The organism is Pseudomonas sp. C 49-2, assembly GCF_003970195.1.
In the GTDB taxonomy this organism is placed as follows: Bacteria; Pseudomonadota; Gammaproteobacteria; order Pseudomonadales; family Pseudomonadaceae; genus Aquipseudomonas; species Aquipseudomonas canadensis.
Genome location: NZ_RXYG01000005.1, coordinates 1 through 228,048 on the forward strand (window position 1 = coordinate 1; position 228,048 = coordinate 228,048).

Below are 228,048 nucleotides of genomic sequence, written 5' to 3' on the forward strand. Positions count from 1 at the left end.
CCGGCATCCCTGCCGGTTTACCCCCCAAATCCCTGCCGAATTCCGGCCAGCGTGTTTGACGGGGCGCCTAAGATCAAAATCAAAAACAAAGCCAGAGCCAGAGCCAGAGCAGATTGGTATCTACCTGATTTAGGAGATCAAAACTGTGGGAGCGGGCTTGCTCGCGAAAGCGGTGGGTCAATTAGAGATGTAATCGCTGATACGCCGCCTTCGCAGGCAAGCCAGCTCCCACATTTGAACTGAGACCGGCTTCCAGAAACCGGTCGGCTACCAGGCCGCCGCGCTTCTGCTTTTGATCTTAGGCGCCCCGTCAAACACGCTGGCCGAACGCAGGCTTGAATCCGTGGGTAACCCGGCAGGACGCCGGGTTAGCCGCGCTGGGCCAAGGATGGCCCATCGCGGCGGCCCACGGATTCAAGCAGGAGTGAGGGCACACCGAGCCTAGGCGAGGTGCCGAGTGTTGGGGCGAAGGCCTTTTGCTTACTTTTGGCTGGGCCGGCTTCCGGCCTTTCCAAAAGTGAGCCGCCGTAAGGGCGGAACCCTAAGCAGCCGTTACCGCAGCAACGGATATGTACTCAATCAATCAAACACACCGAGCCCGCATAAAATCCCCCCACCTGCGCACCAAATAATTATGCTCATCCATCACCGAATTCCACACCGCAATATGCCCCATGCGCACCTCATAAGCCCCCCCATCCCGCACCTCACCCACATCAATCAAAGGCAACCCATCACTCCCCAGCAACTCCTCCCGAGCAGGCTTGCCGGCATACCAGTAATCCCACTCCGCACTGCTCAAGTGATCCCGACTACGCGCCGGATTGCCAATGTAATACCCCTGGCGCGCCATCACCGCCCCAGGCCACCCCGACAACCACCAATTCAAATACGCATAAGCCGCATCCAGCACCGGCCCCTTGGCATGCCGCGATAACGACAATCCACCAAACCACGCGCGATACCCTTCACGCGGCACCGCCAGGCGGTATTTCACCCCGGCGCGATGCAGGCGCATCAAGGTCGGCGACCACAGGCTCTGGATATCGATGCTAGGGCTGAGCATCAATTGCGCCGCTTCTTCATCATCAGACCAGAACGCCGCAAAGTGCCCCTCCTTCTGCTTGCGCACCAGAATGTCAGCCAGCACGTCGATCTCTTCGATGCTCATATTGCCGATGTCCCTGAAACTGGCCAGCCCAGCGCCCTGCACCGCCAATGCAGCATCCAACGCACCAATCGCTGCGTCACTCTGCAAAGCCGTGCGCGCACGCCAGGCGGGGTCCAATAGCCAGCCCCAGCTTTCGTTACCGTGGCAAAAACCTTCGGGCAACCGTTCGGGCCGGTAGGCGAAACTGTCGGCGTTGTGGGTCAGGGGCAACATGCTGATGCGATCGGTGACCGTGCTGCCAAGGCTCCCATCGTGCTGCACGAACAACCGTTCGCTGGGCACACTGCCGCTGCCCAGGCGGTCATCGGGCGACAGGCGCCCACGCTTGGGCAGGTCATTGATCTCGTGCCACAGCGCAATGCGCCGGGTGTCGATGGGCTGGATCGCCCGGGCCGGCCACACGAAGTCGACGTTGTGGAACCATTGGTCGTACAGGTCGTAGCTGTCGGGTTGCATCACCGCAATGCGCTGGGCCTGCTCGACATCGTGCACCTGGTAGACCAGGCGAATACCCAGTTCCTGCTCGGCGCGTACGCGCAGGCATTCAAGCAAGGTGACGGAGGTGCCGAGGACGCGCAGAGTAATCATGCCGCGAACCGCCGCGAGAACACTTCAAACGAGCGCCTTAACAACGCAGGGTCAAGCCCGCGCAGGATAAACACCAGGCGCGATTGCCGGTCGCTGCCCGGCCACGCAGGCAGGTGCACCGGCGCATGCAGGCAATGCTGCACACCATGAATGACGATGGGAGCGTTACTGGCGTTCACGTTGAGCAGCCCTTTGACACGGAGGATTCGTTCGCCGTGGCATCTTAACAGCATCGACAACCACACCCCGAAACCCACCCAGTCCAGGGGCTGGTCGAAAGTCAGGCTGCACACTTGGGCCGCGCCGTGGGTAGCGGTAGTAGTGCGATGCAGTTGCCAGCGACTGACTTCCACGGCGGGTTCGGCGCTGCGCAGACCTTCGCCGAGCAGCAGTTGATCGCCGCTGTGGATGTCGTGGGTATCGAGGATCGGCGTACCGGCATTCAGCGCCTGCAAGTGAGCGCGTAACGCCGTGCAATCGCCAGCCAAGTCGGTCTTGCTCAGCAGCAGGCGATCCGCTGCGGCCACCTGGGCCAGCCATTCCGGGTGCAGGCGTTCTTGCAGAGTGGCGTGGCTGGCGTCGACCAGGGTGATCACCAGGCCGATATGGAAGCGCCCGCGCAATTGCACGTCGTTGTTCAGGGTGGCAAGGATAGGCGCCGGGTCGGCCAGGCCGGTGGTCTCCAGGATCACCCGTTTGAAGGCCGGGATTTCACCGCGCTCGCGGCGTTGCAACAGGCCGAGCAGCGCGTCTTTCAACTCGCCGCGGATCGAACAGCACACGCATCCGCTGGGCAGCAGCACGGTGTCCGGTGCTACCTCTTCCACCAGCAGATGGTCGATGCCGACATCACCGAATTCGTTGATCAGCAGCGCGGTGTCGCCCAGGCTTTCACCCTGCAGCAGGCGCTTGAGCAAGGAGGTCTTGCCGCTGCCAAGGAAGCCGGTGATCACATTCAGAGCCATGCTCATTGTTTACTACCTCAATGATGCCCCTACAAGTCCAAGTGATCCAGCAAGAGGGGGTCGAGGGGGTCCAGCGGACGGCCGAGCATGGTCTCGGCCGCCTGCCAGAGTTGATCCAGGCCGCTGGCCAGTGCCTGCTTACCGGTGGCGCCCAACAGCAGATAAGACGCACCCTGGAAGTCTTCGACCTTGAGCCGGAACACCGCCAGCACCTGATTGATAGCGGCGATTCGGCGCAGGCGTTCGCGGCGTCGGGGCAGTTCGTCGCCCAAAGGGTCGCTCCAGTGCAGGTCTTCGCCGAGCAATCCGCAGAGTCCGCACATGGCTATACCTCACTCATGGCATGACGTCGCCAGAGTTCGGGCCCAGGGTCTGGCCGACGAACAGGTTGCCACCGGGCTCGCTGGCCAGCAGCACCGCCGTTGGTGCAACTTCATCCGCCAGACCGAAGCGCCCCAGAGGCAATTCCTTGGCCTTGGCGCGTTTCCAGTCGTCGCTGATACCGCCCACCAACGGCGTCTCGATCGGGCCTGGCGCGATGGCGTTGACCAGCACATTGTCCTTGGCCACTTCGAGGGCCAGGGACTTGGTGAAACCGATCACCCCGGCCTTGGCGGCGGCGTAATGGGTCAGCTCGGCGCCGCCCTTGATGCCCAGTTGCGAGGCGACGTTGATGATCCGCCCCCAACGCTGCGCGAGCATGTGCGGCAAGGCGCGCTGGCTGGCGACGAATACACTGGTGAGGTCGACACGCAGCATGTCGTTCCACATCTCGATGGACAGGTCGACGCAGCGCGCCTGGGTGAGCATGCCGGCGTTGTTGACCAGGATATCGATGCCGCCGAAGTGTTCGACGCAACGGTCGACACTGGCCTGCGCACCTTCGACGGTGCCGACGTCCGCCAAGCATTCGAACACCTCGGCACCGAGGTTGCGGCAGGTGATCGCTGTTTCCGCGAGGCTGGCGGCGTTACGGTCGGCCAGCACCAGGCGGGCGCCTTCAGCGGCGTAGGCGCGGGCGATGGCGGCACCGATGCCGCTGCCGGCGCCGGTGATCACGGCGCGGCGGCTAAGAAGTTGAGGCATACACACATCTCCTACAGAAAACACAGTTCCAATGTGGGAGGGGGCTTGCCCCCGATTGCAGAGTGTCAGCTACAGATAAGCTGGCTGACACACTGTCATCGGGGGCAAGCCCCCTCCCACATTTGGATCGAGTACATCAGTCCGGCCAGCGTACGGTCAGGCCACCGTCGATGACGATGCTTTGCCCGGTCAGGTAGCTCGACGCGTCACTGGTCAAAAACTGCACCAGCGACGCCACCTCATCCGCCCGCCCTACCCGGCCCAATGGAATCGCGCGCGCCGCTTTGGCCAGGCCTTCCGGCCCCAACGAGTTCTTCGCATCCAGCGACTGCGGCGTCTCGATCAACCCCGGGATCACCGCATTGCAACGAATGCCCTTGGCCGCCAACTCCACCGCCAGCGAACGGCACAACCCCGGCACGCCGGCCTTGGCCGCCGCGTAATGGCTGTGCTCCTGCCAGCCATACACGCCGCCGGCAATCGATGAAATCGCCACTAGCGCACCGCCTTCGCTCATGTGTCGGGTCGCCGCGCGGAACGTGCGCATCACCCCCGTGAGGTCGACATTAAGCATCTCGTCCCACAGCGCGTCGGTCATCTCCAGCAACGGTGCGCGGCGCAGCAGGCCGGCGTTGGCCACGGCGTAATCGAGTCGACCGAAATGCTGAATGGCTTGCGCCGCCAGCGCGTCCACCGAAGCCGTGTCACCCACGTCCAATGGCAACATCCGGCACTCGCCACCCGCCTCTTCCACCCGGCTGACGGTGGTCTGCGGGTCATGGGGATCGGCCGGGTAATACCCGCCCACCACCGCCACGCCATTACGGGCATAGGCCACGGCGAGGGCTTGGCCGATGCCGCTGGCAGCACCGGTAATCAAGGCAACTTTACGGCTCATCAAACACTCCTTACTGAACGGTTTCCGGACGCACATGGCGTGCGGCAAACATCAAGGCGCCGGACAGGAAGCACGGCAGCGCGCCGAACCACAGCGCGGCGGTCTGCCAGTCGCTGCCGGCGGACAACACCTGGGTCGCGCCAAAACCTGCGACCACCGCGCCGATCGGGCCCATGGCGTGGATGATTGCGCCACCGGTGGCGCGGATGCTGGTGGGGAAACTCTCACTGATAAAGAACAACGCCGCCGAGTAAGGCCCGATCAGGAAGAACAAGCCCAGGCTGTATAGCCCGACCACCATCGGCATATTGCTCGGGCCAAACAGCATCCCGGCGAACGACAGGCCGCCAAGCATCCAGCCCAGGCCGATCACGTTGCGACGGCCGATCTTGTCGCCCATCCAGCCGTGGCTGAGGTAACCGCAATAGCCCACCAGGTTCGACAGCACGAGGATGATCAGCGAGTTCTCGAACGAGATGTGGTGCACGCTGATGATCACCGAGGTACCGAGCACGCTGAACACCTGGATCGCCGCCCAGTTGAGCAACAGTGCCGCGCCGATCACCAGGGTGGCGCGACGCGCCGGGCCACGGAACGCAGCTTTAAGGCCGGCCTTGCTGTGCTCGTCGTAGTCCACGCCGTAGGTCATGGCGACGTTTTGCGCTTCTGTCACTGCACCGCTTTTACGCAATTGGCTGATGCGCTGGTGGATCTGGAACTGCGGGCTCTCCTTGAGCTTGCGCGCCATGATCGCGATGACGATGGCCGGGATCGCGGCGAAGATGAAGCAGCCCTGCCAGCCAATGATCGGCAGCAACAGCGCGGTCAAACCGGCGGCAATCAAAGCACCTACCGGCCAGCCGCCTTGCACCAGGCTGTAGATAAAACCACGGCGTTTGGTAAGACGCGGATCTTGCGAAGCGCCATACAACTCACTCAAGTAAGTGGCGTTGACGGTTTCTTCGGCATAACCCAAACCACCCAACGAACGGATCAGGATCAGCGGCGACTTGCCCCATGCGCCGCCAATCGCAGTCAGCGCCGAGCACAGCGCGGAACCTGCCACCGTGAAGATGATGCCGGTGCGGCGCCCCAATTTGTCCACCACCGGGCCAATGGCAAACGCCACCACTGCCGTGCCCACCGCCACCCACGTCGCGATTTCAGCTTGCTCCACTTCACCCCAGCCAAAATGCCGGCCGATCTCCGGCAGCAACGTGCCAAACAGAATGAAGTCATACACCGCAAACACCCAGGCGAAAAACGCGATCCAGGTGGCGAAACGCACCTCCTTGGAGCTCAGTTGCCGGGGTTTCCAGCCAGTCAGGTCAAGCTTGTTGTAGATGGACATGGGTCGCGCCTCGGGGATTAAGGAGTCAGGTACGGGGTTGGCGGCGGATGAAGTCGTCGGCGATTTCGTCGAAGGTGACGAAGCGCACGCCGGCATGGCTCTGGATGTGTTCGATCAGGCGCTCAAGCATCAGCAGCACTTGCGGGCGGCCGGAGACGTCGGGGTGGATGGTCATGGTGAACACCGCGTGTTCGTGTTCGCGGTAGACCCAGTCAAACTGGTCGCGCCACATTTCTTCGAGGTGACGCGGGTTGACGAAGCCGTGGCTGTTGGGGGCTTTCTTGATGAACATCATCGGCGGCAGGTCGTCCAGGTACCAGTTGGCCGGGATCTCCACCAGATCGGTTTCTTCGCCGCGCACCAGCGGTTTCATCCAGGTGTCGGGGTGCTGGCTGTAGTCGATCTTGGTCCAGCTGTCGCCCTTGCGCACGTAGTAGGGGTGGAAGTCGTTGTGCATCAGGCTGTGGTCGTACTTGATGCCTTTTTTCAGCAGCAGTTCGTTGGTGACCTTGCTGAATTCCCACCACGGCGCCACGTAACCCGTCGGGCGTTTGCCGGTGACCTGGGTGATCAGCTCGATGGATTTATCCAGGACGATTTCTTCCTGCTCGGCGGTCATGGCGATGGGGTTTTCGTGGCTGTAGCCGTGCACACCAATTTCGTGACCGGCGTCGGCCACGGCCTTCATCTGCTCGGGGAAGGTTTCCATCGAGTGGCCGGGGATAAACCAGGTGGTACGCAGGCCGTAGCGTTCAAACAACTTGAGCAGGCGCGGCGCGCCGACTTCACCGGCGAACAGGCCACGGGAGATATCGTCCGGCGAATCTTCGCCGCCATAGGAACCGAGCCAGCCGGCGACGGCGTCAACGTCGACGCCGAATGCACAGAGGATGTCTTTAGCCATGATGTGTCTCCTTAAATAGTGAGTACGGATTCGACGGACAACGCTGCGCGCAGCAGGCGAGCGTCTTCCCCCGTCGGGCCGCTGAGCAGCAGCCCGGTGGGCAGGCCCTGGGCATCGCGGCCGCTGGGCAGGGTCACGCCGGGCATGTCGAGCAAACTGCCGGGCATGGTCAGGCGCAGGGTGGCGAGGTTGGTTTTCACAAACAGGTCGTCGTCGGCTTCCAGCGGCGCCGACGCCGGGGCGACGTGGGCAACGGTCGGGGTGATCAGGAGGGCGCCGTCGAGGTCGTCGACCAGTTGCTGTTGCAGGCGGCGGCGGGCGTCGACCAGGTGCAGAAGCTGGCTGGCCGGCAGCGTGCGCGCAGCTTCGAGGCGGCGGCGTACACGCGGGTCGAGTTGTTCCGCGTCGGGGCTGTCGAGCAAGGCTTCGTGCAGGGCAAAGGCTTCGAAGGAACCGAGCCAGCCGTGGTGTTTGATCAGGTCCAGGGTGGCCTGGAAGGTCGAGCATTCACGCACCTCGATCAGCGCGCCGTGGGCCTTGAGTTGCTCTGCGGCGCGCAGCAGGTTGTTGCGCACGGCGGGTTCGACGTCTTGTTGCGACAGCACAAAACGCTGGCCCTTGAGGCTGCGAGCGGTGTGGGTTTGAATGCGGCCATGCAGCAGATCGTCGATGGCCAGGGCATCACGCACGCTGCGAGTCAGCGGGCCGAGGCTGTCGAGGGTGTGCGCCAGGGGGAACACGCCGTCGCGGCTGTAGCGTCGGCTGCTGCTGCGGTAACCCACCAGGCCGTTGAACGCCGATGGGATGCGGATCGAACCGGCGGTGTCGGTGCCCATGGCGATGGGCACGATTCCGGCGGCAACGGCCACGGCTGAACCGGACGACGAACCACCAGGAATGCGTGGTTGGTCAGTGCCAAGGGGATTGTGCGGCGTGCCGAAATGCGGGTTCAGGCCCAGGCCGGAATAGGCCAGCTCGCTGAGGTTGGTCTTGCCCACGCTGACCATCCCGGCGCGGCACAGCAGACCCACGGTCGGTGCGTCGAGCAACGCAGCGGGCGCGTTACGGCGGTAAGCGGCGCCCGCAGTGGTGATGCTGCCGGCCACATCGAACAGATCCTTCCAGGCCAATGGCACGCCATCGAATCCGCTCAACGGCTGCCCGGCGCGCCAACGGGCGGCAGAGGCTTCGGCTTCGCGGCGCGCACGCTCGGCGGTCAGGTTGATAAAGACTGCCGGGGCCCGGCTCGCCTTTTCGAGTGCCTGCTCAAGGGCTTGCACAGGGTCGCTGCGACCGCTGGCGAAATCCTCGGCCATTGAAGTGGCGTCTGACATCAAGGTGCCCCTCACAAAATGTACTTATTAATAAAATATACATTTTTAAGAGGCAGATTTCGTGCCAGTTTTTCTCAGGCAGCTTTTACGCAGTCGGAGGATTTTGCCCAGAGCTACGGGATAGATGGTGTTAACCAGTCGGAAAAAATCTTGCAAGGCCGCAGGAAAGCGCCTTCAATGAAATAATGTATCTTTTATTAATAAATACATTTTGGTGCATAAAAGTAACATTCCCTCATTCCGAGCCCCACAAAGGTGCCGCCGCTGTGGCGCAGGGTGACAGGCGCAACTTATGAGAGAATCCCCGGCCACCGTCCCACAAGCCCCAGAGAAAGCGATGAAAGCAGCGTCCGCCCCGGCCTCCCGTTACGCGATGATTCACCAGGTATTGCGTGATGCGATCGTCAACGGCACCGCGCGCCACGGCCTGGTCTTGTTGGAAGCGCCGTTGGCCGAATTGTTCGGCACCAGCCGTGTGCCGGTGCGCCGAGCACTGGACCTGTTGCATGAGGAAGGGCTGATTTGCCGCTTCAACGGCCGGGGCTACCTGATCAACCCCGACGGCCTGGCGATGGAGCCGCTGCGCCTGCCCTTGAGCCATGCGCACTTGGGCCTCAACGGCGAAGATGAGTTGGTGGACACGCGGCCGCTGGGCGAGCGCATCGTCGAAGAGATCGGCGCGGCGCTGTCCACCTGCATCGCTTTCGGCCATTACCGCCTGGACGAACAGGCCGCCGCCGACCACTACGGCGTCAGCCGCGCGGTGGTGCGTGAAGCGCTGATGCGCCTGCGTGACCGAGGCCTAGTGGAAAAAGAGCCCTACTCCCAATGGCTGGCCGGCCCCTTGACCGCCCGTGAAGTCACCGAAGACTACGAGCTGCGCGCCTGCCTGGAGCCCGAAGCCTTGCGCCAAAGCGCCCCAAACCTCGACCGCCAATTGCTGGAAGCCATGTTGCAACGCGTGCTGGACGCTCAGGACAGCCCCCACTGCAGCCTGGAGGCCATCGAACAGATCGAGGAGGACTTGCACCAGCGCTGTCTCGCCGGCCTGCAGAACCGCAAGATCGCGGCGCTGATCCGCCAAGGACAAAGCCCTATGATCATCAGCCGGATTTTTTACCGTTTGCTGGGGATCGGCGCCGATCCGGCCATGCTGGCCGAACATCGCCTGATTCTGGAATTGCTGCTGCACGGCGCATTTGATGCGGCGGCGTTGAACCTGCGTGAGCATCTGCAACGCGCACGGCAGCGCATGCTGCAACGATTGAAAGTGTTGTCAGTGCTGCCAGAACAGCCATTGCCGAGCTACCTGCACAAGATCAGCTGAATTCATGCAATTTGTTGCTAACTTCACGCGACCATTGAAACCACCGCTACCCCGCCCCATCTAACCTGCATACTTCCTTATGCAGGTGCCCCATGAGCGACCAGCAAGAATTCCCTGATTACGACCTCAACGACTACGCCGACCCCGAAAACGCCGAACACGAAGCGTCATCCAATACCGGCCTGGCGCTGCCCGGGCAAAACCTGCCGGACAAGGTCTATATCATCCCGATCCACAACCGGCCCTTTTTCCCGGCGCAAGTGCTGCCGGTGATCGTCAATGAAGAGCCGTGGGCCGAGACCCTGGAGCTGGTGAGCAAATCCGACCACCACTCCCTGGCCCTGTTCTTCATGGAAACCCCGCCGGAAGACCCACGCCACTTCGATACCTCCGCCCTGCCGCTGTACGGCACCCTGGTGAAGGTGCACCACGCCAGCCGCGAAAACGGCAAGCTGCAATTCGTCGCCCAGGGCCTGACCCGCGTGCGCATCAAGACCTGGCTCAAGCACCACCGCCCACCGTACCTGGTGGAAGTCGAATACCCGCACCAGCCGAGCGAGCCGACCGACGAGGTCAAGGCCTACGGCATGGCGCTGATCAATGCGATCAAGGAACTGCTGCCACTCAACCCGCTGTACAGCGAAGAGTTGAAGAATTACCTCAACCGCTTCAGCCCCAACGACCCGTCGCCACTCACCGACTTCGCTGCCGCACTGACGTCGGCCACCGGTAACGAGTTGCAGGAAGTGCTGGACTGCGTGCCCATGCTCAAGCGCATGGAAAAAGTGCTGCCGATGCTGCGCAAAGAGGTCGAAGTCGCGCGCCTGCAAAAAGAACTGTCCGCCGAGGTGAACCGCAAGATCGGTGAGCACCAGCGCGAGTTCTTCCTCAAGGAACAGCTCAAGGTCATCCAACAGGAACTGGGCCTGACCAAGGACGATCGCAGCGCGGACGTCGAACAGTTCGAGCAACGCCTGGAAGGCAAAGTGCTGCCGCCCCAGGCGAAAAAACGCATCGATGAAGAATTGAACAAACTCTCGATCCTCGAAACCGGTTCGCCGGAATACGCGGTGACCCGCAATTACCTGGACTGGGCCACCTCGGTGCCGTGGGGCGTGTATGGCGAGGACAAACTCGACCTGAAACATGCGCGAAAAGTGCTGGATAAACACCACGCGGGCCTGGATGACATCAAGAGCCGCATCCTCGAATTCCTTGCGGTGGGCGCCTACAAAGGCGAAGTCGCCGGCTCCATCGTGCTGCTGGTCGGCCCGCCGGGCGTGGGCAAGACCAGCGTGGGTAAATCCATCGCCGAGTCCCTGGGCCGGCCGTTCTATCGCTTCAGTGTCGGCGGCATGCGCGACGAGGCCGAGATCAAAGGCCATCGCCGCACCTACATCGGCGCCCTGCCGGGCAAGCTGGTGCAGGCGCTCAAGGATGTGGAAGTGATGAACCCGGTGATCATGCTCGATGAGATCGACAAGATGGGCCAAAGCTTCCAGGGCGACCCGGCGTCGGCCTTGCTGGAAACCCTCGATCCGGAGCAGAACGTCGAATTCCTCGACCACTACCTGGACCTGCGCCTGGACCTGTCCAAAGTGCTGTTCGTGTGCACCGCCAACACCCTGGACTCCATCCCAGGTCCATTGTTGGACCGTATGGAAGTGATTCGCCTGTCGGGCTATATCACCGAAGAAAAGATCGCCATCGCCAAGCGCCACCTATGGCCGAAACAGCTGGAAAAAGCCGGCGTGTCGAAAAACAGCCTGACCATCAGCGACGGCGCGCTGCGTGCATTGATCGATGGCTATGCGCGGGAAGCCGGCGTGCGTCAGTTGGAAAAACAACTGGGCAAACTGGTGCGCAAAGCCGTGGTCAAGTTGTTGGACGAGCCGGACTCGGTGATCAAGATCGGCAACAAGGATCTGGAGAGTTCCCTGGGCATCCCAGTGTTTCGCAATGAGCAAGTATTGTCCGGCACCGGTGTCATCACGGGGCTGGCCTGGACCAGCATGGGCGGCGCGACCTTGCCGATCGAGGCGACGCGTATCCACACGCTCAATCGCGGTTTCAAACTCACCGGGCAGTTGGGTGAAGTGATGAAGGAGTCCGCGGAAATCGCCTACAGCTACATCAGCTCGAACCTGAAGTCGTTTGGCGGTGATGCGAAGTTCTTCGATGAGGCCTTCGTGCACTTGCATGTGCCGGAAGGTGCAACACCGAAAGACGGCCCGAGCGCCGGTGTGACCATGGCCAGTGCGTTGTTGTCCCTGGCGCGCAACCAACCGCCGAAGAAAGGCGTGGCAATGACCGGCGAGCTGACGTTGACCGGCCATGTGCTGCCGATTGGCGGCGTGCGCGAGAAGGTGATTGCGGCGCGGCGCCAGAAGATCCATGAGCTGATCCTGCCGGAGCCGAACCGTGGCAGCTACGAAGAGTTGCCGGAATACCTGAAGGAAGGCATGACGGTGCACTTTGCCAAGCGCTTTGCGGATGTGGCGAAAGTGCTCTTCTGAGAGTTATGTAGTGCCTGGTCTGGCCTCATCGCGGGCAAGCCCGGCTCCCACAGGGATCGGTGTTGTTGATGACAAATCGGTCAAATGTGGGAGCGGGCTTGCCCGCGATGGCGTCTGTCGCAACAACACAAATCCCTCTTGTCACACCTTGTCTCATCTTCGGTTATGCTCGCCCTTCGTCGTGAATCAACGGAGCCCCCATGACCGCTGCCCGCCTGCTTCTCCCCTTGAGCCTTGCCCTGCTGGCCGCGTGCGCCAGTGCACCGAAGCAAAATATCACCGTGGACAATCAGAGCGCCTGCCCGCTCCAGCTCAAAAGCGGACAAAACCTGATCCTCACCCTGCCAAGCAACCCCACCACCGGCTACCGTTGGGCCATCCAGGATTCCGCTGGCGGCGTGCTGCGCGCGTTGAGCCCCGAGGTCTACAGCAGCACGGAATCCGGCGTGATCGGTGGCGGCGGCCAGTCGACCTGGCGCTTCCAGGCTTTCGCCACCGGCCAGGGTCGTTTGCGCCTGACCTCCCAGCAACCCTGGGAACCGGAAGCCGAACCCGTCGAAACCTTTGACTGCGCCATCACGGTGAACTGATATGCCATGGCTGATTCTTGCGTTGATGGGCGCCGGCACCTTTATCTACGGCCTTGCCACCCATGCCACCTTGTTGTGCCTGCTGGTCAAACCGTTGCCGGTACTGGCACTGCTGGGCTGGCTGCATGACGCGCCGCCCACCGACTATCGACGCTGGATCAGCCTGGGGCTGATCTTTTCCCTGGTGGGCGATGTACTGCTCGCCTGGCCGGGCGACCTGTTCATCTTCGGCTTGGGTGCCTTCCTGTTTGCGCATTTGGCGTACCTCAAAGCCTATTTCAGTGACTGTCGCCGCTTGGCGCTGCTGCCGCTGGTATTGGCGCTGGGCGTGGGCGCGATCCTGCTGAGCATCCTGATCTCCCATGGCCTGGGCGACCTGCTGATTCCAGTGGTGGTTTATGCAACCGTGATCAGTGCCATGCTCTGGCGTGCGTTGGCGCGACTGGGCAGCGACGTGCCGAAACGCTCGGCATGGCTGGCGGCGGCAGGTGCGGTGTCGTTTGTGTTTTCTGACACGCTGATTGGTATCAATCGGTTTGTGGTGGCGTTCGATGCAGCGCCTTATTTGCTGATCACCACGTATTGGCTGGGCCAGTGGGGCATCACTGCCTCGGCTTTCCATCAGACAACCCGCGCACATGAGGGCCAACTTGGCTAAAATGCCGGCCTTTCCCCAATCGTCGCCGGAACAACCGTGAGCAAAGAACCCGATCGCCTATTCGCCCAGCCCCTGCCCCAGGTGCCGGACTTCGCCTTTAACGAGGACGTGGTGCGGGTGTTCCCGGACATGATCAAGCGCTCGGTGCCCGGCTACCCGACCATCGTCGAGAACCTCGGCGTACTCGCCGCGCAGTTCGCCCAACCCAACAGCGTGCTGTATGACCTGGGATCCTCGCTTGGCGCGGTGACCCAGGCCCTGCGCCGCCATGTGCGCACCGACGGTTGCCGGGTGATCGCGGTGGATAACTCGGCTGCGATGGTCGAGCGTTGCCGTGAATACCTCAATGGCCAGGACTCGATGTTCCAGGAGCTGCTGCCGGTCGAGGTCATCGAGGGCGATATCCTCGCGCTGCAGTTCCAGCCGGCCTCGGTGGTGGCGTTGAACTTCACCCTGCAATTCATCGCACCCGATGAGCGCCTGGCGCTGCTCTCGCGCATCCGCCAATCATTGTTGCCGGGCGGTGCATTGACCCTTTCGGAAAAGCTGCGCTTCAATGATCCCGAAGAACACGCGCTGCTCACCGATCTGCACATCGCGTTCAAACGCGCCAACGGCTACAGCGAACTGGAAATCGCCCAGAAGCGCAGCGCCATCGAAAACGTCATGAAGCCCGACAGCCTCGAAGAACACCGCGAACGCCTGTTGGCGGCGGGGTTCTCGACAGTCGTGCCGTGGTTCCAGTGTCTTAACTTTGCCTCGTTGATTGCCTTGCCATGATTGATTTGTCCCCCCTCGCCCGCCATCTGGTCGGCACTCCTTTGGCCGTGTGGGCCCAGGGCCTGCAAGCGCAACTCGATAGCAAGATGGAAAAGGGTCATGGCGACCTGGAGCGCTGGCAAAGTGCGCTGGATGCACTGCCAAAAATCCAGCCCAGCGAAGTGGATTTGCTCAATGGCCTGACACTCAATACCGACTGCGACGAAGACACCCGCGTGCAGATGCATGCCGCGCTGATGGGCCTGAGCCCTTGGCGCAAAGGACCGTTTCACCTGTTCGGCGTGCATGTGGACACCGAATGGCGCTCGGACTGGAAGTGGTCCCGCGTGGCACCGCACCTGAACCTGAAGGGCAAGCGTATCCTCGACGTGGGCTGCGGCAACGGTTACTACATGTGGCGCATGCTCGGCGCCGGGGCCGACAGCGTGATTGGCGTTGATCCGAACTGGTTGTTCTTCTGTCAGTTCCAGGCGGTTCAGCGTTATCTGTCAGAACCCAAGGCTTGGCACCTGCCGTTCCCGTTCGAAGACCTGCCGTCGAATCTGGAAGGCTTCGACACAGTGTTTTCCATGGGAGTGTTTTATCACCGCCGTTCGCCTATCGAGCATTTGCTCGCGCTGAAAGACACCCTGGTCAAGGGCGGCGAACTGGTCTTGGAAACCCTGGTGGTCGAAGGCGATCAGCAACAAGTGCTGGTGCCGGAAGATCGCTACGCGCAGATGCGCAACGTGTGGTTCCTGCCGTCGGTGCCAGCGTTGATGCTGTGGCTGCGGCGTGCCGGGTTCAGTGATGTGCGCTGTGTGGATGTGAGCGTCACCACCGTCGAGGAACAGCGTGGGACAGAGTGGATGAAGTACCAGTCGCTGAGTGATTTCCTTGATCCGGAAGATCACAGCAAAACCATCGAAGGGCTGCCGGCGCCGATGCGGGCCGTGATCATCGCCCGCAAATAAACCTCAAAGGGACGGCTTGGCTCTTCGCGCCTTGAAGAACTCGCTCAAGACCGTCCCGCATTCCTCGGCCAACACCCCTCCTTCAAACAGCACCTTATGATTGAGAAAGCCCTGGGTAAAAAACTGCCCCTGGCTTTGCACGATCCCCGCCTTGGGTTCCAGCGCGCCATACACCACCCGTGCAATCCGCGAATGCACGATCAGCCCCGCACACATGCTGCACGGCTCCAAAGTCACATACAGGGTGCTGCCCACCAGGCGGTAATTGCTGATAGCTTGCGCGGCGGCGCGGATGGCGACCATTTCGGCATGGGCGCTTGGGTCGTTGCCGCTGATGGGGCAGTTGAAGCCACGGCCGATGATTTCACCGCCCTGCACCAACACAGCGCCTACGGGGACTTCACCCAATGCAGCGCCTTGGGCGGCAAGGGCCAGGGCTGCGCGCATGAAGTCCTGGTCGCGGCTGCGGTCGATGATCGCGGTGGGGCGAAACTGACGCATCACGCCACCTCGATAGCGGCCATCAGGCCGGTTTCCATATGGTCGATCACATGGCAGTGGAACATCCACACCCCAGGGTTATCTGCCACCAGCGCCACGCGGGCGCGCTCGTTTTTACCCAGCAGATAGGTGTCGGTGAAATACGGGATCACCTTGTGGCGGTTCGAGGCGATCACCTTGAAGCTCATGCCGTGCAGGTGGATCGGGTGCTGATACTGGGTCATGTTCTTCAATTCAAAAATGTAACTCTTGCCCTTTTCCAGCTTGGCAATCGGGCGATCGGCGCAGGTCTTGTCGGTGATGTCCCAGGCCTTGCCGTTGATCTGCCACAGGCTGGGTGGCTTGCCGTTGTCGGTATTGACCGAGACCGAACCCACCCACTCGAAATTGAAGTTGAGTTTCTCGGCATTGGCCAGGTCCGGCTCGGCAATCGGGTTGGCCGGCAGCGCTGGCGGCCATTCGGTCGGCGCGTCGGTGTTGGTCACCGAACGGAAGGTGCCCAGGCGCACCGGACCATTGCGGATCGACAGTTCTTCGCCGGCCGGCGGTGCCTTGATCGCCAGGCAGATGCGCATGCCCGGGCCCAGCCAGTATTCCTTGCCAAGCGGTCGCGGCTCAATGGGGTTACCGTCCAGCGCGTAGATCTGCGCTTCAACGTCGGGAATATTGATGCGATAGGTCAAGGTGTTGTCGAGGTTGAGCAGCCGCACGCGCGTAATCTGCCCGGCCGGCAGATCGATCACTGCCTGGGACACGCCGTTGATCGTCGACAGCCGCCCCGCCGTGCCGCCACGCGCCGCTTCACGGGGAATGCTGAAGGCCACGAAAGCGCCCTCTTCGTCCACGTGCCAGCTTTTCAGGCTTAGCGTGCGTTCATGTTTGAAACCGGTGGGTTCGCGTTCCTCGATGATCAGCGGGCCGACCAGGCCACGGCCCAGTTCTTCGCTGCTGTTCACGTGGGGGTGATACCAGTAGCTGCCGGCGTCGGGCACGCGGAATTTGTAATCGAAATATTCACCGGGCAGCACCGGCAATTGCGAGACATAGGGTACGCCGTCCATTTCCAGTGGCAGGCGGATGCCATGCCAGTGAATGGTCGTGGCGACCGGCAGGTGGTTGATAAAACGCACCCGCAGCCAGTCGCCCTGGCGCACGCGCAACTCGGTGCCCGGCGCGGATGGGCCGAATGCCCAGGCTTCGGTCTTGTGCCCCGGTACCAGTTCCACGTCCAGCGGTGCGGCAATCAGTTCGTAATCGTGCCCGGCCTCGGCCTCGGCGACTTTCCCCAGCCAGTAGCGGTAGGCGCCACCGGCACCGACGCCCACTACGGCCAGGCCTGCAAGGCCACCCAGGATTTGTCGACGGGAAAAGGATCGGGACACAACAACCTCACGTATCTGCCGCAGGCCCAGGGCCTGCAAAGGGAAGATACGATACACCTGCCCCGGCTAAACAGTAAGGCTTCGCATGTGGGAGGGGGCTTGCCCCCGATGGCAGTGTGTCAGCCATAGATGAGGCGGCTGACACTCTGCCATCGGGGGCAAGCCCCCTCCCACATTGGGTCTTCATGCTTTTTTAGTGCTTGGCGGCGGCCAGGATCAGGGCTTTCATCTCGGCGACGGCGCCCTTGAAGCCGACGAACAGCGCATGAGCCACCAGCGCATGCCCGATGTTCAGCTCGTTGATGCCCTTGATCGCGGCCACGGCTTCGACGTTGTGATAGTGCAGGCCGTGGCCGGCGTTGACGATCAGGCCTTCCTTGAGGCCGCAGCTCACGCCGTCGATGATGCGCTGCAGTTCGTCGGCCACTTCGGTGGGTGTGATGGCATCGGCGTAACGGCCGGTGTGCAACTCGATGGCCGGTGCACCGACACGGCGTGAAGCTTCAATCTGGCGCTCGTCGGCGTCGATGAACAGTGAGACTTCACTGCCGATTTTCGACAGGCGCTCCACGGCAGCCTTGATCCGTGCTTCCTGGCCGGCCACGTCGAGGCCGCCTTCGGTGGTCAGTTCCTGGCGGGTTTCCGGCACCAGGCAGATGTGCGCCGGGCGGATGCGCTCGGCGAACTGCATCATTTCTTCGGTGACGCCCATTTCGAAGTTCATGCGGGTTTGCAGCACCTCCTTGAGCATCAGCACGTCACGCTCCTGAATGTGGCGGCGGTCTTCGCGCAGGTGCACGGTGATACCGTCGGCACCCGCTTCTTCGGCGTCCAGCGCAGCCTTGACCGGGTCAGGGTAACGGGTGCCCCGGGCCTGGCGCAGGGTAGCGACGTGGTCGATGTTGACGCCAAGAAGAATGCGATTGCTGGTGGTCACGGAAGCGCTCCTGAAAAGGGAAAGAAACGCTGCACAGCATACACGGGGTTGTCAGGGCTTTCGAAACAACTCGCGACTGACCAACGGCCGTCCGCCCAAGTGCACGGCCAGGGCCTGGCGCATCAGGCGCTTGGCGGCGGACAAGGCGCCGGGGGCGCTCCAGTCGGCTTCGCTCATGGCCAGCAATTCCGTGCCTTGAAACAGGCCGGGTTGCAGCAGGTAGACGCGTTCGAGACCGGCATCGACTTGCAGGCGGTACATGCCATCAGCGGCGATGGGGTCGCCGTGCAGGTCGTTGGCCAGTTCAAAGCCGTAACCCAGGTCATCGAGCAGGCGCCATTCGAAGGCGCGCAGCAGCGGCTCCAAGGGACGACCTTCGGCCAGGGCCAACAGTGTGGCGGCATAGTGATCGAAGACTGCCGGATGGGGGTCTTCGGCAGGGAGCAAGCGGATCAACAGTTCATTGAGGTAGAGACCGCTGAACAGCGCCTCGCCATTGAGCCAGGCAGAAGTGCCGACGCTTTCCATGCGACCGACATTTTTCAGCTCGCCCTTGCCGCGAAACTCCACATCCAGGGCCACGAAGGGCCGCGCCAACGTGCCCGCCTTGCCCCGCGCACTGCGCAAGACAGCGCGCAAGCGACCTTGGGGCGTGAGGAAGTCCACCAGAGCGCTGGTCTCGCGGTAGGCGCGGCTGTGCAGGACGTAAGCGAGTTGGCTGGGGGGTGGGGATTGGGACATGGCTGCTCACTGCTGGAATGCACTGTTGAAAACTACACAAACCTAATGTGGGAGGGGGCTTGCCCCCGATGGCGGTGTGTCAGTCACTTGTTTTTCAACTGACCCACCGCTATCGGGGGCAAGCCCCCTCCCACATTTCAGCCCTGCGGTGTATTCAGGACCTTACAGGTCGCCGTAGCCCAGGGAGCGCAGTGCACGCTCATCATCGGACCAGCCGCCTTTAACCTTCACCCACAGGTTGAGCATGATCTTGGAGTCGAACAGCAATTCCATGTCCTTGCGCGCTTCGGTGCCGATGCGCTTGATGCGCTCGCCCTTGTCGCCAATGATGATTTTCTTCTGGCCGTCACGTTCAACGAGGATCAGCGCATGGATGTGCAAGGTCTTGCCCTGCTGCTTGAACTCTTCGATCTCAACGGTGATCTGGTACGGCAGCTCGGCGCCCATCTGGCGCATGATTTTCTCACGCACCAGTTCGGCGGCGAGGAAGCGGCTGCTGCGGTCGGTGATCTGGTCTTCCGGGAAGAAATGCTCGTTCTCCGGCAGGTGCTCGGCGATCACACGCTCCAGCGCCTCCAGGTTGTGACCATGCTGGGCCGAGATCGGGATGATCTGCGCGTTCGGCAGTTGTTCCTGCAGCCAGCTCAGGTGCGGCATCAATTCGGCTTTGTCTTCGATACGGTCGGTCTTGTTCAGCGCGACGATCAGCGGGCCGGTGACGTACTGCACACGCTCCAGGACCATCTGGTCTTCGTCGGTCCACTTGGTGCGGTCGACCACGAAGATCACCACGTCGACGTCTTTCAACGCCGCCGAAGCGGTCTTGTTCATGTAGCGGTTCAGGGCTTTCTCGCCACCTTTGTGCATGCCTGGGGTGTCGACGTAGACCGCTTGCACGTTACCTTCGGTCTTGATGCCCAGCATGTTGTGGCGGGTGGTCTGCGGCTTGCGCGAGGTGATCGCGAGCTTCTGGCCGAGGATGTGGTTGAGCAGCGTGGACTTGCCCACGTTCGGGCGGCCGACGATGGCAACATAGCCACAGCGTGTTGCGGTTGAATCAGTCATGGCCATTCTCCACGCCCAGGGCAATCAGTGCTGCAGCGGCCGCTACCTGTTCGGCAATACGACGGCTCACACCCTGACCTCGGCTTTTTTCGTTCAGTAAGGTGATTTCACATTCCACGAAGAACACGCGGCAATGCGGCTCACCCTGGATATCCACCACTTCGTAGCGTGGCAGTTCGCAACCGCGGGACTGCAGGAATTCCTGCAGGCGGGTCTTGGGGTCTTTGTTGGTGTCGACCAGCGTGAGGCTTTCGATCTCGGAGGTCAGCCACGCGGTGACGCGCTCCTTGGCCGCTTCCATGCCTGCATCGAGGTAGATGGCACCGATCAGCGCTTCGAGGGCGTCAGCCAGGATCGATTCACGGCGGAAACCACCACTCTTCAGTTCACCGGAGCCCAGGCGCAGGTACTCACCCAAGCCGAAACCACGGGCCAGCACGGCCAGGGTCTCGCCTTTCACCAGGCGGGCGCGCAAGCGCGACAACTGGCCTTCACGGGCTTGGGGGAAGCGCTCGAACAGAGCTTCACCGGCGACGAAATTGAGGATGGCATCACCGAGGAATTCCAGGCGCTCGTTATTGCGCCCTGCAAAGCTGCGGTGTGTGAGGGCAAGGACCATCAGTTCCTGGTCCTTGAAGGTGTAGCCGAGCTGGCGCTCGAGACGACTTAGAGAAACGCTCACGGTTTACCCATATCTGTTTGGTGGCACCGGCGGCCATCGACGATTGACGCAGTGTTCAAATTCAAATCCTGGTTGGTGCAGCATGAGGCAGGACAGATTTGTCCCCACCCCAGAAAAGCATTCGGCGCTGTGTTCACAGCGCCGCCTGTATTACTTGATCAGCCCGACCCGCGAGAAGTTCGGCAAGTGGCTGAGTTTGGGTTCCGGCCAGCTCATCCAGACCGCGAAGGCCTTGCCGACGATATTCTGGTCGGGAACCATGCCCAGCAGGTCCTTGGGAATGTTGGGGTCATCCCAGTACCGGCTGTCATTGGAGTTGTCGCGGTTGTCGCCCATCATGAAGTAGTGCCCGGCCGGCACTGTCCACTGGCCGTCAGGCTGGGCACGGTAGCGGCTCATTTCCTTGCGGATTTCGTGCTCTACCGTACCGAGTTTTTCCTGGTACAGCTCGGCGCTGCCCAGGCTGTTCGGTTCGGAGCCGATCAGTTTCTCGGCCACCGACTCACCGTTGATAAGCAGGCGCTTGTCGCTGGTGTAGCGGATCACGTCGCCCGGCAGGCCGACCACGCGCTTGATGTAGTTGACGTTCGGGTCGCTCGGGTAGCGAAACACCATCACGTCGCCGCGCTGCGGATCACCGACTTCGATGACCTTCTTGTCGATCACCGGCAGGCGGATCCCGTAGGAAAACTTGTTCACCAGGATGAAGTCGCCCACGTCCAGGGTAGGTTTCATCGACCCCGAGGGGATCTGAAACGGCTCCACCAGGAACGAACGCAGCACCAGCACGATGAACAACACCGGGAAGAACGACTTGCCGTATTCAACCAGCAAAGGCTCTTTGTTCAGCTTCTCGATCACCACGCCATCGGGCTGGCTGACGCTGCCCTGATAGGACGCGATAGCCGCCCGCCGACGCGGGGCGAAGAACACCAGATCGAGCAACGCCAAGAGACCGCAAACGGCAACGGCGATGACCAGCAACAGCGGGAAATTTAGCGACATAGGACCTAACTATCCAACCTGAGCACCGCAAGGAAGGCTTCTTGTGGAACTTCCACGTTACCTACTTGCTTCATGCGTTTTTTACCGGCCTTTTGCTTCTCAAGCAGCTTGCGCTTACGGCTTACGTCACCGCCGTAGCATTTGGCCAGTACGTTCTTTCTGAGTGCCTTGACGGAGGTCCGCGCAATGATCTGCCCGCCAATGGCGGCCTGGATCGCGACGTCGAACATCTGGCGCGGAATCAGTTCTTTCATCTTCTCGGTCAACTGGCGACCTTTGTAGTGCGCGTTGTCCTTGTGCACGATCAGTGCCAGGGCATCGACCTTGTCGCCGTTGATCAGCACATCCAGTTTCACCAGATTAGCCGATTGGTAACGATCGAAATGGTAATCCAGCGAAGCATAGCCGCGGCTGGTGGATTTGAGGCGGTCGAAGAAGTCCAATACCACTTCGTTCATCGGCATGTCGTAGGTCACTTGGACCTGGGTGCCGAGGAACAGCATGTCGCGCTGCACGCCACGCTTTTCAATACACAGGGTAATAACGTTGCCCAAGTGCTCCTGCGGAACCAGGATATTGGCCCGCACGATAGGCTCGCGCATGTCTTCGATCGCCGAGAGATCCGGGAGCTTGGACGGGTTGTCGACGTAAATCGTTTCACCGGTTTTCAGCAACAACTCAAAAATAACCGTTGGCGCGGTGGTGATCAGGTCCAGGTCGTACTCGCGTTCGAGGCGCTCCTGGATGATTTCCATGTGCAGCATGCCCAGGAAGCCACAGCGGAAGCCGAAGCCTAGGGCGTCGGAGCTTTCCGGGGTGTACTGCAACGACGAGTCGTTGAGGGTTAGCTTTTGCAGGGCCTCGCGGAAGTCTTCGAAGTCATCGGAGCTGACCGGGAACAGACCCGCATAGACCTGCGGCTGGATGCGCTTGAAGCCTGGCAGCACGTCGACATCCGGCGTGGAGCTCAGGGTCAGGGTGTCACCCACCGGCGCGCCGTGGATGTCCTTGATACCGGCGATGATGAAACCTACTTCACCGGCTTTCAGATCAACGGTCGCGGTGTGCTTGGGGTTGAAGACACCGACGCTGTCCACCAGGTGGATCTTGCCGGTGGATTTGACCAGGATCTTGTCGCCCTTCTTCACACGGCCGTGGCGCACGCGTACCAGGGAGACAACGCCCAGGTAGTTGTCGAACCAGGAGTCGATGATCAACGCTTGCAGCGGATCTTCGTAGTTGCCGGTCGGGGCTGGAATGGTCTGCACCAGACGTTCGAGCACTTCGTCGACACCCAGGCCGGTCTTGGCGCTGCAGGTGACGGCGTCGGTGGCGTCGATGCCGATGATCTTCTCGATCTCTTCCTTGACGCGCTCAGGCTCGGCCTGAGGCAGGTCGATCTTGTTCAGCACGGGCATGACTTCCAGGCCCTGCTCGATCGCGGTGTAGCAGTTGGCAACCGACTGCGCTTCCACACCCTGCCCTGCGTCAACCACCAGCAAGGCACCTTCACAGGCCGCCAGGGACCGGCTGACTTCGTAGGTGAAGTCGACGTGGCCTGGGGTGTCAATGAAGTTCAGCTGGTAGGTGATGCCGTCTTTGGCTTTGTAATACAGCGTAACGCTGTGGGCCTTGATGGTGATCCCGCGCTCGCGTTCGAGGTCCATGGAGTCCAGTACCTGGGCTTCCATTTCACGCTCGGCAAGGCCGCCGCACATCTGGATGAATCGATCGGCCAGCGTCGACTTACCATGGTCAATGTGGGCGATGATGGAGAAATTGCGGATATGACTCAAATCACTCACGGATCAACACTCAAAAAGGCTGCAGGCAGATTGCCCGCTGAAAAATAGCCGGGAATTGTACCTGATGCTCAGGCCAGACGTCATCTTTGCTGACCAGAACAAAAATGCCCCGATCTCTCGACCGGGGCATTTTTTGTTCATAAGCGCGGAATCAACCGGCCCGGCGCAACAGCCAGAAACCGGCCAAGGCGCAGATGGCCGTGGGCACCAGCACCGCAAACAGCGGCGAGAAGCCAAACACCAGGCTCGACGGGCCGAGCAGGTCCTGGGCAATGCGGAAGGTGAAGCCCACCAGCACGCCCGTGAATACGCGCTGCCCCAAGGTCACGGAACGCAACGGGCCAAAGATGAAGGAAATTGCCATCAGCACCAACGCGGCAGTCACCACCGGTTGCAACACCTTGACCCAAAATGCCAGCCAGTAGCGGCCATTGTTCAGGCCCTGGTCCTTCAGGTAGTGGATGTAACCCCACAACCCGGAGATCGGCAGGCTTTCCGGGATCATCACCACGGTATTCAACAGTTCCGGCTTGAGGGCAATATCCCACTCCTGGCTCGGCACGTTGATCACTTCGGTGCTGGCCTTGGTACCCTGGCCGATGTTACGGAAGTAAGTCGTGGTAACGTCGCTGAGTTGCCACTTTTCGCTACCGTATTGCGCACGTTTGGCGAAGCTTGACTCCAAAAGGTGACGCTCTTTGTCGAACGTATAGCGCGTGACACCAATCAACAGGCCACCCGGCTGCACGGCGTTGATATGAATGAATTCTTCGCCCTGGCGGTGCCACAGGCCGTGCTTGGAGCTTTGTGCATCGCCTGAACCCTGGGCCAGGGCGCGATTGGCCTGGGCCGTGGTTTCGGCCGGCGGCGCGACGTATTCGCCGATCAGCACGCTGCACGCCATCAGCAGCAGCATGGGTTTCATGACCGCCCAGACGATTCGACCAATGGACACGCCAGCAGCGCGCATGATGGTCAGTTCGCTGTTGCTGGCCAGGCTGCCCAGGCCGATCAGGCAGCCGATCAGCGCGGCCATCGGCATCATGTCGTAGAGGCGACGCGGCGCGGTAAGGGCCACGTAGCTCAGCACGTCCCACACGGTGTAGGTATCGCTGACGTTGCCGACTTCATCGATGAAGGCAAACAACGAGGCCAGACCGAGGATGATGCCCAATACCGCCAGGATGGCGATCAGTACGCTGCTACCAATGTAGCGATCGAGCTTAGCCACGAGCCAACTCCTTCTGGCCACGACGGCTCATCATTTTCAAACGGATCGGTTCCCAATAGAGCAGGCCCAGGCCAATCACCAGGAAGATCCCGTGCACCCACCACAGGCCGAGAGTCGGCGACAGCTTGCCTTTCTCCAGGGAGCCACGGGCGGAAATCAGGATGGTGAGGTAAGCCATGTACAGCAGAATCGCCGGCAACAGTTTGAGGAAGCGGCCCTGACGCGGGTTGACGCGCGACAGCGGCACCGCCATCAAGGTCACGATGAACACCAGCAACGGCAGGGAAATCCGCCACTGCAGCTCGGCAATCGAGCGCAGTTCCTTGCTGCCGAACAGCTCGGTGGTCGGGATGGCGTCGCGGTCGGTGACTTCGTCGCTGATATCCGGACGGGCCAGCATCACGCCGTAGGTGTCGTACTTGATCGCACGGTAATCGGCCATGCCCGGGCTGCCATCGTAGCGATAGCCATTTTCCAGGATCAGGTAGCGGCTGCCGTCAGGACGCACTTCCTGGCGACCGGAATCGGCCACCAGCACGGAAATGCCACGGTCCTTCTTGTCCTGGCCCAGACGCTTCTCGGAGATGAACACGCCGCCCAGGTTGGCACGGTCATCGGTCAGGGTTTCGGTGTAGGTCACCCGCGAACCGTCATTGAGCGCCTGGAAGCGGCCGGGTTCGAGGGTGTCGAACTCGGTCATCGCGTCCTGTTTATTCAGTACCAGTTGGAACTGCATGGCGCCCTGGGGGGCCAGGCTCAGGCTCAGCCAGGCCACGATCAGCGCAACGCCGGCGGCCGGGATCATGGTCATGCCCAGCAGGCGCTGTTGGCTCATGCCGGTGGCCGAGAGCACGGTCATTTCGCTTTCGAGATAAAGGCGGCCGTAGGCCAGCAGGATCCCGAGGAACAGGCCGAGCGGCAGGATCAGCTGCAGGAAGCCCGGCAGACGAAAGCCCATGATCAGGAACAGCGAGCCCGGATCCAGGGCGCCTGAGGCAGCCTGGGCCAGGTATTTGACGAAACGACCACTCATGATGATGACCAGCAATACCGCACTCACGGCACTCAGGGTCAACAGGACTTCGCGGGACAGATAACGGAAGACGATCAAACCAGACACTCCAGGGTTGTCAGGCTAAGGCGGCCAAACAAGCAAGCATACCGAGTCAGCCCGTTTGCACGGGCCGGCTAAAAAGATGGCGCATTATCCTGTGATTGACCGCGCCTGTCACTGCGCAACCTCATGCGCATGCACAAAGCGGGTGACAAGGGTTGTCAGCCTCCGCCGGCGAGGTTCAAACTGCGGCCTTTGTCGCCGGCGGTTTACACAGCTGCCTGGTATTAAAGCCGGAGTACAGACTCCTGGCTAACCGACCTTTATAAGGGACCCGAAAATGGAACTGGTTGTAAAAAGCGTTAGCCCCGAAACGTTGAAAACCGCCACCCTCGTGGTCGCCATCGGCGAAGGCCGCAAGCTCGGCGTTGCCGCCAAGCAACTCGACGAACTCAGCGGCGGCGCCATCAGCGCAGTGCTCAAGCGCGGCGACCTGGCCGGCAAAGTCGGCCAGAGCCTGCTGCTGCAGAGCCTGCCCAACCTGAAAGCCGACCGCGTATTGCTGGTGGGCGTGGGCAAGGACGTTGAACTGGGCGACCGTCCGTTCCGCAAAATCATCAGCGGCATCCTCACCATCCTCAAGGGCCTGGGCGGCACTGACGCCACGCTGGCACTCGATGAAGTCGTGGTCAAAGGCCGTGACAGCTACGGCAAGACCCGCCTGCTGGCCGAGAGCCTGGTGGACGGCGGCTACATTTTCGACCAGTTCAAGAGCACCAAGGCCGAACCCCGCGCCCTGAAGAAAATCACCCTGCTGACCATCAAGGCCGCCCAGGCTGAAGTTGAGCGCGCCGTAACCCACGCGACCGCCATCGCCAACGGCATGTCGTTTACCCGCGATCTGGGCAACCTGCCGCCGAACATCTGCCACCCGACTTTCCTGGGCGAACAAGCCAAAGCGCTGGGCAAAGAGTTCAAGGGCCTGAAAGTCGAAGTGCTGGACGAGAAGAAGATCAAGGAACTGGGCATGGGCTCGTTCTATGCCGTGGGCCAGGGCAGCGACCAGCCGCCACGCCTGATCGTGATGCAATACAACGGCGGCAAGAAGTCCGAGAAGCCTTACGCCCTGGTTGGCAAAGGCATCACCTTTGACACCGGCGGCATCAGCCTCAAGCCGGGCCTGGGCATGGACGAGATGAAGTACGACATGGGCGGCGCCGCCAGCGTGTTCGGCACCCTGCGTGCCGTGCTGGAACTCAAGCTGCCGATCAACCTGGTGTGCATCCTGGCCTGCGCCGAGAACATGCCGAGCGGCGGCGCGACCCGTCCGGGCGACATCGTCACCACCCTGAGTGGCCAGACCGTCGAAATCCTCAACACCGACGCCGAAGGCCGCCTGGTGCTGTGCGATGCCCTGACCTACGCCGAACGCTTCAAGCCACAGGCCGTGATCGATATCGCCACCCTGACCGGTGCCTGCATCGTCGCTCTGGGTTCGCACACCTCGGGCCTGCTGGGCAACAGCGATGAGTTGATCGAGCAACTGCTCAGCGCCGGCAAAGCCGCCGACGACCGCGCCTGGCAACTGCCGCTGTTCGATGAGTATCAGGAACAGCTGGACAGCCCATTCGCCGACATCGCCAACATCGGCGGTCCGAAAGCCGGCACCATCACCGCGGCTTGCTTCCTGTCGCGCTTTGCCAAGAACTTCAACTGGGCGCACCTGGACATCGCCGGCACGGCCTGGACCAGCGGCGGCAAGGACAAGGGCGCAACCGGCCGTCCGGTTCCCCTGCTGACCCAGTACCTGCTGGATCGCGCCAAGGCCTGAAACTGAAGACGCCGGGGTGGTGATTGTCTCCCCCCCGGCCTCAGGAACCGCAATGACCCAAGTCGACTTCTATATATTGCCCAGCGCCGACCCGCTCGCGCGCCTGGACTTTGCCTGCAAACTCACCGAAAAAGCCTGGCGCATGGGCCACCGCATCTACCTGCATTGCAGCGATGCCGCCCAACGCGATGAGCTGGATGCTCGCCTGTGGCGCTTCAAGGGCGAAAGCTTTGTGCCTCACGGCCCTGCCGAGTCCGAACCCGAAGGCCTGGTTGTCCTGGGTTTAGGGGACAGTTGCGGCGATCACCAAGACCTGCTGGTCAACCTGGACCTGAAAGTGCCGCCTTTCGCCAAGGCATTCGCCCGTGTGGCGGAAGTGGTGGTGGAGGATCCAGCTATTCGTCAGGCCGCGCGTGAGAGTTTCCGTTTCTACCGCGAACAGGGCTATCCTCTGCAAGATCACCGGCTACAACGACTTTGAGCACATGATGGACGATCCCAACCCTATAAAAAAAGACGACCACCTGCTGGACGACCTGGAGTCGATCCGTCAGTTGCTCGGTGATGATGACTTGCAACCACCGCTGTTGACCGAGACGGTCGAGGGCGAGGTACAGATTCCGCTGTTGTTCGACATGGTCGGCGGCAAGCCCGTCGCGCCGGCACCGGTGGTCGAGGCCGCCGCGCCTGCCGCTGTCGAAAAAAGTCCCGACGCCCTGTTGCTGCACCTGGACAACGAACTGCGTGCCGCTGCGCAGTTGATCATGCAGGACGTGATCGACGATTTTGCCCCGCATATCGAGACCGAGATCAAGCGTCGGCTGGATGCACGGATGGAGCGGTTGCTCAGCCAGTATCAGTCCTGAGACGGACAGTGATCTCCTGTGGGAGCTGGCTTGCCTGCGATAGCGGTTTCTCAGTCAACATCTTCAGTGGCTGGGACATCGCCATCGCAGGCAAGCCAGCTCCCACATTATTAGTCCTGCATCAGCCTTAAGCCCGTCTTCACCTCGCCCTCTCCCCTATCCCCCGTTATACTTGCCGGCTTTCCTGAATAAATGCCAACTAGGGTCCCGCCGCGCATGGATAAGACCTACCAGCCGCACGCCATCGAAACTTCCTGGTACAACACCTGGGAATCCGAGAATTATTTCGCCCCGCAAGGCGCGGGCGATTCCTACACCATCATGATTCCGCCACCGAACGTCACTGGCAGCCTGCACATGGGCCATGGCTTCAACAATGCGATCATGGATGCGTTGATCCGTTTCCGCCGCATGCAGGGCCGCAACACCCTGTGGCAACCGGGCACCGACCACGCCGGTATCGCCACGCAAATGCTGGTGGAACGCCAACTCGAAGCCACCGGCCAGAACCGTCACGACCTGGGTCGCGAGAAATTCCTGGAAAAGATCTGGGAATGGAAAGACCAGTCCGGCGGCAATATCAGCCGTCAGATCCGTCGCCTCGGTTCGTCCGTCGACTGGAGCCGCGAGCGCTTCACCATGGACGACGGCCTGTCGGAAGCCGTGAAAGAAGCCTTCGTGCGCCTGCATGAAGACGGCCTGATCTACCGCGGCAAGCGCCTGGTCAACTGGGACACCAAGTTGCACACGGCGATTTCCGACCTCGAAGTGGAAAACCACGACGAGAAAGGCTTCCTGTGGAACCTCAAGTACCCGCTGGCCGACGGCGCCAAGACTGCTGAAGGCAACGACTACCTGATCGTCGCCACCACTCGTCCGGAAACCATGCTCGGCGACGCCGCCGTCGCGGTTAACCCGAACGACGAACGCTACCAGGCGCTGATCGGCAAGTTCGTTGAACTTCCATTGGTCGGCCGTCGCATCCCGATCATCGCGGACGACTACTGCGACCCTGAATTCGGCACCGGCTGCGTGAAGATCACCCCGGCCCACGATTTCAACGACTACGAAGTCGGCAAGCGCCACAACCTGCCGCTGCTGAACATCTTCGACAAAAACGCCGCCGTACTGCCGGCCTGCCAGGTGTTCAACCTGGACGGCACGCTGAACGAGAGCATCGACGGCAAGATCCCGGCTGAATACGCCGGTCTCGACCGCTTCGAAGCGCGCAAGCAGATCGTCGCCGCCTTCGATGCTGCCGGTTTACTAGTGAGCGTTGACGACCACGGCCTGAAAGTGCCGAAGGGCGACCGTTCCGGCACCGTGATCGAGCCGTGGCTGACCGACCAGTGGTACGTGTCCACCAAGCCTTTGGCAGAACCTGCCATCGCCGCCGTGGAAGATGGCCGCATCCAGTTCGTGCCGAAACAGTACGAAAACATGTACTTCTCGTGGATGCGCGACATCCAGGATTGGTGCATCAGCCGTCAGCTATGGTGGGGTCACCGCATTCCGGCCTGGTACGACGAGTCGGGCAAGGTCTATGTAGGCCGCGACGAAGCCGAAGTGCGTGCCAAGCACAACCTCGGTGCCGACATCGCGCTGCAACAGGACAACGACGTACTGGACACCTGGTTCAGCTCGGGCCTGTGGACCTTCTCCACCCTGGGCTGGCCGCAGCAGACCGAATTCCTCAAGAAATTCCACTCCACCGACGTGCTGGTCACTGGTTTCGACATCATTTTCTTCTGGGTTGCCCGGATGATCATGCTGACCATGCACCTGGTGAAGAACGAGGACGGCACGCCGCAGGTACCGTTCAAGACCGTGTACGTGCACGGCCTGGTGCGTGATGGCCAGGGCCAGAAGATGTCCAAGTCCAAGGGCAACGTCCTGGACCCGCTGGACATCATCGACGGCATCGACCTGGAAACCCTGGTGCAGAAACGCACCTCGGGCCTGATGCAGCCGAAACTGGCGAAGAAGATCGAGAAGCAGACCCGCGACGAGTTCGCCGATGGTATTGCCAGCTATGGCACCGACGCCCTGCGCTTCACCTTCTGCTCGCTGGCCTCCACCGGTCGCGACATCAAGTTCGACATGGGCCGCGTCGAAGGCTATCGCAACTTCTGCAACAAGATCTGGAACGCCGCGCGCTACGTGCTGGATAAAGGCGAAGACTGCGGCCAGAACGGTGAAGCCTATGAGCTGAGCCTGGCCGACCGCTGGATCATTTCGCAGCTTCAGCGCACCGAAGCCGAAGTGACCCGCCAGCTCGACCAGTTCCGTTTCGACCTGGCCGCACAGGCCTTGTACGAGTTCATCTGGAACCAGTATTGCGACTGGTACCTGGAACTGTCCAAGCCGGTGCTGTGGGACGAAAACGCGCCGGTCGAACGCCAGCGCGGCACCCGTCGCACCCTGGTTCGCGTGCTGGAAGTGGCGTTGCGTCTGGCGCACCCGTTCATGCCGTTCATCACCGAAGAAATCTGGCAGCGCCTGGCGCCGCTGGCCGGTATCGAAGGCAAGACCATCATGCTGCAACCTTGGCCGGTGGCCAACGAAGCGCGCATCGATGAGGCAGCCGAAAGCGATATCGAATGGCTCAAGACCCTGATGATGGGCACGCGTAACATCCGTGCCGAGATGAACATCGGGCCGGGCAAGCCATTGGCGGTGTTTGTGAAGAATGCCAGTGCCGAAGACCTGCGTCGTCTCACCGAAAACGATGCGCTGCTCAAGAAGCTGGCGAAGCTGGAGTCGATCACCGTATTGGCGGCCGGCGAAGAAGCACCACTGTCCGCGACCGCACTGGTCGGCGAGATGGAAGTGCTGGTGCCAATGGCAGGCCTGATCGACAAGGCTGCCGAACTGGCTCGTCTCGACAAGGAAATCGGCCGCCTGCAAGGCGAAGTGCAACGCGTGGGCGGCAAGCTGTCCAACGCGGCCTTCGTCGACAAGGCACCGGCTGAAGTGATCGAGAAAGAACGCGCCAAGCTGGCCGAGGCTGAACAGGCCCTGGGCAAGCTGGCGGAGCAACATGCGCGGATCTCCAGCCTGTAAGGTGTGAACCGTGTGAAAAAAGAGACCTTCGGGTCTCTTTTTTTGTTTGAAACGCCTGCACACGCGGCCAATGTGGGAGGGGGCTTGCCCCCGATGGCGGAGGGTCAGTTACCAGATAAGTGACTGACACCCTGCCATCGGGGGCAAGCCCCCTCCCACATTTGACCGAGTTGTCCTCGGGAATGTGTGACAATGCCCATCACTTTGAGCCAACACCAGAATCATCATGACCGCCCCCAGCACGCCAAAACCTCCGCGCAAGAAGCCTAAAACCGCAGCCACGGCCAAGCCCGTTGTGCCGCGCAAAGAGGCCACCCTGCATCCGCGCAACCGCCACACAGGCCGCTACGACTTCCCGGCGCTGATCAAGACCACGCCGGAACTGGCGAAATTCGTGATCATCAACCCGTACGGCAAGGAAAGTATCGACTTTGCCAGCCCGGATGCGGTGCGGGTGTTCAACCGAGCGCTGCTGAAAGCCTTCTATGGCATCCAGCACTGGGACATTCCGGCCGACTACCTGTGCCCACCGGTGCCGGGGCGTGCGGACTACGTGCACTTCCTGGCCGACCTGCTGGCCAGCACCAACGACGGCAAGATCCCGCGCGGCTCTATCGTCAAGGTGCTGGACATCGGCATGGGCGCCAACTGCGTCTACCCGCTGATTGGCTACATGGAATACCGCTGGAACTTCCTGGGCTCGGAAGTCGACCCTATCGCCGTGGCCGCAGCCAAGGCCATCGTGCAGTCCAATGACCTGAGCAAGGTCATCCAGCTGCGCCAGCAGAGCAATCCCAAGCAGATCCTGCTGGGCCTGCTGGAGCCGGGCGAGCGTTTTGACCTGACCATGTGCAACCCGCCGTTCCATGCGTCCATGGATGAAGCCACCAAGGGCAGCGAACGCAAGTGGCGCGCCCTCGGCAAGGCGGACCCAAAGCGCAAGTTGCCGGTGCTGAACTTCGGCGGCCAATCGGCCGAGTTGTGGTGTGAAGGTGGTGAAGCGCGTTTTGTGACGCAACTGATTGCCGAAAGTGCGCACTTTGCCCATAAGGTGCTGTGGTTCAGCACCCTGGTGTCGAAAGCGTCGAACTTGCCCGCGATCGAGACGGCCCTGAAAAAGGCCGGCGTGCTGGAGAGCCAAGTCGTGGAAATGTCCCAGGGCCAGAAGCAGAGCCGGTTTGTGGCGTGGACTTTCCAGACCAAGAACGAGCAACAGATCTGGCGCCAGCGCTGGGTTCGCGACTGATAAATCGCAGGCAACAAAAAACCGTGCCCGGATCGCTCCGGAGCACGGTTTTTTTTGCTGCGTCTTACTTGTTAACAGCGTCGGTCAGGCCTTTGGCCACAACCAGCTTGATAACTTTCTTGGCAGCGATTTCGATGGCGGCGCCAGTCGAAGGGTTACGGCCAGTACGGGCAGGACGCTCGGTCACTTTCAGTTTGCCAACGCCTGGCAGAGTGATTTCGCCGCCGTTTTCCAGCTGGTCAGCAACAACTTGGCTCAGTTGGTCCAGCAGAGCGCGCACGGTGGTTTTAGGTGCGTCTACTGCTTCAGCCAGGTCAGCGATCAGTTGGTCTTTAGTAATAGCCATTGTGGTGTTCCTTCCCTATCAAATTCATATGGATTGCAGAGTGCAGTGTCAGCCGTCGAGCCCGACCGTCAAGGCCTGGCACCCCCGGCTATAACCACGGAGATCGGGGTTATAGATGCTTGAAACGGGGATTGGTTCGACCTGACAGATGCTGAATGCACGCTTATCGCCGAGACTTGGCGTAAGACGGGGCAAAACTAGCACAGAGACGGGGAAATATCCGCTTCTACCTACCCATTTGGTCAGCTTTATCGCTCTAAACCGTGAAAAAAAGGCATATAGCCCGTCGGAGGGTGCCCAAAACACCCTTCGAAGCCCGTCTCGGCCAATGGTGCGGTACACTTGGCGACTTTTCGGGGAGGCCCACCGCTCCCCGCTCAACCAGCCGAGAAGCCTATGCCGATCCGTCATTGCATCGTCCACTTGATCGACAAAAAACCCGACGGCACACCTGCAGTTCTTCACGCCCGCGATTCCGAGCTTGCCGAATCGGCCGCCATCGAGAACATGCTTGCCGACCTCAACGAGAGCTATAACGCCAAGCAAGGCAAGGCCTGGGGCTTCTTCCATGCCGAGTCCGGCGCGCACCCGTTCAGCGGCTGGTTGAAGGAATACTTTGACGGTGGACAGGACTTCACCACCTTCAGCCGCACGGCGGTCGAGCATCTGCAGAAGCTGATGGAGGAATCCAACCTCTCCACTGGCGGCCATGTGCTGTTTGCCCACTATCAACAGGGCATGACCGACTACCTGGCCATAGCCCTGCTGCACCACAGCGAAGGCGTGGCGGTGACCGACGAGCTGGACGTGACCCCCTCGCGCCACCTCGACCTCGGCCAATTGCACCTGGCGGCACGTATAAACGTGTCCGAGTGGCAGAACAACAAGCAGTCCAAGCAGTACATTTCCTTTATCAAGGGCAAGAACGGCAAGAAGGTCTCAGAGTATTTCCGCGACTTCATCGGCTGCCAGGAAGGCGTCGACGGCCCGGGCGAGACCCGCACCCTGCTCAAGGCGTTCAGTGACTTCGTCGAAAGCGAAGACCTGCCGGACGAGTCCGCCCGCGAGAAAACCAAGACGCTGGTGGACTACGCCAGCAGCCAGGCCAAGCTCGGTGAACCGATGGGGCTGGAAGAATTGTCAGGGTTGATCGATGAAGATCGGCCTAAGGCGTTCTATGACCATATCCGCAACAAGGACTATGGCCTGTCGCCGGAGATCCCGGCGGATAAACGCACGCTCAACCAGTTCCGCCGTTTTACCGGCCGCGCCGAGGGTTTGTCCATCAGCTTTGAAGCGCACCTGCTGGGCGACAAGATCGAATACGACGAAGCCGCCGGCACCTTGATCATCAAGGGCCTGCCGACCCAACTGACTGACCAGCTCAAGCGCCGCAACTGATGCTCGGCGGGGTCTTTAAAAAAGTCCTGCTGGTGTTGCTGGTCGTGGTGGTGATCCAGAACTGGGGCAAGATCGAACGGGTGTTCAACCCTTCACAAGTGGCGCCGGAGCACGTACGTGCTTCAGCGCGTGTGGTGCTCTACTCGACCGAGTGGTGTGGTTACTGCAAGCAGATCCGCCGGTTCCTGGACCAGAAAGGCATACCCTACCAGGCGTTCGACATCGAGAAAGACGCCCAGGCGCGCAAGGCGTATGAGGCGCTGGGGGGCGGAGGGATTCCGTTTGTGGATGTGAACGGCACGCTGATTCGCGATTACAACCCAGAAAAAATCATGGCGGCGCTGAAGTAAATCAGCGCACCACGATCATCCGCCCCAATAATGTGTGCTGCTCAAAGCCGAGCACGGCCTGCAACGCATTCAACACGGCTTGCGGGTCCTTGCTCGGGAAGCTCCCGCTGACGCGCTTGGCGCCCATCTCTTCGTTGAGCAACAGGATGCGGCCGGGGTAGTAGCGACCCAGGTCCTTGACCACGTCCGCCAACGGCGCCTTGTAGTAGTTGAGCCAACCGTCGCGCCAGGCCAGGCGCGATTCACTGTCTACCGCGTGCAGAGGGTCCGCAACCCCCTCGGCGTAGGCCACTTGCTGACCAGCTGTAAGAATTTGCTGCTGGCCCTGTTTGGACGGCGTCACGCCCACCCGCCCGGACAACACCGTCACCTGAGCGCCTGCCGGTTGCAGGCGCACTTCGAATTGCGTGCCCAGCACCCGCGCCTCACCGCTGCCCGCCTCCACCACAAAGGATTGCCCGGTGTGGGTCACGCTAAAAAAACCGGCACCTCGACGCAACTGGATGTGCCGCTCGCCATGGCTGAAGTCCACGGCAATGGCGCTGTCGGCATCGAGGGTCACCTGGGATTGATCGGCCAGCGTGACGGTTTTGACTTCACCCGGCGCCGTCACGTAGTCGGCACCGAGATCATCGATCCAGCGTGACGGCTGCCAGCCGGCTCCCATGGATACCATTAGCAATAGGCACGCAGCCATCGCCAAGGCGCCGGACCAACGCACCACCCGTGAACGCTTCGAGGTGGTCATCGCATTGAGGTAGCCCTGCAACGCCAACGCCTCTTCATCCGCGAGCTGGCGTGCCGGCACTTCGCTCAATTCCCAGAGCACCTGGGCCTGGGAATAGGCCTCAACGTGCGCCGGATCAGCCCGCAACCACTGACTGAAAGTGGCCTGGTCGCCACTGCTGGGCTGATCATGCAATAGGCTCAGCCAGGCCAGTGCGGCTTGTTCCTGGGCGGGCGTGGGGGTGGCGTTCACGGTGCTTTCCCTGGCGTGCGTGGGGGCGATGGTTCGCGAAGGCTGGCTTTGCAGGCTTCAAGGGCACGCATCATATGTTTTTCCACGGCACTTTGGGACAGGCCCATGACCTTGGCGATTTCCGCGTACTTGCGACCGTGAATGCGGTTGAGCAGGAAAATCTGGCGCGTGCGCTCGGGCAGGCTGCGCAAGGCGGCTTCGACGTGGCGCAGGTCATTGCCGGCTTCCAATGCTGCCTGGGGTTCGGAACCTTGGTTGTCTTGCTGTTCGGGCAGCCAGCCTTCATTGCTGCGTACCCGTGCACCTTCACTGCGCAGGTGGTCGATGGCGATATTGCCGGCGCAGCGCAGCAGGTAGGTGCTGAGCTCCTCGACCTGCACCAACGGCCGGCGCCAGAAACGCAGGAATAGGTCCTGCACCAGGTCGGCCGCCGTGGCGCGACACCCCACGCGGCGACTCACCAAGGCTTCCATCTGTGAACGCTGGGACAAAAACACCTGCAGGAAATGCGCACGCCCACCTGCCGCGTCAGCGTGCTGGCTGTCCTGGGATTCGGGTGGCGTGCTGATCATCATGGGCGGGCTCAGAGGGTGGCGAAGGCTGCGACAGGACTGGCGAGCAGACCAATGCCCGCCAGGATCAAGGCCAGCCTTGGCCGGTACGGCAACAACAGCACCAGCAGCAATGCGCTGAGCATCAACACGGCGCACCACTCCACCAGGCCCTGGCCCCAACCAGCGACATCCACCGCCGGCCAGATCGACACCACCAGCAGCAACCAACCGATCACCCGCAAACCCAGGCGCCGACGAGGCGAGGGTTTGCTGTGCAGCAACTCGCCGTGGTGACGGTCAGTGGACAGGCAGAGTGCGGTGAACCCGGCGTAGCACATCAGCAGTGCGAGCAGCATTCAGTTCGCCTCCCGCTTCAGCGCCAGCGGGCGTGCGCGCTGGGCTTTAGGCGCCGGCGCGGTGCGACGCTGCATCTTCCAGGCGGCCCAGCCAAGGAATACGCCGCTGGCCAGACAGGTGAGATCAAAGCCAGCCATGGCCCAATCGCCGGTTGCCAACGAAACACCGAGGTGGTGCGATGTGGTCAACGCGTTGAGCAGTGGGATGGCAATAAACAGCAGCGCGCCGAAGCTCAGTTGCTCGACCCAACCCTGGCGGCCACGACGCAGGATCGCGTGCAACAGACTCAGGCCCCAGGCAATAAAGAAGGTTTGCACTTCCCAATCGGAACGGTCGGCAAAGCTCACCGGCAATAAACGGTTGGCCCAGAAAAATGCGGCGATGGAGATCATCAACCCGGACATGCTGGCGATGTTCAGCACTTCCACCAAGCGCAACTCAAACGGCATTACCGCAGCCTTGGCATGTTTGAGCTGACGCTTGCCGAGCCAGATCACCAGCCCGGTGCCGATCATCGCCGTGCCCGCCAGACCACAGATGAAGTACAACCAGCGCAACACCGGGCCGGCGAAATGCCCCATGTGCAACCCATAGAAACTGCCGCTGATGGCTGCCGGCAGCGACTGCCCGCCATTCACCCGCACCAGCTCGCCGGTGGTGCCATTGAAGGAAACGGTGCTGCCGAAATCATGCACCACGCTGTCGGAACCCGCGCGGAACACATTGACCGAGGCGTTCATATCGGCGGGATTGTTGACCGCCACGCGCCCCACATGGCCACCTTCCCACTGCGCCCGCGCTTGCTCGTACATCGGCACCAACGGCAGCAATTTTCCAGGCTGGCCCAGCGCCGGCGCGTTGTTGGTGTTCGGGAATACCTCGCTGAAAAAGGCGCGGGTGTCGCCGCCATAGGAAGCAAGAATCGGCGCCGGCATCACCATGCTCATGAAGATCACCAGGCTGCTGTAGGTGATCATCAAATGGAACGGCAGCACCAGAACGCCCACCGCGTTATGCCCGTCGAGCCAGGAACGCTGGCCTTTGCGGGGCCTAAAGGTGAAGAAGTCCTTGAAGATTTTCTTGTGAGTGATGATGCCGGTGATCAAGGCGACGAACATCACCATCGCGGCAATCGTCGACAGCCAGCGGCCCCACGGGTGAGGCATTTGCAGCTGGAAGTGAAAACGGTAGAAGAAATCGCCGCCCATGCTTTCACGGGCTTCCACAGCCTGGCCGGTAACAGGGTCGAGGGTTTTCTGGATGAAATTACCGCGTCGGCCGGGGTCGACTTTGTCTTGCCACATCACCGACAAACCAGGATCGCGGCTGTCTGGCAGAGTGATAAACCAACGCGCAGCAGTCGGCGCAACTTGCTGCAGATAGGTCTGGGCGACCGTCAGGCTGCGCGCATCGTCCAGCGAATGGGCCTGCACTTCAGGTTGCATCCAGTGGCTGATCTCATCCTTGAAATACGCCAAGGTGCCCGTCAGGAAAATCGCAAACAGCAGCCAGCCAAAGATCAGCCCTGCCCAGGTGTGCAACCAGGCCATGGCCTGGCGGAAACCCTCTTTCATGCGCGTGCCATCCAGAAGCCCACACCCGCCAGGGTGGCAAATACCGCGCTTGGCAACATCACGCCAAACCAGGCGCGCGCTGCGCTGCGGCAGGCGAAACACCAGAGCACGGCCAGCAGATAGAACACGAATGAACTCATCATCCCGGTGATCACCGCGTCGGCGCGCGACGTGGGCATCCATAGCGCCAGGCAGATACTGGCCAGGGAAGCCATCAGATAACCACCCACCACGGCAGCCAGCACGCGCGAGGTGACGGAGAGGCGATAGGAGACAGGCAGCGAGGTTTTGCTTTTCATGCGGGAGGCGCCAGGTTCATCAGGCCGCAATGTTAATGATAAATATTCTTATAAGCAAAACAGAACGGATGAAACACCTGCGCTGACGGATTGCCGAAGACCGTCGCGAGCCCTACAATGCGAACAATTCTTGTTCTCTAAAGCATGCCGATGCTTGTGGAGTGTTCGCGTTGAGCCCGTCCAATACCGTCGAAGTGTTGTACAACGACCATCACCACTGGCTCACCGGCTGGTTGCGACGCAAGCTCGGCTGCCCGGAAAGCGCCGCCGACCTGGCCCAGGACACCTTCATCCGCGTGCTCACCGCGCGAGAAACACCCACGCTGATCGAGCCCCGCGCGTTCCTCACCACGGTCGCCAAGCGCGTGCTGTTCAACTTCTATCGCCGCCAGGACCTGGAGCGCGCCTACCTCGACGCCTTGGCGCAGATGCCCGAGCACGTGGCACCGTCGGAAGAAGAACGCGCAATCATCCTGCAAACCCTGGTGGAGTTGGATCAACTGCTCGACGGCCTGCCCGTCCAGGTGAAGCGGGCCTTTCTGCTGGCCCAACTCGATGGCCTGACCTACGCACAAATCGGCGTTGAACTGGGCATTTCCATCGCCACCGTCAAACGCCACCTGAGCAAAGCGGCCATGCGCTGCTATTTCGCCCTATGAACTTCTCCACCCAAGTCGCTGAACAAGCCGTGCACTGGCTGATGGAAATGCAGCAAGGCGCACTCAACCCACGCCAGCAAGCCGCCTGGCAGCAGTGGTTGAACGCCCACAGCGAACACCAGCGCGCCTGGGACCACATGCAGCGCGTCAATCAGCGCCTGCGCGGCATGCCCTCGCCCCTGGCCCATGCGGCGTTGAATGCGCCAACTTCCACCAGCCGTCGCCAGGCGTTGAAGTTGCTGTTGATCCTCGGCGCAGGTTCCGCTGCTGCCTGGAGCTTGCGCCAGCAACATATCCTGCCACCGCTGACCGCCGACTACCGCAGCCCCGTTGGCCAGCGACGCAAGGTGCAATTGGCCGACGGCAGCCAGTTGCAGCTCAACACCGGCAGCGCGGTGGATGTGCATTTTGATGGCCAGCAGCGGCTGATCCGCCTGCTTGAAGGTGAGATCCTGTTGACCGGTATTGCGGGCAGCACACCGCTGCAAGTGCTGACCGGCCAAGGCCTGCTCACTAGCCAGGCGGCGCGTTTTAATGTGCGGCAGTTCAACGATCACACCCAACTGGCGGTACTCGACGGTCACGTCGCGGTCATGCCCAACACCTACACCGGCCTGCCGCTGAACGTCCAGGCCGCGCACCAGGTCAACTTCACACGAAAAGGTTGGGACACCCCGCGTGCCACCGACGCCAACAGCGGCGCCTGGGCCGACGGCATGCTGGTCGCTGCCCACATGCGCCTGGAAGATTTCCTCGGCGAACTCGGGCGTTATCGCCGTGGCCAAGTCAATTGCGACCCACAGGTGGCCAACCTGCTGATCTCCGGCAGCTACCCGCTGGACGACAGCGAACGCATTCTCGACCTGCTGGAAGTGAGCCTGCCGGTGAAGGTGCGGCGCTTTACCCGCTACTGGGTGACCGTGCAGGCACGCGCCTGAAATTAATTCAAAAAACGGTGAGCCGTTTTCCACCCCTCGCGTGACAGAGAAGGAAAGCCACCTTGATCCTTTCTTCTCAGGACCGCTCTTCATGCCCCAGCAACCGACGCTTCTTGCCCGCACCTTGCGCCAACTCCTACTCGGCGCCAGCCTCAGTCTGACCGTGCTGCCCCCGGTGATGGCGGCCGACGCCAAGCCCTATCACATCGCCCCGACGTCGCTGGAAGCTGCACTGAACCAGTTTGGCCGCGAAGCCGGCGTGTTGATCTCTTTCGGTTCAGAAGTGACGGCGGGTATGCAGAGCCGTGGTTTGTCCGGCAACTACGGCGCCGCGGATGGCCTGCAGAAACTGCTGGAGGGCACCGGCCTGCAAGCCCGTGCCGAAGGCGACAATGCCTACAGCCTGCAACCGGCCACTGCACCGGCCAGCATTGAGTTGGGCACCTCCAGCGTGGTCGGCGACTGGCTGGGCGACGCGGCGCAAACCAATGTGTTCGAACACCCCGGCGCCCGCGATGTGATCCGCCGTGAAGAGTTCGAACGCCAGGGCGCCACCCAGGCCAAGGACGTGCTCAACCGCATTCCCGGCGTCAACGCCCCGGACAACAACGGCACCGGCAGCCACGACATGGCACTGAACTTCGGCATTCGTGGCCTCAACCCACGCCTGGCGTCGCGCTCCACGGTGCTGATGGACGGCATTCCGGTGCCGTTCGCGCCCTACGGCCAGCCGCAGCTTTCCTTTGCGCCGATCAGCATGGGCAATATGGACGCGGTCGACGTGGTGCGCGGCGGCGGTGCGGTGCGCTACGGCCCGCAGAACGTTGGCGGCGTGGTTAACTTCGTGACCCGTGCGATCCCGGATACACCCACGGTCAAAGGCGGCTTGCAGACCGAAACCAGCCCGTCCTCCAGCCACGATGGCTTCAAGACCACCGGCAACCTGCTGGCCGGCGGCACCGCCGACAACGGCCTGGGCGGCGCGATTCTGTACTCCGGCACCCGTGGCGGCGACTGGCGCGAGAACAGCAACACGCGCATCGACGACCTGATCCTCAAGGGCAAATACCAACTGGATGACGCCAACAGCTTCAACGCCATGGCGCAGTACTACGAAGGCCAAGCCGATATGCCGGGTGGCTTGAATGTCGCGGACTACAAGGCGGATCCCTACCAGTCCACCCGCCCCTACGACAAATTCTGGGGCCGCCGTACGATGTTCAACGTCGGCTATCGTTATGAGCAGGACCGCCGCGAATTCACTGTGAACAGTTTCTTCACCAAGACCTTGCGCAGCGGTTACCTGGACCAGGGCACATTCCTCTCGTTGTCCCCGCGTGAATACTGGGTGCGTGGCATCGAGACCCGCTTCGCCCAAGGCTTTGACTTGGGCCCGACCAGCCACGAAGTGGGCGTCGGTTACCGCTACATCAACGAGGCCGGCCACGAGCTGCGTTACCGCACGCCGATTGCCGCCAACCAGCAGATTCCCACTACCAACAGCCGCAACGACCGCGACACCCGTGGCGGCACCGAAGCCAATGCGTTCTTCATCGATGACCGGATCGATATCGGCAATTGGACCATCACCCCGGGCATTCGCTACGAGATTATCGAGTCGCAGCAGACGAACAACCTGACCAACGTCAAATACAAGGGCGACTACAACACCGCGCTGCCGGCGCTAAATGTGCTCTACCATCTCACCGACAACTGGAACCTCTACGCCAACACCGAAGGTTCGTTCGGCAGCGTGCAGTACAGCCAGATGCCGAACCGCGTGACCAGCGGCGAAGTGAAACCGGAAAAAGCCCGTACCTGGGAATTGGGTACCCGCTACGACGACGGCACCTTGCGTGCGGAAATCGGCGCGTTCCTGATCAACTTCGACAACCAATACGAAAGCAACCAGACCAATGACTCGGTAATTGCCCGTGGCGAAACCCGTCACCAGGGTATCGAGACCAGCATCAATTACGCGCTCGATGGTTTGAGCCCGGCGCTGGCAGGGTTCGATGTGTATGCCACCTACGCCTACGTCGACGCCACTATCCGCGAAGACGGCCCGAACAAAGGCAACCGCGTGCCCTTCTCCTCCAAGCACAAAGGCACCCTCGGCGTGGGCTACACCGAAGGCCGCTGGAAGCTCAACCTGGACAGCAGCTACCAGAGCAGCCAGTTCGCCGACAACGCCAACACCGAGAAGGAAACCGCCAACGGCGCCAACGGACGCATCCCTGGCTACATGCTGTTCAGCAGCCGTGCGGCCTATGACTTCGGCCCGCAGCTGTCGGACTTGAATGTAGCAGTGGGTGTGAAAAACATCTTCAACACCCAATACTTCACGCGCTCGTTCGACGATAACAACAAGGGCAAATACGTGGGCGAGCCGCGCACGGTGTATGTGCAGACGTCCATCGCGTTCTGATCAACTGCCCGCCAGGCACGACGGGGTGCCGGCCACCAACGCGTCGATTGCACAGCGCGTCTTGGCCGGCATGTGCGTGGCCGTCGGCCAGATGACATGGATCGGGGCGGGTTGCTCACGATAGCCAGGCAGCACCGCCTGCAATTGCCCACGCAGCACGTAGTGGGCAATCAACCAACTCGGCAGCCAGGCCAGGCCCACGCCCGCGATGGCGGCATCGGCCACGGCCTGCAGGTCATCCATCATCAGCGGTGAAGCCACTCGATTGCGGTGCGGGGTGTTGCTGCGGTAGGCGATGCCGCGATGGCCGGCAAGGTCTTCGATGCATGCAATCGGCCCGACGCGCTGCAAGTACGCCGGTGAAGCCGCCAGCCCCACCGACTGCTCGCCCAGGCGCCGTGCGCTGAGGCGGTCAGTATCGGGTAACGGACCGATACGCACGGCGATATCGAAGCCCTCCTGGGCCAGGTCCACCAACCGGTCGGCGAAGCTGATCTCGATCTCCAACTCCGGATAACGCGCCATCAAGCCCCACAGCGCGGGCGCCGCGTAGTGGTGCCCGAAAGCCAGCGGCAGGCTTGCCCGCAAACGCCCGCGCGGCAGTTGTCGGCCGCTTTCCAGTACCGACTCGGCGGCCTCCAGCTCAGCCAGCGCGCGCAAACAATGTTCGTAGTAAGCCTGGCCGTCCTCGGTCAACCGCTGGCGCCGGGTAGAACGTTGCAACAGGCAAGTGCCCAAGCGCGCCTCGAGTCGCGCAAGGCCCTTGCCCACGGCGGAGCGCGTCAGGTTCAGCCGTTCGGCGGCCTCGGTCAGGTTGCCGCTCTCGACGATCTGCAGAAAGAGTTCGACACCGTCAAAACGTGGCGTGGTCATTGTGCGGTTTGTCGCCCTTGATTCCCTTATGAGTGGAAAACTTATCACGAATAAGGAACTCGATTCCCCTGAAAATAACCCGATACCCTATCGACAGGAGAGTCCCATGCCACCCGCCGTCACGTTATCGGTCGCCAATACCCGGCGCACGGCCAGAAACGGTCTTGCGCTGACCGCCGTGTGCCTTGTCGCCCTGATGTTCGGCCTGGAAATTTCCAGCGTGCCGGTCATCCTGCCGACCCTGGAAAACCAATTGGGCACTGGATTCCAGGACGCCCAATGGATCATGAACGCCTACACCCTGGCTTGCACCAGCGTACTGATGGCTGCCGGCACACTGGCCGACCGCTTTGGCCGCCGAAGCATGCTGGTGCTGTGCCTGTGGGTGTTCGGGTTGGCCTCCCTGGCCTGTGGGCTGGCGAACAATGCCACCACACTGATCGCGGCGCGTTTCGTCCAAGGCATCGGCGCCGGGGCGATGATGATCTGCCAGTTCGCGATCCTGTCGCACCTGTTCCGCGAACCGGCGGCACGGGCGCGGGCGTTCGCGATATGGGGCGTGATTGCTGGAGTGGGCCTGGGCTTTGGGCCCATCGTGGGGGCGTTGATCCTGGCGGTCGCAGACTGGCGCTGGGTGTTCCTCGTACATGTACCGCTGACCCTGTTCACACTGGTGCTGCTGCGGATCAGTGTGCAGGAATCGCGGGATCCCGCTGCACATCGCCTCGATATCGCTGGCATGTTAACCCTGACGCTGTCGGTGTTTGCGCTGGTCTATTTCATCACCCAGGGTACTGAAAACGGCTTTGGCACACCGGCCATGCTCGGCTGGGCGGGCTTGGCGGTAGCCGGGCTGCTGCTGTTCATTGTTGTCGAGCGGCGTAGCCCTCACCCAATGTTCGATTTCTCGGTGTTCCGCATCCAGCGCTTCAACGGCGCACTGATGGGTTCGATCGGCATGAACTTCAGCTTTTGGCCGTTCATGATCTACTTGCCCTTGTACTTCCAGGCTGGGCTTGGTTACGACACCGTGACCACGGGCGGCGCCTTGCTCGCCTACACCTTGCCCACTTTGCTGGTTCCTCCCTTGGCCGAGCGCCTGGCCCTGCGTTACGGAGCCGAGCGCGTCATCCCGTGTGGACTGGGCTTGATGGGCGCAGGCTTCCTGAGCATGGCCGCCGCCAATGCGGTGGCGCAACCGAGCATCGTGCTGGTGCTGATCAGTTGCATCATTGCAGGGGTGGGATTGGCGCTGACCAACTCCCCCACCACCAATACCACCACCGGTGCAGTCTCGGCCGACCGTGCGGGCATGGCGTCAGGCATCGACCTCAGCGCACGATTGATTACCCTCGCACTCAACATCGCGTTGATGGGGTTGGTGCTGCTGTTGGGGATCAGCCACCAGTTGGCAGTTTTACTGCCCGACAGCTCAGTGCTGGAGTGGCCGGCCATCAGCCAGAACATCGCGGCGGGCAAGCTGGGGTCATCAGTGGGTCTGGCATTCACCGATGCCCAGGCAGCCCTGCGACATGGCATCGGTTGGGCCATGCTTTACGCGGGCCTGGGTGCAGGTGGGTTGGCGTGGTTGAGCAGGTATTTCTTCCGACGCAGCCAATAAGCGAAAACGGGCCTGCAAATGCAGGCCCGTTTTTAGTGGAGCGTGAGAAAACTATCAGCCGTTGAACACGGCGCGTTCTTTTTCCAGAAACTCCTGCTCAAGCTCATCTTCGTTGACTTTGGTGGTCGGCTGGCTCTTCCCGGCAGCGCGTGGCTTGCCTTGCAGTTTGCCGAACAGATGCTCTAGCGCATGGTCCAGCTTGGTCGCCGCACCGTCGATCGCCTGTTCCAGGGTATCGGCTTTGTGCAGCACGGACAGCGGTTGATGGCCTTTTGGCCGCGCTTCCAGGCGGCAACTTAAATCGTGGGGACCGGGCTTGTCGCCGTTCTCATCCCGCAGGTAGACCTCCACTCGGGTCAGGTCTTCCTCGTAACGTTCGAGCGTGCTCTCAACGGTAGTACGTACCCACTCCTCCAGTCGGATGCTGCTTTCAATATGGTTATCGCTATTGACTTGGATTTGCATAGTTCTTCCCTTATTTCAGCTAGCTCGCGAGAGGTCACAACTGCAACACCGGGTCGGTGAAACCATGACCTCTTGACTACACAATTGAGCAGTCAGCAGAACAATTCAACCCCTTTGCAAAGATAAATCCCACATTACAAATTAAGTCTGACTACGAGCAAAAACGCTGTTAGGGTGGGGAGTTAGTTACATCTTCTTACGCCAAGCCGAACTCACAATTGCCCCTCTCCCAACGGGTGCAATCCGCGGAAAATCCCCGCTTCTTCAACCAGCCAATCATGGACCGCGCGTACGCCCGGATGGCTCAGTGCGCCTGGCGCATACAGCAACACGTAACGTTTGTGGTTAGGCACGGCCAGGCCGAAGGGCACGATCAAGGTGCCACGCTCCAGCTCATCGTTGAGCAACGTGCGCCGCGCAATGGCCACGCCCATGCCGGCGATCGCGGCTTCGATAGTCAGGTGGTTGCGGTTAAAGGTATGGCCACGGCGCACGTCGGCATGGTGATAGCCGATAGCATTCAGGTAAAACTCCCACTCGGCGTACTCATAACTCCCCCGCCAGGCAGTGATGTCATGCAGCAGTGGGAAATGCACCAGGTCGGCGGGGCCATGCAGCGGTGGCCGGCCGCGCAGCAGGCTCGGAGCGCAGACCGGAAAGATTTGTTCATCCAACAGGGCTGTGGATAACAAGCCAGGGTAGCTGCCGTCGTTCAAGTCGATGGCCAGGTCAAAGTCGCCCTCATGCAAGGCGATGCTGCTGTCCTCGGCGACCATACGCAATTGGATATCCGGAAAGCGCTGCTGCAAACGCGGTAACCGAGGGGTCAGCCACTTGCCGAGAAACGACGGGATCGAGCGCAGGCGCAGGGTGCCGCTGATCATTCCCGCGTCCAGGCGCTGCAACTCCGCGTCGATGCTGCCATAGGCCTCGCCCACCGTTGTCGCCAATCGCTGTCCCTCTGCACTCAGCTCCACCCCCCGCGCGCGCCGATGAAACAAGCGGAATCCCAAGCGCTCCTCCAACTGGCGGATCTGCTGGCTCACCGCGCCCGGCGTAATGTGCAGTTCCTCGGCGCAGCGGGTGAACGACAAATGCCGCGCAGCACAGGAAAAAACGTGCAGCCAGACATACGTCTGGCCATGAAGGGGCCGGGTCATAGCGTTTAGTCCTGCTAAAGAGTGTCTTAGGATAATTCGTTGGTCAGTGCCGATCCAGAGGCTCAGTATCGCGCCAATTCCGCTCGCTCTACAAAACATGGCAGCGATTTCTACTCCATTGCTTGTAAGGCTTTAGCATGGCTATCAGTGTTTTCGATCTATTCAAAGTGGGCATCGGCCCTTCCAGCTCCCACACCGTCGGTCCGATGCGGGCGGCGGCGACCTTTGCCCAGGCCCTGATCGACCAACACCTGCTGAGCGACACTCGCCGTGTGGAAGTGCGCCTGTACGGTTCGCTGTCCGCCACCGGCGTCGGCCATGCCACCGACCGCGCCTGCGTGATGGGCCTGATGGGCGAATGGCCGGACCGGGTCGACCCCACCTCGATCAACGCACGCATCCAGCAACTGCGCGAATCCGGCCGACTGTTGCTCGCAGGCCAGCAGGACATTGCCTTCAACTGGAAGCACGATCTCCTACTGCTGGACGAAAGCCTGCCCTACCACCCGAACGCCATGTCCCTGCACGCCTACGGCGAAAACGGCCTGCTGAGCGAGCAAACCTATTACTCCGTAGGCGGCGGTTTCATCATCGAAGCGGCGGAAGCGGCCTCGGGCATTGCGCCGACCAGCGATGTGGAATTGCCCTACGACTTTTCCAGCGCCGTAGAACTGCTGGCCTTGTGCAACAAGCATGGCCTGCGGGTTTCCGAGCTGATGATGGCCAACGAACGCGCGTGGCGCACCGACGCCGACATTCGCAGTGGGCTGCTGCATATCTGGTCGGTGATGCGCGAATGCGTGGAGCAAGGCCTGCGCGATGAAGGCATCCTGCCGGGCGGTCTGGACGTGCCCCGTCGCGCGGCGAAATTGCACCGCAGCCTGCTGGAAATCGGCAAGCCGAATGTCATCACGTCGACCCTGTCGGCCATGGAGTGGGTCAACCTGTTCGCCCTCGCCGTCAACGAAGAAAACGCAGCCGGTGGGCGCATGGTCACCGCACCGACCAACGGCGCGGCAGGAATCATCCCGGCGGTGCTGCATTACTACATGAAGTTCAACGCCGACGCGTCTGACGACGATGTGGTCAATTTCTTCCTGGCCGCCGCCGCCGTCGGCATCCTCTGCAAGAAAAACGCCTCGATCTCCGGCGCCGAAGTCGGCTGCCAGGGCGAGGTCGGTTCGGCGTGCGCCATGGCCGCTGCGGGCTTGGCCGACATCCTTGGCGCCACCCCCGAGCAACTGGAAAACGCCGCCGAAATCGGCCTGGAACACAACCTCGGCCTCACCTGCGACCCGGTCGGCGGCCTGGTGCAAGTGCCGTGCATCGAGCGCAATGCCATCGCAGCGGTCAAGGCGATCAACGCGACGCAAATGGCCCTGCGCGGTGACGGCAAACACTTCATTTCTCTCGACCGGGTGATCCGCACCATGCGTGATACCGGCGCCGATATGCATGACAAATACAAAGAAACTTCACGGGGCGGCCTGGCGGTCAGCTGGGTGGAGTGCTGATCGGAGCACTTCTACCCGCCCCCTACGTGAGCCCGCGCAAAAATAATAACGAGGCAATACCGATGACCGATGTACGTACACCTGCTGCTGAAAATCCTGCTGCTACAGCAACAACCGTGACCACCGGCTGGACCAAACACGACACCACCTGGATGCTGGGCCTCTACGGCACCGCCATCGGCGCCGGCACTTTGTTCCTGCCGATCAATGCCGGCGTCGGCGGCTTCTGGCCGTTGATCGTACTGGCCCTGCTGGCCTTCCCGATGACCTTCTTCGCCCACCGTGGGCTGACGCGCTTTGTGCTGTCGGGCAGATCCGGCGACATCACCGAAGTGGTCGAAGAGCACTTTGGCGTCGGCGCGGGCAAGCTGATCACCCTGCTGTATTTCTTCGCCATCTTCCCGATCCTGCTGGTGTACAGCGTGGCGCTGACCAACACCCTGGGCAGTTTCATGGAACACCAACTGCACATGACCCCACCGCCTCGGGCGATCCTGTCGCTGGTGCTGATCCTTGGCCTGATGGCCATCGTGCGCTGCGGCCAGGGCGTGATCGTCAAGGCCATGAGCGTGCTGGTGTATCCCTTCGTCGCGGCCCTGCTGTTGCTGGCCGTCAGCCTGGTCCCCAACTGGAACGGCGCGTTCTTCGCCTCCGCCAGTGATGGCATGCCCATGCCGCTGTTCTTCAAAACCCTATGGCTGGCGATTCCGGTGATGGTGTTTTCCTTCAACCACTCGCCGATCATCTCCGCCTTCGCCGTCGACCAGAAACGCGTGTACGGCGCGCAGGCCGAGCGCAAAAGCAGCGGCATCCTGGCCACCGCCCACGGCATGATGGTGCTGACCGTGATGTTCTTCTGCTTCAGCTGCGTACTGGCACTGTCGCCAGCCGACCTGGCAGCGGCCAAGGCGCAGAACATCTCGATCCTGTCCTACCTGGCCAACCACTTCCAGACCCCAGTGATCGCCTACGCCGCGCCGTTGATTGCGCTGGTGGCCATCACCAAATCCTTCCTCGGCCACTACATCGGTGCCAGCGAAGGCTTCCAGGGCCTGATCGTCAAATCACTGCGCGGGCGCAACCGTTCGATGTCAGCCAAATGGCTGGAACGCTGCACGGCGCTGTTCATGGTGCTGACCTGCTGGGCCGTGGCCACCTTTAATCCAAGCATCTTGGGCATGATTGAAACCATGGGCGGGCCGATCATCGCGTGCCTGCTGTTCCTGATGCCGATGTATGCCATTCGTCGCGTGCCATCCTTGCGCCAGTATTCAGGCCAGGTGTCGAATGTATTTGTGGTGGTGATTGGGTTGATTGCGCTGTCTGCGATCGTTTTCTCGGTACTGCCCTGAAATAGATCACCCAACAAAAAGGCGAACCTCGGTTCGCCTTTTTCATGTCCCGCAATAACGGCTCGGCGCCTTATGCGGCACGGCCTTTGCTGTACAGCTGTGGAGGGAAACGGACCTTGTGAAAACCTCAGCGACGGAGTGGCCGATGGTCAGGAGACGCGAACTAATCCCGACACCGGTCGTCAATGACTGCATGTTCTTATCAGGCGGTACGCACCATGGACAATCCTTTTCAGATCATCACCGACACGTTCACCCCTGAATACCGCGTCAACTTGAGCATACAACGGCTGGACGGCAGCATCATGCTGACCCTCTCCAACGAACAAGGCGTAGTGGCCAAGCGCATGATCAGCGCCGAACAGCGCAATGATCCAGAGCGCCTCAAACGCCTGGTGCAAAGTATCCAGTTCGGTATTGCCATCGAGCAGGGCCATAGCGCCATGGAGATCCTGGCAGTGATGACGGATGGCGATCACAAGGTCCTGCAGCGACCGCCCACCCGCGCCCTGCCGTTCAGCGTCGGGCTTTAAAGTTCGCCCTTCTCGGTTTCCAGGCTCGCCTCGCCCTTGCGACGCGGGCCTTCGACCTTCACCGACGGGAAGGCCGACGAGGCATAGCGCACTACCAGAATCGCGAACGCCAACAGCAGAATCCCACCGCACAGGTAGATGATTCCCACGTCCGGCGGGTTGTGGTGCGACACGTTGGAGATCAATAGGCGCGTCAGCGCGGTGATCGCCACGTAGATCAGGAACCGCACCGGCATGTGGTTGGTCTTGAAGTAAATGCCGACCATCGCACCCAGCTCCAAGTAGATGAACAACAGCAAGATGTCATCGATCTTGATGTGCCCGTTCTCCAACATCCCCAGAAACTCCATCACCGCCGCCCAGGCCGTCACCGCACCAATGGCGAACAACGCCAGGTAGTGGAACGACTCGACGAACAGATTCCCCAGGGACTCGGCCAGCCCGTGCACTTGCTGGCGTAGCCTTTCGGCCCAATTGATCTTCACGATGATGCTTCCTTAGGTCGACTCGACCGGATAATACGGGTTGGACGTGACGGTTGTTCTGCATGCAGAAAAAAGGCCAGGGGCAGGTATGAGATGGTGGCGGGGTGACATGAGGCACTCCAAACCTGTATTTACGGGCTACATTAAAAAACTGCTATCCAAACTCGATGGTTTGGCTTAACCTTTTTACTGTATATAAATACAGCTATCCAGAAACACCCGAACACAAGGGCTACTCCCCTTCACTACTGCACCCTGATGACGAGGCCAAAAAATGGCTGTTGAAACCCTGTATCGCAGTACCCGCGACTTGGAGACTACATTCGTGGATCGCAAACTTGCCGACGCACACGACCAGATGCTTGAACTGGCAGAGTCTCTGATGGATGTCCTGTTGAAAAACGTGGAAGGCTTGACTGAAAAGCAGGCAGAAGACGCCGGTATTTTCATGGCCAAGAACCGCGCCGCCTTTGCAGCAGCGTTCAAGAACAACGCCAGCGCCCTGGCCGAGATCGGGCAGCCAGAGGCAGAGTAAGGAGGCCGGCCCGCCTCCGTTGATTCAGGGTGAACCAACAGGTTCAGGCAGACCGGCAACTCATCGTTTTTACCGAAGGCTATTTGCGCCTTACGCCTGCCACAGGGTTTTGCCGAAGAAGGTCAATGTGCGGTCCCACGCCAGTTGCGACCATGCGGCGTCGTATTGCGTGTCGGGGATACGGCCGTTGCCGATCGCTGTTTCGTTGGCAAAGGCGTGGCGCGCCAGGTAACGATAGAAGGTCGCGTCCACACCCGCCGCGTGCAGCGTTGATTCCAGCTCCGCGACGGTTTCGATGTTGAAAAAAGCATCCTGTGTGCCCCAATGGCCAATCAGCGGTGCTTTGATTTTTGCCGCATCCAGATATTCAAGCGGTGGGAAGCCATACCAGACCACACCCGCAGTCAGCTCCGGAATTGCATTGAGCGCCAACAGCGTCAACGCCCCGCCCATGCAGTAGCCGGTCACGCCCACTTTTTGCGAGTCGGCCTGCAGGTAGCGCACCGCGCCCTTGATGTCCTGGGATACCGCATCGCCAAAATCCAGGCTGTCCATCAGGTGATGGGCTTCTTCCTCTTCCACGGTCGAGGCGCCGCGATAAAGGTCCGGCACCAGCACCCGGTAACCGCACTCGGCCAGGCGGATGGCCACGCCCTTGATCTGCTCGTTCAGCCCCCACCACTCTTGAATCAATACGATGGCCGGCGCCCCTTCCAGCACAGCCGGGCTGGCCAGGTAGCCATTGACCTCGGCGCCGTCCGGACGCTTGAACGTTACGGAATGCGCTGTTGCTTGATTGGACATGAATATTCTCCGCAGCAAGTAGGAAAACGATAGCTGAGCAAGCACCTCAAAGCGTCAGCCCACAGAACCCTATCAGGATTTTTGCAGTTACAAACCTTCCCCTCCCATCGTTATGTACCACTGTGTATTAGCGCACCCGCGCGACATATTCGGGATACAAAACACCGGTCTACTGGGCCTGCCTGAACCTTCCCTGATCAATACGCCGTGACCGAAGGTTCAATCACTTAGGACCCGGAGAATAAAAATGCACCACTCAGCACCGGTTGATCGCCTGATCGTCAACACCTACACCAATGGCCTCATCGGCCCCAGCCAGAAGATGCTCGGCCCGCTCGCCGATGGCGGCACGCTTATCACCGGTACTCCGCCGGGGTGTTGGGGCCCAATGATCACGCCCGCATTTGAAGGTGGCCATGAGGTGACTCAACCCGTATTCATCGCCGGCGCAGAGGTCGGTGACGCCGTGGCCCTGAAGATCAAACGCATGCGCGTGACGTCTCTGGCCACTTCGTCAGGTGTCATGCGTTTTGTTGAGGGGCGTTATCATGGCGATCCCTTTGTCGCCAAGTTCTGTTCCAACTGTGGGCAGGAGCATCCCGCCAGCCATGTCGACGGCATCGGCGCAGACGCCATTCGTTGCAACGCCTGCGGGGCGGAGGTCAGCGCATTTCGTTTCAGCCATGGCTACGTCATCGTGTTCGATGCCGAGCATCAGCTGAGCCTGACCGTGAACCAGTTGGTAGCCGACCGCCTCGCCGGCCAGGCGCCGGATATGGCGGCGTTGCCGCAGATGTCCGCCCAGCATTCGATTCTGTCCCTGGCCCGCGCCGATATCCCCGGCCTTGCCGCGCACATGCGGCCTTTCCTGGGCAATATTGGCACCACGCCTTCACGGGATCTGCCGGATTCCCACAACTGTGCCGACTTCGGTCAGTACCTGGTCGGCGCGCCCCATCGCTACGGCATGACCCATGACCAACTGCATGCCGCGAAAACCGACGGGCATATGGACACCAACTCGGTACGTGAAGGTTGCGTGCTGATTTGCCCGGTGAGAGTCCCCGGCGCCGGGGTTTACATGGGCGATATGCACGCCCAGCAAGGCAACGGCGAAATTGCCGGGCATGCCACCGATGTATCGGGTGAAACCGAACTGACCGCCCATGTGATCAAGGGGTTGGCACTCGACGGCCCGATCCTGCTGCAAAACCTTGATGACCTGCCGCCCATGGCTCGTCCGATGACTGCCGAGCAACGGTTGCATGTGAAGGCATTGGGCGAGCGCTGGGGGCAGTTCGAGATAGAAGACAACGGACCCATTACTTTTATCGGCAGTGGCGCCGACCTCAACTTAGCGACGGAAAACGGCCTGGAGCGCGCAGCGGCCGTCACGGGTCTGTCGATGGATGAGGTGCGCAACCGCGCAACGCTTAACGGCTCGATTGAAATCAGTCGGCTACCGGGGACCGTCCGCGTCACGCTCCTATGTCCGATGCACATTCTGGATCGCATGGGGGTCGGCTCACTGGTGCGTGAGAAGTATCAACTCTGATCGGTGTATCAGCGGTACAGCAAACGCTCGGCCAGCTCATCCGCCACCCGTGCGGGTGAGCGTTTTTCCGCCTGGGCGTGAGCGAAGATCTCGGTGAGGCGTGTGCCAATGTTGGACAGGTGCGCGGTAATCGTTGGCAGTTCCGCTCCGCCGTGCTTCAGCGCGACATAGATCAGGCCACCGGAGTTGATCACGTAGTCGGGGGCGTAGAGGATGCCGCGTGCCTCCAATTGATCCGCGTTGTCCAGATGAGTCAATTGCGCACTGGCAGAACCGGCCACAGCGGCGCAACGCAATTGGCCGACGCTCTGGCGGTTGAACACGGCGCCGAGGCCACAAGGCGCAAGGATGTCGCACGGCGTGCTCAGTAACGCGTCGTTGGCGATGGGGTGCGCGCCCAACTGCTCCATGGCCAGTTGCACTTTGCCGTGGTCGATGTCGCTTACCAGCAGTTCGGCTCCGGCGGCATGCAGTTGCTCGGCCAAGGCGTAGCCCACATTTCCCAGCCCTTGGATGGCCACGCGCAGGCCTTCGAGGTTGTCGCTGCCCAGGCGCGCCATGGCGGTGGTACGGATGCCGGCGAACACGCCCATGGCGGCATGGGGCGATGGGTCGCCTGCGGCGGTGGTGCTGGTGACGTAGCGGGTATGCTGGGCGATGCAATCCATGTCCGCCACTGAAGTGCCACTGTCGATGGCGGTGATGTAACGCCCGTCGAGTTGCTCAACGCATCGACCAAAGGCTTCAAATAATGCGGCACGGCTTTCTACGTGGCCGGGACGCAGGATCACGGCGGTGCCCCCGCCCACCGGCAGACCGGCCAAGGCCGCCTTGTAGCTCATGCCTTGGGCCAGGCGCGCGGCATCGGCCACGGCACTTTCGTCGTCGGGGTAGGAAAGGTAGCGACAGCCACCGAGGGCAGGCCCCAGGCGGCTGTTATGGATGGCGATGACCGCCTTCAGCCCGGTGGCCGGGTCGACGCTCAAGTGCAGCGATTCAAGGCGGGTGCTGTGCATGAGAGCAAACATCGTCAAGCTCCCGAATCACTTCTGGTAGTGGGCCAAGTATAGGCTTGCGGCAGAAAACTGCCGGACCAGGCTGGAATAAGCCGCCCGATTTCACAGGTCTTGCGACATAAGCACGCAGGATATTTCCCAAGCCACTGGACGAAAATTCCCAGCAAGGCTAAAACGGGGGCATCTGCCGGAGAATGCAATGAATCCCCGCAAAGCCTTTTTCGCCTGCCTGGAACGCTCCCCACCCGCGCTGTTTGAAGCGGCGTTGTGGATTGCTGCCGAGCATGATCCGGCCGTGAAGCCCTTGCAGATCCTGCAGGAACTGACCTTGCTGCAACAACAGGTGAGCCTGGGTATGCCGCTGTTGCCGGCGGATGAACTGGGCCAGCCGCTGTTGCGGCGCTTGAATGACCTGGGATTTGCCCAGGATGAATTCACGCCCTTGCGCCCCGCCGCAGCCCTGCTGGACAAGGTCTTGCAGCGCAAACGCGGGCAACCCCTGGCCATGGGGCTGATCGCCCTTGAGCTGGCGCGCCGCCTGGAGATCCCCATGGTCGGCGTGAATTTCCCCGGCCATTTCCTTTTAAGAGTCCCCGGCGCCGATCACCTGCTGGATCCCTGCGGCGGCCGGCGCCTCTACCCGAATGATTGCCGCGACCTGTTGCAGCGCCAATACGGCCCCAACCTCAAGTTGCAGGCCGATCACCTCCACACAGCCGACCCACGTTCGATCCTGCAACGGTTGTCACGCAACTTGAGGCAATTGCACCTTTCCAACGACGCCCCACTCCAAGCCCTGATTGACGCCGAACGCGTGCTGGAACTGGGCAACGCCAGCGCCGCCGATTACCTGGCACGGGCCAGCCTGTATCAGCGCCTGGACTGCCCCAACGCCGAACGCTTCGACCTGGAACACGCGCTGATGCTCAGCGAAGATCCGATCCAACGCCTGCGCCTGACCGAACGCCTGGGCCACCTGCCGCCCAATTCAGTGGTGCATTAAGCCTGCGGCGCTTTGAGAATATCCCCAGACAGCGGGCTCTTCGGTCCTTCAGCACTCGGCGAACGCACCTGAATGATCAACAACGCCGCCATCACCGCCGGTATCGCGCAGAAAAAGAAAATCTGCTGCACCGGAATATGCATCGCCAGCAACATACTGCCAAACAGCGGCCCCAGGATTGAACCAAAACGCCCCACACCCAGCGCCCAGCCCGTTCCGGTGGCGCGCACGTGTGCCGGGTAGAAGTTACTGGCGAAGGCATTGAGGGTCAGTTGACCACCGATGATGCAAAACCCGGCCGCGAACACGCAGGCCACCAGGTAACGCGGGTTGTCATGGTTCAGGCCGAGCAGCATGGTGCACACCGCAGCCGCGGCCAGCACGCCGGACAACAGGCGCACTTTGCTTTTCAAGCGGTCGGCGAACCAGGCCATTCCGATGGCGCCCAAGGTGCCGGCGAACAGGAACATCGAGGTCACCAGATTGGCTTCTTTCAACGCCAAGCCACTTTCCAACAGCAGCGACGGCAACCAACTGATCATGAAATACAGCAGGATCAAGCTGACAAAAAAGGTCGCCCAGATCAGCAGCGTCGGGCGCGCGTAGCCGTTGCGAAACAGCTCTACCACCGTCAGTTTGCTGCCCTGCTCCTGCTGGTTTTCGGCCTCGGTCGCTGCCGGTGGTTGCCAGCCCGGCAGCATGCGTGACGTTACGCTCTGCAGCCGAGCATAGGGCGGCGCATCACGCAGCAAACGCGGCAAGGATTCCGGCAACAGCCACACCAGAAACGGGAACAACAGCAACGGCGTTACGCCCCCTGCCAGGAACACCGCCTGCCACCCGAAGCCATCAATGAATCCCGCCGCCACAAACCCGCCGGCCGCGCCGCCGAACGAGAAGCCACACGCCGCCAACGTCACCATCAACGTGCGCAGGCGCGGCGGCGAGTATTCCGACATCAAAGCCATCGCGCTGGGCATCGCGCCGCCCATGCCGATGCCGCAGATAAACCGGGCGGCCATCAGCGTGTTCAGCGAATTGGCAAATACCATCAGCACCGTAAGCGTGGCGTAGATCAGTACGCAGCCAAGCAGGATGCGGCGCACGCCGAACCGATCCGCCAGCGGCGTGACCAACAATGACCCCAAGGTCAGCCCCAGCAGGTTGGCGCTGAACACCGGGCCGAATGCAGCCTTCTCCAACCCCCAATCCTGGGCCAGCGCCGGCACCACGTAACCCAGCACCTGGGCGTCGTAGCCATCGGTCACCAGCAGCAGCGCCAGCAACAGGAGAATCAACCACTGATAACGCGACACCGGACGGGCGTCGAGTGCCGCGCGAAAGCTGGCAATCTGATTGTGCATCGCAAGGTACCTTTGATTTTATTTTTATGGTCTAGCGCAACTGTGTAGGAGCCGGCTTGCCGGCTCCTACAGGGGTCAGGGAGTGTCAGGTTGATTGGCGGGATGGGCCTTGATAAAGGCCGGATGCTGCGCGGCCAACGCCGCCACCCGCCCAATGCGCGGGTACGCCGCCAGCGGCACCTTGAAGCGCTCGGCCGCATACAGTTGCGGAATCAGGAAGGTGTCGGCCAACCCCGGCTGCTCGCCGAAGCAAAACCCTTGGTCGCCGATCAACTGCTCCACCGCGCCCAAGCCCTGGCTGATCCAGTGACCGATCCACTCCAGCAGTTGAGCCTCGTCATGCCCCCATTGGCGCAGCAAGTTCTGGGTGCTGGAGTTATGCAGCGGATGGATATCGCAGCCAATGATCGAGGCCACCGCGCGCTCATGGGCGCGGGTCGCCAGGTCTTTGGAGAGCAGCGGCACCTGTGGATAACGTTCATCCAGGTATTCGATGATCGCCGGAGACTGAATCAACAGTTCACCCTCCTCGGTACGCAAGGCCGGGACGCGACCTTGCGGGTTGATCGCCAGGTACTCAGGCTGGCGGTTGGCGCCGCCCGCCGGCACCAGCAGGTTGACCGGCACCGCGGTGAAATCCAGGCCCTTGAGGGCCAAGGCAATACGCACCCGGTACGACGCAGTGGAACGGTAATAGGTGTAGAGTTCCATCGCCCTGCCCTCCTAGCGCGCCGCGATCACGGTGCCGCGGCATTCGCCGAAACCGATGGAGGCAAAGCCTTCACGGTTGCAACGCGCGCGCAGGATGATTTCGTCGCCGTCTTCAAGGAACTTGCGCACTTCGCCGGACGGCAATTCAACGGCTTTTTTGCCGCCTTCAGTCATTTCCAGCAGGCTGCCGAATTGGCCGGTTTGCGGGCCGGACAAAGTCCCCGAACCAAACAGATCGCCTGCCTGCAATTGGCAACCGTTGACACTGTGGTGCGCCACCAATTGCGCAACCGTCCAGTACATATGCAGGCTGTTGCTCAGGGCCAGACGATGGGCCGGCAGGTTCTGCTCGCGCATGGCGGCGGTGGTGAGCAGCACTTCCAGCTCGATATCCAGGGCACCTGTGGCCTGGTCACGTTTATCCAACAGGTACGACAGCGGTTGCGGGTCGCCCTCAGGGCGCGCCGGTTGCGCTTTGCGGAACGGTTCCAGGGCTTCGGCCGTCACCACCCAAGGCGAGATGGTGGTGATGAAGCTTTTCGACAGGAACGGCCCCAACGGCTGATATTCCCAGGCCTGGATATCCCGTGCCGACCAGTCATTGAGCAGGCAGAAGCCGGCGATGTGATCGGCCGCGTCACCAATGGCAATCGAATCGCCCATCTCGTTGCCCTGGCCGATCCAGATGCCCAGCTCCAGTTCATAGTCCAAGCGTGCGCACGGACCGAAAGTAGGTTCGGTCTGCCCGGCCGGTAGAGTCTGGCCTTTGGGGCGGCGCACATCGGTGCCTGAGGTACGAATGGTCGAAGCACGGCCATGGTAGCCAATTGGCACGTACTTGTAGTTGGGCAGCAAAGGATTGTCGGGACGAAACAGTTTGCCGACGTTTTGCGCGTGCTCGATGCCGACGTAGAAGTCGGTGTAGTCATTGATCCGCGCCGGTACATGCATCTGGCAATCGGCGGCGCGGTGCAGCACCTGCGCTTCACGGGTGTGCAGCTTGCTGCCTTCGGCCAGCAGTTCCAGCAGGCGCTCGCGCAAGGCCACGCGCGGGCCGCGGCCCAATTCAAAAAAGGCGTTCAGTTGGCCACCGGCGGTCGCTTCGACGGCGCGACGGGCTTCACCGTCGAATTCATCGATGGCGGCGTGCAGATCCAGGATCGAGTCGCCAATCGCCACGCCAGCGCGTGGTGCCGAGCCGTTGATGCTGAACACGCCCAACGGCAGGTTTTGCAGAGGAAAATCGGTGTGACCATTGGCGGAGGCCACCCAGCTGCGGGTAAGTGTGGGCTGAGTCATGGGTTATCTCCGGTTCGGGTTGAAGGTGGCGGGCAGCGAGGCCCAGCACGCGTCATAAGTGGTTTGCAGTTGCGGGCAGTCCAGGGCGAACTGGGTGGGACGCAGCACTTGGCTGGTCTCGAACATGAAGGCCATGGTGTTGTCGATCTTGTGCGGCGCCAGCTCTACGTTGATGGCCTTGGTACAGGTCTCGCCGTCCGGGCCGTGGGCACTCATGCAGCTGTGCAGCGACGCGCCGCCGGGTAGGAAGCCTTCGGCCTTGGCGTCGTAGGCGCCCTGGATCAGGCCCATGTATTCGTTCATCAGGTTGCGGTGGAACCACGGCGGACGGAAGGTGTTCTCGGCCACCATCCAACGCGGCGGGAAGATCACGAAGTCGAGGTTGGCCAGGCCGTGGGTGCTGGTGGGCGAGGTCAGGACGGTGAAGATCGACGGGTCCGGGTGATCGAAACTCACGGTGCCAATGGTGTTGAAGCGGCGCAGGTCATATTTGTACGGCACGTTATTGCCGTGCCAGGCGACCACGTTGAGGGGTGAATGGTCCAGCTCGCAGGCCCAGAGTTCGCCGAGGAATTTCTGTACCAGCGTTGTCGGTTTCTTCTGATCTTCGTAGTGGGCGACTGGCGTCAGGAAGTCACGCGGATTGGCCAGGCCATTGCTGCCGATAGGGCCCAGGTCCGGCAGACGCAACGGGGCGCCGTGGTTCTCGGCGACATAACCACGCGCCTGAGCATCCAGCAGCTCGACGCGGAATTTGAGGCCGCGCGGCAGCACGACGATTTCCAGCGGCTCCACCTCCAGCACGCCCAATTCGGTGGCGATGCGCAGGCGACCTTGCTCGGGGACGATCAACAGTTCGCCATCAGCGTTGAAGAACACACGCTCCATGGAACGGTTGGCGCGATAGGTGTAGATGCTGATGCCTGAGGGCTTTTGCGCCGCCGAATTGGCGACCATGCCCACAAGCCCATCAATGAAATCCGTCGGTTCGCTCGGCAACTCCAACGGATTCCAGCGCAAGCGATTGGGCGTCACCGCCCCCAACGGCCCACCGGCCAATTGCCGCTCCAATTTGATGAAAGCAGGATGATTGGCCGACGGCTGAATGCGGTACAGCCAGGTGCGCCGGGCTTCACTGCGCACCATGGTAAACGCGGTGCCGGAGAACAGCTCGGTGTACAGCCCGTAGGGCGCTTTTTGCGGGGAGTTCTGGCCGACCGGCAGTGCGCCGGGCAAGGCTTCGCTGGCGAATTCGTTGCCGAAGCCCGACAGGTAATCGAGGTTCATGGATCGTCCTCTGTAGGTCAGTTGTTTTTATCGTAATCCAGTTACGCATAACGTAATTTGATCACTATCGACCGTCAAGCTATAAAGACGCCCATTCATCTCTTGGATTCTCGCCCTTCCATGGAAAAGCCCCGCGACACCGGTAAACAGAAAGTCCGCTCGGCCGAAGTGGGCACCGATATCCTCAAGGCCCTGGCCGAGCTGTCCCCGGCCACTTCGCTGTCGCGCCTGTCTGAACACGTGCAGATGCCGGCGAGCAAGGTGCACCGCTACCTGCAGGCACTGATTGCATCGGGTTTCGCTGAACAGAACACCGCCACCAACCACTACGGGCTGGGCCGCGAAGCCTTGCGCGTGGGCCTGGCGGCGCTGGGCAGCATGGATGTGTTGAAGGTCGGCGCGATGCCCCTGGCGGAGCTGCGCGATGAGTTGAATGAAACCTGCTTCCTGGCGGTATGGGGCAACCAGGGCGCGACCGTAGTGCAGATCGAACCCGCCGTGCGCGCCGTCACGGTGGTGACGCAATTGGGTTCGGTGCTGCCGCTGCTCAGTTCGTCCACCGGGTTGGTGTTCAGCGCCTTTCTACCGTCGCGGGAAACCGTGGAGCTGCGTGAACGCGAAATCCAGGCTGGCATCGCCCATGCCCTGGCAGATGACCAGGCCTACGCCACCGCCTGCGAACAAATCCGCAACCGTGGCCTGCATTTTGTGCATGGTTTGTTGATGCCCGGCGTCGATGCGTTATCCGCGCCGGTCTTCAACGCCATCGGCCAAGTGGCGGCGGTGATGACCGTGGTCGGTCCCACCTCGTTGTTCCATGCCGACGAAGACGGCCCGGCAGCGCAGCACTTGCTGGCCGCGACCCGGGCCGTGAGCTGGCGCATGGGCTATCAGCCCTGAACTAGTCGTGCCACTGCACCAGGGCCAGCGCCACGCGGTTTTCCAGGGCGCGGATCGGTGCGGCGGTGCTCAGGTAATTGTTGCTGATCATTGAAAACACCAGGCGCCGGCCCTGGGCGTCGGTGATGTAGCCGCTCAACGACGACACACCGGCCATGGAGCCGGTCTTGGCGTGCAGGTTGTTTTCCGCCGCCGTCCCGCGCAGACGATAACGCAGGCTGCCGCCGCTCATGCGATCGGAGTTACCAGCGATTGGCAAGGCGTTGTACCAGGCGTCGAACCAGGGCTGTTTGGCCGTCGCCAGCAGCAGGTCGGTGAGGTTCTGCGAGGACACCAGATTGCGCCGCGACAAGCCCGAACCATCGACCTGGCTCAGCGTCATCGGGTCCAAACCCTGACGGCGCATGAAATCCGCCACTGCCGCGACACCCGCCTGCGCCGTCCCAGCATTGGACACCTTGCGGCCCATGGCCTTGAGCAAGGCTTCGGACATGTTGTTATTCGACAGCTTGAGCAGCGGCGTGATCAGTGCCTGCAAAGGCGCCGATTGATGCTCGGCCAATACCCTGGCTGTTACCGGGGTTACGCCGCCGATCACGCGTCGCCCCAGCACCTGAATGCCCTGCTGCGCCAGCGCCTGTTCAAACAGATTGGCCACCAGTTGCGTCGGCTCCCACACACTCACCCACTGCCGGCTTTGCTTGCCGGGCGCCAACGCGCCGGTGAGTTGCAGCAGGTTGGTGCCGTGCTGGCGAGTGATGCCGTAATTGTTGCCGGGGCCGCTGACAGCGCGGTTGTTCAGTTGCACGTAGTCGGTGGACGGGCTCACCACCACGCTGACCGGTTGGCCAACCATGGCGGGCGCCTTTGCCGTGACCAGTAGCGTGCCCGCATCAAAATCCGTGTTAGGCGATACGGTCAGCGCGGAAATCTGCGCACCATAGTAGGTACTTTCGTCGTCCTGGGCCCAGTCCACGCCCAGGCGTTCGGCGTCGAAAAAGGTATCGTCAAATACCAAGTCGCCCTGGATCTGGCGCACGCCCTGGCCCGCAAGCTGTGCCGCCAATGTCTGGTAATCAGCGAATTGCGTGGTCGGATCGCCCAGGCCCTTGAGGTACAGATTGCCGGCGAGGCGCTCACCTTGCTGCGTGCCGTTGCTCAGCAGTTGCGTGGAGAAGCGGTATTGCGGCCCCAGTACATCCATCGCCGCTGCGGTGGTGAGCAACTTGAGATTGGAGGCGGGAATCAGGCGGGTTCGCGGGTTGTGTTGATAGAGCGTGCTACCGCTACGGGCATCACGCACCATCAGCGAAACAGTGGCGCCGTTGAGGGCCGGGTCAGCCAGGAGTTGCTCCAGGCTTGCCGGGGTGGAAGTCGGTGAAACACTCGCGCAACCACCCAGCAAAGCGCTCAAGCACAGCAGATGTAGCCATCGTCCAAAATGCATCAGTATCGTTTCCGCCAAGACATCAGTGGCGGCAACGCTACCACAAACCCCTTAGAACTCTAGGGTGCTGGACACCGACACCTGCCGCGCATCGCCCATGGACACAAACAAGCGGCTGGCCGCCGAGGTGTAGTAGACGCGGTCGAACATGTTCTTCACGTTGAGTTGGAACTTGACCTTTTGCCCATCGATCTTGGTGTCGTAGGTCGCAAAGGCATCCGCCACGGTGTAACCCGGCAAGGTGAAATCGTTGGCCGCATCGCCTGCACGTTCACCGACGTAACGCGCACCGGTGCCCACCCGCAACTGGTCGCCACCAAAGATGTTGCCGAAGTCATAAGCCACCGCCAGCGAACCGGTGTGCTTGGCAACGTTTTGCAGGCGGTTGCCTTGCAGGGTCGGGTCCTTGTCCTTGACGTCCAGTGCATCGGTGTAGGCGTAGCTGCCGATCAGGCTGACCTTGTCGGTCAACTGGCCGGTGGCGTCCAGTTCCAACCCACGGGAGCGCACCTGGCCGGCAATGCTGTAGACGGTGTTGGCGCCGGAGCCGACGGAGACCAGCACGTTGCGCTTGTCGATGTTGAACAGCGCCGCGCTGGCGGTGATGCGTCCCGGAATGTCGAGCTTGGCCCCCAGTTCCCAGGACTTGGATTCCTCGGGCGTCAGGTCGCCGGTCAAGGTGCTGCCATCGGCCAAGGCGGCGATGGTGGAGTTGGGTTTGAACGATTCGGTGTAGCTGCCGTAGAACGACAGTTCATCGGTGTAGCGATACACCAGGCCCGCACGCGGCACCCAGGCCTGGCCGTTGCCGTTGGTGTTGGCCTTGAACGGCACGCCTTTGCCGGCGTATTGGTCATACATCTGATAGCGCGCGCCGGCGACGAAAATCCACTGTTCGTTCAGGTGGATGGCGTCCTGGAAGAACAGCGAATCACTGCGCAGCAGGTCGGTCTGGGCGCTGTCAGCGGGGCTGACGGTAGTGCCCGCGACTTCATTGCCGTACACCGGATTGTTGTAGTTGAAGCTGGTGGCGCGTGAACTCTGACGAATCAGGTCGGCGCGGTAGATTTTGCGGTACTCATCATCCAGTCCGAACACCACATCGTTCTGCAGGCCGAACACATTGACCTTACCTTCCAGGCTCGCGGTGGCGAACCGGTCCGTGGTGATTGCCCCTTGGGTGCCGTCCATCTTGCGGGTCAGGGTACCATTGGTGTTCACCGCACTGACGCGCACTTGGCTGGCGTCGTAGGTCTCGCGGTTCCAGCTATAGCCGAAGTGGGCTTTCCAATCATCGTTCAGGTCGTGATCGGCTTCAAAACGGTACAGGTCGGAACGGCCTTCCATGTTGTTGAAGGGTTCATCCAGACGCCGTGTGGCCGGGATGTCCAGCGGGTGATTGGTCTTGGGATCGATGGCGGTGCCACGGTCGAACGGGGTGAGAAATTCGCGGTGCTCGTAGGCAAACAGCAATTGGGTGCTGTCGCCGTACCAGGCCAGGGACGGCGCGATCAGGCTCTCACGGTGAGTGCCGAAGTTACGCCAGTAGTCTTCGTCTTCATGGTCCACGATCAGACGATAGGCCAGGCCGCTGTCGCCAATCGGGCCGGTGGTGTCGAGGCTGCCGCCGCTGCCGTTCTTGCCGTCGCCGAAGGTGGAGCCGCGTACGGTCAGGGCGGTGGACTGCACCAGTTCAGGCTTTTTACTGACGATGTTCACCACGCCACCCGGATCCTGGATGCCGTACAGCAGCGACGACGGGCCCTTGAGCACTTCGACGCGCTCCGCCGTGGCATTCAATGCACGCCCCTGCACGATGGGCATGCCGTCGCGCATGATCGAACCATTACGGTTGTCGCCAAAGCCGCGCAACATCACCGCGTCCTGGGTACTGGCCAAGGTGTTGGCCTGGGTGATACCGCTGACGTTGGCGAGGGCGTCATCCAGATTGCGCGGGGTCTGGTCGCGCAGTACCTGGGCGGGCACCACGTTGACGGTCTGCGGGGTTTCCAGCAGCAGCGCGTGGGAGCGCATCACCGAACTGGTGGGCGGCGGCTGGTAGCTGGTGCTGTCCTGGGCCTGGCCGGCACCGCTGATGGTGGTAGCGCCGAGGTTGACCGCGCCTTCCGTCGGCAGCGGTTCAAGGGCCAGGGTGCGGGCATCGATCTGGCGGAAAGTGAAGCCACTGTTGCCCAGCAGGCGTTGCAGGGCCTGGTTTGCACTCATCTGCCCGCTGACTGCCGGGGCGCTGAGGCCGTAGGGCGCTTCGTCGGTGTAGATCACGCTGATGCCGGTGACCCGGCTGAAGTCGCTCAAGGCCTGGGGCAACGGTTTGGCCGCCAGGGCAAAGTTGAACTGGGCGCTCTGCTGCGCCTGCGCCTGCGCCATACTCAGGGGCAGCAGCGGCAGCAACGCCAGCCCCGATACCGCCAATACCGAGGCTCCCAGCCACTGTTTAACCCAACCGCCCGCCGTCGACTTCATGCTGTGAGAACCCGTGTAGAAAACGCTGTTAATGCGAATAGATCGCAGTTTCAAGCACTACACGGATGGGCGGTGGATTTACCTCACCTTAATTTGCAAATATTTTTGTTTATTGCGCCTGGATGCGAAAACCCATGCGTGGGAAATGCACATGCACGGTGCCGGCACGTTCGTCGCTGCGACGCAGGATCAGCTCTTCGCGTCCGGCAAACAGCAGTTCGCCCGCTACCGGGTCGGTGCCGTAGTCGGTGGCGCAAATGGTCACCTGCTGGCCAGCCTTGAAGCCGTTCAAGTCCTCAAAGACTTCTTCAGGCAGAACAGCCGGTGCCGCATTGCGCGATACGTCCAGGGCCTGATCGGCGCTCATCTGGGTGGATGTACCGTGGCCGAAACCCAGCACGCGATCCAGCCAAGCGGCGACGGCAGGATAGGCATCTACCAACGGCGACGTCACGGAAGAGCCTTTGAGGAACCACAGTGGGTGGGCCAGGGCAAAGTCGGCAATCGACGGCTCGCCGAACAGGAAATCCCCGGCCGGGTGCTGCAATTGCTGATTGATGCGATGGATGATCGTCGGCCATTGATGCTTGGCCTGCTCCAATTGCACACGGGTTGCGGTGCCGCCGCTGAACAACTTGCTGCGGTCCGCCACCAGCACCTGGATCATTTCCGGCGGCACCTTGGCAAATTTGACCGCCAGGGATTCTGGCTGGAACACCAGCGCCACGGCATGGGAAAACACCACCGAGTCGGCCCAGGCGGCGAAGGCTTGGGTGACCAGTTCAAGGCCTTGCGGGAACAGTGCTGGCGCAGACTTTTCCTGCTCCAGCCGACGGGCAATCAAGGCGGTGTCACAGTAGATATCCGCGCCGACTTGCAACACCGGCGTTTTGCGATAGCCGCCGGTCAGGGCGGTGAGGTCCGGCTTGGGCATCACCGGCGAGATATGCACCGAGCGCCAGGACAAACCCTTGAAACCCAGCAACAGGCGGGCTTTTTCAGCGAAGGGGGACTGCGGGTAGTGGTGGAGGATCAACTCAGACATGCCAGGCTCCGCTCTAGAAGTGAGCCGCTAGATTAGCCTGCAACACGCCGTTTGGGGACGATGGGACCCCATCAGTCAAATCAATGAACCGCTGGCCGCCAGGCACTCCTTGGCACTCTTTTTCAATTTCTTGATCAACCGCTCCTGACGCAACGCCTCACCCTTGCTCGCGCATTGCTCGGTGTACACCAGCGCCACGGCCGGGCTGGACAGGAAAAACCGCGCGCCCTTGCCGCTCTGGTGAGCAGCAAAGCGGCGCACCGGGTCATTGCTGATGCCGCAGTACAGCGAGCCATTGGCGGCGCGTACAAGGTAGACGAACCAGGGTTTGGGTTCAGAAGGATCAGTCACAGGTCGATTCGGCTAATACAGAAGAGCGCCAAGCTTATCAACGACTGGCCTGAAATGCCTTCAAACCACGCAATGCCTGGGCACGCACGGCGTTTTTCACCAGCGGCGTCCAACCCAACAGCAAGCCCTTGGTGCCCAGCGCCTGCCGCGACCAACGCCACAGATCGAAGCTGTCGTGGTGCTCGCAGATCTTGCCGTCGCGAAACACAAAGCGCGCCTGGATATCGTTGACCACCGTGTTGCCAGTAGCACTGAACAAGTACGTCGCCACCCAATGGGCACTGCCACTGCGCTCATCGCTGCGCACGTTGTCGAAGGTCAGGGAAAAGTCTTTGGCCCGCGTGGTCAGCATGCGCCACATGTCCCCGGCATCACGGCCGTGCAGTTCGCCAAACGCAGGGTCGCTGAACACCACATCGTCGGTGTAGCAGGCGGCCATGGCCTCGGCGTCCAGGCGCTGGAAGGCGCTGTAGAACTCAGTGATCAGGGCGTTATGGGCATCACTCATGGGCAGGCTCCGCGGGTGTCGAAAAGAGTAGGCGCACGATAAGCTGCCCGCGCCGCCAAGGCTACCGACATTCGCCACGCAAATAAGCGAGCTTACGGCACCATGCCACTACTGCGTGCGTAGGCGTACAAATCCACATCGGTGGAAATGCACAGCCGGCTCATCGCGGTACTTTTCTGCTTGCTGATGGTCGAGATACTGCGATTGACCCGTGCCGCGATCTGGCTGACGGTCATGCCGCTGGCGAGCATGCGCACCACTTCGCGCTCTTTGTCGGACAACTGCGGCTCGGCTTGCTGATCAAGGCTACCGGCCTCGTCCATTTGCTGGCGCAGGCACTCGCTGACAAACGTCTGGCCGCCACACACCGCCTTGATGGCCAGTGGCAACTCCCGGGCCGACGCACTTTTGGCAACGATGGCCCTGGCGCCTTGGGCAAACGACGCCCGCAGGGTGGCCACGCTGGCAAACATGGTGACCAGAATCACCGGCATCTGGGGATATTGACGATTCAGCAGGCCCAACAGTCCATAGCCGTCCGCCTGTTGATTGCCCGGCATGGCGAAGTCGGTCACCAGCACGTCGCAGGGTTGGTGCGCCATCAACTCCAACAGTTGATCGGGGCCATCTGCCTCGCCCACTACCTTGCATTTGCCATTGGCCTCGATCACCACTTTCTGCCCGACCCGCACAATAGGATGATCGTCAGCGATAATTACACGGAGCATGAGAACCACCTGGATTACCAGTTGAGTTGCCGCACGTTACCGCTAGTGGCTTTCAGCCACAACCGTCGCTGGCCGTCGTTTTCCACCACGGTCCAGCAATCAATGAGCCTCAGGTTAAGGCCCACAAAACAAACAGAACTTGCCTACCCTTAAAGACTACATAAAGATCAGAAACGTCCTGCAAATCTACAGCGAAGACAAGTACCTCACGTAGCTGTGAATGTCCTCGAGCAGCAAACCGAGTGAGCATGCGTGTCGCGCTACCCCTTCTCGCGTCACCGCATCAATCACTCGCGCACCTCGGGTTTCCAGGGAGTCGGCGCCTAGAAACGCAACGCTTCCAATCAAACGATGCAAATGCTGTGCGGTGGCGCAGGCATCCCTTGTGCGCCGGGCTTCGGTCAGCACGGCGAGGTCCACTTGCGCTTCCCGAACCAGGGTCTGCAACAGTTGTTCAACCGTGGTTACGCTGCCGAAGGTTTCGAGCAGGCTCGCGCGCGTCGGCCATTGCGCTGCGGCCGCGGGCCGGTAAGGTCGGACGCTGAGGGGTAACCAATCGGTAAGAACGTCGCGTAGTTGTTCGAAGGTCACGGGCTTGAGTAACCAGGCGTCGATACCGGCTGCCACGCACCGCTGTATCTGCTCTGGCCCAAGGGTGGCCGTAAAGGCAATGATCGGCACACGGGCAGTACCGGCCAGGCGTTCGTTGCGCCGCACTTGCCGGGTCATGGCGTAGCCGTCCATGACGGGCATCTGGCAGTCGGTCAGCACCAGGTCGATGCGCTGGCGCTCCATGAGCGCCAACCCCGCCTGGCCGTCGTCCACCACCACAAACCCGAGCGTCAGCTTATGCAGGATCCAACCGAGTAAAATTCGGTAGGCCGGGTGATCCTCCACCACCAATACCGTCAACCTTTGCCAGTTCACAGGCACCACGCGTGACGAAGACGCGCGATCGGCATTCTCGTCGGGTGGATTACCCGGCTGCATGTTCACCTCGACTGTTCGGCACAACGAACGGAGAGACAGGCTCGCCACCTCACCGGGCGCACCTTGCGAGTGAGCTACGCCGACGAATCATTTGAATGGCTTACTACGCAAAAAACACAATGAAAATAGTTAAATGCAGGTTTTTTGACGATACAAAAACTACGAAAAAACCATTTCTCCTAGATATTTACAGACCTCTTCTGACGTCTTTCTCGGCCTACGCCGATTGTCGTAATTGTTGTATTCCCCGCAATAGCCGCCCTCGATAAATTGCGCCGCATCCCGATACGGGGAGCAGCCAAGATCGCGCTGCCAACGCTATGAACACCACCGTCAGCCTCGTCAGGCGGTCGGCACGCGTTGCAATGGAATCGTCTGGAATATGGAAATGACCGCGACGGCACGGCCCACGTCAACAGCGAGATTTACTATGGACTAGGGCTCGATAACAGCGGCAACAAGATCGGTGTGTATTCGCTGAGCTTCGACCCCAAGCAGACCACGGCCGATAGCTGGGCGTCGGTGTATGGCACCGAATCCACCACTGGCGGCCTCGCTTGTCGCATGGCCAACCTGAACGCCATCAATGTCGGCGCTAGAAGCCTGCTCGGTTTTACCGATACGCAAGGCAGTACCGCCGGGCCCGCAGCGATCCAGAACCTCACCAGCACCCTAACTCTTGAAGTGGTGATCAACGCCAAGCAGAACCTGGACCTGAGCACCGACATCGTGATGGACGGCGCAGCGACCCTGGAGGTGTTGTATCTCTAGATTTTCTCGCTGCTGACACCGACGTATTTCGCCCGCCCGGCACCGAGGCCCGCCACGATCGCGCCCAGGCCAATCACGGCGAACACCCAACCGGTGGCGGCCCAACCGCCGGTCCAATCGTGGATCAGGCCCACCGCCAACGGCCCGAGGGACGCCAGGGTATAACCGATGCCCTGCGCCATGCTCGACAGGTTGGCCGCCACGTGGGCGTCCCGCGAGCGCAGCACGATCAAGGTCAGCGCAAGGCTGAAGGTACCGCCCTGCCCCAGGCCCAGCAGGATTGCCCAGCCCCATAAACCGTCGATCGGGGCATACAGGCACCCGAACAGACCGCCGAGGGTCAGCACCATCACCACCACGATGGCCAGGCGCTGGTCCTTGCCGCGCGTGGCCAACCATGGCGCCGTGAGGGCGCTGAGCAATTGCACGATGATCGAACCGGACAGCGCCAACCCGGCTTCGGTGGGGCTCAGGCCACGACTGATCAGGATCGACGGCACCCAACCAAACACGATGTAGGCCAGGGACGACTGCAGGCCCATGTACAGCGTCACCTGCCAGGCCAACGGGTCACGCAGAAGGCCCTTCACGCGGTAAGCGACGCGATGCGCACCGTGTTTCTGACCGACTTGCGGCAACCAGAACAACGCCGCCAGCAGTGCTGGCGCAATCCAGAAGCCCAGACCGATGTTCCAACTGTCACCAAAATAATGGCTGAGCGGCACCGTGGCCCCCGCCGCCAACGCCGCCCCCAGGCACAGCGCCATGGTGTAGACGCCCGTCATGGTGCCGGCCTGCTTGGCGAAGTCACGCTTGACGATACCCGGCAGCAGCACGCCAATGATGCCGATGCTTGCACCCGCGATCAGGCTGCCGGCAAACAGCCCGACTTCACCGAATGAGCTGCGCAGGAGGATGCCGGCGGCCAGTGTCAATAGAATCCCTAGTACGACGCGCTCGGCGCCAAAACGCCGGGCAAGTATCGGTGCCAGGGGCGCGAACAACCCCAGGCACAGCACCGGCAAGGTGGTCAGCAGACCGGCTTTGGCGGCGGACAGGCCCAGGCTGGTCGACACGTCATTGAGCAACGGCGACAAGCTCGACAGCGCAGGGCGCAGGTTCAGTGCCACCAGCACCAGCCCGAACAGCAACAGCCAGAGGCGGCTGACCACCGGAGGGGCGTGTTGCACCACCTCGTCGTCAGCTTCGGCGTCGATCAACAGTTCATCAAGTTTGGTTTCAGGGTTCATTGATCAACTGCCGGCAGAGGGATTTGGCGCGTTCCGGGTCTTGATGCTCCACGGCATCGAGCAACGCGATATGCAGGTCGAACACCGCCTGGCGACGAGGCGAGATGTTGAGGGTCTGGCGCAACTGGGCGCCGACAATGGCGGAGAAATACTGATACAGCTCACTCAGCGCCGGATTGTGCGCCGCATCCACCAAGTGTTTGTGGAACACCAGGTCGGCGCTGATATAGGCCTCCAGGTCGCCGTGGTAAAGCGCGGCACTGGCATCGAGGGCTTCACGCAGTTTTTTCAGGTCTTCGTCGGTGCGGCGCAAGGCTGCCAGGCTGATCGCCTCCACTTCCAGGATCTGCCGCGTTTCCTGAGCCTGCTCCAGGGTGCAGTGGGACAACGCCCGCATCGTGCCCAGCGGGTCGGTCATCGAACGCAAGTAGCTCCCGTCGCCCTGGCGGATCTCGATCAAGCCGGAAAACGCCAAAACGCGCATGGCTTCGCGCACGGTATTGCGGCTGATGCCGAGTTCGGCGGACAGCTCCGGCTCGGTGGGCAAGCGCTCGCCAATGGCCCACACGCCCTGGCTGATGCGCAAGCGCAGTTGCTCCAAGGCCTGGTCCACCAGGGAGCGTTTGATCAGGGGGGCGATGTCTGTCATGAGCTGTGTACTTTCGTCCAATCATAGGATGAATTTTCCTACAGGGTATTAGGAGTTGCCTACAAAGGCAACGCACTAGGGTTCTTAGGCAGGAAGAGGAGCAGTATTTTCGATTGGTAAAATTACCCTCTGAGGCTAATTATTGGACTCAGGTGTCTTATGGAAAAGTACACACCTCATTACGATTTGGCGGTGATACGGCGGATGTGAGGCGGCTTGGCAGGAGAGCGTTTACCCAGACAGCTCACTTACTCCCCGGACGGTGACCCTCCGGTGATCTCCTTCAAGGAGAAGAACCTATGAAGGTAAAAAATTGCTACATCTGTGGCGCCCCCGACGCATTGCATTATTTTGAGGGCCGTAGTGAAACCATCAGGGTCAAAGGTATGGAGCGCCGGGTAGACAATCTTTCCGGCTGGGAATGTCACGTATGCGGCGACGGCTTTTGGGACCCCGATACCGATAGTGCGGATCGTTATGGAGAAGCAGGCGATGAACTCGTCATAGCTGCCCAAAAGATGATTGGCGCGGAGATGAAACGTATCCGCCGCAAATTGCACCTTACCCAAAAAGAGGCGGTGAAATTGCTGTCCGGTGGCGGCCACAACGCCTTCTCTCGCTACGAACGTGGCGAGCTTCTTCCCCCCAAGCCGCTGGTATTACTGATGCGGTTATTGGATCGTCACCCGCATTTGCTGGCGGATGCAGAAGTCTTAGCCGAAGGCGCTGACATGCGTGGCGCCTTCACCTACACCGTGAACAACGACGCTGAAGCACTCAAAGCGTCCTAGCCCCAAAAAAACAAACCCGGCACAGGGCCGGGTTTATTTGTTCAACCCTCGATCAATGCAAAATCTGGCTCAAGAACAACTTGGTCCGATCATTCTGCGGGTTGTCGAAGAAGTCATTCGGAGCCGCCTGTTCCACGATCTCGCCCTTGTCCATAAAGATCACGCGGTTGGCCACGGTGCGCGCAAAGCCCATTTCGTGGGTTACGCACAACATGGTCATGCCGTCTTCGGCCAGGCCGATCATGGTGTCCAGCACCTCTTTCACCATTTCCGGATCGAGTGCCGAGGTCGGCTCGTCGAACAGCATGATCTTCGGCTTCATGCACAGCGCACGGGCAATCGCCACGCGCTGTTGCTGGCCGCCGGACAGTTGCCCCGGAAACTTGTGAGCCTGCTCCGGGATACGCACGCGCTCCAGGTAGTGCATGGCAATTTCCTCGGCCTTGCGCTTGGGCATCTTGCGTACCCACATCGGCGCCAGCGTGCAGTTCTGCAGGATGGTCAGGTGCGGGAACAGGTTGAAGTGCTGGAACACCATGCCGACTTCGCGGCGGATCGCTTCGATCTGCTTGAGGTCGTTGGTCAGCTCCACGCCATCCACCACAATGCGGCCTTGCTGGTGTTCTTCCAGGCGGTTGAGGCAGCGGATGGTGGTGGACTTGCCCGAACCCGACGGGCCGCACAGCACGATACGCTCGCCCTGCTTGACGTTGAGGTTGATGTCTTTCAACACATGGAACTGGCCGTACCACTTGTTGACGCCCTGCATCTGGATAATGCCTTCAGGGCTCACAGGCTGTTTGATCGCTTCGCTCATAACAACAACTCCTAACGCTTGTGGCCTGTGTCGAGCTTGTGTTCCAAATGAATGGAATAGCGCGACATACCAAAACAGAAAATCCAGAACACCAGGGCCGCAAACACGTAGCCTTCGGTGGCCATGCCCAACCATTTGGGGTCGGCGGCGGCTTGCTTGACGCTGTTGAGCAGGTCGAACAAGCCGATGATGATCACCAGGCTGGTGTCCTTGAACAGCGCAATGAACGTGTTGACGATGCCAGGGATCACCAGCTTCAGGGCTTGCGGCAGAATCACCAGGCCCATGCTGCGCCAGTAACCGAGGCCCATCGCCGCAGCGGCTTCGTACTGACCTTTTGGAATCGCCTGCAGGCCACCGCGCACCACCTCGGCCACGTAGGCCGACTGGAAGAGGATCACGCCAATCAATGCACGCAGCAATTTGTCGATGCCCATGCCCTCAGGCAGGAACAACGGCAGCATCACCGAGGACATGAACAGCACGGTGATCAACGGCACGCCACGCCAGAATTCGATGAAGGTCACGCAGACCACTCGAATCGCCGGCATATTCGAACGCCGTCCCAACGCCAGCATGATGCCCAGTGGCAACGCGCCGGCGATGCCGACAGTGGCGATCACCAAGGTCAGCATCAGGCCGCCCCATTGGCTGGTCGCCACGTTGGTCAGGCCGAAGATCCCGCCGTGCAGCAGGAAGTAGGCAATGATCGGGTACAACACCAGAAAGCTCAGGCCGTAGATCGCCTTGCGCTGGAAGCGCGAGATGAACAACGGCGCCACGCCAACAATGGCCAGCCACACGGTAAGGTCTACGCGCCAGCGCAGGTCGCCGGGGTAGTAGCCGTACATGAACTGCCCGAAGCGCTGTTGGATAAACACCCAGCAGGCGCCTTCCTTAGTGCAATCGGCGCGCGTGGTGCCGACCCAGTTGGCATCCAGGATTGCCCAATGCAGGATCGGCGGCACCACCAGGTAGATCAGGTAAAACGCCAACAGGGTCAGCAGGGTGTTGAGCCAGCTGGAAAACAGGTTGGCGCGCATCCAGGCCATCGGCCCGAACACTTTGTTCGGCGGCGGCATATCAGGTTTGAACGTATGCGTACTCATGCGTGTTTCCTCACCGCTCGATCAGCGCAATGCGCTTGTTGTACCAGTTCATCAGCAGGGAAATGCTGATGCTGATCGCCAGGTACACGCTCATGGTGATGGCAATGACTTCGATGGCCTGGCCGGTCTGGTTGAGCACCGTGCCGGCAAACAGCGAAACCATTTCCGGGTAACCGATACCGGCGGCCAGCGACGAGTTTTTCGCCAGGTTCAGGTATTGGCTGGTCAGTGGCGGGATGATCACTCGCAGTGCCTGCGGAATGATGACCTTGCGCAGCGTCGGCCCAGGGCGCAGGCCCAGGGAGCGCGCGGCTTCGGTCTGGCCATGGCTGACGGACTTGATGCCCGAACGCACGATCTCGGCAATAAACGCTGCCGTGTAGACGGTAAGCGCCAGGGTCAGTGCCAGCAGTTCAGGGATGAGTACCCAGCCGCCGACAAAGTTGAAGCCCTGCAACTTAGGCATTTCCCAGTGCAGCGGTGCACCGAAGATCAAGGCGCACAACGCCGGGATCACGATGAACAGCGCCAGGCCCGCCCAGAATTTATGGAAGGGGACACCGGTGGCTTCAAAGCGCTTGTTGGCCCAGCGTGCCATCAACACGATTGCCACGATGGCAACGACGATGCTGACCACGAACGGCCAGAATCCGTCAGCGGCAATCGCTGCCGGCATGTTCAGGCCACGGCTGCTGACAAAGAAGGTATCGCCGAAGTTATGGCTGTTGCGCGGCCCCGGCATGGTCAGGAACACCGCGAAGTACCAGAACAGGATTTGCAGCAGTGGCGGGATGTTGCGGAACACCTCCACATACACGGTGGCCAGCTTGTTGATCATCCAGTTCGGCGACAGCCGCGCCACGCCGATGACGAACCCGAGCAGCGTCGCCAGGATCACGCCGATAAACGTCACCAGCAAGGTGTTGAGCAAACCGATCACAAACACCCGGGCATAACTGTCCGATTCGGTGTAATCGATCAAATGCTGCGCGATGCCGAAGCCGGCACTGCGCTCAAGAAAGTCGAAACCCGAGGTAATGCCTCGGTGCTGAAGGTTGGTCTGGGTATTGTTGAAGAGGTACCAGCCCAGCGAGACCACCGCCACAATCGTGATGATCTGGAAGAGCCACGCACGCACTTTGGGATCGCTGAAGCTGAGCTTCTGCTTTGGTGCGCCGATTTGATTTTGCATGAAGTGCCCCGGAAATAATGGAACAGAACATCACCCGGCAGTTGGCCCACCGGGTGACAGAACCATCAGCGATCAGCGCACAGGGGGTGCGTATTGAATGCCGCCAGCGTTCCACAGTGCGTTCAGGCCACGGTCGATTTCCAGCGGGGTGCTCTTGCCCAGGTTGCGCTCGAACACTTCACCGTAGTTACCGACTTGCTTGACGATCTGTACGACCCAGTCCTTCTTCACTTTCAAGTCTTTGCCGTATTCGCCGTCAGCACCGAGCAGACGGGCAACGTCCGGGTTCTTGGTAGACTTGGCTTCAGCTTCAACGTTTTTCGAAGTAATACCGGCTTCTTCAGCGTTGAGCATGGCGTAGCCAACCCAGCGCACGATGGCCAGCCACTCGTCGTCGCCGTTACGCACGACCGGGCCCAGTGGCTCCTTGGAGATGGTTTCCGGCAGAACGACGTAGTCCTTCGGCGCGGCCAGCTTGCTGCGCTGGGCGAACAGTTGGGACTTGTCGGAGGTCAGCACGTCGCAACGACCGGATTCCAGCGACTTGGCGCTCTCGTCGGAGGTGTCGAAGGTGATCGGGGTGTATTTCAGGTTGTTGCCGCGGAAGTAATCGGAAACGTTCAGCTCAGTGGTGGTACCGGCCTGGATGCAGATGGTTGCACCGTCCAGTTCCTTGGCACTTTTCACGCCCAGCTTGTTGTTTACCAGGAAGCCGATGCCGTCGTAGTAAGTGATGAAGCCTGGGAATTTCAGACCCATGCCGGCGTCGCGAGAGCTGGTCATGGTGGTGTTACGGGACAGAATGTCGACTTCGCCCGACTGAAGCGCGGTGAAACGCTCCTTGGCGTTCAACTGGCTGAATTTGACCTTGGTAGCGTCGCCGAAAACGGCAGCGGCCACAGCGCGGCACACGTCAGCGTCAATCCCGAGGATCTTGCCGCTGGCATCCGGCACCGAGAAACCCGGCAGGCCGTCACTCACGCCACATTGCACAAAGCCTTTCTTCTGCACGGCATCCAGAGTGGCGCCGGCTTGGGCGAAACCGCTGGCACCCAGTACGGCCGCCGCAGAAACGATGGCCAGGGTGGATTTCAATACCTTCATTCAAACCTCCAGTTGCTCTTGTTGTGTCGGAGCTCGAACCTCAGCGCACCCTTATGAGGCGATATCGACCCGTGTTGGCTTTTTTTGGGGTCAAGCGGCATGAAGTTGTCGCAGTAATTCCAGTTGCTATCCCACAAGCGGCAGTCACTGATAGTGTTACCGTCCTGAGATAGCGCTGACATCGTTCAACACATAGCAAGGCCCGTACCAGAGTGCTGGCCGAGTCGATTCAGCCCACGGTCAATAGAAAAAGATTCAACCGTGCGACATCTTCTTAACAGATCAACCTGTCGCGCACCGTTCCGTCGCACTTAATCGGAGCGCACGCACATTAATGGAGCAGACATGACCGACCCCTTGATTCTTCAGCCCGCCAAGCCCGCAGACGCCTGCGTAATCTGGTTGCATGGCCTGGGTGCCGATCGCTATGACTTCCTGCCGGTGGCCGAAGCGCTGCAGGAAAGCTTGCTGAGCACCCGCTTCGTTTTGCCCCAGGCACCGACCCGTCCCGTGACGATCAACGGTGGCTACGAGATGCCCAGTTGGTACGACATCAAGGCCATGAGCCCGGCCCGTTCGATCAGCCTGGAAGAGCTGGAAGTCTCGGCCAAAATGGTCACGGATTTGATCGAAGCGCAGAAGAGAACCGGAATAGACGCGTCGCGGATTTTCCTCGCGGGCTTTTCCCAAGGCGGCGCCGTGGTTTTCCACACCGCGTTTATGAATTGGGAAGGACCGTTGGGTGGCGTGATCGCCCTCTCCACGTATGCACCGACCTTCGATAACGCGCTGGAATTGTCCGCCAGCCAGCAGCGCATTCCTACCCTGTGCCTGCACGGCCAGTACGATGACGTGGTGCAGAACGCCATGGGCCGCAGCGCCTACGAGCACTTGAAGACCCGTGGTGTCACCGTGACATGGCAGGAATACCCAATGGGCCACGAAGTGTTACCCGAGGAGATCCGCGATATCGGCACGTGGTTGACCGAACGCCTGGGCTGAAAACCGGCATTAATGTAGCCGTATGACAGACGCACTACGCCGCGCCCGATTCTTGCATTACACTGGCCGGCGTACATTCCTTAACCAATTAATGAGATCACCGTGCTCAAAGCACTTAAGAAGATGTTCGGCAAAAGCGAGGCTGAGCCGCTCGCGCCAGTTCCCAGTGCTCCCGTCCCGACTGCCGGCAGCCGCAATGACGGTCAACAGCTCGGCCGGACCGAGCCTGTCGCCCAGCCCAAGACGCCTACGGTGACACCGCCTGAACCGGCACAAGAAGCCACACCGGCCCCAAAACCGCGCCGTGAGCGCGCGCCAAAACCGCCTGTGATCCCATGGAAACTCGAAGACTTCGTCGTCGAGCCCCAGGAAGGCAAGACCCGCTTCCACGATTTCAAACTGGCGCCTGAACTGATGCACGCCATCCAGGACTTGGGTTTCCCGTACTGCACGCCGATCCAGGCGCAGGTGCTGGGCTTTACCCTGGCCGGCAAAGACGCCATCGGCCGCGCCCAGACCGGCACCGGCAAGACCGCCGCGTTCCTGATCTCGATCATCACCCAACTGCTGCAGACACCACCGCCGAAAGAGCGCTACATGGGTGAACCGCGCGCACTGATCATCGCCCCGACCCGGGAGCTGGTGGTACAGATCGCCAAGGACGCCGCCGACCTGACCAAGTACACCGGCCTCAACGTCATGACGTTCGTCGGCGGCATGGACTTCGACAAGCAGCTCAAGCACCTCGAAGCCCGCCACTGCGACATCCTGGTGGCGACACCGGGCCGCCTGCTGGACTTCAACCAGCGCGGCGACGTGCACCTGGACATGGTCGAAGTGATGGTGCTGGACGAAGCCGACCGCATGCTCGACATGGGCTTTATCCCACAAGTGCGTCAGATCATTCGCCAGACCCCGCCGAAATCCGAGCGCCAGACCTTGCTGTTCTCCGCGACCTTCACCGAAGACGTGATGAATCTCGCCAAACAGTGGACCACCGACCCGTCCATCGTCGAGATCGAAGCGCTGAACGTCGCCAGCGAAAACGTCGAGCAACACATCTACGCCGTGGCCGGTGCCGACAAGTACAAGTTGCTCTACAACCTGGTCAACGACAACGGTTGGGAACGCGTGATGGTATTCGCCAACCGCAAGGATGAAGTGCGCCGCATCGAAGAACGCCTGGTACGTGATGGTGTGAACGCTGCGCAATTGTCCGGCGATGTGCCGCAGCACAAGCGCATCAAGACGCTGGAAGGTTTCCGCGAAGGCAAGATCCGCGTGTTGGTGGCTACCGATGTGGCCGGACGCGGGATTCACATTGATGGCATCAGCCACGTGATCAACTTCACCCTGCCGGAAGTGCCGGATGACTATGTGCACCGCATTGGCCGTACCGGCCGCGCCGGGGCTGCGGGTGTGTCGATCAGTTTTGCGGGTGAGGATGACTCGTACCAGTTGCCGTCGATCGAGGCGCTGCTGGGGCGCAAGATCAGCTGCGAGACGCCGCCGACGCATCTGTTGCGCCCGGTAGAACGCAAACGCCCATAAGCTGAAACCCGGTCAAAAATGTGGGAGGGGGCTTGCCCCCGATGGCGGTGTGTCAGTCAATTTATGTATCGACTGATCCACCGCCATCGGGGGCAAGCCCCCTCCCACATTTGGTTCTGTGTTCGGCTGGCTATTTCCAGCGATCCGCTGCAGCGCGGTCGCTGTGCCGCCCTTCCACCCAACGCGGCCCCTCACTGGTATTTTCCTTCTTCCAAAACGGCGCCCGCGTCTTCAGGTAATCCATCACAAACGCGCAGGCATCAAACGCCGCCTGGCGATGGGCACTGGCTACCCCAACAAACACTATCGGCTCGCCCGGCTCCAGCGCGCCAATGCGGTGCAGCACTTCCAGCTTGAGCAACGGCCAGCGCTGCTCGGCTTCCACTGCGATCTTGGCCAGGGCCTTTTCGGTCATGCCGGGGTAGTGCTCCAGGAACATTCCCGCAACATCCAGACCGTCATTGAAATCGCGCACATAGCCAACAAAGCTCACCACCGCGCCCACGCCGACATTGGCCGCATGCATGGCGTTGACTTCAGCACCGGGATCAAACGCCTGGGCCTGCACACGAATGGCCATGATCAGCCTCCGGTCACGGGTGGGAAGAATGCTACTTCGTCACCCGCCTGCACCGGCTCATCAAGGCTGCAGAGCTCTTCGTTGCGCGCGCACATCAGGCTGGTTTCGTTGAGCACTGCAAACTCCGGGTCACTGGCCAGCGCCAGACGCACCGCGTCGACAGTGGCGAAGTCGCCCTCCATCTCCAACGAATCAAAACCCACCGCTTCTGCGTAACGTGCAAAAAACAATACGTTGATGCTCATGCCTGGTCCGCCTTGAAGTGCCCGCTCTTGCCGCCCAGCTTTTCCAGAAGGCGAATGCTTTCGATGGTCATACCGCGATCCACGGCCTTGCACATGTCGTAGATCGTCAATGCCGCAACGCTGGCGGCGGTTAGGGCTTCCATCTCCACGCCGGTCTGGCCGGAGAGTTTGCAGCGCGCCAGGATGTGCACCGAGTCTGCGCCATCGGCGCTCAGTTCGACCTTGACGCCCGTCAACATCAACGGGTGGCACAGGGGGATCAAGTCACTGGTTTTCTTCGCAGCCTGGATCCCGGCAATGCGGGCCACGGCAAACACGTCGCCCTTGGGATGGGCGCCGTCGACAATCATTTTCAGCGTCTCGGGCAACATGCGCACGCGCGCTTCGGCTACCGCCTCGCGGAACGTCACGGACTTGTCGGTGACGTCGACCATATGGGCGCGACCTTGGGAATCGAGATGAGTCAGCACAGGGATACTCCTGATCAGGAGCATCGATTGTAAACCCAACTGTGACTAAAAGTGGCAGCTGGCTTGTGTGGGAGCCGGGCTTGCCCGCGATGCAGGCACCGCGGTGTATCAGTTACACCGCAGTGATGTCATCGCAGGCAAGCCAGCTCCCACACAAGCCAGCTCCTACCGTTCAGTGTTTACAGGTGAGATTCGGCGTATTCAGCCAGAATCGAACGTGGAACCCCTTGCAGCGCAATGTGCACGCCGTTCGGGAAGTCTTTGAAGCGTTCCGTCAGGTAAGTCAGCCCGGAGCTGGTCGCGGACAGGTAAGGGGTGTCGATCTGTGCCAGGTTGCCCAGGCACACCACTTTGGAACCGGCGCCGGCACGGGTGATGATGGTTTTCATCTGGTGCGGGGTGAGGTTCTGGCATTCATCGATCAAAATCAGGCTCTGCTGGAAGCTGCGACCTCGGATGTAGTTGAGGGATTTGAACTGCAACGGCACTTTGCTGAGGATGTAGTCGACGCTGCCATGGGTGTTTTCGTCATCCATGTGCAAGGCTTCGAGGTTGTCGGTGATCGCCCCCAGCCACGGCTCCATTTTTTCCGCTTCGGTGCCGGGCAGGAAGCCGATTTCCTGGTCCAGGCCCTGCACGCTGCGGGTGGCGATGATGCGGCGATAGCGCTTGGTCACCATGGTCTGCTCGATGGCGGCAGCCAGGGCGAGAATGGTTTTACCGGAACCGGCAGCACCGGTCAGGTTGACCAGATGGATGTCCGGGTCGAGCAGCGCGTACAGCGCCAGGCTCTGGTAAATGTCACGCGGTTTCAGGCCCCAGGCTTCCTGGTGCAACAGGGGTTCCTGATGCAGGTCGAGAATCAGCAGCTTGTCGACCTGGATCTCTTTGATCCAGCCCACGAAGCCTTGTTCGTCGACGATAAATTCATTGATGTGCACGGCCGGCAGGTTGTCGATCAGCTGTACCTGGTGCCAGGTGCGGCCATGGTCCTGGCGGGTTTCGACCTTGCTGACGCGGTCCCAGAACGAGCCGGTCATCATGTGATAACCACGGGACAGCATCGACACGTCGTCGACCAACTGGTCGGTACTGTAGTCCTCGGCCGCGATCCCACACGCTCGGGCCTTGAGGCGCATATTGATGTCTTTGGTCACCAGCACTACGCGCAGGTCCTTGTCGCGGGCGTGCAGGTCGATCAATTGGTTGATGATTTTGTTGTCGTTCAGATTCTCCGGCAGCAGGCTGTTGGGCTCGCTGCGCTTGCTCATCAGAATCGACAGCAAGCCCTTGGGCCCGCCTTTGCCGCGCTGGATCGGTACGCCGACCTCGACGTCCTCCGGCGACGCTTCGCCCAATGTCTTGTCGATCAGGCGGATCGCCTGGCGACATTCGGCGGCAACGCTGTGGTGCCCGCTTTTGAGTTTGTCGAGCTCCTCAAGCACGATCATCGGGATGGCGACGTGGTGTTCTTCGAAGTTGAGCAGTGCGTTTGGATCGTGAATCAGTACGTTGGTATCAAGCACATAAAGGATTGGCTGGTCGGAAGAAGGGTTACGTCCATGATCATCCATACTCGGTCACCTTTGTGGGAGCCAGTCGACGCAATACCTGGGCGGTGCTGCGCCTCGATTCGACCACCGACTGCACCTGAGTGACGTCAAGCGCAGTGCCCACCTGAGGAGTCTTGGAAGACGCCACCTGTGCTGCAGGGTTCGGCGATCTGACTTCGTAATACCGCAAAACGTGTGACAGAAAAAAGCACTTTGACGCTTTTTTGAAGTTTATTTTTCAGGATGACGAATAGCACTAGCCGAGCCCCCCGTACCCCGCTAAAGTCGGAAGTCCGCCTGCATCGAAATGTCGCACAAAATCACCCCGAAAACGCCTAATCCCCAACAGGGCCGGGCACTTCAGCGAAACGCCTCCCGGCAGTCCTGCCACCCCAGACCACTCTGCGCCGTCGCCTGCAACAGCATGGGTAAAGCCACCCGCGCCTTGTCCTGGCTGTCGTGAAACACAATCACGCCTTTGCGCCACAGCAGCATCAAGGTCAGCACCCGTTGCGCTGACTCATCGGCCTTGAGCTTGCCTGGTTCGTCCTGGGAATCGATGTCCCACAACGCCACCTGCAAGCCCTGGGCTTGAAAGAAACCCTGGCTGTCCGCGCGACGTTGGCCGTAGGGCGGACGAAACAGCGGCACGTAGTTTTCCGGCATCAGGTTCTGCGCCAACGACGCGCTGCGGGTGATCGAACTCTGCCACTCCACCCAATGGCTGTGGGAGCGATACTGCCAGCCCTGGGTCCCGACGCACTGGCCCTGGTACAGCGCCTGCACATCGGCAACCGAACTGCGCTCGACACGGGTTTGCAGGCTGCTGCCGAGGGCGAAGAATGTGGCGTTCATTTTTTGCTTGCGCAGGTAGTCGGTGAGCCAATCGGTATTGCCGCTGACTGGCGCAGGGCCACCGTCGAAGGTGAGCAGGAACAGGCGGTCGTTGAATTCATCACCCTTGCGCTCATGGTCGCCGAAGCGCGCGACTTCGCTGCTGATCTGCGGGAACAGCGCGGCCTTGCGCAGCAGCTCGTCCAAATAACGTTCATGGAACACATGGCTGGGGTTGGCCCAGCCTATATAGAAGGAGTCTTCGCTCACCTCGAACTTGCCAGCCTGCTCGCGCAGATCGTCCATGTTCTCTACCAGATAGCAGAACGAGGCGTCGACCTCGCAACTCCGCTGGGCGAACGTATAGTTCTCCAGCAAGCGCTGCCAGAGCTGGCGACGCAGGTCGTCGATGGCGGACAGGTTGATGATCTTCAGGCCCAGGCGCTGCTTGAGCGCGGCTTCGTCCTGGCTCTCACTGGCCAGCAGGCTGTGGGCGAACATGAGGATTTCGGCGCGTGAGGCCACGTCGAACAGCGCCGGGCTGCCGAGCTTTTCGGGCCAGGTACCACGGTCCAGGCTCGCCACATCGACGGGCGCTGCCTGGGCATTCAGGCATAGCAGGCATGCCGATAACAAAAGCGCTATTCGCACACGGGGTCTCCCTCTCCAGAGTCACCGGCCATCATAGCGGATCACGCCTATCGCCATCATAGGTGGAGTCAAAACGCCCCAGCCCCTAGAATCCCTCCCACGATTACAGGAGACGACTTCATGCTGATGGTGATTTCACCCGCCAAAACCCTCGATTTCGAGACCGCGCCTGCGACCCAGCGCTTTACCCAGCCGCAATACCTGGACCACTCCCAGGAGCTGATCGAACAATTGCGCGAACTGAGCCCGGCACAAATCAGCGAATTGATGCACGTATCCGACAAAATCGGCGGCCTCAACGCCGCGCGTTTCGGCAGCTGGACCCCGGCGTTCACCCCGGCCAACGCCAAGCAGGCCCTGCTGGCTTTCAAGGGCGACGTGTACACCGGCCTGAATGCCGAGACCTTCAGCGACGCCGACTTCACCTACGCCCAGGACCACCTGCGCATGCTCTCGGGCCTCTACGGCCTGCTGCGCCCGCTGGATCTGATGATGCCGTATCGCCTGGAAATGGGCACCAAACTGCCCAACGCCCGTGGCAAGGACCTGTACGCGTTCTGGGGCACGTGCATCAGCGAGTGGCTGAACGAAGCGTTGGCTGAACAAGGCGATGACGTCCTGCTGAACCTGGCCTCCAACGAATACTTCTCGGCGGTCAAGCGCACGGCGCTGAACGCGCGGATCATCAATACCGAGTTCAAGGACCTGAAGAACGGCCAGTACAAGATCATCAGTTTCTATGCCAAAAAAGCGCGGGGCATGATGAGCCGCTTTGTGATCGAAGAGCGCATCAACGACCCGGCCAAGCTGAAGGAATTCGATGTGCAGGGCTATCGCTTCAATGCGGAGCAGTCGAAGCCGGATAACCTGGTGTTCTTGCGCGATCACGCACCGGAATAAAGCCCTCGAAAGCACAGATGTTCGAATGTGGGAGCTGGCTTGCCTGCGATAGCAGTATTTCAGTGACAGCTGTGTTGACTGATCCACCGCCATCGCAGGCAAGCCAGCTCCCACATTTTTAGTCGTGTTACACCTGCCGAATCGTCATTATTTTGACGTCAAAAAACATCCTAACGCATCTCTAACAATTCTTTCACTCGACATCCGTCGTTTTTTTTCGTAGTGGCACCACTTTTTTTAAACACTAGTGGCACAAAACTATCTCTCCCTCCCAACTCCCCACAACTACTGGCCCAAATAGCAAGTGCTATCAATATAGTACCAGTGCCATCTTTCCTAATATTTCAAGAAATTTCCGGAAACAGGATGAGCGGCCTGGAACTTCGTCTAAACGCACGGCTCATACCACCGGTAACGAAATTCTCTGTTCCTGTAAGAGATGACTTACATAACGACCCAAGGAAGTAGCGAAGTTGCCCCATCAACTTTGACTCATGGGTCATATCATCAACTGATATGAGTTGAGGGCGGCGATAAGGATGAATTGCTATCCCCTACAGGCCAAGGCAGCGCTTACCCAAATGTGTCAGTGATGACACCCAAGGTGTTGATAAATAAAGGCTTAGAGCCTCTATCTGCACCCTGCGGCACTGGCGTCGACACCTTCCCCCAGGAAGGCCGGCTGCATTTCAGGGCAAGCCCCAATAACAAGGCCAAGTTTCGCACAACTTGAGTGCAATAGTTAGTCACTCACTAATTAACATGCCTGTACGCGGTAAGTCGGCGTCTATTCGCCTAACTTCCGTGGCATCAGTAACGCTTGCAAACATGAACTCGCCATCTATTTGGCATGATTAATACCGTCTTCAATGACAACGTCTTCAATGACAAAGAGGTAAATGCGATGCGCATCAGCATATTTGGTTTGGGTTACGTTGGCGCAGTATGTGCCGGTTGCCTGTCTGCCCGTGGCCACGAAGTGGTTGGCGTAGACATCTCCAAGGACAAGATTGACCTGATCAATGCGGGCAAATCGCCAATCGTTGAACCAGGTCTGGGCGAGTTGTTGAGCCAGGGTATCGAGACCGGCCGGCTGCGCGGTACCACCAACTTCGCCGAAGCCATCCGTGACACCGACCTGTCGATGATCTGCGTTGGTACGCCGAGCAAGAAAAACGGCGACCTGGAACTCGATTACATCGAGGCTGTGTGCCGCGAAATCGGTTTTGTCCTGCGCGATAAAGCCACCCGCCACACCGTAGTGGTACGCAGCACTGTGCTGCCAGGCACCGTGGCCAACGTGGTGATCCCGATCCTCGAAGACTGCTCCGGCAAAAAAGCCGGCGTCGACTTCGGTGTCGCGGTCAACCCGGAATTCCTGCGTGAATCCACCGCCATCGCCGACTACGACCTGCCACCGATGACCGTCATCGGCGAATTCGACAAAGCCTCCGGCGATGTCCTGCAATCGCTGTACGAAGAACTCGACGCACCGATCATCCGCAAGGACATCGCCGTTGCCGAGATGATCAAGTACACCTGCAACGTGTGGCACGCCACCAAAGTGACTTTCGCCAACGAGATCGGCAACATCGCCAAGGCTGTCGGCGTCGACGGTCGCGAAGTGATGGAAGTGGTCTGCCAGGACAAGACCCTCAACCTGTCCCAGTACTACATGCGCCCAGGCTTCGCCTTTGGTGGTTCGTGCCTGCCCAAAGACGTGCGCGCCCTCACCTACCGCGCAAGTTCGCTGGACGTGGAAGCGCCGCTGCTCAACTCGCTGATGCGCAGCAACGAGTCCCAGGTACAGAACGCCTTTGACATCGTCTCCAGCCACGACAAACGCAAAGTCGCCTTGCTGGGCCTGAGCTTCAAGGCCGGCACCGATGACCTGCGCGAAAGCCCGCTGGTCGAACTGGCCGAGATGCTGATCGGCAAAGGTTTCGACCTGAGCATCTACGACAGCAACGTGGAGTACGCCCGTGTCCACGGCGCGAACAAAGACTACATCGAAGGCAAGATCCCGCACGTGTCGTCCCTGCTCAACTCGGACTTCGACGACGTGATCAACAACTCCGACGTGATCATCCTGGGCAACCGCGATGAGAAGTTCCGCGCCCTGGCGCAGAACGCACCGCACGGCAAGCAAGTGATCGACCTGGTGGGCTTCATGTCCAAGGCCACCAGCACGAGCGGTCGTACCGAAGGCATTTGCTGGTAACAGCAACGGCCAGTTCCGGGCTGCAAGCGTACCCATCCCCAACGCTTGCAGCCGGGAGCCTTCATCACCTTCGGATGACGCTTATGTCCAAGTTAAAACATGTACTGATGCAATCCGCCGGCTGGCTGTTCTTTCTCAGCCTGCTGATGGGACTCGCGCTGCTGCTGCCGGCGAGTACGTTCGACTCGGAGTCGAAGAATTTTATTTTCCTGATTGGCGCCGTCGGTATCTGGCGCTACTCGATGGGTGCTACGCATTTCTTTCGCGGCATGCTGTTCCTGTACGTCGTCTACCCGCACCTGCGCCGCAAAGTGCGCAAGCTGGGCAAGGCGGCCGACCCGTCCCATGTGTTCCTGATGGTCACCAGTTTCCGTATCGACGCGCTGACCACCGCGCAGGTCTACAGCTCGGTGATCCGTGAAGCCATCGAATGCGGCTTCCCTACCACCGTGGTCTGCTCGCTGGTGGAAATGTCCGATGAGCTGCTGGTGAAAAGCCTGTGGGAACGCATGAACCCGCCGGAACACGTGAAGCTCGACTTCGTGCGTATCGCCGGTACCGGCAAACGTGATGGCCTGGCCTTCGGTTTCCGCGCCATCTCCCGCCACCTGCCGGATGACCGAGCGGTAGTTGCGGTGATCGATGGTGACACCGTGCTCGCCGAGGGCGTAGTCCGCAAGACCGTGCCGTGGTTCCAGCTGTTCGGCAATGTCGGCGGCCTGACCACCAACGAATTCTGCGAAGTGCGCGGCGGCTATATCATGAGCGAGTGGCACAAACTGCGCTTCGCCCAACGCCACATCAACATGTGCTCCATGGCCCTGTCCAAGCGCGTACTGACCATGACCGGTCGTATGTCGGTGTTCCGCGCCAGCGTGGTCACCGACCCCGGCTTTATCGCCGACGTGGAAAGCGACTCGCTGCAACACTGGCGCCTGGGCCGCTTCAAGTTCCTCACCGGCGATGACAAGTCCAGCTGGTTCAGCCTGATGCGCCTGGGCTACGACACCTTCTACGTGCCGGACGCCGCGATCAATACCGTGGAACACCCGCCAGAAAAGAGCTTCATCAAGGCCAGCCGCAAACTGATGTTCCGCTGGTACGGCAACAACCTGCGCCAGAACTCCCGCGCCCTGGGCCTGGGTGTGCGACGCCTCGGCCTGTTCACCAGCATCGTGCTGTTCGACCAGCGTGTGTCGATGTGGACCTCCCTGCTCGGCCTGACCGTGGCGATCATCGCCACCTTCAAGTACGGCGGCGCGTTCATCCTCGCTTACCTGCTGTGGATCGGCATCACCCGCCTGATTCTCACCCTGTTGCTGTCGTGCTCCGGCCACAAGATCGGCCCGGCCTACCCGGTGATTCTCTATTACAACCAGATCATGGGCGCGCTGGTGAAGATCTACGTGTTCTTCCGCCTTGATCAACAGTCCTGGACCCGCCAGGACACCAAACTGACCCGCGATTTGGCCAGCTTTCAACGTTGGTTCAACACCTGGTCGTCTCGGACCATGACCTTCTCCGCCGGCAGCATTTTCGTCGCCGTGTTGCTGATGATGGTCTGACCCTGCCAAGCCTGAATTAACTAGGAACTACACACCATGAATAGCCAAGCAAACGTCAACGTTGTCCACGAATCCGAAGCCCAGCGCCAACATGCCCGCGTGAAAATCCCGGCCAAGCTGCGCTTTTTCAACACTGACCGTACGCCGACCGAAGCCCGGGTGATCGACCTGTCCGCCGGCGGCCTGGCCTTCACCTCGACCCAGCCGTTGACCGTCGGCGAAGTGCACAAGGGCCGCCTGCAATTTGTGATCGATAACCTGGGCCTGGCGATGGACGTGGAGCTGCAAATCCGCTCCTTCGACCGCCAGACCGGCCGCACCGGTTGCCAGTTCCAGAACCTTGAACCCCAGGATATTTCCACCCTGCGCCACCTGATCACCTCGCACTTGTCCGGCGACATCGTGACCATGGGCGACGTGCTGGCGACCCTGCAACGCGACAACTTCACCAAGGCGCGCAAGGTCAAGGACGGCGGCAGCAACATGAGCGCCGCCGGCCGTCTACGCGCCGTGGTGTTCAGCGCGGGCATCTTCATCGTCGGCTTGGCCGCCTTCGGTTTCATCTTCAAATCGGTGTACGGCATGTATTTCGTCAGCCATGCCCAGGCCGGCTTGGTCAGCGTACCTGGCATGAACGTGACCATGCCGCGCGACGGCACCGTGCAAAGCCTGCTCAAAGGTGATGCGATCGCCGCCAAAGGCGCGCCGCTCGCCACCTTCAGCACCAGCATGCTCGATGTGCTCAAGGGCCATCTGGACGAAGACCAACTGCAACCGGCCAAGGTCGAAGAGCTGTTCGGCAAGCAAATGACCGGCACCCTGACCTCGCCGTGCGATTGCGTGGTGGCCCAGCAAATGGTCGCCGACGGTCAGTACGCCAACAAAGGCGACGTGATCTTCCAACTGGTGCCACGCGGCAGCCTGGCCAATGTGGAAGCGCGCTTCACCTATCGCCAGTTCGCCGATGTTCGCCCAGGCACGCCGGTGAGCTTCCAGGTGGCCGACGAAGAACAGATTCGCACCGGCACCATCGTCAGCAGCACCAGCCTGAACAGCGCTGACCTGTCCTCCGACATCCGCGTGCAGATCAAGCCTGACGCACCGCTGGACAGCACCTATGCCGGCCGCCCGGTAGAAGTGACCAGCGACCGTGGTCCCTCGCTGAACTGGCTGATCGATAAAGCCATGGCTCACGGTCTGTAAGCGAGGACATGCCTGTGATGACTCTTCCGAATACGCCGTTGACCTTTGTGGGAGCCGGGCTTGCCCGCGATGGCGGTGGTGAATCCAACACCGCCATCGCAGGCAAGCCAGCTCCCACACAGAGCAGATCTCATTCAGCCGCTGTGTATTGTGCGCTCGCGCTCGCCGTCAGCCTGGCCGGTTGCGCTGGCCTGCCCGACCAACGCCTGGCTAACGAAGCTTTGAAACGTGGCGACACCGTCACCGCGCAGCAGAATTACCAGCAACTGGCAGACCTGGGTTACAGCGAGGCCCAGGTGGGCCTGGCCGATATCCAGGTAGGCACCCGCGATCCGGCGCAAATCAAACAGGCCGAAGCCACGTACCGCGCAGCGGCGGACACTTCGCCCCGCGCCCAGGCCCGCCTCGGTCGCCTGCTGGTGGCCAAGCCTGGCAGCACCGAAGCCGAACACCACGAAGCCGAAGGCCTGCTGAAAAAAGCCTTTGCCAATGGTGAAGGCAACACCCTGATTCCACTGGCGATGCTGTACCTGCAATACCCGCACAGCTTCCCGAACGTGAATGCGCAGCAGCAGATCAGCAAATGGCAGGCCGCGGGTTACCCGGAAGCCGGCCTGGCCCAGGTGCTGCTGTATCGCACCCAGGACACCTACGACCAGCATCTGGATGATGTGGAGCGCATCTGTAAAGCCGCGCTGAACACCACCGATATCTGCTACGTCGAGCTGGCCACGGTCTACCAGAAAAAAGCCGAACCAGAGAAACAGGCCGAGCTGCTCAAGCAGATGGAAGCCGGCTACAGCCGTGGCACCGTTACCGCACAACGTGTTGATAGCGTGGCACGCGTGCTGGGCGACGCTTCGCTGGGCAAGACGGATGAAAAAACCGCCCAGGCCCTGCTGGAAAAAATCGCCCCTGGCTACCCGGCTTCGTGGGTCAGCCTGGCGCAACTGCTCTACGACTTCCCCGAACTGGGCGACGTCGACCAGATGATGAAGTACCTGGACAACGGCCGCGCCGCCGACCAACCGCGCGCCGAGCTGTTGCTGGGCAAGCTCTACTACGAAGGCAAATGGGTGCCGGCCGACGCCAAGGCCGCTGAAGCCCACTTCGAAAAAGCCGTGGGCAAGGAAGTGGCCGCCGATTACTACCTCGGCCAGATCTACCGCCGTGGCTACCTGGGCAAGGTCTATCCGCAAAAAGCCCTGGACCACTTGCTGACCGCTGCACGCAACGGCCAGAACAGCGCGGATTTCGCCATCGCCCAGTTGTTTTCCCAAGGCAAGGGCACCAAGCCCGACCCGTTGAATGCCTATGTCTTCAGCCAATTGGCTAAAGCCCAGGACACGCCAGAGGCCAATGACTTGGCCACGCAGCTCGAAACCCCGCTCACTCCGGAGCAACGCGCCCAAGGCCAACGCCTGGTGCAACAGGAACTCGCCGCACGCGGCACCCTGGCCCAGAGCACGCTGCAACTGCACACCCTGGAAGAAGAAGACGGCGAGGAAGCCCTATGAAGCTCAATCCATTCATCAAGGCCGGCATCGGCCTGACCTTCGCCCTGCTGTGGTCGTGCCCGACCCTGGCCGCGCTGACCGAAGCCAAGAACTTCGGCCTGGAAGTCAAAGCCACCGCGCAGTCCGAAGACGACCGCGACCTCGGCACGCAGAAAGGCGGCGACGTCAACGGTGTCGGCCTCGACCTGCGCCCTTGGATCTACGGCGAAAGCGGTGCGTGGAGCGCCTACGCCATGGGCCAGGCCGTGGTCTCCAGCGACATCATCGAGACCGACCCGCTGCAACAGTCGGCCGATGACGAAAACCAGCAGACCACCAACAACGACCGCAAGACCAAGAAAAACTACTTGGCCATGCGCGAGTTCTGGGTCGGCTACAGCGGCTTCACGCCCTACCCTGGCGAGATCCTCAAGCTGGGCCGCCAACGCCTGCGCAACGACGACGGCCAATGGCGCGACACCAACATCGAAGCGCTGAACTGGACTTTCGACACCACCCTGCTCAAGGCCAATGTCGGCGTTGCCGAACGTTTCAGCGAGTACCGCACCGACCTCAAGGAGCTGTCGCCCAAGGACAAGGACCGCCAGCACCTCTACGCCGACGCCGCCTACCAGTGGACGCCCGGCCAGTGGATCGGCCTGCGCGGTCACCACACCCATGACAACGGCAAGCTCGACTACCCGGAACCCGGCGTACCGACCGACTCGTTGGACAAGCGTGAAAATGGCGACCTGAGCTGGCTCGGCATCGAAGCCAACAGTGACGCCTACAACTGGCGCAACACCAACACGGTCAACTACTGGGCCAGCGTCACCGGCATGCGCGGTGACCGTGATTCGGTCAACGCGTTGAACGCCGACGGCACTCGCCCGACCAACGCCAAGCGCAGCGACGATGTCAGCGGCTGGGCCACCGACCTCGGCGTGCGTCTGCGCCTTGATCCCCAGTGGCAAGTCGGTGCGGCCTATTCCCGCGCCAGCGCCGAGTACGAACAGAACGGCCTGCAAAGCAACCGTTCGAACTGGACCGGCACCCAATCCCGCGTGCATCGCTTCGGCGAAGCCTTCCGTGGCGAAATGAACAACATGCAGTCCATGAGCCTGTTCGGTTCCTGGCAGCTGCGTGAGGACTACGACGCCAGCCTGGTGTACCACAAGTTCTGGCGTGTCGACGGCAACAAGCCAGTCGGCAGCAACGGCATCGACGCGGTGCAGAACAATACCGACGACGTGACCGGCGCGATCCTGTCCAGCACTTCCCTGCCGCTTGAAGACGGCAAGAAAGACCTGGGCCAGGAAATGGACCTGGTCGTCACCAAATACTTCAAGACCGGCCTGCTCCCGGCCGCCCTCAGCCAGTCCATTGACGAACCGTCGGCCCTGGTGCGCTTTCGTGCTGGTGTATTCAAGCCGGGCGATGCCTATGGCAGCAACGTCGACTCGTACATGCACCGCGCGTTCGTCGACGTGATCTGGAAATTCTGATGGGAGCCTGCGCTATGAAACCTCATAAGTTGCTGGTCGCGGCGATGCTGATGGCTAACGCCACCGCCTTCGCCGACACCGCGCAGCCGGTCAAGGCGCCAACCATCGCCAAAGAGCTGCAACAGGCCAAGACCTACACCATCTCCAGCCCGCCGACCGCGCCGCTGGAAATGGCCAAGCCGGCCCTGCCGGATCTGTCGGGCTACACCGATGCGGCAATGGAAAAAAAGATCGTCAGAAGCAAGCCGGGCAAGATCAGCATCCGCCGCATGATGCAGGAAGACGCCCTCAAGGACTTCATCGGCGGTGATAACAAGATGGCCGAGTGGGTAGTGCGCCAGCACGGCATTCCCCAGGCGATCTTTGTCGACGACGGCTACATGAACCTCAAGGACCTGCTGGGCAAGGTGCCCAAGCAGTACCTGAGCGAGACCTCGCCGGGCGTGTTCGTGGCCAAACTGCCGATCGTGGTGGGCCGCAAGGGCATCCTGGAAATCGACAAGAAGACCCAGGAGTTGCGCCTGTCCCAGGAAGCCGGTTCGTTCCTGATCAACGACGGCCAACTGTTTGTGCGTGACACCAAAGTCACCGGCTGGAGCGAAAAGGCCAACGGCCCGGCGCTGTTCAAGTCGCCCAAGGAGTTTCGCCCGTTCCTGCTGGCCTGGGGCGGTACCGAGACGTACATCTCCAACACCAAGATGGCCAGTTTCGGCTACGCCAACAGTAAGTCGTACGGGGTGAGTATTTCCCAGTACACGCCGAACATGGCCAAGGTGCTCAAGCGTGCGGAGCCGACCGGCTGGATCATCGACTCCGAGTTCTCGGACATGTGGTACGGCTTCTACTGCTACGAGACCACGGGCTTCGTGATCAAGGGCAATACCTACAAAGACAACATCGTCTACGGCATTGACCCCCATGACCGTTCCCACGGCCTGATCATCGCGGACAACACCGTCTACGGCACCAAGAAGAAGCACGGCATCATCATTTCCCGGGAAGTGAACGACAGCTTCATCTTCAACAACCGCAGCTACGACAACAAGCTCTCGGGTCTGGTACTCGACCGTAACAGCGTCAACAACATCGTGGCCGACAATGAGTTTTACCGTAACCACACCGACGGCATCACCCTCTATGAGAGCGGTGACAACCTGCTGTGGGGTAACAAGGTGATCGCCAACCGTCGTCACGGCATCCGGGTGCGTAACAGCGTGAATATCAAGCTGTACGAAAACACCTCGATGGCCAACGGCCTCACCGGGCTTTACGGCCACATCAAGGATTTGACCGACACCGACCGTGACATCGCCCTCGACCCGTTCGACGCCAAGGTCTCGCTGATCGTGGTCGGCGGTGAATTGGCGGGTAACGGCAGCGGGCCGCTGTCCATCGACTCGCCATTGAGCGTTGAGCTGTACCGCGTGTCGATGCTGGCGCCGACCAAGTCCAGCGGTATCAGCTTCAACGGCGTGCTGGGCGATCGCCAGGAAGAGATTCTCGACCTGCTGGTGCGCCAGCAGAAAGCCGTGCTGATCGACCCTGTCGAACGCCAGACCGAATTGCAGGACTGAGGATGACCCTTATGCACCCACACATGATCAAACTGCTGAGCCTCTCGGGTCTGACCCTCGGCCTGCTCGCGGCCAGCCAGGGCGTACGCGCCGACGAAATCAAGGCGCCGACCTTTACCGCCGAGCCGTGCTGCAGCCTGTGCCCGGCCGCTCACGACGCGAAGAACTACACCACGCGCTACCAGCAGAACTTCACCACCCTGGTGCAAGCCCAGGGCGACTGGCTGTTCCGTACCCAAGAAGACTTACGCACCGAATTCGACACCACCCCGTCCGGCTACAAACGCATGCAACAGCTGCACGATGCGTTCAAGGCCAAGGGCGTGGAACTGGTGGTGGTCTACCAGCCGACTCGCGGCCTGGTGAACCGCAACAAGCTCAATCCGGAAGAAAAAGCCAAGTTCGATTTCGACAAGGCACTGGGCAACTACAAGACCATGCTCGGCCGTTTCGCCAAGATGGGCTACGTGGTGCCGGACCTGTCGCCGTTGACCAATGAGCAACTGCCGGATGAGCTGCCGGCCCACGATTTCTACTTCCGCGGCGACCAGCACTGGACGCCATATGGCGCCCAGCGCACCGCGAAAATCGTCGGCGCCAAAGTGCGTGCAATGCCTGAATTTGCCGGCATCCCACAGCGTGAATTCGAAACCAAACGCTCCGGGCGCATGGGCAAGACCGGCACCCTGCACAACATGGCCGGGCAACTGTGCGGCACCAGCTACGCGATCCAGTACATGGACCAGTTCACCACCGAGCCCAAAGGCGAGGCTGGCGACGGCGACCTGTTCGGCGATTCGGGCAACCCGCAGATCACCCTGGTCGGTACCAGCCACAGCGGCAAGAACTACAACTTCGCCGGGTTCCTGGAACAGGAAATCGGCGCCGACATCCTCAACGTCGCCTTCCCTGGCGGTGGCCTCGAAGGCTCGATGATCCAGTACCTGGGCAGCGACGAATTCCAGAAGACCCCGCCGAAAATCCTCATCTGGGAATTCTCGCCGCTGTATCGCCTGGATCAGGAGACCATCTACCGCCAGATGATGTCGCTGCTGGACAACGGCTGCGAAGGCAAGACCGCGCAGATGACAGCCAGCACCACCTTGAAACCCGGCAAGAACGAATTGATGGTGAACAGTTCGAACAAAGACCTGCGTAATGCCAATCACCAGGTTGATATCCGCTTCGCCGACCCGTCGGTGAAAACCCTGCAAGCCACCCTCTGGTACATGAACGGTCGCCACGAGGACATCAAGATCGAGAAACCCGAAACATCCGATACAGACGGGCGTTTCGCCTTTGAACTGCGCACTGATGAAGACTGGGCCTCGCAGAACTTGCTGGCCGTGGAAGTGCAGGGTCCGGAAGCGGGCGCTGCCGCGCAGAAAGTCGAAGCGAAAATTTGCACACGCAACGTATTCCCTAGCGGCGGTCAGAAGACTGCTTCGCTGCCGTGAAGTAAGTGCGCAATGAGGTTACCTATGCAGAAGTTATTGATTCCAACGCTGCTGGGCCTGGCGATGTTCGCCGGTTCAGTCAACGCCGCCGCGCCACTGCGTCCACCCCAGGGCTATTTCGCCCCGGTGGAAGCGTTCAAGACCGGCGACTTCAAGAATGACTGCGACGCCATGCCGGCGCCGTACACCGGCTCGCTGCAGTTTCGCAGCAAGTACGAAGGTTCGGACAAGGCCCGTTCCACGCTGAATGTGCAATCCGAAAAAGCCTTCCGCGACAGCACCGCCGACATCACCAAGCTGGAAAAAGACACCAGCAAGCGCGTGATGCAGTTCATGCGCGACGGTCGCCCGGAGCAGCTGGAATGCACGCTCAACTGGCTAACCAGTTGGGCCAAGGCGGATGCGTTGATGTCCAAGGACTTCAACCATACCGGCAAATCCATGCGCAAATGGGCGCTGGGCAGCATGGCTTCGGCCTATGTGCGCCTGAAGTTCTCCGAGTCGCACCCGCTGGCCAACCACCAGCAGGAAGCGCAACTGATCGAAGCCTGGTTCAACAAACTGGCCGATCAGGTGGTGAGCGACTGGGACAATCTGCCGCTGGAAAAAACCAACAACCACTCCTATTGGGCCGCCTGGTCGGTGATGGCAACGTCCGTCGCCGTCAACCGCCGCGACCTGTTTGATTGGGCGGTGAAGGAATACAAGGTCGGCGCGAATCAGGTCGATGACCAAGGCTTCCTGCCGAACGAGTTGAAGCGTCAGCAACGCGCGTTGTCGTATCACAACTACGCCCTGCCGCCGCTGTCGATGATCGCCAGTTTTGCCCTGGTCAACGGTGTCGACCTGCGCCAGGAAAACAACGGCGCGCTCAAACGCCTGGGCGACAAGGTGCTGGCCGGGGTGAAAGACCCGGAGATCTTCGAGCAGAAGAACGGCAAAGAGCAGGACATGAAGGACTTGAAACAGGACATGAAATTCGCCTGGCTCGAACCTTTCTGCACCCTCTACACCTGCGCGCCGGATGTGATCGAGCGCAAGCACGGGATGCAGCCGTTCAAGACCTTCCGCCTCGGGGGTGACCTGACCAAGGTCTACGACCCGACGCATGAAAAAGGCAACAAAGGTTCCTGACCCAACACGGTAAAAAATGTGGGAGGGGGCTTGCCCCCGATGGAGATGTAACAGTCGCCCTCTGTGTTGAATGACACACCGCTATCGGGGGCAAGCCCCCTCCCACATTTCAAGCCGGTTTAGTCAGTAAGAATGTTGTACCGCTCTCCCGCGAAATCGTGGGGGGGTTTGGGGGGGCTCAGGCCCTTGACTGTTGGTTAAACATGGAGAGATCGGGATGGTTTTCTCGTCCAATGTGTTCCTGTTTCTGTTCTTGCCGATCTTTCTCGGCTTGTACTACTTGAGCGGGCAACGCTATCGCAACTTGCTGCTGCTGTTGGCCAGCTACGTGTTCTACGCCTGGTGGCGAGTGGACTTCCTGGCGCTGTTCGCCGCCGTGACGCTGTGGAATTACTGGATCGGCCTCAAGGTCGGTGCAGCTGGCGTGCGCACCAAGCCGGCCCAGCGCTGGCTGCTGCTCGGCGTGGTGGTTGACCTGTGCATCCTCGGCTACTTCAAGTACGCCAACTTCGGCGTCGACAGCATCAACGTCATGATGAAGTCGGCCGGCCTGGAGCCATTCATCCTCACCCACGTGCTGCTGCCGATCGGGATCTCGTTCTACATCTTCGAGTCCATCAGCTACATCATCGACGTGTACCGTGGTGATACCCCGGCGACCCGCAACCTGATCGACTTTGCGGCGTTCGTGGCGATCTTCCCGCACCTGATCGCCGGCCCGGTGTTGCGCTTTCGTGACCTGGCTGACCAGTTCAACAACCGCACCCACACCCTCGACAAGTTCTCCGAGGGCTGCACGCGGTTCATGCAGGGTTTCATCAAGAAGGTCTTCATTGCCGACACCCTCGCGGTGGTGGCCGACCATTGCTTTGCCCTGCAAAACCCGACCACGGGCGACGCCTGGCTCGGCGCCCTGGCCTACACCGCGCAGCTGTACTTCGACTTCTCCGGCTACAGCGACATGGCCATCGGTTTGGGCTTGATGATGGGCTTCCGCTTCATGGAGAACTTCAAGCAGCCGTACATCAGCCAGTCGATCACCGAGTTCTGGCGGCGCTGGCACATCAGCCTGTCCACCTGGCTGCGTGACTACCTGTACATCACCCTGGGCGGCAACCGTAAAGGCACGCTGACCACCTACCGCAACCTGTTCCTGACCATGCTGCTCGGTGGCCTGTGGCACGGTGCGAACATCACCTACATCGTCTGGGGTGCGTGGCACGGCATGTGGCTGGCGATTGAAAAAGCCATCGGCCTCAACACTTCGCCGCGCAGCTTCAACCCGGTGCGTTGGGCCTTCACCTTCCTGCTGGTGGTGATGGGCTGGGTAATCTTCCGCGCCGAAAATCTTCACGTTGCCGGCCGTATGTACGGTGCGATGTTCAGCTTTGGCGAGTGGTCGCTGTCGGAACTCAACCGCGCCAACCTCACCGGCCTGCAAGTGGCAACCCTGGTGGTGGCGTACGCAACCCTGGCGTTCTTTGGCCTGCGCGACTTCTACACCAACCGTCCTGCCGAGAAGACCGAGAGAACCAAGCCGGCCGATCCGAGCCTGATCAAGGCCGTACCGGGCGACAACCCAGGCAGCATCCACGAGCCCGGCTTCACCGTGGGCCAGAATGCCGCCGTGCAACCGGCCTACTGGACCGCTGACTGGCCACGCTACGCCATGCGCGCTGCGGTGCTGCTGCTGTTCGTGGCGTCGATTCTCAAACTGTCGGCGCAGAGTTTCTCGCCGTTCCTTTACTTCCAATTCTGAGGGAGCCGACCATGACCCGTTCATTACGCGTCCTCTATATCGGCCTGTTCCTGGTGCTGCTGCTGGCCCTGGGTGCCTGGTCGCTGCGCAGTTTCTTCGGCTTCAGCACCAACGCCGACGCCACTGTGCTCAACGGTCGCTGGACCAAAGCCGTCGAGACCCACTACGACGACGAGTTCCCGATCAAGCGCATCGGCACCAACCTATGGGCGGCGCTGGACTACAAGCTGTTCAATGAAGGCCGCCCTGGCGTGGTGCTGGGCCGCGATCACTGGTTGTACAGCGATGAGGAGTTCAACCCCGCCGTCAACGAAGACCAGAACCTGCAAGGCAACTACGCGCTGGTCGAAGGCGTGCGCCAGAAGCTCAAAGCCCAAGGCATTCAGCTGGTGATGGCGATCGTGCCAGCCAAGGTGCGCCTCTACCCGGAACACCTGGGTGAAGTGAAACCGGCGAGCATCCACGCCAACCTGTACGACGACTTCCACGCCCGCGTCGCCGCCGACAAGATCATCGCCCCGGACCTGCTCGGCCCGCTGCAACAGGCCAAGCTCGGCGGCAAGCAAGTGTTCCTGCGTACCGACACCCACTGGACTCCGGACGGCGCTGAAATAGCCGCCAAACAGTTGGCCAAGACCATCGCCGACAAGACCCCGCTGAGCGGCGAGCCACAGCGCTTTGTCACCGAGGCGGAAAAAACCGAGCCGCACAAAGGCGACCTGCGTCTGTTCCTGCCGCTGGACCCGCTGTTCGAAAACCTGATGCCGCCTAAAGAGCCGCTGGAAAAACGCGTCACGCACCTGGCCGAAACCAAAGGCGACGACGCCCTGTTCAGCGACAGCGAGACCCCAGTGGCCCTGGTAGGCACCAGCTACAGCGCAAACCCCAACTGGAACTTCGTCGGCGCCCTCAAGCAAGCCTTGGGCAGCGACGTGGTCAGCTACGCCGAAGACGGCCACGGCCCGATCCTGCCGATGCTCAGTTACCTGAAAAGCGATGACTTCAAGAACAGCCCGCCCCAGGTGCTGATCTGGGAGTTTCCTGAACGTTATCTGCCCGTGAACAACGAAATCGGTGATGCCGACCCCGCGTGGGTTGCGCAGCTTAAACAAGCCGGTTCGCGCCAACAGAACATGGCAATCAACACCACAAAATCCGAGACGCCCGACCGGGCGCAAAACTGAAAGAGAGGTAACTCACATGACTTTCACTACAACTCCTCGTCGTCTCGCTAAAACCCTGGCCATTGCAGCCGGTTTGAGCTTCGTATCGATGTCCGCGTTCGCCGGCGGCGACGCCGCCCTCTACGGCCCGACCGCGCCAAAAGGCTCGAGCTTCGTGCGGATCTACAACGCCAGCAACCAGGAAGTCAGCGCCACTGTTGGCGCCACCAACCTGAGCGATGTTGCGCCACTGGCCAGCAGCGACTTCAGCTTCATGCCTGGCGGTGACTACAGCGCCAAGGTCGGCAGCCAGACCGTGCCGGTCAAACTCGCCGCCGACCACTACTACACCCTGGTCAACAGCGGCAGCGGCCAGCCCCAGCTGATCGAAGAACCGCCGTTCAAGAACAAGCAGAAATCCTTGGTGCGCGTGCAGAACCTCAGCGACAAGGCCCTGACCTTGAAGACGGCTGACGGCAAGACTGATGTGGTCAAGTCGGTGGCGGCCAAAGGTCGTGGCGAACGTGAAATCAACCCGGTGAAGGTGAGCCTGGCGTTGTATGACGGTGACAAGAAGGTCGGCGATGTGAAGCCGGTTGCCTTGGAACGTGGTGAAGCAGCCGTGCTGTACGTCACCGGTTCCGGTTCGAGCCTGTCGCCAGTGTGGGTGAAACGCCCTGTGTCGACCCGCTAATTAGATTTTCGACCTGGCTCCGCTCCCCTGTGGGAGCTGGCTTGCCTGCGATGGCATCACCTCGGTTACCTGACAAACCGAGTCGTCTGCATCGCGGGCAAGCCCGGCTCCCACAGGGACCGAGGAGTCCGATCGGACCGAGACAAAAACAAGAGTGAAACGACAAACCTTCGTAGCTCTGACCCATATCGATTCAAGGAGAAACACCCATGATTCCAGTCATCCTTTCCGGTGGTAGCGGCTCACGTCTTTGGCCGCTTTCCCGTAAACAGTTCCCTAAACAATTCCTGGCCCTGACCGGTGAACACACACTGTTCCAGCAAACCCTGGAACGCCTGGTGTTTGAAGGTATGGACGCTCCAATCGTGGTCTGCAACAAGGACCACCGCTTTATCGTCAACGAGCAACTGGCCGCGCGCAAGCTGGAAAGCCAGCGCATCCTGATGGAGCCGTTCGGCCGCAACACCGCGCCGGCCGTGGCCCTCACCGCGATGATGCTGGTCAATGAAGGGCGTGACGAACTGATGCTGGTGCTGCCCGCCGACCACGTAATCGACGACCAGAAAGCCCTGCAACGTGCGCTGGCCCTGGCCACCGTGGCCGCCGAGCGTGGCGAGATGGTGCTGTTCGGCGTACCGGCGACCCGTCCGGAAACCGGTTATGGCTACATCAAGTCCACCAACGATTCGCTGCTGCCCGAGGGCGTGAGCCGCGTCGAGCAGTTCGTGGAAAAACCCAATGAAAAACGCGCCGTCGAGTTCGTCAAAAGCGGCGGGTATTTCTGGAACAGCGGCATGTTCCTGTTCCGCGCCAGCCGCTTCCTCGAAGAGCTGAAAAAGCACGATCCGGACATCTACGACACCTGCCTGCTGACGCTTGAGCGCAGCGAACAGACCGCTGACACCGTGACCTTCGACGAAGCCACCTTCGCCTGCTGCCCGGACAACTCCATCGACTACGCCGTGATGGAAAAAACCCAACGCGCCTGCGTGGTGCCGCTGAGTGCCGGTTGGAGCGACGTGGGTTGCTGGGCGTCGCTGTGGGCCGTCAACGACAAAGACGTGCACGGCAACGTGAGCAAGGGCGACGTGGTGATCCAGGACAGCCGCAACTGCATGATCCATGGCAACGGCAAACTGGTGTCGGTGATCGGCCTGGATAACATCGTGGTGGTGGAAACCAAGGACGCGATGATGATTGCCCACAAGGACAAGGTCCAGGGCGTCAAGCAGATGGTCAACACCCTGAACGACCAGGGCCGCAGCGAGACCCAGAACCACTGCGAAGTCTATCGTCCGTGGGGCTCCTACGACTCGGTGGACATGGGCGGGCGTTTCCAGGTCAAGCACATCTCGGTCAAGCCGGGCGCGTGCCTGTCGCTGCAGATGCACCACCACCGCGCCGAACACTGGATCGTGGTCAGCGGTACTGCCGAAGTGACTTGTGACGAGAACGTGTTCCTGCTCACTGAGAACCAGTCCACCTACATCCCGATCGCCTCGGTGCACCGCCTGCGCAACCCGGGCAAGATCCCGTTGGAGATCATCGAAGTGCAATCGGGCAGCTACCTGGGTGAAGACGACATCGAGCGTTTTGAAGATATCTACGGTCGCTCGACGCCGGTTGAACGTGGTGTTTCAGTGAAAACTATCGCGCAGTAAAACAGTCCTAAAAGAAGCCCCCGTCCAGCCGACTGCGTCCCCTATCCGCAGCCGGTTGGGCGGGGGCTTTTTTTATTGCATCGCCAGCCTGTTACGTCGCCGACTTGCCCCCCCAACTCGACGGGGAGTAGACGTTACGGTTGCCAGTGTTGTTAGTGTTGCTGCCCCCGCTCTCGTATTGACCCCTGCCTACCTCCTGAGCCGCCCTGCCGCCCCATACCAAGCCTACGCCAATGGCTTTGCCCACCATACCGCCACTCGTGGCAAGCCTTTTCCCAATACCTTCTGCGGCAGCCCCACCCACCATTATTGCAGCGCCCTTCGCCTTACCGCTGGTGTCACCGTTATGTAACGCTGTTGGGAAACGCGTCGCAGCCCCTTGCAGAAGCGTTTGTCCCAGGCTGGTCAACTGTTGACTTTGCATACGGGGTTGCGCATGAGTGTCACGCTCTACGTTTGCTTGATTCGACGGTGCCGCGCTACTCGGCGCTGGCGCAGGTTGAGGAGTGAGAAGAGAGGAAGCCACTGACGACAGTACAGATGTGGCAGCGGGAACAAGAATGGCTGAAGGAATCATAGTTCGTCTCACTTGATCAGACTGGGGTTGATACCCTCCTGGGCAATCTGCATGTCCCTATGCTGGCTTTGTGGAGAAAAGGCTTTATGCGGTTCCCTCATGACCGAAAACAGAGGCTCGCCATAGGCATCAAGGCCATCGCGCAGGTAGGATGTTTTATCCGCATACGAGACTGTCATCATGTTCTTCGGCGTCCTTTTGATCATCACCTGGTTGATCCTGCTGCTGCGCTACCCGGCCAAAGCCTTGCCGGTGTCGTTGGCTGCCGCTGTCGGCCTTGGTTTCGTCGCCATTTGGGTAGTCTGGCTGGACAACCGCGAAGCCTCCCAATTGGCCCGCCTGGAGCTGCGCATCACCTATGCTGCCGACGAATGCCCCACCGACCGACCGCTCAAACTGACGCTGAACAACGGCAACGATGTGCCGCTCACCGAGCTGCGCTGGCGCGTCGCCGCGTATGCCCCCGGCGATACGGTCAACCTTGCCGACAACGTCTACGCGGCCCCACGCTATCGCGGGCCCGGTGAGTTGCAAGCCGGCGCCACGTGGGACGACTGCCTGCCCACTCCGCCTCTGCGCCCCGGCTACCGCCCGCAAACCCTGGAATTTCGCGCCGAGCACCTGCAAGGTAGTTTTTCGGACTGACAAAGGATTGATCCATGCCCAACGTACTGATCACCGGTTGTTCCAGCGGCATCGGCCGTGCCCTGGCGGACGCATTCAAAGCCGCCGGCTACACGGTATGGGCTAGCGCCCGCCGCCCGGAAGACGTCGCCGCCCTCGCCGCTGCCGGCTTTAATGCCGTCGAACTGGACGTCAACGACAGCGCCGCTTTGCAACGGCTGGCCGAACAACTGGGCGAATTGGATGTACTGGTCAACAACGCCGGTTATGGCGCCATGGGTCCGTTGCTCGACGGCGGCACCGAGGCGATGCAACGCCAATTCGAAACCAATGTGTTTTCCATCGTCGGTGTGACCCAGGCGCTGTTCCCGGCCCTGCGGCGCAGCACGGGATTGGTGGTGAATATCGGCAGTGTTTCCGGTGTGCTGGTAACGCCGTTTGCGGGGGCCTATTGCGCGTCAAAAGCCGCCGTGCATGCCTTGAGCGACGCGCTGCGCATGGAACTGGCGCCGTTTGGCGTGCAGGTCATGGAAGTGCAACCCGGCGCCATCAACACCCGTTTTGCGAAAAACGCCGGCGCGCAGGCCGAACTGTTGATCAATGAACAATCGCCATGGTGGCCGTTGCGCGACGGCATCCGTGCGCGCAGCCAGGCTTCCCAGGACAAGCCGACGCCAGCCAATGTGTTTGCGGCGGATGTATTGAAAGCTGTGCAACAACCACAACCGCCCCGTCTGCTGCGCTCGGGCAATGGGAGCCGCGCGTTACCGTTGATGGCGGCGTTGTTGCCCAAAGGGTTGCTGGAGAAGGTGTTGAAGAAACGCTTCGGGCTGGCCGGTTCGCTCTAACCCTTCATAAAGTCAATGAACGCCCGCACCTTCAGGGGCAAATGTCGGGTGTCCGGATACATCGCGTAGATCCCTTGCGGGGCAAAGCGATGGTCCGGCAACAGGCGCACTAATCGTCCGGCGTCCAGGTCATCCTGCACCAGCCATTGCGGCAACACCGCCACACCGTGCCCACGCACGGCGAAGGCTTGGAGAACGGCTGCGCTGTCAGCGACTAGCGACGCATGGCCGGGGCGATAAGAATGTTCGCCGGCTTGTGGATCGGTCACGCTCAACTCCGTCAATCGGCTATGTCCCAGCTTGGGCAACTGCTCCAAGTCATCCAGCGTATCAACCCCTCCAAACTGCGGCGCCGCCACGGCGAACACCTCGAAAGTCGACAACTGCACCGCGCGGTGATTGGAGTCCAGCAAGCGTCCCAACCGAATCGCCACGTCGAAACGCTCGGAGATCAGGTCCGCGTGAGTGGAGGATGTGGATAAGTGTATGTCCAGGTCCGGGTGCAGGCGGCGGAAGGCTTCGACCGCCGGGGCAACCACGGCCAATGCATATTCCACGGTGGTAGTGATGCGCAACGTGCCTTTGAGTTGGGCATGCTCCGAGCGCGCCTCCTCCACCGCCAATCGCGCCTCTTCGAGCATGCGTGTGCAGCGCAGGTAGAAGCGCTCGCCGGCATCGGTCAGCGCCAGTTGACGGGTGTTGCGGGTCAGCAGAGTGACGCCCAGTTCCGCTTCCAGACGCTTGAGGTTGAAGCTGACCACGGCGCGAGTCTGGCCCAACAGGTCGGCGGCAGCGGTGAGAGAGCCGGCCTCGACCACGGCCTTGAAGGTATCGAATCGGTCCAGGCTGACCATCGGCGGCGCCCTCCTTTGTCAAAATATTTTTGACAAAGTAACAGGCAAACCTACGTATCCCAAACAGCACGACCCGCCTACCCTGCCCGCTTCACTCGCCGGATCGCACTCATGACCTACCGCTCGAAAGTCGCCTGGATCTTTTTATTGGGTTTTGCCCTGGACCTGGTGAACATGTTTGTCGCCACGGTCGCCTACCCGGATATCGCCCACGAACTGCATGCCTCGGTCACGCAACTGGCATGGATCAGCAACGCCTACCTGCTCGGCCTCACCGTGATCATTCCGCTCAGTGTCTGGTTGGCTGCGGTGATGGGGGAGCGAACTCTGATCGCGGCAAGCCTGTTGCTGTTCGCCGGGGCGTCGATGATGGTGGGCCAGGCGAGTTCGATTGAGACACTGATCGGCTGGCGTGCCCTGCAAGGGCTGGGCGGTGGCTTGCTGATTCCCGTCGGGCAGGCCATGGCTTACCGGCATTTCCCGGCGGCTGAACGCAGCCAACTGACAGCGCAAGTGATGTCGGTGGCATTGCTGGTGCCGGCACTGTCACCGGCGCTGGGTGGTTTGATTGTCGACAACGTGTCGTGGCGCTGGATCTTCTACGCCAATCTGCCACTGGCGTTGATGACCCTGCTGCTGACCGTGCTGTGGATAAAACCTGACAGGCCGTCGAGCCGTCGTGTGCCACTGGACGTGGGCAGTATTTTCCAACAGATGCGCAGCCCAATGCTGCGCACCGCGATGCTGATCTACCTGTGCATCCCCGGCGTGTTCATCGGTACCAGCCTCATCGCCATACTCTATCTTCGCGGCCTCGGGTACGACGCCACACAGACCGGCGCCTTGATGCTGCCGTGGGCACTGGCGTCGGCACTGGCGATTTTCCTCAGCAAAAAACTGTTCAACCGCTGTGGTCCGAAGCCGTTGTTGTTGGCGGGCATGCTGCTGCAATGCCTGGGCATCCTGTTGCTGAATGGCCCTGCAGTGATCATTCCAGCCTATTTGTTGATGGGGTTGGGAGGCAGCCTGTGCAGCAGTACCGCGCAGACCCTGGCCTTTCTCGATATTCCCGCCGAACGCATGGGCCACGCCAGCGCCCTGTGGAACATCAACCGACAATTGAGCTTCTGCCTGGGCGCGGCGGCGCTGAGTGCATTGCTGTCGGCCTTGGATTCCTTCGCTATAACCTTCACGATGGCGGCAGCCCTGACCCTGCTGCCTCTTTTTGCGGTGCTGCGTCTGGATACGTCCCGAATACGCGCACTGCTTCACCCTGCCAGCGAGCCTCACCGATGATCGATTACAGCGATTTTTTTGACGAAGTGATCCAGACCCATGTCGAGATCGAACAATGGTTTGCCGGCGTTGCGCCCGAAGGCACCTTGCAGAACCTGCTCGCGCGCTTCTCCCCGGAATTCAGCATGGTTGCCCCGGCGACCGGTGCACGGGTGAATGCGGCTGGGGTCAATGCCCTGTTCACGCGCTTGGGCGGCATGCGCCCGGGATTGAAAATCACCTTGAGCGAGATGGCCGGCATCGATCGCCATGCACGTGGCGCCACGGTGACCTATCGCGAGCATCAGATCGATGACAGCGGTACACAGACGGACCGCCGTGCCACGGTGGTGTTCGAGAAGCAGGCCAGTGGCGCGCTGCTGTGGCGTCATCTGCATGAGACCTACACGACCGCATAATGGCGGTCTGACACCTGTCAGAGTTGACAGTAGAACCGGTATTACACCAGGGCCAGACTGGGCCATCGTCGCATGGGTTGAGTTCGTACCCTGCCCATGCAGCCAAGTCCCTCTGACCCATGGCGGAATACCAAAATGCCTACCACACAACCTGGTACTTTAGATCCAGCCTTCGGCCCCGGTGGCGAAGCCGTCCTGCCAAAGATCGTAGAAGAACACCCCGATCTGACCGTTCGACACCACATCAAAGGACTGACAACCGATCAAGACGGTAACGTTCTATTCAGCGCCGGCTTTTATCTCGACGCCCTCGATTCCCCCGGTCACATAAATGGTTTGGGCCGCCTGGACGCCAAGGGCAACCTTGATAAAAAATTCGGAAAAAACGGGCTGGTTCTCGACAGGTTCGTGCCCGATTTACCCGCCGGAGGTTTAAGGCTGACTGTCCAGCGCGATGGAAAAATCCTCATGCTTGGCTGGACATGGCGTGGACTAACCGATCCATGGGCGGTCTTGTTCATCGCACGCCTCAACAGTCAGGGCGATCTCGATACGGATTTTGCCGAGGATGGAGTGCGCGTTCTAACAACCCATTTAGACGACGAGTTGATGGAAGACTCGTCTACCGTGCACGAGCAGTCTGATGGGCACATTCTGATCACCGCCAATTACTCAAAGCGTGGTAACACCGAGTTGACGACCGGCACGCTGTTTCGCCTGCGACCAGACGGTGTGCTGGACAACAGTTTTAACAGCGATGGCAGGCTGGACTTCAAACTGACCGACCCCACTGCACCCACGGCCATCAACGCCTGCATCAGCCAGGGCAGCGATTACAAAATCGTGATTGCCGGCCATGCCCGTCCCGCCCCTGGGCTCAATAAAGCCCTGCTCGCCCGGCTCAACCATGACGGTACGCTGGACGCCCGTTTTGGCAATGCTCAGACACCTGGCTTTCACTACGTTGAGGATGAGAACGTTGACGATCACGCCAGCTTCAACGACCTCACGCAGCGAGCAGACGGCAGCCTCGTTGGCGCTGGCCAAGTCGGCCAGGACGCTGCCGATATCAGGACCAGAGGGTTACTGCGCGCCATAACGCCCAACGGCGCAGCGCACCAACTGTTCAATAACGGCAAGCCCCTGGTCAGCCAATTCGAGAGCTCTCGCGACACAGGCTGGCAGTGCATCATGAGCACCCGCGCGGGACAGCTTGTCACGGCCTCAACGGGCAGGGGGATCTATGTCGCCCAATTCAATGCCGATGGCACGCTGAACCCGGCTTTCAACAACCTGGGCTACACCTACATTGACTCTGCAGTCGTAACCAAACCGGTGTCATTGACCGAGCGGGGAGACCAGCGAGTGATCGTAGCCGCAAACATCACAGGCGTTGATCCTGACGGCTTGGGCGTTTTACGTTGTTACTTCGGCTAAACACCCGCCCTGATTCAACGAGCAGGGCCAACGATCACCGTGCAGGTAATCCCCGCCGCCAACAACACCCCTTCCGGCACCTCATCGATATGAATCCGCACCGGCACCCGCTGGGCCAGGCGCACCCAGTTGAAGGTCGGGTTCACATCGGCAATCAGTTCGCGGCTTTCGGGGTTGTCGCGGTCGTAGATGCCTCGCGAGATGCTTTCCACATGCCCCTTCAAGGTCTCGCCACTCATCAATTGCATATCGGCTTTATCACCGACCTTGACGTGGGGCAGCTTGGTTTCTTCGAAGAAGCCATAAACCCAGAACGAGTTCATATCCACCACAGCCATCTTGGCTTCGCCGATGCGGGCATAGTCGCCGCGATGCACGTTCAGATTGGTGACATAACCATCCACCGCCGCCACCACCTGCGTGCGTTTCAAATTGAGTTCGGCCGCTTCCAGTTGCGCCAGCGCGTGTTGGTAGTCGGCCAGCGCCGAGTCGGCGATGTTGCTGGCGTCGTCGCGGTTTTCCTTGGAGATCACCAACGCATCGAGGTCAGCGCGACGGTGAGCATTGACCTTGCGCATTTCCCAGGTGGCTTTGCGCGACGCCACCAGCGATTGCGCCTGTTTGACCGCAATGCGGTAGTGCTCGGGGTCGATCTGCATCAACAGGTCGCCCTTTTTGACCAACTGGTTGTCACGCACCGGCACGTCGACCACTTCGCCTGTGACGTCGGCGGCGACGTTGATGATATCGGCACGCACACGCCCGTCGCGGGTCCACGGGGTTTCCATGTAGTGCACCCACAACGTGCGGCCAATCCAGATGGCCAAGGCCAGTACCAGCAAGGTCGCGAACAGGCTGAAAAACTTTTTCATCGGGGCATTCTCAACGGTAGACGGTCAGCGCCAGGGCGCCGAACAGGCAAACAAACAGGCTCAGGCGCAGCAACGCCGGGTGCCAGAAAAAACGGTAAAGGTCGAACCCGGCCAGGAAGCGATCAAGCGCCCAGGCCAACACGGCCGCGATCAGGAACATCAGGGTCATGGTTGGCATGTACACGCCATGGAAGGCGATTTCACGGGGCATGCGAGGATCCTTTTAGAGCAGCCAGGGGCGATTGCGGGTCGAGCAGTGAAGTGCGGATAAAGTGCAGGTAGCTTTTCACCCGGCGCAGGGCCGAGGTGTCGAAGTGCGGGGCGAAGGGTTCATCGGTGGCCTGCACGCGGCTGATCGCGTGGTCGACGGCGATCAGGCCGCGCTCCAGGTTGCTTGCGCTGGGTTGCAGGAACAGCCGCACCAGCGAGCGGCCCATCACGCGGATCGCCTGGCGCCACGGCTGGGATTCGGCATAGGCCGGATGTACCGGCAGAATCGCCTGCTCCTTGCGCAACTCGATGATCGCGTGGCCGACTTCCAGCACCACGAACATCCAGCGCAACAGGTCGCGCTGTACTTGCGGCTGGCCGACCGCGAGGCCGTAGGCCTGGTGCAGCAGGTCGCGGGTGCGGCTTTCGAAACTCGACGCCAGGCCCTTGAGCTTGCCGCTGATCGCGTACACCACTTGCTCGCGCAGGTCCTGCTCCAACCGGCGCCACAGCCAGCGGCTGTTGGGCGGCAGGATGATCGCCCCCGCCGCCGCGCACACCAGCATGCCGATGACCATGGCGATGTAGTCGTTGATGAAGGTGTAGGGGTTGTAGATCGTCAGGTTGTCCGGCACCGAGCCGGTGCTGAAGAAGATCAGCAGCCCCACGCCGACACCCGCGTATTGCGGGCGCGAAGCGAGGAATGCGCCAAAGATGATCACCGGCGCAAGCATCACGCACAGCAGTGGGAAGCCGTCGATCCAGGGGAACACGAAAAACATTTCGACAAAGCCCACTAAGGCGCCGATCAAGGTTCCGCACGCCATTTGGAACGCCATGCGTTTTGGGTTCGGCGTCGCGGCGGACAAGCCCACGGTGGCAGCGGCGATCAGGGTCATGGTCGCGCCGCTGGGCCAGGCGGTAGCCACCCAATAGCTGCCTAATACGATCAGGATGAATGACGCGCGAATTCCCGAGGCGGCGCAGGCCAGCCAGTTGGTCTTGGGGATGAACGTTTCGTCCCACTGTTCGCGCGCATGGCTGTGATCCGCCAGGGAAGCGTGGGTTTGCGCGTAGTTATGCAGGTCGTCGACAAAACGGTAAAGAAGCTCGTAGGCGGTGTGGAAATCCAGTTGTTCGGCTTCACTGGGATTCTGTTCCTGGAAAGCCGCCCGCAAGCTGCGGACCTTGGCGGGCAGGCCGTCCTTGTAAGCGCTGAGTTGGCTGACCAAGCGTGCCGCGTCCGGGCTGGTGAGCGCACGGCCGGAGAAGCCGTCGAGCACTTCGGCAAGGTCTTGCAGGCCGGGCTTGATCGCCGCCACCACGTGGTCCGCTTCGTCCGTGCGCAGCCGTTCAAGCAACTGGTGCAAGGCATTGAAGCGCGTGGTGATGCTCATGAACTCGCTGTTGAGGCGGCTGAGCCGGCCGTTGCGTCGACGCATATGTGGATCTTCAAACACCGTCACACTGCGCAGCCCTTCCAGGCCCACCGCTTCGGCGATAAAACGCACGTTGCTGGCTTCGAAACCTTCGCGCTGGCTGCGCCCACGCAGGCCATCGGTGACGAACAGCGCAAACACGCCAAAGCGCTGGTACAAGGCGTTGCGCATGGCGGCGCTGGAGGTTTGCGGCAGGATCGCGGCGCTGACCAGGGTGGAACACAGAATCCCCAGGGAGATTTCCAGCACCCGCCACACTGCCGCCATAAAGGCCCCATCCGGATGCGCCAGGGCCGGCAGGCCGACCATCGCCGCCGTGTAGCCGGCAAGTACAAACCCGTAGGCGCGGAAGTTGCGATTGCGCGTCGCGCCCGCCGTGCAGATGCCCACCCAGATCGCCAGTGTGCCGAGAAACAGCTCCGTGTTCTGCGCAAACAAGGCGATCAACAGCACCATCACCGCCGACCCCGCCAGGGTGCCGAGGAAGCGATAGAAACTCTTGGCAAACACCTGGCCGCTCTGGGGCTGCATCACGATAAACACGGTGATCATCGCCGTGCGCGGTTGCGGCAGCTCCAGGCGCATGGCCAACCACAGCGTGAGGAACGCGGCGACCAGCACCTTGAAGATATACACCCAGGTCACGCCATCACTGCGTGCCCAGTCGAAAAAACCACGGCGCCACTCAAGGGCATACAGCCAGCGCAGCGGTGCAGGCAAAGGCGTCATCAAATCCTACTCAGTGGTCGAACGCGGCAAGCGCCGCCGGGGTCTTGCTCGGAAGGGTCTTGGTGTCTTGAGGCACATCGTTGCAGGCACCGAGGCCGCCGCCCAGGGCCGTCACCAGTTCGGCGTGGGCGCTCAGGCGAGCCGCTTGTACCTGTTGCTCGATCTGCTGCTGATGGAACAGCAAGGTCTGCGCATTCAGCACATTAAGGTAGTCGGTAAGGCCGCGCTGGTAGGCGATCATCGCGATGTCGTAGGTCTTCTGCGCCGAGGCCACCGATTGCGCAGCAAAGGAGGCTTGCTTGTCCATGGACTCGCGGCGGATCAACTGGTCGCTGATGCCCTTGAGCGCGTTGACCAGGGTCTGGTTGTACTTGGCGACAGCGATGTCATAACCGGCGCTGGCTTCGCCCAGTTCCGCACGCAGGCGGCCGCCGTCGAAGATCGGCAAGGTGATCGCAGGTCCCACGTTGTAGTTGAATTTCTTGCCCGCCAGGAATTCCAGCATGCCGCCACCGGTGGCCATGTAGCCGAGGCTGCCGACCAGATCGACGTTGGGGTAGAAACCGGCGTGGGCCACATCGATGCCACGGGCCTGGGCCGCGACTTGCCAGCGGCTGGCAACCACATCCGGGCGCTGGCCGAGCAATTGCGCGGGCAGGCTCGACGGCAACTTCAACGGCGCGGCCAGGGATAGGCTCGGGCGTTGCAACTGCGCGCCTTCCCCCGGGCCTTTGCCCGCCAGGGCCGCCAACTGGTTACGGCTCAGGGCGATCTCTTCGTCGAGGGCGTCCAGTTGCCGATGGGTTTCCGGCAATGGCGTTTCAGCCTGGCTGACATCGAAGTGGGTGCCGATCCCAGCGCTCAAGCGCTTGTTGGCCAGGTCGAGGATCTGCTGCTGTTGCGCCAGGGTCGCCGCGACGATATCGCGGTTGGCGTAATGCAACGACAACTGGATATAGGCGCGCACCACGTTGTTCTGCAATTCGAGTTGGGCCTGGCGCGCTTCGGCGGCGCTCATGTGCGCCAGGTCGACGGCACGTTCGGTGGCATTGCTTTCGCGACCCCACAAGTCGAGGGCGTAGCTCAGGCCCAGGGACGTATTGTTGTCCCAGGTGTTGGCACCGCTCAGCTCGCCGGGACCATAGAACTGATCCTTCGGCCAGTTGTGGCGCTTGAGGGTGGTGTCGCTGTTGATCTGCAGCGACTCGGCCGACTCGGCAATCCCGGCCATGGCCCGCGCCTCACGCACTCGCGCGGCGGCCATGGCCAGGCTCGGGCTATGCTGCGTGGCCAAGTCGACCCAGTGGTTCAGTTGCGGGTCGCCGTAGGCTTGCCACCATTGCGCGGTGGGCCAGTGCGCGTCACGAGCCGCGCTCTGGATCGCCTCGTCGGTAGCCAGGTGGTTGGCGTCGAGAGACTGGCCTTGTGGGGCGATTCCTCCGGTTCCGATGCAGCCGCTGATTGCTAACGATAAAGCGCAAACACTGAGAGCCTTCAGCTCTCTGTTAATGAGAGTCTTGAGCTCTCTGCTGATGCGACGCGGCACGGCAAGCGAATTCCTGAGAGGGTGTTGCGGGGTAGGAGGCGCAATTCTAGGGTGCGATAGGAAGGACGATAAGCGGGCATTCCTGTGAATCATTGTTACCGTTCAGGCGATAATCCGGGCCGACTCGAAGAATGGGGATATTCATCCCGCCCCAGGAGCATTCCCCTACAGCGAGCTCGATCATCCGCCAGCAGAGTAGCGAGCATTCCCCCCCTTCTGGAGTGCCTGAATGTTTTCAGCCGTCAGCACACAACCCGTCGTAGCGTCGATACCTTCGTCCTCACAAGAACCCGCTGACGCGCTGAGCAGACAGCTACATCGTTCGCTTGAGCGCCTTCCCCCCGGTAGTCGCCCCCTGCAACGTGATGCGCGCTGGGTCGCCGACCTTGTGCTGGAAAAGCTGGCGCCCCTTGCAAGCTTTCATCGTGATCGAGCGGCGATTGAGGCGCTGTACCAAAAACTATCGACCAGCGAGCCAAACCTGGAGGTGTCGGTCGAGGAGCTATCGGACTACTACGCGTTGTTCAAAAAAGCCGAACACGAGCTTCGCCGACATCGCACGGACAATACGCCGAACATCGAAGCCGACTACACCCTGTGTCGTGCCCTCAAATGGCAGTTTCGAGCAGCCGTCAGCGATGTCAGACATCAGCGCCTGACACAACAGTTATTGCCGGCACTTGCTTATGTTCGCAACGGCGGCGAACGCAGCAACCACCGTCAAATCGGCTACAACTACGCGTTGGACCCAATGCTGCAGAACAGTACCGGGCCCCAACTGACAGTCGACTCTCGTCTGGAAATCAGTGCCGACCAGCGCGTCAAAAGCACGCGCGCCATCAGCCTGAAAGCCCAGTTGAAATCGTCGACCGATGAGCAATTTCAGACCCGCAGTCAACTCGGTATTGGCTATGTATCGTCTAACGAGTACGCAAACCTGGAACAGTATGCCGATGCCCGCAGCCATTCCGTGCGCACCTCTCTAAGTGAGAGCCTTCGTCGCACCGTAAAACACCTGCCCAATTTACTGCGTGACAGCCACAGCTTGCAGAGACACCTCGCCTACTCAGCGCTCAGCCAACCTTATGTCAGGGACACCCTGTCCAGCGCCGGCCTGACCGATGTTGAATTACCTAGCGTGGGGAATACCTCCCAACCGCTTATCACCGAAAGAGGTATCACTCTGCTTGCGAGTAACAAGGTGACAGTGGATGTCTTCGACACTCTGAAGATCAACACCACCTTTAAGCCAACCCTACAACACACTCACCGACATAGAACCCTGGATATCCTGGGCCTTTACGAAACAGCTCCTGAACTTGCACAACTTCGTCTGGCCTCGCACAAACACTACAACGATGACCCTGTGACACTGTTAACCGACATCAAAAGCCATATAGCCACCAGCAGCAAACAATTCACCCAACGGATCTGCACACCCGTGCCAGCGTTCAAGTTCAGCACCGCCCCGCACTCAAGAAACAAACAAGCCCAATCATTGTTGGAGCGCTATGTGCTGCTTAAGACACAATCGCGTCTCGATGAGCAACAGGGTAAGGAAATACGTACGCTGATCCAGCACAACCGTGCACACCTGCGACCCGACGCACTCAATGTCCACAAACTCACAGCTCGTGCCCAAATACTAAGTTTCTCTGCCGGAATAATGGCCTCTTCGCAGACCGAAACAGGCAAAGGCATATCGATTGAAGTCAGCCATCGCAAGCTCGACGATCCACACCTGAGCGGTGATTACCTGACAATCGATATCGCCCCTTTAAAGTCCCGGGAAATCGTAAAGAAAATGTTGCGCCAAGTACTTTCCTTCATTGGCGAGCAGACGTTCGACTGGGAAACCCTGATCCGTTCAATCAGCGAATCGCTGCTTGATCCCGTCAGGCCGTCTGCCACCCAAGTACTGGTCAAAATAAAGCACGGTCAACCGGTGATGTTGTATACCCGGCACACGGTAGTCAAAAACCGCGACTTGGAGCTGCCCAGGCCGTTTGCACAGATCAGTGGAATAGAGGCGCAGTCGTTGCGCGCTCGGCAGACCTTGCGCAACGAACAGCTGGGCTGCGAGTCGTTGGATCACGTCTTGCCAATCGCCCGCCGCTATCTGGAAAATCCAGATGAACGGCCGGGCTGGGACGATTACGTAGAACAGCACACCGATGATTTTCACACCTTGCTCGATACCCTTGGCGGGCAGGCTCACGGTACGATGCTGACCGCAGAGATTGACGCGCTCAAACGCATCAGCCCGGCACTCACCCGAGCCGCAGACGCCCTGATACAAGAGGCCCACACCGCCCTTGAAGCCCCTACCCGCGCAAATCGCGCCAGCGCACAGGCGGCATTTAATCACTTACTAAGAGAATATATGCCGCACTACGGGGCTAAAGTCCGTGAGGCCTGGACCTTGTCCTGATTTTCCGCCAGCGATGTCCGGGGAGAGCAGCGCCCAGCGGATACACACCTGCGCGCAACTTCATGTCACAATTTGGCATCTCCCTTGAGAACACTCCATGGACACTTTGCAAAACATGCGCGCCTTCAGTTGCGTGGCCGAAGCCGGCAGCTTCACCGCCGCCGCCGTGCAACTGGATACCACCACGGCCAATGTGTCGCGCGCGGTCTCCAACCTTGAGGCCCATCTGCAAACCCGCTTGCTCAACCGCACCACCCGACGCATCGCGCTGACCGAGGCCGGCAAACGCTATCTGCTGCGCTGCGAGCAGATCCTGGCCTATGTCGAGGAAGCCGAGGCCGAAGCCAGCGACGCCCACGCGCGCCCCGCGGGGCAGTTGAAAGTGCACACCATGACCGGTATCGGCCAGCACTTCGTCATCGATGCGATTGCGCGCTACCGCCGTACCCACCCGGACGTGACCTTCGACCTGACCCTGGCCAACCGCGTGCCGGACCTGCTCGATGAGGGCTACGACGTGTCCATCGTGCTGGCCAGCGAGCTACCGGACTCAGGCTTCGTGTCCCAGCGCCTGGGCATCACCTACAGCATCGCCTGCGCCTCGCCGGATTACGTCAAGGCCAAAGGTTGCGCGCAGCGCCCACAGGACTTGCTCAACCACGCCTGCCTGCGCCTGGTCAGCCCGGTGATCCAACTGGACAAATGGACCTTTAACGGTCCCGAAGGCCAGGAAAGCGTGGCGATCAACACCTCGCCGTTCCTGGTGAACTCGGCCGACGCGATGAAAACCGCGATCACCAGCGGCATGGGCGTCGGCCTGTTGCCTGTGTACGCGGCCATCGAAGGCCTGCGCAACGGCACCCTGGTGCGAGTAATGCCCAACTACCGTTCCCAGGAACTGAACCTGTACGCCATCTACCCGTCGCGCCAATACCTGGATGCGAAGATCAAGACCTGGGTGGAATACCTGCGCGGCTCGCTGCCGGAGATTCTGGCAGCGCACCAGGCGGAACTGGTGGCGTATGAGTTGAGTGGCAGCCTCAGCGGCGCGCGGATGGCCAACTGACAAGCGGCAGCAGGAATGTTAGCGTGCTTGGCATTCTTCCGTAGTCGATGAGCCCGCCTGCAATGAAAAAGACTGTCCTCGCCTTCAGCCGCGTCACCCCGGAAATGATCGAACGCCTGCAACAGGACTTCGAGGTGATCGCGCCCAACCCCAAGCTGGGCGACATCAACGCTCAATTCAATGAGGCCCTGCCCCACGCCCACGGCCTGATCGGCGTGGGCCGTAAGCTGGGGCGCGAGCAGTTGCAGGGCGCGAGCAAGCTGGAAGTGGTGTCCAGCGTGTCAGTGGGCTATGACAACTACGATGTGGCGTACTTCAACGAACGCGGGATCATGCTCACCAACACCCCCGACGTGCTCACCGAAAGCACCGCCGACCTGGCCTTTGCTTTGCTCATGAGCAGCGCCCGTCGGGTCGCCGAGCTGGACGCCTGGACCAAGGCCGGCCAATGGAAAGCCAGCGTCGGCGCGCCGTTGTTTGGTTGCGATGTACATGGCAAAACACTCGGCATCGTCGGCATGGGCAACATCGGCGCGGCCGTGGCCCGGCGTGGGCGCCTGGGTTTCAACATGCCGATCCTGTACAGCGGCAACAGCCGCAAGCCGGCACTGGAGCAGGAGCTGGGCGCGCAATTTCGCAGCCTGGATGAGCTGCTGGCCGAGGCAGATTTCGTGTGCCTGGTGGTGCCGTTGAGCGACAAGACCCGTCATTTGATCAGCACCCGCGAACTAGGGTTGATGAAGTCCAGTGCGATCCTGATCAACATCTCCCGTGGCCCGGTGGTCGACGAACCGGCGCTGATCGAAGCCCTGCAAAACCAGCGCATCCGTGGCGCCGGGCTGGATGTGTATGAGCAGGAACCATTGGCCGAGTCGCCGCTGTTCCAACTGAACAATGCCGTGACCTTGCCGCACATCGGCTCGGCCACGAACGAAACTCGTGAAGCCATGGCCAACCGCGCCCTGGACAACCTGCGCAGCGCCCTGCTGGGCCAACGTCCGCAGGACCTGGTGAACCCGCAGGTGTGGAAGGGCTGACACCCACCTATCCCCCCGGCTCCTACAGTTTTGGTTGCATAGGTCGATAACCTTCCATAGAAGATCGTCATCCCTGATCCACAGAAGGTTTTTATGTCCACCACCAAAGCCCGCGCAGACTCACTCTCGCTTCTGCTCTTTACCTTGCGCAGCGGCAAGCTGATGGCGATCAACCTGCTGAAAGTCAGCGAAATCATTCCCTGCCCGCCGCTGACCAAGCTGCCGGAGTCTCACCCCCACGTCAAAGGTATCGCCACTCTGCGCGGCAACTCGCTGGCGGTGATCGACCTGAGCCGCGCCCTCGGCGAAATGCCCCTGGCGGACCCTGACGGCGGCTGCCTGATCGTCACCGACGTGAGTCGCTCCAAGCAGGGCCTGCATGTGCAAGCCGTGAGCAAGATCGTGCATTGCCTGACCACCGACATTCGCCCGCCGCCCTACGGCTCCGGTGGCAACCGCGCGTTCATCACCGGGGTCACCCAGGTGGAAGGCGGCCTGGTGCAGGTGCTGGACATCGAGAAAGTCATCCACGGCATCGCCCCGGCACCGATCGAAGCGGCGCCGACCGACCTGACCATGGAAGAGGCCGAAGTGCTCGGCAATGCACGCATCCTGGTGGTGGACGACAGTCAGGTCGCCCTGCAGCAATCCGTGCACACTCTGCGTAACCTTGGCCTCACCTGCCACACCGCGCGTAGTGCCAAGGAAGCCATCGACGTGCTGCTGGAGCTGCAAGGCACGGTCGAGCAGATCAATGTGGTGGTGTCGGACATCGAAATGTCGGAAATGGACGGCTACGCCCTGACCCGCACCCTGCGCGAAACCCCGGACTTCCAGCACCTCTATGTACTGCTGCACACCTCCCTGGACAGCGCGATGAACAGCGAAAAAGCCCGGCTGGCCGGCGCCGACGCAGTGCTCACCAAATTCTCTTCGCCGGAGCTGACCAAGTGCCTGGTGGTGGCCGCGCAAACGGTGGCGCAAAAAGGCCTGTGAGCGAATATTTCCAACTGCTGCGCCGCGACCTTATCGGTAGCCTGCCCGCCCCGCAGTGGCCGCTGGGCACGCAGTTGGAACATTACCGTGACGACCTGGCCCCGGCGATTCACGCCGTATTGCGCCTGACCCAGGATCAGGGCGGCGGTCGCGTGCCCAACCTGGAAACCTGGCAGCAGCAGTTCACCACCGATGCCGAGTTCGACCCCACGCTGTGCCTGGTGGCCAGCAACGACGACGGCATTCTCGCCGTGGCGCAGTGCTGGACCAGCGCGTTTATCAAGAACCTCTCCGTTCACCCCTGCGCCCAGGGCCAGGGATTGGGCCGCGCATTGCTGTTGCACTGCTTCCACGCCTTCAAGCAACGCGGTGAACCCTATGTGGACCTCAAGGTGTTGGAGAGCAACCTGCGTGCCCGCCAACTGTACGAAAGCGCGGGCATGAAACTTGTCCTGCGCGATGTGGTGCCACAGGACTGACAGGCACTGGCGTGTTACTTGCTTACAGAGAGCGAATCGGTGAACAGAGGTAAAAACCCGTCACCGTTCTTGCGTGCCCTCTGACCTAGCCTGGTGACAGATCCGCCATGAATACTCAATTTTCCTGCGTCGGTTGCGGCAAATGCTGCTCCGACCACCACGTGCCCCTGACCCTCGAAGAAGCCCGGATGTGGGCGGCGGACGGCGGTAACGTCATCGTTCTGGCGGAAGGTTTCCTGGTCAATGGCCTGGGGCTACCCCAGCAGCAACGCGAACATGCCGAGCGCCGTTCGGTAGTGGTGCCCAGCGGCAATACCGAGGCGTTTGTGGCAATCACCTTTGCAGCCTATAACGCCGGACGCTGCCGGAATCTTGACGAAGACAACCGGTGCCGCATCTATGAGCGTCGCCCGTTGGTGTGCCGCATCTATCCGATGGAAATCAACCCGCATATCCCGCTGAACCCCGCCGCCAAGGACTGCCCGCCGGAGTCCTGGGAACAGGGCCCGGCGCTGATCGTCGGCGGTGAGCTGATGGACCAGGACCTGGCTGAACTGATCCGCCGCTCGCGCCAGGCCGACCGCGACGATGTGCAGACCAAGGAAGCGGTGTGTGCCTTGCTGGGCATTCGCACCACGGCGCTCAAGGGTGATGGCTTTACCGCTTACTTGCCGGACATGGGCGCATTCGCCCAGGCGATTGAGTTGGCGGTGAGTCAGCCGTCCGTGGCCAATGAATGGGTGTTCCATGTGTCGGGGCTGGACATCGCCGAGCAGGTGCTGGATGCCGGGGCGCAGATTGCCACCGAAGTGCCGGCCAACTATGCGTTTATCCCGTTACGCGCGGCTTAGACCAGAATTCTCTCGCCAATTGACGCAGATCCTCCGCCAACGCCGCCACATCGCTTGAGCTGAGCTGGCTTTGCTGCCCGGCGCTGACGGTGGCCTCCCCGGCGTTCCGAATGCCGACGATATTGCGGTTGATGTCTTCACTCACCGCGCTCTGCTCTTCCACAGCTGTTGCGATTTGCTGGCTCATGGCGGTGATTTGCGTGACGCGCTGGCTGATGCCATCCAGCGCGGCGGCGGCACGTTGTGCTTGTTCGACGCTGGCTTCGACGTGCTCGCTACTCTGGGCCATGGCCTGCACCGCATCACGGGCGCCGCCTTGCAGGGTGCTGATCATGCGCTGGATTTCATCGGTCGATTGCTGCGTGCGCTGCGCCAGTCCGCGCACTTCATCCGCCACCACGGCAAACCCGCGCCCCTGCTCACCCGCGCGCGCCGCTTCGATAGCGGCATTCAGCGCCAGCAGGTTGGTCTGCTCGGCAATCGTGCGGATCACCTCCAGCACGCCGCTGATCTCGCCGCTGTGGTTTTCCAACTGGTGGATCACCTCAGTGGCACGCGCCAACTCCTGGGACAGGCGCAACACGGCATCACGGCTTTGATCCACGCGCTGATGGCCTTCGCGGGTTTCGCTGCCAGCCTGGTCGGCAGCCTTGGACGCCTGCTGCGCGTGGTTGGCCATTTCGGCCACGCTGGCGGCCATCTGGTGGATCGCCGCCGCCACTTGGTCGGTCTGGGTTTGCTGACCCAGGCTACTGGCGTGGCTGCTGTCGAGGTGCCGCACCAATTGCGCGGCATGGCCGGACAGGCGCTGAGAGGCATCGCCGATACGGCCCACCACGGCGCCCACCTGGGCTTCGAGCATGTGCAGGGCAAACTCGATCTGCCCACACTCGTCACGACGTCCGGTATAGATCGCCTGGCTCAGGGGATTGTCGGCGATGCGGCGCGCCCGTTCTTGCAACTGGGCCAGGGGCCGCAAGATCGCCCGCACACCCATAGCCCCAACCGCACATCCCGCCAGAAGCGTGGGTAATTGCCAGGCCAACGCGTATTCCGCCAGGCCCAGACCCAACGCCCAGGTCGCACCACAGGTGACGGCGACCCAAGCCACCAGTTTCGTGCCTATGCCGATGGCCGTCCCCGTCGCACGCTTGCCGGCTCGCAAGCGCGCGTAGGCCCGCTCTGCCAGGGTAATCCTGCGGGCATCCGGCTTGGTACGCACCGATTGATACTCCACCGTCGCTCCGTCGCGGGTCACCGGCGTGGCATAGGCGCTGACCCAATAGTGATCGCCGTTCTTGCAACGGTTTTTCACCATGCCCATCCACGAACGCCCGCCCTTCAGGGTTTGCCACATATGGGCAAACGCCTCGGACGGCATATCCGGATGGCGCAGGACGTTATGCGGCATGCCCAGCAGCTCGTCGTGGCTGTAACCGCTGATGTCGATAAAGTCCTGGTTGGCGTAGGTAATCGCGCTGGTCAGGTCGGTGGTCGAAAGGATATTGGCGTCGGGGGCAAAGTCCACATTCCGACCGGTGACCGGCAGATTGATCTTCATGGAGAAGCGCGCTCGTGATTGTTGGAGGAGTCGGCAGGGCGTCGACTCTAAGCGCACCGGAGGGGCAAATACTGATCCAGCTCATGTTCCGCGCGATTAATTGGCCATCATTGTGGGTCCAATCGATAAGGTGCAAGGATCCGTTGGTATTCACCATTGTGCTTGAGCTGTTCGAGGGCGCGGTTGAGCTCAGTACGCAACGCAGTGTCCGTGTTGCGCAATGCGATCGCGATGCCGTCGCCCAGTAGCTCAGCGGAAACAGCAGGGCCCAGGAAGTCGAAATCCGCGCCGGCAGCAGTGTCGAGCAGTACGTTGCGGATTTCCACGGGGCCCTGCAGTGTCGCATCGATATGGCCTGCCACCAGGCTACGGACCAGTTCGTCGTTGAGCCAAAAACTTCTGATGATCACACCTTCCCGAGCCCACTGAGACAAGGCAAAGGCTTCGCGATTACTCCCTAGCAAAACGCCGACACGCTTGCCTTTGAGTGACGTTGTAGTCGGCATGAGGCCCGAGGCCCGGTGCGCAACGAGGCGCGTGGTGACCGGGTAGAGGTTATCGGTGAAACTCACCCGGCGGCGCCGTTGAGGTGTGGAGGCAATGCCCATGATTGCATCGAATTTCCGGGCGTCCAGGTCGTTGAAGTTTTCGACCAGCACCTGATCGATCCAGGTACAGCGCACATTCAATTGCTGGCACAGGGCATTACCGAGCTCGATGTGCATGCCGACCAGTTGCCCTTGCGGATCGCGACTCTGGAAGGGAGGGAACAACGCGGCAACCGCAAAACGGATTTCGCGCCGTGGTTGATCAATGCCTGCGACGGCATCCACCGCGAGCAATAGGACAAGCGCTACACAAAGGTGTATCAGGGCCACAGAAAACGTCCTTTTCCGGAAAGAGCACCCTCCGCTCAGGCCCGATACGAAACCAGGGCAGAGCGGAAGCTGTGCAAGCTTTCAAGAAACGGTCGCATGCCTACAAGCAGAAACATCGACGGGAGCTGTAGGCAACATCCGCCAAATATTACAACCGATTAATCTTAACGTTTACCCATTGAGCGACGGGTGCCCGGCGGGGCCATGCCCGGGGACTTGGTGTGGCCGTTCTTGGCTCCATTCTTGTACCAGGGCTGGGCGGCGTTCTTGGCCCCAGCCAGTTCACCCGGTTTGAAGGGAAACTTGAACGCCGGGATCTCGGCTTTTTCAACGCCTTCGGCGCTGGCCGGAGCGACAAGGTCGGCCGCTTCAACAGGGGGTTGTGTCGGGGAATTCATAGGGGCTCCGGCGCGGGTATTGGTGTAAAAGCGCGAGTATAGCGGGGCCGGAGGGCCAAGCGGTAAGCTTCAAGCGGCAAGTTTAAAGCACTAGCTGTCATGGCTGTCAGTTTGACGTCACGATCCTGACCGGGTCGCCGCGCTATAAAGCTTTTATCCAAACCTCAACTTGCAGCTTGCAGCTTGAAACGTGCAACTGCGCCTCTGGTGTCCTTCGATGCACATTCAACGAAAAACCGCCCTGATCGTGGGGGTCCTCGTGGTGTTGGCCGTTGCAACCTGGGCACTGACCCGACCGGCCAAGTCCAAACTGGCGGCACCCACCGCGATTCCGGTGCGGGTGGTGAGCGTGGCGCAGCAGGACATTCCGCGCTTTGTCAGCGGGATCGGCTCAGTGTTGTCGCTACACAGTGTGGTGATTCGCCCGCAAGTGGACGGCATCCTGACTAAATTGCTGGTCAAGGAAGGCCAGTTGGTCAAGGCCGGTGACCTGCTGGCGACCATCGATGACCGCTCGATCCGCGCCAACCTTGACCAGGCCAAGGCCCAACTGGGCGAAAGCCAGGCGCAGTTGCAGGTAGCGCTGGTCAACCTCAAGCGCTACAAGGAATTGAGCGTCGACGACGGCGTGTCCAAGCAGACTTATGACCAGCAACAAGCCCTGGTCAACCAGCTCAAGGCTACCGCGCAAGGCAACCAGGCCGCGATCGATGCGGCTCAGGTACAACTTTCCTACACGCAGATTCGCTCGCCGGTCAGCGGCCGCGTCGGTATTCGCACCGTGGATGAAGGCAACTTCTTGCGCACCGCCGATACCCAGGGCCTGTTTTCCGTGACCCAGATCGACCCGATAGCCGTCGAGTTCTCCCTGCCGCAACAAATGCTGCCCACCTTGCAGGGCCTGATCGCAGCGCCCACAAAAGCCAGCGTCGATGCCTACCTGGGCGCCGACACCGATGGCCAGACCGGCGACTTGCTCGGCGAAGGTCACCTGAGCCTGATCGACAACCAGATCAGCTCCACCACCGGCACCCTGCGCGCCAAGGCCGAATTCAACAATGCCTCGCAGCGCCTGTGGCCTGGGCAACTGGTGACCATCAAGATCCAGACCGCCCTCGACAAAAACGCCTTGGTGGTGCCACCGACCGTCGTGCAACGCGGCCTGGACTCGCATTTTGTGTACCGGGTCAACGGTGACAAGGTGGACGTGGTGCCGGTGCAAGTCACCTACCAGAACAGCGACGTGAACATCATCAAGGGCGTACAGGCCGGCGATGTGCTGGTCAGTGACGGCCAGTCGCGACTCAAGGCCGGCGCCCAGGTGGAAGTCCTCAAGGAGCCACCGCAGGTGATCCAGACCGTCGATGCCAAGGTGCAGCCATGAGCCGTTCGCCGTCAGCCTGGTGCGTCGACCACCCGGTCGCCACCCTGCTGCTGACCTTTGCCCTGGTGCTGCTCGGGCTGATTGCCTTCCCGCGCCTGGCAATCGCCCCACTGCCGGAAGCGGAATTTCCGACGATCCAGGTCACTGCCACCTTGCCCGGCGCCAGCCCGGACACCATGGCCTCGTCCGTGGCCACGCCGTTGGAGGTGCAATTCAGCGCCATCCCCGGCATGACCCAGATGACCTCCAGCAGTGCGCTGGGCTCAAGCTTGCTGACCCTGCAATTCACCTTGAACAAAAGCATCGATACTGCCGCGCAGGAAGTACAGGCGGCGATCAACACGGCGTCCGGCAAGCTACCCAGCGATATGCCGAGCCTGCCGACCTGGAAGAAGGTCAACCCGGCGGACAGCCCGGTACTGATCCTCAGCGTCAGCTCCAACAGCATGCCCAGCACCGAACTGAGTGATTACGTGGAAACCCTGCTGGCCCGGCAGATCAGCCAGATCGACGGGGTCGGCCAGATCAACATCACCGGCCAGCAGCGCCCGGCAATCCGCGTCCAGGCATCGCCGGACAAACTCGCCGCCATCGGCCTGACCCTGGCCGATATCCGTTTGGCCATCCAGCAATCGAGCCTCAACCTGGCCAAGGGCGCGATCTACGGCGAGAACAGCGTGTCGACCCTGTCGACCAACGACCAATTGTTCCACCCGGAGGACTACGCGCAGTTGATCGTGTCCTACAAGGACGGGGCACCGGTTCAACTGAGGGATATCGCCAAGGTCATCAACGGCTCGGAAAACGCCTACGTACAGGCCTGGTCCGGCGACACACCCGGGGTCAACCTGGTGATCTCGCGCCAGCCCGGCGCGAACATCGTCGAAACCGTGGACCGCATTCAAGCCGAGCTGCCGCGCCTGCAAGCCATGCTGCCGGCGTCGGTGCAGGTCAGCGTGTTGACCGACCGCACCAAGACCATCCGCGCGTCGCTGCATGAGGTGGAAGTGACGCTGCTGATCGCCATCCTGCTGGTGGTGGCGGTGATGGCGCTGTTCCTGCGGCAGTTGTCGGCGACGATGATTGTGTCCAGCGTGCTGGGCGTATCGCTGGTCGCCAGCTTTGCATTGATGTACCTGATGGGCTTCAGCTTGAACAACCTCACGCTGGTGGCGATCGTGATCGCCGTAGGGTTTGTGGTGGACGATGCCATCGTGGTGGTGGAAAACATTCACCGCCACTTGGAAGCCGGGCTCGACAAGCGCGAAGCGGCGATCAAAGGCGCTGGTGAAATCGGCTTTACCGTGGTGTCTATCAGCTTCTCGCTGGTGGCAGCGTTTATTCCCCTGTTGTTCATGGGCGGCGTGGTCGGCCGGTTGTTCAAGGAGTTCGCCTTGACGGCCACCTCGACCATCCTGATTTCGGTGGTGGTCTCGCTGACGTTGGCACCGACACTCGCCGCGCTGTTCATGCGCGCGCCCACTCATCATGCCCACGACAAACCCGGTTTCAGCGAGCGACTGCTGGCCGCCTATGCACGCAACCTGCGTCGTGCGCTGGCGCATCAACGCAGCATGGCGGCAATTTTCGTGGTGACCCTGGCCTTGGCCGTGGTCGGCTATGTGTTTATCCCCAAGGGCTTCTTCCCCGTGCAAGACACCGGTTTTGTGCTGGGCACCAGCGAAGCGGCGGCCGATGTGTCCTACCCGGACATGGTCGCCAAGCACAAAGCCCTGGCCGAGATCGTCAAGGCCGACCCGGCGGTGGAAGCGTTTTCCCATTCAGTGGGTGTGACCGGCAGCAACCAGACCATCGCCAATGGCCGTTTCTGGATCGCCTTGAAGGACCGCGGCGACCGCGATGTGTCCGCCAGCCAGTTCATCGACCGTATCCGCCCGAAACTGGCAAAGGTGCCGGGCATCGTCCTGTACCTGCGCGCCGGCCAGGACATCAACTTGAGCTCCGGCCCCAGCCGCGCCCAGTACCAGTATGTGCTCAAGAGCAATGACGGCCCGACGCTCAATACCTGGACCCAGCGCCTCACCGAAAAACTGCGCGCCAACCCGGCGTTTCGCGACCTGTCCAACGACCTGCAACTGGGCGGCAGCATCACCCACATCAGCATCGACCGCCAGGCCGCCGCGCGCTTTGGCCTCACCGCCACCGATGTGGACCAGGCGCTGTACGACGCGTTCGGCCAGCGCCAGATCAACGAATTCCAGACCGAGATCAACCAGTACCAAGTGGTGCTGGAACTCGACACCCAGCAACGCGGCAAGGCCGAAAGCCTCAACTACTTTTACCTGCGCTCGCCGCTGACCAACGAGATGGTGCCGCTGTCGGCGCTGGCCAAAGTCGATCCGCCCACCGTGGGACCGCTTTCGATCAGCCATGACGGCATGTTCCCGGCCGCCAACCTGTCGTTCAACCTGGCACCGGGTGTGGCCTTGGGCGACGCGGTGATCATGCTCAACCAGGCCAAGAATGAAATTGGCATGCCAACCACCATCATCGGTAACTTCCAGGGTGCGGCCCAGGCATTCCAGAGTTCGTTGGCCAGCCAGCCGTGGCTGATCCTGGCGGCACTGGTGGCGGTCTACATTATTCTCGGCGTGCTGTACGAGAGTTTCGTGCACCCGTTGACGATCATCTCCACCTTGCCGTCAGCGGGGTTGGGCGCGCTGATCATGCTGTCGCTGATGGGCCAGGACTTTTCGATCATGGCCTTGATCGGCCTGGTGCTGTTGATCGGTATCGTGAAGAAGAACGGCATCCTGATGATCGACTTCGCCCTCGACGCCCAGCGCGTGCGTGGGTTGCCACCTGAAGAGGCGATCTACGAAGCCTGCGTTACACGGTTCCGGCCGATCATCATGACCACCCTCGCCGCCCTGCTTGGCGCGGTGCCGCTGATGCTCGGCGCCGGCCCCGGTGCGGAAATGCGCCAGCCGCTGGGTATCGCGGTGGTCGGCGGCCTGCTGGTGAGCCAGGCACTGACGCTGTTCACCACACCGGTCATATACTTGTACCTTGAGAAGTTTTTCCACCGGCCCAAACCAACGCCTGCGTTGGCGACCACAGATTGAGGCCCGGCTCTGGAGCAAAAAGGCTCATGCGCATTCTGATTATTGAAGATGAAGAAAAAACCGCGGATTACCTGCACCGCGGCCTGACGGAACAAGGCTACACCGTCGATGTGGCCCGCGAAGGCGTCGAGGGTCTGCACCTGGCGCTCGAAAACGACTACGCAGTGATCGTGCTCGACGTGATGCTGCCCGGCCTCGACGGCTTTGGCGTGCTGCGCGCCTTGCGCGCGCGCAAACAGACGCCGGTGATCATGCTGACCGCTCGCGAACGCGTGGAAGATCGTATCCGTGGCCTGCGCGAAGGCGCCGACGATTACCTAGGCAAGCCGTTTTCTTTCCTGGAACTGGTCGCCCGCCTGCAAGCCCTGACCCGTCGCAGCGGTGGGCATGAGCCGGTGCAGGTGACCGTCGCCGACCTGTGGATCGACCTGATCAGCCGCAAGGCCAGCCGCAACGGCCTGCGCCTGGACCTGACTGCCAAGGAGTTCTCGCTGCTCAGCGTATTGGCGCGGCGCCAGGGTGAGATCCTGTCCAAGACCGCGATTGCGGAGATGGTCTGGGACATCAATTTCGACAGCGACGCCAACGTGGTGGAAGTGGCAATCAAGCGTCTGCGCGCCAAGCTTGACGGGCCGTTCGACACCAAGCTGCTGCACACCATCCGGGGCATGGGGTATGTGCTGGAGAGTCGAAGTGCCAGTTAACTCCATTGCCCTGCGCCTGAGCAGCCTGTTCACCCTGGTGGCGGCGCTGATCTTCCTGTTGATCGGCGGCGCGCTGTATCAACAGGTGGACCGCAGCCTGGGTTTGTTGCCGGGCGCCGAGCTGGATGCGCGCTACAGCGTGTTGGAGTCCTCGGTAAATCGCTTTGGCACGCCGGACCATTGGGTGAAGATGCAGGCCAAGCTCAAGCTGTTGGGCGAGGAGGACAAACGCATCCGCTTCTGGGTAGTGAGCAGCGATCCGAACTACGAATACGGCAACCCCGACGCACAGATCCGCGCCTTTGCCGAGGGGCCGACGGGCAAGCGCGACCTGCGCCTGCCGGGGCGCGAATATCCGCTCAAAGTGCTGGTGAGCCAGTTCCCGGCCAAGGATCAGCGCCCGCCGCTGCGTTTCATGATCGCCATCGACACGGAAAATTTCCGGGCGACCCAGCACCACCTGCTGGTCGCGTTGGTCAGCCTGGCGCTGGTGGGTGTGGTGCTGGCGTCATTGCTGGGATTCTGGGTGGCGCGCATCGGGCTCAAACCCTTGGGCAAGCTCTCGGATGAGGCGCAGAAGCTCGCACCACCAAAACTGTCTGGCCGCCTGCAGCTGTCGCCGCTGCCGCCGGAACTGAGCCAGTTCGTCAACTCGTTCAACTCTACGTTGGACCGCGTCGAGCAGGCCTATTCGCGCCTGGAGTCGTTCAACGCCGACGTGGCCCACGAACTGCGCTCGCCGCTGACCAACCTGATCGGCCAGACCCAAGTGGCCCTGACCCGCGGACGGTCGGCCGAGCATTACTTCGAGGTGCTGCAATCCAATCTTGAAGAACTGGAGCGCCTGCGTTCGATCATCAACGACATGCTGTTCCTGGCCAGCGCCGACCAGGGCAGCAAGGCCACCAAGCTGATCGAAAGCTCCCTGGCCGACGAAGTGGCGACTACCCTCGACTACCTGGACTTCATCCTCGAAGACGCGCAAGTCGAGGTGCAGGTACGCGGCGATGCCACGGTGCAGATCGAAAAAGCCCACCTGCGCCGTGCCCTGATCAACCTGCTGAGCAATGCGGTGCAGCACACCGCGCCTGGGCAGGTGATCGTGGTGAATATCGAGGTGCAAGAACATCAAGTGGCGATCGGCGTAACCAACCCCGGCGACGTCATTGCCAGCGAACACTTGCCACGCCTGTTCGAACGGTTTTATCGGGTGGATGCGTCACGCAGCAACAGCGGCGCCAACCATGGCCTGGGGCTGGCCATCGTCAAGGCGATTGCCTTGATGCACGGTGGTGATGTGTTCGTGCGCAGTGAGGGCGGCGGCAATACCTTTGGCATCACTTTGCCCGTCTGACACTGCCGGCGATGGCGGTGTTCGGGTCGACGTGTGCATTACTGACCCACCGCTATCGCCGGCAAGCCGGCTCCCTCAGGGACCGTGGTGTGTTTGTTGCGATTTGGGCAACAGTCATTATCTTGTTACACTCTGTATCGTACCGCTCACCTGCGTTAATTTGACGCATCGATGAGCGCGACGGCAAAGGCAGTCTCCGCTTACCCGAATTTCCCTCGACTTTTTTCCAGGGCTCTACACTGGGAATCTGTCTTAAAGCCGCTGACTTCAGCGGCTTTTTTTTGCCGTAAAAAAGGCCAGGCACACCCAACGACATTGGCCGTTTTCGATTGACCAAAGGAGCTCCACCGGTGAAGAACTCGCTGACGTTCACCCCGTTATTCCTCGCGATTGCAGCAACGATTGCCCCCCTCGCCCACGCGGCAGACGCCACCCCCGCCGACGGTTTCGTCGAAGGTGCCCACCTCAATATCAACACCCGCAACTACTACATGAACCGCGACCGTCGCGACATCCACACCGATGACAGCAAGGAATGGGGCCAGGGTTTCATCGGCACCTTCGAATCCGGCTACACCCAGGGCACCGTCGGCTTCGGCCTGGACGCCCATGCCATGCTCGGTCTGAAGCTGGACGGCGGTGGCGGTACGGATGGTTCCAGCATCCTTCCGTACGGCAGTGGCAACGGTAAGGCGCCCGGCTCGTTCTCGACGGCGGGTGGCGCTTTGAAAATGCGCGCGTTCGATACCGAGTTGAGGGCCGGCGACCTGTTCCTCAATAACCCAGTGATCGCCGGCGGCGCAACCCGCATGCTGCCGCAGACCTTCCGTGGCGTGAGCCTGACCAACCACAGCCTCGACGGCTGGATGTTCGAAGGTGGCCAGGCCAGCTTCACCAAGCTCTACAACCAGAGCGGCCACCGCCGCATTGGCACCAGCTATGGTGCGCTGCCCAGCAATACCGATAGCCAGCACATGAACTGGGCCGGCGTGTCGTTCAGCGGCATCGACGGGCTGACCAGCAACCTCTACGCCTCCGAGCTCAAGGACGTGTGGAACCAGTACTACTACGACCTGGACTACACCTATGTGGTGAACGAGATGATCAGTCTCAACCCCGGCCTGCACTACTACCATACCCAGGACACCGGGCAGTCGCTGCTGGGGGATATCGACAACAACACCTACAGCCTGCACTTCACCGTGGACGTCGGCCATCACAGCGTCACGGCCGCATACCAGCGGGTCAACGGCAACACACCGTTCGACTACATCGCCCAGGGCGACAGCGTGTACCTGGACAACTCCCAGCAGTACTCCGACTTCAACGGTCCCAATGAGCGCTCGTGGAAACTCAAGTACGCCTATAACTTTGGCGGCCTGGGCCTGCCCGGCCTGACCTCGGCCGTGTCCTACATCAGCGGCAAGACCGACCTGACCAAGGTCGACCCGCAAAGTCGTGGCTATAGCGCGTGGTACAGCGCCGACGGTAAAGACGCCAAGCATTGGGAACGGGACATCGACCTGAAATACGTAGTGCAGGGCGGCAAGGCCAAGGACCTGGCGGTGCGCCTGCAATGGGCGGTCAACCGTGGCAGCAATGGTTACTCGGCGGTGGATCGGGATGTGGATGAATACCGGGTGATCGTCGACTACCCGATCAACGTGTTCTGACAGACGTCTTTTTCTTTATAACCAGGTATTTAATTTTCATCGGGTAGAACTAAACTGCCAGCATCCTCACCGCTGAAGTCTGCCCGATGAGTCCACGCCCTGTTCGTACCTCACCCGCACATCCTGAGTTGTTACTGATGCTGGGCAGCGGGCTCAGCGTTGCCCTGATTGTGATCATTGTCGCGGTGCTGTTGATTCGCGAACACGCCAGCACGCTTGAGGCGGCCAAGCGATCTACCACCAATATCGCCCAATTGATCAACGCCGACGTGCTGCGTAACGTCGAGCTGTATGACCTGGCGCTCAACGGGCTGATTACGGCCACGCAACGTGAAGACCTGTCCCAGGTTGCCGCCAATATCCAGCACTTGGTGCAGTTTGATTTATCCACGGCGGCGCCTTTCAAAGGTGAGGTCTTGCTGCTGGATGCCAACGGCAAGGTTATCGCCGACTCCTCCACACTGCGGCCCACGCCACGTAATTTTGCCAGCCGCGATTATTTCCAGGTGCATGCCAAGGACGCCAACGCCGGCCTGTTTATCAGTCGACCCTTCAAGATCCATTGCGACTGCGACCAGGTCTGGCGCATGGCATTCAGTCGACGTGTGTCGGGCCCCAAGGGGGAGTTTGTCGGCGTAGCGGTCGCGACCATGCGCCTGGCGTATTTCGACCAGCTCTTCAACACCCTGACCATCGGCAACGGCAGCAGCGTCAACCTGCTGAACAACAACGGCATTCTCCTGGCCCAGCAGCCGCTGCTCGAACGCGACATGATCGACAAGGACCTGAGTGACCGGCCTAACTTCAAGCGAATACTGCGCGACGGAAGCGGCAGCTTTCAGGCGATCTCTGCCATCAGTGGTAAAGAGCGCCTGTATACCTTTACCAATGTCGGTGCCCTGCCGCTGATCGTGGTGGTTGCATTGTCCAGCGAGGACGTATTCGCGCCCTGGAGACGCGCGGCACTGCTGACCAGTGGTGCCACCGGGGTGCTCTGCGCCGGTTTGTTGTGGCTGACCTGGTTGCTACGCCGGGAACTGCGACGGCGGCGTCGCGCTGAACGAGTACTGTCAGAACTGGCAGCCACCGATGCGTTGACCGGCCTGGCCAACCGGCGCGTTCTGGATGAACGCCTGCGCCTTGAGTGGGACCGCGCTCAGCGCTCCACCGAGCCGCTGACGGTGCTGATGATTGACGTGGACCACTTCAAGGCCTTCAACGACCGCCACGGCCATCACGGTGGCGACGACGCGTTGCGCAGCGTGGCCCAGGTGATCGGCAGCAACATCCGCCGACCGGCCGACCTGGCCGCACGTTATGGCGGCGAAGAGTTTGCGGTGGTGCTGCCGGTGACCGACGCCAAGGGCGCCTGGGTGATCGCCGAGCACATCCGCAGCGCCATCGAGCACTTGCCCAAGGTGGCAGGCGATGACCAGCCGATTACGGTGAGCATTGGCATGAGCACATGGGACAAGCGCAGTCGCCTGTCGCTGGAGGCGCTCCTGCTGAGTGCGGATCAGGCGCTCTATGAAGCCAAGCACACCGGGCGCAACCGTATCGTGGATGCTTCGGTCCTTTAATGAACACGGCGTTTCTGTGGTGAGCGGGCTTGCCCCGCGCTGGGGCGCGAAGCGGCCCTAAAAACAGACGCCGCACTTCTTCAGGCTGAACCGCGCTGGCAGTACTGAGGCCGCTCCGCAGCCCAGCGCGGGGCAAGCCCGCTCACCACAACAAGCCCGCTCACCACAATAGGCCCGATCGCCACTAAGCACCCTAAAATTCAGGCATAAAAAAAGGCCACCCGAAGATAGCCTTTCAAAACTAAAGAAAGAGAGTTGTTACTTACACCGCCGCAACGGGACGCATGTAAGAGATCGGTGCGGTGCTGGCATCTTCGAAGGTCACGACTTCCCAAGCGTCTGTCTGCTCAATCAACTTGCGCAGCAGCTGGTTGTTAAGGGCGTGGCCCGACTTGAAGCCTTTGAACTCGCCTATCAGGCTGTTGCCCAGCAGGTAGAGGTCACCGATTGCATCGAGGATCTTGTGCTTCACGAATTCGTCTTCGTAGCGAAGGCCGTCTTCGTTCAGTACACCATCCGCGTCGACCACAATGGCGTTTTCAACGCTGCCGCCGAGTGCGAGGTTGTGCTTGCGCAGGTACTCGATGTCACTCATGAAACCAAAGGTACGGGCGCGGCTGACTTCTTTTACGAACGAAGTGCTGGAAAAATCCACGCTTGCACTTTGGGTGCGGTCACGGAATACCGGGTGATCGAAATCGATCTCAAAGCTCACTTTAAAGCCTTCGAACGGGACGAAGGTGGCGCGCTTGTCGCCGTCTTCTACTGTCACTTCCCGCAGAATGCGAATGAACTTCTTGGCTGCGTCCTGTTCTTCCAGGCCGGCAGATTGAATCAAGAATACGAAGGGTCCAGCGCTGCCATCCATGATCGGGACTTCGGACGCGGAGAGCTCGACGTAGGCGTTATCGATGCCCAGGCCAGCCATGGCCGAGAGCAAGTGCTCCACCGTATCCACTTTGACGTCACCGTTGACCAATGTGGTCGACATCGTGGTTTCGCCAACGTTTTCCGCGCGAGCAGGAATCTGCACCACAGGGTCCAGGTCGGCACGAACAAACACGATGCCGGTGTCGACAGGTGCAGGTTTGAGGGTCAGGTATACCTTCTCCCCGGAGTGCAGACCTACACCTGTGGCACGGATAATATTCTTCAGGGTGCGTTGTTTAATCATGGCTTGGACCGCTTGAGCGCAAATTGCGAACTGGTATCAACAAAGGCTGGCGATAATAGCAGACCAGACCTTTGCTGAACACCAATCACCTTCATAGCCCTGATACATTCCATTAATCGGCCTGACGACGCAAGAATGCCGGGATGTCCAGGTAGTCCAGGTCATCTTGCGGATTCGGGCTACGGGACGCCGCAGCACCGGCCTGAGCCTGGTTGCGCATCACGGTCGGACGGTCCAGATCACGGTAGTTCACCGACGGCAGTTCCTGGCGCGAAGGCGCTGGAGCGGCAGCCGCTTGGCTGGCGTGGCTGGCTTGGGCGTTGTGCAGGGTGTTGTCGATCACCTTCACAGGCTTCTCGATTTTTGCACCCAGGCCGGTCGCAACCACGGTTACATGCAGCTCGTCGCGCATGTCCGGATCGATCACGGTACCGACTTTGACCATCGCGTGCTCGGAAGCGAAGGCTTCGATGATGCTACCCACGTCGGAGTACTCACCCAGGGACAGGTCAGGACCGGCGGTGATGTTCACCAGAATGCCGCGTGCACCTTGCAGGTTCACGTCTTCCAGCAACGGGTTGCGGATGGCCGCTTCGGTGGCTTCACGCGCACGGTTCGGACCGCTGGCGCAGCCAGTGCCCATCATCGCCATGCCCATTTCGCTCATCACGGTGCGTACGTCGGCAAAGTCGACGTTGATCATGCCTGGGCGCTTGATGATGTCGGAGATACCGCGAACGGCACCGGCCAGTACATCGTCAGCCTTGGCGAACGCGGACAGCAGGCTTGCGTCCTTGCCCAGGATAGTCAGCAGTTTCTCGTTGGGGATGGTGATCAACGAGTCGACGCTTTCAGACAGCAGACGGATACCTTCGTCGGCAATCTGCATGCGCTTGCGGCCTTCGAACGGGAACGGACGGGTCACGACAGCGACCGTCAGAATGCCCATTTCCTTGGCCACTTCGGCAATGATCGGCGCAGCACCGGTACCGGTACCGCCGCCCATGCCGGTGGTGATGAACACCATGTTGGTGCCTTGCAGCACTTCAGCAATACGCTCGCGGTCTTCCAGCGCGGCTTGACGGCCGACTTCCGGGTTGGCGCCAGCGCCGAGGCCCTTGGTCACGGCTGTGCCCAATTGCAGGATGGTCCGCGCGCCGATACTTTTCAGCGCCTGGGCATCAGTGTTGGCGCAGATGAATTCAACGCCTTCAATGTTGCTTTTGACCATGTGGTTGACAGCGTTGCCGCCGCCACCGCCGACACCGATCACTTTGATGACCGGGCTTGCGGGGATGTTGTCTACGAGTTCGAACATGTTCCCTCTCCTTTCGTTTTCTCTAGTTTTTTCGCCTACTGCTTACAACGGTGTCGCGGTAAATCTTAAAAATTGCCTTTGACCCATGCCTGCAAACGCTCGAACAACGGCGCTTTCGCCTCGTCGTCGCTGCGGTAGCTGTCACGGTTGCTCGGGCCCGACAGGGAAATGCCGTCGGTCTGCTTTTGCAGTCCGTACAACAGCAAGCCCACACCGGTGGAATAAATCGGGTTGCGTACTACGTCGCCCAAGCCTTTGACGCCATGGGGCACGCCCAGGCGGACTGGCATGTGGAAGATTTCCTCGGCCAGTTCGACCGCGCCTTCCATCTTCGAGGTGCCACCGGTCAGCACAATGCCGGCCGGGATCAAATCTTCGTAGCCGCTGCGACGCAGTTCCGCCTGGATCAGGGTGAACAGTTCGTCGTAGCGCGGCTCGACCACTTCGGCCAGGGCCTGGCGCGACAGTTCACGCGGTGGACGATCGCCCACGCTCGGCACCTTGATGGTCTCGCCGGCACCGGCCAGTTTGGCCAGGGCGCAGGCGTAGCGAATCTTGATTTCTTCGGCGTACTGGGTCGGTGTACGCAGCGCCATGGCGATGTCGTTGGTCACCTGGTCGCCGGCAATCGGGATCACGGCAGTGTGACGGATCGCACCCTCGGTGAAGATCGCGATGTCGGTGGTGCCGCCGCCGATGTCGACCAGGCACACGCCCAGCTCTTTCTCGTCGTCGGTCAGTACCGAATAGGCCGAGGCCAACTGCTCGAGAATGATGTCGTCGATTTCCAGGCCGCAGCGGCGCACGCATTTTTCAATGTTCTGTGCGGCGTTGACGGCGCAGGTCACCACGTGGACCTTGGCTTCCAGACGTACGCCGGACATGCCCAGCGGCTCACGAACGCCTTCCTGGTTGTCGATCACGTAGTCCTGCGGCAGCGTGTGCAACACGCGCTGGTCAGCAGGGATCGCCACGGCCTGGGCAGCGTCAAGGACGCGCTCAAGGTCGGCGGAGCTGACTTCGCGGTCGCGGATTGCCACGATGCCGTGGGAGTTCAGGCTGCGGATATGGTTGCCCGCCACGCCAACGAATGCCGAGTGGATCCGGCAACCGGCCATCAGCTGCGCTTCTTCGATGGCGCGCTGGATCGATTGCACGGTGGACTCGATGTTCACCACCACGCCCTTCTTCAGGCCCCGGGACGGATGCGTGCCAATACCGACGATTTCGATGACGCCGTCTTCCCCGACCTCGCCCACCAGCGCCACCACTTTGGAGGTGCCGATATCGAGACCGACGATCATTTTGCCGCTTTGCACGTTTGCCATGGGTCCTGCCTCTTCTTAATTCTTCGCGACAGCGGGTTGCGCTGCCGTGGGCGCAGCCGGTTCACGCCAGCCGACGGCAAGGCCGTTGGCGTAACGCAGGTCGACGCTCGCAATGTTCGTAATCTGTTCTTTCAAGGTCTTGTCATAGATGGCAATGAAGCGGCGCATCTTTTCCACCAAGCGGTCGCGTCCCAGCAACAACTGGATGCCCGGGCCGGAACTGCCTGCCCCGGTCGTCAAAAACCAGCTACCCCGTTCACGCAGTTCCAGGCGTGCAATGGAGAAGCCCATTGGCCGCAGCATCTGGCTCAAGGCCTGGTACTGCTGCATCACTTGTTGCTGCGCCCGCTGCGGCCCGAACAGCTGCGGCAGGTGCTCGTAGTTCGCCAGCTCACGCGGGGTGAACGCCTGGCCCTGGTTGTTCAACAGCGCTTCGTCGCCCCAACGGGCCACGGGCAGTTGTTCTTCCAGACGGATCGTCACTTGGTCCGGCCATACGCGGCGGACTTCGGCGTGGGCGATCCACGGCATTTGTTCCAGCTCCGCGCGCATACCGGCCAGGTCGATGGTAAAGAAGCTTGCCGCCAGGTACGGGCCGATGCGCTGCTGTACCGCTTGCTGGCTGATGTAGCTCAAGTCGCCCTGCACGCTGATCTTGGTGATCGGCCGGTCGGCGTACGGCAACAGACGCTGCGCGCCTTCGTAGGTTCCGAAGCCCAGCACTACCAGCAACACCGGCCAGAACAGCGCCTTGAGGAAACCAAAGTTGGCTTTCGGCAGGCGCGCCGACATCGGCTCTTTAGCCACCATTCGGCTGGCACCCCGTGGCACCGGCTTGCGGCTCGGTGCTTGTGGGGGCTGATGACGAAGCGATGCGCCTTTCATGTCCTTAGCCTCTTGGCTCAATGCTGTCGGCCAGGATCGCCAGCACCAACTGCTGGAAGTCCAAACCGGCCGCACGGGCTGCCATAGGTACCAGGCTGTGGTCGGTCATGCCCGGTGCGGTGTTGACTTCCAGGAACCAGAAATTCCCTTGGTCATCCTGCATCACGTCTGCGCGCGCCCAACCGGCGATACCCAGCGCCTCACAGGCTTTCGCCGTGAGGTCCATCAATTCCTGTTCTTTGCTTGCGTCAAGGCCGCACGGGATCCGGTACTGGGTATCGGAAGCCAGGTACTTGGCGTCGTAGTCGTAAAAGGTGTGGGGCGTGCCCAATGCGATAGGTGGCAAAACCTGACCACGCAGGGTGGCGATGGTGTACTCGGGACCGGAAATCCACTGTTCCACCAACACTTGCGAATCGTAGGTACTTGCCGCTTTCCATGCGTCGATCAATTCGGCGGCCGAGTTCACTTTAGCCATGCCGATACTGGAGCCTTCATGGGCAGGTTTGACGATCAAAGGCAGGCCCAGTTCCTTGGCTGCAGAAATACAATCGTCTTCGCTGCACAGAACACTGTGACGCGGGGTTGGAATGCCCAGGCTGTGCCACACCTGCTTGGTGCGCAACTTGTCCATCGCCAGCGCGGAGGCAAGGATGCCGCTGCCGGTGTAAGGGATGCCGGCGCACTCCAACAGGCCTTGCATGCTGCCGTCTTCACCGCCACGGCCGTGGAGGATGATGAAGGCGCGATCGATCTTCTCGGCCAGAAGGCGAGCGAGGAAGTCATCGCCCACGTCGATGCCGAAGGCGTTCACGCCGGCGCTTTGCAGGGCTTCGAGCACAGCGTTGCCGGACTTGAGCGACACTTCACGTTCAGCGCTTTTGCCGCCGAACAACACCGCTACGCGACCGAAGTCAGCGGGTGCGATTGTGGAAAACAGGGAGCCGTAGTCAGTGATCATTTCGACTTCCCCTTCGCGGCGGCAAAGAGCGGGCTCGCCAGCAATTTAGGGGCAAGGCCACCAATATCACCGGCACCCTGGCACAGCAAAATGTCACCGGCCCGCAGCAGCGGCTTGACAATCGGCGCCAGGTCTACACCACGCTCGATGTAGATCGGGTCCAACTGGCCACGCTGACGGATGCTGTTGCACAGCTTGCGGCTGTCGGCGCCCGGGATCGGTTCTTCACCGGCCGGGTACACCTCCATCAGCAACAGCACGTTGGCATCGGCCAATACATTGACGAAATCGTCGTACAGGTCGCGGGTACGGCTATAGCGGTGTGGCTGGTACACCATCACCAGACGGCGCTCCGGCCAGCCACCGCGCACGGCCTTGATCACGGCAGCAACTTCGGTCGGGTGATGACCGTAGTCGTCCACCAGCATCACGTCACCGCCTTCTACCGGCAACTGGCCGTAGACCTGGAAGCGACGGCCCACGCCGGCAAAGCGCGACAGACCTTCGACGATGGCCTCATCGCTGACGCCTTCGTCGGTGGCGATGCAAATAGTCGCCAAGGAATTGAGGACGTTGTGATTGCCTGGCATGTTCACCGAGACATCCAGCGGCTCGCGCTCCGGACGCAGCACGGTGAAGAAGGTTTGCATGCCTTCCTGTCGCACATTGATGGCGCGCACGTCGGCGTCTTCGCTGAAGCCGTAGGTCACGGTCGGACGTTTGACCAATGGCAGGATTTCACGCACCACCGGATCGTCCAGGCACACCACGGCCAGGCCGTAGAACGGCAGGTTGTGCAGGAACTCGACGAAGGTTTTCTTCAACTTGTTGAAGTCACCGTCGTAGGTCGCCATGTGATCTTCGTCGATGTTGGTGACGACAGCGACTAGCGGTTGCAGGTGCAGGAAGCTCGCGTCACTTTCATCGGCTTCGGCGATCAGGTAACGGCTGGTGCCCAATTGTGCATTGGTGCCGGCTGCATTCAGGCGGCCACCGATGACGAACGTCGGGTCTAGGCCACCGGCCGCGAACACCGAGGCGATCAGGCTGGTGGTGGTGGTTTTGCCGTGAGTACCGGCGACGGCGATGCCATGGCGATAACGCATCAGCTCAGCCAGCATCTCGGCGCGTGGCACCACGGGAATGCGGCGCTCAAGGGCAGTGGCCACTTCCGGGTTGGAGGTGTTCACGGCGCTGGACACCACCAGCACGTCAGCCTCGGAGGCGTTCTCCGCGCGGTGGCCGATGAAGATCTGCGCGCCGAAGGTTTTCAGGCGATCAGTGACCGGCGACTCTTTCAAGTCGGAGCCGGACACCTGGTAGCCCAGGTTCAGCAACACTTCGGCAATACCGCACATGCCCACGCCGCCGATACCGACAAAGTGGATACGACGGATGCGGCGCATTTCCGGTTGCGGCATGGCTTTCTGATTCTCAACCATGGGCCACCTCCAGGCAGATATCGACCACGGTGCGGGTTGCGTCAGGTTTGGCCAGGCGGCTTGCGGTGCTCGCCATGCTATTGAGTCGTTCCGGTTGCATCAAAACCTCAGTCAGGCGTGCGGCCAAATCGGCGGCGCCAGTCGTTCTTTGCGGCAGCAGGAAGGCAGCGCCCTCCCCGGCCAAATATTCGGCATTGCGGGTCTGGTGATCGTCGATCGCGTGGGGCAAAGGCACCAGCAAGGACGGCAGACCGGCGGCAGCCAGTTCACTGACGGTCAGCGCACCGGAGCGGCAGACCACCAGGTCGGCCCAGCCATAGGCGTGGGCCATGTCTTTGATGAAAGGCTGTACGTTCGCCTCAACACCGGCTTCGCGATAACGCGTGGCGGTGACTTCACCGTGATCTTTGCCGGCCTGATGGAAGACCTCCGGACGCAATTCCACGGGGAGTTGCGCCAGGGCTTCCGGCAGCAGTTTGTTCAACGGCTCGGAGCCCAGGCTGCCGCCCATGACCAGCAGGTGCGGCTTGCGCCCTTGCAGTGCTTCACGGGCGATGTCCATGAACAGTTCAGTGCGCACCGGGTTGCCGGTGGTACGCAGCTTGTCCGACGCGCCAAAAGTTTTCGGGAACGCTTCACACACCCGAGCGGCCAAGGGCACCAACAGACGGTTGGCGGTGCCGGCGACGGCGTTCTGCTCGTGCACGATCACCGGCACACCGGCGAGCTTGGCGGCGACGCCACCAGGGCCGGTCACATAGCCACCAAAACCGAGGACACACACCGGTTTCAGTTCACGAATGACTTTGCGTGCCTGCCACACCGCCTTGAGCAACACGAACGGCGCCTTGAGCAGGGACAATTTGCTCTTGCCACGCAGGCCCGTGACGTTGATCAGGTGCAGCGGCAAACCGGCATTCGGTACCAGTTCGTTTTCAATGCCACGCGGCGTGCCCAACCAGTGCACGGTGTAGCCACGGTTCTGGAATTCGCGCGCGCAAGCCAGGGCCGGGAACACATGGCCCCCGGTGCCGCCTGCCATGATCAGCACGTTAGCGCCCATGGGTTGGCTCCTCGGCAAAATCGCTTTCGCTGAATTCCATCTCTTCGCTGCCCAGGTGGGTTCGACTCTCCCACTCGATGCGCAACAACAAGCCCAGGCACGCGCAGCAGATCACCAACGAACTGCCGCCATAACTGAGGAACGGCAAGGTCAGGCCCTTGGTCGGCAGCAGGCCGACGTTTACACCAATGTTGATCAGGAACTGGCCGATCCACAGGAACGACAAGCCGTACGCCACATAAGCAGCGAAATACTGTTTGGCCTTCTCGGCCCACAGGCCGATGTACATGCCGCGCACACACACGAACACGAACAGCGCGACGGTGCACAGCGAACCGACCACGCCGAGCTCTTCAGCGAGCACCGAGAACACGAAGTCGGTGTGCGCTTCCGGCAGGTAGAACTGCTTCTGCACGCTGTTGCCCAGGCCCACGCCGAGCCACTCGCCGCGACCGAAGGCGATCAGCGCCTGGGTCAACTGGTAGCCGGAACCGAACTGGTCGGACCAGGGGTCGGTAAAGGTAATCAGACGCGCCATCCGGTAGGGTTGCGCCTGCACCAGAATGGTCACGGCCGCCACGGCCAGCACCACCATCAAGGTAAAGCGGAACAGCCCCACGCCGCCAAGGAACAGCATCGCCGCCGCCGCCCCCATCATCACGACGGTGGCACCGAAGTCGGGCTCCATCAGCAACAGGCCGGCCATCGGCAACAGCACGATGAACGGCTTGAAGAAGCCCATCCAGCTTTCGCGTACTTCTTTCTGGCGACGCACCAGATAACCGGCCAGGTAGATCACCACGAACACCTTGGCGATTTCCGACGGCTGCACGTTGAACGCGCCGAAGCCGATCCAGCGCATCGAACCGTTCACCTCCCGGCCGATGCCGGGCAGGATCACCATGATCAGCAAGCCGAACGCACCGATCAGCATCAGCCAACCCAGGCGTTGCCAGGTGGCGATCGGGATCATCATGGTGACGATGCACGCGCCAAGGCCGATCACCAGGTACACCAGGTGACGGATCATCATGTACAGAGTGTTGCCCGACTGCACGGCCGCCACTTCGGACGAAGCCGAGGTGATCATCACCAGGCCCAGGCCCAACAGCGCCAGGCAACCGGCGAGCATCGGGAAATCGAGGTCGATACCGCGCCCAGTAATGATCGGCGATGGGTACGGCTTGATGATATTTCTGAAGTTAATGCTCATGCCAAGGCCTCCACGGCGGCGGCGAACAGCTGGCCGCGCTCCTCGTAGTTCTTGAACATGTCGAAACTGGCGCACGCCGGCGACAGCAGCACCGCATCGCCCGGCTGGGCCAGGGCTTGGCATTGCGCGATGGCATCGTCCAGGGAGGTAGCGCGCACTTGCGGCACGGCATCGCCGAGGGCGTCGGCAATCAAATCGGAGTCGCGGCCCATCAGCACCACGGCGCGGCAATGCTCGGCGACCGGGCCTTTAAGGTCCTTGAAGTCTGCGCCCTTGCCGTCGCCACCGGCGATCAGCACCAGCTTGCCTTCGATATCGGCGCCAAGGCCTTCAATAGCCGCCAGGGCAGCACCGACGTTGGTGGCCTTGGAATCGTTGTAATAGCTGACGCCGTCGAGATCGCGCACCCACTGGCAGCGATGCTCCAGGCCGCCGAAAGTACGCAGGGCCGACAGCATGGCGTCGAACGGCAGCCCGACAGCATGGCCCAGCGCCAGAGCTGCCAGGGCGTTGGACTGGTTATGGGCGCCACGGATTTTCAGCTCGCGCACCGGCATCAGGTTCTGGAATTCGAAGGCCAGGTATTTCTCGCCGTTCTCTTCGCGAATGCCGAAGGCTTTGAAATCAGGTTTGCTCAGGCCGAAGGTCCAGCATGGCAGGCCTTCGCCCATCAGCGGACGGCTCAACGCGTCCTGACGGTTGACCACCACTTGCTTGGCGCCACGGAAGATCCGGTGCTTGGCCAAGTGATAGGCCGGCAGGCCGCTGTAGCGGTCCATGTGGTCTTCACTCACGTTCAATACAGTCGCCACTTCGGCACCGAGATCGTGGGTGGTTTCCAGCTGGAAGCTCGACAGCTCCATCACATACAGCTCGACATCGTCGCTGAGCAGGTCCAGCGCCGGGGTGCCGAGGTTGCCGCCCACGGCGACGCGCTTGCCAGCCGCAGCCGCCATCTCGCCGACCAGGGTGGTCACGGTGCTTTTCGCGTTGGAACCGCTGATAGCCACGATCGGCGCCTGCGCGTTACGCGCGAACAGGTCGATGTCGCCGGACAGCTTCACGCCACGGGCGGCGGCGGCTTGCAGGGCCGGGGTCGCGATGGCCAGGCCGGGGCTCACGTAGAGCTCGTCGGCGCGGCACAGAAACTCGACATCCAACTCGCCACAACGCACTTCCACGTGCGGGTAGTCACGGCGCAGCGTGACCAGCTCCGGTGGATTTTCCCGCGTGTCGGCCACGGCAAACGGCTTGCCCCGGTTCGCCAGGAAGCGAACCAGGGACATGCCGCTCTTGCCGAGGCCGACAACGATGCGGAAGTGGTCTGAAGCGATCAGGGACACTCGTTTCTACCTCAGTTTCAGGGTGGCAAGGCCGATCAGCACCAGAATCACGGTGATGATCCAGAAGCGGACGATCACGCGTGGCTCGGGCCAGCCCTTGAGTTCAAAGTGGTGGTGAATCGGCGCCATACGGAACACGCGGCGCCCGGTCAACTTGAAGGACGCCACCTGGATGACCACCGACAGGGTTTCCATCACGAACACACCGCCCATGATGAACAGCACGATTTCCTGGCGAACGATCACGGCAATGGTGCCGAGGGCCGCGCCCAGCGCCAGTGCGCCGACGTCACCCATGAAGACTTGTGCGGGATACGTGTTGAACCACAGAAAGCCCAGGCCGGCACCGATCAGCGCGCCGCAGAACACGATCAATTCACCCGCGCCCGGTACGTAAGGGATCAGCAGGTATTCAGCGAATTTCACGTTACCCGACAGGTAGCAGAAGATGCCGAGCGCGCCGCCCACCATCACTGTCGGCATGATCGCCAGACCGTCGAGGCCATCGGTCAGATTGACCGCGTTGCTGGAGCCGACGATCACGAAGTAGGTCAGCACCACGAAGCCGACGCCCAGGGGAATGCTGGCGTCCTTGAGCATCGGGATGATCAAGGTGGTTTCGACCGCGCTTGGCGCAGTGGTGTAGAGGAATATCGCAGCGCCGAGGCCGAACACCGACTGCCAGAAATACTTCCAGCGACTTGGCAGGCCTTTCGAGTTCTTCTCGATCACCTTGCGGTAGTCATCCACCCAGCCGATAGCACCGAACAGCAAGGTCACCAATAACACCGTCCACACGTAGCGGTTATGCAAGTCGGCCCACAACAGGGTGCTGATACCGATGGACGACAGGATCAGTGCGCCGCCCATGGTCGGAGTGCCGGATTTGGACAGGTGCGACTGCGGGCCGTCATTACGAACCGATTGACCAATTTGCAGGTTCTGCAGGGTGCGGATCATCCACGGCCCCAGAAACAGCGACAAACACAGCGCGGTCAGCACACCCAGGATCCCGCGCAGGGTCAGGTACTGAAAGACCGCGAAGCCTTTGTGGAACTGTTGCAGATACTCAGCCAGCAGCAGCAGCATTAATGTTTCTCCGTACTTGAGCCACACAAGGCCGCGACGACGTTTTCCATCACCGCGCTGCGCGATCCCTTGATCAAAATGGTTGTGTGTTTGTCGTGTTCAGCCGCCGTCAGCGCCTGGATCAGCTCGGCCTGGGTCGCAAAATGACGGGCACCAGGGCCGAATACGCTGACGGCGTGCGCCATGTGCAGGCCGACGGCGTACAGCGCGTCGACTTTGCCAGCGGCGTAGGCGCCGACGTCGCGGTGGGACTGTTCGGCCCACTCGCCCAGTTCGGCGATATCACCCAGCACCAAAACCTTGCGGCCGTCGAAGCTTTTGAGCAGGTCGATGGCGGCGCAGATGGAGGACTGGTTGGCGTTATAGGTGTCGTCGATCACGCGCATGCCGTTGCTGGCCAACTGCGCCACGGTGCGCCCTTTGACCGGCTGCACCGCGCCCAAACCCGTGGCGATACCGAACAGCGACACGCCCAAGGCGTAAGCGGCTGCGGCGGCGGCCAAGGCATTGGCGACGTTGTGGTTGCCCAGCAAATTCAGTTGCACGTGTTGGTTGCCTTGCGGGGTGTGCAAGGTAAAGGACGGGCAGCCACGCGCATCAACGGTAATGTTCGAGGCATGGAAATCAGCCGCGGCATTGAGCACGGCAAACGTCAGGACCTTGCGACCGGCGGCACGCACACGCCAGGTTTCGAAGGCCTTGTCGTCGAGATTCAAGACAGCAGTGCCCGATGCATCAAGGCCTTCAAGGATTTCGCCCTTGGCTTCGACAATTTTTTCCGGGCCACCGAACTCGCCAACGTGGGCGGTACCGGCGTTATTGATGATTGCCACGTGAGGCTTGGTCAGCGCCACGGTGTAGGCGATTTCGCCGACGCGCGACGCTCCCAGTTCGATCACGGCCGCCGTGTGTTCCGGGGCCAGTTCAAGCAGGGTCAGCGGAGCGCCGAAATCATTGTTCAGGTTGCCACGGGTCGCGAGGACCGGGCCGCGCGTGCGCAACACGCCGGCGAGCAGTTCCTTGACCGTGGTCTTGCCGCTGGAGCCGGTGATGGCTGCAACGGGCTTATCAAAGGCCGCACGGTTCAGCGCACCCAGTTGGCCCAGCGCCAGACGTGTGTCGGCGACCAGCAACTGCGGCAACGTTGAATCAGGCACTTCGCGCTGCACCAACGCACCGACGGCACCTTTGGCAGCGACGTCATTCAGGTAGTCGTGACCATCGAAACGCGGGCCAGCCAGGGCAACAAACAATTGCCCAGGCTTGATGGCGCGGCTGTCGATACTGACGCCATCGAAACTGCAATCGCTCGACAACACTCGGGCCGACAGGGCCTGGGTCAGTTCGCTGAATGTCATCGCTTTAAGCATGGGCGACCTCCCAGGCGGTCAAGGCGTGATCGGCCTCGACCAGATCGGAGAAAGCGTGGCGCTCGCCGTTGATTTCCTGATAGTCCTCGTGACCTTTACCGGCCAACACCACCACGTCGTCAGCACCGGCGCTGGCGATCAATTGGGCGATGGCGGCGCCGCGGCCGGCGACAAACGAGGCCTTGGACACGTCTTTGAAGCCGATACGGATGTCGTCGAAAATCTGGCTCGGGTCTTCGCTGCGAGGGTTGTCGTCGGTGACGAGCACGCCATCGGCCAGGCGCTCGACGATCTCGGCCATCAGCGGACGTTTGCCGCGATCACGGTCACCGCCGCAACCGAACAGGCACAACAGCTTGCCCTTGGCATGTGGGCGCAGGGCAACCAGGACTTTTTCCAGGGCATCCGGCGTGTGGGCGTAATCGACTACTACCAACGGCTGCTTGCCGCCACCCAGGCGCTGCATGCGACCGACCGGGCCTTCCAGCTTCGGCAGTACACGCAGGATTTCGTCGAGAGCGTAATCCAGGCCGAGCAATGCACCGACTGCCGCCAGGGTGTTGCTCAGGTTGAAGCGACCGAGCAGGCTGCTGCGCAAATGATGCTCGCCCTGCGGCGTCACCAGTGTGGCGCGGACACCTTCGTCGTTGAAGTGGGCTTCGCGGCAATACAGGTACGCGCTGGCGTCTTCCAGGCTGTAGCTGATCAGGCGCGATTCACGTTCTTCGGCAGCCAGTTGGCGGCCAAACTCGTCATCCAGGTTTACCACCCGGCACTTGAGGTCGTTCCAGGCAAACAGCTTGGCCTTCTCGGCAGCGTAGGCTTCCATGGTGCCGTGGTAATCAAGGTGATCACGGGACAGGTTGGTCATCACCGCCACATCAAACGCCAGCGCAGCAACGCGGCCTTGATGCAGACCGTGGGACGACACTTCCATGGCAACCGCCTTGGCGCCGGCCTTTTTCAGGTCGGCCAGGGTTGCTTGCACGGCGATTGGGTTCGGCGTGGTGTGCAGGCCGCTTTGCAGCGCGCCGTAGAAACCGGTGCCCAGTGTGCCGACGATGCCGCAATGCTGACCTAGCAGGTCAAGTGCCTGGGCGATCAGTTGGGTCACGCTGGTCTTGCCGTTGGTGCCGGTGACGCCGACCAGATTGACGTGTCGACTCGGATCACCATAAAAACGCCCGGCGATGTCCGAGAGCTGCTTGGCCAGACCTTTGACTGGAATCAACGGAACATCAGTAATCGGCAGCACAGTGGCGCCTTCCACTTCATAGGCCACGGCAGCCGCGCCGCGTTGCAACGCGTCGGCGATGTGCGCACGGCCATCGAATTTACCGCCAGGCACGGCCAGGAACAGGTCACCGGCACGCACATTGCGGCTATCCAGACTCAATTCGCGAATCAGCAGATCGCGACCGGCGTGGGCAAAAATCTTGTTCAGGCTAAGAGACATCAGCCGCGCCCTCCATTGGCTTTTACGGCAGCAGCCGGTGGTCCGGCGTTCGCTTGTTGCGTCGGCGGCAGGTTATCCGGCGTGATGTTCATCAGGCGCAGGGTGCCGGACATCACTTTGCTGAACACCGGCGCCGATACCAGGCCACCGAAGTAACCGGCTTTGCTCGGCTCATCGATCACAACGACGATGGCGTAGCGCGGATCGCTCATCGGGCCAAAGCCGGCGAACAGTGAACGGTAGGAGTTTTCGGCGTAGCCCTTGGTGCCCACCGAGGTTTTACGCGCGGTACCCGACTTGCCGGCCACGTGGTACGCCGGCACCTGGGCACGGAATACGCCACGCGGTGCTTCGATCACTTGTTGCAGCATGCCTTGCATGGTCTTGGCGACGTTTTCCGGGATCACCTGGGTGGCTTTCGGCGCTTCGTCGACATGGATAAGGCTCAGCGGAACCATCCGGCCATTATTCGCCAATACAGAGAAAGCGTGGGCCAGCTGGATCGCCGTCACCGACAGGCCGTAGCCGTAGGAAAGCGTGGCGGTCTCGGCCTTTTTCCAGTCGCGATAGTTCGGTAGGTTGCCCACGCGCTCGCCTGGGAAATCGAGGCCAGTGGGCTGGCCCAGACCGATCTTCTGCGCCAGGTGGTAGATGGTTTCGCCACCGATATCGAAGGCGACCTTACTCATGCCCACGTTACTGGAGTTGATCAGGATACCTGTCAAATCCAGTACCGGACCTTCGGTGCGCGACACGTCACGAATGGTGTATTTGCCCAACTGCAAGGTGCCTGGATACACCTCGACCTTGTCGCTAGGCTTCCAGCGTCCGGTTTCGAGGGCGGCACTCATGGAGATGGCTTTCATGGTCGAACCCGGTTCGAACACGTCGATCATCGCGCGGTTGCGCATCATCGCCGGTTGCAGGTTGCGACGGTTGTTGGGGTTGTAGGTCGGCTGGTTGACCATAGCGAGGATCTCGCCGGTCTTCACGTCCATGATCACCAGGCTGCCGGCCTTGGCGCCGTTCTCGATGATCGCGTTACGCAGCTCGCGGTTGGCCAGGTATTGCAGGCGCAGGTCAATCGACAACGCCAAGGGCTTACCGGCCTTGGCGTTTTTGGTGACTTGGACATCCTTGATCAGTCTGCCGCGCCGATCCTTGATGACTTGTCGCTTGCCGGGAACCCCGGCGAGCCATTCATCGTAGGCGAGTTCCACGCCTTCGCGGCCATGGTCATCGATGTCGGTGAAGCCGACCATATGCGCAGTGGTTTCACCGGCCGGGTAGAAACGACGGAATTCCTCGATGCCGTAGACACCGGGGACTTTAAGGTCGAGCACTTGCTGGCCTTGTTCAGGGGTCAGCCCGCGAACCAGGTAGATAAACTCTTTATTGGCCTGGGCTTCCAGGCGCTCAGCCAAGGCTTTCGGGTCTTGTCCCAGCGCAGCGGCAAGGGCCGGCCAACGATCCTTGGCGACCTGCAGTTCCTTTGCGTTCGCCCACAGAGTGGTCACCGGGGTACTAACGGCCAAGGGCTCGCCGTTGCGGTCGGTGATCAGGCCGCGGTGTGCAGGAATCGGAATATGACGCAAGCTACGGGCGTTGCCCTCGCCGATCAGGAAGTCACGGTCGACTACTTGCAGATCGATGATCCGCCAGGCAATCGCACCGACCATCAATGCCAGCAAGCCGAGCATCAGGCGGAAACGCCAGGGGTAGAGTGCACCCTCGAGTTTCATCATGGCGCCACCATGCGGACTTCAGCCGCGCCAGGAATGTGCATTTTCAGCTGCTCGGTGGCCAGCACTTCGATGCGGCTATGGGCCGTCCAGGTGCTTTGCTCGAGGATCAACCGCCCCCACTCCGCCTGCGCTTTGTCACGCACACTCAATTCCCCATACAGGGTATTGAGCAGTTGACGGTTGTAGTGGGCGCTGTAGGACACCGCAATCGCGGAAACCAACACACCGACAAACAGCAGCATCATAAAGAAGCTGCCGCCCGGGAGGGGCTTGGCGAAAAGCTTGCTCACCGCAACTTCTCGGCAACGCGCATGACGGCGCTGCGGGAACGTGGGTTGGCTTTGAGTTCGGCTTCGGAAGCGAACTGCGCTTTGCCATGGATTTTGATTTTCGGCACAAAGGCTTCGAAACGAACCGGCAGGTTGCGCGGCAGGTTGTCGGACTCACCCTTGACCAGGCGACGCATGAACAGTTTGACGATACGGTCTTCCAGGGAGTGGAAGCTGATCACCACCAGGCGACCGCCCACTTCCAGCGCTTCGAGGGCAGCCTCAAGGCCGGCCTCCAAGTCACCCAATTCGTTGTTGACGTGAATGCGCAGGCCCTGGAACGCACGGGTCGCTGGGTTCTTGCCTTTTTCCCATGCCGGGTTGGCGACTTTCAGCACTTCGGCCAGATCAGCGGTGCGCTCGAACGGCTGGATTTCACGACGTTCGACCACGGCACGGGCCATGCGACCGGCGAAGCGTTCTTCACCGTATTCCTTGAACACGCGGGTGATTTCTTCATGAGGTGCGGTCGCAATGAACTCCGCTGCGCTGATACCCCGAGTCGGGTCCATGCGCATATCGAGCGGGCCGTCATTCATGAAACTGAATCCACGTTCCGGGTCGTCGAGCTGTGGCGAAGACACGCCCAAGTCGAGCAAAACCCCGGCCACCTTGCCCGCCATGCCGCGCTCGGCGACTTCAGCGCCCAGCTCGGCAAAGCTGCGCTGCACAACGACAAAGCGGCCGTCTTCGGCCGCTAGCGCTTGCCCGGTGGCAATCGCTTGAGGGTCTTTGTCGAACCCAAGGAGCTTACCGTCGGACCCGAGCTGGCTGAGTATCAACCGGCTGTGCCCGCCTCTGCCAAACGTGCCATCCAGATAGCAGCCATCCGCGCGTACGGCGAGAGCCTCAACGGCTTCGTCAAGCAGTACGGTGATGTGGTTAAAGCCGCTATCAATAGTCACAGGATCAAATCACGCAGTTCATCAGGCATAGCGCCCGGTTGTTGAATAGCAGCCAGGTCAGCTGCAGAAACAGCATCCCAGGCATCTTCGTCCCACAATTGGAACTTGTTCAGTTGGCCGACCAGCATTGCGCGCTTGTCCAGCTTGGCGTACTCGCGCAGACGCGGAGGCACCAGGAAACGACCGCTGCCATCCAACTCGAGGTCGACGGCATTACCGATCAGCAAACGCTGCAGGCGGCGGTTCTCTTCACGCAATGAAGGCAAGGCGCGCAATTTGGTTTCAATCAACTCCCACTCATCGAGGGGGTAAACACATAAACAAGGGTCAACGGCATCGATCGTGATGATCAACTGTCCGGAACTTCGCGAAATGAGCTCGTCACGATACCGGCTCGGCATGGCGAGACGGCCTTTTGCATCGAGACTGATAGCGTTAGCTCCGCGAAACACAGATGCGTTTCTCCAAATTTTAGCGTTTTACGTTCAAAAAACCCACTTTGTGCCACTTTCCGCCACTTGCGCACACTATAGGAATGCGCCCACCACACCGTCAAGGCGCGGATTCAAGGAAAAGCCTTACAGAACGGAGATTTAGGAGCGTAAAGGGAGGAGAAACCAGAGTTCGGTGATGTTTTTGGCCCAACAAGCGCAGATAGCTCAAAGAGCTATAGCTCGAAGTTAAAGTAATTTATTAAGAGTAAGATTTTTTTGGTATTACGAAGACGCATCTGCCAATGATTCGGCAGGGAGGGATTCTTGCGTTACTACCGGTTTTCTGCCCGAGATTCGGACAGAAGGAAAAAGGTGGAGAGTCGATCTGTAAGCCGGGTTCTGTCTTGAACAGTCATTCGTCTACGATGGCCATCACTGGACATCTTTAGCAACCTACCCGGTCCCAGCGCGGGCCACGCCTTGGGACCCTATTTGGTCTTGCTCCAAGTGGGGTTTACCTAGCCACGAACTGTTGCCAGTCGTGCGGTGCGCTCTTACCGCACCTTTTCACCCTTACCGGCACCGAAGCGCTTAGGCGGTTATTTTCTGTGGCACTTTCCGTAGGCTCACGCCTCCCAGGCATTACCTGGCACTTCGCCCTATGGAGCCCGGACTTTCCTCCCCCCCCTAATTTTCATAGAGGGCAGCGACTGTCCAATCGACTCTCCGCCGCGCAGGTTAACGGCACGGCGGACTTAGGACAAGTAATAAAAGTTCAGAATTGCCATCACGTTCAGACGGAATACAGGTTTAACGCTGGAACTAATCGGCTTTCTGCTTATCCAGCGCCGCTTGATACAAGAGGTTCTTGCGCACGCCAGTAATTTCCGCCGCCAGAGCCGCTGCACGCTTGAGTGGCATTTCCTTGAGCAGCAGATCCAGAATGCGCATGGCCTCGCTGCCCACGGCATCTTCATCCTCAGGCGCGGTCCAGCCCGCCACCAGCACCACGCACTCTCCGCGTTGTTGGTTGCTGTCGCCCTCGACGAACGCACGCAGCTCTTCCAACGGCAGGCCCTTGAGGGTTTCAAAGGTCTTGGTCAGCTCGCGGGCCAGCAACGCAAGGCGTTCGCCGCCAAACACCAGCTCCATGTCCTGCAGGCATTCAAGGATGCGATGCGGGGCCTCATAGAAGATCAGGGTGCGCGGCTCTTCCTTCAGCGCTTGAAGGCGCGCACGACGCCCTACTGCTTTAGCCGGCAGAAAACCCTCAAAGATGAAACGGTCGGACGGTAGGCCTGCCGCCGACAATGCTGCGATCAGCGCGCACGCACCCGGAACAGGCACTACATTGATACCAGCAGCCCGCGCTTGGCGCACCAAGTGGTAGCCGGGGTCGGAGATCAGCGGCGTGCCCGCGTCAGAGATCAACGCCACATCGTCGCCGGCCAGCAGGCGCACAATAAAGCGACTGCCTTCCTCGCGCTCGTTGTGCTCATGGCAAGCCGCTAATGGCGTGCTGATACCAAAATGCTGCATCAACCGCTGGGAGTGACGGGTGTCTTCAGCCGCGATCAATTTAACCTCGCGCAACACTTTCAATGCCCGGGCACTGATGTCGTCCAGGTTGCCAATGGGCGTCGCCACGACAAAAAGCGAGCCTGCAGTGGAATTCAAAGGACCTGGAGCAGTCAAAACGCACACCTCGATGGTTGGCAAAAGCGACATTGTAGCGCGTAGGCGCCTGGAAAATATGCCATCACGGCCGATGCCTTTTCAGCCGTTTAACGCCCGTTGCAACATTTGCACGACCTAAATCGAAGGTTTCACGCCAGTAACATCGCGCCTGGGCCAGTGCTTGGGTACAATTCCACGCTAATTTGATCGGTATCAGGAACACTTACATGATCGCTTGCCTGCGGCTGCTCTCCGCCCTCTGCCTCGCTGCCTTGCTGGCCGCGTGTGCCAGCTCGCCCTCGTCCAGCCTTGGCGACCTTCCACGGACCCCGGACGCCAGTATCGAGCAACTGCTCGAACAGGCCACCACCGCCAAGACACCAGAAAAGGCCGCGCTGCTGCGCCTGAGTGCGGCAGACATGGCCTACAAACAGAACAACCCTGGCCGCTCGTCGCAGATTCTTGCGCAGGTGCCCCTGGATGCCCTCAAGCCAGCCGCGCAAGTGTTTGCCAGTACCCTGGCCGCCGAACTAGCCATGGCGCGCAACCAGCCCAAGGCCGCGTTGACCGCCTTGAACCACCCGAGCCTGCAAAGCCTGAAGGAGCTGCCGCCGGAACAGCAGATCCGCACCGGCAGCGTGCATGCCCGTGCGTATGAAGCCGATGGCCAGACCTTGGCCGCCGCCCGCGAACGCGTGGCCATGGCCCCACTGCTCACAGGCGATGCCGCCAAAAGCAACCATGAAGCCATCTGGGTTCTGATTGCCGCCCTGCCGGCCGAACAGCTGCAAGCCAGCGGCAACCCGACGCTCGACGGCTGGATCACCCTGGCCCAGGCGGTAAAAGGCGCGGGCACGCTGGAGCAACAACAAGCGGCCATCGACACCTGGCGTGCACAGAACCCAGGCCACCCAGCCGCTGTGCAATTGCCGACACCACTGACCAAACTCAAGGAGTTGGCGAGCCAGCCCCTGACCAAGATCGCTCTGCTGCTGCCACAGGATGGCCAGTTGGCCTCCGTCGGCAAGGCACTGCGTGAAGGTTTCATGGCTGCGCACTACCAGGCCGAACAAGCCGGGCAGAAGCCGCCGGTGATTGAGTTCTATGACAGCTCGCGCCTCAACTCCCTCGACGACTTCTACGCCAAGGCCCAGGCTGACGGCGTGCAACTGGTGGTCGGCCCACTGGAGAAACCGCTGGTCAAACAGCTGAGCGCTCGCCCGCAACTGCCGATCACCACGCTGGCGCTGAACTACAGCGAGACCGATCAAGGCCCCGCGCAACTGTTCCAATTCGGCCTGGCCGCAGAAGACGAAGCCCGCGAAGTCTCGCGTCGCGCCCGTGCCGACGGCCTGCACCGTGCGGCCGCAATGGTGCCGCGTGGCGAATGGGGCGAGCGTGTCTACAAGGCCTTCCGCCAGGACTGGGAAGCCAATGGCGGCCAGGTCATGGGGGTTGAGTACGTCGATCAACCAGTCGCCCTGGCCCAGCAGATTGCCGACTTGTTCCAATTGCGCAAAAGCGAAGGCCGCGCCAAAAGCCTGCAAAGCACCGTTGGCACCGACGTGGCCGCGCAGCCTTCGCGTCGCCAGGACATCGAGTTCATCTTCCTGGCCGTAACCCCGCAACTGGCCCAACAGATCAAGCCAACCCTGAACTTCCAATATGCCGGTGATGTGCCGGTGTACGCCACGTCTCACGTATTCAGCGCCAGCGGCGACAAGAATCAGTACCTGGACATGACCAACGTGATGTTCTGCGAAACCCCTTGGCTGCTCAACACCACCGACCCACTGCGCAACCAGGTTGCCGCGCAATGGCCGCAAGCGAATGGCAGCCTCGGCCGCCTGTACGCGATGGGCGTCGATGCCTACCGCCTGGCGCCGCGCCTGGGACAACTCAAGGCCCTGCCGGACACCCGTGTTGACGGTCTTTCGGGCAACCTGGGCATCAGCACCAACCAGCGCGTTGATCGCCAGATGCCGTGGGCCAAGTTTGTCGGCGGCGAGATCCAGCGCCTGCCGGACACCCCGCGCTGATGCCTGAGCGGTCCAGCGCACAAAGCGGCAAGGATGCCGAACTACAAGCTCTGAAACACTTGCAACAACAGGGTCTGCGCCTGCTGGCGCAGAACTGGTTGTGTAAACGCGGCGAGCTTGATCTGGTCATGCTTGACGGCGATACAGTAGTATTCGTCGAAGTCCGCTACAGAAAACACGCACAATGGGGTGGCGCGCTCGCCAGTATTGATGGGCGCAAGCGTCAAAAGCTGATACTCGCCGCGCAGTTTTTCCTGCAAAAAGAGCATCGCTGGGCCGACGCCCCCTGCCGTTTCGATGTGGTCGCCATAGAAAGCACACCGTCTGGTCAGGCTGATCTGAACTGGCTCAAAGATGCCTTCGACAGCTGATTCGCCGGACATCTTCACCACACACTTTTGCTCTTTGCTTTGCGGGCTGCACATTCCTGTGCCAAACAGCCGCGCTACTTAAGGTCACACAGATGGACATGCAATCCCGAATTCGCCAGCTTTTCCAGGCCAGCATCGACACCAAGCAACAGGCGATGGACGTACTTGCACCGCACATCGAGCAAGCCAGTCAGGTCATGGTCAATACCTTGCTCAACGAGGGCAAAATGCTTTCGTGCGGCAACGGCGGTTCGGCCGGCGATGCCCAACATTTCTCGTCTGAGCTGCTCAACCGCTTCGAGCGTGAGCGCCCGAGCCTGCCGGCCATCGCCTTGACCACCGATTCGTCGACGATTACTTCGATCGCCAACGACTACAGCTACAACGAAATCTTCTCCAAGCAGATCCGCGCCCTAGGCCAACCCGGCGATGTGCTGCTGGCGATTTCTACCAGCGGCAACTCGGCGAATATTATTCAGGCGATCCAGGCCGCACATGATCGCGAAATGATTGTCGTAGCATTGACCGGACGCGATGGCGGTGGCATGGCCTCGCTGCTGTTGCCTGAAGACGTGGAGATCCGTGTCCCGGCCAATGTCACCGCACGTATCCAGGAAGTCCACCTGCTGGCGATCCACTGCCTGTGCGATCTGATCGACAGCCAACTGTTTGGGAGTGAAGAATGACCGTTAACCGCCTCAGCCTTTTGGCCATCACCCTGTGCCTCGCTATCAGCGGCTGCAGCACGGCCATCACTGCAACACGCGACACCCCTATTCAGGATGACAAGGGCACCCGCACCTTCGGCAGCAAGATCGATGACTCGCTGATCGAGACCAAGGTTGAAGTCAACGTCGCCAAGGCCGCGCCCGATCTGGGCAATGGTGCTTCGCGTATCGTAGTGACCAGCTTCAACGGCGTTGTGCTGCTCGCCGGCCAGACGCCACGCGCCGACCTCAAGGCCCAGGCCGAACAAGCCGCCGCTGCCGTACAACGCGTGAAAAAGGTCCACAACGAATTGCAGGTGATGGACCCGATCACCCTGCTGGCCATCAGCAACGACGCACTGCTGACTACCAAGATCAAGGCACAGATGCTCACCGATAACGCGATCCCTGGTTCGCGCATCAAGGTCGTGACCGACAACGGCATCGTCTACCTGATGGGCCTGCTCACCCAGGCTGAAGCCACTCGTGCAGCCAACCTGGTGCAGGGTGTGTCCGGTGTGCAGAAAATCGTGAAGGTGTTCGAATACATCGATTGATGTAATGACGCAGCCACAAAAAAGGGCGCCTTACGGCGCCCTTTTTTATTAACGAATGTTTACTGGTACTGCGAGTACGGATTGCCCTGGAACTGGTTGTTCTGTTGTGGCGCCTGTTGCTGGGCTCCTGGCTGGCCGTACTGTTGGCCTGGGATCGGGCCGAGGTTGACTTCAACACGACGGTTCTGGGCACGGCCGTTGACGTCGGCGTTGCTGGCAATCGGGTTATCCGGGCCGGCACCGCGGGCGCTCAGGTTGGCGCCGTTGACGCCCTGGGACGTCAGGTAGTTAGCCACGCTCTGGGCACGACGCTGGGACAGGTCCATGTTCAACTGACGGCTACCGGTGCTGTCGGTGTAGCCAACGATCTGGATAGTGTTCTGGTTGAACTGCTTGAGCGAGTTGGCCAGGTTGTTCAGCGGCTGGTAGAAGCTGCTGGAGATCGCGTCCGAGTTGGTCGCGAAGGTGATGTTGCCCGGCATGATCAGCTTGATCTGGTCGCCCTGGCGCTGAACCTCAACACCGGTGTTGGCCATGCTTTCACGCAGTTTCTTTTCCTGTTGGTCGGCGTAGTAGCCGTAACCTGCGGCACCGGCACCGGCAACGACGGCACCGATCAGCGCGCCCTTGCCACGGTTGTTGTGATCGATGGCCGCACCCGCCAATGCACCGGCCAGGGCACCCAGGCCACCGTACTTGGCGGTCTTGCTCATACCGCCGGATTCATTACTCGCCTGTCCCTGGCTGCTGCCGTCATAAGGATTAGGTGATGCGCAGCCGGACAACAGGGCTACAACGGTAGCGACAACAAGCAGACGACGCGAAGTGAACATGAAGGGAGCTCCTACGTTTGCATTCTATGGTGCAAAGGACATTGGCAATGGACCTGTGCCGAGTTTGGAACGCGACAAACGGTAAAAATTCCGTGGCTACAGAAACCGTAGCAGACGCATGCTGAACACGACCTGAGTTTTTGCTACAAGGTTTACCTGGAATAGAACGCGTTCTGCCCGGCAATGATTCCTTCACGCCCGCACGAAAGGATTCTCGCGCATTTCATCGCCCAGCCGGGTATCCGGCCCGTGACCGGTCACCACCGTCGCGCCCTCGTCCAGGGTGTACAGGCGCTGCTTGATCGAGCGCACGATGGTCGCCTGGTCGCCGCCCCACAAATCGGTGCGCCCGATACCGCGACGGAACAGTGTGTCGCCGGCAATCAGCAGCTTGGCATCAGCAAACCAGAAGCTCATCGACCCCGGAGTGTGACCGGGTGTGTGCAACGCCACGCCACAGCCGCAGGCCAACTCTTCATCATGTTCCAGCCAACGGTCCGGCGAAGGCACAGGGGTATAGGGCACGCGAAACATCTGGCATTGCATTTCCAGATTGTCCCAAAGGAATTGATCTTCTTTGTGCAGGTGCAAGGTGGCACCGGTCTTCTCCTTCAACTGGCCGGACGCCAGGAAGTGATCCAGATGGGCATGGGTGTGGATGATGCTCATCACTTTCAATCCCAGGGCATCGAGCCGCGCCAGGATCAGCTCATGGTTGCCGCCTGGGTCGACCACGATGGCCTTTTTACTGATGGGGTCGCCGATGATGGTGCAGTTGCACTGCAGGGGGCCGACGGGGAAGGTTTCACGGATAAGGGTCGGCTTGGCGGTTTCCATTCGGGGTCCTGTCGTGCAAATGAAATGTCGATTCCGGGCAAATATCGCCAGAATAATTGCACCATTAAAACAGACTGGGGCGTCCCTAGCCGATCAACCTCAGTTCCTGCGCCCGCGCCACCGCCTGGGTACGACGCTCCACACCCAGCTTGCTGTTGATGTGGCTCGCGTGAGTCTTGACCGTGTGCAGCGAGATAAACAACCGGTTGCTGATCTCCTGATTGGAGCAGCCCTGAGCGATCAATTGCAGCACCGCCAGCTCTCGGGCGCTCAATGTCTCATGAGTCGAAGCTGCCTCCACCACTGCAACCGCCGGTAACAGCGCCAGCAGGCTCTGGCTCAGCAGCCCATGGGGATCTTTGGCAAGCTGCTCGCGCATCCAGTCCGGGTGGGTTTCCAGCAATCGTTCAAAGGGTTGCAACGCGCCACCTGCCCCGGCCTCAAGGGCTTGGGCAAACACTGGACGCGCCTTTGCCTCCTGCCCCTCCCCCAGCAACAGTTGCACCCGCTGGGTCAGGGCCATCAGCGCGATCATCTGACGCCCACTGTTATGAGCCTGTATTGCCAACTCTTCGAGACGTTGCAACGCCGCCGCCGGTTGGTGGCGAGTCGCGTCCAACGCAGCCTGTTGCAGCCCGATGTGCTGCGGCAGGTGTGGGTGGAACTCCGGCGCGGCGGCGGCGTGTTCGCCATTGTAGGTTTGCCCCAGACGCGTCAACCAGGCGTCAGCCAAGTCGGTGCGGCCCTGGGCCAGCCACAGCTCGCACTTGATCAGGGTGATCATTGCCAGGTAGTAGATCGGCGGCACATCCCAGATATGCATCAGCCGCTCAGCCTCGGAGAGTTCGGCGAAGGCTGTGGCAAAGTCACCACGGCGCCCTTCAAAATTGGCGATCACGCAATGGCCGATCAACACACTGATGTCGCGGCAAGCCCTCGCTTCAGCAAGACCGGCGCGCAAACGGGCGAGCCCGGCTTCGGGCTGGAGCCGCACCAGCAACAAAAAACCCTCGTAGAGCGATAAACGCGCACGCACCGCATACAAGCGCTGCGGCGCCAAGCCGTGCAGGCGTTGCAGGCCTTGGCGCACTTCGTCCAGGGAACGCAGGATTTCACCGCGCGCCTGCAATACTCGCGCACGGTCGTAATGGGCCAGGGCTTCGAACAAGGGATTGCCGACGCGCTGCGCCAGCTCCAGGGATTCGCGGTTCAGGCCTCGCGCACGCCAGAGGTCGGCATCGACAATGGCCAGGTTGGACAGGGTCGACAAGCACATCAACCGCTGGCCGTAACGCCGTTGCGGCAAGCTTTCCAACGCTTCGCTGCAATAGCGCTGGGTCAACTCGCGATCGCCCCGACCACGGGCGATAATCCCGCTCAGCGCCAGCCACTGGGCCAACATCGATTTCTGCGCGGTGGCCGACGGTGCCGGCAGGAAGCGGCTGAGGTAGCTGGACAGCTCTTCTGCCGCATCCAACTGGCAGGCCAGGCCCAAGGCCCAGCTGTAGAGCACGATCAAGCGCGGCGTGCTGATCAGCAGGCTGTCAGGCAAGTCCATTTTCCAGCGCAGTAACATGCCTACGTTCTGCTCGGCCAGCAGCTGTTCTTCGGAAAGGTTTTGTACCAGATTCGCAGCCACATCCAGATGACCGGCGCGCAACGCCTGCTCCACCGCTTCATCGATCAAGCCTTGGGCATTGAACCAGCGACACGCGCGCAGGTGCAGGCTGGCCGCCGGCAGCACGTTGCTGCTGGCACGACGCGTGCGCAGCAAGTCCGAAAAAAGATGGTGATAACGGTACCAATGCCCGTGCTCATCCAGCGGCACCAGGAACACTTGGTGCGCCTGCAGGTAACGCAGGATTTCGGCACTGTCGTGGGCTTCACGCACCGCGTCGCAGAGTTCGCTGCAGAAACGGTCCTGAGGAGCGGTGTCGTACAAAAACGCCTGCACTTCGGTCGGCAGGCAGTCGATGACCTCTTCCAGCAGGTAATCGCGGATCAGCCCTTCGCCGCCGTGCAGGCTTTGCGGCAAGGCGCCGTCGCTGCCGGCCTCGGAGGCGGCCAACAGCCAGAAGCGCAGGCCGGCAACCCAGCCTTCGCTGCGACGGATCAGGTTATCCAGCGCTTCGCCACGCAAGGAGTTGCTGTGGCGATCCAGCACTGCCAGTGATTCGTCGTGCGTCAGGCGCAAGTCCTGTTCGTGCAGTTCCAGCAGATGACGCGACAATCGCAGTCGCGCCAGATGCCAGTCCGGGCGCTGGCGGCTGGTGACCAATACCACCAGGCCATCAGGCAAATGATTGAGGAAAAACTGCAGGCAACGGTCGAGCACCGGCCCCTGGGCCAGATGGTAATCATCCAGCACCAGCAACAGCGGCGCACGGGCGGACAGGTGCACAGCCAGCTCGTCGAGCAGGCCATCGAGCCATTCTTCAAAGGCAAAGGGCTGGTGACGCTGGCGCATTTTCAGCAGGCCCAGGGATTGGGCGCCAAGTTGCGGGAAAAATTGCTGCAAGCCGTCGAGCAGGCGTTCGAGAAAACGCCCAGGGTCGTTATCCCGTGGGCTGAGGCCCAGCCATAGGCTTTGCCAATGGACCGGCAGGCTCTGGCAGAACTCCACCGCCAACGAACTCTTGCCAAACCCAGCCGGTGCGCTGACCAGCAGCAACCGCCCTTCCAGCCCGGCGCTCAGGCGTTCGCACAGGCGAGGTCGCAGCACATAGCCGTCAGGCAGTGGTGGCCTGTAGAAGCGACCTTCCAGGGTCGGGATTACCGCACTGGCAGGCCCTTGGATTCGGGACAGATCAGTCATCGCCGGGCTCTTGTAGAAGGCTGTTGTCGGCATTGCAGATGTCCGCAGACTAGCGGTAAAAGCCGCCGGTTTGTAGATCTTTGCAACATTTGCCTGAAAAGAACTGCGACAAAAAATCTCGCCACAAAAAAGTAGGAGCCGACTTGCTGGCGATGCAGGCACCTCGGTGTGCCTGTTACACCGAGGGGATGCTATCGCTGGCAAGCCAGCTCCTACAGGGGGGCGGCTCCCAGATTGGGGGGCTTGGGGTTAGCGAACACCATCCTGGCGCAACGCCGCCGGGGTGAAGTCGCTGGTGGTGGCGGTGAAGCCAAAGTCATACGCCTGCTTCTCTTCGTTCTTCATGCCCAGCGCCAGGTAGCGGCCGGACTGCAGGTCGTAGAGGGTTTCCAGGGCGTACCACGGCACTTGCTTGTCGTAGTAGTTCTCGGCATGGGCTTCCGCCACGCGCCACAGTTGGCCACGACCGTCGTAGTGATCGATGACCGCTGCTTGCCAGGTGTCTTCGTCAATGAAGAAGTCACGCTTGGCATAGATGTGGCGCTGGCCTTCCTTCAAGGTGGCGACCACATGCCAGACGCGGCGCAGCTCGTAGCGGGTCAGGTCCTGGTTGATGTGGCCAGCCTTGATGATGTCGGCGTATTTGAGCTTCGGATCATCGATCTTGTAGCTGTTGGAGGCGATGTAGATTTCTTTCTTGCCCTCCAGCTTCCAGTCGTAGCGATCCGGAGCACCGTTGTACATATCGAGGTTGTCGGAGGTACGCAGGCCATCGGCTGCGGTGCCTGGTCCGTCATAGGACACTTGTGGCGCGCGGCGCACACGACGCTGGCCGGCGTTGTAGACCCACGCCGAACGCGGTTCCTTCACCTGATCCAGGGTTTCGTGCACCAGCAGTACACCACCGGCCAGACGTGCCGGCGCAGTCACTTGCTGCTTGAAGTAGAACAGCACGTTGCCCGGATTTTTCGGGTCGAAGTCTTTCATCTTGTCGCGAAATACGAACTGGTCGCGGAAGTACACCAGGCTGTACGAGCCATTGGTTTGCGGTGTGGCCTGGGTTACCAGGCGGGTCACGCTGCCGCCGCGATAACGGGTGATGTGATTCCAGATCACTTCCACGCCGCTTTTTGGAATCGGGAACGGTACGGCGGTTTCGAAGTTTTCCAGGCCGTTGCCACCAGACACCAAGTTGGTGGTGGTGGCGTTCTTCTTGATGGCCGCAAACACATCCGCTGGCACCGTGGCACCGCGATGGGTCGGGTAGACCGGCATCTTGAAGGTTTCCGGGTAGCGCTTGAACATCGCGTACTGCCCCGGCGCCAGCTTGTCCTTGTACTGCTCGACGTTCGCCGCGGTGATGGTGAATTGCGGTTGTTCACTGGCGTATGGGTTGGCCAGGAATCCACGGGCGTCAACAGCGCCAGCGTTGGTGGGCAGCGGCGACCATTTTGGAATAGTACCCGCCGCATTGCCGGCCATTTCGGCGCCCATCGGCGTCAGGGTCGTGCCCAGCTTGGCGGCTTCATCCGCCGACACTGCCGCCATGACATTGCTCGCCAGGATCGACAGCCCAAGCACACCCACGTGCAACAGACTTTTGGTTATTTTCATGTTCTGGTCTTCCTGAAATGCAGTGTGCTTAGAAGTTCATGCCCGCGCTCAAGGCAACAAAGTCACGATCGTCCACGGTGCTGAACTTGCCGCCAAAGAAGTTGGTGTAATTCAGGCCCACGGTGTAGGTGTTTTGATACTCGGCATCCACACCCAGGCTGATCGCTTTACGGCCTTCCTCAAAGTTGCCGCCAGGGCCTGGCGAATAACCTTTGACGTCATGGGACCAGGCCACACTTGGCTTGAGGTTGACGCCTGCAAAGGTATCCGGGTATTCCCAGATAGCCCGGGCACGGTAGCCCCAGGACGTGGCAGTGGTGAACCCGTCGTTGTCGCAGTTGGTGTTGAGGCCCGCAACAGGCACTCCGGCACCAGCGCCGGTGGAGGCATTGAGGCTATTACAGAAGCCGGCAGGCAGGCTGCCAGGGCCGAAAACCGGGTCACGGCCGTAACGGGTCTTGGACTTGCTTTCCAATCCACCCACATGCGTGACGCCAATCTCACCCACAGTGGTCAGGCGGCTTGCGCCCATGACCTGATCAAAGAAGTGCGTGAATGTCGTTTGGAACTGAGTAACTTCCTTGCGCCGATAACCATTGAGATCCTGGCCGGGAATACCCTTGAGCACAGAGGCGTTGGAATAACCGTTCAACGGGGTCACCCCGGCAAACAAAATGTCCGTCGAGTTCAATTGAACAGGAGCATTCGGACGATAGCTCAGTTCGCCACTCCAGGCCGTACCTGTAGGCAGGGTGGTGGAGAAGCTCAAGCCATAGAGGCGAATATCTTCAGGGTACTCGACAAAATACTGGGAATTGCCGGCGACGATTACAGGCGCCAATTGCCGCAGCGCCGCAGGCGTGCCTGGGTTGTTGAGCAGGTCGTAGAGAGACTGGGATGCACCGCGAGCACTGAAGATCGGCGCACGGCTGTGATAATTCATGAAAAAGGCGCCGAACTCCGTGTCCAACGGCTCATAGTTGTAATGGAAAGCAAACCCGAACTGCCCGCTGTCTCGGGCATCCTTGTCACCGCCACGAGCGACTTTCACCCCTTCTTCGTTGACATCAACCCCAAAGCGATTGAGGGTCGGGTAAGCCGCTGCAGGAATCCGCGAACGCTTGTTCAAGACACGCAGGTTATCGGTACAGCCATCCGAAATAATATCTGGCTGGGAGAAAAACGTTCCGCAGTTGTCCGTTACCGTCTGGTCCCACTCCAACTGGTAAAACGCTTCTGCCGACAAGTTATCGGTCAGGGTCTGCGACACATAGAACATGTTGACCGGAATCAAGCCTTCCTTGATCTCGGCCCCCGGACGACGGAACGCGGACACGTCGATCGGGTTGATGGAGTTGATGCCGCCGCCAATGAAAGTACTTTCACCCCAGCTCACTACCTGCTTACCAAACCGCACACTGCCCGGCTGATCGGCAATCGCATAGTTGTGATAGACAAACGCGTCGAGAATCTGACCACCCGATGACTTGGCGCCCTCTTTACGGTTGTTGTCGCTGATGTCCTTGAACTCACGGTTTTCATCCTTGAGTTCAAAGTCATACCAGTATTTGCCGCGCACAAACACGCCGGTATCGCCGTACTTCAGCTCCAGGTCATGGATGCCCTTGAAGATCTTCGAGAAGGTCTCACCGCGCTTGAAGTTCAGGTGACCGTCATCGGAAGTCTGGGACAGGCCACGACCACCGTTGTTCGCACCAATGAGATCTTTGTTGGGCTTGGCTGTCGACCAGCTCGCCCCCACGGAAAGCGACGAGTCAAAGCTCCCTTCGATTTCACCGATATTGAAACTGACGCCGAATGCGGGCCCGGCGAGCGTAGAAGCGAGACTGACGGCCAGGGGCAGTCTTGCCCGGCGCCAGAACTGGTTTACTGAGGTCATCGACGCTACTCCATGTGCATTATTGTTATGGCAGTGAGTTCTTTCTGTGATGCGTGTAACGGCCGGAATACAACGATTCCAATGCCGCTCGGCAGCCGAGCCCCCATGGCCCGAAGCGGAACATCCGTGAAAAACTCTGGAAGGGACTATAGCCAGCAGGGGGTAGTGCTTGATCCCTCTAAAGTGTGATTTGCATCACCGACCCGTCTGCCACGACCCTTTCGCCACGTCGGCGGAAGCCGACGCGGCAAGGATGGCTGAAAATCGGCAAATCACAAGTAAAGGCGCCAGATAGAGCATTGCCGTGCCCGAAAGGGCACGGCGGGGGGCGTCACAGGGTGGACAGGAAGGTGCTGTTGTTGGCCTGCCATTCGATGATGTCGATACGGATACGTTTTTTGTCGAGTTTTCCTACACTCGTCTTGGGAATTTCCGTAACAACGGCGATCTGGCTCGGAATCGCCCACTTGCTCAAGTGGCCCAACTCCACGAACGGCTTGAGGTGTTCCTTGAGCTCACGGGCCCCTATCACATGGCCATCACGCACCACCAGCAATGCAAACGGACGCTCGCCCCACTGCGGATCGGCAATGCCCACCACCGCTACTTCGCGTACCGCGGGGTGGCGGCTGACCAGGTCTTCGAGGGCCAGGGACGAGATCCACTCGCCGCCGGTCTTGATCACATCCTTGATGCGGTCGCGGATGTCGATCACACCGAACGCATCCAGCGTGGCCACGTCGCCGGTGTGCATCCAGCCACCTTCCCACAGCTCGGCGCCCTTTTGCGGCTCGTTGAAATAGCCTTCGCTGAGCCATGGCGCGCGCAGCACCAGCTCACCCTGGGACTCACCGTCGGCCGGTAGGAAGTTGCCGTCGCCATCAATGATCGCGGCTTCCACCAACGGCCCGGGCACGCCGGCCTTGATGCGGTAAGTCGTGCGTTCATCCTCGCTGCCAGCCATCAACTCTTCGTTGAGGTGGGCGCAGGACACCAGCGGCCCGGTCTCGGACATGCCATACGCGGCGGTCAACTGGATGCCACGCGCCTTGGAGGCTTCATACAGCGAACGATTGAGCGCACTGCCGCCGATGACGATTTTCCAGCCACCGAAATCTACGTCCTGGGCAGCCTTGGCATTGAGCACCATTTGCAGGATGGTCGGTACGCAGTGGGAAAAAGTGACCTTTTCCTTGCGCCACAGCTCCACCAGGTATTCCGGGTCGTAGCGGCCAGGGTAGACCTGCTTCAGGCCGAGCATGGTCGCCACGTACGGCAAGCCCCAGGCGTGCACGTGGAACATCGGCGTAATCGGCATGTACACGTCATTGGTGCCGAGCAACCGCACGCTGTCGACGCTGCCCATAATGGTCGCCACACCGATGGTGTGCAGCACCAACTGGCGGTGGGTGAAATACACGCCTTTGGGGTTACCGGTGGTGCCGGTGGTGTAGAAGGTGGTGGCAACGGAGTGTTCGTCGAAGTCCTGGAAGTCATACTTCGGGCTGGCGGCGGCGAGCAGTGTTTCGTACTCACCCACCAGGTTGGGCAGCTCGGCGGTCTTGGACTCGCCATCGGTGAGCAGCAGGGTCTTGTCGACCGTGGTCAGGTGCCCGGCAATTGCCTGGTAAAGCCCCACGAACTCACTGTTGACCAGCACAAAGCGGTCCTCGGCGTGGTTCATGGTGTAGAGGATCTGTTCCGGCGACAGGCGCACGTTGATGGTGTGGATCACCGCGCCAATCATCGGGATGGCAAACATGCATTCCAGGTAACGATGGCTGTCCCAGTCCATCACCGCCACGGTATCACCGGCCTTCACGCCCGCTTCAGTCAGCACATTGGCCAGGCGCGCAACGCGCTCGATCAGGGTGGGGTAGGTGTAGCGCAGTTTGTCGCGGTAGACGATTTCCCGGGTCTTTTCATAGCGGGTGCCGGACATCAACAGGCGTTTGATCAACAGCGGATATTGGTACGCACCTTCGGCGGGCGGGATAACACGGGTCTGCAACATACGAATCCCTTTTATGACTGCGCGGTCTTGGCTGAAAGAACTGCACTGTAGAGCGCATATGTTTCAGCCAAATCAGCCAAAGGAATGATTTGCAGCCCCCAATGAATGCTAGCTTTGCGCCAGCATCCAGCCTATTTCATGCTGGTGAATGCCAGTTTCACGCCGATGGCAATCAACACTGCGCCCATGGTCCGATCGAACCAGTGGCCCATCCGCGCAAACCCGGCACGCACGCGCTGCTGGCTGAACAGCATCGCCACCAGGCAGAACCACAACGCCGTCGCCACTGCCAGGTACACACCGTAACCGGCCTGGATCGCTAGCGGTGTGTGGGGGTTGATCACCACGGTGAACAACGACAGGAAGAACAGCGTGGCCTTGGGGTTCAAGCCATTGGTCACGAAACCGGCGGTAAACGCACCACGCGGCGTGCGCTCGCCCGCTTCGCGATGCAACTCGCCCTCAGCTACAGGCTTGGCCGGCTGCGCGCGCAGGGCCTTGAAGCCGATGTAAAGCAGGTAGGCGGCGGCCGCCCATTTCAGGGCGTTGAACAGCACGATGGACTGGGACACGATCAAGCCGATACCGAGCAACGAATAACCTACGTGCAGAAAAATCGCCGAGCCGACGCCCAGCGCAGTCCAGGTTCCGGCGCGACGGCCGTGGGTCACGCTTTCACGCACCACTACCGCGAAATCCGGGCCGGGGCTGGCCACCGCCAACAAGTGAATCAGGGCTACGGTCAAAAATTCGGCGGCGTACATGCTCACTCCAATTAAGTAACTGATTATTTCATCTGATAGGCTCGGGAGATTACGCCTTCGAACCCTGTCGCAAAAGGTACAGTTGATGACGAACAATCGCCGCGCCGTCTTCCTTGATCACCCGTCCCTGGACCTGGGGGACCTCGACCTCAGCGAGCTGCGAGACACCTTCAGCGAGTTGCAGCTGTTTACCGGCACCACGCCGCAGAATGTGATTGAACGCGTGCAAGGTGCCCACGTGGTCATCAGCAACAAGATCGCCCTCAACACCGCAACCCTGGCGGCCTGCCCGGACCTCAAGCTGATCCTGGTGTCGGCCACCGGCACCAACAACGTCGACCTCGACGCCGCCCGCGCCCATGGCATCACCGTGAGCAACTGCCAGGGCTATGGCACGCCGTCGGTGGCGCAGCACACGATCATGCTGTTGCTCAACCTGGCGACGCGCTTGAAGGATTACCAAAGAGACGTGAGCGCCGGCAAGTGGCAGGAGGCCAAGCAGTTCTGCCTGCTGGACCATCCGATTGTGGAACTGGAAGGCAAGACCCTCGGCCTGCTCGGCCATGGCGAATTGGGCGGCGCCGTCGCGCGACTGGCTGAAGCGTTCGGCATGCGTGTCCTGCTCGGCGCGATTCCAGGCCGCCCGGCCCGCGCTGACCGCGTGCCGCTGGATGAGTTGCTGGCGCAGGTGGACGCACTCACCCTGCACTGCCCGCTCAACGAACACACCCGCGACTTTATCGGCGCCCGCGAGCTGGCGCTGCTCAAACCTGGCGCGTTTGTGGTCAACACGGCGCGCGGTGGTTTGATCAATGAGCAGGCCCTGGCGGACGCCTTGCGCAGCGGCCATCTGGGCGGCGCGGCCACCGATGTACTGAGCGTGGAACCACCGGTGGATGGCAATCCGCTGTTGGCCGGTGACATCCCTCGGCTGATCGTGACCCCACACAACGCCTGGGGCAGTCGCGAAGCGCGCCAGCGCATCGTCGGCCAACTGGCGGAAAACGCCCGGGGCTTTTTCAACGGGGCCCCGCTGCGCGTCGTCAGTTGATAAACTGCGCCCCTTTTCAAGGAGCAGACCATGGATCCGCGCAGTGAAGTACTGCTTCGCCAGGCCGAACTTTTTCAAGGCAACCTGCTGTTGGTGGGGTTGCCTGCCGACGACCTGCTGGGTCGTCTACCCAACGCTCACGGCTGGTGTTGGCATGCCGGTGATCAGGCGGCGCTCGATGCACGCTTCCCTGAACGCAGCCAGTTCGGCGTAAACGTGCCGGAGCGGGCGTTTGATACCGCAGTGATCTTCCTGCCCAAGTCCAAGGACCTCACCGACTACCTGCTCAACGCCGTGGCCTCGCGCTTGCCCGGCGCCGAGCTGTTTTTGGTCGGCGAGAAGAAAGCCGGGATCGAAAGCGCCGCCAAACAGCTAATCCCCTTCGGCAAACCGCGCAAACTCGACAGCGCGCGGCATTGCCAACTGTGGCAGATCACCGTGGTCAACGCCCCGCAAGCGGCTGAGCTGGAGAGCCTCGCGCAGGTCTTCGACGTGCCGTTGGCCGAGGGCCCGCTGAAGGTGGTGAGCTTGCCGGGGGTGTTCAGCCACGGGCGCCTGGATCGTGGCACCGAGCTGCTGCTGGAACATCTGGACAAACTGCCAAGCGGTCATCTGCTGGACTTTGGTTGTGGCGCTGGCGTGCTGGGGGCTGCGGTCAAACGGCGCTATCCGCACAACATGGTGACGATGCTCGACGTGGATGCCTTCGCCGCCGCCAGCAGTCGCTTGACCCTGGCCGCCAATGGTCTGGAAGCCGAGGTATTGACCGGCGATGGCATCGACGCGGCACCGATGGGTTTGAACGCGATTTTGAGCAATCCACCGTTCCATGTCGGTGTGCATACCGATTATTTCGCCACTGAGAACCTGCTGCGAAAAGCGGCGAAACACCTGGCAAAAGGCGGCGAACTCCGCCTGGTTGCCAACAGCTTCCTCAAGTACCAACCACTGATCGAAGAGCACCTGGGCGTGTGCGCGATCAAGGCCGAGGGCAACGGTTTTCGCATCTACCGTGCCAAGCGCGGCTGACGGGCGTTTAAAAAAGAAGGCTTGCCGAATGGATTTTGCCTAGGCAGAATCCGCTCCGTCCTAGGGGAGTAGTCTCCCACGAGCGCCACGCTCGTCCGGCATACGTCAACATACTTGGTCAGCAGACCATGGCGTATGCGACCCAGGAGTCCGCACAGACGGACCGGGGTTTGACAAGACCTATGACACGCACACCTTACCCGGGGCGGGAAGGCTGTACGTGTCATAGCCGTGTCGACCCGCCCCTGGAAACTTACCTGATGCTGGATTCATTACTCGTTCCTACCGCAATCGTTGCCTTGGCCGAAATCGGCGACAAGACGCAACTGCTCGCGCTCATCCTTGCCGCACGCTTTCGCAAACCCTGGCCGATCATCGCCGGCATCGTCGCCGCGACCCTGGCCAACCATGCGGCCGCTGGTGCAGTGGGAGCCTGGTTCGGCAGTTTCTTCTCGGATGCAGTGTTGCACTGGATCCTCGCAGCGAGTTTCTGCGCCACGGCCTTGTGGACACTGGTTCCAGACAAACTCGACGATGACGAAGCCAGCACCACACGCAAATTCGGCCCGTTCCTGACCACACTGATCGCATTCTTCCTCGCGGAAATCGGTGACAAGACGCAGATCGCCACGGTGATGCTGGCGGCGCAGTACCCGGAGTTGTGGCTGGTGATTATCGGGACGACCCTGGGCATGCTGATTGCCAACGTGCCGGTGGTCTTGGCGGGGAATTTTGCAGCGGAGAAACTGCCGTTGACCTTGATTCGTCGACTGGCGGCGTCAGCGTTTTTCATCCTGGCGATTGTGGCCGTGTACAAAGCCATGCAAAGCAGCGGCTGGATCTAAGGCTGCAAACCCGATCCCTGTGGGAGCTGGCTTGCCTGCGATGGCAGCAACCCGGTGCAACTGAGAGACCGAGCCGCCTGCATCGCGGGCAAGCCCGGCTCCCACATTGATCTGCGTTAACTCAGGATTTTTTTGCCTGCTGGTAGAGCGGCATCACCTTCGGAATCGCCGCCTGCAACGAGGCGATTCGGCTGTCGGACGCCGGGTGAGTACTCATGAACTCCGGCGGCGCACCTTCCGAAGCCTTGGCCATCTTGTTCCACAGCGTGATAGCCGCGTTCGGGTTGTAGCCGGCACGGGCCGAGAGCTCCAGGCCGATCAGGTCCGCTTCGTTTTCATTGCTGCGGCTGTTGGGCAAGGTCATGCCGTAGTTGGCCACGGTATCGGCTAATGCCAAGCTGTCTTGGCCGAGGCCGAACAACGCACCGGCGCCCTGCTTGGCCATCTCGATCCCGTAGGCCTTGGACATGGCTTCACGGCCGTGTTCACGCAAGGCGTGGGCGATTTCATGGCCCATCACGGCGGCCAGCTCGTCATCGGTGAGCTTGAGGTTGTCGATCAAGGCGCTGTACACAAAGATCTTGCCGCCAGGCCCGCAGTTGGCGTTCATCTCGTCGCTCTTGATCAGGTTCACTTCCCACTTCCACTGCGCGGCATCCGCACGGAAAGTCGGCGCCTGGGCGATCAAGCGGTTGGCGATGGCCTGCACGCGCTTGGCGTTGGCGCTGGTCTTGTCCAGTTGGCCCTTGCTGCTGGCCTCCCCCAGGGTCTGCTGGTAGGACTGGGCATACATCTGGTCGACTTCCTGACTCGACAGCATGCTGAACATGTACTGCTTGCGCTCAACCCCAACGGCGCCGCCGCTGGTGGTGTTGACCGACTGACACCCGGCCAGCAGCATCGCTGCAACCAGACCGCTAACTACCAATGACTTCTTCATGAACCTCTCCCTGAAAACACGCCCTTAAAACATGGCGCGTATCGTAGGCGCTCGTTTGTATCGACGCCAGATACACCAGACGTGTAACCGCTGATTTTCGGATACATCCCACGGCCCCAATAACGGCGACGGGCTTTCCATTTGCGACACCCCGAACATTTTTGCAGGACACCCCCTCATGCCCAGCGCGCCCGTGGCCGATACAAAAAGGCGGATTCTCTCCCCTGTGCCCGGAGTTTTCATGAAATTCAAGTCGATCCAATTTTCTGTCGCGGCACTGGCCGGGGCGATTGTCCTGAGCGTGGTCGCGGTGCTGGTGCTGTACGCCTTGTTTGCCGGAGCGCGGACCCAAGAAATGGTGCAGGATCGCACCCAGGTGCAATTCGACCAGATCATCGAGCAGCGCCTGACCGCCCTGGCGCAAACCCAGGCCACCTTGATCCAGCGCGAACTGGAAGCCCCCTTGGTGACCGCCAAGAGCCTGGCCACCGCCAACGCCCTGCTCGGCATGAAAGACGCCAAGGGCGAGCCGGCCCTGCAAATCGGCCGCGAGCAACTGATCAACCTCCTGCATGAAACCGTGGTGCGCAACCCGAAGATCCTCGGCGCCTACATCGGCTGGGAGCCCAATGCGATCGATCACAACGACGCAGCCTACGTGAACACCCCCATTGTCGGCATGGCCGCAGACGGCCGCTTCCTTCCCTGGTGGTATCGCAACGCCGATGGCAGCCTGGGCCTGGACAAGCTCGCCGATGTCAACGACCAGAACATCCTCTCCACTGGCGTGCGCGCGAGTGAGTACTACCTCTGCTCCAAGGAAAACAAAAAGGCCTGCGCCATCGACCCTGCCCCTTATAAGGTGGGCAACGCGATGGTGATGCTGGCTTCGTTCATCGAACCGATCATGATCGACGGCACCTTCCAAGGCATCGTCGGTGCCGACCTGTCGGTCAACTTCATCCAGGACATGCTCACCAGCGCCGATCAAAAACTCTACAACGGCGCCGGTGAACTCGCGCTGATCTCCAGCAACGGTCGCCTGGTGGCCTACACCAAGGACGCCAGCAAGCTCGGCGAAAAGGCCACCGACCTACTCGACAACAATGAACTGGCCAACCTCGGCCAGTTGAAAGTCGGCGAAGTGCGCTACGACATCGACAAGGAACACGGGCATATCGAACTGTTCCTACCGTTCAATATCGGCCAGGCCGACGCACGCTGGACGCTGATGCTGCAACTGCCCCTCAGCGCCGTGATGGCCGATTCGCAGAAGCTGCAAAGCGACCTGGAAGCTCAGCGCAAGACTGACATCTTCGGCATGACCATCGCCGGTTTGTTGATCGCCGGTATCGGCTTGCTGGTGATCTGGCTGGTCGGCCACGGCATTGCTCGTCCGCTCAAGCAAATGGTCGCGATGCTCAATGACATCGCCCAGGGCGAAGGCGACCTGACACGGCGCCTGACCAGTGACCGCGCCGATGAACTGGGCGCGATCGCCAGCGGCTTCAACACCTTCTTGATCAAGCTGCAGGGCATGATCACCCAGGTGGTGAGTTCGGTGCAGAAGGTCAGCGATTCGTCAGAGCACACCGCCGACATCGCGATCCGCACCAACCAGGGCGTACACAAACAGATGGTGGAAATCGACCAGGTCGCCACCGCTGTGCATGAGATGACCGCGACTGCGCAAGATGTTGCGCGCAACGCCACCCAGGCCGCCCAAGCCGCCAGCCACGCCGACCAGGCCGCCAGCCAGGGCATGCGCATTGTGCGCGACACCTCCACCTCCATCGGCGCACTGGCCGAGGAAATCGGCAAGGCAGTCGGTGTCGTGCAGGCGTTGGCCAAGGACAGCGAGAACATCAACGCCATCCTCACGGCGATTCGCGGGATTGCCGAACAGACCAACCTGCTGGCGCTCAATGCGGCCATCGAGGCGGCGCGGGCTGGCGAGCAAGGCCGTGGGTTTGCCGTGGTCGCCGACGAAGTGCGCAACCTGGCGCAAAAGACCCAGAAGGCCACCGAAGAAATCCAGACCATGATCCAGCAGTTGCAACAAGGCACGCGGGACGTGGTGCGGGTGATGGAGGACAGCCAGAACCGCACCGATGAAAGCGTGCAACACGCGGCCAAGGCGGCCGAAGCGCTGGAAACGATCACCCAGGCAGTCTCGGTGATCAACGACATGAACACCCAGATCGCCAGTGCCGCCGAAGAACAGAGCGCGGTGGCCGAGGACATCAATCGCAACGTGATCAATATCGGCCAGGTGGCCAATGAAGTAGCAGGCGGCGCGGATGAATCCAGCGCGGCCAGTGCGGACTTGACCAAGCTGGCGGAGCAGCAGCGCCGGCTGATCAATCAGTTCAAGGTCTAAGCCGGGGTCAGGCACTCCGGCCCGTTGAGCTTCGGATCGTTGACCATGTTGGCCAGCACTCGCTCGCGCAACGCGACGGGTTCACTGGCCAGCAGGCCTTGCAATACATGCAACGGCGTCTCGGGATTGAGCCAGGCTGCCTGTCCGGCCTCATCCAGAATCAGCGGGCGACGCTGGGCCTGCGCCGCTTGGGTCACCACCGCCGTGCTCAGCCACACCTGCTCCTGCACCGGATAGGCTTCCCAGATCGCGGCGAAAAACAACGTGGAGCCCTCCCCCGGTGTCAGCCAGTACGGGCGTTTACGCTGGGTGCCGCGCCATTCGTAGAACCCATTGGCGGGCAGCAGGCAACGGCGCTGACGGAACGCTTCGCGGAACATCGGTTGTTCGGCCAGGGTTTCGGCGCGGGCATGGGCGGGCGTGCGGGAAAGATCGGTCAACCACGGCGGCGTAAGGCCCCAACGGGCGCGGGCCAGCGTGCGCTGGCCGTCGGTGGCGCGCTGGATCAGCACCGAATCATTCGGGGAAATGTTCCACTGAGCCTGCTGGTCGGCCGGGAAGCCCGGCAAAGCAGCGAAGGCGGGATTCCAGCGAAACAGGGCATAACGTCCACACATGGGGCAACACGACTCTTGGGTAAACCGACCGACAGCCTAACAGACCAGCACGTCGGGGAAGCTGTCGGGTTCGTCACCGGGTAGCGGTTGTGCGCCGATGTAGGCGGTAATCAGCTCGCGGGCAGCCGCAGCCCGGTCATTGTCCACCTCCAGGCCCAGCAGGCCGAAGATGGGCAATTCGCCGGTACCGCCGAGCAAATGCCGACCCACCAGGTGCGCCTCGATGCCTTCGCTGGCGAGCATCTGTTGCAGCAGCTCGCCTTCCATCAGGTTTTCCGGTTCGTAGATTCGCTGCATGGATGTATCCGTTATTCGTTTTCGCTTCGGGTTTCGAGCATCCACTCGTCACCATGCACCTGCAGATCGAAAGTGATCGGCCGGCAACAGACCTGGCAGTCTTCAATATACGTCTGGTCACCGCCAGACAAATCCACGGTTGTCTCGACCTCTTCACCGCAATAAGGACAATCGTACGTCGCATTTTCCAGCATCGCAGCCTCCAAGGTGACTTGTGCGTATAATCGCCGGTCTATTTACAGGGCTATTTCCGGCTGGGGCCATTCCTCAGTCCGCACCCTGGTATTTCCTTTACTTACCCTAGCCGTTTCTAACAAGAGAGCATGATGGGCGAATTCGATACCATCCGACCTTACAACGACAGCGAAGTCCCGGCAGTGCTGGCACGTCTGTTCAGTGACAAGGCCTTTCTGGACATCCTGACCCACTTCCGCTTCCCGCGCTTTGCCGGCGCCCTGGGCTGGCTGCTCAAGCCGATGATCGCCCGCAAATTGCGCCGTGAGTTCGCCGGCGTCACCACCGTGGCCACGCTGCAGGACAAAGTCGAATACTACGTCGACCACACCATTGACCGGGCGACCGACGGCGTGACCTACACGGGCGTCGAGCAGCTCAAGTCCGGCACGGCTTACCTGTTCCTGGCCAACCACCGCGATATCGTGATGGACCCGGCCTTCGTCAACTATGCCGTGTACCACGCCGGCCTGCCGACGCCGCGCATCGCCATTGGCGACAACCTGCTGCAAAAGCCGTTCGTCAGCGACCTGATGCGCCTGAACAAGAGCTTTATCGTGCACCGCTCGATCACCGGGCGAAAGGAAAAGATGGCGGCATTCAACCTGCTGTCGGCCTATATCAACCATTCGATCCGCAACGACGGGGCGTCGATCTGGATCGCCCAGGCTGAAGGCCGCGCCAAGGATGGGGATGATCGCACCGAATCAGCGATCCTCAAGATGTTCCATGTCAGCCGCAAGGATGAGCCGTTTGCCGAGGTGATCCAGTCGTTGAACCTGACGCCGGTGTCCATCAGCTACGAATATGACCCGTGCGATACCGCCAAGGCCCGCGAACTCTACATCCGCGCCACCACCGGCACCTACAGCAAGGCGCCGGGCGAGGATGACGTGAGCATCGCCCTCGGTATCACCGGCTACAAGGGTCGGGTGCACATCAACTTCGCACCACCGATCACCGAGCGCTTCGAAGACACCAAGCTGCTGGCCGCAGAAATGGACCGGCAGATTCTCGGCGGATACCGCTTGTTCCCGGTGCATTACCTGGCCTACGCCCAGTGGAGCGATGCCGACCCGCAATTGCAGGTGCCGACCGCCGCCGAAGTGTTCCCGGCGGACGAACTGGCCAAGGCCAAGGCGGAGTGGGAGCGGCGCTTGAACGAATGCCCGGCCGAGCACCGACCGTTTCTGGTGGTGCAATATGCAACGCCGGTGCGTAATCAGTATCGGGTCAAAGCCGGAATACCTTTGTAAACACTGATCAAAATGTGGGAGCGGGCTTGCTCGCTCCCACATTTGTGTTGTGGCGTTTTAGAGGCGGGTGCTGAGCCAGGAGATGGCCAGCGCCAGCCCAAGACAGGCGAACCCAATTCGGTAAGCCAGACGATGCGCCCGCTCGGTGCGCACATCCAGAAACAACATCGGTTGGTCGATCCCGCGGTCTTCACCTTGCGCGGTCAGGTCGGCCATTGCGCGCTGTTCGCGCAGGCGCGTTATGAACAGCAGCGCAGCACCCGGGCAGGCCACGGCTAACGCAACAACGTTGATAAAAAGTGCAGGCAGCGCCATCGCAAACCTCGGTAGAACAGTATTTTGGTATCGGTTCAGATACAAACCTGAACGATAGTGGCCTCCGGCGCCGTAAATGCTCCCTCCTCCATTGACGGCTAATGTATCCAGTAATTTACGCCGTCACCTGAACGTCACCTTAACAAGCCACTCTGTTGCCCTTCGACGCTTAGGAGCTTGTCATGCTGCACGCGCAAAACCAGGATCGGCTGTACCTGATCACCCAAAGTGATGAGCAAGAAGCACTGGTTGGCGGCCTGGCCTTCAACGTCCAGGATCGCCACTGGCTGGTGTATTGCGCCCTTGGCGGCCACCAGCATGCGGACCTGCCGGAGACCGATCTGCTGACAGGGGTGAGCCTGCTGGATTTCTGTATCGACACCGCCGCGTGAAACTGGAGACGAAAAAAAGCCGGGCTCATTACTGAGCCCGGCTTTTTGCTGAATCGCTTACTGCGAGCTGAGCAACGAACCGATGCTTGGGTCCTTGAACAGGCGGGTCAAGGCATCACTGAGGACGTCGCTGACCAGCTTGGTGTTGGTTTCCTGGTTCGGCGACATGCCGAAACGCTGGTTCAGGGACGCGCCGTAGCGACCGCTGTAGCGACGGGTGCCGGCGCTGACGTCGGACTTGAAGGTCGCGCCGATGGACGCCTCGGTCACGTACAGGCCGTCTTTAGGCGACTGATACTTCAGTTCAGCCAGAGTGATGGTCAGCTGCGGCGCACCCGGCGCGTTGGGGCTTGGGGTAAAACCCAGCAAACGCACGGCGGCTTCAGCCTGGGCCTGCAACTTGGGCAGCACGTCCTGGGCATTCACCGAAACCAGAGCAGTTTCCGGGTACAAGCCACCGCGCGAGCCGAGGGTTGGTGACGGACGACCATCCACCACACGCACCGACACCGGCTGGCCGTGGCCCACAGGGGCCAGCTGCGTGGTGATCTTCGGTTCCGGGGTCAGTTGTTGCGGGCTGTTGGCGCAGCCAACCAGGGTCAAACTGGTCACAGTGATCAAACCGAACAACAGGCGTTGCAACATGCTTTTCTCTCCAGAAATCAGGGTCCGACAGGCCGGCAGTATAGCGGTGCGCCTGTGCCGGGAACTAGCGCCAGTTACAACCTGAGACCCGCGTGGACTCTAGCGGTTCGATGTCACTGATATGTCACGACTGATACACAGGCTCGTCATGCCCGACAGGCAAGCTTGGCCCCAATCTCAGGAGGTCTGACACCATGCATTTTCTCTGGTCACTGTTTACGCGCAAGCCCGCCCTTCGCCAGTTCGCCCTGCTGGATGCGCAAGGTCGTTGCCAGGTCTTCAAAGAATGCAGCCAGCCTCCTGTAGGTGACGGTTGGGTGGAAATCGATGAAATCCGCCTGAGCTGGATGCACCACCCATTGCCGGCCCGTGCCCGCGTCAGCCCGCGTCCTGCGCGGTCGCCCCGGCACCAGCCGTTGGCCGCCTGACCGAACACCTAATAAAAGTCATAAAACACGCCCATTTCCTTGGCGTTCTTCGCTACAATCTCCCCCCGATTATAAGGACGTCTCCTGATCGGGCCTCGCAGCATCGTTAATGCCTCGGCACTAACCCCCCAATCGCCCACAGAGAGCCGCCCACACAGATCGAGTGAAGCTGGCGCGCTTGCTGTTTTCATTGCAAACCACCCGCCTTTACCGAATCTGCCAGAGCTGCCATTGCGCTCGGCCACTTGAGTTGTTTGCCCGTTTTGCCGCGTGTCGGCTAGGGGCCAGGTGCCAAGCTGGGGCAGCCCTTTTTTGAGGTTCACGTCTTCAAAAGAGCGTGAAAAAACGGGTTTTCACAACTTCACAAGAGTGTGGCGAGCAAATGAATAGTTTGGCGTTTGTACAAGCACCATCAGCGTCTGGAACAGCCCAACCACACAGGACCGAGCACGCCTTAAAAACCGGAGCTTGAGCCTGTCCGCTACGGATTGGTTGCACGAATCGCACGCTTTGACCATAAGTCGAATTGCCACAGGCGCCCATGAATGCGTTCATAGGCAGATTAGCCCGGCAGGAAGCGTGCGCTGAACATGCAAAGAATTGCGAATCGGACATGGCGATCCTGGCCATGGGTAACCTGGGGCAACACGTGAACCGCCCCGTCACTCCTGGCAGCCATGCCGTCAATTTGGTGCTGCAGATTTTGGAGACGCGTTAAATGGCGCATAACGAAGCAGTCGACGTAGTACTGGTAGGGGCCGGCATCATGAGTGCCACCCTGGCCGTACTGCTCAAAGAGCTCGACCCCGGTCTCAAGCTGGAAGTCGTTGAGCTGATGGATTCGGGTGCCGCGGAAAGTTCCAACCCGTGGAACAACGCCGGGACCGGCCATGCCGGGCTGTGTGAGCTGAACTACACACCCCAGGCCGCCGATGGCTCCATCGACATCAAGAAAGCCGTGCACATCAACACCCAGTTCGAGGTGTCGAAGCAATTCTGGGCGTACCTGACTAAAAAGGGCACCTTTGGCTCGTCGAAATCCTTTATCAGCCCGGTGCCGCACCTGAGCTTCGTGCAGGGCGACAAAGGCGTGTCTTTCCTCAAGAAGCGCTTTGAATCCCTCAGCCAGCACCACGCGTTTTCGGACATGCACTACACCGAAGACCGTAGCGAAATGGCCGAGTGGATGCCGCTGATGATGCCGGGCCGCCCGCTCGACGAAAAAATCGCGGCCACCCGTGTCATGAACGGCACCGACGTCAACTTCGGCGCACTGACCAACCAATTGCTCGGCCACCTGACCAGCTCGCCCGACGCCCAGGTCAAGTATTGCAAGCGCGTCACCGGCCTCAAGCGCAACGGCGCGGGCTGGACCGTGAGCATCAAGGACGTCAACAGCGGCAACAGCCGTGAAGTGGACGCCAAGTTCGTGTTCCTCGGCGCCGGTGGCGCGGCCCTGCCGCTGCTGCAAGCCTCGGGCATCGAAGAGAGCAAAGGCTTTGGCGGCTTCCCGGTCAGCGGCCAATGGCTGCGTTGCGACAACCCGGAAGTGGTCAAGCACCACCAGGCCAAGGTCTACAGCCAGGCCGCCGTGGGTTCGCCGCCGATGTCCGTACCGCACCTGGACACCCGTGTGGTGGACGGCAAGAAGTCCCTGTTGTTCGGACCATACGCCGGTTTTACGACCAAGTTCCTCAAGCACGGCTCGTTCCTCGACCTGCCGATGTCGATTCGCGCCGGCAACATCGGCCCGATGCTCGCCGTGGCCCGCGACAACATGGACCTGACCAAGTACTTGGTCAGCGAAGTGCGCCAGTCGATGGAACAGCGCCTGGAATCCCTGCGTCGCTTCTACCCGGAGGCAAAAGCCGAAGACTGGCGCCTGGAAGTGGCCGGCCAACGGGTGCAGATCATCAAGAAAGACCCGAAAAAAGGCGGCGTGCTGCAATTCGGCACCGAGCTGGTCGCGGCCAAAGACGGTTCGTTGGCTGCCCTGCTGGGCGCGTCCCCAGGTGCTTCGGTGACCGTTTCGATCATGCTGGAACTGATCGAGAAGTGCTTCCCAAGCAAAGCCGCGGGTGAATGGGCCGCCAAGCTGCAGGAAATTTTCCCGGCGCGGGAAACGGTCCTGGAGACGGATGCCGAGCTGTATCGCAAGATCAATGCGCAGAACAACATCAGCCTGGAACTGGTTGAGCCTGCCGCCGAGACCGAAAGCTACGCTTGAGGCACCATGAAAAACGCCCCGCTCTCAACCTGAGAGCGGGGCGTTTTTTTATGTCTCGGATAATCAGCCGCGAGCGTTTTCGATCAGTACGATGTACTCGTCCGCGTGGCGCTGGTCCTTGATCAGGTCGACGAAGGTCTGGCCATGCTCATCCTTGCCGTCGAGGTCCAGGCCCGCTTCCTTGAAAAACCCCAGGAACCGCTCGAAATCGTCGATACGCAGGCCACGGTAGGCCTTGATCAGTTTGTGCAGGGACGGGGAAGTCGCGTCGACCGGCTCGAAGTCCAGGAACAACTTGATCTGATCGTCGCCGATCTCGTCACCAATCACCTGTTTCTTATCTTTACGCATTACCGACTCCAGCCTGCAGACATTTACACGGGGCCTGAAGTTTACCTGCCAGACACCACCTTCGAAAACAACCAAACACTTATGTGGGAGCTGGCTTGCCTGCGATAGCGGTGGGTCAACTGGCCCCTCTGTCACTGAGACAACGCTATCGCAGGCAAGCCAGCTCCCACATCAATTGCATCCACATAACGGAATCTGTGTCGCCTGACTACTTCGCGCGAACGGCTCCGGTATGCAAATCCGCCCAGATATGCCCGTTGGCATAACTGAGGAACTGCACATACACCGTGTCATTGCGCAGCAAGTCGACAATCACGCGGTACTGGGCCACCGGGTACGACAAGGTCAACGTCTTGCTCTTGTCATCGAAAGCGGGCTTTTTCAGGCTTTTGCTCTCAGCATCAAAATTGAGCACCACTTGGGCGATGGTCGCACCTTTGTTCAGGGGCTTGCCCTTGAGGCGGATCATCAGCGGCGAGGTCACCGGGATCGGCTGTTGGCTGGACTGGCGCTGGTTGCCCACCACCACCGCGTACTCGGTGACTTGCAGCAATTGTTGCTGGTCCGGCGCTTCGGCGCGCAGGCTCAGGTCGTCCGAGGGCAGGAACTGGCTGTGCATCGGTGCAGGCGCGGCGGCCAGCGGCAGGCTGAGGGTCAGCGCCAGGGCGGCGCAGGTGCGTATCAACAGGCTCATGGGCCGCTCCGGCAAGATGGGCCCAGCACTGTAGCTCAATCGAACTGGGCAAGCATCCAGCGTTGATACTCGGCCACGCCGGCATCGCCTTCGCGGGGCGCCCAGTCAGCCAGTTCGCCCTCGCCCACCGGACGATAAGGGCCAGCCTTGCACTCGAACATCACGGTGTCGGGCTCCAGCACCACCAAACCGTGAAATACACCGGGCGGAAGATCGACACCGGCGCATTCACCACCGGCCTGCATCACACGCTTGGCGAGCACTTCGCCCGTTGCGCTGAACACCAGCAAACCCAGGCTGCCTTGCAGCACAAGCAAGCTTTCGGCCTTGTCCGTACTCAGGTGCCGATGGGGCGGCACGTAGGTGTCCGGTTGCAGGCCCACCGCCAGCCTATGGCAAGGCTCTTCCATCTGGTGGAAGTTGTGGTGGTGTCGACCGCGAGGGCTGGCGGCCGCTTTCTCGGCCAGTTCGGCAAACAGCGTCTGATCAAGAAAGCGGGCCATGGCTTACATCCCTTTGACGGCAAAGATCCCATTGGCATTGCGCCAGTAACCTTTGTAGTCCATGCCGTAACCGAAGATGTAGCGGTCGATGCACGGCAGGCCGACATAATCAGCCTTCAGGTCTGGGCGGGCTTTGCGGTCGTGGTCTTTGTCGATCAGCACAGCGGTATGCACTTTGCGCGCGCCAGCGTGTTTGCAGAAGTCGATGATCGCGCCCAGGGTGTGGCCTTCATCGAGGATGTCGTCGATGATCAGCACGTCGCGGTCGATGAACGAGACTTCCGGCTTGGCTTTCCAGAACAGGTCGCCGCCGCTGGTTTCGTTGCGATAGCGGGTGGCGTGCAGGTAGGAGGCTTCCAGCGGGAATTGCAGGTGGGTCAGCAATTTGCCGGCGAAGATCAGGCCACCGTTCATCACGCAGAAGACCACCGGGTTGGTGTCGGCCATTTCGCGGGTGATGTGCGCGCCGACCTTGGCGATCGCCTCTTCGACTTGCGCTTCGGTGTACAGGCAGTCAGCCTCGCGCATGATTTGACGGATATGCTCGAGATCAGCGGACATGGCGCTCTCCAAGGGGGTGCTGTGGCAAGAAAAGCGGGCGAAGGTACGCTTCTCGTGCGCTCCGAGCAAGCCTTAATGGACTAACGTACTAGATGTCTATAGGACAACACCCTCGGATAGATTAATCTAGGCCGGTTTTTTTGCCCGCCGCCGGAGCCTTTCCCATGCCCACTCGCGAGATCCGCCATCCGCTGATCCGACACAAGCTCGGCCTTATGCGCCGCGCCGACATTAGCACGAAGAACTTCCGTGAGCTTGCTCAGGAAGTCGGAGCGTTGCTCACTTACGAAGCCACCAAGGACTTACCCTTGGAAACCTACGAGATCCCCGGTTGGGCCGGTCCCGTCCAGGTGGAAAAAATCGCCGGTAAGAAAATCACCGTGGTCCCGATCCTGCGCGCCGGTATCGGCATGCTTGAAGGCGTCCTCAGCCTGATCCCGGGCGCCAAGGTCAGCGCCGTGGGCGTAGCCCGCAACGAAGAGACGCTGGAAGCCCACACCTACCTGGAAAAACTCGTTCCGGAAATCAACGAGCGCCTGGCGATGATCATCGACCCGATGCTGGCTACCGGCAGTTCCATGGTTGCCACCATCGACCTGCTGAAAAAAGCCGGTTGCCGGGACATCCGCGCCATGGTTCTCGTCGCTGCGCCCGAAGGCATTGCGGCCGTCGAGAAGGCCCACCCGGACGTGCAGATCTACACCGCCTCCATCGACGAGCGCCTGAACGAACACGGCTACATCATCCCAGGCCTGGGCGATGCCGGTGACAAGATCTTCGGCACCAAGCAGAAGGACGCGTGAACATGCAGGATGAATTCAACGACCCGCTTTGGCGCCAGATCCTGTCTGGCGCACAAATGCTCTTCGTAGCATTTGGCGCGCTGGTGTTGATGCCGCTGATCACAGGTCTTGATCCAAACGTCGCGCTGTTCACCGCGGGCCTGGGCACGTTGCTGTTCCAGGTGGTGACAGGGCGGCAGGTGCCGGTCTTCCTGGCGTCGAGCTTTGCCTTCATCACCCCGATCATTCTCGCCAAGGGCCAGTTCGGCCTCGCGGCGACCATGGGCGGGGTGATGGCCGCCGGCTTCGTTTATACCTTCCTGGGCCTGGCCGTGAAGATCAAGGGCACCGGGTTTATCGACCGGCTGCTGCCACCCGTGGTGATCGGGCCGGTGATTATCTCCATCGGCCTGGCCATGGCACCGATCGCCGCCAACATGGCGATGGGTAAAGCCGGTGACGGCACCGAGCTGATCCATTACCAGACGGCGATGCTGATCTCGATGCCGGCGCTGCTGACCACCTTGATCGTGGCGGTGTTCGGCAAGGGGATTTTCCGCCTGGTGCCGATCATTTCCGGCGTGTTGGTGGGTTTTGCCATGTCGTTCTACTTCGGCGTGGTCGACACGGCGAAGATCGCCGCCGCGCCGTGGTTCGCCCTGCCCCACTTCACCGCGCCGGAATTCAACTGGCAGGCGATCCTGTTCATCGTCCCCGTGGCCCTGGCCCCGGCGATCGAGCATATCGGCGGTGTGATTGCGGTCGGCAGCGTGACCGGTCGCGACTACCTGAAGAAGCCCGGCCTGCATCGCACCCTGCTGGGCGACGGCATTGCCACCACGGCCGCCGGCCTGTTTGGCGGCCCACCTAACACGACCTACGCGGAAGTGACCGGCGCGGTGATGCTGACCAAGAACTACAACCCGAAAATCATGACCTGGGCGGCGGTGTTTGCCATCAGCCTGGCGTTCATCGGCAAGTTCGGCGCACTGCTGCAGAGTATCCCCGTGCCGGTGATGGGCGGGATCCTGTGCCTGCTGTTCGGTTCGATTGCTGCGGTGGGCATGAACACGCTGATCCGCCACAAGATCGACCTGGGCGAGGCGCGCAACCTGGTGATCGTGTCGGTGACGTTGGTGTTCGGGATTGGCGGTGTGCTGGTCGGCACCGGCACCGGCCCGGATGATTTCGGCCTCAAGGGCATCGCCCTGTGTGCGGTGGTGGCGATTGGTTTGAACCTGCTGCTGCCGGGCAATGATGGTTGGAAGAACAAGAAGTCGGACGAGCCACTGATCTAAGCAACACTGTAGAACCCAATGTGGGAGGGGGCTTGCCCCCGATAGCAGTGTGTCAGTCAATGCATTAGCCGACTGATACACCGCCATCGGGGGCAAGCCCCCTCCCACATTTAATTTCAGCGCTCGTTAGAGCTGGCCTAGCCCATCAATCAGCGCCTGGTTCTGCTCAGGCGTACCAATGCTGATCCGCAGGAACTGGGCAATCCGCGCCTGCTTGAAGTGCCGCACGATCACACCTTGCTCACGCAACTTGGCCGCCAGGCCGGCAGCGTCGTGCTTGGGGTGACGAGCAAAGATGAAGTTCGCCGCTGACGGCAACACTTCAAACCCCTTCGCCTCCAACTGCCCGACCACCTTGTTGCGGCTGTCGATCACCCGTTGGCACGTCTTCTCGAAATACTCACGGTCCTCGAACGCCGCCGCTGCACCAACAATCGCCAGGCGATCCAGCGGGTAGGAGTTGAAGCTGTTCTTGACCCGCTCCAGCGCTTCGATCAGGTCCGGGTGACCCACGGCCAGGCCCACGCGCAAACCGGCCAGTGAGCGCGATTTGGACAGGGTCTGGGTCACCAGCAGGTTCGGGTAGCGGTCCACCAGGCTGATGGCTGTTTCACCGCCGAAGTCGATATAGGCTTCATCGACCACCACCACCGAGTCCGGGTTGGCCTTGAGGATCTGCTCCACGGCGTCCAGCGCCAGCACGCAGCCGGTGGGCGCGTTCGGGTTGGGGAAGATGATCCCGCCGTTCGGCTTCGCGTAGTCCGCCACGCGGATCTGGAACTGTTCGTCCAGCGGCACCGGAGCGGACTTGATGCCATAGAGCCCGCAGTAAACCGGGTAGAAGCTGTAGCTGATGTCCGGGAACAGCAGCGGCAGATCGTGCTGGAACAGGCCGTGAAAAATGTGCGCGAGAACTTCATCGGAACCGTTGCCAAGGAACACCTTGCCAGCATCGATCCCGTAATACTTGGCGACCGCCTGCTTGAGCAGGTCACTGTTGGGGTCCGGGTACAGGCGCAGGTTGTCGTTCAACTCGGCCCGCATCGCGGCCAACGCCTTGGGCGATGGTCCGTAGGGGTTTTCATTGGTGTTGAGCTTGACCAGTTTGGTCAGCTTGGGTTGCTCGCCGGGCACGTAAGGCACGAGGTCCTTGACGAAAGGGCTCCAGAATTTGCTCATGTCTCAGTTCCCCTTCTCTTCAAGGATGCGGTATTCAGCGCTACGGGCGTGAGCGCTCAGGGACTCACCACGGGCCAGCACCGAGGCGGTCTTGCCCAGCTCGGAGGCACCCTGTGGCGAACAGAAGATGATCGACGAACGCTTCTGGAAGTCATACACCCCCAGCGGCGACGAGAAACGCGCGGTGCCGGACGTCGGCAGCACGTGGTTCGGGCCCGCACAGTAGTCGCCCAGGGCTTCGCTGGTGTGGCGGCCCATGAAGATCGCACCGGCGTGGCGGATCGACGGCAGCCAGGCTTGCGGATCGGCGACGGACAGTTCCAGGTGCTCCGGCGCGATGCGGTTGGCCACTTCAATGGCCTGCTCCATGTCACGCACCAGGATCAACGCGCCACGGCCATTGATCGACTTCTCGATGATCTCGGCGCGGTCCATGGTCGGCAGCAGCTTGTTGATGCTGGCGGCGACTTGGTCGAGGAATTCCGCGTCCGGGCTGACCAGGATCGCCTGGGCGTCTTCGTCGTGCTCGGCCTGGGAGAACAAGTCCATGGCAATCCAGTCCGGATCAGTCTGGCCGTCGCACACCACGAGGATTTCCGACGGGCCGGCGATCATGTCGATACCGACCTGGCCGAACACGTGGCGCTTGGCGGTGGCGACGTAGATATTGCCAGGGCCGACCACCTTGTCCACTTTCGGCACACTCTCGGTGCCGTAAGCCAAGGCCGCGACGGCTTGGGCGCCACCGATGGTGAACACGCGGTCGACACCGGCGATGCAGGCGGCGGCCAGCACCAGCTCGTTGATTTCACCGCGCGGGGTCGGCACGACCATGACCACTTCGGTCACGCCCGCCACTTTGGCCGGGATCGCGTTCATCAACACCGACGACGGGTACGACGCCTTGCCGCCCGGCACGTACAGGCCAGCGCGGTCGAGTGGCGTGACCTTCTGGCCCAGCACGGTGCCGTCGGCCTCGGTGTAGCTCCAGGAGTCCTGTTTCTGTTTTTCGTGGTAGCTGCGCACGCGCGCCGCCGCGATTTCCAGGGCTTCGCGCTGAGGCGCAGTAATGCGCGTCAGGGCCAGTTCCAGGCGTTCACGGGGCAGGATCAGGTCGGACATCGACGCGACGTCCAGGCCATCGAACTGGCGGGTGAAGTCCACCAGCGCCGCATCACCGCGCTCGCGCACGGCCTTGATGATGTCGAGCACTCGCCCGTTGACCGACTCGTCGGACACGCTTTCCCAGCTCAGCAGATGATCCAGATGATGGGCGAAATCCGGGTCGGCAGCGTTGAGTCGGGCAATTGCAGTGGACGTGGTCATAGCGAGGGCCTCAATAGAATTGGCAAAAACTCAGGCGCCCTAAACTAGCAGTCGTTTCCGCTTGGGCACCTGAGAATTCTGGCTATGAGGCGGATAGACGGGCGCAGCCTTCCAGCTACGCGGGTAAGTCAACCGCGGTGTCGCGACTCCACTGCCTTGCGCAGGGTGTCGATCAACGCCTGGATACGGGCGTGCTGCATCTTCATCGATGCTTTGTTGACGATCAGGCGGGAGCTGATGTCGGCAATGAATTCTTGCGGCTCAAGACCGTTGGCACGCAGGGTGTTGCCGGTGTCGACCACGTCGATGATCTTGTCGGCCAGGCCGATCAGCGGCGCCAGTTCCATCGAGCCGTAGAGCTTGATGATGTCGACTTGGCGACCTTGTTCGGCGTAGTAACGCTTGGCAACGTTGACGAACTTGGTCGCCACACGCAGGCGGCCTTTGGGCTCGACATCACCGACACGGCCAGCGGTCATCAGCTTGCACAGGGCGATACGCAGGTCCAATGGCTCGTACAGGCCCTGGCCGCCGTATTCCATCAACACGTCTTTACCGGCGACACCCAGGTCGGCCGCGCCATGCTCAACGTAGGTCGGCACGTCGGTAGCCCGCACGATCAACAGGCGAACGTCGTCCTGGGTCGTGGGGATGATCAGCTTGCGGCTCTTGTCCGGATTCTCGGTCGGCACGATGCCCGCTTCAGCCAGAAGCGGCAAAGTGTCGTCAAGGATGCGGCCCTTGGACAGTGCGATGGTCAACATGGGAAACGTCAGTCCTTCATCAGGCTATTGCTGCCCGGTCGCAAACGGCGCCGGACACAGATCGAGGCCATTACAGCCTCGATTTGAAACAAATTCAGCATACTGCTTCTTTAATTTGTAGTGAGCCGGCTTGTCGGGTCGCCGCATCGCCCGCGCTGGAGTGCGAAGCGCTCCCAAGATTTTTAGGGCCGATTCGCAGGTCAGCGCGGGCGATGCGGCGACCCGACAAGCCCGCTCACTACAAACAGCAACTAGCCCGGTACGCGGCGGATTTTTGCGCCGAGCATCTGCAGTTTTTCTTCAATGCACTCGTAACCACGGTCTATGTGGTAGATACGGTCGATCAGGGTATCGCCTTCGGCGATCAGCGCCGAGATCACCAGGCTGGCCGAAGCCCGCAGATCGGTGGCCATCACTGGCGCGCCCTTGAGTTTCTCGGTGCCGGTAACGATGGCGGTGTTGCCTTCAACCTGGATCTTCGCGCCCATGCGGTGCAGTTCGTACACGTGCATGAAGCGGTTTTCGAAGATGGTCTCGATCACGGCGCCGGTGCCTTCAGCAATGGCGTTCAATGAGATGAACTGCGCCTGCATGTCGGTCGGGAACGCCGGGTACGGAGCGGTGCGCACGTTGACGGCTTTAGGACGCTTGCCGTGCATGTTCAGCTCGATCCAGTCTTCACCGGTGGTGATTTCGGCACCGGCTTCGCGCAGTTTTTCCAGGACCGCTTCCAGGATGGTCGGATCGGTGTCCTTGACCTTGACGCGGCCACCGGTCACGGCGGCGGCAACCAGGTAGGTGCCGGTCTCGATGCGGTCTGGCATGACCTTATAGGTAGCGGTGTGCAGGCGCTCTACACCATCGATGGTGATGGTGTCGGTGCCGGCACCGGAAACCTTGGCACCCATGGCGTTCAGGAAGTTGGCCAGGTCGACCACTTCCGGCTCACGCGCGGCGTTCTGCAGCACGCTGCGGCCTTTGGCCAGGGCAGCGGCCATCATGATGTTCTCGGTACCGGTCACGCTGACGGTATCAAAGAAGAAATTCGCGCCACGCAGGCCGCCTTCCGGCGCCTTGGCCTTGATGTAGCCGCCTTCGACGTCGATCACTGCGCCCATGGCTTCGAGGCCACGGATGTGCAGGTCCACCGGGCGCGAACCGATGGCGCAACCGCCAGGCAGGGCGACTTCGGCTTCACCGAAACGGGCAACCATCGGGCCCAGCACCAGGATCGACGCACGCATGGTTTTCACCAGTTCGTACGGGGCGATCAGGGTCTTGATAGTGCGCGGGTCGATTTCGACAGCCAGTTTCTCGTCGATCACCGGCTCAATGCCCATGCGACCGAACAGCTCGATCATGGTGGTGATGTCGTGCAGGTGCGGCAGGTTGGCCACGGTGACCGGGCCATCGCACAGCAGGGTCGCTGCCAGGATCGGCAAGGCGGAGTTTTTTGCACCGGAGATGCGAATCTCGCCATCAAGGCGGGCACCGCCGGTAATAATCAATTTATCCATAAGAATCTCGACGCCTTGGGGGCTCAGGTGCGCTCGGCCCAGGCCGCGCGGCTGAAAAATTTCATAGTGACCGCATGGATGCTGCCATTGGTGATCCACGGGTTCAAATGGGCATAGATCTGCTGTTGACGCTTGACCGGGCTGAGTGCCGCCAGTTCATCGCTAATCACGTTCAGCTGGAAGTTGCAGCCTTCGCCTTCAACTTCAACGGTCGTTTCCGGCAGCTTTCCTTCAAGAAAGCTCTTAACTTCTAGGGCCTGCATGCTCAACCTCTATCGGCGCCCAGTGCGCGCGGGTCGCACATCATACAAAAAAGCCCCGCGCCTGCGAACCCCGCATAGCAGGACTCTGACGGGGGGCCTCTCTAATAATGTGTATTAAGGATGCGCCAGCAGCTCGGTCAGACCGGAAACTTCGGCAATTTCACGCATGTCTTCGGGCATTGCGCGAATGCTGACGGGTTTTTTGGCCGCTTCGGCATCACGCATGAAGCACAGCAACAACGATAAGCCGACGCTGCTGGACTTGGTCACTGCCGAACAATCCAGCACCAGCGCGGGCGCGGAGCTGGTCTTGATCAGGGCCTGGCCCTGCTTGCGCAGGTCAGGCCCGGTGCGGTAATCCAGCACGCCGCTGATGAACAACTCGCCGGCATCGCCTAGACGAACAGCCGACTCGGTCATTGCGCAGGCTTCCCGGCAGCTTTATCGGTTTCTTCCTTGGCCTTGGCGACTTCACCGGCCCAACCATTGATGGTTTTGTCCAGGTCGTTGCCATTGCGCTGCATGGCATCGGCGAACTGGTCACGGAAGAGCTTGCCGATGTTGATCCCGTTGATGATCACGTTACGCAGCTTCCACTCGCCGTTGATCTTCTCCAGCGTGTACTGCACCGGGTAGACGGCGCCGTTGTTACCCTTGACGCTCATGTTGACGCTGGTGCGATCACCGGACTCGTCACCGGCTGGAGCGACGGTAATACCCTGGTTGTTGTACTCAAGCAAAGCGTTACCGTAGAACTGGAACAGGCCCTTCTTGAAGTTTTCCTGGAAAGTCTGCATCTGCGCAGGGGTAGCTTTGCGCGAATACTTGACCGTCATGATGCTGCGGGAAATGCCCTCGGCATCGACGACTGGGCCGACAATGGTGTTGAGTGCGTCGTAGAACTTACTCGGATCTTGCTTGTACTGCTCTTTATTGGCAGTCAGGTCAGCCAGCATTTTGCTGGTCGTGTCCTGCACCAGGTCGTGGGCAGAACCTGCAGCGTTAGCCATCAGCGGCAGCGCTGCCAACAACACCAGCAGGCCACGTCGCAAGGTAGAGATCATGAACAGATTCCTCATTTGGCGTCTTTATTGACCGTATTAAGCAGGAATTTACCGATCAGGTCTTCAAGCACCAGCGACGACTGTGTGTCGTGGATTGTCGAGCCATCCTTGAGCAGGGCTGTTTCCCCACCCACGCTGACACCGATGTATTTCTCGCCCAGCAGACCCGCAGTGAGGATAGATGCAGTGGAGTCAGTTGGCAGATTATCTACCTTCTTGTCCAGTTGCATGGTCACTCGCCCGGTGAAGCTGTCGCGGTCCAGATCGATTGCCGTAACCTTGCCGATGGTCACACCGGCCATGGTCACTTTAGCTCTGACAGTCAAACCGGCGATATTGTCGAAGTACGCGTAAAGTTTATAAGTATCGGCGGTGGGGCTGGCCGACAGGCCACTGACTCGCAGGGCCAACAACAGTAAAGCCAGGATGCCAGCCAGCAAGAAAAGGCCGACACCGATTTCCACAGTGCGGTTTTGCATCAGAAATCTCCAAACATCAAGGCGGTCAAAATGAAGTCAAGGCCCAGTACCGCCAGCGAGGCGTACACAACGGTCTTGGTGGTGGCGCGACTGATCCCTTCTGAAGTGGGCTCACAGTCGTAGCCTTGGAATACGGCGATCCAGGTGACGACAAAGGCGAAGACGATGCTCTTTATGATGCCGTTGAGCACGTCACCGCTGAAGGTCACGCTGTTTTGCATGTTGGCCCAGTAGGAGCCGTCGTAGACGCCCAGCCAGTCCACCGCCACCCACGAACCGCCCCAGATACCGACCACGCTGAAGATCATCGCCAGCAGTGGCAGGGAAATGAAGCCGGCCCACAGGCGTGGGGCAACAATGTACTTGAGCGGGTCCACGCCGATCATTTCCAGGCTGGACAGCTGTTCGGTGGACTTCATGTTGCCGATTTCGGCGGTCAGCGCGGAACCCGCACGCCCGGCGAACAGCAAGGCGGTCACCACCGGCCCCAGCTCACGCAGCAGCGTCAGGGCGACCATCTGCCCGACCGCCTGCTCCGAACCGTAGCTGGAAAGAATATTGAAGCCCTGCAACGCCAGCACCATGCCGATGAAGACCCCGGAGACCACAATGATCACCAGGGACATCACGCCGACCGAATGCAGCTGCTTGACCAGCAGGCCGAAGCCGCCGCCAATACCGCCGCGACCGAGCAGGGCGTGGAACAGGAAAATCGTCGAACGGCCGAGCACTTCGACAATGTCGATACCCGAGCGACCGAAAAGGCGAACCTTCTCGATAAGAGATGTCTTGCGCATCAGCGCTTCCCCAGAAGATCTGAGCGGTAATCCGCTGCCGGAAAGTGAAAAGGCACCGGGCCATCAGGATCGCCGGTCATGAATTGGCGAATGCGCGGGTTGTCTGCGTTCATCAGCTCTTCAGGCGTGCCCTGCCCCAGCACCTGGCCATCGCCGACCACATACAGGTAATCGGCAATGCTCGCGGTTTCTGCAAGATCGTGGGAAACCACGATACTGGTGATGCCCAGTGCATCATTGAGCAGACGAATCAAGCGCACCAGCACGCCCATGGCGATGGGGTCCTGGCCGACGAAGGGCTCGTCATACATGAGGATCTGCGGGTCGAGGGCGATGGCGCGCGCCAGGGCCACACGGCGCTTCATGCCGCCGGACAGCTCGTCAGGCATCAGGTCGATGGCACCACGAAGGCCTACGGCCTGCAGTTTCAGCAACACGATGTCACGAATCATTTCATCGGACAGCTGGGTATGCACCCGCAGCGGAAAGGCCACGTTCTCGAACACATCGAGGTCGGTGAACAGCGCACCGCTCTGAAACAGAACACCCATATGTTTGCGCGCATCGAACAGATCGCTGCGCGACAGCGTCGGCAGGTTCTGGCCATTGACCCACACTTCGCCGGCGCTGGGACGCAATTGCATGCCCATCAGGCGCAACAGGGTGGTCTTGCCGCAACCGGAAGGCCCCATGATGCCCGTGACCTTGCCGCGCGGAATGCGGATATCGACGTTATTGAAGATGCTGCGCGTCCCGCGCTTGAAGGTCAGTCCCTTCAGCTCGACCGCGTAGGCGTTATCGGCACTCATCTAAACTCCTTGGGATGCAGCCTCTCACTCAGACACCACGCTTGCGACAAACGTTTGCAACCGTTGTGCAATAGTTGGCACGTGGACTGGGCGGACCGAACTGGCGGCGAACTATATCACTGCTGGTACAAGGCGCCCAAGGCCGGAACAGCGCTTGTTCAGATTGGGGACAGGGAAAAATCGTTGCTTAGGATGAATCTCAGGCGCATTGCGAACAAAGCCTGACGAACTAGCGTGAGGGAATTGATCATTACCGCTATAATCGCCGACTTTTCGTCAGGCTATACGATTTCAGACATGAGCCAATCCAGCGACCTTATTCAATCCGCACAACGCACCATCCGCCTCGAGCTTGAAGCCGTAGAAGGCTTGCTGGCGCATATCGACGCAGATTTCGTACGCGCCTGCGAGATGATTCTGGCCAGCAAGGGCCGCGTTGTCGTGGTCGGCATGGGCAAGTCGGGCCACGTCGGCAACAAGATCGCCGCCACCCTGGCCAGCACCGGGACCACCGCATTTTTCGTGCACCCGGCCGAAGCCAGCCACGGTGACATGGGCATGATCACCAAGGATGACATCATCCTGGCGCTGTCAAACTCAGGCACCACTAACGAAATCGTGACCCTGTTGCCGCTGATCAAGCGCCTGGGCATCCAGATGATCAGCCTCACCGGCAACCCGGAATCGACGCTGGCCAAGGCCGCCGAAGTGAACCTGAATGTTCACGTGGACCATGAAGCCTGCCCACTGAACCTGGCACCCACCTCCTCCACCACCGCCGCACTGGTCATGGGCGACGCCCTGGCCGTGGCGTTGCTGGAAGCCCGTGGATTTACCGCTGAAGACTTCGCGTTTTCCCATCCAGGTGGTGCCTTGGGCCGCCGCCTGCTGCTGAAAGTGGAAAACGTCATGCATTCCGGTGATGAATTGCCCCACGTCCAGCGCGGCACCTTGCTGAAGGACGCGTTGATGGAGATGACCCGCAAGGGCCTCGGCATGACCGTGATCCTGGAAGCCGACGGCCGCCTGGCCGGGGTCTTCACCGACGGCGACCTGCGTCGCACCCTGGACCGCACCATTGATATCCACACCGCCACCATCGACGCGGTGATGACCCCCCACGGCAAGACCGCCCGCCCCGAGATGCTGGCGGCCGAAGCCTTGAAAATCATGGAAGACCATAAGATCGGCGCGCTGGTGGTGGTCGATGGCAATGACCACCCGATCGGCGCCCTGAACATGCACGACTTGCTGCGTGCGGGAGTGATGTAAATGACCAGCGACCTGTTGCAACGCGGTAAAAACATCAAATTGGCGATTTTCGACGTTGATGGCGTGCTGACCGATGGCCGCCTGTACTTCCTCGAAGACGGCAGCGAATTCAAGACGTTCAACACACTCGACGGCCAGGGCATCAAGATGCTGATGGCATCGGGCGTGCAAACGGCGATTATCAGCGGTCGGAAAACTCCGGTTGTGGAACGCCGCGCACAAAACCTGGGGATTCCTCACCTGTATCAGGGCCGCGAGGATAAACTGGTGGTTCTGGACGAGCTTCTTGGCCAACTCAACCTAAGCTATGAGCAGGTCGCCTACTTGGGCGATGACCTGCCAGACCTGCCGGTGATCCGTCGAGTAGGCCTGGGCATGGCCGTCGCCAATGCGGCGGCGTTTGTTCGCGAGCACGCCCATGGCATCACCACCGCCCGTGGTGGCGAAGGTGCCGCCCGCGAGTTCTGCGAGCTGATCCTGCGTGCCCAGGGCAGCCTTGAAGCGGCCCACGCCGCCTACTTATAGAGCGTTTTATGCTGAGCAAAAAGATTCGCAACTTCCTGATATTCGGGGTCATCGCTGCGCTGTTCCTGGCGGTAGGCTACTGGAATATCAGCCCGGAGCGCTTTCTCGACCAGCCTGCCGCGCAGGTTGATGAGGGGGCTATCGACTATTACGCCATCAATGCCAAGAGCGTGCAGTTCCTGCCCGACGGCAAGGTGCAGTACGAGATGACCTCAGACAAGGTCGAGCACGTGAAGGCCAGCGAAATTACGCTGCTGACCAACCCTGACATGAACATTTACCGCGGCACCGAGTTCCCATGGCACGTCACCAGCAAGCGTGGCGAGGTCAACCCGGACGGTACCGAGGTGGAACTGATCGACTCGGTGCGCGTTGCGCGCACCGACGATAAAAATCGTGAGACCGTGATTACCAGCAGTCGCATGACCGTATTCCCGCAGAAGCAATATGCGCAGACCGAGCAAGACGTTAGAATCGACGGCGCTGGCGGTGTATCGACTGGCAAGGGAATGAAAGCGTATTTGAAAGAAAGCAGGATACACCTGCTATCGAACGTAAGAGGACAGTATGAGGCTCGTTAAAACTCTCCCTATTTTGCTCAGTCTGGGCGCAGCACTGGGAAGCGTGAGCGCCTGGGCTCTGCCGAACGATAGCCAGCAGCCGATCCATATCTCGGCTGACGATGCGCAGCTGGATGACAAGCAAGGCGTTGCCACCTACACCGGCGGCGTGATCATCACCCAGGGTTCGATGAAGATCACCGGCAATACCGTGACGCTTACGCGCACCAAGACCGGCGATATCGACGTGGTGACGTCGGTAGGCAACCTGGCTTACTTCGAACAGAAGCAGTCCGCTGCCGATACCGGCCCGATGAAGGGCTACGGCAAGACCATCCAGTACCACGCCCAGCAGAACCGCATCGTGCTGATCGACCAGGCCAAGGTACTGAGCCCCGACGGCAACTCCACGGAAGGTGAAAAAATCACCTATGACACCGTGAAACAGATCGCTAACGCCGGTCGCGCCAATGGCTCCAAGGTCACCGCGCCACGCCCACGCATCGACATGGTTATCCAGCCGAAGAAGAAGGCCGAGTAATGGCAACCCTGAAAGCCCAGCATCTGGCCAAGGCCTATAAAAGCCGTCAGGTCGTGCGCGACGTCAGCCTGTCGATCGACAGCGGCCAGATCGTCGGCTTGCTCGGCCCCAACGGCGCCGGCAAGACCACCTGCTTCTACATGATTGTCGGCCTGGTCCAGGCGGATCAGGGTCGCGTGCTGATCGACGACCTGGACGTGAGCCACCAACCAATGCACGGTCGTGCGCGCGCCGGTATCGGCTATCTCCCGCAGGAAGCGTCGATCTTCCGTAAACTGTCGGTCGCCGATAACATCATGGCGATCCTCGAGACCCGTAAGGAACTCGACCGTGACGGCCGTCGCAAGGAGCTGGAAAGCCTGCTGCAGGAGTTCCATATCAACCACATCCGCGACAACCTCGGCATGAGCCTTTCCGGCGGCGAGCGTCGTCGTGTGGAAATCGCCCGCGCGCTGGCCACTGCGCCCAAGTTCATCCTGTTGGACGAACCGTTTGCCGGCGTCGACCCGATCTCGGTCGGCGACATCAAGCAGATCATCCATCACCTCAAGGCCAAGGGCATTGGCGTGTTGATCACTGACCACAATGTCCGTGAGACGCTCGATATCTGCGAGACCGCGTATATCGTCAACGATGGCCAACTGATCGCCGAAGGTGATTCCGCCACCATCCTGGCCAACGAACTGGTCAAGGAAGTGTACCTGGGTCACGAGTTCCGCCTGTAAACACCGTGGTGTCACGGCCGTTTGCCGAGGTGCGCGGGAGTCAATGAAAACCTCCGGTTTTTTATTGTTACCGCGCTCTAGGCAAAGCCCCCGACATCAGGCATATAATTTGCTTATGTTTGGCGCTCACGCGCCCTGTCGTGGATGGCGCATTGCGCCGGCGAATAAGGTGTTAAGCCCCTGCCATGAAACCATCGCTAGTCCTGAGAATGGGCCAGCAGCTGACGATGACACCGCAGCTGCAACAGGCCATCCGCCTGCTCCAATTGTCGACCCTGGACCTGCAACAGGAAATCCAGGAGGCCCTGGAGTCCAATCCGATGCTCGAACGCCAGGAAGAAGGCGACGACTTCGATAACGCAGACCCGCTGGCCGATAACATCGAGCAAAAACCCAATTCCGACGTGCAGGAACCTTCCTACCAGGAAACCGCCCCAACGGTGGATAACCTTGAGGAAGGCGAATGGAACGAACGCATCCCCAACGAACTTCCCGTCGACACGGCGTGGGAGGACGTCTACCAGACCAGCGCCAGCAGCCTGCCCAGTAATGACGACGACGAGTGGGACTTCACCACCCGCACGTCCGCCGGCGAGAGCCTGCAAAGCCATTTGCTGTGGCAACTGAACCTGGCGCCGATGTCGGACACCGACCGCCTGATCGCCGTGACCCTGATCGACTGCATCAACAACCAGGGTTATCTAGACGAGACGCTCGAAGAAATTCTTGAAGCGTTCGACCCGGAACTGGATATCGAGCTGGACGAGATCGAAGCCGTCCTGCACCGCATCCAGCAATTCGAGCCTGCCGGGATCGGCGCGCGCACCCTGAGCGAATGCCTGCTGCTGCAATTGCGCCAACTGCCGGCCAAGACGCCTTGGCTCGCCGAGGCCCAGCGCCTGGTCACCGATTACATCGACCTGCTGGGCAGTCGCGACTACAGCCAGTTGATGCGCCGCATGAAGCTCAAGGAAGACGACCTGCGCCAGGTCATCGAGCTGGTCCAGAGCCTCAACCCACGCCCCGGCTCGCAGATCGAATCCAGCGAAGCCGAATACGTGGTGCCCGACGTCATTGTGCGCAAGGACAATGAGCGCTGGCTGGTGGAGCTGAACCAGGAATCGGTGCCACGCCTGCGGGTCAATCCGCAATACGCCGGTTTCGTGCGTCGCGCCGACACCAGCGCCGACAACACCTTCATGCGTAACCAGCTGCAGGAAGCCCGCTGGTTCATCAAGAGCCTGCAAAGCCGCAACGAAACCCTGATGAAAGTGGCCACCCAGATCGTCGAGCACCAGCGCGGCTTCCTGGAGTACGGCGACGAAGCCATGAAACCGTTGGTGCTGCATGATATCGCCGAAGCGGTGGGCATGCATGAATCGACGATTTCGCGGGTTACCACGCAAAAATTCATGCATACCCCACGGGGTATATATGAGCTGAAATACTTTTTCTCCAGCCACGTCAGCACCTCCGAAGGCGGTGAATGCTCGTCCACGGCGATCCGCGCGATCATCAAAAAACTGGTTGCCGCGGAAAATCAGAAAAAGCCATTGAGTGACAGTAAGATCGCTGGTTTACTGGAGGCACAAGGCATTCAGGTCGCCCGTCGAACCGTCGCCAAGTACCGCGAGTCCCTCGGGATCGCGCCTTCCAGCGAGCGTAAGCGTTTGATGTGACGGGCGGGCCACAGCGTTCCAGTGGCAGGCGCTTTTGCCTGCCGCTTTATGCACTGGCAACGAAGGAGAAGCTGTATGCAAGTCAACATCAGTGGACACCAGCTGGAAGTCACCAAACCCCTGCGTGAATACACCGAAAGCAAGCTGAACAAGCTGGCAGGGCATTTTGACAAGATCACCAACGTGCAGGTCATCATGGAGGTCGATAAGCTCAAGCAGAAAATCGAGGCCACCCTGCACGTACCGAATGCAAAGCTCGTCGCCAATGCAGAGCATGAAGACATGTACGCGGCGATCGACTCGCTCTACGACAAGCTGGACCGCCAACTCATAAAGCATAAGGAAAAGAATCTGCACCTGATGCAAGGTACAGGTCGTTAACTCTCCCCCCATGATCCGACTTGAAACCATCCTGACCCCCGGCCGTTCCCTTGTGAACGCGCCGGGCGGCAGTAAAAAGAAAGCCCTTGAACAAATTGCCAACCTGATCAGCAGCCAAGTGCCTGATCTGGAGATGCAGGATGTCTTCGAGGCTCTGATTGCCCGTGAAAAACTCGGTTCGACCGGTTTTGGCAACGGCATCGCCATCCCCCACTGCCGCCTCAAAGGCTGCGAGACACCCGTCAGCGCCTTGCTGCACCTGGAAAAACCCATTGATTTCGATGCTATCGATGGTGCACCGGTCGACCTGCTGTTCGTGCTGCTGGTCCCGGAAGCCGCCACCGATGCGCACCTGGAACTGCTTCGGCAGATCGCCAGCATGCTCGACCGCAAGGAAGTACGCGACAGACTGCGCAGTGCCAGCAGCAACGAGGCGCTGTATCAGGTTGTCCTGGATGAACAGAGCGGGCAGTAATCATGCGTTTGATCATCGTCAGCGGCCGCTCCGGCTCGGGTAAAAGCACCGCCCTCAACGTACTTGAGGATAACGGTTTCTATTGCATCGACAACTTGCCCGCCGGCCTGCTGCCGGAATTGGCGGAACGCGCGTTGATTCACACCGAACTGGCGCAACCGCTGGTCGCCGTCTCGATTGATGCCCGCAACCTGCCCAGCCACCTTGAGCGCTTCCCGCAATTGCTCGAGGAAGTGCGGGCCAAGCACATTCATTGCGACGTGCTTTACCTGGATGCCGACGAAGAGACGCTGCTCAAGCGATTCTCGGAAACCCGCCGGCGTCACCCCCTCAGCAGCCCTCACCGCTCCCTGGCCGAAGCCATCGAAGACGAAACCAAGCTGCTGGGACCGATCATTGACCTCGCCGACCTCAAGATCAACACCACCAGCCTCAACCTGTACCAGTTGCGCGATGCCATCAAGCTGCGCCTGCTGAACCAGCCCGAGCCGGGTACGGCGTTTCTGGTCGAGTCGTTTGGGTTCAAGCGCGGCATGCCGGTGGACGCCGACCTGGTGTTCGACGTGCGCTGCCTGCCTAACCCTTACTGGAAGCCGGAACTGCGCGAACAGTCGGGGCTGGACCAGCCCGTGGCCGATTACCTGGCCGCGCAACCGGATGTGGAGGAGATGTTTCAGGACATCTCCGGTTACCTGCTTAAGTGGCTTCCGCGTTTTGCCGCCAGCAACCGGGCTTATGTCACCATTGCCATCGGCTGCACCGGCGGGCATCACCGCTCCGTCTACCTGACCGAGCGCCTGGGCCAGGTGTTGCAACAAACCCTCAAGAATGTCCAGGTCCGCCACCGCGACCTTAGCTGAAAGGAACACCCCCGCGATGCCCGCTCTGGAAATTGAAATCATCAACAAACTGGGTCTGCATGCCCGCGCTTCGGCTAAATTCGTGGGCGTGGCCGGGAAGTTTCCCTGCCAGATCCGTGCGGGTCGCACGCCGGAATCTATGGTCGATGGCAAAAGCATCATGGCCATGATGATGTTGGCAGCCGGCAAAGGCACCAAGATTCACTTGAAGACGGAAGGTGAGCAAGAGCAGGACGCGATGGACGCACTGGTCGCGCTGATCAATAACTACTTCGACGAAGGCGAATAACCCTCTGTAGGAGCCCGGCTTGCCGGCGATGGCGTCGCCAAGCGCACCGCTCGTCTCAGGATTGATCGCCGGCAAGCCGGCTCCTACAAGGGAGCGGTTTACCCCAAGGCCGTGTCCATCACCATCATCAAGCAGAACCCGATGCACAACCCCAGGCTGGCAAGTTTTTCGTGACCATTGCGTCGCGACTCGGGGATCACTTCGTGAGTCACCACCAACAGCATCGCACCGGCTGCCAGCGCCAAGCCTAGCGGCAGAAGCACCTCGGCCAGACTTACCAACCAGGCACATAGCACGGCAAATACCGGCTCCACCAGGCCTGACGCCGCGCCGATCAGGAATGCCTTGACCCGCGACATCCCGGCCCCGGCCAACACCAACGCAATCACCAGCCCTTCGGGCACGTCCTGCAAGGCAATGCCCATGGCCAGGCTGTCGGCATCCGGCATGCCGCCGCCCGCCGAGACGCCCACCGCCATACCTTCCGGGATGTTGTGGGCGATGATGGCAAACACAAACAGCCAGATACGCGGCGGAATCACCGGTTTTTCCGGCGTGCCCACCAGCATTTCCGGGCTGGCACCGGAGACCTTGCGGTCCACCAGATACAGCCCGAAAGCACCCAACATGATGCCAAAACTGATCAAACCACTGGCGCCCCAGGGCGAAAGCCCCAGGCCTTCAGCTGCAGCAATGCCCGGCACGATCAGCGAAAACGCCGTCGCCGCCAGCATGACGCCAGCCCCAAAGCCCAGCAGCGTATCGCTCAATGCCACCGGCATGCGTCGAATAACCAGCACCGGTACCGCGCCGAGCGCCGTGCCGAGCGCGCAGATGGATCCCCCCTGCAGGGCGCGCAGAATGCGTGGTTCCAGGTTCAACCAGGCCAGCCCGTGGGCCACCAGCAATGCGGTACCTGCCAATAGCAGCAGCGAGCCAAACGCATAACGAAACATTCGCCCGCTGCTGATCGCCAGTGTTTCAGTGCCCATAGTCGGCCTTAGATCTTGTTATGAAGGTGAATGTCAGGCCACGGCAGCCTGATAGCGGGCGGCAACTTCTGACCAATTAATGACACTGTAGAAGGCATTGATGTATTCCGGGCGGCGGTTCTGGTACAGCAGGTAGTAGGCATGCTCCCAGACGTCCAGGCCGAGGATCGGGGTATTGCCGTTCATCAGTGGGCTGTCCTGGTTACCGCTGCTCTCCACCACCAGGGTCTTTTGCGGAGTGACGCTCAGCCAGGCCCAGCCGCTGCCGAAACGGGTCAATGCGGCCTTGGTGAAAGCCTCCTTGAAGCTGTCGAAACCGCCCAATTGCTCCTCAATGGCCTTGCCCAGCGCACCATCGGGTTTGCCGCCACCTTTGGGCGACATCACCGCCCAGAACAGCGAGTGGTTGGCATGACCACCGCCCTGATTGATCACGGCTGCACGCAGTTTTTCCGGCAGTTGCTGCACGCTGGAGACCAGCTTCTCGACCGGCCAGCCAGCGAACTCGGTGCCCTCGACGGCGGCGTTGAGATTGTTGATGTAGGTCTGGTGGTGCTTGGTGTAGTGGATTTCCATGGTTTGCGCATCGATATGCGGTTCCAGTGCGTCGTAGGCGTAAGGCAATGCAGGCAAGGTATAAGTCATATCAATGTGCTCCGTAATGAGGAGTGGCGGGTTGCACCGCAGCACCACCCAACAGGCGATGGGTGCGCGGGTACTCACCGTGATCGCTGATGAAATTCAATAGCTCGACGTAGGTTTTGCTGCTCTGGCGCAGCGCCGCTTCGCGCAATTGCGGGCTCAGACGCGGGTCCTGCATGGTCTGCAGCAGGCGCTGATGGATAGCGCACAGGTATTCCGCGCTTTCCTCCGGCTGGTTCAGGCGCAGGTGCAGGTCCGCCAGGTTGTGATGGGAAATGACGCAAGCCGCCACTGCTTCGTCGGCGTCCGCCCAGCGTTCGAACAACACTTGGGCAAGGGCCAGGGCTTGCAAGTAGGCCTCGCGAGCGTCAACCAACTCGCCCGCCATAAAGCAGCGATTGGCCCGTTCGATCGTGCGTTTCCAGTGCTCCATGGTGAGCCTCCAAAGCAGGGTCGGTGATTACACGCCGCCAGCCGTGAGCTTTTCCGGATCCAGCAGGACCTCCAGTTGGCTGCGCGGCAAGTCGGTGTGCTCGAGGGCAACATCAATCACCGGACGGCCCTGTTGATAGGCTTTTTTGGCGATTTCAGCGGCCTTTTGGTAACCGATGATCGGGTTGAGTGCGGTCACCAGGATGGGGTTGCGCGACAACGCTTCCTTGAGCTTGGCTTCGTTGACCTTGAAGCTGGCGATGGCTTTATCGGCCAGCAAACGGCTGGAATTGGCCAGCAATTCCAGGCTGCTGAGCAGGTTCTGCGCAATGATCGGCAGCATCACGTTCAGCTCGAAGTTGCCTGACTGACCGGCGACGGTGATCACCGTGTCATTGCCGATGACCTGTGCGGCGACCATCGCCGTGGCTTCCGGAATCACCGGGTTGACCTTGCCGGGCATGATCGAAGAACCCGGCTGCAAGCCTTCCAGCTCGATTTCACCCAGGCCGGCGAGCGGGCCGGAGTTCATCCAGCGCAGGTCGTTGGCGATTTTCATCAGCGACACGGCGGTGGCTTTCAACTGGCCGGAGACTGCGACGGCTGTGTCCTGCGAGCCAATCAGAGCGAACAGGTTCTTGCCGGGCGTGAATTTCACACCGGTCAGACTGCTCAGTTGCTGGCTGAAACGCGCCGCGAATTCCGGATGTGCGTTGATCCCGGTACCGACTGCCGTACCGCCCTGGGCCAGCGCTTGCAGGCTCGGCAGGAGGTCCTGCAGGTGGCCGATATTAGCCTTGAGCTGCTGAGCCCAACCGTTGAGCACCTGGCTCATGCGTACGGGCATGGCATCCATCAGGTGCGTGCGACCGGTCTTGATGAACGGGTGAACCTCTTCGGCTTTTTGTTCGATGACTTGCACCAAATGCAGCAGGGCCGGCAGTGTTTGCTCATGCAGTACCAGCGCGGCACTGACGTGGATCGTGGTCGGGATGATGTCGTTGCTGCTCTGGCCGCAGTTCACGTGGTCGTTGGGGTTGACCGGCTCACCGAGCATACGGGTGGCCAGGGTCGCAATCACTTCATTGGCGTTCATGTTCGAACTGGTGCCGGAGCCGGTCTGGAAAATATCCACCGGGAAGTGCTGCATAAAATCGCCTTCCAGCAAACCTTGGGCGGCATCGACGATGGCCTTGCCCTGCCCTTCGCTGATTTGCTTGAGGTCGACGTTGACCTTGGCGGCGGCGGCCTTGGCCAGGATCAGGGCGCGGATGAATTGCGCCGGCATGCGTTGATGACTGATCGGGAAATTGTTCACCGCGCGCTGGGTTTGCGCACCGTACAAGGCCTCGGTCGGCACTTGCAGTTCGCCCATGCTGTCGCGTTCGATACGGGTGTTACTCATCGTTAGATCCTTGCACCAGGTCAGAAACAGAAAGGGAGGGCAGCAATTCGCAGGTCGCCAATCGCCACGCAAAGGACTGCCAGCGCTTGAGGCGGCAGGCGCAGTGAGAGAGTTTTTCCAAGTCGCGCAATGGGCGCCACGCCTGATCCAGGCACATGGAGCGCCAATGCCAGGGCAGCGCGATGTCGCTGGCGGTATCGAGCAGCAGGCGGAATGAGGTTTCTGCGATCGTCCACGGATGGGTCGCGGTGCAGCACGCCAGGTATCGACCCTCATTGAGGTAATGTTCGATCAGGCGCGGCTCGTTGGGGTCAAGGCCGCAGCGAATCTGGCGACTCATCCAGCGCCAGCTCTCCAGGTAAGGATCCTCATGCAGGACAGAACTCATGATCCACACTCATTCGGTAATGATATTTATTATTAAATGATATTGAGAATCAAAACAATAGCGGCAGATTGATCCGCCTGCAAAACGCCCACAAAAAAAGGCGCGCCATCTGATAGATGGCGCGCCTTTTTGAGTAAAGCTTCGGGAGGATTAGCTGCCGGCGACAGTCATCCGCTCGATCAACACCGAGCCTGTGCGAATGTTGCTGCGCAGTTCCAGATCATTACCCACGGCGACGATCTGCTTGAACATGTCGCGCATATTGCCTGCGATGGTCACTTCCTGGACGGCAAACTGAATCTCGCCGTTTTCCACCCAGAAACCCGCCGCGCCACGCGAGTAATCACCGGTGACCATGTTCAAGCCATGGCCCATCAGCTCGGTCACCAGCAAGCCACGCCCCATGCGCCGAAGCAGCGCAGCTTGGTCTTCATCGCCATGGGTGACGAACAGGTTGTGTACGCCTCCGGAGTTTGCGGTGCTTGGCAGGCCCAGCTTGCGACCGGCGTACGTGCCCAGTACGTAAGACACCAACTCGCCCTTCTCGACGAACGGTTTGGCATACGTCGCCAGGCCATCACCGTCGAACGACGTACTGCCCATGGCGCGCATCAAGTGCGGGCGCTCATCGATGGTCAGCCACTCTGGGAACAATTTTTGGCCAATCGCCCCCTCCAGGAACGAGGACTTACGGTACAAGTTGCCACCGGAAATCGCCCCCAGGAAACTGCCAAACAACCCACCCGCCAGTTCTGCCGAAAACAGTACCGGCACTTCACAGGTTGGCACCGGGCGCGCGCCCAGGCGGCTCGCTGCACGCTGCGCCGCGCGCTGACCAATGCTGATCGGGTCCGCCAACAATTCGCCCTGACGGTTGACGTCGTACCAATAATCGCGCTGCATCTGGCCGTCAGCTTCGGCGATCATCACGCAGCTCAAGCTATGGCGAGTGGACGCGTAACCACCGATAAAGCCATGGCTGTTGCCATACACACGGCAACCCTGGTGCGTGCTCAACGTGGTGCCATCTGCGTTCTTGATGCGGGCATCAGCGTCGAACGCAGCGGCTTCGCAGATCAGCGCCCGTTCGATGGCCTGTTCGGGTGTGATGTCCCAAGCGTGAAATAGATCGAAATCCTGCAGGTCCTTGGCCATCAGCGCCTTGTCGGCCAGGCCCGAGCTCTCGTCTTCTGAGGTGTGCTTGGCGATTGCCAGCGCAGCCGCCACCGTCTCGCGAATGGCTTCCGGACCGCTGGCCGAGGTACTGGCCGAGCCTTTGCGCTGCCCGACATACAAGGTGATACCAAAACCCTGATCGCGGTTGAACTCAACGGTTTCCACTTCCCGCTGGCGCACCGACGTCGACAGCCCCTGCTCCAGCGACACGGCCACTTCACAGGCACTGGCCCCCTGGCGCTTGGCCTCGGCAAGGATCTGCTCGACTTGTTCCTGCAGTGCCGGTAACGCTTGCGGACCGACGCTTTGGGCTGCACTCATGGTTTTCTCCACTCAAATTCTGCTTTCGGTTAAGGCCATCGAGCGACCGGGCCGGACAAGCGGCCCCCGACTGGTTATCATGGCGGCGTTTCTTTGCGGACTGCCACCATGGTTGATTCTTACGACGACTCCCTCGATGGGGAGAAAAGCAAAACCCAGGTCAAACGTGAGCTGCATGCTCTGGTTGACCTTGGCGAGCGCCTTACAACGCTCAAAAAAGACTTGATTGCAAAACTGCCACTGACCGACGAAATGCGTCGTGCCCTGGCCGATGCGCCCAAGCACACCGCGAATATCGCGCGTAAACGGCACATCTCGTTTATCGGCAAACTCATGCGCGATCAGGACATCGACGCCATTCTGACCTTGCTCGATCAAACCGATGCCTCCACTCGACAGTACAACGAACGCTTCCATAACCTGGAACGTTGGCGTGACCGCCTGATCGCGGGCGATGACGCCGTGCTGGAGAAATTCGTGATGGACTACCCGGACGCGGACCGCCAGCAACTGCGCTCCCTGATCCGTCAGGCCCAGCACGAGCAGGCGCATAACAAGGCGCCGGCCACCAGCCGTAAAATCTTCAAGTACATCCGTGAGCTGGACGAGACTCAACGCGGCCTGCGCTGATCCTCCTCCCCGGGTGGCGGTTCTCGCCACCCGAAGCTCCGTCTTTCTTACGACCCCGTGCCACCCACGGTGATCGCATCAATCTTCAGCGTTGGCTGGCCGACACCCACCGGCACTGACTGTCCGTCTTTCCCGCAGGTACCCACGCCGCTGTCCAGCGACAGGTCGTTGCCGACCATCGACACCTTGCTCATGGCTTCCGGACCGTTACCGATCAATGTCGCACCTTTGACCGGTGCAGTGATCTTGCCGTCTTCGATCAGGTAAGCCTCGCTGGTGGAGAACACGAACTTGCCGCTGGTGATATCCACCTGGCCGCCACCGAGGTTGGCGCAGTAGATGCCGCGCTTCACCGAAGCGATGATCTCGGCCGGGTCGCTTTCGCCACCGAGCATGTAGGTGTTGGTCATGCGCGGCATCGGCAGGTGCGCGTAGGATTCGCGACGGCCGTTACCCGTGCGCGCCACACCCATCAGGCGAGCGTTGAGCTTGTCTTGCATGTAGCCCTTGAGCACACCGTTTTCGATCAGGGTGGTGCACTCGGTTGGAGTGCCTTCGTCGTCGACGCTCAGCGAGCCACGACGCCCGGCCAGGGTGCCGTCATCGACGATGGTGCAGAGTTTGGAGGCCACCATTTCACCCATACGCCCGCTATAGGCCGAACTGCCTTTGCGGTTGAAGTCACCTTCCAGGCCATGGCCGACCGCTTCGTGCAGCAGCACGCCGGACCAACCCGAACCCAGCACCACAGGCAAAGTGCCGGCCGGGGCAGGAATGGCTTCCAGGTTGACCAACGCCTGGCGCAGCGCCTCACGGGCATAACCCATGGCACGGTCGTCGGTGAGGAAATAACGGTAGTCGGTACGCCCGCCGCCGCCATGACCACCCCGTTCGCGGCGACCGTTCTGTTCGACGATTACGCTGACGTTGAAGCGCACCAGCGGCCGCACATCCGCCGCCAGGCCGCCATCGGTGGACGCCACCAGGATGCGCTCCCACACACCGGCCATGCTCACGGTAACCTGCTGGATACGCGGGTCGAGGGCACGGGTGGCGGCGTCGATACGCTTGAGCAGCTCGACCTTTTCCGCACGGCTGATCACTTCCAGGGGGTTATCCGGCGCGTACAACTGCGCCACGTCCTGGGTGCTGAATGCCTGCACCGTGCCATTTTGCCCGGCCCGGGAGATCGAACGCGCGGCACGCGCCGCCAGGCCCAAGGCTTCCAGGGTGATCGCGTTACTGTAGGCAAAACCGGTTTTTTCACCGGACTGCGCACGCACGCCCACACCCTGGTCGAGGTTGAAACTGCCTTCCTTGACGATGCCGTCTTCCAGCGCCCAGGACTCGGAAATCTGCCCTTGGAAATACAGGTCAGCCGCGTCGATGCCCGGCCCGGCCAAGTCGCCGAGTACGGTTTGCAAGCTTTCGATGGTCACGCCACCGGGCGCCAGGAGGTGATCACTGACTGAGGACAACAACTCGCTCATAGGTATGGCCTTAAATTCATCGTTCCGAAGCAGGTCGCTGTGCGCCCTGCGAGAAAAAGCGCCGATGGTTGACCACCGGCATGCGCGTCCGTATCGACGCCTGTTCATTGCTATCGCGTTCGGCCAGCAACACCGCTTCGCCTTGATCCTGTTGTGTCAGCACACGACCCCAAGGGTCGACAATCGCCGCATGACCATAGGTTTCCCGTGGCCCCGGATGCACACCGCCTTGAGCCGCCGCCAGCAGGTAACACTGGGTCTCGATGGCGCGTGCGCGAATCAGCACATCCCAATGCGCCGCGCCGGTCACCGCCGTAAACGCCGAAGGCGCGGTAATCAACTCAGCCCCCGCCGCACGCAATTCGCTGTACAGCTCGGGGAAGCGCAGGTCGTAACACACCGTCAGGCCCAACCGGCCGACGGGCGTGTCCGCTACCACCACATTGCCTCCGAAAGCATAGTCGTCAGATTCGCGATAACGACCGCGGGCATCGGCGACATCCACATCGAACAGGTGCAGCTTGTCGTAACGGGCAACGATTTCACCCTGATCATCGACCAGCAACGAGCAGGCATTGGACTTGGCGTTCGGCTGGTCCTTTGGCGGCAGCGGCAAAGTACCAGCCACTATCCATAAGGTGAGGTCGCGGGCGGTCTGTTTCAACCACGGCAGGATCGGGCCTTCGCCCAGAGCTTCGGCGCGACCGATGTCGGCCACGTCGCGGCGGCCCATGGCGGCAAAGTTTTCCGGCAATACCGCCAGCTTCGCCCCACCCGCCGCGGCTTGTTCCAGCAAGCGCCGGGCCTGGGCGAGGTTGGCCAGCACATCGCTCTGGCTGACCATTTGAATTACCGCAAAGGACATGGACCGTCTCTCCTTAATGGGCATGCGGCCATGCTACTCCACAGGCTCTCAGTTTGGTTTTTCAAATGGCTTGTCGAAGGTGATTTTCGGGTCCTTCCACGGGCCTTCGACCTTGTATTGCACGCTGGCAAAGCGCGCAACACGGTCACCAATCAGCTTGTCGATCAGGAACAACGCACCGCCGATAGCGGGCGCGCCTACGATCAGCGCGGCGATCGGCAGGTTATTGGTCACCGGCAAGGTGACCAGCAGCTTGGCGTCGACACGGTCTGCGACCAGGTCCAGGGTGCCGTTGAGTTCCAGGTTAGTCGAAGGCCCGGTCATGGTGATCGGCTCACGGGTCACGAATACCCCGTTGCTCGCCGCCAGCAAGCCCTTCACACGGTCGTAGCTCAAGCCCTTGCCGAGCAAGTCCGAGAAGTCCAGGCGCAGACGGCGCCCAATGGAGTTGAAGTTCAGCAGGCCAAACACCCGCAGCGCCTGGGCGCCACCTTCCACTTCGACGAACTGGCCATTGCGGAACGATGCATCCAGGCTGCCGGAGAAACGCTTGGGCCCGACATAGGCAGGCGAACCGGGCCAGCGACCATCCACATCCAGGTGAAAATCCTGGCTGGTGACGGTGGGCGCATAACCCCAACCCTTGAGTACATCGCCGATATTCTTGCCATCCAGGCGACCCTTGTACCAACTGCTACTGTCGCCAGCCGTCCCTTCCCAACCACCCGCGCCCTTGAGCTGCATGCCTTTGAGGCCGAGGTCGAGGTTATTGAAGGCCAGGCCTTTGGCGGTCGGGCGGATTTTCAGCGACCAGGCGCCTATCAGATCCGGGCCCTGGAACAGCTGATCAATGGCGATATCCAGCGCCGGAATGTCCTTGGGGTCGATGGCCGCCAAGGGGTCCGGTGCGTTTTCATCAGCCTGCACCGTCGGATCCACCGCTGGCAGCTTCACATATTGAAGGTTGACCGCAATCGGTGCGCCCTTGGCGTCCGGCAGGTTGACGGTGCCCTTGGCCTGCTGACTGTCGAGTTGCAGGCCCCACGCCGCAGGCTTGCGGTCCAGCTGTAGATTGACCTGATCAAACTGGGTGCCAAAACCGGTCAGCTTGCCCACCTTGAAGTCAGCGCCGCTGAGCAACTGCTTGGCGCTGCCGCCCGGGTCGCTGCCCGCGTAGCGGTCAACCAGTTTCTTCCACGGGTCGATATCGAGTTCAGACAGCACGCCGCGAATGCGCAAGCCCTTGGCCCCTGGCAACACAGCATCGCCATCACCGAGGAATAGCTCACCGCGCCCCTCATTGAATTTGTCCGGCGGCGCAGCGAAGGTGAAGTTGGCCAGCTCGCCGTAATCGAACCAATAACGCCGCTCGGCCCCCTGCAAGGTCATGCGGAACACACTGTCACGCCCCTGGCTGGCGGGCATGCCGAACGGTGCCGGCAGGTCCACGGCAACGCCCTTCAGGTTGGAGCTGACCATCAGTTGGCTATCGACACCGTCCAGGGTCAGTTGCAACTGGTAGGGAATATCGCCGGACACCGGCAACGGTTGGCTGACTTTCAACCAGTCCGTCAGCCGCTTGACCGTCACCTGGCCCTTGGCAGACACACGCGTGCTGATATTGCCCGGCTTGCCATCGGCAACGATCTGCGCCGTGATCGGCCGGTCAAACGCCTGGGCCGTGATGTTCTGGCCACTGAGGCCTTTGGCGCTGTCGAAGCGGAAATCGCCCTTGAGCTGGGTCAGGTCCAGGGTCGGTTCAGCCAATTGCAGCCGTGCCTTGTCCGTCTTGAAGTCCACCACAATCTTCGGCTCGGTGCCTTTCGCCAACGGTACATCCAGGTCAAGGCTGCCTTGCAGGTCGCCCTCGCCCTTCCAGCCGGCAAAGGTCGATGCGGTGCCGATCGGCGCTTCCTGGAGGATTTTCAAACCGTCGCCCAAACCACCGGCAAACCCGCCGGTCAGCAACAGATGACTGTCCTTGCCCGCCGGCGCGTGGGGGATATTGACGTAGACGTCCTTGACCTTGGTGTCGAGCAACTGGCCCGTGCTGGCCAGGATGCGTACGCCGCTCTCCTCGACAAACACTTCGCCATTGACCTTGCTCACATGCGGCCAGCCCGGCTGGAATGCCAGTTCGGCGTCATGCACCTTGAAGAACAGGCTGATGTTGCGTGAGGCCGGCAGCGCGTCGTGGTTCAGCGAACCCTGATACTGGAAAAAGCCCTGGTCCACCGCGCCCTTGAGAATCGCCGTACGCAGCCACTCATCCAACGCCGGGCTCAACACCGCCGGCAGGTATTTGGGGGTGAAGCGCCCATCGCCATCGACCATGCCGACCCGCAGGTCCATATAGTCTTCCTGGATGTGGTCGAAATGCAGGCGAATCAGGAAATCAGCGGCGACATTGCCCTCTTCACCCAGCACCTTGATGTACGGGGCGATCAGGGTGAAGCCTTCCTTGTCGAGCTTCCACGTCAGGCGTGCATTGGCCTGGATGTACTGCCACGGCTTGGCAAAGATCGGATCGAGGTGCAGGGAAAAGTCTTTGCTGTCCATGCGCAACTCGCCATGGCCCAGGTCACCGCTGATACTGCCGGACACGTTCCGCGCGGCCGGTGCGCCAAAGTAGGCATCAAAACCGATGCGTTCGAGGTTGGCGGCGAAGCTGACTTTTTGATCCGTCGTATCTTGAGGACGGAAATCCACCAGCACATTACGCAGCAGGCCCGTGGCCTTGAGGTGCTGAATGGTCTTGGCGAAACCCTCAGGCAGCGGCGCCAGGGCATTGAGCAGCGGCGTGATCGGCGTGAGGTCCAGGCGGTCGGCCTGAAGCTTCCAGACCTCCTGATCCTTGTCGGTGGCCAGGGTTTGCTGAAGTTGCAGGCGCGATTCCCAGCGGGTTTCCCCCAGGTTCATCGCCAGCGAGTCGAACAGCACCTTGAGACCGCTATCGCTGCGTTGCAGGTAGGCGGTGAGGGCCAGGTTCTCGATATGCACAGGTTTGCGGTCGGCGTAGCTGCCTTTTACCTGCGGCGAGTTGAGGCGCACCACCGCGCTTTGCACGGTGCCTTTGGCCCAGGTCAGCCAGAGTTCACCGCCAGCCTTGAATTGGGTGAGCTTCCATTGCTGGGTCAGCTTGGCCGGGATCCACTTGGCCCAGTCGCTTTGCGGCAGGCTCACGTACGCCTGGACTTCGCCGTCCTTCCACTGACTGGCGCGGATACGCGTGCGCAGGCTCACCGCCAAGGGTTGGCCGTCGGGCAGCGTCAAGCGTGCATCCAGGCGTTGGCGCGTGATGCCGGTGTGCAGGCTCAGGCCGACATACGTCAGGGTCACCGGCGCCTGGTCAAACGGCTGCAAGGTCACCTGGCTGTCCAGCAACGACACGCGCTTGACCTTTTGCATGTTCTTGAGCAACTGCTCAGGGTCCACGGGCTGGTCGTCCTGCACTGGCAAGCCCTGCAAGGCCCATTTGCCGTCCTTGTCTTCCTTGACGCTAAGCTGCAAGCCACTGACTTGCAGGTGCGCAATGCGCACTTCTCGGGCCATCAGGCTAGCCCACATATCCGGCACCACTTCGACCTGGTCCAGGCGAAGGGCACTGCTGCCCTCGCCCACCATCACATCATGGGCCAGCAATACCGGCGCGAAGCCGCTCCAGCGGCCTTCCAGGCTGCCGATATGCAGGGGCATGCCCACAGCAGCCTGGGCCTTGGCCTCGACTTCTGCACGGTACTCGGCCACCAGCGGCGTCAACTCACGTCCCAGGCTCACATACACCGCCGCCAGTACCAGCAGCAAGGCACAGAGGCCCAGGCCCCAACGGGTCATAGCGGCAAAAAAGCGTATCAGACGCTCCATGTCAGGCGACCCTCAAGGCGGTAGTCGGACGGCAGATAAAGGCCTGCCTGTCTCATAAAAGGAAAACGATTGGGGATCAGAGCAGCACCACGTCGTATTGTTCCTGGGAATACATGGTTTCGACCTGGAAGCGTATCGTGCGCCCGATAAACCCCTCCAGCTCGGCAACGTTACCGGATTCTTCGTCCAGCAGCCGATCGACCACTTTCTGGTTGGCGAGCACTCTGTAACCTTCGGCCTGGTAGGCTCGCGCTTCTCGCAGGATTTCGCGGAAAATCTCGTAGCAAACCGTTTCCGGGGTCTTCAATTTACCGCGGCCCTGGCAACTGCTGCACGGTTCGCACAGCACTTGCTCCAGGCTTTCGCGGGTGCGCTTGCGCGTCATTTGCACCAGGCCCAGCTCGGTGATGCCGATGATGTTGGTCTTGGCGTGATCGCGTTCCAGCTGTTTCTCCAGGGTACGCAGCACCTGGCGCTGGTGTTCTTCATCTTCCATGTCGATGAAGTCGATGATGATGATGCCGCCCAGGTTACGCAGGCGCAGTTGGCGCGCGATCGCGGTGGCCGCTTCGAGGTTGGTCTTGAAGATGGTTTCTTCGAGGTTGCGATGGCCCACGAACGCGCCGGTATTGACGTCGATGGTGGTCATGGCTTCCGCCGGGTCCACCACCAGGTAGCCACCGGACTTGAGCGGCACCTTGCGTTCCAGGGCTTTCTGGATTTCGTCTTCAACGCCATACAGGTCGAAGATCGGCCGCTCGCCGGGATAGTGTTCCAGGCGGTCGGCAATTTCAGGCATCAACTCGGCAACAAATTGTGTGGTGCGTTGGAATGTTTCCCGCGAGTCGATGCGAATTTTCTCAATCTTCGGACTGACCAGGTCGCGCAGCGTACGCAGGGCCAGGCCGAGGTCTTCGTAGATCACACTGGGCGCGCCGATGGTCTTGATCTGGGCACCGATCTGGTCCCACAGGCGCCGCAGGTAGCGGATGTCCATAAGGATCTCATCGGCGCCGGCGCCTTCGGCGGCGGTGCGCAGGATGAAACCGCCCGCTTCCTTGATGCCTTCGGCCGCCACGCAGTCGCTGACCACCTTTTTCAGGCGCTCGCGCTCGGCTTCGTCTTCGATCTTCAGGGAAATGCCGACATGGGCGGTGCGCGGCATGTACACCAGGTAACGCGACGGAATCGACAATTGAGTGGTCAGGCGCGCGCCCTTGGAACCAATGGGGTCCTTGGTGACTTGCACCACCAGGCTCTGCCCTTCGTGCACCAGGGCACTGATGCTTTCTACCGCAGGCCCTTCGCGCAGGGAAATTTCCGAAGCATGGATAAACGCGGCACGGTCCAGCCCGATGTCGACGAATGCCGCCTGCATCCCCGGCAAAACCCGCACCACCTTGCCTTTGTAGATGTTGCCGACGATCCCGCGCTTCTGGGTGCGCTCAACGTGCACTTCTTGCAGAACACCGTTCTCTACCACCGCCACGCGCGATTCCATCGGCGTGATATTGATCAGAATCTCTTCACTCATGGCTGGGTCTCGTTCAGGCGTTTTCACAATAGTGACCGATCGCTTAAGGCTGGGCGCTGGAGTACGGCGTTCAGCGCGCGGTAAGGTTTTGCCAACAGGGTATGCCGAATTGGCCGAGCAGTTGCGCGGTTTCGCACACCGGCAGGCCTACCACGGCGGAATAACTGCCATTGAGCCCGGCGACAAAGACCGAGCCCAACCCTTGGATAGCATAGCCGCCCGCCTTGTCTTGGGGTTCGCCGCTGTGCCAGTAGGTGGTCGCTTCCTCGACGGAAATCCCGCGAAACCGTACACGACTGCTTACACAAACAGTCTCACAGCGTTGGCCGTCGGTGAGGGCAATGGCGGTCAGCACTTCATGCTCGCGCCCCGCCAGCGCCATCAACATTGCCAGGGCATCGGCCTGATCCACGGGCTTGCCGAGGATTTTGCCATCGACGATCACGGCGGTATCGGCACCCAGCACACAGGCACCGGAGTTATTCTCGAGCGCAGCAAAACCCGCCGCTGCCTTGCCGCGCGCAAGGCGCTCGACGTAGGAAACTGCGGATTCATTTGTAAGAGGGGTTTCATCAATAGCCGCGCTGACCACGGTGTAAGGCACACCGATCTGGGCCAGCAACTCACGCCGCCTCGGGGAGCCCGAGGCCAGGTAAAGCGAATTCATGCAGACTCTCCCTGTAGGGTTCGATAACCAGGCAGAGCCTCGCAATCCATTCAATTGATTTTATAGCGACGACGCAACCCACGCAGACCAAAGCTGATCCATGGCCACAGCAAGGCACTGACCAGGGCCGGTAGCACCAGCGCCAGGGTTGGCTGACGGTTACCGGTCAAGGCGCTCAGCCACAGTTGAACCAGCTGTGCCAGGCCGAAGATCACCAGGATCACCAAGCACTGCTGCCACATCGGGAACATCCGCAGGCGCTGCTGCAACGACAGCACCAGGAAAGTGATCAAGGTCAGGATCAACGCGTTCTGACCCAGCAAGGTGCCATAGAGCACATCCTCCGCCAAGCCCAGGAACATCGCCGTGACCATGCCGACTTTATGCGGCAGGTTCAGCGACCAGAAGGCCAGCAACAGCGCCAGCCAAAGCGGGCGCAGAATTTCCATGAACTGCGGCAAGGGCGAAACGCTCAGCAGCATACCGATAGCAAAGGTCAGCCAGACGATCCAGCCGTTGCGCGAATGAGTACTGGCCATTATTCCTCCCTCTGCCGCGTGGTTGCCGGGGCAGTCGCCGGAGGCTTGGCAGCCGGGGTCGCGGCCGGTGGTTTAGTCACGGCTGGCTTGACGGGACGCGTGTTGTGAGCGGCCGGCTTGACCGGAGTGGCCACAGGCGCCGCCGGAGCCGCCGTCGGTGCCGGTGGTCCTACGAATGCCGGCTTGGGCACAGTCGCCGGAACGATCGGCGCTGTACCGTTTTGCTTGTCTTCCGCTTCCTGGGCCTGCGCGGCGTCGTTGGCGCGCTCTTCCGGCGTACGGTTGTCGCTGAACACCAGCAGCAAGTACCGGCTGCGGTTTAGGGCGGCGGTCGGCACCGCACGCACAATGGCGAACGGCTGGCCGGAATCGTGGATCACTTCCTTCACCGTCGCCACCGGGTAACCCGCCGGGAAACGCTGACCCAGGCCAGAGCTGACCAGCAGGTCGCCTTCCTTGATGTCCGCGGTGTCCGCCACGTGGCGCAATTCCAGGCGTTCCGGGTTACCGGTGCCGCTGGCAATCGCACGCAGGCCGTTGCGGTTCACCTGCACCGGAATGCTGTGGGTGGTGTCCGTCAGCAACAAGACCCGCGAGGTGTAGGGCATCAGCTCAACCACCTGGCCCATCAGGCCACGAGCGTCGAGCACCGGCTGGCCCAGGACCACACCGTCGCGCTCACCCTTGTTGATGATGATGCGATGGGTGAAGGGGTTGGGGTCCATGCCGATCAGCTCGGCCACTTCGACCTTTTCGTTGACCAGCGCGGAAGAATTGAGCAACTCGCGCAGCCGAACGTTCTGCTCGGTGAGGGCCGCGAGCTTTTGCATGCGCCCCTGCAACAGCAGGTTTTCGGTCTTGAGTTTTTCGTTTTCGGCGACCAGTTCGGTGCGGCTGCCAAATTGGCTGGCCACGCCCTGGTACAGACGTTGCGGCAGGTCGGTGATCCAGTAAGTCTGCATCAACACCAGCGACATCTGGCTGCGCACCGGCTTGAGCAGTGCAAAGCGGGCATCGACCACCATCAGCGCGACCGAAAGCACGACCAGCACCAACAGGCGCACGCCCAATGAGGGGCCTTTGGCGAAAAGCGGTTTAATAAGCCGCTCCTCCCAGGCAAATGTTCTCTTTATTCATACGGCATCTAACCGGCCTGGATGCAGATTGAAGAAGATAAACGCCAACAGGCAGCACTGCAAAGTGCTGCCTGCGGGCGAAACATGGGCTAACCAGCAATGACTTATTCGCTGGAGAGCAGGTCCATGGTGTGTTTATCCATCATTTCCAGTGCGCGACCACCGCCACGGGCAACGCAGGTCAGCGGGTCTTCGGCGACGATCACCGGCAGGCCAGTCTCTTGGGCCAGCAGCTTGTCGAGGTCACGCAGCAAGGCGCCACCACCGGTCAGCACCAGGCCACGCTCGGCGATGTCGGAAGCCAGTTCCGGCGGCGATTGCTCCAGCGCGCTTTTCACCGCCTGAACGATGGTGGCCAGGGACTCTTGCAGAGCTTCCAGCACTTCATTGGAGTTCAGGGTGAAAGCACGTGGAACGCCTTCGGCCAGGTTGCGACCGCGCACATCGACTTCGCGCACTTCGCCACCTGGGTAGGCGGTGCCGATTTCCTGCTTGATGCGCTCAGCGGTGGACTCACCGATCAGGCTGCCGTAGTTACGACGTACATACGTGATGATCGCTTCGTCGAAGCGGTCGCCGCCGACGCGTACGGATTCGGCATACACCACACCGTTCAGGGAGATCAGGGCGATTTCAGTGGTACCACCACCGATATCCACCACCATCGAGCCGCGTGCTTCTTCAACCGGCAGGCCGGCACCGATCGCAGCAGCCATTGGCTCTTCGATCAGGAACACTTCACGGGCACCGGCGCCAAGGGCCGATTCACGGATGGCACGACGCTCAACCTGGGTGGATTTGCACGGAACGCAGATCAGCACACGAGGGCTGGGCTGCAGGAAACTGTTTTCGTGAACCTTGTTGATGAAGTACTGCAGCATCTTCTCGCAGACGCTGAAGTCGGCGATCACGCCGTCTTTCATCGGACGAATGGCGGCAATATTGCCGGGTGTACGGCCGAGCATGCGCTTGGCCTCGGTGCCGACGGCAACGACACTTTTCTGGTTACCGTGCGTCCGAATAGCCACAACCGATGGCTCATTCAGGACGATACCGCGCTCGCGCACGTAAATAAGGGTGTTGGCAGTGCCCAGGTCAATGGAAAGATCGCTGGAAAACATGCCACGCAGTTTCTTGAACATGGGAAAGGGACCCTAGGCAACGCGTGGGTAAAAAAGTGCGGCAAACTCTAACAACGACAGGGATTTTGGGCAAGGCGCCAATGTGCTAAATTGGCCGACTTTCTGTGCACCTAACCCCACAATCGCGGCCGTAAGACCGTAGAAATGCGGTAGTGTTCCGACAATCTAACACACGGACAGCCTCCGTTCTGTTTTCCACTGGAGATTCCCATGACGCTTGAACGCTCCGACGTGGAAAAAATCGCGCACCTGGCCTCGCTTGGCCTCAATGATGCCGATCTTCCACAGACCACCGCAGCCCTGAACAGCATTCTCGGGCTGGTCGACCAAATGCAGGCCGTGAATACCGACGGTATCGAGCCCCTGGCTCACCCGCTGGAAGCCAGCCAGCGCCTGCGCGCAGACGTCGTGACCGAGAGTAATAATCGCGAGGCCTACCAGTCCATCGCGCCAGCGGTCGAAAACGGCCTGTACCTGGTTCCGAAAGTCATCGACTAAAGGGAAAGAGCCTGCAATGCATCACATGACTCTGGCCGAGATCGCTCGCGGTCTCGCCGACAAAAAGTTTTCTTCCGAAGAGCTGACCAAGACCCTGCTGGCGCGCATCGCCGAGCACGATCCAAAGGTCAACAGCTTCATCAGCCTCACCGAAGAGCTGGCCCTGAGCCAGGCCAAGGCCGCCGACGCACGTCGCGCCAACGGTGAAAATGGCGCGCTGCTGGGCGCTCCAATCGCCCACAAAGACCTGTTCTGCACCCAGGGCATTCGCACCAGTTGCGGCTCGAAGATGCTCGACAACTTCAAAGCACCCTATGACGCCACCGTGGTGTCCAAGCTGGCTGCCGCCGGCGCTGTGACCCTGGGCAAGACCAACATGGACGAATTCGCCATGGGTTCGGCCAACGAGTCGAGCTACTACGGCGCGGTGAAAAACCCGTGGAACCTGGAGCACGTGCCCGGCGGTTCGTCTGGCGGTTCGGCCGCCGCAGTTGCCGCACGCTTCCTGCCTGCCGCTACAGCCACCGATACCGGCGGCTCGATCCGCCAGCCTGCGGCCTTCACCAACCTCACCGGCCTGAAGCCGACCTACGGTCGCGTTTCCCGTTGGGGCATGATCGCCTACGCCTCCAGTCTCGATCAGGGCGGCCCTCTGGCACGCACCGCTGAAGACTGCGCAATTTTGTTACAAGGCATGGCAGGCTTCGACAAACAGGACTCCACCAGCATCGACGAGCCCGTGCCAGACTACAGCGCCAGCCTGAACACCTCGCTCAAGGGCCTGCGCATCGGCGTGCCGAAGGAATACTTCAGCGCCGGTCTCGATCCGCGCATTGCCGAACTGGTGCACAACAGCGTCAAGACGCTGGAAAGCCTCGGTGCCGTGATCAAGGAAATCAGCCTGCCGAACAACCAGCACGCGATTCCTGCGTACTACGTGATCGCGCCGGCAGAAGCCTCCTCGAACCTGTCGCGTTTCGACGGCGTGCGTTTCGGCTATCGCTGCGAAAACCCGAAAGACCTCACCGACCTTTATAAGCGCTCCCGTGGCGAAGGTTTCGGTGCCGAAGTACAACGCCGGATCATGGTCGGTGCTTATGCCCTATCGGCCGGCTACTACGACGCGTACTACCTCAAGGCGCAGAAAATCCGGCGCCTGGTGAAGAACGACTTCATGGCCGCCTTTGAACAGGTCGACGTGATCCTCGGCCCAACCACGCCGAACCCAGCCTGGAAGCTCGGCGCCAAGAACGGCGACCCGGTGGCTGCGTACCTCGAAGACCTGTACACCATCACCGCCAACCTCGCGGGCCTGCCGGGCTTGTCCATGCCTGCCGGTTTCGTCGATGGCCTGCCGGTCGGCGTGCAACTGCTCGCCCCGTATTTCCAGGAAGGCCGCCTGCTCAATGTGGCGCACCAGTACCAGTTGAACACCGACTGGCACACTCGCACCCCTACCGGCTTCTGAGGAGAACACTATGCAATGGGAAGTTGTGATCGGGCTGGAGATTCATACCCAGCTCGCCACCCAATCGAAGATTTTCTCCGGTAGCGCCACCACGTTCGGCTCCGAGCCGAACACCCAGGCCAGCCTGGTCGACCTGGGCATGCCCGGCGTACTGCCGGTGCTGAACCAGGAAGCGGTGCGCATGGCGGTGATGTTCGGCCTGGCGATTGACGCCGAGATCGGCCAGCACAACGTGTTCGCGCGCAAGAACTACTTCTACCCTGACCTGCCCAAGGGCTACCAGATCAGCCAGATGGAACTGCCAATCGTTGGAAAGGGCCACCTGGACATCCCCCTGGAAGACGGCACCATCAAGCGCGTCGGCGTCACCCGCGCACACCTGGAAGAAGATGCCGGCAAGAGCCTGCACGAAGAATTCCCGGGCGCGACCGGTATCGACCTGAACCGTGCCGGCACGCCGCTGCTGGAGATCGTTTCCGAGCCGGACATGCGCAGCGCCAAGGAAGCCGTGGCCTACGTCAAGACCATCCACGCACTGGTGCGCTACCTGGGCATCTGCGACGGCAACATGGCCGAAGGTTCGCTGCGTTGCGACTGCAACGTGTCGATCCGTCCCAAGGGCCAGGTCGAGTTCGGCACCCGCTGCGAGATCAAGAACGTCAACTCGTTCCGCTTCATCGAGAAGGCGATCAACAGCGAAGTGCGTCGCCAGATCGAGCTGATCGAAGACGGCGGCAAGGTCATCCAGCAAACGCGCCTTTACGACCCGAACAAAGACGAAACCCGCGCCATGCGCAGCAAAGAGGAAGCCAACGACTACCGTTACTTCCCCGACCCGGACCTGTTGCCGGTGGTGCTGGAGGACTCGTTCCTCAGCGACATCCGCGCCACCCTGCCAGAACTGCCGCAGCAGAAACGCGAGCGCTTCCAGGCGCAGTTCGGCCTGTCGGTCTACGATGCCAGCGTCTTGGCCTCCAGCCGTGAACAAGCCAACTACTTTGAAAAAGTCGTGAGCATTGCCGGCGACGCCAAACTGGCGGCCAACTGGGTGATGGTTGAGCTGGGCAGCCTGTTGAACAAGCAAGGCCTGGAGATCGACGAAGCACCGGTCACTGCCGAGCAATTGGGCGGCATGCTGCTGCGCATCAAGGACAACACCATCTCCGGCAAGATCGCCAAGACCGTGTTCGAAGCCATGGCCGCAGGCGAAGGCAGCGCGGACGAGATCATCGAGAAGCGTGGCCTCAAGCAGGTCACCGACAGCGGCGCGATCTCGGCTGTATTGGATGAAATGCTCGCGGCCAACGCCGAGCAGGTCGAGCAATACCGTGCGGCAGACGAAGCCAAGCGCGGCAAGATGTTCGGCTTCTTTGTGGGCCAGGCGATGAAAGCCTCCAAAGGCAAGGCCAACCCGCAACAGGTGAACGAATTGCTGAAAAGCAAACTCGAAGGCTGACACGTGCAGGACCCGGCTTCTGTGGGAGCCGGGCTTGCCCGCGATGCAGGCGCCTCGGTGCATCAGTGACACCGAGGTGAAGCCATCGCAGGCAAGCCAGCTCCCACACGAGCCAACTCCAACATTTGTAATGGGACTCCTTGCATGAAGCGTCTACTCGGCCTCCTGGCCTTGTTCTCCCTTTTGACCGGCTGTGCCAGCGGCATCATCAACCCCAACGGCTACGACGAAACCGGCACCGCCTCCTATTACGGCGCCCGGCACCATGGCAAAAAGACCGCCAGCGGTGAACCCTTCAACCAGAACGCCCTGACCGCCGCCCACCGGCAACTGCCGTTTGGCACCCAGGTCAAGGTCACCAATCTCGACAACGACAAATCCGTGGTTGTCCGCATCAATGATCGCGGTCCGCATACCCGTGGGCGCCTGATCGATCTTTCACGCAAGGCGGCCGAGCAGCTGGGTATGATCGGCAGCGGTACCGCACGGGTTCGCGTGCAAGCCTTGAGCAACTGAAGACGGAGCCCTCGCCATTTTCGGATTAACCGCCCTCTCGCCCTGGAGCCTGCTGGAATTGGTCAGCGGCCTGGTGCTGCTGATCATCGGCGCCGAGATCCTGGTGCGCGCCGCCGTGCGCCTGGCCGCGAGCCTCAAGGTGCGTCCGCTGATCATCGGCCTGACGATCGTGGCCTTCGGCAGCAGCGCGCCGCAGATGACTGTCAGCCTGCAAGCCACTCTGGCCGGTAACACCGATATCGCCGTGGGTAGCGTGATCGGCAGCAGCATCTTCAACATCCTGGTGACCCTGGGCCTGTCGGCGCTGATCATTCCGCTGCGGGTTTCGCGCCAACTGGTGCGCCTGGATATTCCGGTGATGATCCTGGCCGCACTGCTGGTGTTCACCCTCGCCGCCAATGAAGAGCTCACACCCATTGACGGCCTGGTGCTGCTGGTTGCCCTGGTCGCCTACCTCGGCATGTTGCACTACCAGACGCGCCACTCCCGTCGCCCACGCACGCTGGACACCGTGGCCCGCGCGCCCTGGCTGAGCAGCGTGTTGCTGATGGTTGGTGGGCTACTGATCCTGGTGCTGGCCGGGCATTTACTGCTGGGTGCCGCAGTGGATGTGGCAGGCGACCTGGGTCTGTCGGAACGTGTGATCGGCCTGACCCTGATCGGCGTGGGCACCTCGCTGCCATGCCTGGCGACCTCGCTGATTGCCGCGCTGCGCGGCGAGCGGGAAATTGCCGTGGGCAACGTGATCGGCAGCAACCTGTTCAACCTGCTCGGCGTGTTGGGGCTGACCGCCCTGCTCGCGCCCTCGCCGCTGTCGGTATCGCCCAATGCCCTGGATTTCGACCTGCCGGTGATGCTCGGCGTAGTCGTGCTGTGCCTGCCGGTGTTCTACACCGGCTACCGCGTGACACGCGCCGAAGGCCTGGTGCTGCTGGGCCTGTACCTGGCGTACGGGCTGCATGTAATGGCGTTCACCACGGGCATGCCCCTGGCCACCAAGCTTGAACAACTGATGCTGTACTACGTCCTGCCAGTGCTGGTGGCTTTTCTGTTGTTCAGCACGCTGCGAGCCTGGCGCCGCCAACACAAGAGGGAATCGCAATGACCGATCAGAAAAAGCCCGGGGTTGATATGCGTCGCCAGGTCATGGGCGATGTGTTCGTCGACCGCGCCTTGGGCAATGCCACCGAGTTCACCCAGCCGCTACAGGATTTCGTCAATGAACATGCCTGGGGCAGCGTGTGGAACCGCGAAGGATTGCCGCTGAAAACCCGCAGCCTGATCACCCTCGCCGCTCTCACCGCGCTCAAATGCCCGCAGGAGCTCAAAGGCCATGTGCGCGGTGCGCTGAACAATGGTTGCACCGTGGAAGAGATCCGCGAGGCGTTGCTGCATTGCGCGGTGTATGCCGGTGTGCCGGCGGCGATTGATGCGTTCCGTGCGGCGCAGGAAGTGATCGATACCTACGAGGCACCCTAGAAGCCGGCTTGCCGGCGATTGGCCCTCACAGACACCACACCCCTCAGATCCAACCTCCTGCCTGCAACACGAAGATCCCGATATTCGTGGTCACCGCCGCCATCAAGGTGGTGATCACGATAATTGCCGCCGCCAGCTCATGATTACCCTCGGCCGCCCTGGCCATCACAAAACTGGCGGCTGCGGTCGGCGCACCAAAGTACAGGAACAGAATCCCCAGCTCCGGCCCGCGAAAGCCCAGCAACCACGCGCCTAAGGTCGCCACCACTGGCAGCCAGACCATCTTCATCAAGCTCGCGCTCAGCGCCCTATTGCCGCTCTTGCGCAACGCTGCCAGGGACAAGGTGCCGCCAATGCAGATCAAGGCCAACGGCAAGGTGGTATCCGCCAGATACTGCATGGATTTTTCCAACCAGCCAGGCAGGCCAATCTGAAAATAAGCGAACGGCGCCGCCACGATCACGCTGATGATCAGCGGGTTGGCCACCACACTTTTGCAAATGCTCCACGGATCGGACTTGATCACCGGGCTGTACACCGCCAACACGATGGTCGACAGGGTGTTGTAGAACAGGATCACCAACGCCGCGAGAATCGCGCCGAGGGAGATGCCGTAATCGCCGTACATGCTGGCGGCCAGCGCCAGCCCGATCACGCCGTTATTGCCGCGAAACGCGCCTTGCGTGTAGATACCTCGGTCTTCACGCGGGCAACGAAAGATTGCCCAACCCCAGGCCAGGGCGAAGCTGAGCAAGGTGGCGACGGCAAAGTAGATCAGAAGGCCTGGCTTGAGCGCCGAGTGCAGGTCGGCATGCAGGATGCCGAGGAACAGCAGCGCCGGCATGGTGACGTTGAACACCAGGGACGAGGCCGTGTGGATGAAGTTGTCGTTGATCCAGTTGATGCGTTTGAGCAACACACCCAGGAACAGCATGGCAAACACCGGCGCGGTGATGGTCAGGGTCGTGAGGAAAATTGCCAGCATGCCGGGGAGAACCTTGGTGAGCGTCGTTAGGTGGCTAATGATAAGCCAGTGTAGGCCGCTTCGTCTGGTCTACCGCTATCGGGGGCAAGCCCCCTCCCGCCTTGAATGTGTTCACCGATCCAAATGTGGGAGGGGGCTTGCCCCCGATGCAGGCGACTCGGTCTCAGGTAATCGGTGCCGGATTGAACAAGGTGATGTCGTTATGCAGCTTGTGATGCTCCGCCCACGTCTGCTTTCTGCCGCTGGCCACATCCAGGTAAAAGTGAAACAACTCCCACCCCAATTCCTCGATGCTCGCCCGCCCAGTCGCAATACGCCCAGCGTCGATATCGATCAGGTCCGGCCAACGCTGTGCCAGCTCCGTACGCGTCGACACCTTCACCACTGGCGCCATCGCCAGCCCGTAAGGTGTGCCGCGTCCGGTGGTGAACACATGCAGGTTCATCCCTGCCGCCAGTTGCAAGGTGCCGCACACAAAGTCACTGGCCGGGGTTGCGCAAAAGATCAGGCCCTTACTCTTGAAGCGCTCACCCGGACCCAGCACGCCATTGATCGCGCTGCTGCCGGATTTGACGATGGAGCCCAAGGACTTCTCGACAATGTTCGACAAGCCGCCCTTCTTGTTTCCCGGCGTGGTGTTGGCGCTGCGGTCCGCCTCGCCCTTGGCCAGGTAGCGATCGTACCAATCCATTTCCCGGACCAGTTCCTGGGCAACGGCTTCGCTTTCAGCGCGAGAGGTCAGCAGGTAAATCGCATCGCGAACTTCGGTCACTTCGGAAAACATCACCGTCGCCCCAGCCCGCAGCAACAGATCCGAGGCATAGCCCAGCGCCGGGTTGGCGGTGATACCGGAAAACGCATCACTGCCGCCGCACTGCATGCCCAGGATCAACTCCGACGCCGGCACGGTTTCCCGGCGGCGCTGGTCGAGTTTCTTCAGGCGCGTCTCGGCCAATTCCATGATCTGCTCGATCATCTCGGTAAAGCCGTGGCTGGAATCCTGCAGCCGATACAGCCAGGGCTCACTCAGGTCGACCGAGCTGTCGTTGTCGTGCATCACCTGCCCGGCCTGCAGTTTCTCGCAGCCCAGGCTGATCACCAGGGCTTCGCCGCCCAGGTTCGGATTGCGCGCCAGGTTGCGTACCGTGCGGATCGGGATGTAGGCATCGGTCGCAGTGATCGCCACACCACAGCCGTAGCTGTGGGTCAGCGCTACCACGTCGTCAACGTGCGGGTACTTGGGCAGCAATTCGTCCTTGATGCGCTTGACCGCATGGTCCAGCACGCCGGTGACGCACTGCACCGTGGTGGTGATGCCAAGGATATTGCGCGTACCCACAGTGCCATCCGCGTTGCGGTAACCCTCGAAGGTAAACCCTTCCAGGGGCGCCTGGGCCTCAGGCACCTCGGTGGACAGCGGCAAGCTGTCCAACGGCGGCGCGGTGGGCATGCGCAGTTGATCTTCCTGCACCCAACTACCACGCGGAATCGGCGCCAGGGCGTATCCGATGGTCTGGCCATAGCGAATAATCTGGCCGCCCTCGGGGATATCTTCCAGGGTCACCTTGTGGCTCTGAGGGATGAAATCCACGGTCACCAGACCGTCCGGGAATTCGGTCCCGGCCGGTACGCCCTGGTCATTGACCACGATCACCACGTTGTCGCGCTCGTGCAAACGAATCGAGCGCGGCGAGTCGGCATGTTCAATCAACTGCATCACACGGCCCCTCAGGAATGCGCTTCGGTTAGGTTGGTCAACTCAGGCCCCTTGGCAGGCGGCTCTTTGAGGACTACACGTTTGATCGGGCCGACGATGACCAGGTAGCTGAACACTGCCACCAGCGCATTGGCGCCGACGAACACCAGGGCCCACTTGAACGAACCGGTGGTGCTGATGATGTAGCCGATCACAATAGGGGTAGTGATCGACGCGAGGTTACCGAAGGTGTTGAACAAGCCGCCACTGAGGCCGGCGATTTGTTTCGGCGAGGTGTCGGAGACTACCGCCCAACCCAGTGCGCCAACGCCTTTACCGAAGAAGGCCAAGGCCATGAAGCCCACCACCATCCACTCGATATCCACGTAGTTGCAGGCCACGATGCTGCTGGAGATCAGCAGGCCCCCAATGATCGGCGCCTTGCGGGCGAAGGTCAGGGAATGCCCCTTGCGCAGCAGATAATCCGAAATCACCCCGCCGAGCACGCCGCCGATAAACCCGCAGATCGCCGGCAACGAGGCGATGAAACCGGCCTTGAGGATGGTCATGCCACGGTCCTGCACCAGATACACCGGGAACCAGGTGAGGAAAAAGTAGGTGATACCGTTGATGCAATACTGGCCCAGGTACACGCCGAGCATCATGCGGTTGGTCAGCAACTGGCGGATGTAATCCCACTTCGGACCGTCGGTTTTCTTACCCATGCCTTTGTCCTGATCCATATCGACCATCGCGCCATTGGCGGCGATGTGATTGAACTCGGCTTCGTTGATCATCGGATGCTGGCGCGGGCTGTGGATAACTTTCAGCCAGATCAGCGAGAAAATGATGCCGATCACACCCATCACGATAAACACGTGCTGCCAGCCGAAGCTGTAGACAATCCAGCCCATCAGCGGCGCAAACAGCACCGTGGCGAAGTACTGCGCCGAGTTGAAGATCGCTGAAGCCGTACCGCGCTCAGCCGTAGGAAACCACGCCGCGACAATCCGGGCATTTCCGGGAAACGAAGGCGCTTCGGCCAGGCCCACCATAAAGCGCAGCATAAACAGCGCAACCACGGCGGTGGAGACACCAAACTCACCGACATAGCCTTGCAGCACGGTGAACAGTGACCAGGTGAAGATGCTCAGCGCATAGACTTTCTTGGAGCCGAACCGGTCCAGCAGCCAGCCACCGGGAATTTGCCCGGCCACGTAGGCCCAACCGAATGCAGAGAAGATGTAACCGAGGGTGACCGCGTCGATGCCGAGGTCTTTTTGCAGGCTGGAGCCTGCGATGGCGATGGTGGCCCGGTCGGCGTAATTGATCGTGGTCACCAGGAACAGCATGAGCAGGATCAAATAGCGGACATGGGTCGGCTTGGTCGCTTGCATGTAGAAGTACTCCCACTAATTATTTTTTTTGCGGGTAATGGTCTATTTGTCGGTGGGGACCGTTTTCATGTGGGAGCCGGGCTTGCCCGCGATACAGGCACCTCGGTGTGTCAGGCACACACCGGTGATGCTATCGCAGGCAAGCCAGCTCCCACACAAAGCGGGCGCCACGGGTGTCGCGTATTACGAACCGATGTAGCTGGTCTTCACCACGGTGTAGAACTCTTGCGCATAGCGACCTTGCTCACGCGACCCATAGGATGAACCCTTACGGCCACCGAACGGAACGTGATAGTCCACACCGGCAGTCGGCAAGTTGACCATCACCATCCCGGCCTGGGAGTGGCGCTTGAAGTGGTTGGCGTACTTGAGCGACGTCGTGGCAATGCCCGCCGACAAACCGAACTCGGTGTCGTTGGCCATGGCAAGCGCCGCTTCGTAGTCCGCCACACGCACAACGTTGGCCACCGGCCCGAAGATCTCTTCACGGCTGATACGCATGGCCGCTTCGCTGTCGGCAAACAGCGTCGGCGCCAGGTAGTAGCCTTCGGTGTCACAGGTGACCAGGCCGCCACCGCTGACCAACCGCGCACCTTCGCTTTGGCCGATGTCGATGTACTTGAGGTCTTGATCCAACTGCGCCTGGGAAACCACTGGGCCGATGTCGGTGCCACTTTTCAGCGCGTGGCCGACCTTGATCGACTTCATGCGTTCGGCCATGGCCGCGACGAACTGATCGTGGATACCGGCGGTGACAATCAAGCGGCTGGAGGCCGTGCAACGCTGGCCGGTGGAGTAGAACGCGCTCTGTACCGACAGCTCGACAGCCTGCTTGAGGTCGGCGTCGTCGAGGATGATCTGCGGGTTCTTGCCGCCCATTTCCAACTGCACTTTGGCCTGGCGCGATACACAGCTGACGGCGATCTGACGACCGACACCGACAGAACCGGTGAAGCTGATGCCATCAACTTTTGGGCTGTTGACCAGCACGTCGCCAACCACACGACCGCTGCCCATCACCAGGTTGAACACGCCGGCCGGGAAACCCGCACGGGAAATGATTTCCGCCAGTGCCCAAGCGCAGCCCGGCACCAGTTCAGCCGGCTTGATCACCACGCAGTTGCCGTAGGCCAGGGCCGGGGCGATTTTCCAGGCGGGGATGGCGATCGGGAAGTTCCACGGCGTGATCAGGCCAACCACCCCCAGGGCTTCACGCGTGACTTCGACGTTGACGCCCGGACGAACCGACGGCACGTAGTCGCCGGACAGGCGCAGGCACTCACCGGCAAAGAACTTGAAGATGTTACCGGCGCGGGTCACTTCGCCAATGGCTTCGGGCAGGGTCTTGCCCTCTTCACGGGCCAGCAGGGTACCGAGTTCTTCGCGGCGCGCGAGGATTTCGCTGCCGACTTTATCCAGGGCGTCATGGCGCGCCTGGATCCCGGACGTAGACCAGGCCGGGAATGCCGCGCGGGCTGCGTCGATAGCGGCGTTGACTTGGGCGACATCCGCCTTGGCGTATTCGCCAATGACATCGGACAACTCCGACGGGTTGAGGTTGACGCAGTAGTCGGCACCGGCCACCCACTGGCCATTGATGTAGTTGTCAAAACGTTGGGCTTGGGACACGAATCTTCTCCTGACGCAAAAGGCCGCTGATTTCTCAGCGGCCTTGTAAATGGGTTATTGCGCGCCTTGCTTGTCGATCAGCGCGGCCAGGGCTTCATATTCTTCCGGCAGCAGGTCGGTCAGCGGCGTACGCACTGGGCCTGCGTCGTAGCCGGCGATTTTTGCACCAGCCTTGACGATGCTCACGGCATACCCGGCCTTGCGGTTACGGATGTCCAGGTACGGCAGGAAGAAGTCGTCGATGATCTTGGAAACGGTGGCGTGATCGTCCTTGGCAATCGCGTGGTAGAAGTCCATCGCGGTTTTCGGGATGAAGTTGAACACCGCCGAGGAGTAAACCGGTACGCCCAGGGCCTTGTAGGCAGCGGCGTAAACCTCTGCAGTCGGCAGGCCGCCGAGGTAACTGAAACGATCACCGAGGCGGCGACGGATCGACACCATCAGCTCGATATCACCCAGGCCATCCTTGTAGCCGATCAGGTTCGGGCAGCGCTCGGCCAAGCGTTCCAGCAGCGGCGCGGTCAGGCGGCAGACGTTGCGGTTGTAGACCACCACACCGATCTTGACCGATTTGCACACGGCTTCAACGTGGGCGGCAACCCCGTCCTGGCTGGCTTCGGTAAGGTAGTGCGGCAGCAGCAGCAGGCCTTTGGCGCCGAGGCGCTCGGCTTCCTGGGCGTATTCGATGGCTTGGCGGGTCGAACCACCGACACCGGCCAGGATCGGCACGCTGGTGGCGCAGGTATCAACGGCGGTTTTCACCACTTGGGAATATTCACTGGCAGCGAGGGAGAAAAACTCACCAGTACCGCCGGCCGCGAACAAGGCGGTGGCGCCGTAAGGGGCCAGCCATTCCAGACGCTTGATGTAACCCGCCTGGTGAAAGTCACCCTGGGCGTTGAAATCGGTCACCGGGAAAGACAGCAGACCGTGGGAAAGGATGGACTTCAGTTCTTGTGGATTCATTATTCGAACACCCTGGGCGAAGACTTTCTATTGAAAGGTTGTTGTTGGTTTTGATGATGTCGTACGTCATCGTACAACTATAAAAAGATTCGTCAACTGCAATTCATCAGACTTCATTGTGGGCGCTTTGAATACGCGCCTTCTTGACGTAGGAAATTTTTCCTCTATTCTCGATTTAACTGTATATGCATACAGTAATTACGGAAGATTCCTACGACATAGCAAGGAGCTAACATGTCAGGTCTTGAACTCGCAGCACCCGAAAAGAACCCACCTACCTTGCGTTTCGAAGGCGGTGAACACACTGCCATCGGCGATGAAACCCTGTTGCGCTTCGTCAAGGATGCCCCGGCGATTCCCGCACACCAAGTCGAGCTGCACCTGCCCAATGGGCTGGCGCTGACCTATGGCCAAGTGATCGCCCTGGGCGGTGATTTCTATGGCATCCCCGGTCAACCGATCAGCGATGGCGCCTCCCCCGCCGAGCGCGTCCAACGCTTTACCGCGGCCTTCAATACGCTCGCCGTGCTGCCCGCCTCGCGGGAAGA

The 228,048-nt window shown here is 60.8% G+C and carries 213 protein-coding genes, 1 other RNA gene, 3 pseudogenes and 1 riboswitch (1 of these 218 only partly in view); of the genes and pseudogenes, 91 read left to right on the top strand and 126 right to left on the bottom strand.

Annotated elements, in window-relative coordinates; translation table 11 throughout:
- Positions 1–583 precede the first annotated feature (583 nt).
- The 8 genes from EJ576_RS11150 to EJ576_RS11185 form a co-directional block, all read right to left on the bottom strand.
- Positions 584–1,759: a PotD/PotF family extracellular solute-binding protein gene (locus EJ576_RS11150; RefSeq protein ID WP_122723958.1), complete on the bottom strand. Its 1,176-nt coding sequence runs from the start codon at positions 1,757–1,759 to the stop codon at positions 584–586.
- Entirely contained in the window at positions 1,756–2,730 is a 975-nt protein-coding gene (locus EJ576_RS11155) for a GTP-binding protein (protein WP_126570370.1), read from the bottom strand. Before EJ576_RS11155 ends, EJ576_RS11150 begins: the two co-directional genes overlap by 4 nt.
- A gap of 23 nt (positions 2,731–2,753) precedes the next feature.
- Complete coding sequence (locus tag EJ576_RS11160) at positions 2,754–3,047, bottom strand: hypothetical protein (RefSeq protein ID WP_126570371.1); 294 nt, start codon at positions 3,045–3,047, stop codon at positions 2,754–2,756.
- Positions 3,048–3,060: 13 nt separating this feature from the next.
- The gene (locus tag EJ576_RS11165) at positions 3,061–3,810 is read right to left on the bottom strand and encodes an SDR family NAD(P)-dependent oxidoreductase (protein ID WP_126570372.1); all 750 of its coding nucleotides are present in this window, start codon (positions 3,808–3,810) and stop codon (positions 3,061–3,063) included.
- Positions 3,811–3,946: 136 nt separating this feature from the next.
- The gene (locus EJ576_RS11170) at positions 3,947–4,708 is read right to left on the bottom strand and encodes an SDR family NAD(P)-dependent oxidoreductase (protein WP_126570373.1); all 762 of its coding nucleotides are present in this window, start codon (positions 4,706–4,708) and stop codon (positions 3,947–3,949) included.
- Between the two features lie 10 nt (positions 4,709–4,718).
- Complete coding sequence (locus EJ576_RS11175) at positions 4,719–6,059, bottom strand: MFS transporter (RefSeq protein WP_122723949.1); 1,341 nt, start codon at positions 6,057–6,059, stop codon at positions 4,719–4,721.
- A 25-nt stretch (positions 6,060–6,084) separates the two neighbouring features.
- Positions 6,085–6,963 carry a polysaccharide deacetylase gene (locus tag EJ576_RS11180; protein ID WP_010212857.1) on the bottom strand — a complete coding sequence of 293 codons (879 nt, stop codon included), beginning with the start codon at positions 6,961–6,963 and terminating at the stop codon, positions 6,085–6,087.
- An 11-nt stretch (positions 6,964–6,974) separates the two neighbouring features.
- The gene (locus tag EJ576_RS11185) at positions 6,975–8,297 is read right to left on the bottom strand and encodes an amidase (protein WP_126570374.1); all 1,323 of its coding nucleotides are present in this window, start codon (positions 8,295–8,297) and stop codon (positions 6,975–6,977) included.
- A gap of 337 nt (positions 8,298–8,634) precedes the next feature.
- Here EJ576_RS11185 and EJ576_RS11190 point away from each other — a divergent pair, with 337 nt between their 5' ends.
- The 6 genes from EJ576_RS11190 (at position 8,635) to cmoB (ending at position 15,121) form a co-directional block, all read left to right on the top strand.
- A complete protein-coding gene (locus tag EJ576_RS11190) occupies positions 8,635–9,624 on the top strand; it encodes a GntR family transcriptional regulator (RefSeq protein ID WP_028618997.1) in 990 nt (329 codons plus the stop codon).
- A gap of 92 nt (positions 9,625–9,716) precedes the next feature.
- Positions 9,717–12,140: an endopeptidase La gene (gene lon / locus EJ576_RS11195; protein ID WP_028618996.1), complete on the top strand. Its 2,424-nt coding sequence runs from the start codon at positions 9,717–9,719 to the stop codon at positions 12,138–12,140.
- A gap of 200 nt (positions 12,141–12,340) precedes the next feature.
- Entirely contained in the window at positions 12,341–12,730 is a 390-nt protein-coding gene (locus EJ576_RS11200; protein WP_068934720.1) for a protease inhibitor I42 family protein, read from the top strand.
- A 1-nt stretch (position 12,731) separates the two neighbouring features.
- Positions 12,732–13,388, top strand: a complete 657-nt coding sequence (locus tag EJ576_RS11205; protein ID WP_123478303.1) for a lysoplasmalogenase — start codon at positions 12,732–12,734, stop codon at positions 13,386–13,388.
- A 36-nt stretch (positions 13,389–13,424) separates the two neighbouring features.
- Positions 13,425–14,168 (top strand): carboxy-S-adenosyl-L-methionine synthase CmoA, encoded by a 744-nt coding sequence (gene cmoA, locus EJ576_RS11210; protein WP_126570375.1) that lies wholly within the window; start codon positions 13,425–13,427, stop codon positions 14,166–14,168.
- Positions 14,165–15,121 (top strand): tRNA 5-methoxyuridine(34)/uridine 5-oxyacetic acid(34) synthase CmoB, encoded by a 957-nt coding sequence (gene cmoB / locus EJ576_RS11215; protein ID WP_126570376.1) that lies wholly within the window; start codon positions 14,165–14,167, stop codon positions 15,119–15,121. Before cmoA ends, cmoB begins: the two co-directional genes overlap by 4 nt.
- Before the next feature lie 3 nt (positions 15,122–15,124).
- Here the strand turns inward: cmoB and tadA are convergent, their stop codons facing one another.
- The 10 genes from tadA to lptF all read right to left on the bottom strand — a co-directional run bounded on the left by tadA (position 15,125) and on the right by lptF (position 25,581).
- Positions 15,125–15,622, bottom strand: coding sequence for a tRNA adenosine(34) deaminase TadA (tadA, locus tag EJ576_RS11220; protein ID WP_126570377.1), 498 nt, complete (start codon positions 15,620–15,622; stop codon positions 15,125–15,127).
- Entirely contained in the window at positions 15,622–17,004 is a 1,383-nt protein-coding gene (locus tag EJ576_RS11225; RefSeq protein ID WP_122724571.1) for a multicopper oxidase family protein, read from the bottom strand. Before EJ576_RS11225 ends, tadA begins: the two co-directional genes overlap by 1 nt.
- Before the next feature lie 193 nt (positions 17,005–17,197).
- Positions 17,198–17,941, bottom strand: a complete 744-nt coding sequence (gene pdxJ, locus EJ576_RS11230) for a pyridoxine 5'-phosphate synthase (protein WP_122723937.1) — start codon at positions 17,939–17,941, stop codon at positions 17,198–17,200.
- Between the two features lie 51 nt (positions 17,942–17,992).
- Positions 17,993–18,682: a DNA repair protein RecO gene (gene recO, locus EJ576_RS11235; RefSeq protein ID WP_126570378.1), complete on the bottom strand. Its 690-nt coding sequence runs from the start codon at positions 18,680–18,682 to the stop codon at positions 17,993–17,995.
- A gap of 162 nt (positions 18,683–18,844) precedes the next feature.
- A complete protein-coding gene (gene era, locus EJ576_RS11240; protein WP_028618988.1) occupies positions 18,845–19,747 on the bottom strand; it encodes a GTPase Era in 903 nt (300 codons plus the stop codon).
- Entirely contained in the window at positions 19,740–20,429 is a 690-nt protein-coding gene (gene rnc / locus EJ576_RS11245; protein ID WP_016978270.1) for a ribonuclease III, read from the bottom strand. Before rnc ends, era begins: the two co-directional genes overlap by 8 nt.
- A 150-nt stretch (positions 20,430–20,579) precedes the next feature.
- Positions 20,580–21,434 (bottom strand): signal peptidase I, encoded by an 855-nt coding sequence (lepB, locus tag EJ576_RS11250; RefSeq protein ID WP_028618987.1) that lies wholly within the window; start codon positions 21,432–21,434, stop codon positions 20,580–20,582.
- 5 nt (positions 21,435–21,439) lie between these two features.
- Positions 21,440–23,239 carry a translation elongation factor 4 gene (gene lepA / locus EJ576_RS11255; RefSeq protein ID WP_028618986.1) on the bottom strand — a complete coding sequence of 600 codons (1,800 nt, stop codon included), beginning with the start codon at positions 23,237–23,239 and terminating at the stop codon, positions 21,440–21,442.
- Positions 23,240–23,390: 151 nt separating this feature from the next.
- Positions 23,391–24,470, bottom strand: coding sequence for an LPS export ABC transporter permease LptG (gene lptG / locus EJ576_RS11260; protein WP_122723933.1), 1,080 nt, complete (start codon positions 24,468–24,470; stop codon positions 23,391–23,393).
- Positions 24,463–25,581, bottom strand: coding sequence for an LPS export ABC transporter permease LptF (lptF, locus tag EJ576_RS11265; protein ID WP_028618984.1), 1,119 nt, complete (start codon positions 25,579–25,581; stop codon positions 24,463–24,465). The genes lptG and lptF overlap by 8 nt, the downstream gene beginning before the upstream one ends.
- A gap of 283 nt (positions 25,582–25,864) precedes the next feature.
- Between lptF and EJ576_RS11270 the strand changes: the two genes are divergently transcribed.
- The 5 genes from EJ576_RS11270 to rlmF all read left to right on the top strand — a co-directional run bounded on the left by EJ576_RS11270 (position 25,865) and on the right by rlmF (position 32,530).
- Positions 25,865–27,355 (top strand): leucyl aminopeptidase, encoded by a 1,491-nt coding sequence (locus EJ576_RS11270; RefSeq protein WP_126570379.1) that lies wholly within the window; start codon positions 25,865–25,867, stop codon positions 27,353–27,355.
- 52 nt (positions 27,356–27,407) lie between these two features.
- Positions 27,408–27,836 (top strand): DNA polymerase III subunit chi, encoded by a 429-nt coding sequence (locus EJ576_RS11275; protein WP_010212887.1) that lies wholly within the window; start codon positions 27,408–27,410, stop codon positions 27,834–27,836.
- A gap of 7 nt (positions 27,837–27,843) precedes the next feature.
- A complete protein-coding gene (locus EJ576_RS11280) occupies positions 27,844–28,221 on the top strand; it encodes a DNA polymerase III subunit chi (protein WP_126570492.1) in 378 nt (125 codons plus the stop codon).
- A 216-nt stretch (positions 28,222–28,437) separates the two neighbouring features.
- The gene (locus tag EJ576_RS11285; protein ID WP_122723927.1) at positions 28,438–31,284 is read left to right on the top strand and encodes a valine--tRNA ligase; all 2,847 of its coding nucleotides are present in this window, start codon (positions 28,438–28,440) and stop codon (positions 31,282–31,284) included.
- 226 nt (positions 31,285–31,510) lie between these two features.
- Entirely contained in the window at positions 31,511–32,530 is a 1,020-nt protein-coding gene (gene rlmF / locus EJ576_RS11290; RefSeq protein WP_122723925.1) for a 23S rRNA (adenine(1618)-N(6))-methyltransferase RlmF, read from the top strand.
- 64 nt (positions 32,531–32,594) lie between these two features.
- Here the strand turns inward: rlmF and EJ576_RS11295 are convergent, their stop codons facing one another.
- Positions 32,595–32,876, bottom strand: coding sequence for an HU family DNA-binding protein (locus EJ576_RS11295; protein WP_003188840.1), 282 nt, complete (start codon positions 32,874–32,876; stop codon positions 32,595–32,597).
- A gap of 396 nt (positions 32,877–33,272) precedes the next feature.
- Here EJ576_RS11295 and yejK point away from each other — a divergent pair, with 396 nt between their 5' ends.
- The gene (yejK, locus tag EJ576_RS11300) at positions 33,273–34,277 is read left to right on the top strand and encodes a nucleoid-associated protein YejK (protein ID WP_010212893.1); all 1,005 of its coding nucleotides are present in this window, start codon (positions 33,273–33,275) and stop codon (positions 34,275–34,277) included.
- A complete protein-coding gene (locus EJ576_RS11305) occupies positions 34,277–34,627 on the top strand; it encodes a glutaredoxin family protein (RefSeq protein ID WP_095014824.1) in 351 nt (116 codons plus the stop codon). Before yejK ends, EJ576_RS11305 begins: the two co-directional genes overlap by 1 nt.
- 1 nt (position 34,628) lies before the next feature.
- Here the strand turns inward: EJ576_RS11305 and EJ576_RS11310 are convergent, their stop codons facing one another.
- From EJ576_RS11310 to EJ576_RS11330, 5 genes are read right to left on the bottom strand one after another with little or no spacing between them, the layout of a single operon-like run.
- Positions 34,629–35,606 (bottom strand): FecR family protein, encoded by a 978-nt coding sequence (locus EJ576_RS11310; protein WP_122723923.1) that lies wholly within the window; start codon positions 35,604–35,606, stop codon positions 34,629–34,631.
- On the bottom strand, positions 35,603–36,181 hold the full coding sequence (locus EJ576_RS11315; RefSeq protein ID WP_122723921.1) for an RNA polymerase sigma factor: 579 nt from the start codon (positions 36,179–36,181) through the stop codon (positions 35,603–35,605). The genes EJ576_RS11310 and EJ576_RS11315 overlap by 4 nt, the downstream gene beginning before the upstream one ends.
- A gap of 8 nt (positions 36,182–36,189) precedes the next feature.
- Positions 36,190–36,516: a DUF3325 domain-containing protein gene (locus tag EJ576_RS11320; protein ID WP_016978257.1), complete on the bottom strand. Its 327-nt coding sequence runs from the start codon at positions 36,514–36,516 to the stop codon at positions 36,190–36,192.
- The gene (locus EJ576_RS11325; RefSeq protein WP_126570380.1) at positions 36,517–38,091 is read right to left on the bottom strand and encodes a PepSY domain-containing protein; all 1,575 of its coding nucleotides are present in this window, start codon (positions 38,089–38,091) and stop codon (positions 36,517–36,519) included.
- Positions 38,088–38,390 carry a DUF3649 domain-containing protein gene (locus EJ576_RS11330; protein WP_126570381.1) on the bottom strand — a complete coding sequence of 101 codons (303 nt, stop codon included), beginning with the start codon at positions 38,388–38,390 and terminating at the stop codon, positions 38,088–38,090. The genes EJ576_RS11325 and EJ576_RS11330 overlap by 4 nt, the downstream gene beginning before the upstream one ends.
- Positions 38,391–38,560: 170 nt before the next feature.
- Here EJ576_RS11330 and EJ576_RS11335 point away from each other — a divergent pair, with 170 nt between their 5' ends.
- The 3 genes from EJ576_RS11335 (at position 38,561) to fecA (ending at position 42,415) form a co-directional block, all read left to right on the top strand.
- On the top strand, positions 38,561–39,049 hold the full coding sequence (locus tag EJ576_RS11335) for a sigma-70 family RNA polymerase sigma factor (RefSeq protein ID WP_123478293.1): 489 nt from the start codon (positions 38,561–38,563) through the stop codon (positions 39,047–39,049).
- Positions 39,046–39,987, top strand: a complete 942-nt coding sequence (locus EJ576_RS11340) for a FecR domain-containing protein (protein ID WP_122723913.1) — start codon at positions 39,046–39,048, stop codon at positions 39,985–39,987. Before EJ576_RS11335 ends, EJ576_RS11340 begins: the two co-directional genes overlap by 4 nt.
- Before the next feature lie 91 nt (positions 39,988–40,078).
- Complete coding sequence (gene fecA / locus EJ576_RS11345; protein WP_126570382.1) at positions 40,079–42,415, top strand: TonB-dependent Fe(3+) dicitrate receptor FecA; 2,337 nt, start codon at positions 40,079–40,081, stop codon at positions 42,413–42,415.
- Here fecA and EJ576_RS11350 read toward each other — a convergent pair whose 3' ends face one another.
- A complete protein-coding gene (locus EJ576_RS11350) occupies positions 42,416–43,288 on the bottom strand; it encodes a LysR family transcriptional regulator (RefSeq protein ID WP_126570383.1) in 873 nt (290 codons plus the stop codon).
- A 106-nt stretch (positions 43,289–43,394) separates the two neighbouring features.
- On the opposite strand from EJ576_RS11350, the gene EJ576_RS11355 reads away from it, so the two are divergent.
- Entirely contained in the window at positions 43,395–44,909 is a 1,515-nt protein-coding gene (locus EJ576_RS11355) for an MFS transporter (RefSeq protein WP_126570384.1), read from the top strand.
- Positions 44,910–44,963: 54 nt separating this feature from the next.
- Here the strand turns inward: EJ576_RS11355 and EJ576_RS11360 are convergent, their stop codons facing one another.
- Both EJ576_RS11360 and EJ576_RS11365 read right to left on the bottom strand, forming a co-directional pair.
- Positions 44,964–45,374 (bottom strand): HPF/RaiA family ribosome-associated protein, encoded by a 411-nt coding sequence (locus EJ576_RS11360; RefSeq protein WP_126570385.1) that lies wholly within the window; start codon positions 45,372–45,374, stop codon positions 44,964–44,966.
- Positions 45,375–45,586: 212 nt separating this feature from the next.
- The gene (locus tag EJ576_RS11365; protein ID WP_016978250.1) at positions 45,587–46,534 is read right to left on the bottom strand and encodes a LysR substrate-binding domain-containing protein; all 948 of its coding nucleotides are present in this window, start codon (positions 46,532–46,534) and stop codon (positions 45,587–45,589) included.
- Positions 46,535–46,671: 137 nt separating this feature from the next.
- On the opposite strand from EJ576_RS11365, the gene EJ576_RS11370 reads away from it, so the two are divergent.
- The 3 genes from EJ576_RS11370 to EJ576_RS11380 all read left to right on the top strand — a co-directional run bounded on the left by EJ576_RS11370 (position 46,672) and on the right by EJ576_RS11380 (position 49,933).
- Positions 46,672–48,048 carry an L-serine ammonia-lyase gene (locus tag EJ576_RS11370; RefSeq protein ID WP_126570386.1) on the top strand — a complete coding sequence of 459 codons (1,377 nt, stop codon included), beginning with the start codon at positions 46,672–46,674 and terminating at the stop codon, positions 48,046–48,048.
- A gap of 62 nt (positions 48,049–48,110) precedes the next feature.
- Positions 48,111–49,400 (top strand): serine/threonine transporter, encoded by a 1,290-nt coding sequence (locus EJ576_RS11375; RefSeq protein WP_126570387.1) that lies wholly within the window; start codon positions 48,111–48,113, stop codon positions 49,398–49,400.
- A 218-nt stretch (positions 49,401–49,618) separates the two neighbouring features.
- Positions 49,619–49,933, top strand: a complete 315-nt coding sequence (locus EJ576_RS11380) for a DUF3509 domain-containing protein (RefSeq protein ID WP_028618965.1) — start codon at positions 49,619–49,621, stop codon at positions 49,931–49,933.
- On the opposite strand, the gene EJ576_RS11385 is transcribed toward EJ576_RS11380, so the two are convergent.
- Entirely contained in the window at positions 49,930–50,418 is a 489-nt protein-coding gene (locus tag EJ576_RS11385) for a phosphate-starvation-inducible protein PsiE (RefSeq protein ID WP_016978246.1), read from the bottom strand. The genes EJ576_RS11380 and EJ576_RS11385 overlap by 4 nt on opposite strands.
- 274 nt (positions 50,419–50,692) lie before the next feature.
- Between EJ576_RS11385 and EJ576_RS11390 the strand changes: the two genes are divergently transcribed.
- Entirely contained in the window at positions 50,693–50,953 is a 261-nt protein-coding gene (locus EJ576_RS11390; protein WP_016978245.1) for a YebG family protein, read from the top strand.
- Positions 50,954–51,043: 90 nt separating this feature from the next.
- On the opposite strand, the gene EJ576_RS11395 is transcribed toward EJ576_RS11390, so the two are convergent.
- Positions 51,044–51,757: a dienelactone hydrolase family protein gene (locus tag EJ576_RS11395; protein ID WP_126570388.1), complete on the bottom strand. Its 714-nt coding sequence runs from the start codon at positions 51,755–51,757 to the stop codon at positions 51,044–51,046.
- Positions 51,758–52,004: 247 nt separating this feature from the next.
- Here EJ576_RS11395 and EJ576_RS11400 point away from each other — a divergent pair, with 247 nt between their 5' ends.
- Positions 52,005–53,312, top strand: coding sequence for an acetamidase/formamidase family protein (locus tag EJ576_RS11400; protein WP_126570389.1), 1,308 nt, complete (start codon positions 52,005–52,007; stop codon positions 53,310–53,312).
- Between the two features lie 8 nt (positions 53,313–53,320).
- Here EJ576_RS11400 and EJ576_RS11405 read toward each other — a convergent pair whose 3' ends face one another.
- Complete coding sequence (locus EJ576_RS11405; protein ID WP_122723896.1) at positions 53,321–54,340, bottom strand: Glu/Leu/Phe/Val dehydrogenase dimerization domain-containing protein; 1,020 nt, start codon at positions 54,338–54,340, stop codon at positions 53,321–53,323.
- A 187-nt stretch (positions 54,341–54,527) separates the two neighbouring features.
- Between EJ576_RS11405 and EJ576_RS11410 the strand changes: the two genes are divergently transcribed.
- Positions 54,528–55,331: a SirB1 family protein gene (locus EJ576_RS11410; protein ID WP_028618961.1), complete on the top strand. Its 804-nt coding sequence runs from the start codon at positions 54,528–54,530 to the stop codon at positions 55,329–55,331.
- Here EJ576_RS11410 and EJ576_RS11415 read toward each other — a convergent pair.
- From EJ576_RS11415 to hmgA, 4 genes are all read right to left on the bottom strand, one after another.
- Positions 55,328–56,695, bottom strand: a complete 1,368-nt coding sequence (locus EJ576_RS11415; RefSeq protein ID WP_126570390.1) for an aromatic acid/H+ symport family MFS transporter — start codon at positions 56,693–56,695, stop codon at positions 55,328–55,330. The genes EJ576_RS11410 and EJ576_RS11415 overlap by 4 nt on opposite strands.
- A gap of 75 nt (positions 56,696–56,770) precedes the next feature.
- Complete coding sequence (maiA, locus tag EJ576_RS11420; RefSeq protein WP_122723892.1) at positions 56,771–57,406, bottom strand: maleylacetoacetate isomerase; 636 nt, start codon at positions 57,404–57,406, stop codon at positions 56,771–56,773.
- A 12-nt stretch (positions 57,407–57,418) separates the two neighbouring features.
- Positions 57,419–58,705 (bottom strand): fumarylacetoacetase, encoded by a 1,287-nt coding sequence (fahA, locus tag EJ576_RS11425; protein WP_122723890.1) that lies wholly within the window; start codon positions 58,703–58,705, stop codon positions 57,419–57,421.
- Positions 58,706–58,708: 3 nt separating this feature from the next.
- Positions 58,709–59,992: a homogentisate 1,2-dioxygenase gene (hmgA, locus tag EJ576_RS11430; protein WP_126570391.1), complete on the bottom strand. Its 1,284-nt coding sequence runs from the start codon at positions 59,990–59,992 to the stop codon at positions 58,709–58,711.
- Positions 59,993–60,112: 120 nt separating this feature from the next.
- Here hmgA and EJ576_RS11435 point away from each other — a divergent pair, with 120 nt between their 5' ends.
- Positions 60,113–60,892, top strand: coding sequence for an IclR family transcriptional regulator (locus tag EJ576_RS11435; protein WP_126570392.1), 780 nt, complete (start codon positions 60,113–60,115; stop codon positions 60,890–60,892).
- Position 60,893: 1 nt separating this feature from the next.
- Here EJ576_RS11435 and dacB read toward each other — a convergent pair whose 3' ends face one another.
- The 7 genes from dacB to EJ576_RS11470 form a co-directional block, all read right to left on the bottom strand.
- Positions 60,894–62,339 (bottom strand): D-alanyl-D-alanine carboxypeptidase/D-alanyl-D-alanine-endopeptidase, encoded by a 1,446-nt coding sequence (gene dacB, locus EJ576_RS11440; protein ID WP_126570393.1) that lies wholly within the window; start codon positions 62,337–62,339, stop codon positions 60,894–60,896.
- 51 nt (positions 62,340–62,390) lie between these two features.
- The gene (locus EJ576_RS11445; RefSeq protein ID WP_123478268.1) at positions 62,391–64,823 is read right to left on the bottom strand and encodes a TonB-dependent receptor; all 2,433 of its coding nucleotides are present in this window, start codon (positions 64,821–64,823) and stop codon (positions 62,391–62,393) included.
- A gap of 109 nt (positions 64,824–64,932) precedes the next feature.
- The gene (locus EJ576_RS11450) at positions 64,933–65,868 is read right to left on the bottom strand and encodes a glutathione S-transferase family protein (RefSeq protein ID WP_122723882.1); all 936 of its coding nucleotides are present in this window, start codon (positions 65,866–65,868) and stop codon (positions 64,933–64,935) included.
- Positions 65,869–65,943: 75 nt separating this feature from the next.
- Positions 65,944–66,219, bottom strand: coding sequence for a GIY-YIG nuclease family protein (locus EJ576_RS11455; protein WP_126570394.1), 276 nt, complete (start codon positions 66,217–66,219; stop codon positions 65,944–65,946).
- Positions 66,220–66,256: 37 nt separating this feature from the next.
- The gene (locus EJ576_RS11460) at positions 66,257–66,727 is read right to left on the bottom strand and encodes a nuclear transport factor 2 family protein (RefSeq protein ID WP_016978232.1); all 471 of its coding nucleotides are present in this window, start codon (positions 66,725–66,727) and stop codon (positions 66,257–66,259) included.
- Positions 66,728–66,819: 92 nt separating this feature from the next.
- Entirely contained in the window at positions 66,820–67,455 is a 636-nt protein-coding gene (locus tag EJ576_RS11465; RefSeq protein WP_126570395.1) for a response regulator transcription factor, read from the bottom strand.
- 186 nt (positions 67,456–67,641) lie between these two features.
- A complete protein-coding gene (locus EJ576_RS11470; protein WP_122723876.1) occupies positions 67,642–68,445 on the bottom strand; it encodes a response regulator in 804 nt (267 codons plus the stop codon).
- Between the two features lie 390 nt (positions 68,446–68,835).
- On the opposite strand from EJ576_RS11470, the pseudogene EJ576_RS11475 reads away from it, so the two are divergent.
- Positions 68,836–69,216 (top strand): annotated as a pseudogene (locus tag EJ576_RS11475) (hypothetical protein); the annotation flags it as partial.
- Here EJ576_RS11475 and EJ576_RS11480 read toward each other — a convergent pair.
- Together EJ576_RS11480 and EJ576_RS11485 are read right to left on the bottom strand one after the other, a co-directional pair.
- Entirely contained in the window at positions 69,213–70,466 is a 1,254-nt protein-coding gene (locus EJ576_RS11480) for a CynX/NimT family MFS transporter (RefSeq protein ID WP_122723874.1), read from the bottom strand. The pseudogene EJ576_RS11475 and the gene EJ576_RS11480 overlap by 4 nt on opposite strands.
- Complete coding sequence (locus EJ576_RS11485) at positions 70,456–71,115, bottom strand: FadR/GntR family transcriptional regulator (RefSeq protein WP_016978220.1); 660 nt, start codon at positions 71,113–71,115, stop codon at positions 70,456–70,458. The genes EJ576_RS11480 and EJ576_RS11485 overlap by 11 nt, the downstream gene beginning before the upstream one ends.
- Before the next feature lie 299 nt (positions 71,116–71,414).
- Between EJ576_RS11485 and EJ576_RS11490 the strand changes: the two genes are divergently transcribed.
- The gene (locus tag EJ576_RS11490) at positions 71,415–71,906 is read left to right on the top strand and encodes a type II toxin-antitoxin system MqsA family antitoxin (RefSeq protein ID WP_126570396.1); all 492 of its coding nucleotides are present in this window, start codon (positions 71,415–71,417) and stop codon (positions 71,904–71,906) included.
- Between the two features lie 52 nt (positions 71,907–71,958).
- Here EJ576_RS11490 and EJ576_RS11495 read toward each other — a convergent pair whose 3' ends face one another.
- The 4 genes from EJ576_RS11495 to EJ576_RS11510 form a co-directional block, all read right to left on the bottom strand.
- Positions 71,959–72,723: an amino acid ABC transporter ATP-binding protein gene (locus EJ576_RS11495; RefSeq protein WP_003171943.1), complete on the bottom strand. Its 765-nt coding sequence runs from the start codon at positions 72,721–72,723 to the stop codon at positions 71,959–71,961.
- An 11-nt stretch (positions 72,724–72,734) separates the two neighbouring features.
- Positions 72,735–73,832 (bottom strand): amino acid ABC transporter permease, encoded by a 1,098-nt coding sequence (locus EJ576_RS11500; RefSeq protein ID WP_071494062.1) that lies wholly within the window; start codon positions 73,830–73,832, stop codon positions 72,735–72,737.
- 10 nt (positions 73,833–73,842) lie between these two features.
- Positions 73,843–75,024, bottom strand: a complete 1,182-nt coding sequence (locus EJ576_RS11505; RefSeq protein WP_034102297.1) for an amino acid ABC transporter permease — start codon at positions 75,022–75,024, stop codon at positions 73,843–73,845.
- Positions 75,025–75,096: 72 nt separating this feature from the next.
- A complete protein-coding gene (locus tag EJ576_RS11510; protein WP_122723870.1) occupies positions 75,097–76,128 on the bottom strand; it encodes an amino acid ABC transporter substrate-binding protein in 1,032 nt (343 codons plus the stop codon).
- 345 nt (positions 76,129–76,473) lie between these two features.
- Here EJ576_RS11510 and EJ576_RS11515 point away from each other — a divergent pair, with 345 nt between their 5' ends.
- Together EJ576_RS11515 and rhlB are read left to right on the top strand one after the other, a co-directional pair.
- Positions 76,474–77,130 carry an alpha/beta hydrolase gene (locus tag EJ576_RS11515; RefSeq protein ID WP_126570397.1) on the top strand — a complete coding sequence of 219 codons (657 nt, stop codon included), beginning with the start codon at positions 76,474–76,476 and terminating at the stop codon, positions 77,128–77,130.
- A gap of 96 nt (positions 77,131–77,226) precedes the next feature.
- Positions 77,227–78,681 (top strand): ATP-dependent RNA helicase RhlB, encoded by a 1,455-nt coding sequence (rhlB, locus tag EJ576_RS11520; protein ID WP_218570334.1) that lies wholly within the window; start codon positions 77,227–77,229, stop codon positions 78,679–78,681.
- Between the two features lie 130 nt (positions 78,682–78,811).
- On the opposite strand, the gene moaE is transcribed toward rhlB, so the two are convergent.
- From moaE to EJ576_RS11545, 5 genes are all read right to left on the bottom strand, one after another.
- Positions 78,812–79,261: a molybdopterin synthase catalytic subunit MoaE gene (gene moaE, locus EJ576_RS11525; RefSeq protein WP_126570399.1), complete on the bottom strand. Its 450-nt coding sequence runs from the start codon at positions 79,259–79,261 to the stop codon at positions 78,812–78,814.
- 2 nt (positions 79,262–79,263) lie between these two features.
- The gene (moaD, locus tag EJ576_RS11530) at positions 79,264–79,506 is read right to left on the bottom strand and encodes a molybdopterin converting factor subunit 1 (RefSeq protein ID WP_017736739.1); all 243 of its coding nucleotides are present in this window, start codon (positions 79,504–79,506) and stop codon (positions 79,264–79,266) included.
- Positions 79,503–79,976 carry a cyclic pyranopterin monophosphate synthase MoaC gene (moaC, locus tag EJ576_RS11535; RefSeq protein ID WP_038849958.1) on the bottom strand — a complete coding sequence of 158 codons (474 nt, stop codon included), beginning with the start codon at positions 79,974–79,976 and terminating at the stop codon, positions 79,503–79,505. The genes moaD and moaC overlap by 4 nt, the downstream gene beginning before the upstream one ends.
- 179 nt (positions 79,977–80,155) lie before the next feature.
- Positions 80,156–81,550 (bottom strand): PhoH family protein, encoded by a 1,395-nt coding sequence (locus EJ576_RS11540; protein WP_003188745.1) that lies wholly within the window; start codon positions 81,548–81,550, stop codon positions 80,156–80,158.
- Between the two features lie 339 nt (positions 81,551–81,889).
- Positions 81,890–83,014 (bottom strand): polysaccharide deacetylase family protein, encoded by a 1,125-nt coding sequence (locus tag EJ576_RS11545; RefSeq protein ID WP_122723860.1) that lies wholly within the window; start codon positions 83,012–83,014, stop codon positions 81,890–81,892.
- Between the two features lie 120 nt (positions 83,015–83,134).
- Here EJ576_RS11545 and yaaA point away from each other — a divergent pair, with 120 nt between their 5' ends.
- The 13 genes from yaaA to EJ576_RS11615 all read left to right on the top strand — a co-directional run bounded on the left by yaaA (position 83,135) and on the right by EJ576_RS11615 (position 101,346).
- The gene (gene yaaA, locus EJ576_RS11550; protein WP_123478250.1) at positions 83,135–83,914 is read left to right on the top strand and encodes a peroxide stress protein YaaA; all 780 of its coding nucleotides are present in this window, start codon (positions 83,135–83,137) and stop codon (positions 83,912–83,914) included.
- A gap of 904 nt (positions 83,915–84,818) precedes the next feature.
- Positions 84,819–86,135 carry a nucleotide sugar dehydrogenase gene (locus EJ576_RS11555; protein WP_122724569.1) on the top strand — a complete coding sequence of 439 codons (1,317 nt, stop codon included), beginning with the start codon at positions 84,819–84,821 and terminating at the stop codon, positions 86,133–86,135.
- Between the two features lie 83 nt (positions 86,136–86,218).
- Positions 86,219–87,700, top strand: a complete 1,482-nt coding sequence (gene alg8, locus EJ576_RS11560; RefSeq protein WP_161634133.1) for a mannuronan synthase — start codon at positions 86,219–86,221, stop codon at positions 87,698–87,700.
- 36 nt (positions 87,701–87,736) lie between these two features.
- Complete coding sequence (locus EJ576_RS11570; protein WP_122723856.1) at positions 87,737–88,903, top strand: alginate biosynthesis protein Alg44; 1,167 nt, start codon at positions 87,737–87,739, stop codon at positions 88,901–88,903.
- Positions 88,904–88,920: 17 nt separating this feature from the next.
- The gene (gene algK, locus EJ576_RS11575) at positions 88,921–90,420 is read left to right on the top strand and encodes an alginate biosynthesis TPR repeat lipoprotein AlgK (protein ID WP_256656600.1); all 1,500 of its coding nucleotides are present in this window, start codon (positions 88,921–88,923) and stop codon (positions 90,418–90,420) included.
- Entirely contained in the window at positions 90,417–91,904 is a 1,488-nt protein-coding gene (locus EJ576_RS11580) for an alginate export family protein (RefSeq protein WP_126570400.1), read from the top strand. Before algK ends, EJ576_RS11580 begins: the two co-directional genes overlap by 4 nt.
- Entirely contained in the window at positions 91,904–93,478 is a 1,575-nt protein-coding gene (gene algG / locus EJ576_RS11585; protein WP_028618925.1) for a mannuronan 5-epimerase AlgG, read from the top strand. The genes EJ576_RS11580 and algG overlap by 1 nt, the downstream gene beginning before the upstream one ends.
- 11 nt (positions 93,479–93,489) lie before the next feature.
- Positions 93,490–94,935, top strand: a complete 1,446-nt coding sequence (locus EJ576_RS11590; RefSeq protein ID WP_122724565.1) for an alginate O-acetyltransferase — start codon at positions 93,490–93,492, stop codon at positions 94,933–94,935.
- A gap of 24 nt (positions 94,936–94,959) precedes the next feature.
- Complete coding sequence (locus EJ576_RS11595; protein ID WP_126570401.1) at positions 94,960–96,069, top strand: mannuronate-specific alginate lyase; 1,110 nt, start codon at positions 94,960–94,962, stop codon at positions 96,067–96,069.
- A gap of 217 nt (positions 96,070–96,286) precedes the next feature.
- On the top strand, positions 96,287–97,828 hold the full coding sequence (locus EJ576_RS11600; RefSeq protein ID WP_126570402.1) for an MBOAT family protein: 1,542 nt from the start codon (positions 96,287–96,289) through the stop codon (positions 97,826–97,828).
- Positions 97,829–97,839: 11 nt separating this feature from the next.
- Positions 97,840–99,012, top strand: a complete 1,173-nt coding sequence (locus EJ576_RS11605) for an alginate O-acetyltransferase (RefSeq protein ID WP_028618921.1) — start codon at positions 97,840–97,842, stop codon at positions 99,010–99,012.
- Positions 99,013–99,028: 16 nt separating this feature from the next.
- The gene (locus tag EJ576_RS11610; protein ID WP_016978194.1) at positions 99,029–99,685 is read left to right on the top strand and encodes an alginate O-acetyltransferase AlgF; all 657 of its coding nucleotides are present in this window, start codon (positions 99,029–99,031) and stop codon (positions 99,683–99,685) included.
- Positions 99,686–99,894: 209 nt separating this feature from the next.
- Positions 99,895–101,346 carry a mannose-1-phosphate guanylyltransferase/mannose-6-phosphate isomerase gene (locus EJ576_RS11615; RefSeq protein WP_028618920.1) on the top strand — a complete coding sequence of 484 codons (1,452 nt, stop codon included), beginning with the start codon at positions 99,895–99,897 and terminating at the stop codon, positions 101,344–101,346.
- Positions 101,347–101,931: 585 nt separating this feature from the next.
- On the opposite strand, the gene EJ576_RS29675 is transcribed toward EJ576_RS11615, so the two are convergent.
- On the bottom strand, positions 101,932–102,105 hold the full coding sequence (locus EJ576_RS29675; RefSeq protein WP_158628949.1) for a hypothetical protein: 174 nt from the start codon (positions 102,103–102,105) through the stop codon (positions 101,932–101,934).
- On the opposite strand from EJ576_RS29675, the gene EJ576_RS11620 reads away from it, so the two are divergent.
- Both EJ576_RS11620 and EJ576_RS11625 read left to right on the top strand, forming a co-directional pair.
- Entirely contained in the window at positions 102,104–102,568 is a 465-nt protein-coding gene (locus EJ576_RS11620) for a multidrug transporter (RefSeq protein ID WP_122723842.1), read from the top strand. The genes EJ576_RS29675 and EJ576_RS11620 overlap by 2 nt on opposite strands.
- Positions 102,569–102,582: 14 nt before the next feature.
- Positions 102,583–103,395 carry an SDR family oxidoreductase gene (locus tag EJ576_RS11625; RefSeq protein WP_126570403.1) on the top strand — a complete coding sequence of 271 codons (813 nt, stop codon included), beginning with the start codon at positions 102,583–102,585 and terminating at the stop codon, positions 103,393–103,395.
- On the opposite strand, the gene EJ576_RS11630 is transcribed toward EJ576_RS11625, so the two are convergent.
- Entirely contained in the window at positions 103,392–104,249 is an 858-nt protein-coding gene (locus EJ576_RS11630; protein WP_028618917.1) for a LysR family transcriptional regulator, read from the bottom strand. The two genes, EJ576_RS11625 and EJ576_RS11630, sit on opposite strands and share 4 nt — an antisense overlap.
- A 111-nt stretch (positions 104,250–104,360) precedes the next feature.
- Here EJ576_RS11630 and EJ576_RS11635 point away from each other — a divergent pair, with 111 nt between their 5' ends.
- From EJ576_RS11635 to EJ576_RS11645, 3 genes are all read left to right on the top strand, one after another.
- Positions 104,361–105,545: an MFS transporter gene (locus EJ576_RS11635; protein ID WP_126570404.1), complete on the top strand. Its 1,185-nt coding sequence runs from the start codon at positions 104,361–104,363 to the stop codon at positions 105,543–105,545.
- On the top strand, positions 105,542–105,943 hold the full coding sequence (locus EJ576_RS11640; protein ID WP_122723834.1) for a DUF4440 domain-containing protein: 402 nt from the start codon (positions 105,542–105,544) through the stop codon (positions 105,941–105,943). The genes EJ576_RS11635 and EJ576_RS11640 overlap by 4 nt, the downstream gene beginning before the upstream one ends.
- 135 nt (positions 105,944–106,078) lie before the next feature.
- Positions 106,079–107,380 (top strand): hypothetical protein, encoded by a 1,302-nt coding sequence (locus EJ576_RS11645; protein ID WP_158628950.1) that lies wholly within the window; start codon positions 106,079–106,081, stop codon positions 107,378–107,380.
- A 14-nt stretch (positions 107,381–107,394) separates the two neighbouring features.
- Here the strand turns inward: EJ576_RS11645 and EJ576_RS11650 are convergent, their stop codons facing one another.
- The 4 genes from EJ576_RS11650 to EJ576_RS11665 are packed head-to-tail and all read right to left on the bottom strand — an operon-like array spanning position 107,395 to position 112,176.
- The gene (locus EJ576_RS11650; protein ID WP_122723830.1) at positions 107,395–108,252 is read right to left on the bottom strand and encodes an HlyD family secretion protein; all 858 of its coding nucleotides are present in this window, start codon (positions 108,250–108,252) and stop codon (positions 107,395–107,397) included.
- Between the two features lie 10 nt (positions 108,253–108,262).
- Positions 108,263–108,463 (bottom strand): DUF1656 domain-containing protein, encoded by a 201-nt coding sequence (locus tag EJ576_RS11655; RefSeq protein WP_012722318.1) that lies wholly within the window; start codon positions 108,461–108,463, stop codon positions 108,263–108,265.
- Positions 108,453–110,630: an FUSC family protein gene (locus EJ576_RS11660; protein WP_122723827.1), complete on the bottom strand. Its 2,178-nt coding sequence runs from the start codon at positions 110,628–110,630 to the stop codon at positions 108,453–108,455. Before EJ576_RS11660 ends, EJ576_RS11655 begins: the two co-directional genes overlap by 11 nt.
- A gap of 10 nt (positions 110,631–110,640) precedes the next feature.
- Positions 110,641–112,176 carry an efflux transporter outer membrane subunit gene (locus tag EJ576_RS11665; protein ID WP_126570406.1) on the bottom strand — a complete coding sequence of 512 codons (1,536 nt, stop codon included), beginning with the start codon at positions 112,174–112,176 and terminating at the stop codon, positions 110,641–110,643.
- Positions 112,177–112,405: 229 nt separating this feature from the next.
- On the opposite strand from EJ576_RS11665, the gene EJ576_RS11670 reads away from it, so the two are divergent.
- From EJ576_RS11670 to EJ576_RS11695, 6 genes are all read left to right on the top strand, one after another.
- A complete protein-coding gene (locus tag EJ576_RS11670; RefSeq protein ID WP_126570407.1) occupies positions 112,406–114,607 on the top strand; it encodes a hypothetical protein in 2,202 nt (733 codons plus the stop codon).
- A 97-nt stretch (positions 114,608–114,704) separates the two neighbouring features.
- Entirely contained in the window at positions 114,705–115,673 is a 969-nt protein-coding gene (locus EJ576_RS11675; protein WP_028618911.1) for a LysR family transcriptional regulator, read from the top strand.
- Between the two features lie 62 nt (positions 115,674–115,735).
- Positions 115,736–116,710, top strand: a complete 975-nt coding sequence (locus EJ576_RS11680) for a D-glycerate dehydrogenase (protein ID WP_028618910.1) — start codon at positions 115,736–115,738, stop codon at positions 116,708–116,710.
- Positions 116,711–116,803: 93 nt separating this feature from the next.
- Positions 116,804–117,706: a chemotaxis protein CheV gene (locus tag EJ576_RS11685; RefSeq protein ID WP_016974976.1), complete on the top strand. Its 903-nt coding sequence runs from the start codon at positions 116,804–116,806 to the stop codon at positions 117,704–117,706.
- A complete protein-coding gene (locus EJ576_RS11690; RefSeq protein WP_126570408.1) occupies positions 117,703–118,185 on the top strand; it encodes an N-acetyltransferase in 483 nt (160 codons plus the stop codon). Before EJ576_RS11685 ends, EJ576_RS11690 begins: the two co-directional genes overlap by 4 nt.
- 107 nt (positions 118,186–118,292) lie before the next feature.
- Complete coding sequence (locus tag EJ576_RS11695) at positions 118,293–119,036, top strand: YkgJ family cysteine cluster protein (RefSeq protein WP_126570409.1); 744 nt, start codon at positions 118,293–118,295, stop codon at positions 119,034–119,036.
- Here EJ576_RS11695 and EJ576_RS11700 read toward each other — a convergent pair.
- From EJ576_RS11700 to EJ576_RS11710, 4 genes and pseudogenes are all read right to left on the bottom strand, one after another.
- Entirely contained in the window at positions 119,014–120,081 is a 1,068-nt protein-coding gene (locus EJ576_RS11700; RefSeq protein ID WP_371923941.1) for a methyl-accepting chemotaxis protein, read from the bottom strand. The two genes, EJ576_RS11695 and EJ576_RS11700, sit on opposite strands and share 23 nt — an antisense overlap.
- Positions 120,082–120,315: 234 nt before the next feature.
- Positions 120,316–120,597, bottom strand: a pseudogene (locus EJ576_RS30210) (PAS domain-containing protein); the annotation flags it as partial.
- A 107-nt stretch (positions 120,598–120,704) separates the two neighbouring features.
- A complete protein-coding gene (locus EJ576_RS11705; RefSeq protein ID WP_126570411.1) occupies positions 120,705–121,475 on the bottom strand; it encodes a transporter substrate-binding domain-containing protein in 771 nt (256 codons plus the stop codon).
- Between the two features lie 164 nt (positions 121,476–121,639).
- The gene (locus EJ576_RS11710) at positions 121,640–121,873 is read right to left on the bottom strand and encodes a hypothetical protein (RefSeq protein WP_126570412.1); all 234 of its coding nucleotides are present in this window, start codon (positions 121,871–121,873) and stop codon (positions 121,640–121,642) included.
- 217 nt (positions 121,874–122,090) lie between these two features.
- Here EJ576_RS11710 and EJ576_RS11715 point away from each other — a divergent pair, with 217 nt between their 5' ends.
- From EJ576_RS11715 to EJ576_RS11740, 6 genes are all read left to right on the top strand, one after another.
- A complete protein-coding gene (locus EJ576_RS11715) occupies positions 122,091–123,257 on the top strand; it encodes an efflux RND transporter periplasmic adaptor subunit (protein ID WP_126570413.1) in 1,167 nt (388 codons plus the stop codon).
- Positions 123,254–126,343, top strand: a complete 3,090-nt coding sequence (locus tag EJ576_RS11720; protein ID WP_126570414.1) for a multidrug efflux RND transporter permease subunit — start codon at positions 123,254–123,256, stop codon at positions 126,341–126,343. Before EJ576_RS11715 ends, EJ576_RS11720 begins: the two co-directional genes overlap by 4 nt.
- 26 nt (positions 126,344–126,369) lie before the next feature.
- The gene (locus EJ576_RS11725) at positions 126,370–127,047 is read left to right on the top strand and encodes a heavy metal response regulator transcription factor (protein ID WP_028618902.1); all 678 of its coding nucleotides are present in this window, start codon (positions 126,370–126,372) and stop codon (positions 127,045–127,047) included.
- Positions 127,037–128,401: a heavy metal sensor histidine kinase gene (locus tag EJ576_RS11730; protein WP_122723810.1), complete on the top strand. Its 1,365-nt coding sequence runs from the start codon at positions 127,037–127,039 to the stop codon at positions 128,399–128,401. The genes EJ576_RS11725 and EJ576_RS11730 overlap by 11 nt, the downstream gene beginning before the upstream one ends.
- A 350-nt stretch (positions 128,402–128,751) precedes the next feature.
- Positions 128,752–130,074: an OprD family porin gene (locus EJ576_RS11735; protein ID WP_123478212.1), complete on the top strand. Its 1,323-nt coding sequence runs from the start codon at positions 128,752–128,754 to the stop codon at positions 130,072–130,074.
- 86 nt (positions 130,075–130,160) lie between these two features.
- The gene (locus EJ576_RS11740; protein ID WP_123478210.1) at positions 130,161–131,654 is read left to right on the top strand and encodes a sensor domain-containing diguanylate cyclase; all 1,494 of its coding nucleotides are present in this window, start codon (positions 130,161–130,163) and stop codon (positions 131,652–131,654) included.
- 262 nt (positions 131,655–131,916) lie between these two features.
- Here the strand turns inward: EJ576_RS11740 and lpxC are convergent, their stop codons facing one another.
- The 18 genes from lpxC to rsmI all read right to left on the bottom strand — a co-directional run bounded on the left by lpxC (position 131,917) and on the right by rsmI (position 151,437).
- A complete protein-coding gene (gene lpxC, locus EJ576_RS11745) occupies positions 131,917–132,828 on the bottom strand; it encodes a UDP-3-O-acyl-N-acetylglucosamine deacetylase (RefSeq protein ID WP_003171886.1) in 912 nt (303 codons plus the stop codon).
- Between the two features lie 112 nt (positions 132,829–132,940).
- Complete coding sequence (gene ftsZ / locus EJ576_RS11750; protein WP_016974964.1) at positions 132,941–134,146, bottom strand: cell division protein FtsZ; 1,206 nt, start codon at positions 134,144–134,146, stop codon at positions 132,941–132,943.
- 65 nt (positions 134,147–134,211) lie between these two features.
- On the bottom strand, positions 134,212–135,474 hold the full coding sequence (gene ftsA / locus EJ576_RS11755; protein ID WP_010213031.1) for a cell division protein FtsA: 1,263 nt from the start codon (positions 135,472–135,474) through the stop codon (positions 134,212–134,214).
- 15 nt (positions 135,475–135,489) lie between these two features.
- Complete coding sequence (locus EJ576_RS11760; RefSeq protein WP_016974963.1) at positions 135,490–136,359, bottom strand: cell division protein FtsQ/DivIB; 870 nt, start codon at positions 136,357–136,359, stop codon at positions 135,490–135,492.
- A 4-nt stretch (positions 136,360–136,363) separates the two neighbouring features.
- Entirely contained in the window at positions 136,364–137,320 is a 957-nt protein-coding gene (locus tag EJ576_RS11765) for a D-alanine--D-alanine ligase (RefSeq protein WP_123478208.1), read from the bottom strand.
- Positions 137,317–138,762, bottom strand: a complete 1,446-nt coding sequence (gene murC / locus EJ576_RS11770) for a UDP-N-acetylmuramate--L-alanine ligase (protein WP_122686131.1) — start codon at positions 138,760–138,762, stop codon at positions 137,317–137,319. Before murC ends, EJ576_RS11765 begins: the two co-directional genes overlap by 4 nt.
- The gene (gene murG / locus EJ576_RS11775; RefSeq protein ID WP_122723802.1) at positions 138,755–139,825 is read right to left on the bottom strand and encodes an undecaprenyldiphospho-muramoylpentapeptide beta-N-acetylglucosaminyltransferase; all 1,071 of its coding nucleotides are present in this window, start codon (positions 139,823–139,825) and stop codon (positions 138,755–138,757) included. The genes murC and murG overlap by 8 nt, the downstream gene beginning before the upstream one ends.
- On the bottom strand, positions 139,815–141,038 hold the full coding sequence (gene ftsW / locus EJ576_RS11780; RefSeq protein ID WP_016974959.1) for a putative lipid II flippase FtsW: 1,224 nt from the start codon (positions 141,036–141,038) through the stop codon (positions 139,815–139,817). Before ftsW ends, murG begins: the two co-directional genes overlap by 11 nt.
- On the bottom strand, positions 141,035–142,381 hold the full coding sequence (gene murD, locus EJ576_RS11785) for a UDP-N-acetylmuramoyl-L-alanine--D-glutamate ligase (RefSeq protein ID WP_122723800.1): 1,347 nt from the start codon (positions 142,379–142,381) through the stop codon (positions 141,035–141,037). Before murD ends, ftsW begins: the two co-directional genes overlap by 4 nt.
- Positions 142,382–142,387: 6 nt before the next feature.
- Complete coding sequence (mraY, locus tag EJ576_RS11790; RefSeq protein WP_028618893.1) at positions 142,388–143,470, bottom strand: phospho-N-acetylmuramoyl-pentapeptide-transferase; 1,083 nt, start codon at positions 143,468–143,470, stop codon at positions 142,388–142,390.
- Positions 143,470–144,840: a UDP-N-acetylmuramoyl-tripeptide--D-alanyl-D-alanine ligase gene (murF, locus tag EJ576_RS11795; protein ID WP_126570415.1), complete on the bottom strand. Its 1,371-nt coding sequence runs from the start codon at positions 144,838–144,840 to the stop codon at positions 143,470–143,472. Before murF ends, mraY begins: the two co-directional genes overlap by 1 nt.
- On the bottom strand, positions 144,833–146,296 hold the full coding sequence (locus EJ576_RS11800) for a UDP-N-acetylmuramoyl-L-alanyl-D-glutamate--2,6-diaminopimelate ligase (protein WP_123478202.1): 1,464 nt from the start codon (positions 146,294–146,296) through the stop codon (positions 144,833–144,835). Before EJ576_RS11800 ends, murF begins: the two co-directional genes overlap by 8 nt.
- Positions 146,296–148,038, bottom strand: a complete 1,743-nt coding sequence (locus tag EJ576_RS11805) for a penicillin-binding protein 2 (protein WP_178083539.1) — start codon at positions 148,036–148,038, stop codon at positions 146,296–146,298. Before EJ576_RS11805 ends, EJ576_RS11800 begins: the two co-directional genes overlap by 1 nt.
- On the bottom strand, positions 148,038–148,331 hold the full coding sequence (gene ftsL, locus EJ576_RS11810; RefSeq protein WP_016974953.1) for a cell division protein FtsL: 294 nt from the start codon (positions 148,329–148,331) through the stop codon (positions 148,038–148,040). Before ftsL ends, EJ576_RS11805 begins: the two co-directional genes overlap by 1 nt.
- On the bottom strand, positions 148,328–149,275 hold the full coding sequence (gene rsmH / locus EJ576_RS11815) for a 16S rRNA (cytosine(1402)-N(4))-methyltransferase RsmH (protein ID WP_016974952.1): 948 nt from the start codon (positions 149,273–149,275) through the stop codon (positions 148,328–148,330). The genes ftsL and rsmH overlap by 4 nt, the downstream gene beginning before the upstream one ends.
- Complete coding sequence (gene mraZ / locus EJ576_RS11820; RefSeq protein WP_003171868.1) at positions 149,272–149,727, bottom strand: division/cell wall cluster transcriptional repressor MraZ; 456 nt, start codon at positions 149,725–149,727, stop codon at positions 149,272–149,274. The genes rsmH and mraZ overlap by 4 nt, the downstream gene beginning before the upstream one ends.
- 354 nt (positions 149,728–150,081) lie before the next feature.
- An RNA gene (gene rnpB / locus EJ576_RS11825) (RNase P RNA component class A) lies at positions 150,082–150,435 on the bottom strand.
- A 96-nt stretch (positions 150,436–150,531) separates the two neighbouring features.
- On the bottom strand, positions 150,532–151,437 hold the full coding sequence (gene rsmI / locus EJ576_RS11830; RefSeq protein ID WP_161634132.1) for a 16S rRNA (cytidine(1402)-2'-O)-methyltransferase: 906 nt from the start codon (positions 151,435–151,437) through the stop codon (positions 150,532–150,534).
- A gap of 176 nt (positions 151,438–151,613) precedes the next feature.
- On the opposite strand from rsmI, the gene EJ576_RS11835 reads away from it, so the two are divergent.
- The 4 genes from EJ576_RS11835 to EJ576_RS11850 all read left to right on the top strand — a co-directional run bounded on the left by EJ576_RS11835 (position 151,614) and on the right by EJ576_RS11850 (position 155,060).
- Positions 151,614–153,425, top strand: coding sequence for a penicillin-binding protein activator (locus tag EJ576_RS11835; RefSeq protein ID WP_123478200.1), 1,812 nt, complete (start codon positions 151,614–151,616; stop codon positions 153,423–153,425).
- On the top strand, positions 153,425–153,796 hold the full coding sequence (locus tag EJ576_RS11840) for a YraN family protein (protein ID WP_010213054.1): 372 nt from the start codon (positions 153,425–153,427) through the stop codon (positions 153,794–153,796). The genes EJ576_RS11835 and EJ576_RS11840 overlap by 1 nt, the downstream gene beginning before the upstream one ends.
- A 92-nt stretch (positions 153,797–153,888) precedes the next feature.
- Positions 153,889–154,482: a phosphoheptose isomerase gene (locus EJ576_RS11845; protein ID WP_126570417.1), complete on the top strand. Its 594-nt coding sequence runs from the start codon at positions 153,889–153,891 to the stop codon at positions 154,480–154,482.
- Complete coding sequence (locus EJ576_RS11850) at positions 154,479–155,060, top strand: BON domain-containing protein (RefSeq protein ID WP_012722284.1); 582 nt, start codon at positions 154,479–154,481, stop codon at positions 155,058–155,060. Before EJ576_RS11845 ends, EJ576_RS11850 begins: the two co-directional genes overlap by 4 nt.
- 59 nt (positions 155,061–155,119) lie before the next feature.
- Here EJ576_RS11850 and EJ576_RS11855 read toward each other — a convergent pair whose 3' ends face one another.
- From EJ576_RS11855 to EJ576_RS11885, 7 genes are all read right to left on the bottom strand, one after another.
- Positions 155,120–155,893: an OmpA family lipoprotein gene (locus tag EJ576_RS11855; RefSeq protein WP_012722283.1), complete on the bottom strand. Its 774-nt coding sequence runs from the start codon at positions 155,891–155,893 to the stop codon at positions 155,120–155,122.
- Positions 155,894–156,085: 192 nt separating this feature from the next.
- Entirely contained in the window at positions 156,086–156,730 is a 645-nt protein-coding gene (locus EJ576_RS11860; protein ID WP_122723792.1) for an MBL fold metallo-hydrolase, read from the bottom strand.
- 85 nt (positions 156,731–156,815) lie between these two features.
- A complete protein-coding gene (locus EJ576_RS11865; RefSeq protein ID WP_126570418.1) occupies positions 156,816–159,545 on the bottom strand; it encodes a LuxR C-terminal-related transcriptional regulator in 2,730 nt (909 codons plus the stop codon).
- 249 nt (positions 159,546–159,794) lie between these two features.
- Positions 159,795–161,159, bottom strand: a complete 1,365-nt coding sequence (locus EJ576_RS11870; RefSeq protein ID WP_122554848.1) for a DUF1329 domain-containing protein — start codon at positions 161,157–161,159, stop codon at positions 159,795–159,797.
- Positions 161,160–161,187: 28 nt separating this feature from the next.
- Entirely contained in the window at positions 161,188–163,059 is a 1,872-nt protein-coding gene (locus EJ576_RS11875; RefSeq protein WP_122723788.1) for a DUF1302 domain-containing protein, read from the bottom strand.
- Between the two features lie 331 nt (positions 163,060–163,390).
- Complete coding sequence (locus EJ576_RS11880; protein WP_123478194.1) at positions 163,391–165,073, bottom strand: fatty acid--CoA ligase; 1,683 nt, start codon at positions 165,071–165,073, stop codon at positions 163,391–163,393.
- Between the two features lie 131 nt (positions 165,074–165,204).
- Positions 165,205–165,837 (bottom strand): LysE family translocator, encoded by a 633-nt coding sequence (locus EJ576_RS11885; RefSeq protein WP_016978297.1) that lies wholly within the window; start codon positions 165,835–165,837, stop codon positions 165,205–165,207.
- 85 nt (positions 165,838–165,922) lie between these two features.
- On the opposite strand from EJ576_RS11885, the gene EJ576_RS11890 reads away from it, so the two are divergent.
- The 3 genes from EJ576_RS11890 (at position 165,923) to EJ576_RS11900 (ending at position 168,762) form a co-directional block, all read left to right on the top strand.
- On the top strand, positions 165,923–166,888 hold the full coding sequence (locus EJ576_RS11890) for a 2-hydroxyacid dehydrogenase (RefSeq protein WP_028618880.1): 966 nt from the start codon (positions 165,923–165,925) through the stop codon (positions 166,886–166,888).
- A gap of 30 nt (positions 166,889–166,918) precedes the next feature.
- Positions 166,919–167,917: a class I SAM-dependent methyltransferase gene (locus EJ576_RS11895; RefSeq protein WP_126570419.1), complete on the top strand. Its 999-nt coding sequence runs from the start codon at positions 166,919–166,921 to the stop codon at positions 167,915–167,917.
- Between the two features lie 51 nt (positions 167,918–167,968).
- Positions 167,969–168,088: riboswitch (yybP-ykoY riboswitch) on the top strand.
- An 89-nt stretch (positions 168,089–168,177) separates the two neighbouring features.
- Entirely contained in the window at positions 168,178–168,762 is a 585-nt protein-coding gene (locus EJ576_RS11900; RefSeq protein WP_016978300.1) for a TMEM165/GDT1 family protein, read from the top strand.
- Positions 168,763–168,883: 121 nt separating this feature from the next.
- On the opposite strand, the gene EJ576_RS11905 is transcribed toward EJ576_RS11900, so the two are convergent.
- A complete protein-coding gene (locus EJ576_RS11905) occupies positions 168,884–169,702 on the bottom strand; it encodes a M48 family metallopeptidase (protein ID WP_010213075.1) in 819 nt (272 codons plus the stop codon).
- A gap of 1,321 nt (positions 169,703–171,023) precedes the next feature.
- On the opposite strand from EJ576_RS11905, the pseudogene EJ576_RS30215 reads away from it, so the two are divergent.
- Positions 171,024–171,224 (top strand): annotated as a pseudogene (locus EJ576_RS30215) (HAMP domain-containing protein); the annotation flags it as partial.
- A gap of 114 nt (positions 171,225–171,338) precedes the next feature.
- The gene (locus tag EJ576_RS30220) at positions 171,339–172,082 is read left to right on the top strand and encodes a methyl-accepting chemotaxis protein (RefSeq protein ID WP_371923942.1); all 744 of its coding nucleotides are present in this window, start codon (positions 171,339–171,341) and stop codon (positions 172,080–172,082) included.
- On the opposite strand, the gene EJ576_RS11915 is transcribed toward EJ576_RS30220, so the two are convergent.
- The 3 genes from EJ576_RS11915 to EJ576_RS11925 are packed head-to-tail and all read right to left on the bottom strand — an operon-like array spanning position 172,079 to position 173,190.
- A complete protein-coding gene (locus tag EJ576_RS11915) occupies positions 172,079–172,699 on the bottom strand; it encodes an SOS response-associated peptidase (RefSeq protein WP_068938005.1) in 621 nt (206 codons plus the stop codon). The genes EJ576_RS30220 and EJ576_RS11915 overlap by 4 nt on opposite strands.
- Before the next feature lie 36 nt (positions 172,700–172,735).
- Entirely contained in the window at positions 172,736–172,996 is a 261-nt protein-coding gene (locus EJ576_RS11920) for a putative signal transducing protein (RefSeq protein WP_126570421.1), read from the bottom strand.
- 11 nt (positions 172,997–173,007) lie between these two features.
- Complete coding sequence (locus EJ576_RS11925) at positions 173,008–173,190, bottom strand: CPXCG motif-containing cysteine-rich protein (RefSeq protein WP_126570422.1); 183 nt, start codon at positions 173,188–173,190, stop codon at positions 173,008–173,010.
- Positions 173,191–173,322: 132 nt separating this feature from the next.
- Between EJ576_RS11925 and EJ576_RS11930 the strand changes: the two genes are divergently transcribed.
- Complete coding sequence (locus EJ576_RS11930; RefSeq protein WP_178083538.1) at positions 173,323–174,486, top strand: 1-acyl-sn-glycerol-3-phosphate acyltransferase; 1,164 nt, start codon at positions 173,323–173,325, stop codon at positions 174,484–174,486.
- A 57-nt stretch (positions 174,487–174,543) separates the two neighbouring features.
- Here the strand turns inward: EJ576_RS11930 and EJ576_RS11935 are convergent, their stop codons facing one another.
- Entirely contained in the window at positions 174,544–174,801 is a 258-nt protein-coding gene (locus tag EJ576_RS11935) for a hypothetical protein (RefSeq protein WP_028618873.1), read from the bottom strand.
- 182 nt (positions 174,802–174,983) lie between these two features.
- On the opposite strand from EJ576_RS11935, the gene EJ576_RS11940 reads away from it, so the two are divergent.
- On the top strand, positions 174,984–175,193 hold the full coding sequence (locus EJ576_RS11940; RefSeq protein ID WP_016978307.1) for a hypothetical protein: 210 nt from the start codon (positions 174,984–174,986) through the stop codon (positions 175,191–175,193).
- A 57-nt stretch (positions 175,194–175,250) separates the two neighbouring features.
- On the opposite strand, the gene EJ576_RS11945 is transcribed toward EJ576_RS11940, so the two are convergent.
- Positions 175,251–175,838, bottom strand: a complete 588-nt coding sequence (locus tag EJ576_RS11945; protein WP_028618872.1) for a YajG family lipoprotein — start codon at positions 175,836–175,838, stop codon at positions 175,251–175,253.
- 194 nt (positions 175,839–176,032) lie between these two features.
- Between EJ576_RS11945 and EJ576_RS11950 the strand changes: the two genes are divergently transcribed.
- The gene (locus EJ576_RS11950; protein ID WP_126570423.1) at positions 176,033–176,266 is read left to right on the top strand and encodes a hypothetical protein; all 234 of its coding nucleotides are present in this window, start codon (positions 176,033–176,035) and stop codon (positions 176,264–176,266) included.
- A gap of 718 nt (positions 176,267–176,984) precedes the next feature.
- Positions 176,985–178,493 carry a malate dehydrogenase (quinone) gene (gene mqo, locus EJ576_RS11955; protein ID WP_126570424.1) on the top strand — a complete coding sequence of 503 codons (1,509 nt, stop codon included), beginning with the start codon at positions 176,985–176,987 and terminating at the stop codon, positions 178,491–178,493.
- A 63-nt stretch (positions 178,494–178,556) separates the two neighbouring features.
- Here the strand turns inward: mqo and EJ576_RS11960 are convergent, their stop codons facing one another.
- The 4 genes from EJ576_RS11960 to EJ576_RS11975 form a co-directional block, all read right to left on the bottom strand.
- Positions 178,557–178,844 carry a PA4642 family protein gene (locus EJ576_RS11960; RefSeq protein WP_126570425.1) on the bottom strand — a complete coding sequence of 96 codons (288 nt, stop codon included), beginning with the start codon at positions 178,842–178,844 and terminating at the stop codon, positions 178,557–178,559.
- Between the two features lie 208 nt (positions 178,845–179,052).
- Complete coding sequence (locus EJ576_RS11965) at positions 179,053–179,538, bottom strand: hypothetical protein (protein WP_126570426.1); 486 nt, start codon at positions 179,536–179,538, stop codon at positions 179,053–179,055.
- 35 nt (positions 179,539–179,573) lie between these two features.
- A complete protein-coding gene (locus EJ576_RS11970) occupies positions 179,574–180,041 on the bottom strand; it encodes a WbuC family cupin fold metalloprotein (RefSeq protein WP_126570427.1) in 468 nt (155 codons plus the stop codon).
- Between the two features lie 3 nt (positions 180,042–180,044).
- On the bottom strand, positions 180,045–180,602 hold the full coding sequence (locus tag EJ576_RS11975) for a hypoxanthine-guanine phosphoribosyltransferase (RefSeq protein ID WP_025856323.1): 558 nt from the start codon (positions 180,600–180,602) through the stop codon (positions 180,045–180,047).
- A 164-nt stretch (positions 180,603–180,766) separates the two neighbouring features.
- On the opposite strand from EJ576_RS11975, the gene upp reads away from it, so the two are divergent.
- Both upp and EJ576_RS11985 read left to right on the top strand, forming a co-directional pair.
- Positions 180,767–181,405 carry a uracil phosphoribosyltransferase gene (gene upp, locus EJ576_RS11980; RefSeq protein WP_010213094.1) on the top strand — a complete coding sequence of 213 codons (639 nt, stop codon included), beginning with the start codon at positions 180,767–180,769 and terminating at the stop codon, positions 181,403–181,405.
- A 2-nt stretch (positions 181,406–181,407) separates the two neighbouring features.
- Entirely contained in the window at positions 181,408–182,682 is a 1,275-nt protein-coding gene (locus EJ576_RS11985) for a uracil-xanthine permease family protein (RefSeq protein WP_126570428.1), read from the top strand.
- A gap of 126 nt (positions 182,683–182,808) precedes the next feature.
- Here EJ576_RS11985 and hisC read toward each other — a convergent pair whose 3' ends face one another.
- The 10 genes from hisC to EJ576_RS12035 form a co-directional block, all read right to left on the bottom strand.
- Positions 182,809–183,861: a histidinol-phosphate transaminase gene (gene hisC, locus EJ576_RS11990; protein WP_126570429.1), complete on the bottom strand. Its 1,053-nt coding sequence runs from the start codon at positions 183,859–183,861 to the stop codon at positions 182,809–182,811.
- A 3-nt stretch (positions 183,862–183,864) separates the two neighbouring features.
- Positions 183,865–185,187, bottom strand: coding sequence for a histidinol dehydrogenase (gene hisD / locus EJ576_RS11995; RefSeq protein WP_122723764.1), 1,323 nt, complete (start codon positions 185,185–185,187; stop codon positions 183,865–183,867).
- Positions 185,188–185,315: 128 nt separating this feature from the next.
- Positions 185,316–185,951 (bottom strand): ATP phosphoribosyltransferase, encoded by a 636-nt coding sequence (gene hisG, locus EJ576_RS12000; RefSeq protein WP_010213102.1) that lies wholly within the window; start codon positions 185,949–185,951, stop codon positions 185,316–185,318.
- 251 nt (positions 185,952–186,202) lie between these two features.
- A complete protein-coding gene (gene murA / locus EJ576_RS12005) occupies positions 186,203–187,468 on the bottom strand; it encodes a UDP-N-acetylglucosamine 1-carboxyvinyltransferase (protein ID WP_010213103.1) in 1,266 nt (421 codons plus the stop codon).
- A gap of 23 nt (positions 187,469–187,491) precedes the next feature.
- The gene (locus tag EJ576_RS12010) at positions 187,492–187,731 is read right to left on the bottom strand and encodes a BolA family protein (protein ID WP_122723762.1); all 240 of its coding nucleotides are present in this window, start codon (positions 187,729–187,731) and stop codon (positions 187,492–187,494) included.
- 114 nt (positions 187,732–187,845) lie between these two features.
- Positions 187,846–188,151: a lipid asymmetry maintenance protein MlaB gene (locus tag EJ576_RS12015; protein ID WP_122723760.1), complete on the bottom strand. Its 306-nt coding sequence runs from the start codon at positions 188,149–188,151 to the stop codon at positions 187,846–187,848.
- Positions 188,148–188,795, bottom strand: a complete 648-nt coding sequence (locus EJ576_RS12020) for a phospholipid-binding protein MlaC (RefSeq protein WP_123478183.1) — start codon at positions 188,793–188,795, stop codon at positions 188,148–188,150. Before EJ576_RS12020 ends, EJ576_RS12015 begins: the two co-directional genes overlap by 4 nt.
- Positions 188,796–188,806: 11 nt before the next feature.
- Positions 188,807–189,274 (bottom strand): outer membrane lipid asymmetry maintenance protein MlaD, encoded by a 468-nt coding sequence (gene mlaD / locus EJ576_RS12025; protein WP_003171814.1) that lies wholly within the window; start codon positions 189,272–189,274, stop codon positions 188,807–188,809.
- The gene (mlaE, locus tag EJ576_RS12030; RefSeq protein WP_028618862.1) at positions 189,274–190,071 is read right to left on the bottom strand and encodes a lipid asymmetry maintenance ABC transporter permease subunit MlaE; all 798 of its coding nucleotides are present in this window, start codon (positions 190,069–190,071) and stop codon (positions 189,274–189,276) included. Before mlaE ends, mlaD begins: the two co-directional genes overlap by 1 nt.
- A complete protein-coding gene (locus EJ576_RS12035; RefSeq protein ID WP_003171811.1) occupies positions 190,071–190,880 on the bottom strand; it encodes an ATP-binding cassette domain-containing protein in 810 nt (269 codons plus the stop codon). The genes mlaE and EJ576_RS12035 overlap by 1 nt, the downstream gene beginning before the upstream one ends.
- A 297-nt stretch (positions 190,881–191,177) precedes the next feature.
- Here EJ576_RS12035 and EJ576_RS12040 point away from each other — a divergent pair, with 297 nt between their 5' ends.
- The 10 genes from EJ576_RS12040 to EJ576_RS12085 all read left to right on the top strand — a co-directional run bounded on the left by EJ576_RS12040 (position 191,178) and on the right by EJ576_RS12085 (position 198,187).
- Positions 191,178–192,152, top strand: coding sequence for a KpsF/GutQ family sugar-phosphate isomerase (locus EJ576_RS12040; RefSeq protein ID WP_028618861.1), 975 nt, complete (start codon positions 191,178–191,180; stop codon positions 192,150–192,152).
- On the top strand, positions 192,153–192,677 hold the full coding sequence (locus EJ576_RS12045) for an HAD family hydrolase (RefSeq protein ID WP_010213109.1): 525 nt from the start codon (positions 192,153–192,155) through the stop codon (positions 192,675–192,677).
- Between the two features lie 8 nt (positions 192,678–192,685).
- On the top strand, positions 192,686–193,258 hold the full coding sequence (gene lptC / locus EJ576_RS12050) for an LPS export ABC transporter periplasmic protein LptC (protein ID WP_028618860.1): 573 nt from the start codon (positions 192,686–192,688) through the stop codon (positions 193,256–193,258).
- Positions 193,245–193,778 carry a lipopolysaccharide transport periplasmic protein LptA gene (lptA, locus tag EJ576_RS12055; RefSeq protein ID WP_122723756.1) on the top strand — a complete coding sequence of 178 codons (534 nt, stop codon included), beginning with the start codon at positions 193,245–193,247 and terminating at the stop codon, positions 193,776–193,778. The genes lptC and lptA overlap by 14 nt, the downstream gene beginning before the upstream one ends.
- Entirely contained in the window at positions 193,778–194,503 is a 726-nt protein-coding gene (lptB, locus tag EJ576_RS12060) for an LPS export ABC transporter ATP-binding protein (protein ID WP_003171806.1), read from the top strand. The genes lptA and lptB overlap by 1 nt, the downstream gene beginning before the upstream one ends.
- Before the next feature lie 185 nt (positions 194,504–194,688).
- The gene (locus tag EJ576_RS12065) at positions 194,689–196,182 is read left to right on the top strand and encodes an RNA polymerase factor sigma-54 (RefSeq protein ID WP_016974289.1); all 1,494 of its coding nucleotides are present in this window, start codon (positions 194,689–194,691) and stop codon (positions 196,180–196,182) included.
- Positions 196,183–196,257: 75 nt separating this feature from the next.
- Positions 196,258–196,563, top strand: a complete 306-nt coding sequence (gene hpf, locus EJ576_RS12070) for a ribosome hibernation-promoting factor, HPF/YfiA family (RefSeq protein WP_003171804.1) — start codon at positions 196,258–196,260, stop codon at positions 196,561–196,563.
- A gap of 10 nt (positions 196,564–196,573) precedes the next feature.
- On the top strand, positions 196,574–197,038 hold the full coding sequence (gene ptsN, locus EJ576_RS12075) for a PTS IIA-like nitrogen regulatory protein PtsN (protein ID WP_122723754.1): 465 nt from the start codon (positions 196,574–196,576) through the stop codon (positions 197,036–197,038).
- A 2-nt stretch (positions 197,039–197,040) separates the two neighbouring features.
- Positions 197,041–197,898, top strand: a complete 858-nt coding sequence (rapZ, locus tag EJ576_RS12080) for an RNase adapter RapZ (protein ID WP_122723752.1) — start codon at positions 197,041–197,043, stop codon at positions 197,896–197,898.
- 16 nt (positions 197,899–197,914) lie between these two features.
- Positions 197,915–198,187, top strand: coding sequence for an HPr family phosphocarrier protein (locus EJ576_RS12085; protein WP_122723750.1), 273 nt, complete (start codon positions 197,915–197,917; stop codon positions 198,185–198,187).
- A gap of 98 nt (positions 198,188–198,285) precedes the next feature.
- Here the strand turns inward: EJ576_RS12085 and EJ576_RS12090 are convergent, their stop codons facing one another.
- From EJ576_RS12090 to pmbA, 6 genes are all read right to left on the bottom strand, one after another.
- Positions 198,286–199,179, bottom strand: a complete 894-nt coding sequence (locus EJ576_RS12090) for a ZIP family metal transporter (protein WP_016976208.1) — start codon at positions 199,177–199,179, stop codon at positions 198,286–198,288.
- Between the two features lie 33 nt (positions 199,180–199,212).
- The gene (locus EJ576_RS12095; RefSeq protein ID WP_028618854.1) at positions 199,213–199,824 is read right to left on the bottom strand and encodes a superoxide dismutase; all 612 of its coding nucleotides are present in this window, start codon (positions 199,822–199,824) and stop codon (positions 199,213–199,215) included.
- A gap of 1 nt (position 199,825) precedes the next feature.
- Positions 199,826–200,254, bottom strand: a complete 429-nt coding sequence (locus EJ576_RS12100; protein WP_028618853.1) for a hypothetical protein — start codon at positions 200,252–200,254, stop codon at positions 199,826–199,828.
- Between the two features lie 27 nt (positions 200,255–200,281).
- Positions 200,282–201,658, bottom strand: coding sequence for an aspartate ammonia-lyase (locus EJ576_RS12105; RefSeq protein ID WP_122723746.1), 1,377 nt, complete (start codon positions 201,656–201,658; stop codon positions 200,282–200,284).
- Positions 201,651–202,046, bottom strand: a complete 396-nt coding sequence (locus EJ576_RS12110) for a FagA protein (protein WP_123478175.1) — start codon at positions 202,044–202,046, stop codon at positions 201,651–201,653. Before EJ576_RS12110 ends, EJ576_RS12105 begins: the two co-directional genes overlap by 8 nt.
- Positions 202,047–202,196: 150 nt before the next feature.
- Positions 202,197–203,543 (bottom strand): metalloprotease PmbA, encoded by a 1,347-nt coding sequence (pmbA, locus tag EJ576_RS12115; protein WP_123478173.1) that lies wholly within the window; start codon positions 203,541–203,543, stop codon positions 202,197–202,199.
- A 108-nt stretch (positions 203,544–203,651) separates the two neighbouring features.
- Between pmbA and yjgA the strand changes: the two genes are divergently transcribed.
- Entirely contained in the window at positions 203,652–204,173 is a 522-nt protein-coding gene (gene yjgA / locus EJ576_RS12120; protein WP_005784816.1) for a ribosome biogenesis factor YjgA, read from the top strand.
- 47 nt (positions 204,174–204,220) lie between these two features.
- Here yjgA and tldD read toward each other — a convergent pair whose 3' ends face one another.
- From tldD to mreB, 8 genes are all read right to left on the bottom strand, one after another.
- Positions 204,221–205,663 (bottom strand): metalloprotease TldD, encoded by a 1,443-nt coding sequence (gene tldD / locus EJ576_RS12125; protein WP_010213129.1) that lies wholly within the window; start codon positions 205,661–205,663, stop codon positions 204,221–204,223.
- Positions 205,664–205,679: 16 nt separating this feature from the next.
- Positions 205,680–206,528, bottom strand: a complete 849-nt coding sequence (locus EJ576_RS12130; protein WP_122723739.1) for a carbon-nitrogen hydrolase family protein — start codon at positions 206,526–206,528, stop codon at positions 205,680–205,682.
- Between the two features lie 48 nt (positions 206,529–206,576).
- Positions 206,577–210,392 carry a YhdP family protein gene (locus EJ576_RS12135; protein ID WP_126570430.1) on the bottom strand — a complete coding sequence of 1,272 codons (3,816 nt, stop codon included), beginning with the start codon at positions 210,390–210,392 and terminating at the stop codon, positions 206,577–206,579.
- A 76-nt stretch (positions 210,393–210,468) separates the two neighbouring features.
- Complete coding sequence (rng, locus tag EJ576_RS12140) at positions 210,469–211,926, bottom strand: ribonuclease G (RefSeq protein WP_010213134.1); 1,458 nt, start codon at positions 211,924–211,926, stop codon at positions 210,469–210,471.
- A gap of 70 nt (positions 211,927–211,996) precedes the next feature.
- Positions 211,997–212,593: a nucleoside triphosphate pyrophosphatase gene (locus EJ576_RS12145; protein WP_122723734.1), complete on the bottom strand. Its 597-nt coding sequence runs from the start codon at positions 212,591–212,593 to the stop codon at positions 211,997–211,999.
- A gap of 50 nt (positions 212,594–212,643) precedes the next feature.
- Positions 212,644–213,132, bottom strand: a complete 489-nt coding sequence (gene mreD / locus EJ576_RS12150; RefSeq protein ID WP_016976217.1) for a rod shape-determining protein MreD — start codon at positions 213,130–213,132, stop codon at positions 212,644–212,646.
- On the bottom strand, positions 213,132–214,232 hold the full coding sequence (gene mreC, locus EJ576_RS12155; RefSeq protein ID WP_122723732.1) for a rod shape-determining protein MreC: 1,101 nt from the start codon (positions 214,230–214,232) through the stop codon (positions 213,132–213,134). Before mreC ends, mreD begins: the two co-directional genes overlap by 1 nt.
- Positions 214,233–214,372: 140 nt before the next feature.
- The gene (gene mreB, locus EJ576_RS12160; protein ID WP_002555108.1) at positions 214,373–215,410 is read right to left on the bottom strand and encodes a rod shape-determining protein MreB; all 1,038 of its coding nucleotides are present in this window, start codon (positions 215,408–215,410) and stop codon (positions 214,373–214,375) included.
- A gap of 210 nt (positions 215,411–215,620) precedes the next feature.
- Here mreB and gatC point away from each other — a divergent pair, with 210 nt between their 5' ends.
- The 6 genes from gatC to EJ576_RS12190 all read left to right on the top strand — a co-directional run bounded on the left by gatC (position 215,621) and on the right by EJ576_RS12190 (position 220,827).
- Entirely contained in the window at positions 215,621–215,908 is a 288-nt protein-coding gene (gene gatC / locus EJ576_RS12165) for an Asp-tRNA(Asn)/Glu-tRNA(Gln) amidotransferase subunit GatC (protein WP_010213142.1), read from the top strand.
- Positions 215,909–215,924: 16 nt separating this feature from the next.
- The gene (gene gatA, locus EJ576_RS12170) at positions 215,925–217,376 is read left to right on the top strand and encodes an Asp-tRNA(Asn)/Glu-tRNA(Gln) amidotransferase subunit GatA (RefSeq protein ID WP_033899331.1); all 1,452 of its coding nucleotides are present in this window, start codon (positions 215,925–215,927) and stop codon (positions 217,374–217,376) included.
- 10 nt (positions 217,377–217,386) lie between these two features.
- Positions 217,387–218,832, top strand: coding sequence for an Asp-tRNA(Asn)/Glu-tRNA(Gln) amidotransferase subunit GatB (gene gatB, locus EJ576_RS12175; protein WP_126570431.1), 1,446 nt, complete (start codon positions 217,387–217,389; stop codon positions 218,830–218,832).
- A 144-nt stretch (positions 218,833–218,976) separates the two neighbouring features.
- Positions 218,977–219,348, top strand: coding sequence for a septal ring lytic transglycosylase RlpA family protein (locus tag EJ576_RS12180; protein ID WP_028618843.1), 372 nt, complete (start codon positions 218,977–218,979; stop codon positions 219,346–219,348).
- Between the two features lie 58 nt (positions 219,349–219,406).
- Positions 219,407–220,453 (top strand): calcium/sodium antiporter, encoded by a 1,047-nt coding sequence (locus EJ576_RS12185; RefSeq protein WP_028618842.1) that lies wholly within the window; start codon positions 219,407–219,409, stop codon positions 220,451–220,453.
- Entirely contained in the window at positions 220,450–220,827 is a 378-nt protein-coding gene (locus EJ576_RS12190; RefSeq protein ID WP_028618841.1) for a carboxymuconolactone decarboxylase family protein, read from the top strand. Before EJ576_RS12185 ends, EJ576_RS12190 begins: the two co-directional genes overlap by 4 nt.
- Positions 220,828–220,870: 43 nt before the next feature.
- On the opposite strand, the gene EJ576_RS12195 is transcribed toward EJ576_RS12190, so the two are convergent.
- The 5 genes from EJ576_RS12195 to kdgD form a co-directional block, all read right to left on the bottom strand.
- Entirely contained in the window at positions 220,871–221,812 is a 942-nt protein-coding gene (locus EJ576_RS12195; protein WP_126570432.1) for an AEC family transporter, read from the bottom strand.
- 163 nt (positions 221,813–221,975) lie between these two features.
- Positions 221,976–223,529 (bottom strand): galactarate dehydratase, encoded by a 1,554-nt coding sequence (gene garD / locus EJ576_RS12200; protein ID WP_068931637.1) that lies wholly within the window; start codon positions 223,527–223,529, stop codon positions 221,976–221,978.
- Positions 223,530–223,540: 11 nt separating this feature from the next.
- A complete protein-coding gene (locus tag EJ576_RS12205) occupies positions 223,541–224,905 on the bottom strand; it encodes an MFS transporter (RefSeq protein ID WP_126570433.1) in 1,365 nt (454 codons plus the stop codon).
- Between the two features lie 183 nt (positions 224,906–225,088).
- Positions 225,089–226,534: an aldehyde dehydrogenase family protein gene (locus EJ576_RS12210; RefSeq protein ID WP_049710003.1), complete on the bottom strand. Its 1,446-nt coding sequence runs from the start codon at positions 226,532–226,534 to the stop codon at positions 225,089–225,091.
- A gap of 54 nt (positions 226,535–226,588) precedes the next feature.
- On the bottom strand, positions 226,589–227,500 hold the full coding sequence (gene kdgD, locus EJ576_RS12215) for a 5-dehydro-4-deoxyglucarate dehydratase (RefSeq protein ID WP_016976228.1): 912 nt from the start codon (positions 227,498–227,500) through the stop codon (positions 226,589–226,591).
- Positions 227,501–227,734: 234 nt separating this feature from the next.
- On the opposite strand from kdgD, the gene EJ576_RS12220 reads away from it, so the two are divergent.
- Positions 227,735–228,048 carry the 5' portion of a phospholipase gene (locus tag EJ576_RS12220; protein WP_126570434.1) on the top strand. It continues 844 nt past the right edge of the window, so the window shows 314 of its 1,158 coding nt (coding positions 1–314); the start codon lies at positions 227,735–227,737; its stop codon lies beyond the right edge, outside the window.

Bases quoted from the DNA above. Each gene is read 5' to 3' on its own strand.
- EJ576_RS11515 (WP_126570397.1), top strand. From the start codon at position 76,474: ATGACCGACCCCTTGATTCTTCAGCCCGCCAAGCCCGCAGACGCCTGC.
- algG (WP_028618925.1), top strand. From the start codon at position 91,904: ATGGGAGCCTGCGCTATGAAACCTCATAAGTTGCTGGTCGCGGCGATG.
- EJ576_RS11855 (WP_012722283.1), bottom strand. From the start codon at position 155,893: ATGTTCACTTCGCGTCGTCTGCTTGTTGTCGCTACCGTTGTAGCCCTG.
- EJ576_RS11905 (WP_010213075.1), bottom strand. From the start codon at position 169,702: ATGAAGAAGTCATTGGTAGTTAGCGGTCTGGTTGCAGCGATGCTGCTG.
- EJ576_RS11945 (WP_028618872.1), bottom strand. From the start codon at position 175,838: ATGTTGCAACGCCTGTTGTTCGGTTTGATCACTGTGACCAGTTTGACC.
- mlaE (WP_028618862.1), bottom strand. From the start codon at position 190,071: ATGCGCAAGACATCTCTTATCGAGAAGGTTCGCCTTTTCGGTCGCTCG.
- EJ576_RS11685 (WP_016974976.1), top strand. From the start codon at position 116,804: ATGTCCACCACCAAAGCCCGCGCAGACTCACTCTCGCTTCTGCTCTTT.
- EJ576_RS11540 (WP_003188745.1), bottom strand. From the start codon at position 81,550: ATGGATGATCATGGACGTAACCCTTCTTCCGACCAGCCAATCCTTTAT.
- EJ576_RS11410 (WP_028618961.1), top strand. From the start codon at position 54,528: ATGAATCCCCGCAAAGCCTTTTTCGCCTGCCTGGAACGCTCCCCACCC.
- algK (WP_256656600.1), top strand. From the start codon at position 88,921: ATGACTCTTCCGAATACGCCGTTGACCTTTGTGGGAGCCGGGCTTGCC.
- EJ576_RS12015 (WP_122723760.1), bottom strand. From the start codon at position 188,151: ATGACCGAGTCGGCTGTTCGTCTAGGCGATGCCGGCGAGTTGTTCATC.
- EJ576_RS11930 (WP_178083538.1), top strand. From the start codon at position 173,323: ATGGGCGAATTCGATACCATCCGACCTTACAACGACAGCGAAGTCCCG.
- rapZ (WP_122723752.1), top strand. From the start codon at position 197,041: ATGCGTTTGATCATCGTCAGCGGCCGCTCCGGCTCGGGTAAAAGCACC.
- murC (WP_122686131.1), bottom strand. From the start codon at position 138,762: ATGGTTGAGAATCAGAAAGCCATGCCGCAACCGGAAATGCGCCGCATC.
- EJ576_RS11915 (WP_068938005.1), bottom strand. From the start codon at position 172,699: ATGTGTGGACGTTATGCCCTGTTTCGCTGGAATCCCGCCTTCGCTGCT.
- moaD (WP_017736739.1), bottom strand. From the start codon at position 79,506: ATGAGCATCAACGTATTGTTTTTTGCACGTTACGCAGAAGCGGTGGGT.
- EJ576_RS11985 (WP_126570428.1), top strand. From the start codon at position 181,408: ATGCAGGATGAATTCAACGACCCGCTTTGGCGCCAGATCCTGTCTGGC.
- cmoB (WP_126570376.1), top strand. From the start codon at position 14,165: ATGATTGATTTGTCCCCCCTCGCCCGCCATCTGGTCGGCACTCCTTTG.
- EJ576_RS11640 (WP_122723834.1), top strand. From the start codon at position 105,542: ATGATCGATTACAGCGATTTTTTTGACGAAGTGATCCAGACCCATGTC.
- EJ576_RS11605 (WP_028618921.1), top strand. From the start codon at position 97,840: ATGACCCGTTCATTACGCGTCCTCTATATCGGCCTGTTCCTGGTGCTG.
- mlaD (WP_003171814.1), bottom strand. From the start codon at position 189,274: ATGCAAAACCGCACTGTGGAAATCGGTGTCGGCCTTTTCTTGCTGGCT.
- lptB (WP_003171806.1), top strand. From the start codon at position 193,778: ATGGCAACCCTGAAAGCCCAGCATCTGGCCAAGGCCTATAAAAGCCGT.
- EJ576_RS11450 (WP_122723882.1), bottom strand. From the start codon at position 65,868: ATGTCTGAGTTGATCCTCCACCACTACCCGCAGTCCCCCTTCGCTGAA.
- EJ576_RS11925 (WP_126570422.1), bottom strand. From the start codon at position 173,190: ATGCTGGAAAATGCGACGTACGATTGTCCTTATTGCGGTGAAGAGGTC.
- EJ576_RS11595 (WP_126570401.1), top strand. From the start codon at position 94,960: ATGCAGAAGTTATTGATTCCAACGCTGCTGGGCCTGGCGATGTTCGCC.
- EJ576_RS12145 (WP_122723734.1), bottom strand. From the start codon at position 212,593: ATGAATTCGCTTTACCTGGCCTCGGGCTCCCCGAGGCGGCGTGAGTTG.
- EJ576_RS11395 (WP_126570388.1), bottom strand. From the start codon at position 51,757: ATGTCCAATCAAGCAACAGCGCATTCCGTAACGTTCAAGCGTCCGGAC.
- EJ576_RS11660 (WP_122723827.1), bottom strand. From the start codon at position 110,630: ATGACGCCTTTGCCTGCACCGCTGCGCTGGCTGTATGCCCTTGAGTGG.
- EJ576_RS11610 (WP_016978194.1), top strand. From the start codon at position 99,029: ATGACTTTCACTACAACTCCTCGTCGTCTCGCTAAAACCCTGGCCATT.
- lon (WP_028618996.1), top strand. From the start codon at position 9,717: ATGAGCGACCAGCAAGAATTCCCTGATTACGACCTCAACGACTACGCC.
- gatB (WP_126570431.1), top strand. From the start codon at position 217,387: ATGCAATGGGAAGTTGTGATCGGGCTGGAGATTCATACCCAGCTCGCC.
- EJ576_RS11800 (WP_123478202.1), bottom strand. From the start codon at position 146,296: ATGTCTCTTAGCCTGAACAAGATTTTTGCCCACGCCGGTCGCGATCTG.
- EJ576_RS11340 (WP_122723913.1), top strand. From the start codon at position 39,046: ATGAACTTCTCCACCCAAGTCGCTGAACAAGCCGTGCACTGGCTGATG.
- EJ576_RS11360 (WP_126570385.1), bottom strand. From the start codon at position 45,374: ATGCAAATCCAAGTCAATAGCGATAACCATATTGAAAGCAGCATCCGA.
- maiA (WP_122723892.1), bottom strand. From the start codon at position 57,406: ATGGAACTCTACACCTATTACCGTTCCACTGCGTCGTACCGGGTGCGT.
- EJ576_RS11370 (WP_126570386.1), top strand. From the start codon at position 46,672: ATGGCTATCAGTGTTTTCGATCTATTCAAAGTGGGCATCGGCCCTTCC.
- EJ576_RS12090 (WP_016976208.1), bottom strand. From the start codon at position 199,179: ATGGGCACTGAAACACTGGCGATCAGCAGCGGGCGAATGTTTCGTTAT.
- EJ576_RS12110 (WP_123478175.1), bottom strand. From the start codon at position 202,046: ATGAGTTCTGTCCTGCATGAGGATCCTTACCTGGAGAGCTGGCGCTGG.
- EJ576_RS11175 (WP_122723949.1), bottom strand. From the start codon at position 6,059: ATGTCCATCTACAACAAGCTTGACCTGACTGGCTGGAAACCCCGGCAA.
- EJ576_RS11500 (WP_071494062.1), bottom strand. From the start codon at position 73,832: ATGAGTACGCATACGTTCAAACCTGATATGCCGCCGCCGAACAAAGTG.
- murA (WP_010213103.1), bottom strand. From the start codon at position 187,468: ATGGATAAATTGATTATTACCGGCGGTGCCCGCCTTGATGGCGAGATT.
- EJ576_RS11390 (WP_016978245.1), top strand. From the start codon at position 50,693: ATGGCTGTTGAAACCCTGTATCGCAGTACCCGCGACTTGGAGACTACA.
- yejK (WP_010212893.1), top strand. From the start codon at position 33,273: ATGCCGATCCGTCATTGCATCGTCCACTTGATCGACAAAAAACCCGAC.
- EJ576_RS11480 (WP_122723874.1), bottom strand. From the start codon at position 70,466: ATGAACCCTGAAACCAAACTTGATGAACTGTTGATCGACGCCGAAGCT.
- EJ576_RS12180 (WP_028618843.1), top strand. From the start codon at position 218,977: ATGAAGCGTCTACTCGGCCTCCTGGCCTTGTTCTCCCTTTTGACCGGC.
- EJ576_RS12205 (WP_126570433.1), bottom strand. From the start codon at position 224,905: ATGCAAGCGACCAAGCCGACCCATGTCCGCTATTTGATCCTGCTCATG.
- EJ576_RS11885 (WP_016978297.1), bottom strand. From the start codon at position 165,837: ATGTACGCCGCCGAATTTTTGACCGTAGCCCTGATTCACTTGTTGGCG.
- lepB (WP_028618987.1), bottom strand. From the start codon at position 21,434: ATGTCGCTAAATTTCCCGCTGTTGCTGGTCATCGCCGTTGCCGTTTGC.
- alg8 (WP_161634133.1), top strand. From the start codon at position 86,219: ATGTCCAAGTTAAAACATGTACTGATGCAATCCGCCGGCTGGCTGTTC.
- EJ576_RS11895 (WP_126570419.1), top strand. From the start codon at position 166,919: ATGGATCCGCGCAGTGAAGTACTGCTTCGCCAGGCCGAACTTTTTCAA.
- fecA (WP_126570382.1), top strand. From the start codon at position 40,079: ATGCCCCAGCAACCGACGCTTCTTGCCCGCACCTTGCGCCAACTCCTA.
- kdgD (WP_016976228.1), bottom strand. From the start codon at position 227,500: ATGAATCCACAAGAACTGAAGTCCATCCTTTCCCACGGTCTGCTGTCT.
- EJ576_RS11920 (WP_126570421.1), bottom strand. From the start codon at position 172,996: ATGCAGCGAATCTACGAACCGGAAAACCTGATGGAAGGCGAGCTGCTG.
- EJ576_RS11495 (WP_003171943.1), bottom strand. From the start codon at position 72,723: ATGAGCGAAGCGATCAAACAGCCTGTGAGCCCTGAAGGCATTATCCAG.
- rlmF (WP_122723925.1), top strand. From the start codon at position 31,511: ATGACCGCCCCCAGCACGCCAAAACCTCCGCGCAAGAAGCCTAAAACC.
- ptsN (WP_122723754.1), top strand. From the start codon at position 196,574: ATGATCCGACTTGAAACCATCCTGACCCCCGGCCGTTCCCTTGTGAAC.
- EJ576_RS11615 (WP_028618920.1), top strand. From the start codon at position 99,895: ATGATTCCAGTCATCCTTTCCGGTGGTAGCGGCTCACGTCTTTGGCCG.
- EJ576_RS12045 (WP_010213109.1), top strand. From the start codon at position 192,153: ATGACCAGCGACCTGTTGCAACGCGGTAAAAACATCAAATTGGCGATT.
- EJ576_RS11715 (WP_126570413.1), top strand. From the start codon at position 122,091: ATGCACATTCAACGAAAAACCGCCCTGATCGTGGGGGTCCTCGTGGTG.
- ftsA (WP_010213031.1), bottom strand. From the start codon at position 135,474: ATGGCAAACGTGCAAAGCGGCAAAATGATCGTCGGTCTCGATATCGGC.
- EJ576_RS11415 (WP_126570390.1), bottom strand. From the start codon at position 56,695: ATGCACAATCAGATTGCCAGCTTTCGCGCGGCACTCGACGCCCGTCCG.
- EJ576_RS12065 (WP_016974289.1), top strand. From the start codon at position 194,689: ATGAAACCATCGCTAGTCCTGAGAATGGGCCAGCAGCTGACGATGACA.
- EJ576_RS11375 (WP_126570387.1), top strand. From the start codon at position 48,111: ATGACCGATGTACGTACACCTGCTGCTGAAAATCCTGCTGCTACAGCA.
- EJ576_RS11590 (WP_122724565.1), top strand. From the start codon at position 93,490: ATGCACCCACACATGATCAAACTGCTGAGCCTCTCGGGTCTGACCCTC.
- EJ576_RS11965 (WP_126570426.1), bottom strand. From the start codon at position 179,538: ATGAGCCTGTTGATACGCACCTGCGCCGCCCTGGCGCTGACCCTCAGC.
- EJ576_RS11900 (WP_016978300.1), top strand. From the start codon at position 168,178: ATGCTGGATTCATTACTCGTTCCTACCGCAATCGTTGCCTTGGCCGAA.
- mraY (WP_028618893.1), bottom strand. From the start codon at position 143,470: ATGCTGCTGCTGCTGGCTGAGTATCTGCAACAGTTCCACAAAGGCTTC.
- EJ576_RS12135 (WP_126570430.1), bottom strand. From the start codon at position 210,392: ATGGAGCGTCTGATACGCTTTTTTGCCGCTATGACCCGTTGGGGCCTG.
- EJ576_RS11740 (WP_123478210.1), top strand. From the start codon at position 130,161: ATGAGTCCACGCCCTGTTCGTACCTCACCCGCACATCCTGAGTTGTTA.
- EJ576_RS11155 (WP_126570370.1), bottom strand. From the start codon at position 2,730: ATGAGCATGGCTCTGAATGTGATCACCGGCTTCCTTGGCAGCGGCAAG.
- EJ576_RS11865 (WP_126570418.1), bottom strand. From the start codon at position 159,545: ATGACTGATCTGTCCCGAATCCAAGGGCCTGCCAGTGCGGTAATCCCG.
- EJ576_RS11975 (WP_025856323.1), bottom strand. From the start codon at position 180,602: ATGTCCGCTGATCTCGAGCATATCCGTCAAATCATGCGCGAGGCTGAC.
- EJ576_RS11570 (WP_122723856.1), top strand. From the start codon at position 87,737: ATGAATAGCCAAGCAAACGTCAACGTTGTCCACGAATCCGAAGCCCAG.
- EJ576_RS12095 (WP_028618854.1), bottom strand. From the start codon at position 199,824: ATGACTTATACCTTGCCTGCATTGCCTTACGCCTACGACGCACTGGAA.
- EJ576_RS11835 (WP_123478200.1), top strand. From the start codon at position 151,614: ATGATCGCTTGCCTGCGGCTGCTCTCCGCCCTCTGCCTCGCTGCCTTG.
- EJ576_RS11170 (WP_126570373.1), bottom strand. From the start codon at position 4,708: ATGAGCCGTAAAGTTGCCTTGATTACCGGTGCTGCCAGCGGCATCGGC.
- EJ576_RS12085 (WP_122723750.1), top strand. From the start codon at position 197,915: ATGCCCGCTCTGGAAATTGAAATCATCAACAAACTGGGTCTGCATGCC.
- EJ576_RS11880 (WP_123478194.1), bottom strand. From the start codon at position 165,073: ATGTTGCAGACCCGTGTTATCCCGCCCGCCGAAGGTGCGTACCAATAT.
- EJ576_RS11840 (WP_010213054.1), top strand. From the start codon at position 153,425: ATGCCTGAGCGGTCCAGCGCACAAAGCGGCAAGGATGCCGAACTACAA.
- gatA (WP_033899331.1), top strand. From the start codon at position 215,925: ATGCATCACATGACTCTGGCCGAGATCGCTCGCGGTCTCGCCGACAAA.
- EJ576_RS30220 (WP_371923942.1), top strand. From the start codon at position 171,339: ATGGTGGAAATCGACCAGGTCGCCACCGCTGTGCATGAGATGACCGCG.
- EJ576_RS11400 (WP_126570389.1), top strand. From the start codon at position 52,005: ATGCACCACTCAGCACCGGTTGATCGCCTGATCGTCAACACCTACACC.
- EJ576_RS11940 (WP_016978307.1), top strand. From the start codon at position 174,984: ATGCTGCACGCGCAAAACCAGGATCGGCTGTACCTGATCACCCAAAGT.
- fahA (WP_122723890.1), bottom strand. From the start codon at position 58,705: ATGACTCAGCCCACACTTACCCGCAGCTGGGTGGCCTCCGCCAATGGT.
- hisC (WP_126570429.1), bottom strand. From the start codon at position 183,861: ATGAGCAAATTCTGGAGCCCTTTCGTCAAGGACCTCGTGCCTTACGTG.
- EJ576_RS11185 (WP_126570374.1), bottom strand. From the start codon at position 8,297: ATGTCAGACGCCACTTCAATGGCCGAGGATTTCGCCAGCGGTCGCAGC.
- dacB (WP_126570393.1), bottom strand. From the start codon at position 62,339: ATGCATTTTGGACGATGGCTACATCTGCTGTGCTTGAGCGCTTTGCTG.
- EJ576_RS11950 (WP_126570423.1), top strand. From the start codon at position 176,033: ATGCATTTTCTCTGGTCACTGTTTACGCGCAAGCCCGCCCTTCGCCAG.
- EJ576_RS11620 (WP_122723842.1), top strand. From the start codon at position 102,104: ATGTTCTTCGGCGTCCTTTTGATCATCACCTGGTTGATCCTGCTGCTG.
- EJ576_RS11165 (WP_126570372.1), bottom strand. From the start codon at position 3,810: ATGCCTCAACTTCTTAGCCGCCGCGCCGTGATCACCGGCGCCGGCAGC.
- EJ576_RS11365 (WP_016978250.1), bottom strand. From the start codon at position 46,534: ATGACCCGGCCCCTTCATGGCCAGACGTATGTCTGGCTGCACGTTTTT.
- EJ576_RS11875 (WP_122723788.1), bottom strand. From the start codon at position 163,059: ATGACCTCAGTAAACCAGTTCTGGCGCCGGGCAAGACTGCCCCTGGCC.
- EJ576_RS11505 (WP_034102297.1), bottom strand. From the start codon at position 75,024: ATGCAAAATCAAATCGGCGCACCAAAGCAGAAGCTCAGCTTCAGCGAT.
- EJ576_RS11510 (WP_122723870.1), bottom strand. From the start codon at position 76,128: ATGAAGGTATTGAAATCCACCCTGGCCATCGTTTCTGCGGCGGCCGTA.
- EJ576_RS11315 (WP_122723921.1), bottom strand. From the start codon at position 36,181: ATGATGATCAGCACGCCACCCGAATCCCAGGACAGCCAGCACGCTGAC.
- EJ576_RS11870 (WP_122554848.1), bottom strand. From the start codon at position 161,159: ATGAAAATAACCAAAAGTCTGTTGCACGTGGGTGTGCTTGGGCTGTCG.
- EJ576_RS11465 (WP_126570395.1), bottom strand. From the start codon at position 67,455: ATGCTCCGTGTAATTATCGCTGACGATCATCCTATTGTGCGGGTCGGG.
- EJ576_RS11490 (WP_126570396.1), top strand. From the start codon at position 71,415: ATGAAGGTAAAAAATTGCTACATCTGTGGCGCCCCCGACGCATTGCAT.
- EJ576_RS11890 (WP_028618880.1), top strand. From the start codon at position 165,923: ATGACGAACAATCGCCGCGCCGTCTTCCTTGATCACCCGTCCCTGGAC.
- EJ576_RS11205 (WP_123478303.1), top strand. From the start codon at position 12,732: ATGCCATGGCTGATTCTTGCGTTGATGGGCGCCGGCACCTTTATCTAC.
- EJ576_RS11630 (WP_028618917.1), bottom strand. From the start codon at position 104,249: ATGGTCAGCCTGGACCGATTCGATACCTTCAAGGCCGTGGTCGAGGCC.
- EJ576_RS11470 (WP_122723876.1), bottom strand. From the start codon at position 68,445: ATGCAGCCGGGTAATCCACCCGACGAGAATGCCGATCGCGCGTCTTCG.
- hisD (WP_122723764.1), bottom strand. From the start codon at position 185,187: ATGACCACGTCCACTGCAATTGCCCGACTCAACGCTGCCGACCCGGAT.
- EJ576_RS11970 (WP_126570427.1), bottom strand. From the start codon at position 180,041: ATGGCCCGCTTTCTTGATCAGACGCTGTTTGCCGAACTGGCCGAGAAA.
- EJ576_RS12195 (WP_126570432.1), bottom strand. From the start codon at position 221,812: ATGCTGGCAATTTTCCTCACGACCCTGACCATCACCGCGCCGGTGTTT.
- moaE (WP_126570399.1), bottom strand. From the start codon at position 79,261: ATGGCCATTCGTGTGCAGGCCCAGGCGTTTGATCCCGGTGCTGAAGTC.
- hpf (WP_003171804.1), top strand. From the start codon at position 196,258: ATGCAAGTCAACATCAGTGGACACCAGCTGGAAGTCACCAAACCCCTG.
- tadA (WP_126570377.1), bottom strand. From the start codon at position 15,622: ATGCGTCAGTTTCGCCCCACCGCGATCATCGACCGCAGCCGCGACCAG.
- EJ576_RS11645 (WP_158628950.1), top strand. From the start codon at position 106,079: ATGCCTACCACACAACCTGGTACTTTAGATCCAGCCTTCGGCCCCGGT.
- rng (WP_010213134.1), bottom strand. From the start codon at position 211,926: ATGAGTGAAGAGATTCTGATCAATATCACGCCGATGGAATCGCGCGTG.
- EJ576_RS11180 (WP_010212857.1), bottom strand. From the start codon at position 6,963: ATGGCTAAAGACATCCTCTGTGCATTCGGCGTCGACGTTGACGCCGTC.
- EJ576_RS11150 (WP_122723958.1), bottom strand. From the start codon at position 1,759: ATGATTACTCTGCGCGTCCTCGGCACCTCCGTCACCTTGCTTGAATGC.
- EJ576_RS12020 (WP_123478183.1), bottom strand. From the start codon at position 188,795: ATGATCTCTACCTTGCGACGTGGCCTGCTGGTGTTGTTGGCAGCGCTG.
- EJ576_RS11445 (WP_123478268.1), bottom strand. From the start codon at position 64,823: ATGAAGTCGACGGCGGGCGGTTGGGTTAAACAGTGGCTGGGAGCCTCG.
- EJ576_RS11200 (WP_068934720.1), top strand. From the start codon at position 12,341: ATGACCGCTGCCCGCCTGCTTCTCCCCTTGAGCCTTGCCCTGCTGGCC.
- EJ576_RS11435 (WP_126570392.1), top strand. From the start codon at position 60,113: ATGGAAAAGCCCCGCGACACCGGTAAACAGAAAGTCCGCTCGGCCGAA.
- EJ576_RS12035 (WP_003171811.1), bottom strand. From the start codon at position 190,880: ATGAGTGCCGATAACGCCTACGCGGTCGAGCTGAAGGGACTGACCTTC.
- lptC (WP_028618860.1), top strand. From the start codon at position 192,686: ATGCTGAGCAAAAAGATTCGCAACTTCCTGATATTCGGGGTCATCGCT.
- EJ576_RS11850 (WP_012722284.1), top strand. From the start codon at position 154,479: ATGACCGTTAACCGCCTCAGCCTTTTGGCCATCACCCTGTGCCTCGCT.
- EJ576_RS11935 (WP_028618873.1), bottom strand. From the start codon at position 174,801: ATGGCGCTGCCTGCACTTTTTATCAACGTTGTTGCGTTAGCCGTGGCC.
- era (WP_028618988.1), bottom strand. From the start codon at position 19,747: ATGACTGATTCAACCGCAACACGCTGTGGCTATGTTGCCATCGTCGGC.
- EJ576_RS11485 (WP_016978220.1), bottom strand. From the start codon at position 71,115: ATGACAGACATCGCCCCCCTGATCAAACGCTCCCTGGTGGACCAGGCC.
- hisG (WP_010213102.1), bottom strand. From the start codon at position 185,951: ATGTTGACCATCGCACTGTCCAAGGGCCGCATCCTTGACGACACTTTG.
- mreD (WP_016976217.1), bottom strand. From the start codon at position 213,132: ATGGCCAGTACTCATTCGCGCAACGGCTGGATCGTCTGGCTGACCTTT.
- EJ576_RS11960 (WP_126570425.1), bottom strand. From the start codon at position 178,844: ATGCGTAAAGATAAGAAACAGGTGATTGGTGACGAGATCGGCGACGAT.
- EJ576_RS11190 (WP_028618997.1), top strand. From the start codon at position 8,635: ATGAAAGCAGCGTCCGCCCCGGCCTCCCGTTACGCGATGATTCACCAG.
- EJ576_RS11330 (WP_126570381.1), bottom strand. From the start codon at position 38,390: ATGAAAAGCAAAACCTCGCTGCCTGTCTCCTATCGCCTCTCCGTCACC.
- EJ576_RS11380 (WP_028618965.1), top strand. From the start codon at position 49,619: ATGGACAATCCTTTTCAGATCATCACCGACACGTTCACCCCTGAATAC.
- EJ576_RS11655 (WP_012722318.1), bottom strand. From the start codon at position 108,463: ATGCCCCGTGAAATCGCCTTCCATGGCGTGTACATGCCAACCATGACC.
- yaaA (WP_123478250.1), top strand. From the start codon at position 83,135: ATGCTGATGGTGATTTCACCCGCCAAAACCCTCGATTTCGAGACCGCG.
- rsmI (WP_161634132.1), bottom strand. From the start codon at position 151,437: ATGTCGCTTTTGCCAACCATCGAGGTGTGCGTTTTGACTGCTCCAGGT.
- murF (WP_126570415.1), bottom strand. From the start codon at position 144,840: ATGCTTAAAGCGATGACATTCAGCGAACTGACCCAGGCCCTGTCGGCC.
- EJ576_RS11160 (WP_126570371.1), bottom strand. From the start codon at position 3,047: ATGTGCGGACTCTGCGGATTGCTCGGCGAAGACCTGCACTGGAGCGAC.
- EJ576_RS11845 (WP_126570417.1), top strand. From the start codon at position 153,889: ATGGACATGCAATCCCGAATTCGCCAGCTTTTCCAGGCCAGCATCGAC.
- EJ576_RS12040 (WP_028618861.1), top strand. From the start codon at position 191,178: ATGAGCCAATCCAGCGACCTTATTCAATCCGCACAACGCACCATCCGC.
- EJ576_RS11320 (WP_016978257.1), bottom strand. From the start codon at position 36,516: ATGCTGCTCGCACTGCTGATGTGCTACGCCGGGTTCACCGCACTCTGC.
- garD (WP_068931637.1), bottom strand. From the start codon at position 223,529: ATGCAGTTGATTGAACATGCCGACTCGCCGCGCTCGATTCGTTTGCAC.
- EJ576_RS11405 (WP_122723896.1), bottom strand. From the start codon at position 54,340: ATGTTTGCTCTCATGCACAGCACCCGCCTTGAATCGCTGCACTTGAGC.
- EJ576_RS11625 (WP_126570403.1), top strand. From the start codon at position 102,583: ATGCCCAACGTACTGATCACCGGTTGTTCCAGCGGCATCGGCCGTGCC.
- EJ576_RS11725 (WP_028618902.1), top strand. From the start codon at position 126,370: ATGCGCATTCTGATTATTGAAGATGAAGAAAAAACCGCGGATTACCTG.
- EJ576_RS12010 (WP_122723762.1), bottom strand. From the start codon at position 187,731: ATGCAGGCCCTAGAAGTTAAGAGCTTTCTTGAAGGAAAGCTGCCGGAA.
- EJ576_RS11765 (WP_123478208.1), bottom strand. From the start codon at position 137,320: ATGATCACTGACTACGGCTCCCTGTTTTCCACAATCGCACCCGCTGAC.
- EJ576_RS11270 (WP_126570379.1), top strand. From the start codon at position 25,865: ATGGAACTGGTTGTAAAAAGCGTTAGCCCCGAAACGTTGAAAACCGCC.
- EJ576_RS11285 (WP_122723927.1), top strand. From the start codon at position 28,438: ATGGATAAGACCTACCAGCCGCACGCCATCGAAACTTCCTGGTACAAC.
- mreB (WP_002555108.1), bottom strand. From the start codon at position 215,410: ATGTTCAAGAAACTGCGTGGCATGTTTTCCAGCGATCTTTCCATTGAC.
- ftsW (WP_016974959.1), bottom strand. From the start codon at position 141,038: ATGAGCATTAACTTCAGAAATATCATCAAGCCGTACCCATCGCCGATC.
- EJ576_RS11720 (WP_126570414.1), top strand. From the start codon at position 123,254: ATGAGCCGTTCGCCGTCAGCCTGGTGCGTCGACCACCCGGTCGCCACC.
- EJ576_RS12130 (WP_122723739.1), bottom strand. From the start codon at position 206,528: ATGTCCTTTGCGGTAATTCAAATGGTCAGCCAGAGCGATGTGCTGGCC.
- EJ576_RS11860 (WP_122723792.1), bottom strand. From the start codon at position 156,730: ATGGAAACCGCCAAGCCGACCCTTATCCGTGAAACCTTCCCCGTCGGC.
- EJ576_RS11305 (WP_095014824.1), top strand. From the start codon at position 34,277: ATGCTCGGCGGGGTCTTTAAAAAAGTCCTGCTGGTGTTGCTGGTCGTG.
- EJ576_RS11580 (WP_126570400.1), top strand. From the start codon at position 90,417: ATGAAGCTCAATCCATTCATCAAGGCCGGCATCGGCCTGACCTTCGCC.
- EJ576_RS11635 (WP_126570404.1), top strand. From the start codon at position 104,361: ATGACCTACCGCTCGAAAGTCGCCTGGATCTTTTTATTGGGTTTTGCC.
- EJ576_RS11670 (WP_126570407.1), top strand. From the start codon at position 112,406: ATGTTTTCAGCCGTCAGCACACAACCCGTCGTAGCGTCGATACCTTCG.
- EJ576_RS11555 (WP_122724569.1), top strand. From the start codon at position 84,819: ATGCGCATCAGCATATTTGGTTTGGGTTACGTTGGCGCAGTATGTGCC.
- lpxC (WP_003171886.1), bottom strand. From the start codon at position 132,828: ATGATTAAACAACGCACCCTGAAGAATATTATCCGTGCCACAGGTGTA.
- hmgA (WP_126570391.1), bottom strand. From the start codon at position 59,992: ATGAACCTCGATTACCTGTCGGGCTTCGGCAACGAATTCGCCAGCGAA.
- mqo (WP_126570424.1), top strand. From the start codon at position 176,985: ATGGCGCATAACGAAGCAGTCGACGTAGTACTGGTAGGGGCCGGCATC.
- EJ576_RS11650 (WP_122723830.1), bottom strand. From the start codon at position 108,252: ATGAAAAAGTTTTTCAGCCTGTTCGCGACCTTGCTGGTACTGGCCTTG.
- EJ576_RS29675 (WP_158628949.1), bottom strand. From the start codon at position 102,105: ATGATGACAGTCTCGTATGCGGATAAAACATCCTACCTGCGCGATGGC.
- EJ576_RS11805 (WP_178083539.1), bottom strand. From the start codon at position 148,038: ATGAAACTCGAGGGTGCACTCTACCCCTGGCGTTTCCGCCTGATGCTC.
- EJ576_RS11680 (WP_028618910.1), top strand. From the start codon at position 115,736: ATGAAAAAGACTGTCCTCGCCTTCAGCCGCGTCACCCCGGAAATGATC.
- EJ576_RS11695 (WP_126570409.1), top strand. From the start codon at position 118,293: ATGAATACTCAATTTTCCTGCGTCGGTTGCGGCAAATGCTGCTCCGAC.
- EJ576_RS11675 (WP_028618911.1), top strand. From the start codon at position 114,705: ATGGACACTTTGCAAAACATGCGCGCCTTCAGTTGCGTGGCCGAAGCC.
- EJ576_RS12100 (WP_028618853.1), bottom strand. From the start codon at position 200,254: ATGGAGCACTGGAAACGCACGATCGAACGGGCCAATCGCTGCTTTATG.
- EJ576_RS11600 (WP_126570402.1), top strand. From the start codon at position 96,287: ATGGTTTTCTCGTCCAATGTGTTCCTGTTTCTGTTCTTGCCGATCTTT.
- EJ576_RS12105 (WP_122723746.1), bottom strand. From the start codon at position 201,658: ATGAGTAACACCCGTATCGAACGCGACAGCATGGGCGAACTGCAAGTG.
- EJ576_RS11355 (WP_126570384.1), top strand. From the start codon at position 43,395: ATGCCACCCGCCGTCACGTTATCGGTCGCCAATACCCGGCGCACGGCC.
- EJ576_RS11710 (WP_126570412.1), bottom strand. From the start codon at position 121,873: ATGAATTCCCCGACACAACCCCCTGTTGAAGCGGCCGACCTTGTCGCT.
- murG (WP_122723802.1), bottom strand. From the start codon at position 139,825: ATGGGCGCTAACGTGCTGATCATGGCAGGCGGCACCGGGGGCCATGTG.
- EJ576_RS11460 (WP_016978232.1), bottom strand. From the start codon at position 66,727: ATGAGTGATGCCCATAACGCCCTGATCACTGAGTTCTACAGCGCCTTC.
- ftsZ (WP_016974964.1), bottom strand. From the start codon at position 134,146: ATGTTCGAACTCGTAGACAACATCCCCGCAAGCCCGGTCATCAAAGTG.
- recO (WP_126570378.1), bottom strand. From the start codon at position 18,682: ATGTCCCAATCCCCACCCCCCAGCCAACTCGCTTACGTCCTGCACAGC.
- EJ576_RS12190 (WP_028618841.1), top strand. From the start codon at position 220,450: ATGACCGATCAGAAAAAGCCCGGGGTTGATATGCGTCGCCAGGTCATG.
- tldD (WP_010213129.1), bottom strand. From the start codon at position 205,663: ATGAGCGAGTTGTTGTCCTCAGTCAGTGATCACCTCCTGGCGCCCGGT.
- upp (WP_010213094.1), top strand. From the start codon at position 180,767: ATGCCCACTCGCGAGATCCGCCATCCGCTGATCCGACACAAGCTCGGC.
- EJ576_RS11295 (WP_003188840.1), bottom strand. From the start codon at position 32,876: ATGGCTATTACTAAAGACCAACTGATCGCTGACCTGGCTGAAGCAGTA.
- EJ576_RS11760 (WP_016974963.1), bottom strand. From the start codon at position 136,359: ATGAAAGGCGCATCGCTTCGTCATCAGCCCCCACAAGCACCGAGCCGC.
- EJ576_RS11350 (WP_126570383.1), bottom strand. From the start codon at position 43,288: ATGACCACGCCACGTTTTGACGGTGTCGAACTCTTTCTGCAGATCGTC.
- yjgA (WP_005784816.1), top strand. From the start codon at position 203,652: ATGGTTGATTCTTACGACGACTCCCTCGATGGGGAGAAAAGCAAAACC.
- EJ576_RS11275 (WP_010212887.1), top strand. From the start codon at position 27,408: ATGACCCAAGTCGACTTCTATATATTGCCCAGCGCCGACCCGCTCGCG.
- lptA (WP_122723756.1), top strand. From the start codon at position 193,245: ATGAGGCTCGTTAAAACTCTCCCTATTTTGCTCAGTCTGGGCGCAGCA.
- EJ576_RS11325 (WP_126570380.1), bottom strand. From the start codon at position 38,091: ATGAAAGAGGGTTTCCGCCAGGCCATGGCCTGGTTGCACACCTGGGCA.
- EJ576_RS11280 (WP_126570492.1), top strand. From the start codon at position 27,844: ATGGACGATCCCAACCCTATAAAAAAAGACGACCACCTGCTGGACGAC.
- gatC (WP_010213142.1), top strand. From the start codon at position 215,621: ATGACGCTTGAACGCTCCGACGTGGAAAAAATCGCGCACCTGGCCTCG.
- pmbA (WP_123478173.1), bottom strand. From the start codon at position 203,543: ATGAGTGCAGCCCAAAGCGTCGGTCCGCAAGCGTTACCGGCACTGCAG.